We start from the raw sequence: 223,527 nt of genomic DNA on the forward strand, positions 1-223,527 counted from the left end.
CGAGGCGCTCTCCAGCCGCGACCGGATCTCTTTCGGCGCGGCCCTGCGCCGGGCCCGTGAGGCGCCAGGCATCTCCAGCCGGGCGGCCAACGGCATCGCCGACTTCGTGGCGTTGCTCGACGGTGCCCGTGAGCTGGCCGAGACCGGCACCCCGGAGGAGGTGCTGGAGGCCCTGCTGACCCGCTCCGGCTACCTCACCGAGCTGGAGGAGAGCCTGGACCCGCAGGACGCCGGCCGGGTGGACAACCTCCAGGAGCTGGTCAGTGTCGCCCGCGAGTACACCGAGCGGATCGAGGCGCTGGGCGAGGAGGGGGAGCGGGCCACCCTGGCCGGCTTCCTTGAGCAGGTGGCGCTTGTCGCCGACGCCGACCAGATCCCCTCCGACGACCCCGACCACCAGGGCGTTGTCACCCTGATGACGCTGCACACCGCCAAGGGGCTGGAATTCCCTGTGGTCTTCCTGACCGGGCTGGAGGACGGCGTCTTCCCGCACCTACGCTCGCTGGGCGACACCCGCGAGTTGGAGGAGGAGCGCCGACTGGCGTACGTCGGCATCACCCGAGCCCGACAGCGGCTCTACATGTCCCGGGCGGTCACCCGCTCGGCCTGGGGGCAGCCGTCCTACAACCCACCGTCGCGCTTCCTGGAGGAGCTGCCGACCGAGTTGGTGCACTGGGAGCGCACCGAGGGGTCGTACACCTCGTGGGCTGGTGGGGGCGGCGGCGTCGGCGGCCGTGCGGACCGCGCGCCCGGCGGCCGTGGCACCTTCACCGGCGGTACGCCGAAGGCGGCGCAACTGGCGCAGCGGCTCGGCGTGGACGCCAGCCGGCTGACCACGGCCAGCGAGCTGCCGCAGGGGCCGAAGGTGTCAGCGGGCGACCGGGTCAATCATCAGCGGTACGGGTTGGGGCGGGTGCTCGCCGTCGAGGGGCACGGTCCGGGTGCCCGTGCGCAGATCGACTTCGGCGACCAGACCATGTGGCTGGTGCTGCGGCACGCCCCGGTCGACAAGCTCTGAGCCGTCGCGCCCGAAGAGCGTGCCAGATCACGGAAAGAGTGGCCTCGGGGTACCCCTGAGGCCACTCTTTCCGTGATGGTGCCCGCGAACCGCGCGGGGGTCGTGGATCAGCAGCCCAGGTCGACGCCACGGGTCCGCATGAACGGGGCCGGGTCGATCTGGTTCCACATGCCCTGGTGCACCTCGAAGTGCAGGTGCGGGCCGGTGGCGTCGCCGGTGGCGCCCTCGTAGCCGATGACCTGGCCGGCCTTGACCTTCTGTCCGACAGTGACCGCGATGCGGCTCTGGTGGGCGTAGTGGGTCAGGTATCCGTTGCCGTGGTCGATGAAGACGGAGTTGCCGTACCCGTCGGAGGCGTCGCCGGCCTGGGTCACGGTGCCGGCGGCTGCGGCGTGGATCGGCGTACCGGAGGGCAGGGCCAGGTCGATACCGGCGTGCAGGGTGCCCCAGCGCTGCCCGTAGCAGGACGTGACGGCTGCGCCCGGCATCGGGTCGACCCAGGCGGGTGTGGGCTTGGTGGTCTTCTTCGGTTTGGGCTTGGGCTTCGCGGCGGCCGTCCTGGTGGGGGTCGGGCTGGCGCTGACCGCCGACGGGCTCGCCGTCGGGCTGAGCGAGGGGGTGACCGGTGTGCTCGACTCACGGACCGAGCGGTCGGCCCGACTCGCGGCTTCGGCCCGGGACTGGGCGTCGAGGGAGACGGCGGCGGGTGTCGGGCGGTCGGTGCCGCTGGTGGCGACGGCGACACCACCGAGGCCGAGGGCTACCAGGGCGGCGGCGCCGAGCACGATGAGGCGGTTCCGCCGGCCGGTGCGCTGCGGCGGCGCGGCCTCGCTGGTGTCGCGGGTGTTCTCGTTCTGGACGGGGCTGTCTTCCTGCACGGCGGACCTTCACAGTCGAGGGGCACTTGACCTCGAAATACTGGTGTCGGGCCGAGGTGGGGTAGGAGCGGGGACCGAACCCTCGGACGGGGAGCGGACGGTCGGGTGCCCGGATATGACCCGCTCTGCGGCGCTACATCCGGAAAAGTGATCATGTAAGCGGGTGTCGTCGGTCACGATCGGCGTTGTGGTCCGGGACACATTCGCCGGGACCGGGCAACGCAAAACCGCCCGGATCGACAGATCCGGGCGGTCAACGGTCGTTACGCAACGTCAGGAGGCGGCTACCTCGCTGTAGATTGCCTCGACTTGCAGCTTGATGTCCACTCCGCGCTCCTGGAGGAACGGCACCGGGTCGATCGGCTGCCCCTTGACATGGATCTCCAGGTGCAGGTGGGTGCCGTACGCGTGGCCGGTCTGACCCACGAGGCCGAGCTGGTCGCCCGCCTTGATCTGCTGGCCTTCCTTGACGCTCACCGCGGAGGAGTGGCCGTAGATGGCCTCGCTGCCGTCGGCGTGCTGGACGATCACCGCGTTGCCGTACCCGCCGAACCAGCCGGCCTTGGTGACCAACCCGTCGTGGATCGCCACGTAGGGCGTGCCTTCGCCGGCCACCAGGTCGACGCCGGTGTGCAGCTTGCCCCAGCGCATTCCGTACGGGGAGTTGAAGTCGTAACCCTGCAGCGGCAGCAGCCAGACCTCGGGCTCGGCGCTGTCCTCGCTGCGGCTGTCCCGGGAGGCGCGGTCGGCGTTGTCCGCACGGGCCGCAGCGTCCTGACTGGTGACCGACGCCTGCTTGAGCTCGTCGAGGACCGTCGGGCTGACGTCCTTGGCGTCCGGCAGGGCGCTCGCGCCGAGGGCGACGATGCCGGCACCGACGAACGCGGTGGTCACGACAGCGGCGTAACGGCTGCGGGGTGGGGTGGGTACGCGGCGGCGACCGCGATATCGATCGGGCTCAGACGACAGGCGCTGGCGCACGCACACCCTCCGTTGTCGGGGTTCCGAAGCGGCCGGTGGGCGTCCCTGAAGCTCCAGTGAAGCGTCCGCTGACCGCGTCGTCACCCGTCCATGGACCTGATGACAACCGTGGACACGTTAGCCAACCGCCAGGCGAGTCACAAGCTAGACCGAAAAATTGGCGTGTCGATCTGTCCGTTTGCGTCCATGATTGTCATGCATCGCGACGCCGAACGGTGCCCCCGTCGCTGCCCGTTCGTCGCCGAGCGTGACCGTTCCGGCGGAGTCGTCCGGCTTGACTCCGAACAGCGCCGCGATGGTGTCCACGGTCCTGCCAGCGGCGCGGCGGCGGCGAGGCCGGGACGGCACCGGGTCCGACCTCTCCGGGTTGCGCGGTGGACACGCCGGGTAACGGCCGGTGGCAGAGCCCGGATTTCCCGGGCCGGGCCCGCCGGGTTACCGTTCGTTAAGGTGAAGGCGGTCAAGCCGGTGAAAGGTGTGCGCTGATGAGCTCTCGGATTCGGGTCGTCGTCGCGAAGCCTGGCCTGGACGGCCACGACCGGGGCGCGAAGGTCGTCGCGCGCGCCCTGCGGGACGCCGGGATGGAGGTCGTCTACACCGGCCTGCACCAGACCCCGGAGCAGATCGTGGAGACCGCCATCCAGGAGGACGCCGACGCCGTCGGCCTGTCAGTGCTCTCCGGCGCGCACATGACGCTCTTCCGGCGGGTGCTGGAACTGCTCGGTGAACGGGACGCCCGCGACATCGTCGTGTTCGGCGGCGGCATCATTCCGAACGGCGACATTCCCGAGTTGGAGAAGCTGGGCGTCGCGAAGATCTTCACGCCGGGCGCCACCACCCAGGCGATCGTCGAGTGGGTCCGACAGAACGTGGCCCAGCCGGTTTCCTGAGCCGCACCGATCTGCTGCGCGTACAGGTTTTGGGCACGGGGGAGGGGCCGGACGCACCCCTCACACGTCCGGCCCCTCTATGCACGATGCCCCGCCGCCACCCCTCGACCGACAGGGCATCGGCCGTATCCCGTCTTTGCGCTGTTCAGCGCTCCGACATCTGACTCAACGACGCCCCCACGGCAGGGTTACGCAAGCCGGACAACATCGCCCGGATGGTGGATGCCACAGGAGTCCTGGCCGGAAACCGGCCACACCTGATGTCCGGTTGTGCATTACCGCACACCGCGCACCCGCTCGGTTGCCGGTGGTGCCGACCTCGCTAGGCTGCGGCCAATGGCCTGTTTCAACTGATGACAGGCGTCAAACTGTTTTCTGAACGCTGGTGGCGGCGCGACGGCGCGCCGCGGAGACGGGACGGGACGCGCAATCGTGGACCTGTACGAGTACCAGGGGCGGGACCTGTTCGAGCGGCACGGCTTGCCCGTGCTGGCCGGCGGCGTCGCCACTACCCCGGAAGAGGCCCGCGCGATCGCCGAACGTCTTGGCGGCCGTGTGGTCGTCAAGGCGCAGGTAAAGGTCGGCGGCCGAGGTAAGGCCGGCGGCGTCAAGCTGGCCGAGGGCCCGGATGAGGCGGTGGCTCGGGCCACCGACATCCTCGGCATGGACATCAAGGGTCACACCGTCCACAAGGTCATGATCACGGTGACCGCGGACGTGGCCGAGGAGTACTACTTCTCGTACCTGCTCGACCGGGCGAACCGCACCTTCCTCTGCATCGCCAGCGTCGCCGGCGGCATGGACATCGAGCAGGTCGCCGCCGAGACCCCCGACAAGGTCGTGAAGGCCCCGATCGACGCCGTGAAGGGCGTGGACGAGGCCAAGGCCCGCGAGATCGTGACCGCCGCCGGCTTCCCGGCCGAGGTCGCCGACCAGGTGGTCGAGATCGCCGTCGGCCTGTGGCAGGCGTTCGTCGCCGAGGACGCCACACTGGTCGAGGTCAACCCGCTCGCCAAGAACGGCGACGGCCGGATGCTCCTGCTCGACGCCAAGATCAGCCTGGACGAGAACGCCGCGTTCCGGCACCCGGACCACGAGGCGCTTGTCGACCAGGCCGCTGTGGACCCGCTGGAGCAGGCCGCCAAGGCCAAGGACCTCAACTACGTCAAGCTCGACGGCGAGGTCGGCATCATCGGCAACGGCGCGGGTCTGGTCATGTCGACCCTCGACGTGGTCGCGTACGCCGGTGAGCGGCACGGCAACGTCAAGCCGGCCAACTTCCTCGACATCGGCGGCGGCGCGAGCGCCGCGGTGATGGCGAACGGGCTGGAGATCGTGCTCTCCGACCCGGCCGTGAAGAGCGTCTTCGTCAACGTCTTCGGTGGCATCACCGCCTGCGACGAGGTCGCCAACGGCATCATCCAGGCGCTGGCCCTGCTGGAGCAGCGCGGCGAGCAGGTCACCAAGCCGCTCGTCGTCCGTCTCGACGGCAACAACGCCGAGGCTGGCCGGGCGATCCTGGACAGCGCGAACAACCCGCTCGTGCAGCGGGTGGACACCATGGACGGTGCGGCCGAGCGGGCCGCCGAGCTGGCAGCTGCGGGGGTCTGATCATGGCTATCTGGCTGACCAAGGACTCGAAGGTCATCGTCCAGGGGATGACCGGTTCCGAGGGTTCCAAGCACACCCGGCGGATGCTGGCCGCCGGCACCAACGTGGTGGGCGGCGTCAACCCGCGCAAGGCGGGCCAGACTGTCGACTTCGACGGCACCGAGCTGCCGGTCTTCGCGTCCGTCGCGGACGCGATGGCCGAGACCGGTGCCGACGTCACTGTCATCTTCGTGCCGCCGCAGTTCACCAAGGCCGCCGTGGTCGAGGCGATCGACGCCGCGATCCCGCTGGCCGTGGTGATCACCGAGGGCGTCCCGGTGCACGACACCGCGTCGTTCTGGGCGTACAACGTGGCGAAGGGCGAGCAGACCCGGATCATCGGGCCGAACTGCCCCGGCATCGCCTCGCCCGCCGCGTCCAACGCCGGCATCATCCCGGCCGACATCACCGGCTCCGGCCGGATCGGCCTGGTCAGCAAGAGCGGCACGCTGACCTACCAGATGATGTACGAGCTGCGCGACATCGGCTTCTCCACCTGCGTCGGCATCGGCGGTGACCCGATCATCGGGACCACCCACATCGACGCCCTCGCGGCGTTCGAGGCCGACCCGGAGACCGACGCCATCGTCATGATCGGTGAGATCGGTGGCGACGCCGAGGAGCGGGCCGCCGAGTTCATCAAGGCCAACGTCACCAAGCCGGTGGTCGGCTACATCGCCGGCTTCACCGCTCCGCCCGGCAAGACCATGGGTCACGCCGGGGCGATCATCTCCGGCTCGGCCGGCACCGCCGAGGCGAAGCAGGCGGCGCTGGAGGCCGTCGGCGTCAAGGTCGGCAAGACGCCGACCGAGACCGCCAAGCTGATGCGGGAGATCATGTCCGGCAGCTGAGCCGGTCAGGCAACACGAAGGGGGTCGACCGGTCACGGTCGACCCCCTTCGGCGTACGCGGGCTCCGCGCTGGTCAGTCGTTGTTCCAGAACGGGTAGTTGCCGGTCGAGCGCAGGATCGCGCCGCCGATGATGTTGATCACGCCGAACGCGATGGCGAGGTAACCGAGCAGCGGCGACTGCCCGTACCGCCGGGCGTCGCGGATGGACAGGTAGCCGAAGACGATGCCGAAGATGCCGCAGCAGATCAGCCCCAGCACGATGCCCAGCACGCCCCACAGGGTGGTTCGGTCGCGTCCACGGGCCGGTGGCGGTGGGGGAGGCGGGTATGGCGTCGTCACGGCTTCCTCCGAGCGGTCATGGGCGACGTGCCGGCCCGGACCGCGACCGGTGGGCCCGTCCCTGGGTGGCGGCGACTCGCGCCCCCTCACGGCCGAGGCTAGACCGGCCCGGGTGGGCAGGACGTCGGTTCGGTGAACTCGCCGTCCTTAGGAGGGGTTAACGGACTGCCACCGCCCGCGCGACGTGCCAGAGTAGAGCGGATGTCCCCCGTCACCCCTGACCGTCCCAGCCGTCCCGGCGGTGTGAGCGCCGACGACCGGCCGGTCGACCGTGCCGCATCGGCCCGGCGGGTGCCCGCGCCCCGCGCGGGCGGGTCGCCGCATGGGCGGGCGCCGTTGCCCGTCGCCGCCGGGGTGGCCGCCTGCGGGGCCGCCCTCACGTCGTACCTGCCGGTCGCCATCGTGCTCGGCCTGGTGCAGCTCGGCGCGGACGGCACCACAGTGACCGGCACCCTGCGCACCGCGCTGGCCGGCTGGCTGCTCGGGCACGGCGTGCCACTGCACACCGAGTCCGGGCCGCTCGGGCTCGCCCCGCTCGCGCTGACAGTGCTCGCGCTGTGGCGGCTGACCCGCGCTGGCGTGCACGTCAGCCGCGCGATCGGCGCTCGCGACACCCGCTCACCGCGCCGGGCACTGCTCGCCGCGGGCGCGGTCGGCATCGGGTACGCGCTGCTCGGCGCACTCGCGGCGGTGCTGGTCGGCACCGGCGGGCCAAATGTCTCCCTGATCCGGGCGGCGGCCACGTTCGCTGTGGTCGGCACACTCGCCGCGCTGGTCGGCGCGGTCCGGATCACGGCGGTGACCCGGCTGCTCGTCACCCGGCTGCCGGGTCCGGTGCGCGACGGCGTCCGCACCGGTCTGGTGGCCGGGCTGCTGCTGCTCGGCGCTGGCGCGGGCGCGGCCGGCCTGGCGGTGGCCACCGGCGGCGGCGACGCGGCCGACATGATCGGGGCGTACCGGACCGGGGTCGCCGGGCAGGCCGGCATCACCCTGGTCAGCGTCGCGTACGCGCCCAACGCGGCGGTCTGGTCGACCAGTTACCTGCTCGGGCCGGGCTTCGCGGTCGGGACCGACACCGCCGTCCGCACCAGCGAGGTGTCGGTCGGCGCGCTGCCGGCCGTGCCGCTGCTCGCCGGCCTGCCGCGCGGCCCGGTGGACGGCTTCGGCGCCCTGCTGCTCGCGGTGCCGGTACTGGCCGGGATGGTCGCCGGCTGGCTGCTCGCCCGGCGGGTGGCCCGGCTCGCCGGGCCGGAGCGGGCTGCGCAGCGTTGGGCCGAGTTGCTGGCGCCGGCGGTGCTGGCCGGGCCGGTGGCCGGGGTGGTGCTCGGTGCGGCTGCCGCGGTCTCCGGCGGGCCGCTCGGCGCCGGTCGGCTGGCCCAGGTGGGGCCGGTTGGTTGGCAGGTCGGTGCGGTGGCGGCCGGTGTCATCGCGGTCGGCACGCTGCTCGGCGCCGCCGCCACCCGGGCGCTGACCCGCAGGCCCGCCCAGTAGAGCCGCCGCCACCCGGGCGCTGACCCGCGGGCCGTGCGGTGAACGAGCGCGGGGCGCCCCGGGCGAACCCGGAACGCCCCGTCGAATCCGAGCCCGTCAGGGCTGGGTGGGCAGGTTGACCTGCGCCACGACGCTCAGGATGAGCAGCAGGATGCCCAACCCGACGCCGACCGCGCCGCAGATCAGACCGGCCTTGGCCTGGCCGGCGTTGCTGGCCTGGCCCTGGGCCACCTTCTGCTTGGCGAGGTAGCCGGTCACGATGCCCGCGATGCCGACCGGGATGCCCAGGTACAGGCAGCAGATCAGCGGGATCGACGCGATACCGAGGATCATCGACACCAGGCCGAGGGTGTTGTTCTGCCCCTGCGCCTGCGGGTACCCGGCGTTCGGGTACGTCGGGCCGGAGCCGTACGGCGGCTGCTGCTGCGCGTACGGGTCCTGGTACGGCGGCTGCTGGCCGTACGGCTGCCCCGAGGTGGGCTGCTGACCGTACGGGGCCTGCGGCGCGGCGTACGGGTCCTGCGGCTGCTGGCCGTACGGCTGGCCGGAGGTGGGCTGCTGGCCGTACGGGGCGGCCGGCGGCTGGGGAGCGGTCGGGTCCTGGTTGGGCTGCTGGCCGTACGGGTCCTGACCGGGGTTACCGGGCTGCATTCGAGAAGCTCCTTGGACTGGTTCCGTCAGTTGGTGCTCTTGTTTCCATCCATGATCGCGGTCAGTCCTCCCAAAGCCCAGTACAGCAACAGGACGACATGTGTCCCAAAGCAGGCAAACTGGCCCTTGTCGACCGCTTCGTGTGCCGGATCAGGGCGGTGTGTGGGCCGGTGCGGCGTTCGGCCCGAGCGAGCGGCAGCGTACCGGGTCGACGCACGTCGGCACCGTCGAAGATCGGCGCGCCGCCCAGCCGGAGGGCGTCCCTGACCTGCCCGATAGGGTGGCCCGGTGACCGAGCCCGCGCCTGTCGCCCGCATCGTCGTCCTCATCTCCGGCTCCGGGAGCAACCTTCAGTCGCTGCTGGACGCCGCCACCGACCCCGCGTACGGCGCACAGGTCGTCGCGGTCGGCGCGGACCGCGACGGCATCGCGGGCCTGGACCGGGCCGACGCGGCGGGGGTGCCGACCTTCGTCGAGCGGGTCCGCGACCACGACACCCGGGAGGACTGGGACCGCGCGCTCACCGCGCACGTCGCGAAGCACCAACCCGACCTGGTGATCTCCGCCGGTTTCCTGAAGCTGGTCGGTCCGCACTTCCTCGCCGCCTTCGGCGACCGCTACCTGAACACGCACAACACGCTGCTGCCGGCGTTTCCCGGCATCCACGGCCCGCGTGACGCCCTCGCCTACGGCGTGAAGCTCACCGGCGCCACCCTCTTCTTCGTCGACGCCGGCATGGACACCGGGCCGATCGTCGCGCAGGTAGCGGTGCCGGTGCTGGACGACGACGACGTCGACACGCTCACCGAGCGCATCAAGGAAGCCGAGCGGCGCCAGCTCGTCGAGCAGGTCGGTCGGCTGGTCCGCGAAGGCTGGACCATCACCGGAAGGAAGGTCACGGTTCCGTGAGTCCCACTCAGGACGGGCGCCGCCCGATCAGGCGGGCGCTGGTCAGCGTCTACGACAAGACCGGGCTGGTCGAGCTGGCTCAGGCCCTGCACGGGGCCGGTGTGGAGATCGTGTCCACCGGCAGCACGGCGGGCACCATCGCCGCCGCCGGAGTGCCGGTGACGCCGGTGGAGACGGTGACCGGGTTCCCCGAGGTGCTCGACGGAAGGGTGAAGACCCTGCACCCGAAGGTGCATGCGGGTCTCCTCGCGGACCTGCGCAAGGACACCCACGTCGCGCAGCTCGACGAGCTGGGCGTGGCGGCGTTCGACCTGCTGGTCTCCAACCTCTACCCCTTCCAGGCGACCGTCGCCTCCGGCGCCGGCGTCGAGGAGTGCGTGGAGCAGATCGACATCGGTGGCCCGGCCATGGTGCGGGCCGCTGCCAAGAACCACGCCTCGGTCGCCGTACTCACCGACCCGGCCGGTTACCCGGCGCTGATCGGCGCGCTCAGCGAGGGTGGCTTCACGCTGGCCCAGCGTCGCGCGCTGGCCGCACGGGCGTTCGCCGACATCGCCGAGTACGACGTCGCGGTGGCCCAGTGGTGCGCCCAGGAGCTGGCACCCGCCGACGACTGGTGGCCGCAGTTCGCGGGGCTGGCGCTGCGCAAGTCGACGGCGCTGCGCTACGGCGAGAACCCGCACCAGCCGGCCGCGCTCTACACCGACCCGGACGCCCCGGCGGGGCTGGCCCAGGCCGAGCAGCTGCACGGCAAGGAGATGTCGTACAACAACTACGTCGACGCCGACGCGGCCTGGCGGGCCGCGAACGACTTCGCCGACCAGCCGGCCGTGGCGATCATCAAGCACGCCAACCCGTGCGGCATCGCGGTCGGCGCCGACGTGGCCGAGGCGCACCGCCGGGCGCACGCCTGTGACCCGGTGTCGGCGTACGGCGGCGTCATCGCTGTCAACCGGTCGGTCTCGGTCGAGCTCGCCCAGCAGGTCGCCGAGATCTTCACCGAGGTGGTGGTCGCCCCCGGCTTCGACGAGGGCGCGGTCGAGGTGTTGCAGGGGAAGAAGAACATCCGGCTGCTGCGGGCACCGGCCTGGACGCCGGCGCTGGTGGAGCTGCGGCAGGTGACCGGCGGCGTGCTGGCCCAGGTCGCCGATCGGGTGAACGCCCCCGGCGACGACCCGGCCAACTGGCAGTTGGCGACCGGCGAGGCCGCCGACGAGGAGCTGCTGCGGGACCTCGCGTTCGCCTGGCGGGCGGTCCGCGCGGTGAAGAGCAACGCGATCCTGCTCGCCAAGGACGGCGCCACCGTGGGCGTGGGCATGGGTCAGGTCAACCGGGTCGACTCGGCGCAGCTCGCGGTCAGCCGCGCCGGCGCCGACCGGGCCCGCGGCTCGGTCGCCGCCTCGGACGCGTTCTTCCCGTTCGCCGACGGCCCGCAGATCCTCATCGACGCCGGCGTCCGCGCCATCGTCCAGCCCGGCGGCTCCATCCGCGACGAGGAAGTAATCGAAGCGGCCAAAAAGGCCAACGTAACGATGTACCTAACCGGAACCCGCCACTTCTTCCACTAACCCGGGTTGATCATGGGGGTTGACGGGCGACAGACCGGACGAAACGGCCCGTCAACCCCATGATCATCGTGGTTAGGGGTCAGGCTGCGGTGGTGGGGCGGAGTTCGGCGAAATGGCAGGCGGACGGGTGGGGGTCCGCTGCCCGGGGAACGGTCGCCGGGTCTTCGACGGCGCAGATGTCCTGGGCCTTCCAGCAGCGGGTCCGGAAGTGGCATCCGCTCGGCGGGTCGGCCGGGCTGGGCACGTCGCCGACCAGCCGGATCATGTTGCGCTGGTCGCGGGCCTCCGGGTCCGGCACCGGCACGGCAGAGAGCAGAGCCTGGGTGTACGGGTGGGTGGCCCGCTCGTAGATCTCGTCCTCGGTGCCGATCTCGACGATCCGACCGAGGTACATCACCGCGACGCGGTCGGCGATGTGCCGCACCACCGACAGGTCGTGCGCGATGAAGATGTACGAGAGCCCCAGCTCGCCCTGGAGCTGCTTGAGCAGGTTGATCACCTGGGCCTGGATGGAGACGTCCAGCGCCGACACCGGCTCGTCGCAGACGATCACCTCGGGCTTCAGCGCCAGCGCCCGGGCGATGCCGATGCGCTGACGCTGACCGCCGGAGAACTGGTGCGGGTACCTGTTGATGTGCTCCGGGTTGAGGCCAACCAGGTCCAACAGTTCCTGGACCCGCTTGCCCTTGCTGCCCTTCGGCGCGGCATCCGGGTGGATCTCGAACGGCTCGCCGATGATGTCGCCGACGGTCATCCGCGGGTTCAGCGAGGTGTACGGGTCCTGCATCACCATCTGCATGTTGCGGCGCAGCCGGCGCAGCTCGCCGCCGGAGGCCTTGAACAGGTCCTTGCCCTCCAGGGTGGCGCGTCCGGAGGTGGGCGTCTCCAACCGCATCAGCAGCCGGGCGAGGGTGGACTTGCCGCAGCCGGACTCGCCGACCACGCCGAGCGTCTCGCCCCGACGCAGCTCGAAACTCACCCCGTCGACGGCCTTCACCGCCCCGATCTGCCGCTGGAACAGCACGCCCTGAGTGATCGGGAAGTGCTTCACCAGGTTGTCGACGGAGAGGATGGTCTCGCCGCGGACCTTCGTGGAGTTAGCGGGCGACGCTGTCATCACGGACCTCCTGCGCGAAGTGGCAAGCGCTGGTCCGGCCGTCGCCGAGGACCAGGTCGTGCGGCACCACGTCCACGCAGACCTGCTGGACGTACGGGCACCGCGGGTGGAACGGGCAGCCGGACGGGATGCGCATCAGGTTCGGCGGCAACCCCTTGATCGTCGACAGCTCCTGGCCGCGGACGTCCAGGCGCGGGATCGACTCCAACAACCCCTTGGTGTACGGGTGGGCGGGCGCCTTGTAGAGCGAGCGGACGTCGGCGTGCTCGACGATCCGGCCGGCGTACATGACAGCGATCCGGTCCGCGACACCGGCGACCACACCCAGGTCGTGGGTGATCAGGATCATCGCCATGTTGAGGTCCCGGCGCAGGTCGGCCAGCAGGTCCATGATCTGGGCCTGCACTGTCACGTCGAGCGCCGTGGTGGGCTCGTCGGCGATCAGCACCTTCGGGTCCAGCGCCAACGCCATGGCGATCATGACGCGCTGCCGCATTCCGCCGGAGAACTGGTGCGGGTAGTCGGCGATCCGCTTCGCGGCACCCGGGATCTTGACCAGATCCATCAGTTCGACGGCACGACGGCGGGCGTCGGCTCGGGACATGCCGGCGCGCTGGCGCAGCGTTTCACCGATCTGCCAACCGACCGGGAAGACCGGGTTGAGGGCGGAGAGCGCGTCCTGGAAGATCATCGCGATCTCCTTGCCGCGTACCTGCCGGCGCTGCTCCTCGGAGCGGGTGAGCAGGTCCTCGCCCTGGTAGAGGATCTGGCCGGAGCGGACGAACGCGGGCGGAGTGTCCAGGATGCCCATGATCGCCTGCGCGGTGACCGACTTGCCCGAGCCGGATTCGCCGAGCACGGCGAGCGTTTCGCCGGCGTCCAGGTGGTACGACACGCCGTTGATCACCCGGGCGACACCCTCGTTGGTGCGGAACTCGACGTGCAGGTCCCGCAACTCCAGCAGGTGACCGCCCTCGGGTGTGGCGGAGGCGGGTGTGGGTTGAACGGTCATGACTGTGCCTGCCTTTCGCTCGCGACTGCGGGGCTCGCTCCGCTCACTCCTCGCGCTCGCACGGAGGTTCTCACCGCAGCTTCGGGTCGAAGGCGTCACGGATCGCGTCGCCGAGCATGATGAACGCCAGCACGGTCAGCGCCAGGAAGGCCGACGGGACGATCAACGGGGTGGCCGCCTCCCGCATGTGGATCCGGCCGGTGTCGATGTCCTGGCCCCACGAGATGGTGGGCGCCTTCAGACCGATGCCCAGGAAGGACAGCGTCGCCTCGGCCGCGATGAACGAGCCGAGCGCGATGGTCAGCACGACGATGGCCGGGGCCAGCGAGTTCGGCAGGATGTGCCGCCACATGATCCGGCTGTTGCCGGCACCGAGCATCCGGGCCGCCGCGACGTAGTCCTGCTCCTTCGCGGTGATCACCGAGGACCGGACGACGCGGGCGGCGGTGGTCCAGCCGAGCAGGGCCAGCACGAAGACGACGGCGCCGATCCGAGCCCACTGGCTGTCACTGGACACCCGCTTGAGCAGCACGATCGCCGCCAGCAGCAGCGGGATGCCGAGCACCACGTCGATCACCCGGGAGAGCACCGCGTCGACCCAGCGGCCGAAGTAACCGGCCAGCATGCCGACCACCAGCGCGATGATCCCGGTGCCGAGCGCGGCGAGCGCGCCGACGAGCAGGGACGCCCGGGTGCCGTGGACCGCCCGGGAGTACGTGTCGCAGCCCTGGAAGTCGTACCCGAAGATGGCCCCGCCGGACGGCCCGGCGTGCTGCCGGGAGAGCAGGCAGTCGTTCGGGCTGTTGGCGGTGAACAGGCCGGGGAACAGCGCCATCAGGGTGAAGATGACGACCAGCGCCAGCGAGATCCAGAAGATCGGGTTGCGGCGCAGGTCGCGCCAGGCGTCCCCGGCCAGGCTGCGAGGCTTCTGCGCGGCGCCGACCTGGTTGGGCGTGCCCGGCTCCCCGGAGGGGCCGCGTCGCGCGGCCTGGTTCTCGGTGGCCGCCACAGTTTCAAAATCACTCATGCCTGCACCTCGCTGCGCTCGGCGCCGGCATGAGAGCCCAAGCACGCTGCGCTGATGATTCGTTCGCTGCGCTCACTCATAGCGGATCCTCGGGTCGAGTACGGCGTACAGGACGTCCACCACCAGGTTCGAGACCAGGTAGACCACGACGAGCACGCTGACGATGCCCACCACCAGGGGGCCGTCCTCGGTGCGGATGCCGCGGAAGAGGTTGAAGCCCACGCCGGGGATGTTGAAGACGCCCTCGGTGATGATCGCGCCGCTCATCAGGTTGCCCAGTTCCACACCGAGGAAGGTGACCACCGGGATCAGCGAGTTGCGCAGCACGTGGACGATGACGATGCGCCGCTTGACCAGGCCCTTGGACCGGGCGGTCCGGACGTAGTCGGCGCGCAGGTTCTCCGCGACCGAGGCCCGGGTGAGTCGTAGGGCGGTGGCCAGCGACAGCGATCCGAGCACGATGCCCGGCAGCAGGAGCGCGTAGAACGTCGGGTCGGAGCCGGCGGTGGGTGGGAAGAGCTGCCACTTGACGCCCAGGAAGTACTGCGCCAGTGGCGCCAGCACGATGGTCGGGATGCCCAGCACCAGCAGGGTCAGCACCAGCGTCGAGTTGTCGAAGATGCTGGCTCGGCGGATGCCGGCGAGCACCCCGGCGGTGACGCCGAAGATGATCGCCACGGCGAGCGCGATGAGCGCGAGCCGCACGGTGACCGGCCAGGCCTGCTGGAGGATGTCGCCGATGCTCCGACCGGTGAGCGACTCGCCCAGGTTGCCCTGGAGCAGGTCCTTCACGTAGTCGAAGTAGCGGTAGAAGAAGCCGCCGACGCCCGTCTGATCAAGGTTGTACTTCTCGGTCAGGTAGGCCCGTTGGGCTGGCGTCACCGGCCGTTCGCCGGCGAGCGCCTGGATCGGGTCGCCCTGCCCGGCGAATGTCAGCGCGTAGACGATCAGGGTGGTCCCGAAGAACGCGAGGACCATCTGCAGTAGGCGCCGCAGGATGTAGCGGAACATGCTTAGCAGTCTCTCCGGAAATGTGCGAAAGGGTCGCAGGACGGCATCTCTGGTCGTACCCGAAATATCCGAGACGCGCCGTCCGGCCCGGGGGAGCCGGCACCACCGACGCCGGGTCCGCTGCTGCGGCCCGGCCCCGGTGGTGCGGTCCGGGCCACCCGGGCTTCGTCGCCCGGGTGGCCCACACCATGCTCAGCTCAGCTGGCTGCTTCGATCTTGACGAGGTTGACCCGCTGGAACAGGTCCATCTCCACGTTCTTGACCTTGGACGAGTGGCCGAACACGTTCTCGCCGAAGCGGAGCGGGATCACCGGCATGTCCTTGGCCAGGATGTCCTCCGCCTGCTGGTACTTGGCGATCGCCTCGTCCTGCGTCTTGGCGGCGGAACCCTCCTTGACCAGCTTGTCGAACTCCGGGTTGCTGTAGCCGTAGTAGTTCGACGAGCCGTTCGTGCTGTACAGCGGGCCGAGGTAGTCCTCCATGGTCGGGTAGTCCATGACCCAACCCATCCGGAACGCACCCACCGGCGTCTTCTTCTCGACCTTGGTCAGCAGGTCGGCGAACTTCGGCTCGGCCGAGCCGACCGCGTCCACGCCCAGGTTGGCCTTGAGCTGGTTGACAGTGGCGTCGACCCAGTCCTTGTGCCCGCCATCGCCGTTGTACGAGATGACGATCTTCGACGGGCCACCGGCGGCCTGGTAGAGCTTCTTGGCCTCGGTCGGGTTGAACTCGCCGGCCTTGCCAGCGGTGTTCTCCCGGTAGCCCGGCAGGACCGGCGAGACGAAGGAACGCGCCGACGTCTGCGAGCCCTTGAAGACCGACTTGGTGATCTCGTCACGGTCGATCGCCATCGAGATGGCCTTGCGCACGTCCGGGTTGCTGTAGTCCTTGTCGAACGTCGGGAACGCCAGGAACTGGAACGACGACATCGGGCTGGTCCTGTACCGGTCACCCAGGTCGGTCGGCGCGGTGCTCAGGCTCTCGGTCGGGATCGTGGGCAGCACGTCCAGGTTGTCCGCCAGGACGTCCGCGTAGGCCGCGGTGAGCTGCTGGTAGATCCGGAACTCGATGTTCTTGACCTTGGGCTTCTCGCCCGGGTACGCGTCGTAGCGCTCGACGTCGATCTTGCTGTCGTGCTGCCAGGTGCCCTTCATCTTGAAGGGACCCTGCCCGATCGGCGCCTGCTCGTAGGAGTCCTTGAGCACGCCCGGAGCCGAGAACGCGGCGTCCGGCATCGGGTAGAACGCGTTGTAGCCCAGCGTCGTCTTGAAGTCGATGTACGGCTCGGACAGCGTCGCGGTGAAGGTGAGGTCGTCGACCTTCTTCAGGCCGGACATCTCCTTGGCCTTCGGCGCCTTGCCCTGCAGGTCGGCGTAGCCAGCGATCTTCTCGAAGAAGAAGTTGCTGTCCTGGCCGTTCGGGGCGTACGCGCCATAGTTCCACGCGTTGATGTAGTCCTCGGACGTGACCTTCTCACCGTTGTGGAAGGTGAAGCCGTCCTTGAGCTTGATCGTCCAGACCTTGTTGTCGGACGAGGTGATCGACTGCGCGGCGACCTCGTACGGCTTGTTCTGGGCGTCGTAGTCGACGAGCGGGCTGAACAGGCCGGCGAGCACCTGCGACCCGGACGTCTCGGTGGTGTTTGTGGGAACCAGGTGCTTCGGCTCGGCGATCTGGATGCTGACCGCCGAACTGTCGCTGCCGCCGGATCCACCGTCTCCGCCGCTGCCGCAGGCCGCGAGGCCCAGCGTCACCGCGAGCGGGAGGGCGGTCCAGGCGGCGAGTCTACGAACTCGCATTGAGCCTCCTCATCTCCTCACGCTGCGCAGTCAGGCCCGACGCTGGGTTTACGCTGCGCAACAAGCGGTAACGGTAGGTCGGCGGCGGGCCTTCGACAACGACGCGGTTGCGGGTGGGTAACGGTCCGGGGTTGCCTCCCTTGTCAGGGGCCGAAAAAGCTGCTAGCCGAAAACGGGTTTATCGGCGATGGCCTGCGAAAAGTCGGAGAGTTGACGAGTTGGTTGGGCCCGCCTGGGTTGGCTCGACGCCAGCTGGGGTGAAGATCCGGTCTTCGTCGGGGACTACCGTTCCGTCTGGTTCGACAGTGATCGAATCCACAGATTGTGACCGAGAGTGACGAGCGACACGTCACACACGGTCACTCGCCCGTCGGCCCGATGGCCGGCGCATCCCGGATGTGGCGGACGGCCCGAGCGAGGTCGTCTGAACCGCGGGTACCGGCCGTGAGACGATCTGGTCGTGACGGCGACGCTTCTGGACGGCAAGGCAACCGCAGCGGAGATCAAGGACGAGCTGCGCATCCGGGTCAAGGCACTCGCGGAACGCGGCATCATCCCGGGGCTCGGCACGGTCCTCGTCGGGGCGGACCCGGGCAGCCAGGCGTACGTCAACGGCAAGCACCGCGACTGCGCCGAGGTGGGCATCGCCTCGATCCGCCGCGAACTGCCGGCCGACGCCACCCAGCAGCAGGTCGACGACGTGCTGGCCGAGCTGAACGCCGACCCGGCGTGCCACGGCTACATCGTCCAGCTGCCACTGCCGGCCCACCTCGACACCCAGCGGGTGCTGGAGTTGATCGACCCGGACAAGGACGCCGACGGCCTGCACCCGGTCAACCTGGGCCGACTCGTGCTCGGCTACGACGGTCCGCTGCCGTGCACCCCACGCGGCATCGTCGAGTTGCTCCGCCGGCACGACGTGGCGTTGCGCGGCGCCACCGTCGCCGTGGTCGGCCGCGGCAACACCGTCGGTCGACCGCTCGGCCTGCTGCTCACCAGGCGCAGCGAGAACGCCACTGTCACCCTCTGCCACACCGGCACCCTCGACCTCGCCTCGCACACCCGCGCCGCCGACATCGTCATCGTCGCGGCCGGCGTACCGGGTCTGCTCACCGCCGACATGATCAACCCGGGTGCGGTGGTGGTGGACGTCGGCATCACCCGCGTGATCGGCGCGGACGGCAAGGGCCGCTACACCGGCGACGTGGACCCGGAGGTGGCCGAGACGGCCGGCGCGCTGGTCCCCATGCCCGGCGGCGTGGGCCCGATGACCCGGGCAATGCTGCTCACCAACGTCGTGGAGCGCGCCGAGCGCGGCTGACCCGCACGTCGGACGGCGCCGACCCAGCGTCGGGCGGTACCGAACCAGGACGGCGGTGACGTTCGCCCCATCCCGGCGATGGCCGCCGCCCCTGGCCCGATCGGTGCCAGGATGACTGATACGGTCCGGAAAACCGACTGGTATCAGGGAGTGGGACGACCATGGGTAAGAAGGTCACTGTCGTCGGGGCTGGCTTCTACGGCTCCACCACCGCACAGCGCCTGGCCGAGTACGACGTCTTCGACACCGTAGTGATCACCGACATCGTGGAGGGCAAGCCCGCGGGCCTCGCGCTCGACCTCAACCAGTCCCGGGCCATCGAGGGCTTCGAGACCAAGGTCGTCGGCGTGACCACCGGCCCCAACGGTGAGGGCTACGAGAGCATCGAGGGCTCCGACGTCGTCGTGATCACCGCTGGTCTGCCGCGCAAGCCCGGCATGAGCCGGATGGACCTGCTGGAGACCAACGCCAAGATCGTCCGCCAGGTCGCCGAGAACGTCGCCAAGTACGCTCCGAACGCCGTCGTCATCGTGGTCTCCAACCCGCTGGACGAGATGACCGCGCTGGCCCAGCTCGCCACCCAGTTCCCGAAGAACCGGGTGCTCGGCCAGGCCGGCATGCTGGACACCGCCCGGTTCAGCAACTTCGTCGCCGAGGCGCTGAACGTGCCCGTCGCGTCGGTACGCACGCTGACCCTGGGTTCGCACGGCGACACCATGGTCCCGGTGCCGTCGAAGAGCACCGTCAACGGCAAGCCGCTGCGCGACGCGATGCCGGCCGAGCAGATCGAGGAGCTGGTCGTCAAGACCCGCAACGGTGGCGCCGAGGTGGTCGCGCTGCTCAAGACCGGTTCGGCCTACTACGCCCCGTCCGCCGCCGCGGCGCGGATGGCGAAGGCCGTCGCGGAGGACTCCGGCGAGGTCATGCCGGTCTGCGCCTGGGTCGACGGCGAGTACGGCATCTCCGGCGTCTACCTGGGCGTCGAGGCCGAGATCGGCGCCGAGGGCGTCAAGCGGGTCGTCGAGACCGACCTGGACGCCGACGAGCGCGCCAGCCTCCTGGAGGCCGCCGAGGCCGTCCGCGCGAAGCAGGGCGACATCTCCAGCATGTAGTCCCCCCCGAACCAGAACGACCCGAAGGGCCCGCCGGCAAACCCGGCGGGCCCTTCCCCGTCCCCCGGGGCCCCACCCCCTATCCGCGGTTGATCATGAGGTTGGCGGCAGTGATGGAGATCGAAAACCCCGTCAACCTCATGATCAACCGACTCGGGGGCGGGGAGGCGGGGTGAAGGGGGTGCCCAGGTGGGGGGTGGCCAGGATGGTGGGGGAGTGCGTGTGCAGGGCGGTTCGCCGGGAGGTGCGGGCGAGTTCCGGGTCCTCCTCGTGGGCGTACGCCAGGTCGGGGTCGACGAGCTGCACCATGTGCACCAGCAGGTCGCCGGTGAGCAGCATCCGTTCGTCGGCCGAGGTCAGGAGAACCGACTGGTGACCGGGGGTGTGGCCAGGGGTGGGCAGCAGCCGTACCGCCGGGGTCAGGGCGGTTTCGCCGTCGACCACCCGGAGCTGGCCGGCGGCGCGCAAGGGTGCGACCAGGCCGGCCGGTAAGCCGGGGTTGAGCGTCTCGGCCGCGTCGAGTTCGGCGCGCTGCACCAGGTAGGTCGCGTTCGGGAAGTACGGCCGCCCGGGTGTGCCGGTGACCGCCCAGCCGATGTGGTCGCTGTGCAGGTGGGTCAGCACTACCGTGTCGACATCGGCCGGGTCGATGCCCGCGGCGGCCAACTCGGCGGGCATCCGGCCGGGCACGGGTGCCCAGCTCGCTGCGGGCGCGTCGGCGGGGCCGATCCCGGTGTCGACAAGCGTGACCGGCCCGTCGCCGGCGCGGATCGCGAAGCTGCGAAACGGCAGCCACCACTGCCCGTCGGCGGTCACCGAGCCGGGGTCGCGCCGGTCGGCCTCCGCCCATTGCGCCGCTGTGGCCTGCGGAAACGCTTCCGCGCGGGGCTGGAAGAAGGCACCCTCACCGTCGGTGAGTGCGGTGACCGTGATAGACCCGAGGGTGCGGTTCAGTGGCATCGGACGATGATTCCAGGGCATTCCTGTTCCGCGCAGCCCGGTTCCGCCGGCCGGTCGAGGCCGGCTGGGGGCTGCCGGCCCAATTGCAGTACGCTCGTACTGCTTGAGCACGTGTCCCCCGAGAGGAGCGCCGGCCGATGGCGAAGATCAAGGTAAACAACCCGGTCGTAGAACTCGACGGCGACGAGATGACCCGGATCATCTGGAAGCAGATCCGGGAGCAGCTGATCCTGCCCTACCTCGACGTCGACCTGCACTACTACGACCTGTCGATCCAGCACCGCGACGAGACCGACGACCAGGTCACGATCGACGCCGCCAACGCCATCAAGGAGCACGGCGTCGGCGTCAAGTGCGCGACCATCACCCCGGACGAAGCCCGGGTCGAGGAGTTCGGCCTGAAGAAGATGTGGCGGTCGCCCAACGGCACCATCCGCAACATCCTCGGCGGCGTCGTCTTCCGTGAGCCGATCATCATGTCCAACGTGCCGCGGCTGGTCCCCGGCTGGACCAAGCCGATCATCATCGGCCGGCACGCCCACGGTGACCAGTACAAGGCCACCGACTTCGTCGTCCCCGGCCCGGGCACGGTGACCATCACCTACACCCCGGCCGACGGCGGCGCGCCGATGGAGATGGAGGTCGCCAACTTCCCCGGCGGCGGCATCGCCATGGGCATGTACAACTACGACGAGTCGATCCGGGACTTCGCCCGGGCGTCGTTCCGGTACGGGCTCGACCGCAACTACCCGGTCTACCTGTCCACCAAGAACACCATCCTCAAGGCGTACGACGGCCGGTTCAAGGACATCTTCGCCGAGGTGTTCGAGACCGAGTTCAAGGCCGAGTTCGCCGCTGCCGGCATCACCTACGAGCACCGGCTCATCGACGACATGGTCGCCGCCGCGCTCAAGTGGGAGGGCGGCTACGTCTGGGCCTGCAAGAACTACGACGGTGACGTGCAGTCCGACACCGTCGCGCAGGGCTTCGGCTCGCTGGGTCTGATGACCTCCGTCCTGCTCTCCCCGGACGGCCGGACCGTCGAGGCCGAGGCCGCCCACGGCACTGTCACCCGGCACTACCGGCAGTACCAGAAGGGCGAGAAGACCTCGACCAACCCGATCGCGTCGATCTACGCCTGGACCCGGGGCCTGGCCCACCGGGGCAAGCTGGACGGCACCCCGGCGGTCACCGAGTTCGCCAACACCCTGGAGCAGGTCATCGTCGACACCGTCGAGGGCGGCCAGATGACCAAGGACCTCGCGCTGCTCATCTCGCGCGATGCCCCGTGGCTGACCACCGACGAGTTCATGAACGCGCTCGACGAGAACCTGGCCCGCAAGATCGCTGCCTGATCCAGGCGTACCGCGTCATCGGAGCCCGCCGGCACATCCCTGCCGGCGGGCTTCGGCGTGTCCGGCGTCGCCGCGCCGGGCGGCGTCACTGCGGCCGGCGCGCCTCGTTGACCAGGATGGACGAGATGCCAGTCGCGTCCAAGGAAGGTTGACCACGGTCGACCCGCGGCACCCGTGCGCCGATCAGCCAGCCTTCCCGGCTGTGCCGTGCACAGCCAGCCGTCCCTTCCCTGCGGGGGGCCCTGTCCCGGGCCCCCCGCGCCCTGTTTCCCGCCAAGCTCAAGCCACACGCACAGCAGGGCTGATGCCGTCTTGGCCCTGGGCGACGCCGCCATGGCCCGTGTCCCCCGCGGCGGCCGAGCGGGGATTGGCCTCGGCCGCCGAGACCATTCCCCGAGGCCAGGTTGGTGCAGAGCACGACGGTGCCGGCCGGCGGACACTCCAGAGAGCGTGATGTCTGTAAGTCATCACGATGACTCACAGACATCACGCTTCCTGCCAAGTGGGGTGGGAGGTCGTCGAGCTGGCGTACGAGGTTGGCGGCCGGGGCGTTCAGGCGGCACGCAGCAGGTCGGCGGCGCGTTCCGGAGCGATGTCGTTGATGAAGACGCCCATCCCGGACTCGGAGCCCGCCAGGTACTTCAGCTTGTCCTGGGCACGCCGGATGCTGAACAGCTGAAGGTGCAGGTGGCCCAGCTCGCGGTCGATCCGCACGGGCGCCTGGTGCCAGGCCGAGATGTACGGCATCGGCATGTCGAACAGGCCGTCGAAGCGGCGCAGCAGATCCAGGTAGAGCGGCCCGAAGGCGTCCCGCTCACTGTCGCTGAGCGCCGGGATGTCCGGCACCACGCGGTGTGGCGCGACGTGCACCTCGAACGGCCAGCGCGCTGCCGCCGGGACGAACGCCGTCCAGTGTTCGTTCTCGGCGACCACCCGGTCACCGGTGGCGCGCTCGGCGGCCAGCACGTCCGCGTACAGGTTGCCCCCGCCGGTCCGTTCGGCGTGCCGGCGCGCCGCGGCCAGAAGCGCGCGGGTGCGCGGTGTCACGAAGGGGTACGCGTAGATCTGCCCGTGCGGATGGTGCAGCGTCACGCCGATCTCGACACCCCGGTTCTCGAAGCAGAAGATCTGCTCGACGCCGGGCAGCGCGCCCAGCACCTCGGTGCGGTCGGCGAGCGCGTCCAGCACGGTGCGGACCCGGCGTGGCGGCAGGCTGGCGAAGGAGGCGTTGTGGTCGGAGGTGAAGCAGACCACCTCGCACCGGCCGAGGCCCGGCCGGACCGGTGTGAACGGGGTGATCTCGCCGGGCTCCTCGGCCACCCGCCCGCTGAGTGAGGGGAACCGGTTCTCGAAGACCACCACGTCGTAGTCGGGTGCGGGGATCTCGGTCAGCCGGTCGCCCACCGACGGGTCGAGGGGGCACTCGTTCGCCGGCGGGAGGAAGGTGCGGGTCTGCCGGTGCACGGCGACCGCCACCCACTCGTCGGTCAACGGGTCGTAGCGCAGCTGCGACGCAGGGGGAGGCGGCGGCAGGTCCCGGCGGTCCGGCTGGTCGCGGACCGCGTCGTCGCGCTCGTCGAAGTAGATCAGCTCCCGGCCGTCGGCCAGGTCGATCGCGGTGCGCTTCACGGCGCCGTCCCCTCAGTTGTCGGCGTGCGCGTCACGCGGCCCGCCCCTCGCCTTCACCATGATCAGTTCGCCCACCTGCTCGCCGAGTACCCGTCGTGCGGGTGGAGGCAACCGGTCGTCGCTGACCAGTACGTGGGCCGCCGCCAACGCGACGATCGAGGAGATGCCCACAGTGCCCCACTTGGTGTGGTCGGCGAGCACCACCAGTTGGTCCGCCGCGGCCACGAGCGCCCGATCGGTCTCCGCCTCCATCAGGTTCGGGGTGGTGAAGCCGGCCCGCTCGGTGATGCCGTGGACGCCCAGGAAGAGCAGATCAAGGTGCAGTGACCGGACGGCCCCGACCGCGAGTGGACCGACCAGCGCGTCCGACGGTGTGCGTACGCCGCCGGTGAGCACCACCGTCTGGTCCGGGCGGCCGCCGGCGTGCATGATCTCGGCGACCGGCAGCGAGTTGGTGACGACTGTCAGCTCGGGCACGTCCACCAGTCGGCGGGCCAGTTCGGCGGTGGTGGTGCCGGCGGAGAGCGCGATCGCCGCTCCCGGCCGGACCAGCTGGGCCGCCCGGTCGGCGATGGCGGCCTTCTCCGGAAGTTGGCGGACCGACTTGGCGTGGAAACCCGGCTCGTCGGTCGAGCTCGGCCCGGTTGTGGTGGCACCGCCGTGCACCTTGGCCAGCAGGCCGCGCTCGTGCAGCGCGTCCAGGTCACGCCGGATGGTCATGTCGGACACGCCGAACTCGCCTGCCAGCTCGCTGACCCGGACCCCACCGGTCGAGCGGACCCGCTCCAGGATGGCCGCCTGCCGCTGCTGAGCGAGCATCAGCCGTGCCTCCCCGGACGTCCACGTACCTCACGCGGTCAAACGTGTTCCAACAAAGATGAACACTAGCGCGTGCGGGTCAGCTGTGGAAGAAACGGGTACGGCGACGCCTCAGGCGGTGGCGATCTTCAGCTCCACCCAACCGGTCTCGGTCAGATGGTGCAGCACGGCCTGCACCGCGTCCGCCACGCTCAGGTCGGTGGTGTCGAGCACCAGATCGGCGTCGGTCGGCTCCTCGTACGGGTCGTCGATGCCGGTCATCCCGGTGAGCAGGCCGGCCCGCGCCCGCGCGTACAGGCCCTTGCGGTCGCGCCGCTCGCACACCTCGAGCGGGGTGGCCACGTGCACGAGCACGAAACCCGCCCCGGCGGCGAGAGCCATCTCCCGGGCGGTGGCCCGGGCCGCCGCGTACGGGGCGATCGGGCAGCAGATGCCCACCCCACGGTGCCGGGCGATCTCGGCGGCCACCCAGCCGATCCGCCGTACGTTGAGATCCCGGTCGGCCTTGCTGAAGCCCAGACCGGCGGAGAGCTCCCGGCGCACCACGTCCCCGTCGAGCAGGGTCACAGTGCGGTCGCCGCTCTCCCGTAACGCGTCCGCCAGGCCTCGGGCGATCGTCGACTTGCCGGAGCCGGAGAGGCCGGTCAGGAAGACCACCAGCCCGCGCTGCCGACGTGGCGGCCGGGCCCGGGCCAACTCCCGCGCCACTGCGGGCGGGGTGTGCCACTCCGGTAGCGGGAAGCCCCTGTCCAGCAGGTCGTCGATCTCCGGCTGGGTCAGCGCGAGCCGGCGATTGCGCGGCGGGATGTCCTCCCGCCAGCGCCACTGCCCGTCCCGGTTGTCGTACGCGAGCTCGCGCGGCACCAGCACCCGCAGCCCGGCTCCGGAGAGCATCTCCCCGGTGGAGAGCAGGTGGGTGACCCCGTACGCGGCGGAGACCCGGGCGCGCAGCAACGCGTCACTGATCTCCTCGCGGCGGTGCGACAGAGGCACCGCGACCAGGGTGGCGGGCGGCATCCGGTCCCGCGCGGCGAAGATCGTACGGACCAGCGCCTCCGGCGGGAGCCCGTCGGCGCCACCCTCACCGACCGGGATCATCACGAGCAGGTGCGCGGCCAGGGTGCGGGCGGCATGGGCGATCTGCGCGAGCTGCGGACGATGCAGCGGCCGATCGGCGATCACCCCGAGCACCCGGCCCGGGGGCAGTAGCGCGCGGACCTCCTCCGGGTTGCGGCGCAGCCGCTGGAACGGACCGTGCCCACCGTCGCCCAACCGCCGGACCTGACCGCCGACCCCCGCCACGCCCTCGCGTACCGGCCAGACGTCGGCCACGTCCAGGGCGGCTGCCGGGGCGCCCTCCCCGTCGGTCAACACGAGCGCCCGGCGGGCCGGGTCGCGCGGATCGAAGCTCTGCGCCAGTGTCGCCGGCACCTGGAGGACGACAGCGACCTGCCACGGTGTGCCGTCGGCCAGCCGGCCGCGTCGGCTGACCGAGACCAGGTCAGCGCGGGTCATGAAGCCAGTCAGAGGGGCGTACGCGCCGGTCAGTAGCAGCTCCAGATCCGCGAGCTCACCGGGACGTGGCGTGTACGCCGGTGCGTCCCGTAGCACCTCGTCGGGCAGCACCCAGCCGTTGCTCATCCACACCCCCCACTCGCTGACCGGCACACAGTTTCGCAGCCGACCGCCGATCGGTCGAGGGCGCCACTCCACGACCCGGGCGGGCGGATCAGCGCTTGATCCGCCGGCCTACCGCCGACCGCACCCGGTTCCACACCTTCCGCTCGTCGCGGATCCGGGGTCGCGAGCCGTCGGCCCGGCAGATGAACACCAGCGGCAGCCGCGCGTCCTCGGTCCAGCCCACGTTGGAGATCCGGGCCTTGAGCATCCAGCTGCCCCTGGTCCGGCCACCGTTGAGGGCGGCGAAGTCGATAGTGGCGGTGGCCCGGTGCACCAGGTGCACGATGTCCGCTCCGGTCCCGCTGGTGATCCGTTCGGTCTGGAAGGTCATCGGCAGGAAGATCTCGCCGCCGGTCTCCCGATGGCGGGCCACCAGGTCCAGGCGGGCCTTGCGCACCTGCGCGGTGGCGTCCAGCACCTCGGGGGCGATCTCCTCCATCGGGAGCATCAGCACGTCGCGGCCATCGTCGGCGCGGAAGCCCACCGGCTGGTCCGCGGAACGCAGCTCGGCGGCGACGGTCACCGTGACGGCGTGGTCAGTGTGCTGGAGTTCGTCGATCCGGCCGTGTGCGGCGATGCCCGCCTCCCAGCGGGCGAGCCGACGCAGGTCCGCGACGCGGCCCCGCTCGGCGAGGTACGCCACGGCGCGGAGCAGGGGCGGCAGCCCGGCGGCGACGCCACTGGCGAAGCGGTCCTGGATGATCTTCTGGGTTTCCAGCGCGACCTGGTCCAGCCAGGCCTCGGGGGCTTCCAGCAGCCGCTTGCCGCGCAGCCGGCTGAGCATCTCGTTGCGCAGCCAGCGCCGGTGCAGCCGGTCCCGCAGCGGACCCGGCTCGGTGTGGGCGTCGACCACGTCCAGCGCCTCCCGCACGCTGGCGAAGTAGCTCGACGGGTCCATCTCGCCGGCGGTGACGTTACGCCCGTCGCCCCGGTGGACGTGGTGGTAGCAGGTGTAGTCGGACAGCACCGAGGTGCGCCGGGACAGGAAGTAGGCGCGGACGACCAGCGAGTGGTCCTCCAGCCGACGCTTGCCGCCCTCCGGGAACCGCAGACCGTGCTCGTTGAGGAACGACCGCCGGAACAGCTTGTGGCAGGTCAGGCTGTCGATCAGAGGGGAGTTGGCAAGCGTGGCGTCGAAGCGGTTCTTCCGGAACAGCTCCCGCGGCACGGGGCGCCCGTACCCGGCCATCTTCCCGACCACGATGTCGGCGTCGTTCGTCGTCGCGCAGGCGTGGAGCCGCTCCAGCGCCTCGTCGGCGAACCAGTCGTCGTCGTCGGCGAAGAAGACGTACTCGCCCTGGGCGTGCTCGATGCCGAGGTTTCGCGGACGCGACGGCCACCCGGAGTTCTCGATGTGCAGCACCCGGATGTGTGGGTGCTCGGCGGCCAGCCGGTCCAGTCGCTTGGCTGTGCCGTCTGTCGAGCCGTCGTCGACGAAGATCGCCTCGAACTCGTCAGCGGGCAGTGACTGCCGCAGCAGCGAGGCGACGAGCTTCTCGATGTGCGGGCCGCAGTTGTACGCCGGCACCACGACGCTCACCTTGGGGACGCCCACCTTGGCTTTCAGGATCCCTCCCACGTCGTCAGTCGATCACCAGTCAGGTCGATGTCTGGTGAACGGGAGGTGAATGGTGCCACCCCGGATCCGTCTTTCCCGAGGCGGGGTCGGGCCGAACGCAGGACCGGCGGAAACGTCGCCGGAGCCCCGGGTGGGGACCTTAGGGGTCCGGCCGGAAAAGGATCAGGGGAGCGCCGGGGGCGTGCCGGTGTCCGGGCTGGGCATCGACTCCCTACGCTGGGCTCGTGACACTGATCGCGACCCAGTCGCTCACCAAGACGTACGGAGGTCGGGTCACCGCGCTGGCCGACCTCACCGTCGCCGTCGAGCCCGGGATCATCGGCCTGGTGGGCGCGAACGGCGCCGGAAAATCCACGTTGATCAAGATTCTGCTCGGCCTGATCGCACCAACCAGCGGGCAGGTCTCGGTGCTCGGCATCGACCCGACCGCGGACCCGGCGGCCGTCCGCAACCGGGTCGGCTACATGCCGGAGCACGACTGCCTCCCCCCGGACCTGTCCGCCGCCGAGCTGGTCACCCACCTCGGCCGGATGAGCGGTCTGCCCCGCACCGCGGCCCGTGAGCGGGCCTCGGAGGCGCTGCGGCACGTGGGGCTCTATGAGGAGCGCTACCGCCCGGTCGGTGGCTACTCCACCGGCATGAAGCAGCGCGTCAAGCTGGCCCAGGCGCTGGTGCACGACCCCGACCTGCTGCTGCTGGACGAGCCGACCAACGGCCTGGACCCGGCCGGCCGCGACGCCATGCTGGCGCTGGTGCACCGGATCGGCACCGAGTTCGGCATCTCCGTGCTGGTCTGTTCGCACCTGCTCGGCGAGGTGGAGCGGATCTGCGACACGCTGATCGCCATCGACGGCGGCAAACTGCTGCGCGCCGACAACATCTCCGCGATGACCTCGGCCACCGACGTGCTCGCCGTGGAGGTCAGCGAAGGCACCGAGGAACTCGCCGCCCGGCTCGCCGAGCTGAAACTGCCGGTCGCCCGGGACGGGCGACTGCTCCTCGTGCCGCTCGCCGACGACGGCACCTACGACCTGATCCTCGGTGCGGTCGCCGAACTGGACCTGCCACTGCACCGACTGGACCAGCGCCGGCACCGGGTGGCCGAACTCTTCGCCACGAGGGAGCTCACCCATGCCTGAGCCGACCGCAGCCGCCGTGCGCCCCGCGCCGACCGGCGTCATCCACGACATCGGCTACCAGCGCTACAAGGGTCCGCGGCTGGGCCGCCGACAGGTCTTCGGCGCGCTCTACCTGCACGGTCTGCGCACCGCGTTCGGCTTCGGGCGCAGCGCCAAGGCCAAGATCTTCCCGTGGCTGGTGGTCGGCATCGTCTCGCTGGTCGCGGTGGCCCTGGCCGCGGTACGCAGCCAGATCGGCGAGCCAGTCGCCACGTACGCCCAGTTCGCCGACGCGATGAGCTGGCTTGTCATCTTCTTCGTCGCTGTCGTCGCTCCGGAGCTGGTCTCCCGGGACCTGCGCAGCGGTGTGCTGCCGCTGTACTTCTCCCGGCCGCTGCCGCGCACCGACTACGCGCTTGCCAAGCTGCTGGCGCTGGTCACCGCCCTCTGGTTGCTGCTCGGCGGGCCGCAGCTGCTGATGTTCCTGGGTGCCGCCTTCACCACCAAGCAGGGCATGCGCGGGGTGTGGAACGAGCTGCTCGACCTGCTGCCCGGGCTGCTCTACGCCGGGCTGTGGGCTGTGGTCTTCGCCTCGGTCGGGCTGCTGGTCGCCTCGCTGACCGGCAAGCGCGCCTTCGCCGCCGGTGGGGTGGTGGCGGTCTTCCTGATGACCACCCCGATCGTCGGGGTGCTGAGCATCCTGCCGTCGCGCGCCGCCAACGAGCTGGCCGGGCTCGCCTCGCCCTCCACGCTGGTGCAGGGGGTGGGCATCTGGTCGCTGGGTGACCTGCTGGTCGAGGGCGATCCGGGCGAGATGATGATCGGCGGGTTCGGCCCGGTCTACGCCCTGGCCGCGGTGCTGTTGGTCGCTGGCGCGACCGCCCTCCTGCTGGCCCGCTACCGGAAGGTCGCCTCCTGATGAGCACGCTGAGCCTGACCGGGGTGTCCCGGTGGTACGGCAACGTGGTCGCTGTCAACGACATCAGCATGGCCCTGGGGCCGGGCGTGACGGGGCTGCTCGGCCCGAACGGCGCCGGCAAGACCACGCTGCTGCACATGATGGCCGGGTTCCTCGCCCCGTCGCGCGGCACTGTCACCCTCGACGACGAGCCGACCTGGCGTAACCCCGACGTCTACCGGCGGCTGGGGCTGGTCAGTGAACGGGAGGCGGTGCAGGGTTTCCTCACCGCGTACGAGTTCGTGCTGGCCAGCGCGAAGCTGCACCGGCTGGCCGACCCGGCGGCGGCGGCCCGGCGGGCGATCGATCTGGTGGAGCTGGAGTCGGCGCAGGACCGCCGGATCGGCACGTACTCCAAGGGCATGCGGCAGCGGGCCAGGGTTGCCGCCGCGTTGGTGCACGACCCGCAGGTGCTGCTGCTCGACGAGCCGTTCAACGGAATGGACCCACGCCAGCGGCTGCACATGATGCAGCTCCTGCACACCCTGGGCGACGCCGGTCGGACGATCCTGTTCAGCTCGCACATCCTGGAGGAGGTCGAGCAGGTCTCCGGGACGGTGCAGGTGATGGTGGCCGGCCGGTTGGCGGCCTCCGGCGACTTCCGGACCATCCGCCGGTTGATGACCAACCGCCCGCACGTGTTCGCGGTGCGGTCGACGAACGACAGGGCCTTGGCCGTCGCGCTGATCGCCGAGCCGTCGGTCAGTGGGGTCGAGTTGGACCCGACCGGCCTGACCGTGCGGGCCGGTGACTACGGCGCCTTCACCCGGGCGCTACCCCGGATCGCGCTCAAGCAAGGCATCCGGGTGCGCCAGCTGGTGCCGTCCGACGAGTCTCTGGAGAGCGTCTTCTCCTACCTGGTGGAGGCCTGACATGTCGACAATTACCTGGATCACCGCACGCGGGCTGTTCGGCCGGCGTCGGTTCCTGCTGCTGCTCCCGTTGCCGTTGGTGCTGCTCGGGCTGGCCGTGCTCTGCCGGTCGCTGGGCGTGGACCCGGGCGAGTGGGGGCCGCCGGTGCTGGTCGGCCTCGGGCTGGCCGTGGTGCTGCCGGTGGTCGCGCTGATCATCGGCACGGGGGTGCTGGGTGCCGAGATCGACGACGGCACCGTGGTGCACATCCTGACCAAGCCGCTGCCGCGCTGGCAGATCGTGCTGCCGAAGCTCGCGGTCGCCGCCGGGGTCACCGCGGTCACCGTCGCGGTGCCGCTCTACGTCGCGGGCGTGCTCGCCGATTCGGTACGCCTCGGTCTGGCACTGGCTGTCGCGGCGGCGCTCGGCGCGTTGGCGTACTCGGCGTTGTTCCTCGCGCTCAGCCTGGTCACCAGGCGGCCGGTGCTGCTCGGCCTGGTCTACGTGCTGATCTGGGAGGGGCTGCTGGGCAACTTCGTCAGCGGCACCAAGGTGCTCTCCATCCAGCAGTACGTGATCGCTCTCGCCGACCGGCTCGCCCCCACCGGGCTGCTGGAGACCAGCGTGTCGGTGCCGGTGGCGTCGGTGATGACCGCGCTGGTCAGCGTGGGCTTCACAGTGCTCGCCATCGACCGCCTGCGCTCGTTCAGCGTGGCGGGCGAGACGAGCTGACGGCGGTGCTAGGGCGTGTGTCAAAGCCCCTGGCCGGCCTGCGGCGGGCCCAGGCGACGACCGGCCGCGTTGGAAATCGGCCCGGATACAACACCGGTATCCGGGCCGATTTCCGCCTTCCCGGACCGCCGCCTGGACTCCGCCTCGGCTCGACCGAGGCTTTGACACACGCCCTGGCCGCTGTTCCGGCCAGCCCCCGCGCGGCGGTAGGGCTGGCCGGATGGACCGGTCGGGCCACATCGGGCCAGGCTGAAGGGCGTGAGCGTCGAAGCGGAGCGGACGTCGTTGGCTGAGCCATACTCCCGGAGCAGCCGGCCGTGGCTGACCAGCCTGGCCGTCGCCGGTCTGGCCTGTGCCACTGTCGCCACGGCGGCTCAGGGCACCGGCCAGTTCCACTGGTGGGCGGTGTTCATCCTGATCCCGGCCGCGTTGATCGCGGCCAGCGGCGGCCCGTTGCTGGCCCGCGGCGGGGGCCGGGCCTTCGCCGGGTACATGCTCGCCTGCGTCGGCACGATGGTCTTCGCGGTGGGCGCGCTGCTGATGTTCGGGGTGATGGGGCGGGGTTGGCCGCTGATGGTGGTGCTGCCCTGCCTGGCGGTCGCCGGCACCTACGGCTGGCGGGCGGCCCACCCGCTGGCCCGCGGCCTGCACCGGGCGGTGGCCCTGCTCGCGCTGACCGGGGCGCTGCTCGGCCTGACCCTGCAACTGATCCGGGTGGAGCTGATCGACCTGGAGACCGGTTGGTGGGGCGCGTTCCTGATGCTGGCCGGGGCCATCGTGCTGGGCAACGCGGGGGAGTTGACCCGACACCGGATGCCGTACCGCCTCCAGGCGATCACCCTGCTGGTGGGGCCCTCCGTGATCGCGTTCCTGCTCGGGCTGCGCTTCCTGCGCGGTTGGTGACCCGCCGGCCCGCCGCCGCCCGAGCAGGCGGCGGCGGGCCCGGGTCAGAAGGCGCAGGCGATGACCAGCTCCGGGGTACGGTCCGGGAGCAGGTCGAGTTTGCCGATCCGGCCCGCCGCCCGTAGGTCGTCGGCGACCAGCGTGAGCTGCTCCAGCAGCGCCGCCGGGCCGAGCGCCTCGGCCAACGGCACCTCCGCCTTCATCGACAGCTTCCGCTCCGACTTGGCTCGTCGCACCTGGCTGAGCGCCTCACCGGCGAGCCGCAGCAGCGCCGGCTCACCCGACCCCTCGATCGTCCGGGCCACCTCGTACGTGGTGGGCCACGGCGCCTGGTGCACCGAGCCGTACCGCCACCACGACCAGACCTCCTCGGTCACGTACGGCAGCACCGGTGCGAACAACCGCAGCTGCACCGAGAGCGCCGAGGCCAACGCCGCCCGGGCGGAGTCGGCGCCCGCGCCGGTGCCGTAGGCGCGCTCCTTGACCAGCTCGATGTAGTCGTCGCAGAACCGCCAGAAGAACGCCTCGGTCACCTGCAACGCCGCCGTGTGGTCGTACGAGTCGAAGGCGGCGCTCGCGGCGGTGACCACGGTGGCCAGCTCGGCGAGCATGGCCCGGTCCAGTGGGGTGGTGGCCGACAGCTCCAGGTCGCGGCGTGGCGTCAGACGCGCCGAGCTGGAGTTGTCGTACGGGGCGCGCAGCGCGTCGACCGCGCCCAGCCCGAGCGCGAACTTGGACGCGTTGAGCAGTTTGGTGGCGAGTCTCCGGCCAACCTTGATCTGCGCCGGGTCGAAGGCCAGGTCCATGCCGGGCTTGCCGCTGGCCGCCCAGTAGCGCACCGCGTCCGAGCCGTGCTGCTCCAGCAGGGCCAGCGGGGTGACCACGTTCCCCTTGGACTTGGCCATCTTCTTGTGGTCGGGGTCGAGGATCCAGCCGGAGAGCACTGTGTCCCGCCAGGGCAGCACACCGTGCTCGAAGTGCGAACGGACCACGCTGTCGAAGAGCCAGGTCCGGATGATCTCCTGCCCCTGCGGGCGGAGGTCCATCGGGAAGACCCGGGCGAACAGGTCCGGGTCGGTCTCCCAGCCACCGACGATCTGCGGAGTCAGCGACGAGGTGGCCCAGGTGTCGAGCACGTCCGGGTCGCCGATGAAGCCACCCGGCCGGCCGCGCTGCGACTCGTCGTACCCAGGCGCCGGATCGCTGGATGGATCGACCGGCAGCGCGGACTCGTCCGGCGTGAGAGGGTGGGACCAGTCCGGCTCGCCAGTGTCGTCGAGCCGGTACCACACCGGCACCGGCACCCCGAAGAAGCGTTGACGGCTGACCAGCCAGTCGCCGTTCAGGCCGCCCACCCAGTTGTCGTAGCGGTGTTTCATGTGCGCCGGCACCCAGTGCAACTGCTCGCCCCGGGCCAGCAGCGTGGCCCGCAGCGCCTCGTCCCGGCCGCCGTTGCGCAGATACCACTGTCGAGTCGAGACGATCTCCAGTGGCCGGTCGCCGCGTTCGTAGAACTTCACCGGGTGGGTGATCGGGCGCGGCTCGCCGATCAGGTCACCCGCGTCGGTCAGCATCCCGACGATCTCCCGCCGGGCACCGTTGACGGTCTGCCCGGCCAGTGCCGCGTACGGCTGTGCCGGCACCCCGTCCGGCGGCTCGGGGAGCAGCCGGCCGTCCCGGCCGATCACCACCCGGGTGTCCAGCCCCAGCTCCCGCCACCAGGTCACGTCGGTCAGGTCACCGAACGTGCAGACCATCGCGACACCGGTGCCCTTGCCGGGCTCGGCGAGGGGATGGGCGTACACCGGAACCTCGACGTCGAACAGCGGGCTGCGCACGGTGCCGCCCACCAGGTCGGCGTACCGCTCGTCGTCGGGGTGACAGACCAGCGCCACACAGGCCGGCAACAGTTCGGGCCGGGTGGTGTCGATGAGCACGTCACGTCCGTCGGCCGCGACGAACCGCAGCCGGTGGTAGGCGCCGGGGCGCTCCCGGTCCTCCAACTCCGCCTGGGCGACCGCCGTGGAGAAGCCGACGTCCCAGAGGGTCGGCGCCTCCGACTGGTACGCCTCGCCGCGGCGCAGGTTGCGGACGAACGCCCGTTGGCTGGTGGTCCGGGCCATCCGGCCGATCGTCGTGTACGTCAGGGACCAGTCCACCGAGAGCCCGAGACGCCGCCACAGCGCCTCGAAGGCCTGTTCGTCGGTGACCGTCAACCGTTCGCACAGCTCGATGAAGTTGCGCCGGGAGATCGGGGTGGGGTCGCGTCGGGCCGCGTCGTTGACCGGAGCCGCCGGTGGCCGCCACACCGGGTCGTACGGCAGTGCCGGGTCGCACCGCACCCCGTACACGTTCTGCGCCCGACGCTCGGTGGGCAGGCCGTTGTCGTCCCAGCCCATTGGGTAGAAGACGGCCTTGCCGCGCATCCGCTGGTACCGGGCCGTGGTGTCGGTGTGCGTGTACGAGAAGACGTGCCCCATGTGCAACTCGCCCGATACGGTCGGCGGTGGGGTGTCGATCGAGAACACGTCGGTGCGCGCCTTGGCGCGGTCGAACGCGTACGTGCCTTCCTCCTGCCAGCGGCGTGCCCAGCTCTCCTCGAGCCCGTCCAGGGTGGGACGCTCGGGAACGCCGGCGCGGGCCGTCCTCGCCGTATCGGTCATCCTGCGATCGTAGGCACCTGCCGGGTGCGGGGCGACGTAGTTGCGGCCGAACACACCGGCCGTCGGCGATCGGCCACGACGGTGGCGGCCCGCCTAGATCAACGAGTCGCGCCACTGGCGGTGCAGTGCGGCGTACCGGCCGTCGGCCTCGGCCAGCACGGCGGGTGGGCCGTCCTCGACGACAGTTCCGCCGTCGAGGACGAGCACCCGGTCGGTGGTCTCCACTGTGGATAATCGGTGGGCGATCACCAGCGCCGTGCGGTCGCGCAGGATGGTGCCGAGTGCCCGCTGTACGAGACGTTCGGTCGGCACGTCCAGCGACGACGTCGCCTCGTCCAGGATGAGCACTGTCGGGTCGGCCAGGAACGCGCGGGCGAACGCGACCAACTGGCGTTGCCCGGCGGAGAGCCGGCCGCCGCGTCGGTGCACCTGGGTGGCGTACCCCTCGGGTAGTGCGGCGATGAAGTCGTGCGCGCCGATCGCCCGCGCGGCGGCCTGGACGGCGGCGTCGTCGGCCCCCGGGCGACCGAACCGGATGTTCTCCGCGACGGTCCCGCTGAACAGGTGGTTCTCCTGCGTCACCAGCACCACGGCGCGGCGCAGGTCGGCGTCGCGTACGTCGCGCAGGTCGACCCCGTCCAACCGGACCGTGCCGGTGTCGGGGTCGTGGAACCGGGCGACCAGCTTGGCGATCGTCGACTTGCCCGCCCCGGTGGGCCCGATCAGCGCCACTGTCTGCCCGGCCGGCACTGTCAACTCCAGCCCGCAGAGGATCGGGGTGTCGGCCCGGTAGCCGAAGCTGACCGCCCGGAAGATCAGCTCACCCCGGCCGGGCCCGGTCGGCAGCGGCGTGGGCCGGGCCGGTTCGGCGACGGCCGGTCGTTCGTCGAGCACCCCGGCCAGCTTCTCCAGCGCGGCGGTGGCCGACTGCAACGAGTTGTAGAACTGGCTCAGCTCCTGCATCGGCTCGAAGAAGCGGCGCAGGTAGAGCAGGAACGCGGCGAGCACGCCGACCTCGGTCTGCCCGCCGAGCACCCGCCAACCGCCGTAGCAGAGCACCACCGCCACTGTGACGTTCCCGATCAGCTTGATCGCGGGCGAGTACGTGGCGATCAGCCGGAACGCGTGCAGGCTGGTCCGTCGGTAGTCGTCGCCGAGCGCCATGAAGATCCGTTGGTTGCGGGGCTCCCGGCGGAACGCCTGCACCGCCCGGATGCCCCGCATCGACTCGACGAAGTGCACGATGACCAGCGCGACAGCGTCCCGGGTCCGCCGGTACGCGCTGGCCGACGACCGGGCGAACCAGCGGGAGAGCCAGAACAGGAACGGGAAGGCGAACAGCGTCACGGCCGCCAGCGGCAGGTCCAACCAGAGCAGGATGGCGGCCACCGACAGGATCGAGAGGCCGGCCAGCACCAGGCTGTCGATCCCACCGTCGACCAGCTCGGCGATCGAGTCCAGGTCGCTGGTGAGCCGGGAGACCATCCGGCCGGACGTGTACCGCTCGTGGAAGCCCACCGACAGCCGCAGGAAGTGCCCGAACACCCGCTGCCGCAGGTCGAGCAGCACGGCCTGGCCGATCCGGGCGGAGAGGGTGAGGAAGCCGCGGCGGGCCGCGTACTCGGTCACCGAGGCCACCGCGAACGCCCCGGCGACGGTGATCAGCGGGCCGGCGTCGCCGGCGCGCAACGGCGGGATGGCCCGGTCGATGCCGATCATGACCAGGTACGGGCCGGCCATCGCGGCGCCGTTCTGGGCCAGCAGCAGGCCGACCGCCGCGGCGAGTCGCCTCCGGTGCGGTCGGAGCAGGTCGCCGAGCAGGGTCCGGCTGAGCCGGCGGAGCCGGGCCACCGCCTCGGGGCTGGTGTCCTCGGCTCGACTGCGGTCGGCCTCCGGGTCGGTGGCGGTGCCCCGCCAGCGGGTGAGCTCGGGCTCCTCCTCGGGCGGCGGGTCGGCCTGCTTCGGCACGCTCACGAACGCACCAGCCCCCACCCGTCCGAAGGGGACGAACTCGGCCCGCTGGCTCCGGCCGGCGGTGGCTGCCCGGCGGGCGGCTCGGCGGCGAGCAGCGCCCGGTACGCCGGAACGGTGGCCAGCAGGTCGGAGTGCCGACCGGTAGCGGTGATCCGCCCGTCCTCCAGCAGCGCGACCCGGTCGGCCAGCGCGATCGTCGACGGCCGGTGCACCACCAGCAGCGCGGTGCTGTCGCGCAGGACCCGCCGCAGCGCCGCTTCGACAAGGGCCTCGGTGTGCACGTCGAGGGCGGAGAGCGGGTCGTCCAGCACCAGCACCGCGGGTCGGCCGAGCACGGCCCGCGCCAACGCGAGCCGTTGCCGCTGCCCGCCGGAGAGGGACAGCCCCTGCTCGCCCACCCGGGTGGCCAACCCCCACGGCAGGTCGTACGCGAAGTCGGCCTGGGCCAGCGCGAGGGCCGCGCGGACCTCGTCGTCACCGGCGTCCGGGCGACCCAGGGTGAGGTTCTCCCGCACCGACATGGAGAAGAGCGTGGGCTCCTCGAACGCAACCCCGACCAGTCGGCGCAGAGAGGCGAGCCGCAGCTCGCGCAGGTCGTGCCCGTCCAGGGTGATCCGGCCGGCGGTCACCTCGTGCAGTCGGGGTACCAGGGAGAGCAGCGTGCTCTTGCCGGAGCCGGTGGCGCCGACCAGGGCCAGCGTCTCGCCCGGCTCGACGCTCAGGTCGATCTCGTGCAGCACCGCCGTGCCGGCACCCGGGTAGCTGAACGCGACCCGCTCGAAGCGCAGGCGACCGTGCACCGCGCCGCGCGGCAGCGCGACAGCGCCGGGGGAGTCCACGATCTGGGGTGGAGTGTCCAGCACCTCCTGGATCCGGTCGGCGGCGGTGGCCGCCTCCTGACCGTTGGCGATGATCCAACCCAGGGACTGCACGGGCCAGATGAGCATCAGTTGGAGGCTGACGAACGCGACCAGTTCGCCGATGGTGAGCGCGCCCCGCGCGGCGGCGGCCGCCCCCGCCGCCAGCACCACACCCAGGGTCACGTTGGGGACCAGGTCGAGCAGCGCCGAGGTGTTGGCGAGCAACCGTCCCTTGCCGACACCCGTGTCGTGCAGCCGCCGGGCCGCACCGGCGAAGCGGGCGGCCAGTTCGGGCCCCCGCCCGTACGCCTTCATGGTGCGCAGGCCCTGCGCGGTCTCCTCGACCAGCGTCGCCACGTCGCCCTGCTGGTCCTGCATCCGACGGGACGCGGCGTGGTAGTGCCTGCCGAACCGGCGACTGATCAGCAGCAGCGGCACCGCGCTGGCCGCGACCAGCACCCCGAGCGCCGGGTGCAGGTTGATCAGCAGCACCACCACGACCACGTACGTGGTCAGGTTGAGCACCAGGAAGAACACGCCGAACGAGAGGAACCGGCGGATCACCGACAGGTCGCTGGTGATCCGGGAGAGCAACTGGCCGGACTGCCAGCGGTCGTGGAAGCTCGTGGGCAGCCGTTGCAGGTGGGCGTAGACGTCGGCGCGCAGCGCCGCCTCCATGCCCACCGCCGAGGACGACTGCACCCACCGACGGATGAAGATGAGCACCGCCTCGACGACGCCGAGCAGCAGCGCCAGGCCGCCGAGCTGGAGCAGCCCTTCCGGTTCGTGTCGGGCCACCGGCCCGTCCACGACCCGCTGCACGACAAGCGGTACGGCGATCCCGGCGGCAGTGCCGGCGAGCCCCGCGACGAGCAGCCAGGCGAACTCGGCGGCGTACGGGCGCAGGTAGGGGCGCAGCCGCCAGAGGTTGTGCACGGGGTGGGTGCCCGCGGCGGCCCGGGCGGCCGGGTCGCCGTCGCTCTCCACAGGCACTACCAGACGGTAGCGTCTAACAGGTGTCGATGCTCCTGTCAGCTTGTTGTCACGCGCCGCTCATGACCGAGAAGCCACTTCTTCACGTCCAGCCCCCAGCGGTAGCCGCCGAGCGTGCCGTCGGTGCGAAGCACCCGGTGACAGGGCACGAAGAGGGCTGCCGCGTTCCGGGCGCAGGCGGCCGCGGCGGCCCGCACCGCCGGTGGTCGACCGGCCAGCGCGGCGTACCCGGTGTAGGTGACCGGGGTGCCCGGCGGCACCTCGCGCAGCACCTGCCAGGCGTGCGCCATGAACTCGCCACCGGTGCGCTGCCGTACCGGCACGGTGTCGATGGCGGCGAGGTCACCGTCCAGGTAGGAGCGGACGGCCGCGCTGACCGGGCCGAGGTCGGCGCGCTCCCGTAGCGGTGCCCGCAGGGCCGGGTGGACCAGGGGCAGCAGCGCCGCCGGGTCCGGGGTGAAGCCGGCCGCCCGTACGTCACCGTCGGGGCCGGCGAGGATGCTCAGTGGGCCGGCCGGTGTGCTCAGTACGGTGCTGTCGATGTTCATGCCGCTCTCCAGAGTCTGATCGTGGCGTAGGACCGCCAGGGGCGCCAACGTTCGGCGTACCTGTCGAGGGTTGTCGGGGTGTCGGGCAGGCCGAGCGCGGCGGCGCCGCGCCGGACCGCGAGGTCGGAGCTGAGCAGGATGTCCGGGTCGCCGAAGGCGCGCATGGCCAGGTAGTTGGCGGTCCACGGGCCGATGCCCGGGAGCGCGAGCAGCCCTCGAACGGCTTCCCCCCGGTCCACCCCAGCGGCGAGGTTGACAGACCCGTCCACCACGGCCCGAGCCAGTCCCCGTAAAGCCTCCCGCCGCCCCACCGGCATCCCAAACCCCGAGTCGGGAACCCCCAGCAGGTCCTCAGCGCTCAAGAACGCCCGCAGCCCACCCTCCGACACACCCCGTTGATCATGAGGTTGACCTGGACTTTGATCTCCATCGACCACGTCAACCTCATGATCAACGTGATGGGAGAGGAGGCGGGTGAGGGTTGTTCTTGCGGAGGTGACCGAGACCTGTTGGCCGATGATGGCGCGGACGGCCTGTTCGAAGCCGTCGACTGCGCGGGGGACGCGGATGCCGGGTTCGGCGGCGACCACCGGGGCCAGCGCCGGGTCGGCGGCCAGCGTCGCGTCGATGGCCGCCGGGTCCGCGTCCAGGTCGAGCAACCGGCGGCAACGGGCCACCGCCGGCGCCAGGTCGCGCAGGTCGGCGAGGCGCAACGTCGCCGCCACGTGCCCGTCCGCCGGGGTCAGCGCCACCCGGCCGGTGCCGTGCGGCAACCGCAGACCCCGGTGGTACGTCCCGTCGCGGACCTTCTCCACGCCGGGCAGCGCCCGTACCGCGAGGAAGTCCAGCAGCGCCCGGGCGTGCAGCGGCGGGCGGTACGCCAGCCGGAGCGCGATGGTCCCCGCCCCGGCCGGCGCCTGCTGGCGGCCACGGGCCGCGCGCAGGTCCGACGGGGCGCTCGCGTACACCTCGCGAAGCGTGTCGTTGAACTGCCGCACGCTGCCGAAGCCGGCGGCGAACGCGATCTCGGCCATCGCCAGGTCGGTCGTCTCGATCAGGATCCGGGCGGTCTGGGCGCGCTGGGCCCGGGCCAGCGCGAGCGGCCCGGCACCCATCTCGGCGCTGAGCATCCGGTGCAGGTGCCGCTCGGTGTAGCCCAGCCGGGAGGCCAGGCCCGGCACGCCGTCCCGGTCGACAACGCCGTCGGCGATCAGCCGCATCGCCCGACCGACCACGTCCGCCCGGACGTCCCAGAGCGGGGAGCCGGGCGCGGCGTCCGGCCGGCAGCGGCGGCAGGCGCGCAGCCCGGCACCCTGCGCGGCGGCGGCGGACGGGAAGAACCGGACGTTCTGCCGCTTGGGCGTGATCGCCGGGCAGGACGGCCGACAGTAGATGCCGGTGGACGTCACACCGGTGTAGAACCAGCCGTCGAACCGCTGGTCACGGCTGTCCACGGCCCGGTAACACCGCTCGAAGTCCATCTCCATGTCACCGATGATGCCCCGCCCGACCGGTCATCGGCTGGCGGGAATCGGACCTGGGTGTGCGCGGCCTGCGCGGGTACCGCCTCGGCGTCAGCGGCGGCGTCGGTGCGGCTGGCCGGACCGGCCGGCCCGGGAGCCCTGACCGGTCCGGTCGGCCTGGCCGGCACCGTTGGACCGGGCGCCCTGGCTGGACCGGTTGGCCTGGCCAGCTCGGTTGGCCTGGCCGGTCAGCAGCGCCGACCGGAACACGCCGTCCGGGTCGTACCGCTTCCACAGCCGCCGGACCCGGGCGCCGGTCTCGCCCGGGTAGATCCGGGCGAACGCCGCCGGATCCGGCCGGCTCTCGAAGTTGACGTACGCGCCGTCGGCGCGCGCCCCGGCGGCCCGCCAGGCGACGTTCAACGCGGAGTCGGCCTGCGGCGGAAACACCGAGGCCACGATCAGCGTGTCCTGGTGACGATGCGGGTACGCGGTCGCGTCGGAAGCGACGTCGTTGACCGCCCCACCCAACGAGCGGAGCTGGATCACCGCCCGCCCCGGCCCGGTCACCGCTCGCGTCACGGCCCGCGCCCCGGCGTCGTCCAGCGCTGCGAACAGGCCGTTCGTGGTCGTGCCACGCTGCTGCCCGACGTTTGGGTTGAGATGCGCCGTCGGCACCAGCGTGGGGTAGGGCAGCAGGTCGGTCCGGTGTTCGAGCACCTTGCCGATGGCGAGCAGCGGTTCCACAGCCGGTCGGGCCCGGCGCAGGCTCTCGGCGGCGACCACGGCGGTGATGGACATGAGGACCGATCGACCCTCCGCGAACACCACGGCGGCGGCGGACAGCTCCCGTGGCGCGTGCGCGAGGTAGCTCGTCCACTCCCGGACGGTGCGACCGTCCGGATGCGCCTCGACGACCAGCTGCGCGACACCGACGTTGCGTTGCTCGGCCGCCTCGATCTCGAAGGCCACCACGATCCCCGCGCCGGCCCCGGCCCCGCGGACCAGCCAGAACAGCTCCGGCTCGTGGTCGGCGTCCGCGCGTACCAGCGTCCCGTCCGCCAGCACCACCTCGACGGCGCGGACCCGGTCGATGGTGAGGCCGTGGGCGCGGACCAGCCAGCCGACACCACCGCCGGTGGCCAGGCCGCCGACGCCGACGCCGCCGTAGTCACCCGAGCTGATCACCAGGCCGTACGGGGCCAGCGCCTTCGCGACGTTCGCCCAGCGGGCCCCGGCCTCGACCCGGACCAGCCCAGCCCGCTCGTCGATCACCTGAACCCGGTTGAGCATGGAGAGGTCGATGACCACCCCACCGTTGTTGGACGAGGCTCCGGAGAGGCCGTGGCCACCGCTGCGGACCGCGATGGGCAGCCGCTGCTCCCGCGCGTAGCGCAGCGCGTCGACCACCTGCGCGGTGCTCTTCGGCAGCAGGACGGCAGCCGGAGACGCCGACCTGGTGTACGTCGAGCGCAGCTGCGCGTACCGGCGGTCGCCGGGGGTGACGATCTGCCCCCGGAGGGAGTCGGGCACCCGGGCCATGGCGGTGCTCATCGTCGCCCCCGCAGCGGGCGCCTCGGGTGTCCGGGATCGGTCATGGCCCAAGAATGAGCGGGCATGTCGGCCTCGACAAATTCGGTGGACCGGTGCCCGCCGGTCGCCCCGGCGCGCGACGCTCGCCGGTACGGGGAGCGCCGCGCGAAGGTGACCGGAATCTCCTGGGTTGACCGGTCAGGCCGGGGCGGAAGAACCACCGACCTGACCGGTGCTGCTCAACGTGACGGGCTCGGCGAGGCAGTCGGCCGTCCCGGTACACCGGGCGGGCCCAGCGGAGTCGTCGGGGTTGGTGAGACAGTCGGCCGTCCCGGCACTCCGGGCGGGCCCGGCGGAGTCGCCGGGCTCGGCTTGACCGTCGGCTGGCCCGGGACGCCGGGCGGGCCCGGCGTGATCGACGGGTTCGTTTCCGCGCCTCCAGGGCTCGGCTCGACCGTCGGCAACCCGGTGGGCGCGGACGGGGTGGGTACGGGTGGGCTGGGCACGGCCGCCGGACCGGCCGGGCTGGGCACGGCCGGGGGAGGCCCGTCCGAGCCGGTAGCGGCCAGGGCGAGCGGGGTGGCGATCAGGATCGCCGCCAGGGTGCTCACCGCCCCCACCGCCACCGTGGCGCGACGTCTGTTGCGCACCCGTCGTTCCGCTCGGCTCAACTGGTCATGCACGATCGGTGCCTCCTCGGCCAGGTCGGTGAGGGTGGAGCGGATGAGGTGCTCGAAGGGTTCGGTCATCGCCGTACCTCCAGCATGTCGACGTCCGGCAGCAGGTCGCGTAGTCGCTTCACCGCTCGATGGGTACGGCTGCGCACGGTGCCCACCGAGCAGCCCAGCAACTCGGCCACCCGGGCTTCGGGCAGGTCCTCGTAGTAGCGGAGGACCACCACCGCCCGCTGCGTCGGTGGCAGGTGGCGCAGCGCGGTGCGCATCGCCAACCGCACGTCGGAGCCGCCGCTCGGGTCGCCGCCGACCGGTTCGTCCGCCGGGTTGAGCGGTGTCTCCCGCCACCGGCGAAGTCGCCGCCACCAGCTGATCTGCTCGCGGTACATCACCACCCGCAGGTAGCCCTCGGGATCGGCGTGCCGAATGGTTCCCCACTTCGGGATGGTCCGCGCCAACGCCGACTGGAACAGGTCCTCGGCGGCGTTGCGGTCCCCGGTCAGCAGGTACGCGACCCGCATCAGCGCCGGAGTCCGGCTGCCGACGAACTCGGCCAGTCGCGCGCGCTCGTCCTCGTCCACCCACCACCCCCGTTTCGTTGTCACAGATACAGACGTCCCAGGTCATCGTCGCTATCCACGATCGGTGGGGTTTTTCGGCCCGAAAGTGTCGGTCGTGCCGGGTAGCGTCCGGCCACCAACTGAAGAAGGGGTGCGGCGAATGACGAGCGTGGCGGGTTGGGTGGCGGCGTCGACACCGGGTGCGTTCCCGCCGTTGCCCCGCGCGGTGGCGCAGTCCTTCTACCGCCGGATGCGGGCCGTCGCGCCGGCCGCCGTGGGCGCCATCGAACGGGACCGGGCGGGCGACCCCGAGCAGAGCTTTCCGGACACCGCCTGCGGCCGGTTGGCCGGCTCACTCGACGACGCGGGCCTGCGGGCGCTCGGGATGTGGACGCACCACTGGTGCATGCGCTTCTACGACGACGACACGCGGGTCGGCCGGCGGTTGGTCCGCGAGATCGCCGCGCGGCCGGGGCTCGGCTGGACGGCCGACGAGGTGCGTTGGATGCTGCGCGAGTCGGTCTCGGCCGGGCCGGCCGCCGCCGACCGGTTCACCCTGCCGCACGCCGCCGCCGCGCAACTACCACCGGCAGACCGGCCGGCCCTGGGACATCGGCCGGAGGTTGAGGTGCCCCGCCAACGGCGCCCGGGCCAGTCTGGCTGATCATGGGGGTGGCGGGGGTGTTCGACCGCCACCCGCAGGTGGCGGTCGGGCTGGCACCGCGCGGGCGGGAGGCCGGCTGCGGCAGGATGGACGCCGCACCGCCCCCGACGGAAGGACGCCCCGATGGCTGCCAGCGAACCGACCATCATCGCCACCAGCATGGGCTTCTTCCGGGGCGTCCGCGGGCCCTACGACCTGCGCCCCAGCCCGGTCTTCGAGCTGGCGGCCGAGCTGGCCGAGGCGGGTCCGCAGCCGCAGGTCTGTTACCTCGGGCAGGCCGTCGGCGACCAGCCGACCTCGCTGACCGCCGTCTACGGCGCGTTCGCCGACACCCGGTTCCGGCTGTCACACCTCGCCCTGTTCCCGATGCCGAACGTCGAGGACGTCCGTGCCCATCTGCTCGCCCAGGACGTGATCTGGGTCGGCGGGGGCAGCGTCGCCAACCTGGTCGCGGTGTGGCGGGTGCACGGGCTCGACGAGATCCTGCACGAGTGCTGGCAGGCCGGTGTGGTGCTGGCCGGCGTGTCGGCCGGCTCGATCTGCTGGCATGTCGGCGGTGCCACCGACAGCTTCGGCCCCCGGCTGCGCGGCTTCACCGACGGCCTGGCCTGGCTGCCGTACGGCAACGGGGTGCACTACGACAGCGAGGGTCAGCGCCGCCCGCTCATGCACGAGCTGGTCGGCGACGGCACGCTCCCCACCAGCCACTGCACCGACGACGGCGTCGGCCTGGTCTACCGGGGCACCCGGCTGGTCGAGGCGATCGCGGACCGCGAGGGCGTCTCGGCGTACGAGGTCAGCCGTGGCGCGGACGGCAGCGTCCGGGAGGCGGTCATCGCCCCCCGCCGGCTCGGCTGAGCGTCACGCCTCGTCGTCCGGCTGCCGGCGGCGGAGTACCGCGTCGAAGACCTGGGCCAGCTCGGCGGCGTCCTCCCCGGCGTGGTGGGTGTGCGGCAGGTCGTGCAGGCCCAGCTCGTGCTTGATGGTGCTCTTGCGGGTCTGGACCCACTCGCTGCCGGTCAACCCCATCCAGTAGCTGCGGAGATCAACACCGGAGCCGGTGGCACCGAACGGGCTGTGCCCGACGAAGCGGACGAAGTACCAGTGCACGAACATGCCGTCCCAGACGGCCGGGGCGGCGAGGAAGACCGGACGGCCGACCCGGCGCAGCCCGTTGACCCAGGCCGCCGCAGCGGCCATCGCCTCCTGCGCGGCGGGCGCCTCCCGCAGCAGACGGTCCCGGTCCAGGCCGGAGACGGCCAGCGCCGCCGGGACGAACTCGTCGGAGATGGGACGCAGCTCGGTGTAGAAGGTGAGGTCCGGGCGGCCGGCCACGGCCATGCCCAGCGAGATCATGCTGTACGGCCCGGGGATCGGCCCGTCCGCCTCCACATCGACGGCGATGTACAGCTCGGGCAACGTCGAGGTCATCTCACCTCCAGCAGCGGAACATCGAACCGGGAGATTAGCAACGTCCACCGGGGCCCGGCGGGATCGACGATCGACCACCTGCCAGGTGCCGAATCGGAGCCGCCTGGACCGGCCCGGCCGGGACCGGCGTAAGCTGGCCCGTCGTGAGTCTCACCATCGGCATCGTCGGCCTGCCCAACGTCGGCAAGAGCACGCTTTTCAACGCGTTGACCAAGAACGACGTGCTGGCGGCGAACTACCCGTTCGCCACCATCGAGCCCAACGTCGGCGTGGTCGGGCTGCCCGACGAGCGGCTGGGCAAGCTGGCCGAGATCTTCTCCTCGCAGAAGGTGCTGCCGGCCCCGGTGTCGTTCGTCGACATCGCCGGCCTGGTCCGCGGCGCGTCGAAGGGGCAGGGCCGGGGCAATGCCTTCCTGGCCAACATCCGGGACGCCTCGGCGATCTGCCAGGTCGTCCGGGCCTTCTCCGACCCGAACGTGGTGCACGTCGATGGCAAGATCTCCCCGGCCGACGACATCGAGACGATCAACACCGAGCTGATCCTCGCCGACCTGCAGACCCTGGACAAGGCGCTGCCCCGGTTGGAGAAGGAGGCCAAGCTCCGCAAGGACCGGGCCGCCGCGGTCGCCGCCGCGAAGGCCGCGATCGAGGTGCTCGACGGCGGCACCACCCTCTACTCCGGGGCCGCCGCCGCCAAGATCGAGCTGGAGCACCTGCGCGAGCTGCACCTGCTCACCACCAAGCCCTTCCTGTACGTCTTCAACGTCGACGAGGCCGAGCTGGCCAACGAGACGTTCCTCGACGAACTGCGCGCCCTGGTAGCCCCCGCCGAGGCCATCTTCATGGACGCCAAGATCGAGTCTGAGCTGGTGGACCTGCCCGAGGATGAGGCCCGCGAGCTGCTGGAGTCCATCGGGCAGAACGAGCCTGGCCTCAACCAGCTCGTCCGCGTCGGCTTCCGCACCCTCGGCCTCCAGACGTACCTCACGGCCGGCCCCAAGGAAGCACGCGCCTGGACCGTCCCGGTCGGCGCCACCGCGCCGGAGGCCGCGGGTGTCATCCACAGCGACTTCCAGCGCGGCTTCATCAAGGCCGAGGTGGTCTCGTACCACGACCTGGTCGAGCACGGTTCGATGGCGGCGGCCAAGGCGGCGGGCAAGGTCCGCATCGAGGGCAAGGAGTACGTCATGCAGGACGGCGACGTGGTGGAGTTCCGCTTCAACGTCTGAAACCGACCCGTTCCCGCAGGTCAGTAGTAGTCGTGCCGGTAGGGGCCGGCGAAGCGGGTCGTGAACTGCCACTCAATCCGCATGGGGGCGGGGGTGACACTTCCGCAGTCGGATCCCGAGATCTACCGTTCGGTGAAAGTCGCCATCGACATGCCCGCCGAGATCGGGCCAGGTCTGGGACGCCAGCTGGTCGACACGGTGCAGGGGTTCGAGGGACCCGATCTACGCTTCCGCCGTCAGTCCGAGGTCCGGATCTGCTCCAGGCGCGTCAGAGGCTCCCGGCGGAACTCCATGAGCTCCCGCAGCGCGTCCTTCTCCGCCGTGGTGATCACGACGTCCTCCTTCAACAGGGCGCCGACGAGCGTCGGGATCGCCAGGTCCCAGGCCCCGGCGCCTCCGGCGGTCAGGACGATCGGCCGGTACTCCGGGCTGATCCTGGGTGCGAGCTGGTCGGTGATCCGGCGGCTGCGCCGGTAGAAATCGATGACTTCCATGGGTCTCCCGTGGGTTCGGTGGCTAGGCCAGCGGGTTGGTGGTGACGCCCTCGCCGCTGACGGGGTAGCCGCCGGCGATGCTGCCGTCCTTGTCCAGGATAACGACGCAGGTGATGCCGTCGCGGGTGCCGGTGACGAGCCAACCGTCGCCGTCGAGACGTGCCTTAGGGCGGCTGTCGGGGTTGGCGGCGATGCTCTTGAACCAGCCCTCGACCTGTTCCTTGGTGGTGCCGGGCGGGAAGCGCGTCTTGCCGGGCTCGGTGGACGAGGGCTTGTGGTCGCCACTGCCCATGCCGTCGCCGTCCCAGATCTTGTCCATCGCCCCGTCGCCCATCTGACCGAAGCGGTCCATGTCGTACTTGGCGTCGGCGAACTCGGGGTCGTCCCAGGGGTTGGTCCTCTTGGGTACCTCGGGCTCGGATGTGTCGGCGTCCTTCGGGCGGCCCTCCCGGACGCGATCGAGGCCGTGCTGCTGGGCTGCTCCCACGCGCTTGGGCATCATTGCCGGGTTGAACTTTTTAGGCTTGGGGCCATCGTCGCCACCGCCGTGCGGTGGGGTGGGGCCTGAGGGGTGCTTGTGGAGGCCCGCCACAGCGAACAGGACTACCAGGACGGCGGTGGTCCGCAGAGCCGCCATGAGTTGTCGCATCGTGGGCCGCCTAGACGTCGAGGAGTGCGCGAAGGGCGGAGAGGCTGCTGATCAGGCCCATCAGCCAGCCGAAGATGCGGCCGGTCCAGCGGACAACGGCCATCGCGAGCTGGGAGACAACCAGCGGTGTGGCGAAGCCGAGAGAGAAGACCACCTCGGCCAGCCACACCACGACCTTGGCGATGCAGTCGGCGATGAAGGCGCGCACCACCTCCCGCACCGTCTGCACCAGGACCCCCGCGCCACGGGTCGCGGCACCCATGCCGGCGGCCGTGCCCGCGAAGATCCCGGCGACGTCGATGTTGATGGTCAGGATGTCGCGGTAGGCGTCGGCGGCCGCGCCCTGCCATCCGTCGAGGTCGCCGACCAGCCGCGCCTTGAGGTCCTCGGCGATGGAGAACAACTCATTGGCCATGTTGTCCCAGGTCAAGGCGTGCGTCTCGATGGTCTGGGGATCGCCGGCCAGCCAGTCGAGTGCCTGCTTCAGTGGCTCGACCTGCTCGATGGCCCACTCGATGCCCATCGACAGGAGCGTGCTGAACGGGTCGATGACGATGGACGCCCCGTCGAGAGCGGCGCCCAAGCCCGCGACTGAGCCGTCGATCCAGCTGCCGGAGTCGATGGCGTCCTTGATGCCCATGTAGTCGTCGGCCAGCGGCAGGCCGGTCCAGCCGTCGCGGTGCGCGGCGCTTGTCGAAGCGATGTCGGAGGTCGTGGCGACCAGTGGGTTGCTCATGAGAGGGCGCCGGGCCGGCTCAGGTCGCGGAGTGGAAGGAGTTGAAGCCGTCGGTGTTCGACTCCTCGGCCCGCTCGTAGGCGTCGGCGTTTTTCTTGATTCCCGCGGCGAGCAGCGCGATGTTCTCGGCGAGCATCCCCACACCCTTGTCCTGGTCCCGGTGGCGTCCCTCCAGGATGGGCGGTAAGAACTGGCAGAGCTGCCCGTACGCATCATCGGCCTGGAAAATGGTGCCGCTCGCGGCCATGACGGCGGCAAAGCGGTCGTGAATGGCCGACATGGCCGTGGCGTGCGCGCGCAGCGCCTCGACGTCGACCTCGAACCCCCCGTGCATCAGTAACGCCCCTCTTCGTCCTCGGTGTCGGCGGTCCGGAATCCGGCCAGCAGGGCCCGGCCGGTCGCCGAGTCGGCGCCGACCGTCTCCCGCACGACCTCGGCGGCGGCCTCGGCGAGCTTGACCCGCGCGTTGCGATAGGCGCCCATGATCGCCTGCTGCGTCTGCTCCAGGCTCACGCGCTGCGCCCGCGCGGAGAGCCGGACGTCGGCCATCGCCCCCGTGGAGTCGACGGTGACCTCGACGATCCCGTGGGCGTCGCTGGCCGTGACCCGCAGCGCGCCCAAGCCGGCAGCGGCGGCCTGCGTGTCGGCTGCCCGGCGCACGGCGTTGGCCTGCCATGCCTCCAGGCGTTCGCGCGCATCCTCGGCGTCCAACAGCGGATTGACCATCGCGCCTCCGTCTCCGTTGCCAAGCAGGGGATTCAGAGGCGCCAGTGTAGCTACGGCCCGCCACACCAGGATTGCCGAGCGAATGCGGCGTGATCCGGTCACTGTGGATCGCGGCGACGTGGGTGCTGATGATCGCCTTCTTCGGGCCTGCTCGACCTGGCGGCGGTGTTCGGCCCAGGGAGCGCCCACCACCTGGGCGGCCAGGTGTGATGAGCCCGGTCAGCGCCTCCCGGAGGTCCGCAAGCGCAGCTTTCCCGTCTGGCCAGGACTCGCGGTGGGCAGGCCGGCCGCCTTGGCAGCGTCGAGCAGACGCCGGTCGTAACTGACGAAGGGAACTAACTCCGCTCCGGACTCGTTGGTAAGAACCTGCGCGGTCGCCAGATGAATGGCGTCGAGACTGCGCAGTGTCGGCTCGGCGAAGCATCGGGCCGTCAAACGCTGACCAGAGATAACCAGCGACGACCAGCGGCCCCTAAGAAAAGCAGGTGTGTCCATCCGGCTACGAGGAGTTCGACTTCTTCCCGGACGAGGAGCCGGTACGGCTGTGCCGCGCTCACGCGGCTTGGCTTCGGGAGCTGGGTGACCGGTTCGAGATAGCCTGGGCAACCGGGTGGGGTGCCGAGGCGAATCGACTTCTCGCACCCGTGCTACAGCTTCCACAGCTGCCCGTGATCGGCTTTCCTCCGATCCCGTTCGAGCCACGGGAGAAGGTTCCGGCCGTCGCCAGCTATGTGGGCTCACGACCTGCGGTATGGATCGACGACGCGTTGACGCCGGAGGCGCGTGCCTGGGCTGAGGGTCGTAAGGCACCGACGCTGCTAGTTGATGTCGATCCAGCCGAAGGGCTGACCCAAGCGGTAGTCCTCCGAGCGCTCGTTTGCGCGGAGGACTTGCTTGCCGGCGGCCGGAGCTGGTGACGCAGCATCTCTCGGAGTCGGGGCACACATGGGGCACAAGACAGCGTCAAACGTCGGCAACCAGCAACAAGTGGCATGAGCCGCCGACGGGCCGCGACCAGCACGCCGAGCATCGTGAACAGGTCAGGCCACGGCGGCACAAAGTTCCGCTTCAACGTCTGAATCCGGCCTGTTGCCGTAGGTCAGGCGGTTGGAGAAGATCGGCGAGTCGGTCGCGCGAGGCCGACCGCCTCGGACGCTCGCCGGCAGGTAGGGTGCGTGCGCTTGTGCGCGGCCGAAGACCTGGAGGAGGGACGTGGGCGCGAAGACAGCCCTGCTGGCATTCGCCGATGGAGATTTGCGTCCCGCGTTGTATGGGGCGACGCGCTCGGAGCGATCCGAGACCGAGTCGCTGGTACGTCAGATCCATCCGGGCCGCGTCGTGGAGCCCTTCGACGAGAGCACGTTGTTCGACGACGTCTACCCGCCAGATGACATCACGTACGCCACGAAGCTGGCCGGGGCCGAGCTGTACTGCGACCGGCGGCTGGCGCTCGACCGTCCGTCCGAGCTGCCGGAGCACCTGCGCGAAGCGGGAGCGGGCAGGCGGATCATCATGCACGGGATGCACTCGGTCGTGGACTGGCTCAGCTTCGCCGTCTGGGAAGACGGCTCGCTCATCAGATCGCTGAGCCTGTCGCCCGACGGCGGCATCCGGGAGAACATCGGCAAGCCGTACGACTTCGAGCTGCCCTACTGGGCAGGCGAGCATGCTGTTGAGCCTGTGCCGGGCTGGCCCGATCAAGCGCCGTACCCACTGCCGTTCCATCCCCTCGCGCTGGGCGAGCAAGCATTGCGCGCGCTGTTCGGCTTCGTCGTCGAGGGGCACCCCGAGTCGGACGACATCGACGCCGAGGCTGTTCACCTGCACGGCTTCCGCGTGACCGACCCGTCCGGCGAGGAACAGGCCGCGCGTGAAGCCGCATACGCGCAGGCACGACGGGCCATGGGTGCGCCGCGGAGGTTCCGGTTGGGACCGGACGGGGCGATGCACGAGGTCAGCCTCGAAAGCTCCTGATTCGCCGGTCCCTCGGTCGGCGGAGTGTCACGCAGGCCGTGATACCGGACTGCACGTGTCTGGTCCCACCTGGTGCTTGACGCATCCGTCCCAGCTGATGTTGACCGGACGGTGGACCGGCCCGGTGTACTCGGTGAGGGTGAACCGGCGCTGGTCGTCGGCGGCGTGGACGGTGACGTCGAAGGTGCTTCCGTCTTCGAAGCGCAGCGTGAAGACGGGGTCGAGGTCGCAGAGGAACGCGAAGCCGTCGCGTTCTTCGTCGATTTCGCCGACCAGGCGGCCGTGGGCTTCCCAGCCGGCGTCGCTGGCAGTGATCACGGCGGTCACCTCGGCGCTGCCGAACAGTGTGGACGAGTTGGCCCACCAGTCCAGCCAGCAGCGGCCCTCGAAACGATCCATGGCCATCACCTCTTCGAAGATCAGACTCGGGCCGGACGACAGTCGGTCCTGCGTGGGTCGGTGAGTTTTACTGTTGCGGTGCGCACTCGTCTCGTTCTCTGCGTCACCTTGCTGCTGGCGGGTGTGGCGACGGCAGGTGGCGGACTCATGGTCGCCTTGGGATCCATCGAGCAGCCAGGACCCTTCAACGAGGCGATACTGGGTGCGGTGGGCATGGGAATGATCGGCGCGGGTTTCCGCCGTTGGAGGAAGGCGATCACTACCCGCACTTCCTCAGCCGTCGTCGCCACTTTGCGGAGTACATCCGTGACCGCCGCGGACCCGTTGGAGGTCTCCGCACCCGAAGCTCCGGGTTGGCTGCGGCGCCAGTGACAGACACGCCCGCCAGTGGGTGTTCGGCGGTCAGCCGGGTCCACCCTCACCCGTGGTCGTCGAAGCGCAGGAGCGCCCACGGTAACGCCGTACGCCATCCGGGCAGTTCGAAGGCCCACGCCGTGAGCACGGAGTGGACGAGCCGCTTGTCCTCGGTGAACGCCTGGAAGTGGCTGTCCTCGTCACCCTCGCGGTACTCGACCTGGTATCCGTTCGCCTCGGCGCGGGCAACCTGCGCGAACGTCTGACCGGTGGCGTCGGCGAGACGTTCCACGACGAGGAACTGTTCCTCGCCGCGTTCCATGTCCGACAGCAACTCGAACAGCAGGTCCTCTGACGGGTCGTGCCAGATCTGGCCGGACTCCATCGTGGCGCGTAGCAGCGGAGCGTTCATTGTTCGTTCCGGACCGACGAGTCAGGTGCGGCCTGCTGTTCCAGCTGTCGGCGAGCGTCCCGCCAGAGGCGCTCGAACTCCTCCGAGGGCAGGCTTTCCAGAGTGGGTTCCACCGCCGGGTCGGGTAGCGGGAACGGGGCCTCCGGCACAGTTCCGTACCGCTGTTCGTACTGGGTCACCGCGCCCTGGGTCCCCGAATCACGGGCGATGAGCACCTCCGCGAGCGCCGCCGCCGCCATGACGACCCCGTCCGAGCCGCGTAGCTCGACGTGGCGCAATGCCCACCGGTCGGCGTTCAGCTCGTCGTAGTTCCAGCGGTCCTCATCCGGCCAGTACCAACGGACGTAGGTGAGCATGTAGCCGGCGAACTGGCCCGTCACTGGGTGAGGGTGAAGCGGCGATGGTCGGCGCTGGGGCGCACTGTGACATCGATGGCGTCGCCATCCGCGAAGCGCAGGGTGAAGACCGGATCGAGGTCGTAGTTGGCCCACCAGTCAAGCCAGCAGCGAACTTCGATGCAATCCACGGCCGCCACCTATCGGGTCAACACGCAAGCGGTCAGGGTGACAAGGTTGGATGTCTGATAGGACGATACACCTTGTCGCCCTGACCACTTCACCGACGAGGCGCGAGGCCGGCCGCCAGGTGAATGCTCATTATTGCCTGAGCATAATGCGGGAAGTGCGGAGCTGACTTTCGCATTGTGCGGTGGTCAGTTGTAGTGGGCGAACTCCGTATAGTCGTTCCAGATCCAGCCTTTGACGCCGGTGCAGCAGTCGGAGTGCCACCACAGGTTTCCGGCATCGTTCACACAGCGCTTGTCGATACGGAACAGCGTCTTGGACTTCCAGTGGGCGATCACGGTGGACGACCCCGAATAGCTGGTGTGCACCGCGGCGCTGCCGACGATGACCCGCCTCATGTGCGGCGTCCAGTTCGAGCAGGAAGCCAACGTTCCGACCTCCGCCGGCACCTCGCCCAACTCGCTCACCGACGCGCTCGGGCCGGGCTCGACCGCTGCTGCCGGTGCCGCGATCGGAAGAATGCCGGCAAACGCGAGCGTGAGTGCGCCACCCGCCGCTGCGAGTCTCCTCGACGTTGCTTTCCTCATAGAGTTCTCCATATCTGTAAGGGCTCTGAGTTGGACCGTATAGCTAAGGTCATCTCTGCGAAGTCCAGCCCTGGTAACGGATAGATAAACGTGGCTTGATCAGGGCTTTGGTTGGTAGATTCAGGTAAATGGAGCCAGTGAGTCTCGCTTTTTGGGCGGTGGCCCAGGCTCCGCTTGTCTGCCATGCTCGGGATCACGGCCATCGTCGATGCTGCTGGGGCTGGATGTAGCCCGGGGCGGCGGGGCCGCCGGGCTCGGGAGGTTGACCGCATGGCAGACCAGCTGCTCCGATCGTCGTTTGGCGCGGCGGCGACCGCGTACGCCGAGCACCGCCCGGACTATGCGCAGGCCGCGGTGCGGTGGGCGCTGGAGCCCGCGCCCGGCCTGCGCGTGCTCGACCTGGGCGCCGGCACCGGCAAGCTGTCCGCGACGCTGGTGGCGGTGGGCGCGGACGTCGTGGCGGTCGAGCCTGACCCGGCGATGCTCACCGAGCTACGCCGTGCGCTGCCTGGGGTCCGTGCCCTGCCGGGTAGTGCGGAGTCGATCCCGCTGCCGGACGCTTCCGTCGACGCCGTGCTGGCTGGCAACGCCCTGCACTGGTTCGACATGGCCGTCGCCGGGGCGGAAATCGCCCGGGTCCTCGCCCCCGGCGGCGTCCTGGCCGGTCTGTGGAACATCATGGACGACCGGATCGACTGGGTCGCCGGGCTCGAACGGGTCAGCGGGAGTGCGGCCATCGGCCCACGTGACACGTTGGGCAGTTGGCGCGCGGCGACGGCGGGGATGCTCGTTCCGAGCACCGGCCTGATCGCCCGGTTCGGGTCGGCGGAGCAGGTCGAGTTCCCGCACGGTCAGCGTCGTACCGCCGACTCGCTCGTCGCGACGCTCGCCACGCGGGCCGGGATGCTGGTCATGCCGGACGAGGAGCGAGCGGCCACGCTCGGTCGGGTCCGCGCCTTCCTCGGGAGCCGACCCGAAACCGCCCACGGCGAATTCACGCTGCCCATGCTGACCGGCGTGCTGCGCGCCCGGCGGCACTGACGGCCGGCGACCCGGCGACCCGACATCGGGGCGGGACAGTTCAGGGACGGATGGCCTTCTCGCCGTGGACGGTCACGTACTCTGCGGCGAGCCAGGGCCCGAGGTCGTCGATGAGTTCGTCGAGCACACCCGGGTCCGGCGAGGGCGTGCGGCCGATGACGGCGGCTCTCCGCATCTGCCGGGCACGTTCCGGATAGTGGAGCCCGAACGCCTCAGCGGACTGAGTGAGGTCGCTTGTCCAGCCTCCCCACCGAGGCATGACCAGTGTGAAGCCGGTCCTGACGATGCGACGAGCGACGAGCCGGCTGAGGGCCTTCCGTTGCTGGTCGGTATTAGCTTCGGCTGCCTGGCGGCGCCATCCCGCAAGCGCAAGGGACAGGTCGCCGTTCGTCTCGCGGGCGAGCAGGGGAGTGGGCCGGTAGCGGGGGAGTTGGTCGGCGAGGTCGTCGCCCAGCAGGGGAGTGCACAGGCAGGCGACGAAGAAGCCGAGGTCGTGCCGCTCAAGCTCGCTGAGCAGCGTACGTGCACTGAACAGCAGGATGCCCACGCCGTCGATCTGCGGAAACGACTCATCGAGGTCCTGCTCGATCCTGGTGGCGGCCGCCCGGTCGGCCTCGGTTGGTTCGGTGCGCAGGGCGAGAAGCAGGTCGAGGTCGGAGACGCCGAGGATGGCGGTGCCGCGCGGGATGCTGCCGTAGATGTAGGCGCTGTGCAGCCGACCACAGTCGAACGACTCGGCTATCCGAGCGCGGGCCGCGTCCACAACATCGGTGAACGCGGCCGGGACCCGGCTCAGTGCACCCTCGCGCGCGATCCAGCCCTCGACGTCCAGTCCTGCTCCGGCCATGGCGACACTCTGCCGGAACTGACGAGGACGCTCAGCCCCGCCCGGGCGACCTTGGAGTCCTACTGCTCGGCCCAGGCGCCCAGCTCGTTGCCACTGGGGTCGGTGAAGTGGAACCGCCGTCCACCGGGAAACTCGTACGGCCCGTTCACCACCTGGCCGCCGGCCTCCTTGACGGCCTGTACGGACCGGTCCAGGTCGGTGGAGTAGAGCAGCACGAGTGGGCCGCCCGCCCGAACTTCCCCGTCCAGACGGAGACCGCCCACCTCGGGCGCGGGGTCGCCGTGTGGGCTGCGGATGCCGGCGTACTCCGGCCCGTAGTCGGTGAACTGCCAACCGAACGCGTCGGCGTAGAAGCGCTTGGCCACGGCGATGTCGGTCACCGTGAGCTCGATGTAGTCGATGGCGTGGTGTCGGTGCGGCGATGGCTCAGACATGGGCCGATCGTGCACCAGGGGTACGACGGAACCGCGACATGCAACGAAAGGTTGCGCGATGGGTGGCGGCTGTCGTAGGTTGAGTGCAACCAAAGGTTGCGAAAGGTTGTGCGCATGGAACAGGGAACGATCGAACGCGACATCCACGTCAACGCGTCCCCCGAGGTCGTCTTCGAGGTGGTCAGCCAACCCGAGCACATGCGGGAGTGGTGGCCCGACGACGCGCGGTTCGAGTCGGTCGCCGGCGCGCCCGGCGAGCTGGTGTGGCGCGACGCCGACACCGGCGAGACGAAGACCGTCGCGCTCGCCGTCGTCGAAGTCGACCCGCCGAAGCGGTTTTCCTTCCGGTGGTGTTTCACCGAGCCGGACCGGAGCGGGCAGGCGCTGTTCGTCACCTTCGACCTGGTGCCCAGCGGCGCGGGAACGCTGATCCGGATGACCGAGACCGGCTTCCGCGAACTGGGTTGGGAGGTTGCGGTCCTGGAAGAGCAGTACCGCGACCATGAGAACGGCTGGGACCACTACATGCCCCGGCTGGGCGCGTACGTTGCCCGGCTGGTCGCGACCCCGTGACCGCTGTGGTCGACGACGAGTTGTGGTCGGCGATCGGCGACCCGATTCGGCGTACGATGATCGACCTTCTTCTCTCTGACGGGCCAGGCACTGCCACCTCGCTGAGCAGGCGGCTACCCGTCACCCGCCAGGCCGTCTCGAAGCACCTGGCGGTCCTGGACCGGGTCGGGCTGATCCACGCCGAGCCGGCCGGCCGCGAGCGCCACTACCAGGTGGACGAGGCGCAACTCGCGCGCGCTGTCGCCCAGTTGTCGGCGGTCGGCTCCACCTGGGACGCCCGACTGCGCCGGATCAAGCGGATCGCCGAGGCGATCGAACGCACCCGCACCAACGACGAAGGAGACTGAGAATGGTCGACATCCTGCACCGGGTCGGCGTCGTCGCTCCGCTCGACGACGTCTATCGAGCGGTGGCAACGCCGGAGGGCCTCGCCGCCTGGTGGACCACCGACACGGTGGGCAAGAGCGAAGTCGGTGGACAGCTGGCCTTCCGGTTCGGCGATGCCGGCGGCTTCGACATGGAGGTCCTGGAGCTGAACCCCGCCGGGCGGGTGCGGTGGCGCGTCGTCGACGGCCCCGAGGAGTGGGTCGGCACCGAGGTCGACTGGCGTCTCGACCAGCGCGGCGAGTACACGATCGTCCAGTTCGCGCACCAGGGCTGGCGCGAGCCGGTCGAGTTCATGCACCACTGCAGCACCAAGTGGGCGCTGTTCCTGATGAGCCTCAAGGAGCAGGTGGAGACCGGCCACGGCCGACCGGCCCCGGACGACGTCCGGATCAGCGACTGGCACTGACCTCGGTGACGGCTGCATCGCCGGGCAATCGCGAGCTCCGCCTCGAGATCGCGATTGCCCCGGCGATCAGGCCGAGGGCCACGATCGCCATGGCGCACAGCAGCAGCGTCGGGCGTGCACCGATGGCACCCACCAGTGGCCCGCCGAGCATGGTGCCCAGCGGCACCGCCAGCACGAGGATGGCGCCGTTCGCGGCGAGCACCGCCGGTAGCTGCGCGATGGACGTGCTGCGCTGGAACAGCGCCATCGACGTGGACATGTACGGTGCCCAGATCAGGCCTGCCAGGGCGAAGGCGGGCAGCGACAGGCTGACAGGTGCTCCCAGGCCGAGTGGCAGCATGGCGACGCCGAACCCGACGACGATGCTGATGGTGGTGGCGCGCAGGGGCCAGCGACGTAGATGACCGGCGACCACACCGCCGACCAGACCGCCGACGCCGAACGCGGTGTAGTAGGCGCCGAGCAGCGTCGCGGAGGCGTGCAGGTCGTCGGTGATGTGGATCGGCATGGCTACGTACACCGGCCCGAAGAGGAAGAAGAACCAGAGGCTCAGCACCAGCAGGCCCAGCAGCGCCGGGTTGCGGCGGATGACGGCGAAGCCTGCGGTCCGCGAGGCGCCGCCCTCATGCCGGTGGTCGCTCTCGCGGGTAGGAAGGGCGAGACGGTACGTGAGGGCCAGCGCGGCGAAGGTGGCGGCGTCGATGGCGATGACCCATACCGGCCCAACCCAGGCGATCAGGAGGCCCGCCAGTGGTGGACCGACGATGGTGGCGAACCCGGCGATGCTGGCGAGCACGGCGTTGGCCGGCAGGTGGTGTCGCTGCGGCAGCAACTCGGCGATCAGTGTGAAACGCCCGGCGGAACCCCACGAGTGCAGTAACGCCGAGGCGGCGAGCAGGAAGACGTACAGCCAGATGGTGAGCACACCGGTGAGATACGCGAGGGGGATCGCCGCGAGCGCGCTGGCCCGCAGGATGGCGTCCCACCCGGCGAGTTGGGCGCCACTACGCCCACCTAGCAGCCGGCCGAAGACGACAGTCCCGGCCGCGCTGGGCAGCGTGTACGCCGCCATGGCCAACGCGATCCAGATGCCCCGCTGATCGTGCGGGGCGAGTTGGATGGCGAACCAGGTCACCGCGACCACCGCCATGCCGTCGCCCAGCGCGGAGACGGCCAGCCCGGGCAGGACGCGCCGGAGCTGAGGGTGACTGACCACCGGCCAGTACGGCGAGGAGCGCGGGAATCGGGGAGCGTCCGGCATGCTGTCAGCTCACCCGGCGCGGAACCTGCGAATCAACACCTACTGCTACCAGCAGAATCAGCCAAGGGGTGAAAGGCTCGAATCACCGGCTCGGGTGGTCGTCTTCACTGGGAGGACAGTCCGGGCGCTCGTCTGCGGTCTGGCCGCCGAGCAGCACCGCGCGTAGTCGGTTGTTCTCGCGCTTGGCGCGACGGTCCCGGCCGAAAGCGGCGACAATCGCACAGATCCAGCCGAGGGGCACCAGCACCCGGCCGATCGTATGGGCGCTGCCGTGCTCGTTCCCCTGAAGGATCCAGCCGGCAACGAGCAGACCGAGCGCCAGCGCCAGGAGAGCCCGTTCGACGCGTTTGGTCATCACGGGCACCCACTTCCGCTGACGGAGATCGACCCGGCCCCTCGGTGACAGGTCGTCATGCCCACGGTGACACATCCACGCCCATGCCCCCGGGGACCGGAGTCGATCAAGCCTCCCGTGTCCGTCTGATCGGACAGCGAGCTGGCCGGATCACCGTTTCGGGCCGTCGTTTCGGTAGGCAGCGTCGAAGGACGAGCCGATGCTCGCCACTATCGAACCCACCGAGGCGAGCGCCACCGCCACCTTGCCGGCCGTGTCGGCATCGCCGTCCCCGGCCACCCTGAGGATGATGCCGGTGACCATCAGCACGACCGACAGGGCCAGGACTACATGGACGGCTCGTCTGCTCATGGCGGCATCTCACTTCCGGACGGCGGGAGATCGACTCGGGTTCCTTGACGTCGGGACGATGACATACCGACTTCTCCGGAACCCGAGTCGACCAAACCGCTACTCCGCCCGGTAGACGGAGATGTGCGACGGGCTGTCGGCCTGGAACGGGCGCCGGTGCCAGTCGGCGTACCGCTCGGTGAGCCGGAGCCCCGCCTGCTGCGCCATCTCGTCGATCTGGTGCGGCCAGGCGTACCGCATCGCGAACGGCTTCAGGTGCACACCGTCCGCGTCGAACGTGATGGTCTGCCGGATGAACCGCTGCGCCGGCCGGTCGTACCGGTGCAGTCGGATCGTCGCGGAGTCCTCGGTCACGGCACGCACCTGCACCTGCTCGTCCGAGTCGAAGCTGCGCGGGTCGGGCACGAACGTCTCGATGACGAACGCGCCGCCCGGCGACAGCACCCGGGCGACGTTGCGGAAGCAATCCGCCTGCCGCTCGGCGTCCACCAGGTTGAACAGGGTGTTGAAGACCAGGTACGCGAGCCGGAACTCACCGGCCACCGGTACGTCCGCCATGTCGGCGACGACCACCGGGATCTGGTCGCCGCCGGGTTTCGCCCGTAGTTGCGCGAGCATTTCTTCGGACGCCTCGACGCCGTGAACGGCGAGGCCGCGTTCGGCCAGCGGTAACGCGACCCGGCCGGTGCCGATCGCCAGTTCGAGAACCGGGCCGCCGTCGGCCAGGTCGGCCAGGAAGTCCACGGCGGGGGCCGGGTCGGGGTTGGTGCCGCCGTCGTCGTATCCGGCGGCCCAGAGCCGGCCGAAGAGGCCGGGATCGTCGAAGACCGACATCAGCGGCCTCCGGGGTTGGGATCAGTGGCGCCCAGCGCCAGGGGAGCGGTAGTGCTCACGAAGTCTCGATTCCTCGGGTCGGATGACTGTGGGTTCGGGGGACCTCGTCGTGTTGGGCATGGTGGCTGCTCCCTTCCGCGGCTGTCGACCGAGGACACCAGAGATGCCGCGGGCCCGGCAAGGCAATTACGCCAGCCGGGCCCACGACGGGACGTGCGGTCAGGAGATGTGGTGCAGGATCACGTTGTGTACGTGGTGGCTCTTCTGCGCACCACGGAACTCCACCTCGTAGGTGTGCGTGCCGACGTGGATGGCGATGGCGCCGGTGGAGAAGAACGAACCACCCCACGACTTGTTGCTGACCACGCTCACGCTGGTGATCTTCGAGTACGGGATGCTGGTGATCGCGAACCGCTTGCCGACGAACGAGCGGTCCTGAATGATCACGCGGCGGTCGGTCAGCCCGATGAACCCGGTACCGGTGCCGACGGCGTCGTAGACGGCGATGATCTGCTCGCCTTCGAGGAGGCCACTCTCGATCTGCTGGACCTGCTCCTTGCGGTCGTACGCGATGTTCGCCATGTGATTCAGGCTAGAAAACCGGTGCCACCGGGCCCAACCGGGCGAGGACCACGAACTCGCCGTCACCGTGGCCGACCGGCTCGCCGTGCCAGCCCCCGTGGACGCGGTCCACGATGAAGCCCGCCCTGGTCAGAGAGGTGCGCAACTCGGCCTCGGTGCGGAAGCGCAGGGTCGCCGAGCTGAGGATCTCTTCCCCGTCGCCGAAGTGGTAGTGGTGGGTGAAGTCGACCACTCCGTCGCGTACCCCGGTGACCTCGGTCCACGCGCGGACCTCGCCGCCGTCGGGCAGCGTGACCAGCCGGTGCGAATCCACCGGGTTCCACAGCTCCCAGCGACGGTCCGCCGGGTCGCGGGCGTCGAACACCAGCCGGCCGCCGGGCACGAGCGCCCGGGCCAGGTCGGCGAGGGTACGCGCCCAATCCGCATCGTCCACGAAGAACTGCGCGACGTGGCTGGTCAGCATCGCCACGTCGAACGCCCGCTCCGGCAGCAGGGCCGAGGTGCCCTCGAGCCAGGTCACCCGCTCGCCGCCCGGCTTGGCACGGGCGGCGGCCACTGACGCCCCGGCCGGGTCCACTCCGGTGACGGTGTGGCCGGCGGTGGCGAGGGCGACGGTCAACCGGCCGGTGCCGCAGCCGAGGTCGAGCACCCGGGCGGCCGGGGTCTCGTCGGCCACCGCCTGGAAGAAGTCGTCGTCCGGCCCCCACCGACACTCCGCGTCGTACACCTGGACCAGCCGGTGGTGGCGGAACTCGGCGTGTCTCATCGGGGGTTCGCGTCAGTCGCGGCGCGGACGAACTCGCGTACCCGGGTGGTGGTGTTGCTGGGCAGCCAGACCGGCCCGCGTTGGATCGGTGGTGCGTCGTGGATGGGCACGTACGCCACGTCGGGGCGCGGGTAGTAGCGGCGCGTGTGCTCGCCCACCGGCAGGACACCCCGGCCCAGCGCGACCACTGACAGCATCTCGGAGAAGGTGTTCCCGGCGGGTCCCCTCGGCACCGGACGGCCGGACGGGGTGCGCTCCGGGGTGCGGTCCCGCTTGAACTCCACAGAGGTCACTGTCGGGTACTGCACCACCGGGTGGTCGGCGAGCACCTCCAACGACACCGACCGCTCCCGGGTGAGCGGGTGGCCCGCGGCCACCGCGAGCACCCGATCCTCGGAGAGCAGCGCCGGGCCGGTGGCCATCCCGTCGAACGGGTAAGAGGCGATCAACACGTCCGTCGAGCCGTCGAGCAGCCCCGATCGGGTGGTGGACAACTGTGCCTCGTGCACCTCCACCCGACAGTCCGGGTGCCGTTCACCGAACAGGGCCACCGCCCGCAGCAGCACCGGTGCGGTCCACTCGCCGAGGAAGGCCACCCGTAGCGTCCCGGTCACGCCCCGGGCGCCGTCGGTCGCGCGGCGGACGGCCTCGTCCATTCCGGCCACCAGCGGAGCCAGCTCGTCGGCGAGCTGCCGGCCGATCGGGGTGAGCCGGACGACCCGACTGGTGCGGGCGAACAGCGGTGCGCCGATCCGGCGTTCCAGCTTCTTCACGATGTGGCTGACCCGGCCGGTGCTGACTGTCAGCCGCTCGGCGGTCCGGCCGAAGTGCAGTTCGTCCGCGAGCGTCAGGAACGTCTCGACCTCGTACCGCTCCAGCACACCGTTCCCATCGTTGACCTGTGGGCAACGATCGTAGCGGCATCGGGTCTTGGTCGGCGTCCCTCGTCCGGGGATTGTGAACGGGGCAGGGAACACCGAGCGAAAGGCGCCGACGTGAGCATTGACGACTACCTGACCGGCCTGGCCGACCCGCTGCGCGAGATCGGCGAGAAGTTGACCCCGATCATCGCGGCGGCGCTGCCCGGCACGACCGGGGCGATGTGGCACGGGCACCCGGTCTGGGGCCTGGGCGACCGGCCCGGCCAGCGTCCGGTCTGCCTGGTCAAGGCGTACGGGTCGTACGTCACCTTCGGGCTGTGGCGGGGGCAGGAGATCACCGACCCGTCGGGGCGGCTGATCCCCGGTGCGCGGGCGATGGCGTCCGTGAAGTTGCGCGACGTCGCCGACATCGACCCAGCCCTGTTCGACGACTGGCTGCGCGCGGCGGCCCACCTGGAGGAGGCGTGAACGGGGTGCGGGTAACCGGTTTCGACCACCTGGTGCTGACCGTCGCCGACGTGGAACGGTCCCTGGACTTCTACTGCGGCCGGCTCGGCCTGGCACCGGTACGTGTCGACGAGTGGCGCGCCGGCACGGTCCCGTTCCCGTCGGTGCGGATCAGCCCCGACAGCATCATCGACCTCGTCCGAGGTGAGCCGCACGGCGCGAACGTGGACCACTTCTGCCTGGTGGTGGCACCACTGGACTGGGCGCAGGTGATCGAGTCGGGGGTCTTCACGGTGCTGACCGGGCCGGTCAGCCGGTTCGGCGCCCGCGGTTCGGCAACCTCTATCTACGTACGGGACCCGGACGGCAACTCGGTGGAGCTGCGCTGGTACCCGCAGGACGCCGGGTCGGACGCGGAGACGGTGGTCAGGACTCGGTGACCGCCCGGTACGCGTCCTCGATGCGGGCGGCCAACAGAACCTCGCCCTCGGTCAGGGGCTCGCCGCTGCCGTGTCCGACCCGGATCTGGGTGCTGTCGGCCCGACGGCTGATCTCGGGTCGCAGATGCAGCGCATCCGCGACGACCTTGACCCGTTCAGTTAGTGCGGCGTGTTGGGTATCGTCGATCACGAGCGTCCGTCGGATCTGCTCGCCCTCGCGTGTCCAACCAGATAGCAAGGTCAACGCGTCGGAAAGGTAGTCGTGCTTGGCCCTGCTGTTGAACAGCACGCGCATCACCGCACCCCCCAAGCGCCGTTGCCGGCTTGTGGCCAAATCGTCGCCATCCCGTGTCTTGTCGGTGTCCCCTAGTCTCTCGCTGCTCGGAGGGGGTGTCCACGCCCACACTTCCGTGTCTTGTTGGCCTAGCGGACGGCTACGGTACCCAAACCGCCGATTGATCTGGCACCCTGGACGCCCGTGCGGACCGAACGGGCGAGTGATGGCGGGCAGGCCGAACGACGGGACCTGAAGGTGATCGTCGGAGCGGCGATCATCCGGGATGGGCGGGTGCTCGCCTGTGCGCGTTCCGCCCCACCCGAGGTAGCGGGCATGTGGGAGTTTCCGGGCGGAAAGGTCGAGCCTGGGGAGGCCGAGACCGACGCGTTGATCCGGGAGTGCGCCGAGGAGTTGGCCGTACGCGTCGAGATCGGCGCCCGGGTCGGCCGCAACGTACGGATGGCGCACGGCCGCTCGGTGCTCAAGGTGTACGCGGCCCGCCTGATCGGCGGCGACCAGCCCCAGGCGCTGGAGCACGAGGCGCTCCGCTGGCTGGCGGCCGACGAACTGGACTCGGTCACCTGGCTCCCCGCCGACGCCCCCATCGTGGCCGCCCTCCGCCCCCTCCTGACCCCAACCGCCTAACCCCTATCTCCGGGTGATCAAGAGGTTTCGGTCATGATCACGCCTTCTGATGACCGAAACCTCTTGATCACCGGGGTGATGGGGGTGGCGGGGGTGGGGTGGGGGCGCGCCTGAGGGCGCGGGAAGTGGGACGGGGGCCGTGGCTATCGCCGCGGCCCCCGTTGTTGTTCAGGTGATTAGTGCTTGTTGTCCTGCTCCGGGTGCGCGAAGTTGAGGTGCTCCGGAGGCAGCGGGAAGGTCACGTCGTCGCCGAACGGCGACGGCGCGGCGGCCCGGTCGAAGGTGAGCTCGGTCAGCGGCAGCTTGCCCCGGTCGTCGACCGCCGGAGCGGTCGGGTGGGGCACCTCCCGGTGCCAGTTGACGCCGCTCTGCGCCTGCGCCTCAGCCCGCGAATCGTGGGAGCCACCCGCGTGCGAGTGCACCCCACCCCGGGCGGAGCCCGGCGTCGCCGAGCCCTGACGGGCGGTGGTCACGCTGGTCTGGGGCGTCTCGCCCCGACGGAAGATCTTGCTACCAAGCCACACAAGGGGATCGTACCTGCGGTCGACGACCCGTTCCTTCATGGGGATGATCCCGTTGTCAGTGATCTTGATGTGCTCGGGGCAGACCTCGGTGCAGCACTTGGTGATGTTGCAGAAGCCGAGGCCCTGTTCGGCCTGCGCGTACTCCTTGCGGTCGGTCCGGGCGTCCAACGGGTGCATGTCCAGCTCGGCCGCCCGGATGAAGTACCGCGGGCCGGAGAACGCCTGCTTGTTCTCCTCGTGATCGCGGATCACGTGGCAGACCGTCTGGCACAGGAAGCACTCGATGCACTTGCGGAACTCCTGCGAGCGCTCCACGTCGACCTGCTGCATCCGGTAGTCACCCGGGGCCACGTCCGCCGGAGGGGCGAACGCCGGGGTCTCCCGTGCCTTCTCGTAGTTGAACGAGACGTCGGTGACCAGGTCCCGGATGACCGGGAAGGTGCGCAGCGGGGTGACAGTGACGGTCTCGTCGTCGCCAAAGGTCGACATCCGCGTCATGCAACCCAGCCGCGGCTTGCCGTTGATCTCCATGGAGCAGGAGCCGCACTTGCCGGCCTTGCAGTTCCACCGGCAGGCCAGGTCGGGCGCGTCGGTGGCCTGCAGACGGTGGATGACGTCGAGGACGACCTCGCCCTCGTTCACCTCCACCATGTAGTCCTGGAGGTCACCGCCGCTCTCGTCGCCCCGCCAGATCCGGAACTGACGCTTCCCGCTCATCGGTTGTCCGCCTCTCCAGCGTCGGCAACGAGGGCGTCGAAGTCGGCGAGCTCCTCGTCGGTGAGGTACTTGGCCAGCTCGGCCCGGTCGAAGAGGCCGATCAGCTCCGGCCGCATCTTCGGCAGCGGCTTGCGGGTCAGCTGCACTGTGTCACCGTCCAGCGCGCAGACCAGGTTGACCTGCCGCCACTTCGGCTCCATCGCCGGGTAGTCCTCCCGGGTGTGGCCGCCGCGCGACTCCTGCCGCTCCAGCGCCGCCTTCGCTGTGCACTCCGAGACCACCAGCATGTTGCGGAGGTCCAGGGCCAGGTGCCAGCCCGGGTTGTAGCGTCGGCCGCCGGCCGCGCTCACCTTGGCCACCCGCTCACGCAGCTCGGCGAGCCGGACCAGCGCGTCGGCCAGCTCACCCTCCCTGCGGATGATGCCCACCAGGTCACCCATGACCGCTTGGAGGTCCTGCTGAAGGGTGTACGGGTTCTCGCCCGTGTCCCGTTGCAGCGGCGCGAGGGCGGTCTCCACGGCCGCCTCGACCTCATGCACTGCCACCTTCGGCCGGGCGGTCAACCCGTCGGCGTAGCTGGCCGCGTGCCCGCCCGCCCGCTTGCCGAAGACCAGCAGGTCGGACAGGGAGTTACCACCCAGTCGGTTGGAGCCGTGCATGCCGCCGGAGACCTCACCGGCGGCGAACAGCCCGCGTACGTGGCCGAAGGCGGCACCCGAATCCGGGTCCACCTCGACGCCGCCCATCACGTAGTGACAGGTCGGCCCGACCTCCATCGGCTCGGCCGTGATGTCGACGTCGGCCAGCTCCTTGAACTGGTGGTACATCGACGGCAGTCGGCGGCGGATCTCGTCGGCCGACCGTCGGCTCGCGATGTCCAGGAAGACACCACCGGCGGGGGAACCCCGACCGGCCTTGACCTCGCTGTTGATCGCGCGGGCCACCTCGTCGCGGGGCAGCAGCTCCGGTGGACGCCGGTTGTTGTCCGGGTCGGTGTACCAGCGGTCCGCCTCCTCCTCGGTCTCCGCGTACTGCTTGCGGAAGACGTCGGGGACGTAGTCGAACATGAACCGCTTGCCGTCGGAGTTCTTCAGAACGCCGCCGTCACCACGCACCGACTCGGTGACCAGGATGCCCTTCACCGAAGGCGGCCAGACCATGCCGGTCGGGTGGAACTGGAGGAACTCCATGTTGATCAGCGTCGCCCCGGCGCGCAGCGCCAGCGCGTGCCCGTCCCCGGTGTACTCCCAGGAGTTCGAGGTGACCTTGTAGGAGCGCCCGACGCCACCAGTGGCCAGCACGACCGCCGGCGCCTCGAAGAGGATGAACTCGCCCGACTCGCGGTAGTAGCCGAACGCGCCGGCCACCCGGTCACCGTCGAGCAGCAGTTCGGTGATCGTCGTCTCGGAGAACACCCTGATCCGGGCGTCGTACGAGCCGAACTCCCGCTGGTCCTCCTGCTGGAGCGAGACGATCTTCTGCTGGAGGGTGCGGATCAGCTCCAGGCCGGTCCGGTCGCCCACGTGCGCCAGCCGCGGGTACTCGTGGCCACCGAAGTTACGCTGCGAGATCTTGCCGTCCTTGGTGCGGTCGAAGAGCGCACCGTACGTCTCCAACTCCCAGATCCGCTGCGGCGACTCCTTCGCGTGCAGCTCAGCCATCCGGAAGTTGTTCAGGAACTTGCCGCCGCGCATGGTGTCGCGGAAGTGCACCTGCCAGTTGTCCCGGCTGTTCACATTGCCCATCGCGGCGGCCGCGCCGCCCTCGGCCATCACCGTGTGCGCCTTGCCGAACAGCGACTTGGAGATGATCGCGGTCTTCTTGCCGGCCAACCGGGCCTCGATCGCCGCGCGCAGACCGGCGCCGCCGGCCCCGATGACGACGACGTCGTAGTGGTGTCGTTCGATGCGAGTGGTTGTGGTCATGTCAGGGGCCCTTTAGTTGATGAACCGCAGGTCGGAGAACCAGCCGGCCGCGAGCGCCATGATGTAGAAATCGGCCAGCGCCAGGGTGCCGAGGGTGATCCAGGCGAGCTGCATGTGCCGGACGTTCAACGCCGAGACGAAAGTCCAGGCCTTGTACCGCACCGGGTGCTTGGAGAAGTGCTTGAGCCGGCCGCCGATGATGTGCCGGCAGGAGTGGCAGGAGATCGTGTACGCCCAGAGCATCACCACGTTGAGCAGCAGGATGATGTTGCCCAGCCCGAAGCCGAAACCCTTCGGCGAGTGGAAGGCGAGGATCGCGTCCCAGGTGTTGATCAGCGAGATGATCGCGGCGGCGTAGAAGAAGTAGCGGTGCAGGTTCTGCCCGAGCAGCGGGAAGCGGGTCTCACCGCCGTACTCCTTGTGCCCGTCCGGGACCGCGCAGGCCGGCGGCGACAGCCAGAACGACCGGTAGTAGGCCTTGCGGTAGTAGTAGCAGGTGAGCCGGAACAGCAGCAGGAACGGCAGGGTCAGCGCGGCGTCCGGGATGATCCACCAGCCGGGCAGGAACCGGCCGAAGTGCGAGGCTTCCTCGACACACCTGTCGGTCACGCACGGGGAGTAGAACGGGGTCAGGTAGTGGAACTGGTCCACCCAGTACCACTTGTGCATGAAGACCCGGACCGTCGCGTACGCGACCCAGGCGCTGAGCCCGATCACGGTGATCAGCGGGGCGAACCACCATCGGTCGGTACGCAACGTCTTCGCCGCGATGGCGGCGCGCGCCCGCGCCCCCCTCGGCCTCGTTGCCGTTGAAGTCATTCGAGTCGTCTCCTCGACGGGCCCGTACGGGCGGGCTGGTCTCTCTCCGGTCGGCACGCGGACCGGCGAACCCGCACCCGCTGCCACGTCATGCGCACACCAACGACCACGCCGGATCGACCGACGCAGCTAAGTGACACACGTTACGCCGATCTCTGCGAGCCGTCCGCGCAAGGGAGTGTCCCGTGTGTCTGGCCTGCGGAAAAGCCCCCGACACGCCGGTTTGGCGCGCTCGGCGACAACATCAGCCGGACGCGCCTCCGGTGAAGTGCCAGGACGCCAGCCGCAGCGAGGGCGCCGCCCACCAGGCACCGTCCACCCGCTCCGGTTGGCGGACCGCCCGCGCCCCCAGCCCGAGCACCGCCCCCGGCCCGAGCGCCCGCGGGTACGACTCGGTGAACCGCAGGTCACGGACCGCCCGGACCACAGTGCCGTCCTCGATCAGCCAGACGCCGTTGCGGGTCAACCCGGTGACCACGAGGCTCTTCGGGTCGAGCACCCGCGTGTACCAGAGGTCGGTGACCAGCAGCCCCCGGCGTACGCCGGCGACCAACGCGGCGGTGTCCGCGTCGACGACAGCTCCGGCCGCCGCGCCGGTGGTGCTCCGGCCCACCGCGCTGGCCGGACCCGCCGCCGCGCCGGTCAGCCGCAGGTTTCGCGGCATCGGGCCCCAGGTGGCACCCCCCGCCACCGCGTGACCGGTGGACTCCACGCCCGCCTCGACACCCGTCCGGCGATCGTGTGCCACCGTCCGGGTGGTTCCCGCCTCGACCAGCGTCAACGCCCGTCGGCCGGTGCCCTCCGCGTCGAACGGCAACCCGGACCCGCCCAGCGGGTCGTCCACGAGGGTCACCGCCCTGTCGAACTGGGCGGCGCCCGGCTCGGCGAACGACTGCCGCTCGGCGTACCGCTTGCCGTTGAAGCCGTAGAAGGACAGGTTCTGGAGGAGGTCCGCCACGGCCGCCGGCTCGAACACCACCTCGTAGTGCCCCGGCGGCAGCTCGACCGGGTCGGCCGCCGCCTGCGCCTTCGCGGCCGCCTGCGCCCCCAACTCGGCGCCGTCCAGGTCGGCCAACCGGTCGGCGCTGCGTCGGGCCACCCCGTCCGCGCCATCGCGGCGCGCGATGCCGTCCATCGCCGCCTCCACCGAGCGGCCGTACGCCGAGTGCCCGGCCGAGTTGGCGAACGCCGACGAACGGTGCGCGGTGCGGCAGTAACCGGCGGTGCTGAGGCCCCCGGCGGCGGCCACGAACGCCCCCACCCGGTCGGCCCGCTGATCCGGCTCGGCGTGCGCCGTGGCCTCGTCGACGGGCGGCGCGTCCGGCGTGGGCATCGGTGGGGCCAGCCCCGGCCAGCCCGGGTCGGGTGGGCAGAGCCGCGCCGCGGTCAGGGTGCGCTCCACCAGGGCGGACAACCCGTCAGCGGTGACCACGCTGCCGCCGCCGGCAGCCGTCCGACCGTCGACGTGCACCCGCAGCCGGACCCCGACCGTCGACTCGGAGACGTTCTGGTGGATGCCCGAGTTGGCGAACCGGGTCAGCGCCAGGTCCGCCCGCGTCACCACCGCCTCGGCCTGCGCGGCCGGCCCGCCAAGACGCCGAACCAGCTCCACAACCTGCCCGGCCAGATCCAACTCCGTCACGCTGAGCCACCTTTCGTTCGCGACTGCGGGGCTCGCAAACCCGGCTCACTCCTCGCGCTCACGCCGAGCCGCCTTTCGTTCGCGACTGCGGGGCTCGCAACCCCGGCTCACTCCTCGCGCTCACGCTGAGCCGCCTTTCGTTCGCGACTGCGGGGCTCGCAACCCCGGCTCACTCCTCGCGCTCACGCCGAGACCCCCACGCGGACGTTGCGGAACCGGGCCGGCGCGGCCGGGTGGCCGGTGTGCCCGATCTGGCCGGGCTGGCCCTTCCCGCAGTTGGGCGTCCCCCAGGAGACCGTCTCGCCGGAGAGCATGTCCATCGAGCGCCAGAACAGTGGGCCGATCCCGGTGTACGTGGGGTTGCGCAGCATCCGCCCCCGCCGCCCCTTCTTGATCTCCCAGCCGATCTCGCAGCCGAACTGGAAGTTGAGTCGTTTGTCGTCGATCGACCAGGACCGGTTGAGATCCATCAGCACGCCGTCGTCGGTGGCCGCGATGATCTCCTCCAGCGTGTGTGGGCCGGGTTCCAGACCGACGTTGGTCATCCGCACCATCGGCAGCCGGGCCCACCCGTCGGCCCGTACGCTGCCGCCGTAGTCGAGGCTGGCCATCGCGGCGGAATCCCGGCCGGCGAGCACCCCCACCCAGCGGCCGTCCCGGACCGCGTCCCGCTTGACCGCCGGGGAGCCCTCGTCGTCGAAGCCGAAGCTGCCCAGCGCACCCGGGATGGTCGGGTCGATGGTGATGTTCATCAGCTCCGAGCCGTAGCGAAGCGAGCCGAGCTGGGCCAGGTCCAGCCAGGACGTGCCGGCGAACGCCGCCTCCCAGCCGAGGATCCGGTCCAGCTCGATGGCGTGCCCGACCGACTCGTGGATCTGGAGGGCCAGCTGCTCACCGCCGAGGATCAGATCCGTCTCGCCGGCCGGGCAGAGCGGCGCGGTGAGCAGCGCCCGGGACTCCTCGGCGATCTGCGCGGCGTGCGCGGCCAGGTCCAGCGATTCGACCAGCTCCCACCCGGTGGTGCCGTACTGGCCGCGGTAGCTCGGCCAGGACCGGCGCTGCGTCTCGCCGTCACCGATCGAGGTGGCCGAGATGCCACCACCGCACTCGCGGATCCGCTGGTCGATCCGGTGACCCTCGCTGGAGACGAACCACTTCGCCGTGTCCCAGATCTGGTACAGGCCCTCGGCGAGGTCCGCGCCGTGCTCGGCCATCGTGCGGGTCGCGTCGACAAGCAGATCGCCCTTGGCCGACAGGGGCACCCCGAGCGGGTCGATCTGGCAGCCGGAGGCCCAGCTCGCGGTGACCGCCTCGACCGGCACCAGGTCGACCGAAGGGCCCGGCACCCGCGCGCTCGCCATGGCGGTCCGCGTCGCGCGCCGGCCGGCGTCGCGGGCGGCGGCGTCCGACAGATCGGGTACGGCGTGGAAGCCCCAGCTCGCCCCGACCAACGCTCGGACCCCGAGCCCGATGCTCTCGTCCTGGGTCAGCTCCTCCACGTCACCGTTGCGCGCGGTCATCGACTCGTAGCGGCGGTGCATCACCCGGGCGTCGGCGTACTGGGCGCCCGCGTCGAGGGCGGCCTGGACGGCGGCGCTGGCCGCGTCGAACTCGGTCATGGACCGACACTAGGCCAGCCGACCGACACCCGTCAGTCGAGCAGATCCTCCGGCCGGATGGTGGCCCGCACCGGCTCCGCCAACTCCAACACCTCGCCGGCCTTGGTCGTTGACCGCTCCACGTAGTGGGCGCCCTGCCCCCGCCGCGCCCCGCCGCGTCGCTTCGCGAGATCGCGCAACATCCTGGTTGTAGTGGCATCCGCGCGTCGGCGATGCCACTGGATCCTGGTTCGAGCGTGACCTTGGCAGCGGCGGGCGCACCAAACCCCGCTCCTGGCCTTGGGGGCGGTGTTCGTCGTCAAGATCCGCGCAATATCGGAGATGTTGCTGTCTCCTTGCGTCTCGGAGGCAGCAACATCGGGGAAGTTGCGGAGATCTTGGCGCGGTGCGCGAGGCGCGGTGCGCGAGGCGCGGGAGATGAACGGGCGTGGATGGCGAGGTGACGGGGGTGCGGGGCCGATGCCGACTCGTTACGCTCGGGCCCGCTGACACGTGCCGACTTTGTAGCTTATTTTCACCCTCGGGACTTTCCTGTAAGTTCCCTTCGTCACTGAGGGAGGTGGCCGTGGACAGCTCGGAACCCTCGCCGTCCGGCGAGCCGGACGACCGCCCCGTCGTGCCGGCGCAGCGCTCCGACCAGGACGCCTACCTGCGGGTGCGTGATCTGCGGGTCCGGTTCGACACCGAGGACGGCGTGGTGCGCGCGGTCGACGGGGTGTCGTTCGCCGTCGAGCGGGGCCGCACCCTCGGCATCGTCGGTGAATCCGGCTCCGGCAAGAGCGTCACCTCGCTGGCCATTCTCGGCCTGCACGACCCGAAGCGGACCACCATCACCGGGGAGATCTCGGTGGGTGGCCGGCAGGTGGTCGGCCTCGGCGACGAGGAGGTACGCCGGCTACGCGGCCGGGACATGGCGATGATCTTCCAGGATCCACTGTCGGCGTTGCACCCGTACTACACGGTGGGCCGGCAGATCGCCGAGGCGTACCGGGTGCACCACCCGAAGGCCAACCGGCGGGAGGCCCGCCAGCGGGCGGTCGACATGCTGGACCGGGTCGGCATCCCGCAGCCTGCGCGCCGCTTCGACCAGTATCCGCACGAGTTCTCCGGCGGCATGCGCCAGCGGGCGATGATCGCGATGTCCCTGGTCAACGACCCGGCGCTGCTGATCGCCGACGAACCGACCACCGCGTTGGACGTCACCGTCCAGGCGCAGATCCTGGACCTGCTCGCCGACCTCCAGGCCGAGTTCCACTCCGCGATCATCCTGATCACGCACGACCTCGGCGTGGTCGGCCAGGTCGCCGACGACGTGCTTGTCATGTACGGGGGGCGGGCCGTCGAGCGGGGCAGCGTCGAGCAGGTGCTCCGGGCGCCGCAGCACCCGTACACCTGGGGGTTGCTCTCCAGCGTGCCGTCGCTGCACGGCGACGCGGACGCGGACCTGGTGCCCATCCCCGGCAACCCGCCCAGCCTGATCAACCTGCCGTCGGGCTGCGCGTTCCACCCCCGCTGCCGGTACGCGGACCGCGCCGGCAGCCGCTCCCGCACCGAGGTGCCCGAGCTGCGCCCGGCCGGTGCCGATGGCCACCTGGTCGCCTGCCACCTCGGTGCCGAGGAGCGGGCCACGTTCTACGCCGAGGACATCGCACGAGTGGGGGTGGCTGTGTGAGGGCGAGGAACGCAGCGCAGCGGAGTACCGCAGTCCCGAACGGAGGACTGTGGAGATGACCGATGAGCCACTGCTGCGGGTACGCGGCCTGAGCAAGCACTTCCCGGTACGTCAGGGGCTGCGCGCCACCGGTCTGGTGCGGGCGGTGGACGGGCTCGACTTCGACGTGCGCCCGGGCGAGACGCTCGGCCTGGTGGGGGAGTCGGGCTGCGGCAAGACCACCACCGGTCGGATGCTGGTGCGGTTGCTGGAGCCGACAAGCGGCAGCATCGAGTTCGACGGGCGGGACATCACGCACGCCGGTCGTCGGGAGTTGCGCCCGCTGCGCCAGGAACTCCAGATCATCTTCCAGGATCCGTACGCCTCGCTGAACCCTCGGCACACTGTGGGCCGGATCGTGGCGATGCCCCTGCAGGTCAACGGGATCAAGCCTCCGGGTGGGATCAAGGCCCGGGTGCAGGAGTTGCTGGAGCTGGTCGGGCTGAACCCGGAGCACTACAACCGGTACCCGCACGAGTTCTCCGGTGGTCAGCGTCAGCGCATCGGCATCGCCCGCGCGTTGGCCCTGCGGCCGAAGCTGATCGTCGCGGACGAGCCGGTGAGCGCGCTGGACGTCTCGATCCAGGCGCAGGTCGTCAACCTGCTACGTGACCTGCAACGGGAGCTCGGCCTGGCCTTCGTGTTCATCGCGCACGACCTGGCCGTGGTGAGGCACTTCTGCCAGCGGGTCGCTGTCATGTACCTGGGTCGGATCGTGGAGATCGGCGACCGGGCCGACATCTACGAGCGCCCGCAGCACCCGTACACCCGGGCGTTGCTCTCGGCGATCCCGGACGTCACCCAGCTCGGCCCGGCGGGCCGGATCCGGCTGACCGGTGACGTGCCCACCCCGCTGGACCCGCCCTCGGGCTGCCGGTTCCGTACCCGCTGCTGGAAGGCGCAGGACATCTGCGCCACCGAGGAACCCGCGCTGGTCCCGCGCGACGGCGGCAACCAGGCCACCGCGTGCCACTTCCCGGAACCAGCCGGCGCCGGCCTGGTGGCGGAGGCCGCCGCGATCGGCGTCGAGCCGGCGGGTCGCGGGGTCGAAGCGAACGTCGAGGAGGTGTCGTCGTGAGCCTGTCCCCGGTGGAGGGTGTGGCGCTGGCCGAGATCGAGTCCGGCACTGACCCGGACGGGCCCGCCGCGAAGGGCGTCGTCGGCCGCTCGCCCGGTCAGCTCGCCTGGCTGCGGCTGCGCCGCGATCGGACCGCGATGGTCAGCGGCGTACTCCTGGTGTTCTTCCTGCTGTTGGGTTTGGCCGCCCCGCTGATCGAGATGGTCTACGGGATCGGCCCGCGGGAGCAGTTCCAGAACATGCTGGACGGCTTCGGCATGCCGCTGGGTTACGCCGGCGGGGTCAGCGGCGAGCACTGGTTCGGTCTGGAACCGGGGCTGGGCCGGGACATCTTCATCCGGTTGATCTACGGGCTGCGGACCTCGCTCTTCATCGCGATCGCCGCTGCCCTGATCACCGCGGTGCTCGGCGTGGCGCTCGGCGCCCTCGCCGGCTACCTCGGCGGCTGGCTCGACGCGGTGATCAACTGGATCACCGACCTGACCCTGGCCATGCCCTTCCTGATCATCGCGCTGGCGCTCACGCCCACCATCACGCTGCGCTTCTACGGTGAGCGGGGGCAGGTGTCGTCGGCCTTCGGGGTGGGGGTGCTGATCGCCGTCTTCGCGATCTTCGGCTGGACCAGCACGGCTCGGCTGGTTCGCGGGCAGGTGATCGCGCTGCGCGAGCGGGAGTTCGTGGAGGCGGCCAAGGCCAGCGGCGCCGGGCTGGGGCACATCATCTTCCGGCAACTCCTGCCGAACATCTGGGCGCCGATCCTGGTGTCGTTCTCGCTGGCGGTGCCGCAGTTCATCACGAGCGAGGCCGCGCTCTCGTTCATCGGTGTCGGCCTCAGCGACGAGACGCCGAGCTTCGGCCGGATGATCTACGACAGTCTGGACTTCCTTCAGACCGACCCGGCGTACGTGTTCTTCCCGGGCATCATGATCTTCGCGCTGGTGTTCGCCTTCAACCTCTTCGGCGACGCGTTGCGGGACGCGCTCGACCCGAAGTCGTCCCGGTAGGGGTGGGCTCATGTCACGTTTTCTGCTCAAGCGGCTGTTCTCCGCCACGCTGACCCTCTTCGCGGTGAGCGTGCTGACCTTCCTGATGTTCTTCGCCCTGCCGCGTGACCCGGTCAGCAGCATCTGCTCGAAGAACTGCAACCCGGAGCGGCTGGAGCGGGTCCGCGACGACCTGGGCCTGAACGACCCCCTCATCAGCCAGTACGCCGGTTACATGAAGGGCATCGTGACCGGTCGGGACCTGGGCAGCGCCCAGGGCGGCCGGTGCGACGCGCCCTGCCTGGGCTGGTCGTACGTCACCAACGAGGCAGTCTCGGACACCATCGCCCGGGTGCTGCCGGTGACGCTGAGCATCGTGATCCCGGCGGCCATCCTCTGGCTGCTGCTCGGAGTGGGTCTCGGCATGCTCTCCGCGCTGCGTCGGGGCACCTGGCTGGATCGGCTGGCCATCGGCTTCTCGCTGACCGGCGCCTCGTTGCAGCTGTACTTCGTGGGCGCGGTGCTGCTGCTGGTGTTCGTCTACAACCTGCGGCTGTTGCCGGTGCCGAGTTACACCTCCCTCTTCGACAACCCGGCGAAGTGGGCCAGCGGACTGGTGCTGGCCTGGGTGGCGCTGGCCTTCCTCTTCTCGGCCATCTACGCCCGGCTGTCGCGGGCGCAGATGTTGGAGACGCTGTCGGAGGACTTCGTCCGGACCGCGCGGGCCAAGGGCCTGGCCAAACCCACTGTGTACGGGCGACACGCGCTGCGCGCGGCGATCACCCCGGTGGTGACGATCGCCGGGTTGGACGTGGGCGGGGCGCTGGGCGGGACGGTGATCACCGAGACGACGTTCGGCATCCAGGGATTGGGGCGTACGGCGGTGGACGCGGTGCGCTCGGGCGATCTGCCCACCATCATGGCCACAGTGCTGATCGCGGCCGTCTTCGTGGTGCTGGCGAACGTGCTGGTGGACCTGCTCTACGCGGCCATCGACCCCCGGGTGCGGCTGCGCTGAGCGGGAGGGTGTCCGACGCACCCCCCGATGGCGAAATTTATCGACAACTGTTACACAACTCGTAGGTTTTCTTCCTTACGATCCTCGGGACGTCGGCGGTTCTCGCCCCGACGAAACCGCACGGCACATGGGTGAAGGGGGTACTTCATGAGACCACGCGTGGCGGTTGCCGCAGGCGGCGCGATCGCTCTGGTGGTGGCATTGGGTGCGTGCTCGAAGAACACGGGCGAGGGCACCACTGTCGACACCGAACGGCAGCAGACCGGGGTCATCGCAACCGATCCCAAGGACTCGCAGGGGCCGGCGGCCGAGGTGAGCGGCGCTGCGAAGGGCGGCACCTTCACCATCATCCGGGAGTCGCCGATCTCCCACCTGGACCCGCAGCGGACGTACTCGTTCGCCGGCCTGATGGCCAACCCGCTCTTCGCCCGCTACCTGACCACCTGGAAGGACGACGGCAAGGGTGGCCTGGTCCTGGTGGGCGACCTGGCCGAGACGCCGGGCAAGAACGTCAACAACGACTGCAAGGTCTGGGAATTCACTGTCAAGGACGGTGTGAAGTTCGAGGACGGTCGGCCGATCACCTCCAAGGAGATCGCGTACGGCATCGCCCGGTCCTTCGACCCGGACCTGTCCGGCGGCCCGACCTACATCCAGGAGTGGCTCGCCGACACCCCGCAGTTCGACACCAAGTGGGACTTCAAGAAGAACAAGACGTCGCTGCCGCCGGGCCTGAGCACGCCGGACGCGAAGACGCTGCGCTTCGAGTTCGCCAAGCCCCGCTGTGACCTGCCGTTCGCGGTTTCGCTGCCGACCACCGCGCCGCTTCCGGCCGACAAGGACACCGGCGTCGACCTGGACAAGCAGCCGTTCTCGTCCGGCCCGTACAAGGTCGCCAAGAACCAGGTCGGCGTGCAGATCACCCTGGACCGCAACACCAACTGGGACCCGAACACCGACCCGGTCCGGCACCAGTACCCGGACCAGTTCGTCTGGAGCTTCGGCCCGACCGCGGACGCCGCCAACAACCGGGTGATCGCCGACAACGGCGCCGACCAGAGCGCGCTCGCCTTCAACACAGTGCCCGCCTCGCTGGTCGCCAAGGTGGCCGGGGACGCGACGCTCAAGTCGCGCAGCATCCTCTCGCCGACCCCGAGCGCCAACCAGTTGGTCATCAACAACCAGCGGGTCACCGACCTGAAGGTGCGGCAGGCGCTCAACTACGCCATCGACCGCGAGGGCTTCATCAAGGCCATGGGCGGGCAGACCGTCGCCGCGCCGCTGACCACGCTGATGCCGCCGGCCACCATCGGCTACAAGGCGTACGACGCGTACCCGGCGGGGGCCAACGGCAACGTCGACAAGGCCAAGGAACTGCTCGGCGGGAAGACGCCCGAGCTGGTCCTCGGTGTCGCCGACAACTCCACCGAGCAGCAGCAGGGCGCGCAGCTCAAGGCCAACCTGGAGCGGGCCGGCTTCAAGATCACGCTGCGGAACATCTCCGACGACGCGAAGCTCGACGAGATCAAGAAGAAGGACAACCCCTGGGACCTGTACATCGGTAACTGGGCGGCGGACTGGCCGAGCGGGGCCTCGATCCTGCCGGTGCTCTACGACGGCCGCACCATCAAGGCCGAGGGCAACAGCAACCAGGCCTACTTCAACGACCCGGCGATCAACACCGAGATGGACCGCATCTCGGCACTGCCCGCGGCCGAGCAGGGTGCGGAGTGGGCCAAGCTCGACGAGCGGATCATGAAGGAGCACGCGCCAGTGGTGCCGCTCTTCGTCGACGTGGCCTACAACGTGCACGGGTCCAAGGCTGGCGGGGTCTTCATCTCCAGCGTCTTCGGCTACCCGTCGTTCGTGAACGCGCACGTCAAGCCGTAAGTCACACCGCAGACCAGAAGGGCCCCCTCCCGACAACGCCGTCGGGAGGGGGCCCTTTCTGTTTCTGGTCTCAGATCCGGCTCATGGTGGAGGCGTAGCCGCCTCCGCCGGGGTAGGTCCACTCGCCGGTGACCGTGGTGTCGTCGGCGCTGAACGTGCCCTCGTAGTACGCCGGGCTGCCTTTCGCGCCGGCCCAGATGGTCAGCTTGTCGCCGGCGAGTTCGTAGACGTAGTCGAAGGTGTTGCCGGTCGTGTCGTAGAACCGCGACACCACGTCCGGGCCGACCGGCTCACCGAACGGGTGCAGGTTGCCGATGACTTCCAGCCCGGTGACGGGTTGGCCGAACTGACTCAGTTCGACGTGCTGAAGCAGGAAGAACCGGCCAACCATCCACTCGTACCGCACGGTGCCCTCGGCGCCGCCGGTCACCGACCAGGTGCCGACCAGACGGTCCAGGGCGGTGAGTTCTGCGCTCGGCTGGGTGTACTCAGACATCGGGCCCTCCTCGGTGGGTGCTTGCCGGTACCTCGAAGGCGGCGCTCGGGCTTTGACGTCGACGCGACGTGACCCAGGTCACTCTGTCTGGGTGTCAAGGTTCGCGGTGCGGCCACGAGGTAGCGGCAAGCACCCACCACGGAGGAATTCATGGCCACCACCGCAGCCACCGTTCCCACCCGCCGCCGCTCGTCCGAGCGCCTGCTCCTTGCCGGCAGCCTCGCCGGACCGGTGTTCTTCGCCTCGGCCGTGACGCAGATGCTCACCCGGGAGGGCTACGACATCACGCGGCACCCGATCAGCCAGCTGGCCACCGGACGTCTCGGCTGGATCCAGATCACCACATTCGTGCTCGCCGGCCTCGGCGCGATCGCTCTCGCCGTCGGCGCCCGGCGCACGCTCACCGAGGGCACCGGCCGACGTGCGCTGCCAATCTTTGTCGTGATCTTCGGTGCCGGGCTCGTCGCGGCCGGGGTGTTCACCATGGATCCGGAGTACGGCTTCCCGGTAGGGACTCCGGACGGGCCGGTCGGCGAGATGTCCTGGCACAGCATCGCGCACTCGGCGGCGGCCGCCATCGCCTTCACCGCGCTGGCCGTCGCCGCCATCGTGCTGTCCATCCGTCACATCCGCCGTCGGGCTGCCCTGCCGGCCCTGCTGAACGGCCTCGCCGCGCTCATCCTGCTGATGCCGATGTCGCCGAGCCGCATGAGCATCCAGATCGCGGTGAACGGCCTGGTCGCCTTCACATGGACGACGGTCCTCGCCCTCTCCCTGCGTCGTTCGAGCCGAGCGGCGTAGCGTGACCCGAGCCGCGCGAACACGAGGACGACCATGAAGTATCTACTGCTCAGCTACACGCCGGCCGCAGCCTGGGACGCCGCGACCGCGGACACCCCGTCCGACGAGGCGCTGGCCGCGTTCGCCGCGTACCAGCGGTTCGAACAGGAACTGATCGAGACCGGCGAGTTCGTCAGCAGCGAGGGACTCGGCCACCCGGCGGTCAGCACCACGATCCGCAGGACCCCGACCGGCGTGGTGGCCACCGATGGCCCGTTCGTCGAGCTCAAGGAGGTCTTGGCGAGCTTCGCGGTGATCGACGTGAGCAGCCAGGAGCGCGCCGTCGAGATCGTCTCGCGGATGGTCGATGTTCTGGGCGAGCCGATGGAGATCCGGCCGATCATGGGCGCGGACTTCGTGGCATGACCAGCCGCATCCTGCGTCGCCCGACGGCGGCATGTCGAGAGGGCACACGAACGGCAGCACCGGCGTGACGCCAGACGTCGAGTACCTGCTGCGCACCGAGGCGCCGCAGGTTCTCGGCGCGCTGGTGCGGCGCTTCGGTCACTTCGACATCGCCGAGGACGCGGTCCAGGAGGCCCTGCTCGCCGCGAGCAGGATGTGGCCGGCCGACGGCGTACCGGAAAACCCGCGCAGCTGGCTGATCCGGATCGGGTACCGGCGGATGGTCGACCTGCTCCGCACCGACCAGGCCCGACGCCGCCGCGAGCGGCACGCCGGCTTGAGCGAACTGGCGATGCGAGACCCGAGCCGGCGGACAGGCCCTGCGCCGGAAACCGATGACAGTCTCACGCTTCTGCTCCTGTGCTGTCACCCCGCGCTGAGCCCCACCTCCCGGGTGGCGCTCACCCTGCGCGCGGTTGGCGGCCTGACGACCACCGAGATTGCACACGCCTACGGGACGACCGAGAACACCACGGGCGCCCGGATCAGCCGCGCAAAACAGCAACTGGCCCGTGCCGGCGCCCGGTTCACCCCGCCAACCGACGCCGACCGCGACAGCCGGCTGAACGCGGTCATGCAGGTGCTCTACCTGATCTTCAACGAGGGCTACACCGCCTCGACCGGGGACGAACTCGCCCGCGTGGACCTGACCCGCGAGGCGATCCGGCTGACCCGCATGCTCCGCGATGCCCTGCCGGGCGACCCCGAGGTGACCGGGCTACTCGCCCTGATGCTGCTGACCGAGTCGCGGCGCGCTGCCCGTACCGACGGCGACGAGCTGGTGCCGCTGGACGAGCAGGATCGGACACGGTGGGATCACGAGCTGATCCGCGAGGGCACCGAGCTGATTGACAGCGTCTGGCCGCGGCGCGAGATCGGTGCGTACCAGCTACAGGCGGCGATCGCGGCCGTGCACACGGCGGCCGCGTCGCCGGACCGGACGGACTGGCCACAGATCGCGGCACTGTACCTGGGACTGGAACACCTCAGCCCGACCGCACCGGTACGGCTGAGCCGGGTGGTCGCAGTCGCGCACGCGTACGGGCCGGCCCGAGGGCTGGCCCTGCTCGACAACCTCAACCGGAGCTACCACCTGGACGAGGAACCGCTGACCCGGCAACGCGAACGCGCGATCCGCGCACATCTGCTCGAGATGACCGGTGACACGGCCGGCGCGGCCACGTGGTACCGCGAAGCAGCCGCCCTGACCCAGAACCAGGTCGAACAGCGCTACCTCCAACGCCGGGCCACGGCCTCGGCTGACCGATCCTCAGTCGGCGGCACATCGGCGCCATGAGCGGGCGCTTCGGCGTTCAGCAGGCGCTGCCGGTGGGGTGGCAGGTTGGACACCTTTACGAGGTTGAATGTAGCCTTGCGGCTACGTACCCATTCGGTTACTTTGGCGTCATGGACGCCGTGTTGCACGCGCTGGCAGACGAGAGCCGGCGCACGGTTCTCGATATTCTCCGCGACCACCCGGCGAGTGCAGGAGAGCTGGCCGAGGCTCTCCCGATCGCTCGCCCGGGCGTGTCCCGGCATCTCCGCGTGCTGCGGGAAGCCGGGCTGGTCGACGTACGCCAGGACGCGCAGCGCCGGATCTACACACTCCGCCCGGAGGCGCTCGTCGAGGTCGACGAGTGGCTGGGAGAGTACCGCCGGCTCTGGGTGAACCGGCTCGACGCTCTTCATACCGAGGTCACACGAGGAAAGAAGGCGCGACGATGAGCACGATCGCGACGATGCGAAAGCTCGACGAGACCCGCGGAGCGGTCCGGGTCGAGAACCTCTACGACACGGACATCGGCGACCTCTGGCAGGCGTGTACGACACCCGAGCGGCTGGCCCGCTGGATGGCCCGGGTCGACGGCGACATGCGGGTCGGCGGCACGATCCAGGCCGTCTTCACGAGCAGCTGGACCGGTCCGGCGCGCATCGAGGTGTGCGATGCGCCCCACCACCTGCTGCTGACGACGAAGCCGGGCACGGACCACGAGGGGCAGATCGAGGCGTGGCTGACCGAGGAGGGCTCCAAGACCCGGCTGGTGGTCGAGGAGCGCGGCCTGCCGATTGGGAGTCTCCCGTTCCACGCCTCTGGTTGGCGGGTCCACCTCGAGGATCTCGGTCGGTCGCTGGAGGTCGACGGTCCGGTCCATCCGGAGGGCTGGGGCTCCGATGCCCGAGCGCCAGGCTGGGAGGAACGCTGGGAAGAGCTCACGCCGGCATACCAGCAGGTTGAGATCGGCTGATGTCGGACCTGATCAGGCTCAGCTTGACCACGGTCAATGCGCCCGACGCCATCGCGCTCGCGCGGTTCTACGCCGAGATCACCGGCGGGGTCGCGAAGGGCGACGAGAGTTGGGCGCTCGTCGAAGGGCCGAACGGTGACATCGGGTTCCAACAGATCGATGACTACCGGCCGCCCACCTGGCCGGATGGCGAGGTGGGGATGCAGATGCACCTCGAGTTCTTCGTCGACGACCTGGAGGCGACCGGAGCGCGTGTGCTGGCAGCCGGCGCTACCCGATTCGAGCATCAGCCCAACGCGGACCACTGCTTCGTGTACGCCGACCCGGCCGGGCATCCGTTCTGCCTGTCCCTGTGGGGCGTCCCGAGAGTCGGCGACTGACTCAGCTCGCATCGCGCTGGCATGATCAATCGGTGCGGCTGATGATGTTCACGGTGGGGCCGATTCTGCTGATGTGGCTCTTCATGTCGCGCGTGCCTCGAATCCGATGGCTGGTTGCACTGTGTCTCGCAGGGTTGACAGTGCTCGCCGGCACGCTCATCCACTTCCTGCCGCGCGGCTTGTGGGAGATCTCGCTTACGTGCTTAGCCGTGGCTGTGCTGGTGGTGGTTGCCGCCCGGCTGTACGAACACCGCCGACTGGGACCCGGGAACCAGGCCGGAATGGTCGTGTCGACGCGCCTGCTCGCCGGCTGGCTGTTGGTGGTGCTCTGTTGTGGCGCAGTGCTCGGGCGACCAGGGCCATTCTTCCCGGCGACCGACCAGGTGCTGCCGTTGCCGAACGGCCTGCAAGCCACGGTCCTTCCGTACGACGACGGCAACTGCGGCTCAGGATCGTGCCAACGGACGATCACGGTTACCGGCCGAACCGGCCAATCCGGCGAGGACCTTTACGCGGAGGTGAAGCGGCATGTCAAGGCACGAGGGTGGGGCCGGGGGTGCCGACCTGTTGGCTGGCTGCTGGACCGAAGCACGGAATGCATCGAACTGGCCGCGGACGCCGGTCAGGTAACGATTTCCCTTTCCGGCAATCGGGACGACCTCCGACATCTGACGACAATCGATTGACCGCCGCCCGCGGACGAGTTGGCGAAGTGTCCTACTCGGGCGAGGTGTTGTACTGGTCGAGTGTCGCCTTGGACGTGGACGCATCCCGGAATGTGAGCTCCCAGGGGCCGGTGTTGACGTCCATGTCCTTGCCGAACCCGACCCATTTCCCGGCCATCCGTCGGCCGGTCGGCTCCACCAGTAGCTGGATCGCGCCGTGGTACCGGGCTCCCCGGTAGTAGCCAGCGTGATCGGTCTGCTCCACCCAGGTCCCGGTGACCACGGCACCGTCCACGGTGAGGTCCAGCGACAGCGACGATGCCGCCGAACCGGGCAGGCTGCGTACGGTCAGTCGGTCGCCGTGCTGGAGCACGACCACGAAGTGCTGCCCGGCGAATGATTCTCCCCGGCCGCTGGAGTGGTACTGGTAGCGGCTGAGCCAGACGCCCTCGTACGACCCGCGGACTGCGAGTGGCTTGGGCGTTGGCGTGGCCAGGTGGGCCATGGGCGAGGTCAGGTCGTGCCCGCCGTGCTGATCATCGACGACCTGGCCATCGGGTATCGCGGCGAAGCCGAGCAGCGAGACCTTCATGCCCGCCACGATAGCGCCGCGTCACCTCAATGTCGCCCTCGGTGCGCCCTGAGGTCGGGCAGCGCACTCCGGCTGGGCCTGCCGCCGGTTCCCGCCATCGACGGGGCAACGAGAGCTTCGATCAGCATGGCTTCGTGTTTGCTCGATGTACTGTCCGTAGCAGTGGTTCGCCGTCCGGGTGTGAACTGTCCCGTTTGGCAATTGGGGGCGTTGCCGTGTCGCATGTCGATCCGCGCTTCGGTGCCCAACTGCGTGCGCTTCGGAGCGAACGTGGGCTGTCGCTGCGAGCGCTGGGTCAACTCGCTCATCGGGGCAAGAGCCACCTGCACGATCTGGAAACCGCTGCGAAGGCCCCCACCCCCGAGACGGCGAGGCACCTCGACGAGGTGCTGCGAGCCGACGGGGCACTTGTCCGCCTGGTGGACGAGCCCGTCGATCACGACACCGAGGCCGGGGAATTGTTGGCTCGGGTGCGGGTCAGCGATGTCAGCGCCGAGACGCTTCTTCGGATCGAGGCGGGTGTGGATGACCTGGCGAGTGCATACGCCCTCGTGCGGCCGGTTGATCTGCTGCCGCTGGTGCGTCGCCAGTTGGCCTACGTGGGGCGGCTGCTCGACGGTCGCGGGACGTTGGCGCAGCGCCAGCGGCTCGTCGTTGCCGGTGGTTGGCTGACGGTGCTGCGGGCGACGGTCCACATCGATCTGCTGCAACAGCCCGCCGCAGGCGCTCATCTGCGTACGGCCATGGTTCTTGCCGAGCATGCTGAGCATCCGGAGATCCAGGCGTGGTGTCTGGAGACGCAGGCGTGGGACTGGCTCACCCGGGGTGACTGCCGGCGGGCGATGGACCTTTCGCGGCAGGCGCAGCGGGTGGCGCCGCGGGGTAGTTCGGCGTACATCCAGGCGACCGCCCAGGAGGCCCGGGTGTGGGCGCGGTTGGCGGACGTGCGGCGGACGCGTGACGCGCTGGATCGTCTGGAGCGGTTGACAGCGAACTTGCCGGTGCCGGAACGGGCCGAACACCACTACCGGTACGACCCCACGAAGGCGTTGGCGTACACGGCGACCACGCTGTCGTGGGCGGGTGACCCGGCCGCCGAGCAGATGGCCCGGACCGCCTTGGCGGAACTGGACCCGCGCGGCGATGGTGGTGATCGGCCACGGCGATCTGCTTCCGCCCGTCTGGATCTCGCGATGGCACTGTTGGCCGCCGACCAGCCGCACGAGGCGAGCGTCGTCGCCGCCGACGCGGTCAGGTCCGGGCGGGTGGTTCCCTCGAACTGGTGGCGGGCGCGGGAAGTGCTCCGGAAGGTCGAGCACACCGGGACAGCGGAGGCGGCAGCATTTCGCGAGGTGTACGAGGCGTATCGGCCCATGGCTCGATAGCGGACGACACGCGCGACCAGCGGACACTCGTTAGCTTTCTGTCACCGCCTGTTCACTCGAAGCTCTGAGTGAGGGCGGGATCAGTACGAACAGGGTGCCAAAGCGAAACCACCTGCCCCTGACAGCGGAGGTGGGAATGAGCGGCAAGGACGACATCGGTACGCCCAACACGGGCGAGCAGATCGACGCGGCCGAACGGGAAGAGGCCAAACGGCGGTTGCTCGCGCAGGCCGAGGCGGAGCGGATACCGGCCGAGGAGACGACTCGGGCCGTGCCGGATCGGCGGTGGCGTGGTGAGCCGTGATCCGGTGCCGATCGGTCGACGGGTGGCCTATCTGCGGGTGCGGCGGAGATTGTCGCAGCAGTCGTTCGCGGACCGGTTGGGGAAGTCGAAGAGCTGGGTGGACAAGGTCGAGCGCGGGGTCCGTTCCCTGGAGCGGCTGTCGACCATCCGGGAGATCGCGGCCGTGCTGAGGGTCGATACCGCAGCCCTACTCGGTCGTGATGTCGAGCCCGCCGGGGTGGCCGAGCGTCGTGCGGGCGTCGCGCGGATTCGGGCGGCGCTGTCGGCGTACCCAATGGCTTTTGGGCGCCAGACGGACCGCGACGTGATGTCGCACGAGGGGTTGGCTCGGGAGGTGCGGCACGCGTGGATGACCTACCAGCACGCCCGGTACCCGCGTCTGGTCGAGCTGCTGCCCACGGTGGTGGCCGAGGTGCATCGCGCCCACGCGCTGGACCCGGAGGTTGGACGCGCGGCGGTGGTGGAGGCGTACCGGGTGACGGCGGCGCTGCTGGTCAAGCTGGGCGAGGGGAGCCTCGCCTGGCTGGCGGCCGACCGGGCGATGTCGGCCGCTGGCAATGACCGGGTGCTGCTTGGCTGCGCGGCGGTACAGCTCGGTCAGGTGCTGCGGGCATCGGCCCGGGCGAGGCCGGTGATGCTCGCCGCCGCTTCCCGGATCGTCTCTGGCACTCCGCAGGAGTTGTCGCTTCGTGGCTCGCTGCTCGTGCAGGCCGCTCTGATCGCGGCCCGGGCCGGTGACGACCGGTCGGTTGGTGAGCTGCTGGACGAGGCCGCCAAGCTGGGCGTCCAGGTGGGCGACGGCAACGACCATCACCGGACCGCGTTCGGGCCGACTGCCGTCGAACTGGCGCAGGTCGCCGCTGCCGTGGAGTTGGGCGACGGGTCGCAGGCGGTTGCCCGGCACGAGGAGGCGATCGGGCGGGACGGGTGGCGGTGGCTGCCGGTCGAGCACCGCGCCGCGCACCTGATCGACGCGGCGCGCGCCTACCTGCAGACGGATGACCCCGCCAACGCCGCCCGGGTTCTGTTGCGGGCCGAACGCATCGCACCCGCCGAAATCCACCATCGGCCAGCCGTGCGGGACGTGGTCGCCCAGGTCGCCCGCGACCCGGACGCCCCAGCCACGATCACCCAGCTCGCCTTCAACCTGGGGGTGCTGTGAGCATGCGGCTACTGTCCCTCGGCTGCTCGGCCGTTGACCACGCGACATCGATCTGTTTGGCTGCCTTCGCGATGACCTTGAGTACCCCTCACATAACGGGAGATAGCCATGTCCTTCGGTGCCGCAATCAAGTCGGTCTTCAGCCAGTACGTCGGCTTCTCTGGTCGGGCCCGCCGATCTGAGTACTGGTGGTGGACCCTGTTCACCATCCTTGTCAGCATTGTCGCCGCCATCTTGGACAGTGCACTGGGACTGACCTTCGTGGATGGATCGACGACCGGCTTCATCGGTCTTATCGCCTCCCTGGCTCTGCTGCTGCCGTCGCTGGCGGTCGCGGTGCGGCGCCTGCACGACACCGACCGGACGGGGTGGTGGCTGCTGATCGCCTTGGTGCCGTTCGTGGGCGCCATCGTCCTGCTCGTGTTCTTCGTATTGGACAGCACCCCCGGAGCGAACCGTTTCGGCCCCAACCCCAAGGGCTGACCCCAGTCCGCGCCCAGCCTGACCTGATCAGCCCGAGAGTCTGACCACCTGGTGTCAATTGCCAGTTTCGGGTGTAGACGGCCGACCGGTGTGCCTCGGCACACCGGTCAGCCGTCCACCTCGCGATCCAGTCGAGTTACCTGCCGCCAATCAGCTGGCCGGTTGGGCGGACGCGCGTAGTGCTGCGGCCAGCCACTCGTACGGAAACTGCTCCGGCGGCGCACCGTTCACGACGGTGACCAGCTCCATGTACCTGTCGAACGGACCCTCCTGCTCCGGTGGCGTGCGGTCCCACTCCGCGCCCTTGCGCATCTGGTCGGCCGCCTGGATCCGGAACTCCGGTGTGTCCGGGATCCCGGGGCTGTCCGGCGTCGCGAAGATGCCGGTCAGCCACCCGATCCACTGGTTGGCGATCTCCCGGCCCCTGGGCGAATCCGGCGGCACCCGCTCGCGCGCCGCGTCCATCACCGGCTGGCCGATCGCCGCGCCCTCCTCCAGGGCGTCCAGCATCGGCGACGAGGTCATCAGCGGCCCGGCCCCGGTGGTGCACGCCTCGTGCAACTCACGGCGTACGGCCTGCCGGGCCTCGTTGTCCCGGACCAACTCGGCCAGCTCGATCCACGCCTCCAACTGGGCCGCGGTGGGATGGTCGGGCAGCTCCGGTCGGGCCGCCCGCCACCACTCGACCATCCGCGCCGGCGGCTCCCAGCCTGCGGAGACCTCGGTCCAGAACTCGTCGATCAGCCGGTCACGTTCCTCGTCCGACAGGCCAACGAGCTTGTGCATCAGCGTGACCTGCTCGGCTGTGGAGTCCTGTCGCAGGATGGCCGACAGCACCGCGCGACGGGTGCGCAGCCGTGCCTCCTGCCGTTCCAGCAGGGCCAGGTGGGTGGCGGCCAGCTCGCGCAGCGTCGCCTCGCCGGCCAGCACCCGCCGGATCTCGTCCAGGCCGGCGTCGAGTTCCCGCAGCGTCCGGACCAGTTCCAGCCGGGCGATGGCCGACACGTCGTACAGGCGGTGGCCGGCCGGGGTGCTGGCGGCCGGCGTGACGATGCCGGCGTCCGCGTAGTACCGGACGGCACTGACGCTCAGGCCGGCCCGCCGGGCGACATCTCCGATGGCGTACAGCTCGTTTCGGTCCACGACGCCCACTATGCGATCTCAAGCGGCTTGAGATACAAGCCCCACATCAGGTCGCCTGGCAGATTTCGGGAGACGTGGACGCGCTTGAGGCCGGCGGGGGCTCATCGTTCGGCGTCGTAGGCGCGCTGTGCCCGCTCCACCTCTCCGAGATGGGCGTCGGCCCACGTGGTCAGGTGCGCGAAGAGCGGACCGAGGCTGGCGCCCAGCTCGGTGATCTCGTAATCGACCCGGGGCGGCACCTCGGCGTGGTAGGTGCGTGTCACGAGCCCGTCGCGTTCGAGTTGGCGTAACCGTTGCGTGAGGACTTTCGGTGTGATGCTGGTCAGCCGGCGCTCCAGCTCCACGAATCGCTGCCGACCGTACTCGTGCAGAGCCCACAGGATGGGTGTGGTCCATCGGCTGAACACGATATCGACGACCGGCGAAACGGGGCAGGCTAGCTCGGGATTCGCTGACCGTTGCATGTGTCCTCCGTTACAGATCCAATACTATCCTCTAGGTACCTACTATATCGACGCTACTAACGTCTCCTCCAGCCGCGCGAACGACGCGGTCGACCTGGAGGTTCAGACATGTTCGTCGTGACAGGCGCCACTGGGAATGTTGGTCAGAGGCTTTTGTCGATCCTCGCGGCGTCGGGCGCTGCGGCGACGGCGGTGTCCCGTGCGCGACGCCCGGTCGTCGTACCAGACGGGGTGCGCCACCATCGCGCGGACCTCGAGCAGCCGGAGAGCCTCAGGCCGGCGCTCGCTGGCGCCGAAGCGCTGTACCTGCTCGTGGAGGGCGCCGGGGCGCATCTCAACGTGCCCGAGATCCTGCGGGTCACCACGGCCGCCGGCGTGAAGCGCATCGTGCTGCAATCCTCGCAAGCGGTCGGCACAAGGCCGACGGCCGCCTCGCATGCGCCCCTGCACGCCATCGAAGACCTTGTGCGCAGGTCCGGCCTCGGCTGGACGATCCTGCGCCCCGGCGGCTTCGCCTCCAACGTTCTCGCCTGGGCCGAGCCGATTCGCAACGGACGGGCGGTGGCCGCACCGTTCGGCGATGTCGGTCTGCCTGTGATCGACCCGGACGACATCGCCGAGGTGGCGGCTGTCGCCCTCCGTGACGGCGCCCACGACGGTCACACGTATGAGCTGACCGGTCCGGCGCTGAGCACACCACGTGAACGGGTTGCCGATCTCGCTACCGCGCTCGGCGAACCGATCAGCTTCATCGAACAGACGCCCGACGAGGCCCGCGAACAGATGCTGCGGTTCATGCCACCACCGGTGGTCGAGGGAACGCTGGCGATCCTCGGCGCGCCGACCGCACGGGAGCAGCGGATCAGCCCGGACGTGTCGGAGGTCCTGGGTCGACCGCCACGCTCCTTCGCCGCATGGGCCGGGCGCAACATCGACATCTTCCGCTGACGCGACCGGCCATTGCGCCAACCCTTCCCTCCACCGATGACCGGACACCCTTGCACGGCTGTCCGGTCATCGGCAGAGCCGTCAGCGGCTGATCGAGCTTTCGCTGCGGATCAGGGGACGATCACCACGCCGCCGCGCACGCCGCCTTGGGCCAGCCGCTCGTGGGCGGCCGCCGCGTCGGCGAAGGGGTACACGTCGGCGACCCGGAGCGGGATGTCTCCGCTGGTGACGAGTTTGACCAGTTCGCCCAGGCGGGTTCCGTCCGGTAGCACCTCCAGCGCGAAGGTCCGGATTCCGCGCACCGGCTCCGGACGAAGCGGGGGTGACGCGGCCACGTAGCCGCCGCCGTCCCGAACGAGGTCCAGCAACGAGGAGCCGATCACCGCCAGGTCGACGACCGCGTCGAACGTCCCCGTCGGATCGTCGGTGCGCGACAGGAAGGCCGCGCCCAGCGACTCGACGAACTCGCGGTCGTCGGCTCCGGCGAGTCCGGTGGCGTGCAGACCGGTCGTCCGGGCCAGCGCCAGAACGAACCCGCCCACCTGCCCGGCGGCGCCGGTGACGAGCACTGTCGAACCCGCCGGGAGCGCGAGCAGGTCGAGTGCCTGGGCAGCGGCGAGACCATTGGTCGGCAGGGTCGCCGCCTCGGTGGCGGGGACGCCGGCGGGCGCGGAGGTCAGCCAGGCGGCGTCGAGGACTACGTACTCGGCGTGGGCGCCGGCCGTGGTTTGTAGCCACGGCGAGAAGCCGATGACCTCGTCGCCGATCGTGAACTCCTCGACCGACGGGCCGACCGCGTCGACGCTGCCGGCAACGTCCCAGCCGGGCGTGTACGGCAGGCCGGTCGGCAACGGGGCCGGGAACCGACCGGAGCGGACCATCAGATCAACCGGATGGACAACCGACGCCGCGACACGCACCCGCACCTGCCCCGGCCCCGGCTCGGGCACCGGCACCTCGGCCACGTGCAGGACCTCCGGCCCTCCGAACTCTGCATAGCTGACTGCGCGCATCGCCGTCTCCTTCGTGGGATTTCGTGCTCACCACGACCGTACGAATCGTCGGCACTATGAGAAAGTAGGTACCTTAAAGTGCCTAGGGCACCAACGGAGGAAAGAATGGCGACGTCAACCGCAGCGCAACGCCGCGAACAGGCCAAACGCGACTACGACGCGTTCCTGGATCAGTGCCCGACCCGTGAGCTGCTGAGCAGGCTCACCGACAAGTGGGTCGCCCTGGTGATCCCAGCGCTCGTCGACGGCCCGCAGCGGCACGGCCAGCTCGCCCAGCGCATCGCCGGCGTCAGCCAGAAGATGCTCACCCAGACCCTGCGCACCCTGGAGCGCGACGGCCTGGTCACCCGCACTGTCACTGCCTCGGTCCCGGTCCGCGTCGACTACGAGCTCACTCCGCTCGGCCATGAACTGTTCCCGGTCATGATCGCGATCAAGAACTGGGCGGAGACGCACATGGACCGCGTCTTCGAAGCCCGTACCCAATACGACGCACGCCCCTGAGAACCTGGACGCCGATTCACGGCCCCGGCGTCGCCGGAAATCAGCCGGGCAAGGCCGGTGATGCACCGACGGCCTGCCAGATTGTCACTGGTGGAGGCTAGGGTCCGCGTCGTGGACGACACCTCGACGGCCCGGCAGACCGCCCACGCCTACGTTGATCTTCTGGAGCGCCGCGACTGGTCCGGGTTGGCCGCCCTGCTCACCGATGACGTGGTCTACGAGATGCCGCAGACTCGGGAGCGCATTCGCGGCACTGACGCGTTCCTGCGGTTCAACACCGAGTATCCGGGTGATTGGCACCTCCGGCCGCGACGGGTGATCGCCGATGGCCGCCTCGCTGCCCTGTTGCTCGACGTTCGCGTCGGTGACGAGCAGCAGGACGCGTGCGTCTGGCTGGAGATGTCCGAGCAGGGGCTGATCAGCAAGATCATCGACTACTGGCCCGAACCGTACGACCCGCCGCAGGGCCGGGAACACCTCGTGGAACGTTGGTGACCGTCAGCAGGGGCCTCTACCTGGCGCTTCCCATGGGCGCCTCAGGGCTGGCCGAATGCGACAGCACCAACGCTTGAGCGGCGATGACGCGTTCGCCGTCAAAGGTCAGCGCCGGCGACCCGTGCAGCTGATAGCCCTGATCGAGTAGCGCGCTGACGCGGGCGCAGAATTCGGCATCATCGGGCCCGGTGATGAGACGGTAGCCGAGCGGCTTCGTGAAATCCGACACCGCCGCATTATCCCTGCTCGGGTGCCGGAAACCAGTCCCGGCCACTCGCCCCGCTTCGTCCCAGGTCACGCTCGATCCTGGATCGAGTGGTTACCTGGCGCCGCAATACCACTAGATCCTGGACAACGCCGTTGCGTAAGACGGAGTTGCTGTTCGTCAACCCCACGCTGTCCCGTCGATCATGGAGTCGTGGTGGGTGGCAAAGTGCCCATATTGTGCCAAACCAGGCACCGTAACTCCATGATCGACGAGGGCGGGCTGCCCCTCGTCCGCGATCTTGCGTTTACTGTTGCGACATAAGGGGGTGTTCCGCGCATATCGGCGACCGAAAGTGCAAGATCGGTGCGGGCCGGGGGCGTTTCTGAAGTGACGGACCTGGGTGTCGGGATTTCACCGTGCACCTGCGCCCAGCAGCCGATCGCCAGGGCAACGGTGTTCGGATCCTGGATCGAGAGCGATCTTGGGAGTGCGGGCCGCGGGCGGCGGGCAACAGGTGGGCGCGGAACAGGCGGAGTGGCCGCCCGTTGCGTTTTTCAGGAACGACCAACGGCGCGGTCCAGGAAATCGTGGATCATCGGCGCAGCGATGTCGAGCTTGTCTTCCAAGAGGAAGTGGCCGGTGTCGAGCAGGTGGAATTCAGCCGACGGCAGGTCGCCCCGATAGGGGTGGGCACCAGCGGCCGGGAAGACCGGATCGTTCTGGCCCCAGATGATCAGCGTCGGCGGCTGGTGGTCGCGGAAGAAGGCATGGAATTCGGGGTACAGCGTGACGTTGCTGCCGTAGTCGTAGAACAGATCGAGCTGGATGTCCGCGTTGCCGGGGCGGGCGAGCTGCGTGTCGTCGTGGGTCCACCGGTCGGGGTCGAGCCGACTGAGGTCCTGCACCCCCGCCGTGTACTGCTGCTTGACCGTGTCGGAGTTGAGGATGAACGCGATTGCCTGACGGCGTTCGTCGGTCTTCTCCGCCCAGTAGGCCTTGATCGGATCCCAGAACTCGCTCAGGCCCTCTTCGTACGCGTTGCCGTTCTGCACGATGAGCGCGCTGATCCGCTCAGGTCCCTTCAGGGCCATCCGGAACCCCGTCGGCGCCCCGTAGTCGAAGCAGTAGAGCGCATATCGATCCACGCCGAGTTGGCCGAGGAGGCCGTCCATCAGATCGGCGAAGTTGGCGAATGTGTAGTCGAACGTCGACCGGTCCGGGCTGGCGCTGTGGCCGAAACCCGGGAAGTCCGGCGCGATCACCCGGTATCGGTCCGCGAGGAGGGGGATCAGGTGGCGGAACTGCGAGGACGCCGTGGGAAACCCGTGCAGCAGCAGGACCGCGGGGCCGTCGGCCGGGCCGGCCTCGCGGTAGAAGATATCGATTCCGTTCACGGTCGCCGTGCGAAAGTGCGTGACCGGGAACTCGCCTTCCTGCACGGCGGCGACCGAGGGTTTCTGCGCTATGCCCACCATTGTGGAGTCCTTTCGGAATGAGGGAAAGCGGTGTCGCCCTCGGCAATCCCGGCGCCGGGTCCCGCTTCGGTCAGCATGGCATGCGGCAAGGCACCCGACGTGCCGAAATCAGTTATCGAATACCGCGCTACAACAGGTGGGTGCGGAGGAAGTCGAGCTCCAGGGGGAGCAGCCGCTCGGCGGTGCCGTTCGCGGCCAAATGGGTGGCCCCGGTCAACGGCAGCACGGCGTGCGGCCGGCCGGTGCTCAGCAGGGCAGCGGAGAGCCGGAGCGTGTGCGCGGCCACCACGTTGTCGTCGGCCATGCCGTGCACCAACAGCAACGGTCGGGCCTGGTCCGGGCTGGTGACCGGCTCGGCGGCCAACTCGACGAGCGAATGGTGCGCGTAGATGTCCTGGCCGTCTTCCGGCAACCCCAGATAACGCTCGGTGTACGCGGTGTCGTACAGCGCCCAGTCGGTCACCGGGGCGCCCGCGATCCCGCAGCGGAACAGCTCCGGGTGGCGCAGCACCGCCAACCCGGCCAGCCACCCGCCGAACGACCAACCCCGTACCCCGACCCGGCCCAGGTCCAGGTCCGGGTGCTTGCCGGCGAGCGCGGTCAGCGCGTCGATCTGGTCGGTGAGGATCACGTCGGCGACCCGCCGGTGGATCGCCTTCTCGAACGACGGCGCCACGCCCGGCGTACCCCGGTTGTCGATGGTGACCACCGCGAAGCCGGCGTCGGCCCACCACTGCCGTTCCAACCACGCGGCCCGCGCCGCCACGACCTCCTGGTGCCCCGGGCCGCCGTAGATGTCCAGCAGCACCGGCAGCCGCCGGCCCGTCACGTGGTTGTCCGGGTAGAGCACCGCCGCCGGCAGCCGCCGATCGGTCACCCGTTCCAGCAGTGGCAGCGGCGAGTACGGCGGGGTGGCGGCGAACGAGCGCAGCTCGGCGATCTCCTGATCGCCGCGGCGCACCGTCCAGCGCACCCCGGCGTGATCCAGCGACGCGACGCCGACGGCCAGCACGTCCCCGCCCACCGCGGCGGTGTACCAGCCCGAGTCGGTGGTGAGCCGGCGCGCGTCCACCCCACCGCCGATTGTGGTGCGGACCCGGAACAGGTGCCGCTCGCTCGGCTCGCCGTCGCTCGCCTCCACCAGCAGGTCGGCCGGGCCGGCGGCGGCCGGCAGCCGACCCACCACCCGTCGTACGTACAGCGACGGTGGGGTGAGCAGGGTGCCGTCCGCGAAGAGGCACCGGGCGTCGTACCCGTCGTGGGCCAGCTCCCCGCCGACCAGCACCCGGCCGTCCGGCAGGTGCGCGGGGGTGCCGGCGATCGGCTCGACCCAGCGCGGGTCGGCCAGCTCGGCGTGCACCTGCGTCTCACCCGTCCGCGGGTCCACCGCCAGCACCAGCCCGTGCTGCTGCGAGCGGCGCAGCACGGTGATCAACGGGCTGCCCTCACCCCAGCTGACCCCGGTCAGGTACGGGTAGGTCTCCCGGTCCCAGTGCACGTCGACCCAGCCGTCGTCCAGGTCCAGCAGGTGCAGGCTGACCTCCGCGTTCGGGCCACCGGCCCGGGGGTACGCGACGGCGGTGGGCGGGCTCGCCGGCTCCGCCGGGTCGTGCAGGTGCCACCGCTCCAGCCGAGACTCGTCGACCCGGGCGGCGAGCACCGAGCGGCCGTCCGGCGCCCACCAGTACCCCCGGAACCGGCCGAACTCCTCCGCCGCGATGTGCTCGGCCAATCCCCAGCTCACCCCGGCGTCCTCGCCGGCCAGCAGGGTGTCGGTGCCGTCGGGGTCGATCACCCGGAGTTCACCCCGGCGCACACCCTCGGCGGCGTCCGTCACGTACGCCAGTCGCTGCCCGCTCGGGTCCGGCCGTGGGTCCAGCACCGGGCCGACGGCGGCGACCTCCACCACGTCGCCGTGCACCAGATCGGCCCGGAACAACCGCCCGGCCAGCGCGAACACCGCAACCCGGCCGGCCGCGTCCAACGCGTACGAGCCGATGCCGGCGGCGCTGAGCCGCAGTCGCTCGCGCAGCGCGCGTTCGCCGGGGGAGAGGGACCGGACGTCCCCGCCCTCGCCCAGCAGGGTGGCCGGGTCGGCGACCAGCCGCTCCTCGCCGGTGGCCACGTCCAGCAGCCAGAGCGCGTCCGCCGGATCCTCGGGACCGGCGGAGCGCAGAAAGATCACCCGGGAGCCGTCCTCAGCCACCGAGACAGCGCGTGGCGCGCCGTGGCTGAACCGGCGGGTGCGGGCGGCCAGCTCCGGAAAGTCCACACGCCAAATCGTAGAGCGGGAGCGGAGGTGATGTGGCCGACCTGGGCGGACGCGTCAGCGTTGGCCGGCCCTAACCGCCAGTTAGAGTGACCGTCGTGACGATGCTGCCCGACCGCCGCCTGCTGCTGGTCCACGCGCACCCCGACGACGAGTCGATCGGCACCGGCTCGACGATGGCCCACTACGCCGCCGACGGCGCGCACGTCACGCTGGTGACCTGCACGCTCGGCGAGGAGGGCGAGATCCACGTGCCCGCGCTGGCGCAGCTCGCCGCCGCCGAGGCCGACCAGCTCGGCGGGTACCGGATCGCCGAGCTGGCCGCCGCGTGCGAGGCGCTCGGCGTCAGCGACCACCGCTTCCTCGGCGGCGCCGGCCGCTACCGCGACTCCGGGATGATGGGGCTCGCGACCAACGAGCACCCCCGGGCCTTCTGGCAGGCCGACCTCGACGAGGCCGCCGGGCATCTCGTGGAGATCATGCGAGAGGTACGCCCGCAGGTGCTCGTCACGTACGACCCGAACGGCTTCTACGGTCACCCCGACCACATCCAGGCCCACCGGGTGGCCATGCGCGCCGTCGAGCTGGCCACCGCCGAGGGCTGCGCCCCGCTCAAGGTCTACTGGACGGCCATGCCGCTCAGCGTTCTGGAGGCCGGCATGACGCACTTCGCCGAGTCTGCCGACAACCCGTTCGGCGGCATCGAGGACATCGCCGACCTGCCCTTCGGCACCCCGGACGCCCAGATCGCCGCCCGCATCGACGGCACCGACCAGCACACGGCCAAGGAGGCCGCGATGCGGGCGCACGCCACCCAGATCCCGGCCAACTCCTGGCTCTACTCGATCGCCGGCAACTTCGGCGGGGAGTTCATGGGCGTGGAGTTCTTCGCCCTCGCTGTGGGTGAGAAGGGCCCGGGCACCGGGCCGTACGGCTGGGAGGACGACCTCTTCGCCGGCCTGCCCGCGGAGACCGCCCCGGACCGGTTCCCGGTCGCGGCGGCGGGTCTCCGGTGACGCTGCCGGCCGCATCGGTGACGGTCGTGGAGGACCAGGAAGCCCCGCCCCCGGCGGGGCCGCCGCCACGACTGCTGGACCTGGGCGTCCGGGTGGTCGGTGCGATGGTGGTGGTCCTCGCCGGAGTGCTGACCGGCGTACTGGAGTTGCTGCTCGCCACGGTTCGCGTCGGCGGGCAACTGGTCGGCGTGTCGGTGCTCCTCGCCATCGGCGCCAACATCGTGCTGAGCTGGTTCGCGTACGAGGCGGTCGGCCGCCGCTGGGCGGTGGCGCTGCCGGCGGTGCCGTGGTTCGCGCTGATGGCTGTCGCCGCCATCCGGACCAACGAGGGCGACCTGCTGCTGGCCGGCGACAACTGGGTCGGGCTGGCCATGATCGTGGCTGGCGCGATGACGTTCGCGGTGATGGGCTTCCGCCAGATCCTCGCCCCGCAGCCGCCCATGCTCGGCGGCTGAAGCCCGGGTTGGGTTTTGGTCCGGGCCGGCTGATGACGTGTCCCAGGTAAGGGTGGTAGATATTCCTGCCAGGGATGTGCAGCCCGCGACGGGGCGTACGGCAGGAGGGTCCGGCGATGGACAAGCGGTGGCGTGACATCGGGTTGCTCGTAGCGGCGCTGTTCGCGGTCAACGTGGTCGCCCGACTGATCACGCGGTTCGGCTTCGACGGTGACGACACCGCCGCCGACAGGGTGTCGCTGGCGATGTTCGCGGTGATCGGGCTGATCCTCGCCGTGGTCGCCTTCCGCTGGGGTCGTCGCCGGCCGCTGGCGGGCTGGGCCGCCGACATGGCCCTCGTGGTGCCGGTGGCGATGCTGCTGACCGTGCTGGTCGGGCCCCTGCTGGTCGGTCACAACCCGTTCGACGGCGGCGCGGCGACGTTCTTCGCGCAGATCTGGCTCTACCTGCTCGCCACCGGCGCCGGGTTGCTGATCGGCTACCTGGTGCTCACCGCGTTGGGCCGTGACTACCGCTCTCAGCAGCTCAAGCGGTACGCGGAGGTCAAGGCCGCCAAGCCCCGCCGCGTCGTCCGCCGCTGACAACGCGGATCGACTCGGCTTCCTTGAAGTCGCGGAGTTGTAGGCGCCGGGATACCGCGACTTCCTGAAAGGCGAGTCGATCAAGCCCGCCAGCCCGCTTCGCCCGGCCGCACGGTGCCGCCCGGCGAGGGTCGAGGTCAGTTCGGGGCGACCCGGGTCAGGTAGGTGTGGTGGGTGACGAGGCCGAGCCGCTGGTAGAGCGCGACCGCCGCCGTGTTGCGCTGCTCGACCTGGAGGAACGCGTGCGTCGCGCCGCCCGACACGCCCCAGCCGGCCAGTTCGTGGATCACGCGGCGGGCCAACCCCTGGCGGCGGGCCGCAGGTAGGACCTCGATCAGGCTGAGGCCCAGCCAGCGGCCCTGGCCGGTCACCGTGCCGCGGCCGACGGCCACCAGGGTGCCGTCGGCGTACACGTGGGCGAAGCGGACCTGATCCACGGCGGTGAGCACGTGTCGGGCGGCGTCCGGCAGGCCGCCCTTGCGGCCGGCGGCGATGGCCAACCACTCGTCGCTGGGCGCGGTGGCCAGTTCGACCACCGGGCCGGCCGGGCCGGTGGCGGCCGGCGACGCCAGCACGGGTAGCGGCGCGGTCTGCACCAGCGTCGGTGGTCGGGTGCTCCAGCCGCGGGCGTCCAGTTCGGCGCCGACCGGCGCGGCGAGGGGCAGCGGAGTGTTGATCAACGCGGGTTGGCCCAGATCGGCGTACCAGCGTTCCACCGCGTCGACCGCGGCGGCCAGTGGTCGATCCGGGTCACCGATCGGCAGTGCCGAGTTGGCGCGCCCGGTCCAACCCTCGGCCGAGCGGAGCAGCCAGTCACCGAGTCGGCCCCGGGTCGGTGCCGGCCAGGCCTCGTCGGCGGCCCGCTCCAGCGCCACGACCGCTGCGGCGGTGGGCCGGCGGGTCGGCGGTACGCGCTTGGCCCGGTGGACCTGTGCCACCGGGACCCGTAGCTGTCCCTGTGCGGTGGCCAGCGTGAGATGAGTCTCGCTCAGCTCCACCAGCTCGCCGAGGGCATCGGAGAATAGCGGGCGGCCTTCGCGAATCCCCACAATCCGGCGGACCACGATTCGGTGTCCCACATCCTGCTGTCGGAGCACGATCGACCCCCTCCCCGGCGAGATACTAGGCTCTTACCGTCGCGGGAGATCGCGGCGAGTCTTGCGGAGGAGAAGACCGGTGACCTACATCATCGCCGAGCCGTGCGTAGATGTGCTCGACAAGGCATGCATCGAGGAGTGCCCGGTCGACTGCATTTACGAGGGCAATCGGATGCTCTACATCCACCCCGACGAGTGCGTCGACTGTGGTGCCTGTGAGCCCGTCTGCCCCGTGGAGGCGATCTTCTACGAGGACGACGTTCCGGAGCAGTGGAAGGACTACACCGGCGCGAACTACGAGTTCTTCGAGGACCTGGGCTCGCCCGGTGGCGCCTCGAAGATCGGCAAGGTGGAGAAGGACGCCACCTTCGTCGCCGCGCAGCCGCCGCGCGGCGAGGGCCACTGAACCGGCCCGCGCCGGTCTCGTCGCGACTGCCCGAGTTCACCTGGGACACCCTGGACGCCGCGGCCACGCTGGCCGCGGCGCATCCGGAGGGCCTGATCAACCTCTCCATGGGTACGCCGGTCGACCCGGTGCCCGAGGTGATCCGGCGGGCGTTGGCTGACGCGTCCGATGCTCCCGGTTACCCGCTGACCGCCGGCACGCCGGCGCTGCGGGCCGCGATCGCGGCGTGGGTGTCCCGAGCCTGTGGCGCCGGCGTCGACGGTCTCGGTGTGCTGCCGACCATCGGCTCGAAGGAGCTGGTGGCCTGGCTGCCCACGCTGCTCGGCATCGGCCCGGGTGACGTGGTGGTGGTGCCGTCGATCGCGTACCCGACCTACGAGGATGGTGCCCGGCTGGCCGGCGCCACCGTCGTGCGTACCGACTCGCTCACCTCGCTCGGGCCGACCCCCCGGGTCCGGTTGGTCTGGGTCAACTCGCCCGGCAACCCGACCGGCAGGGTGTTGCCCGCGGCGCACCTGCGCAAGGTGGTCGACTGGGCCCGCGAGCGTGGCGCGGTGGTCGCCAGCGACGAGTGCTACCTGCCCCTGGGCTGGTCGGCCGACCCGGTTTCGGTGTTGTCTCCGCAGGTCAGCGGGGGCAGCTATGCCGGGGTGCTCGCCGTGCACTCGCTCTCCAAGCGGTCCAACCTCGCCGGCTACCGGGCCGGCTTCGTCGCCGGCGACCCGGCGCTCGTCGCCGAGCTGCTCAAGGTCCGCAAGCACGCCGGCATGATCGTGCCCGCCCCGGTGCAGGCGGCGATGGTGGCCGCGCTGGAGGACGAGCGACACGCCGAGGAGCAGCGGGAGCGTTACCGCGCCCGACGGGAGGTGCTCACTGCGGCGTTCACCGGTGCCGGGTTCACGGTCGAGCACTCCGAGGCGGGTTTGTACCTCTGGCTGACCAGAGGTGAGGACTGCTGGCAGACGGTCGACTGGCTGGCCCGACGCGGCATCCTGGTCGCCGCCGGCGTCTTCTACGGCCCCATGGCCGGGCAGCATGTCCGGGTCGCGCTGACCGAGTCCGACGAGCACATCGCCGGCGTCGCGGCGCGCCTCGCCTGATCGCGGTCCGGGCGGTCGAACCTGTCGGCCGACCGCCCGCACGGCGTCAGTCGCTGATCTCGCGGAAGACCCGCAGCAGGGTGTTCCGGCTCTGCTTCTCCAGCAGTTCGCTGGCCATCAGCTCCTGCATGGCGAGCACCCGGCCGTCGTGCAGGGTCAGCTCCGCCTTCAGCGGCACCTCCCGCTTGACCTCCACGGAGACGACCTCCTCGTACGGCACCAACGTGTGCCGGGCGGCCAGTTCCGCGATCGGCACCGAGCCGACCAGTTCGCGGAGCCGCTTCTCGCCCTGGCTGGCCTTGCCGGGGTCGACGATCAGCACCAGCCCCCGGTCGAGGATGAGCACGTCGTGCTCCGTACCGTCGATCTTGATGTTGGCCAGTGCGCCGATCAGGTCGGCGTCCCGCCCGGAGACCCGGTCCTCGACCACCGTCGCGCCGGAGGGGTCGATGCCCAGCTCGGCCAGGCGGGCCAACGCCACGTCCAAGGTCTGCGGCGCGACGGCCAGCTTGGCGATCTCGGCGAGGTCCAACGGTTGCCCCTGCGGGCCGACGAGCTGGGCCGGACCGGACCAGGACAGCTGCCAGTGGGCCTGGCCGGAGCGGACTGCCGCGTTGTCGAGCAGCGTCTCCATCGGCCCGGCGAACCGGGCGGCCGCCTCCTCAGCGGTGACGTCGCCGAAGAACCGCTCGGCGAACTCGCCCAGCCGGCCGGAGCGCACCAGGTCCAGCACCGTCGTCAGGCCCGGCCCGCTGACGCCGGCGAAGCGCCCTGCCGCCCGGTAGATGCCGTCCGCCTGCCGCTGCACCCCGGCCGCCACCGCCGCAGCGATGAACTGCGGCCACTGCAGCACCTGACGGCGGCCGGAGTCGACAACGATGCCCTGCAACTGCCGACCGGCGGTGTCGATGTCGGCGAGCAGCAGCGCGGCGGGCCGATCGTCCGGCGTGGCCGTTCCCGCCGGCAGGCCGGCCATCGCGGCGACCCGGACGCCGATCGGCGGGTGGGTGTCCCACGGTGACGGCCGCCGATCGGGGGCGTTCTCCCGCAGCTCGGCGATCTCGTCCTGCCGGCCGCGCAGCAGTTGGCCGAAGCCGCCGAAGAGGTCGTCCGGCGCCAGCTCGGCGGACCAGCCCGGCTCGACGTACCGGCGCATGAAGAAGCCCCAGGCCGCGTCGAGCGCCGGCAGGGCACGCAACGCGGAGGCTGCGGCATCCGGCCCGGCCAGCAGTACGGAGGAACGGTCGGCCTCCAGTTCCTGCCGCCGCGACGCGGCGTTGTCCACCATCAGGTAGAGCTTCGAGTAGCCCTTGAAGACCCAGCCGATCGGGTTGCGCGGGCTGATCCGCTCCAGCGTCTCCGCGATCGCCAGCCGACCCCGGTACGCCACGGCGCCGAGTCGGGTGTGCTTGCCGGAGTAGTGGCCCAGCTCGTGTGCGAGCACCGAGCGCAGCTGGTCCATCCGCAACGCCTGGAGCAGCGGCAGACCGACGTACAGGGTCCGTCGTCCGCCGAGCAGGCCGAGCAGCCGGCTCTGCTCGGAGACCGCGGCGTTCACCTCGGGTACCAGCCGGATCTCGTCCGGGGCGCGGGTGCCGACGGCGGTGGCCAGCTCGCGTACGGCGGCCCACAGGCCCGGCGCCTCGCGCTCGGTGAGGATCAGGCCAGGCGCCGGCTCGTTCTTCGCGCGCATCGCACGCCAGAGCCCGACGGCCACCGCGCCCAGCGCGACGACCAGGGGGAGCAGCAGCTTCCCGGTGACGAGCCCGTTGGTGTGGCTGAACAGCCAGACCCCGAGCGCGGCGACGGCGGCGAGCTGCAGGAGCGCGACGACGTAGAAGCCGATCAACATGACCACCGAGGCGAGGGCCCGGTATGTCGCGGACATTTCGTTTCCTTCCGCTGGTTGCCCGCATCGACTCGGCGGGCGGCGGAGCGGACCGTATGACGCCGATCTGAAGTGGACAACCCTCCTTCCGGACCGGCTGACCAAGATCTACGGTCGGCCGGGTCGTCACAGCGTGCGGGGGCCGGCGGCCCCGAACGATATCCTCGGCCCCGGACCTGGTCGGGGCCGTGGCCCCGCACCCCAGCAGGAACGTCGAGGTGTGCGGATGGTGGACAGGTCGGGCGCGCGGGTGCGGGCGGCGGTGGTCGGCACCGGCCTGATCGGTGGTTCGGTGCTGCTCCGGATGTACGCCGCCGGCGTCGACGTGGTCGGGTGGGACCCGGACGAGGTCACCCGGCGGGAGACCCGCCGGTTGGGCGTACCCGCGCCGGACCGGCTGGTCGAGGCGGTGGCCGACCGGGACGTGGTCTTCCTGTGCGGACCGTTGCCCACTCTGCCAGCGACGCTGGTCGAGGTGGCGGCGATGACCGGTGAGCGGTGTGTGCTGACCGACGTCGGTAGCACCAAGGAGCAGGTGGCGGCGTTCGCCGCCGCGCAGGGGCTGACGCACCGGTTCGTGCCCGGCCACCCCATGGCGGGCACCGACCGGGCCGGCTTGACGGCCGCCCTGCCGGACCTGCTCACCGGCGCGGCCTGGGTGCTCTGCCCGGCGCCCGGGCCAGCCACCACCGCGTTCCGCTGGCTGGCCGAGCTGCTGGTGGAGGTCTTCGAGGCCCGGGTGGTGCCGATGTCCGCCACCGAGCACGACTCGGCCGCCGCGCTCGCCTCACACGTGCCGCACCTGCTGGCCGGCGCGCTGGCTGGCGCCGTGCAGCGCGCACCGCTGCGCGACGCGATCCTCGCCCTCGCCGCCGGCAGCTTCTCCGACGGCACCCGGGTCGCCGGAACCCCGGCCGAGCGGACCGCCAACATGCTGCTCGGCAACCGGGACCGGGTGCTGCGTGAACTGGCCGAGGTCACCTCGTTCCTGGACGACCTGGCCGCCGCGCTGCGCGCCGACGACGCCCCGGCGCTCGCCGCACGCTACGACGAGGCGCGGGCTGCCCGCTCGGCGCTGCGCGACCGGCGGTTCGATGCGTACGTCAGGCAGTTCCCGGCCGGCGGTGACCACACCGCAGAGGTGTCCTGGCTGCGCGAGCTGGGGGTGGCCGGCGGCCACCTGACCGGCCTGCACGTCGACGCGGACACTGTCTCCTACGCGGCGCGGCGCCCAGTGGCTGACTAGGCTGAGGGGCATGGCTGTGGACGGTCCGGTGGTGCAGGTGCGCGGCGAGGCGTACCGGGAGGTGCCGCCCGAGCTGGCCCGGTTCGCTGTCACCGTGACAGCTCGCGACCGGGACCGGGAGGCGACGCTGACCCGGTTGGCCGAGCGGGCAGCAGCGGTCCGGGTGCTGCTGGACGGCTCCGGGCCGGCGGTGGCGCGGCGGGAGACCGGCGACCTGCGGGTGCGGCCGGAGACCCGGCGCTCGGGTGAGCGGGTGGTCGCCTGGCACGGCAGTGTCACCACCACAGTCACTGTCACCGACTTCACCGCGTTGGGTGAGCTGATGCTCCGGCTCGCCGACCAGGACCAGGTCGAGGTGGCCGGCCCGTGGTGGGAGCTTCGTCCGGACAGCCCCGCCCATCGTGCGGCCCGGCACGCCGCGATCAGCGACGCGTTGCTGCGGGCCCGCGAGTACGCGGAGGCGCTGGGGGCCCGGGTCACCTCGTTGATCGAGCTGGCCGACGCGGGCCCTGTCGACCGGCCGATGTTCGCCCGTGCGGCCTTCGCCGGGGGCGGCGGCGCGGGCGGTGGCCCGCCGGAGCTGGAGCTGGACCCGCAGCCGCAGACTGTGCAGGCGGCGGTGCAGGCCCGGTTCACCATCAGCGAACCGGTTCTGGGCTGATGCCGTCGGCCCGGGTGCTGTCCGCCGACGAGTTGGTGGCGCGGGCCTTGGCGCTGGCCGAAGCGGGCCCGCGACAACTGCTCGGCATCGCCGGTGCGCCGGGCGCCGGGAAGTCCACACTGGCGGAGCGGATCGTCGCCGAGGTCGGGTCGGCCGCCTGCCTGGTGCCGATGGACGGCTTCCACCTGGCGCAGTCGCAGTTGGTCCGACTGGGCCGCGCCGACCGCAAGGGCGCGGTGGACACCTTCGACGCCAACGGGTACGTCTCACTGCTGCGCCGGTTGCACCGGTTGGAGCCGACGTCGGTCTACGCGCCGGAGTTCCGCCGGGAGTTGGAGGAGCCGGTGGCCGGCGCGATCGAGGTGCCGCCGTCGGTCCGGCTGGTGGTGACCGAGGGCAACTATCTGCTGTTGCCGGACTTTCCCTGGCAGGAGATCCGACCGCTGCTGCACGAGGCATGGTTTCTCGACCTGGACGCCGAGGTGCGGCACCGCCGGTTGACGGCCCGGCACGAGGCCTTCGGTCGTTCGCCGGAGCAGGCGCGGGCGTGGGCGCTGGGCAGCGACGAGTCGAATGCCGCAGTGATCACCCCCACCGCCGACCGGGCCGACCTGGTGGTCCGCCTGTCGGATCCGCCGACGGTCTAGCCGAGTTCGCGGATCGGCCGGGCGGGGTTGCCGACCGCCACCACGTCGGCGGGCAGGTCCCGGGTGACCACCGCGCCCGCGCCGACGACTGTGTTCGCGCCGATCGTCACGCCGGCCAGCACTATCGCGCCACCGCCGAGCCACACGTTGTCGCCGATGGTGATCGGCTTGGCCGCCTCCCACTTGTCCCGTCGCGGGCCGGCCTCGACCGGATGCGTCGGGGTGAGCAGCTGCACGTTCGGGCCGACCTGGACGTCCGCGCCGAGGGTGATCCGAGCGACGTCGAGGAAGACCGCGTTGTAGTTGACGAAGCTGCGCGGGCCGATCCGGATCTGCCAGCCGTAGTCGCAGTAGAACGGTGGGCGGATCCAGGCGTCCTCGCCCAGTTCGCCGAGGAGTTCCCGCAGTGCTGCGATTCGGGCCTGTGGATCGGCTGCGGGACTGGTGTTGAAGCGTTCCATCAGCCGGGCGGCCCGGTCCAGGTCGGCGATGATCTCGGGATCGTCGGCGATGTATGGCTCGCCGGCGAGCATCTTGTCCTTCATGGAGGTCACCGCCCGATCATGCCGGCCCGGTTCGTCGGCTCGTGGCGGGTCTGTCATTTTTTGGCCTTCATTTTACATACCCGGTATGCAATTGTGGGTTGTCAATGTGACTCCATCCATCAAGACGCTTGACGAGGAGGATCCGTTGCACCAGGGAAGAAGATTGGCCGCTCTCGGCCTCGTGTTCGCGCTGGCGCTCTCCGCGCCGGCTCCCGTCTCAGCCGCAACCACAGTGCCCGCACCACCCGGCGGCACCGGCCCACAGTCCACTCCGGGTGGACCCACCGTCAACCGTTCGACCACCGTCACGCTGATCACCGGTGACCGGGTCACCGTCACCGCGTCCGGCGCCTCGGTCCGGCCCGGCGCCGGCCGCGAGGACGTGCAGTTCCTGGTCCAGCGTGAGCGCGGACGCCTCACCGTGACGCCGACGGACGCGGTGCCGTTGCTGCGCTCCGGCCGGGTGGACCGGCGACTCTTCGACGTCACCGGGCTGGTCGAGGCGGGCTACGACGACGCCCACCGCAACAGCCTGCCGCTGCTGGTGGCGTACGGCACGACGGGGACCGCCCGGCGTGCCTCGGCCGCACTGCCCGGCACGCAGGTGACCCGCGACCTGCCGGTGATTAGCGGTGCCGCCCTGAACAGCGACAAGTCCTCCCTCGGCGCGGTGTGGGCGAAGGTCACCACCGGTCCGGCTGAGGCTCGGCTCGACGCGGCGGGGGGCGTCGAGCGGATCTGGCTGGACGGCCATCGACGGGTGACCCTCGACCACAGCGTGCCGCAGATCGGCGCGCCCGCAGCCTGGGCTGCCGGGTTCACCGGCGCGGGAGTGTCCGTCGCGGTGCTGGACACCGGCGTCGACGCGACCCACCCGGACCTGGCCGGCAAGGTGGCCGAGGCGCGCAACTTCACCGAGGTCGCCGACGCTCGGGACACGGTCGGCCACGGCACCCACGTGGCCTCGACCATCGCGGGCACCGGCGCGGCCTCCGGCGGCAAGTACCGGGGCGTGGCGCCGGACGCGACGCTGCTCGACGGCAAGGTCTGTGAGGACACCGGCTGCTCCGAGTCGGCGATCCTCGCCGGCATGCAGTGGGCCGCTGTGGAGAAGAAGGCCGCCGTGGTCAACATGAGCCTCAGCGGCTGGGACACCCCGGAGCTGGACCCGCTGGAGGAGGCGGTGCAGACCCTGACGGCGCAGACCGGCACGCTGTTCGTCCTCGCCGCCGGCAACGACGGCTCGGACGGCTCGGTCGGCTCCCCGGCCAGCGCCGACGCCGGGCTCGCTGTGGGTGCCGTGGACCGCGACGACGAACTGGCCGAATTCTCCAGCCGGGGACCGCGAGTCGGCGACGACGCGCTGAAGCCGGACATCACCGCGCCGGGCGTCGACATCGTCGCCGCGCGGTCCGCCAACGGCGTCATCGGCGATCCGGTGGGGGACCGCTACGTCACCCTCTCCGGCACCTCGATGGCCACCCCGCACGTGGCCGGTTCGGCCGCGCTGCTGGCTCAGCAGCACCCGGGATGGCGGGCCGACCGGCTCAAGGCCACCCTGATGGCCGCCGCCAAGCCACACCCGGACCAGACCGCCTACCAGCAAGGGGCCGGGCGGGCCGACGTCGCACACGCGATCACCCAGCAGCTCACCTCCGACCCGGTCAGCGTCTCGTTCGGACGTACGCTCTGGCCGCACGGTGACGACGCCCCGATCACCCGTACGGTGACCTGGCGCAACGACGGTCCGGCCCCGGTCACCGTGGACCTGAGCATCGAGGGCGCCGGCCCCGGCGGTCGGGCGCTACCGGCCGGCCTGTTCGTCCTGGGCGCCAACCAACTCACAGTGCCGGCGGGCGGCACGGCCGCCACGACCGTCACCACTGACACCCGGCTCGGCGACGCCGACGGTTACTGGACCGGCCGGATCGTGGCCCGTTCCGGTGCCGCGGTCGCGGTCACCCCGCTGGCCGTGAACCGGGAGGTGGAGAGCTACACGCTCACCGTTGAGCACCTCAACCGGGCTGGTGCGCGTACGGCGGACCACTGGACGCTCCTGGTCGGAATGGACACCTACGGCTCCTGGGACCTCGTCAGTTCCGACGGGGTGGCCACCGTGCGGGTGCCCAAGGGGCACTACGGCCTGAGTGGCCTCGTCTTCGAGCCCGGACCGGAGGACGAGCCGCGCGGGATGTCCCTGTTGATGCAGCCCGAAGTGGCCGTCGAGCGGGACACCCGGATCGTCGTGGACGCCCGCCGGGCCAAGCCGGTGCGGACGACAGTCCCGGACCGGACCGCCGTCCCGCAACTGATCGACCTCAGCGGCAACTTCACCGCCGACGACGGCAGTGGCTACGGCATCGGGCTCTGGGCGGAAACGTTCACCGGCCTGACCAGCGGTCAGATCGGCAAGCCGGTCTCCGCCGACAAGTTCGTCGCCACCCTCAGCAGCCAGTGGACCCCGGCGCAAACGGCCAACAGCCCCTACCTGTACGCGCTGGCCGAAGCGATCCCCGGCCGGATGCCCAACGGGTTCGTCCGCGACTACACCCGACGGGACCTGGCCACCGTCGTGCACCAGTTCCGCGGTAGCTACCCGGGCATGACGGCCGAGCGGATCGTGATCCCCGAGCTGGAGTACAACGTCGGCTATTCCGCGCTGATCCTGCCCACCGTCGTGCCCAGCCAGCGGGTCGAGTACTACAACACCAAGGGCGTGAAGTGGGAATCCGAGGTCTACTTCGGAACGGTGGACGAGGAAGGGTGGTTGAACCCGAAGGCGGCGCTCTTCTCCGTCCCCACCGCCTACCGGGCCGGGCGGACGGTGCAGGAGATCTGGAACCAGGCCCCGTACGGACCGTCCTTCCCGAAGCCGCGCTGGCCGCACCAGAGCGTCAGCCGGGTCGGCGACACCATCGTGGTGGACGTGCCGATGTTCAGCGACGCGGCCGGGCACCCGGGCGGCTCGCTGAGCGACAGTGAGCACACCAAGCTCTGGCGCAACGGCAAGCTGGTCGGCGAGAGCGAGTACGCCGGCTACGGCGAGTTCGCAGTGCCGCCGGGTGCGGCGGACTACCGGCTCGTCACGTCGTCGAAGCGAAGCTTCACCGATCTGAGCACCGCTGTGGAGTCCAGCTGGACCTTCCGGTCGCGGCACGTCGCCGGTGAGACGCCGGCCCGACTGCCCCTGTCGGCGGTGCGCTTCGCGCCGCCGCTGCGGGTGGACAACAGCGCTCCGGCCGGGCAGGGCTTCATCGTCCCGGTCCGTGTGCAACGGCAGCCGGGTGCGCCGACCGCCCGGGTGGAAAAGCTCACCGTCGACGTCTCGTACGACGGCGGGAAGACCTGGAGCAAGGCGAAGCTGGTGCGCACCTCTGCCGACGGCTGGTCGGCACTGTTGCGGCATCCGGCCGGCCCCGGCTACGCGTCGCTGCGGGCCACCGCTCGGGACACCGCCGGCAACACGGTGACCCAACGGATCATCCAGGCGTACCGGTTGCGCTGAGTCGTACCCCGTCCGAGTCCGCGGCCGAACGCCGCGGACCCGGCGGGTCCGTCAGTCGTTGGCGTGCAGGGCGGCGTTCAGCTCGATGCCCCGGCCGGTGCGCGGCCGGGCCTCCAGCCCGCCGGTGACCGAGTTGCGCCAGAACAGCAGGCCGTCGACGCCGGACAGCTCCCGGGCCTTGACCACCCGGCCGTCGGGGAGAGTGATCTTCGACGCGGCGGTGATGTAGCAGCCGGCCTCGACGACACAGTCGTCGCCGAGCGAGATCCCGACGCCGGCGTTCGCGCCGACCAGGCTCCGCTCACCGATGCTGATCTTGTCGGTGCCGCCGCCGGAGAGGGTGCCCATGATGGAGGCCCCACCGCCGATGTCGGAGCCGTCGCCGACCAGCACGCCCTGCACGATCCGCCCCTCGACCATCGAGGTGCCGACGGTGCCGGCGTTGAAGTTCACGAAGCCCTCGTGCATCACTGTGGTGCCGGCGGCCAGGTGGGCGCCGAGGCGCACCCGGTCGGCATCGGCGATGCGTACACCCGAGGGCACCACGTAGTCGGTCATCCGGGGGAACTTGTCGACCCCGTACACCGCCAGGTGCCGGCCGGCGGCCCGCTCGATCACCCGCAGCTCGTCCACCCGCTCCGGGGGGCACGGCCCGGCGGACGTCCAGGCCACGTTGGCCAGCTTGCCGAAGATGCCGTCCAGGTTGACCTGGTTGGGCCGGACCAGGCGGTGCGAGAGCAGGTGCAACCGGAGGTACGCGTCGGACGCGTCCTTGATCGGGTCGTCCAGCGAGCCGATCACGGTGACCACCTGCACGGTACGCAGACCGGGCAACGGCCGGTCACCCAGCGCGGCCGGTGGCAGGTCGAGCACGTCCGCCTTGTCCTCGCCGGCGACCAGCGGCAGTTCGCCCAGGCCCAGCTTGCCGGTCGGGTACCAGGTATCGAGCACCTGCTCGTCGGCGGTGACCGTAGCCAGGCCGATGCCCCAGGCGGAATCTGCGGACGTCACTGTTACACCTCTCGGTCACGGCCGGGCTGACCTCGGCTCGCTCCTCGCGCTGACAGACCTGAAGGTACCGTGCGAACCATGGAGAACCCGCTGACCCCCGAGGTCCTCGCCGATCCGGTGCAGCTGACCCGCGCTCTGGTCGACATAGAGTCCGTGTCCCTCAACGAGAAGGCGATCGCCGACTGTGTCGAAGAGGTGCTGCGGGGTGTACCGCACCTGACCACCCACCGGCACGGCAACACGGTGATGGCACGTACCGACCTCGGTCGGTCGCAGCGCGTCGTGCTGGCCGGGCACCTCGACACGGTGCCGTTGAACAACAACTTCCCGTCGACGATGCGCGGCGACCTGATGTACGGCTGCGGCACCTCCGACATGAAGTCCGGCACCGCGTACGCCCTGCACCTGGCCGTGACGCTGCCCGAACCGCGCTACGACGTGACGTACTTCTTCTACGAGGCCGAGGAGATCGAGTCCCGGTACAACGGGCTCAACCTCGTCGCCCAGGCGTTCCCGGAGTGGCTGCAGGCGGACTTCGCGGTGCTGCTGGAGCCGACGTACGGCATCGTCGAGGCGGGCTGCCAGGGCACCATGCGGGCCATCGTGACGACCACCGGTGAGCGGGCGCACGCGGCGCGCTCCTGGCACGGGGTGAACGCCATCCACGGCGCCGGTGAGGTGCTGCGGCGGCTCCAGGCGTACGAGGGACGCCGGGTCACCATCGAGGGGTGTGACTTCCGCGAGGGTCTGAACGCGGTCCGGATCACCGGCGGCGTCGCGGGGAACGTGATCCCGGATCACTGTGAGATCGAGGTCAACTACCGGTACGCCCCGGATCGCGACCCGGTGGCGGCGGAGGCGCACCTGCGGGAGGTCTTCGCGGGATTCGAGCTGGCCGTGACCGACGCGGCGGCCGGCGCGGCCCCGGGGCTGGAGGCGCCTCCGGCGAAGGAGTTCCTGGCCGCGGTGGGCGCGGCACCGATCGGCAAGCTGGGCTGGACGGACGTGGCCCGGTTCGCGGCGATGGGGATCCCGGCGCTGAACTTCGGCCCGGGTGATCCCAACCTGGCCCACCACAAGGACGAGCACGTCGAGATCAGCAAGATCCGCGACGGCGCGGCAACCCTGCACCGCTGGCTGGCCCCGGCCTGACCGGGCCCGACCCCGCTCCGGGCCCCGCCCCCGCCGGTGATCAAGAGGTTTGCGTCAGCCTGGCCCGTTGTCGGCGACGCAAACCTCTTGATCGGCTCCGGATGGCGTGGGGGAGGTGGGGGTTGGGTCCTGCTGACGGATGCGGCGGCGTTCGGCCACCACGTCTCGGATTCGTCGCTGCATCTGGCGACGGATCCGGATCATCTCGCTGTTGCTGATCACGCTGTCTCCTCCCCCGAAGGCGCGCGCCGGGGCATACCCGGTATGTGAATAGTAAGACGTACGGGAGCGCCGAATAGTTGCCCATGATCCCGAACAATTTCTCGGCGTCCCCGCCCCGCGCACCCGACCGCTGCTGCTCCACTACGGTTGCCCCATGAGCCAGAGCAACGGGCGGGAGGCCGGTCGCGGCGCGCGACAGGAGCGGCATCGCGGTGCGGTCACCCTGCGCAGAGGGGCCATCCCGAGCAGCACCGCCGACCAACGGTTGCTGGATTCCCGGGGGCGGAGCGACTGGAAGACCAAGGACGCCTGGCGCGCGCTGCGCATCCTCGCCGAGTTCGTCGAGGGTTTCGACACCCTCGCCGACGTGCCGTCGGCGGTCAGCGTCTTCGGCTCCGCGCGCAGCGCGCCGGACAGCGCCGAGTGCCAGTTGGCCGAGCGGTTGGGCGGTGCGCTGGCCCGAGCCGGCTACGCGGTGATCACCGGAGGTGGGCCCGGTGTGATGGAGGCCGCCAACCGGGGTGCCAGCGAGGCCGGTGGGCTCTCCGTGGGGCTCGGCATCGAACTTCCGTTCGAGCAGGGCATCAACGACTGGGTCGACCTGGCCATCGACTTCCGCTACTTCTTCGCCCGCAAGACGATGTTCGTCAAATACGCCCAGGCGTTCGTCGTGCTGCCCGGCGGGTTCGGCACCATGGACGAGTTGTTCGAGGCGCTCACCCTGGTGCAGACCGGAAAGGTCACCCGGTTCCCGGTGGTGCTCATGGGGGTCGCCTACTGGCAGGGCCTGCTCGACTGGCTGCGCGACACGATGGCCGCCACCGGCAAGATCGGGCCGGTCGACCTGGACCTGATCTGCCTCACCGACGACGTCAACGAGGCGGTCCGCTACATCGTCGCCTCGGAGGCCGCGCTCTCCGCCGAGCAGGAAGCGGTCCGCGAGGAAGCCGTCGCCCGTACCGGGGCGGACCAGCAGGCTGCCGCCGAACAGGCCGCCGAGCAGCCTCGGGACCACGACTGATGGCGGCGATCTGCGTCTTCTGCGCCTCCTCTCGTACCCTCGATCAGCGCTGGTTGGACCTGGCCGCCGAGACCGGTGCGGAGCTGGCCCGGCGCGGGCACACGCTGGTCAGCGGTGGCGGCTGCGTCGGCATGATGGGCGCGCTGGCGGACGGCGCGCGCTCCGCCGGTGGGCGCACCATCGGCGTGATCCCGCAGTCGCTGGTCGATCTGGAGGTCGCCGACCTGGCCTCGGACGAGCTGCTGGTGACCGACTCGATGGCCAGCCGCAAGACCCTGATGATCGACAAGTCGGACGCCTTCCTCACCCTGCCCGGCGGGCTGGGCACCCTGGACGAGTTGTTCGAGGTCTGGACCACCGCCACCCTCGCCCTGCACGCCAAGCCGATGGTGCTGATCGACACCGACGGGTTCTACCGCCCCCTGCTGGACTGGCTGGACGCGCTGGCCGACCAGACCTTCCTCAAGCCCGCCGGCCGCGACCTCCTGACGGTCACCACCACCGTCCCCGAGGCCCTCGACGTCCTGGAATCCCACCTAACCTGACCCCCGGGTCCCGCCACCCCCGGGCCCGGCCCGTCTGCGGTGATCATGGAGTTGGCGATGTCGCTGTCGGCGTGTCGCGTCGCCAACTCCATGATCGACGGGGGTGGATGGGGTAGGGGAGTGGGGGTCAGGTTTGGGTGGGTGGGTGTCGTATGGGTCTGATGGGATGAGCTGATGCAGGCGTACCGGTTGGTGCGGCGGCCCGGAGGGCTGCCGCTGGGGGACGGGGCGACGCCTGACAGCGCTTCCGGGCCCGCCAACGGCGGCCTGTCCGGAGGCGGTGTCGGCGCGCCGGGTGGGCCCGATGGCGTGGCCGGGCCCGAGCTGGCCGTCGTCGACGGTGGCTGGCGGGCCGATCCGGTGCAGGCCGAGGTGGTGGGGCACACCGACGGGCCGATGCTCGTGCTCGGCGGCCCGGGCACCGGCAAGACCAGCACGCTTGTCGAGGCGGTCGCCGCCCGGGTGGCCGAGGGGGTCGACCCCGAACGGATCCTGGTGCTGACCTTCGGCCGGCGAGGCGCCACCGCGCTGCGGCAGCGCATCGAGGCCCGGGTCGCGCAGGACGGCCACCGGGTGCTGCGCGAGCCGCTGGTGCGCACCTTCCCGGCGTACGCCTTCGGGTTGCTCCGCCGCGCCGCCGCCGAGCGGGGCGAACCGTCGCCCCGGCTGCTCACCGGCCCCGAGCAGGATCTGATCATCCGTGAGCTGCTGGACGTGGTGGGCGAGGAGCCCGAGGACGACCCGGTCGGCTGGCCGACCGACCTGCGCCCCGCCCTCCGGACCCGGGCGTTCGCCGGTCAGCTGCGCGACCTGCTCATGCGCGCCGCCGAACGCGGCGTCGGCCCGGTCGACCTGGCCCGGCTGGGCGAGAAGCTCGGCCGCGCCGACTGGCCGGCCGCCGCCCGCTTCCTCCGGGAGTACGTCGCCGTGCTCGCGCTGCGCGACGTCAGCAACCGGGGCTCCATCGCATACGACCCGGCGGAACTGGTCCGGGCGGCCACCGGGCTGCTGCGCGACGACGAGGAGCTGCTGGCCGCCGAACGCCGTCGGCTCGCCCACGTCTACCTCGACGAGCTGGCCGACACCGACCCCGCCCAACTGGAGCTGCTGTCGGTCATCGCGGGCGGCGGCAAGTCGCTTGTCGCGTTCGCCGACCCGGACTCGTCCACGTACGCCTTCCGGGGTGCCGACCCGGCCGGGGTGGCGACGTTCCCGCACCGCTTCCGGACGGCTTCCGGGGCGCCGGCCGCACAGGTGCTGCTGACCACGTCGTACCGGGCCGGGCCGGGTCTGCTCGCGGCGATCGCCCGGCTGGGTCGCCGGCTGCGGGGTCCGGCCGCGCACCGTCGGCTGCACCCCCTGCCGGACGCGCCGCCCGGCGTGGTCGAGGTGCACACGTTCCGCTCGGCGACCAGCGAGGCCGCCTGGCTGGCCCACGCGCTGCGTTCGGCCCACCTGCTCGACGGCGTGCCCTGGTCACGGATGGCGGTGCTGGTGCGGTCGACCGCGTTGCAGCTGCCCACCCTGCGACGGGCGCTGCACGCTGCCGGCGTACCCACCGTGGTGCACGGTGAGGATCTGCCCCTGCACCTGCAACCGGCTGTCGCGCCGCTGCTGCTCCTGCTGCGCTGCGCGCTGGAGCCGGAACGACTCGACGAGGAGGCGGCCGTCGCGCTGCTGCACTCGCCGCTGGGCGGGGCCGATCCGTTGGCCGAGCGGCGGCTGCGGCAGGGCCTGCGGGCGCTCGCGCTGGCTGGCGGTGACCGACGGCCCTCCGGGGAGCTGATCGTCGAGGCCTTGCAGGATCCGGAGGAGCTGGCCGGCATCGAGCGGCGCTGGGCGGAGCCGGCGCAGGCGGTGGCCGGTCTGCTGGCCATCGCACGCGAAGCCGCCGCCCGGCCGGGTGCGACCGCCGAGGACGTGCTCTGGGCCGTCTGGCACGCCAGTGGTCTCGCCGATCGGTGGGCCGGCGCGATCAACCAGGGGCGTCCGGAGGCCGGCGAGGGCGACCTGGCCCGGCGTCGGCGGGCCGAGGCGGCCGACCGCGACCTGGACGCCGTGCTGGTCCTCTTCGACGCGGCGGCACGGTTCACCGACCGGCTGCCCGGCGCTCGTACCGAGGTCTTCCTCGACCACGTGCTCGCCCAGGACCTGCCGGCCGACACCATCGCCCCGACCGCCGACCGGGGTGCTGCGGTACGCCTGCTCACCGCGCACGCGGCGAAGGGCCTGGAGTGGGACCTGGTCGCGGTGGCCGGCGTGCAGGAGGGCATCTGGCCGGACCTGCGGTTGCGCGGCAGCCTGCTCGGCTCCGAGCGGCTGGTCGATGTGCTGGCCGGCCGGTCGGTCGACGGCGCGACCGCGGCGAACGTGGTGGGTCAGACCTCGGCGTTGCTGGACGAGGAGCGCCGGCTCTTCCACGTCGCGATCAGCCGAGCCCGGCACCGGCTGCTGGTCAGCGCCGTGGCGTCGGCCGCCGTCGGCGGTGACGATCACGAGGAACAGCCCAGCCGGTTCCTGCACGAGTTGGGCCCGAGCACCCCGCCGAGCTTGCCGCCGCCGCCGACTCCGCCGGGTCCGCCGCCAACGCCGACCCTGCCCACCCTGCCGGGCCCGCCGCACACTCCGCCGACAGCGCCGACCCCGCCGCCCGGTCCCCGCACCGAGCGGTCCCCGGGCGCCAGCGGGGGTGGCGCTGCGGCGGGCGAGACCGCAGACGAGGAGCCGGACCGCCCCGGGGCGCTGCCGGTGACCCGTCCACCCCGGGCGCTCACCCTGCCGGCGTTGGTCGCGGAACTGCGTACCGCCATCACCGACCCGGCCGCCCCGGCAACCCGGCGGCGCGCCGCGGCGGCCGAACTGGCCCGGCTCGCCTCCGCCGGGGTGCCCGGCGCGCACCCGGACGACTGGTGGGGGTTGCGGGTGCTCTCCGACGACCGGCCGCTCGTCGACGACGGTGAACCGGTGCGGGTCACCCCGTCGGCCATGGAGAGCGCGCTGCGGTGCAGCCTGCGCTGGTTGTTGGAACGGCACGGCGGCAGCGGGCCGACCAGCACCGCGCAGGGGGTGGGCAACCTGGTGCACGCCGCCGCGATGCTCGCCGAGGACGCCAGCGCCGACCGGGGGGCGCTGCTCGACTACGTGGCCGCCCGGTTCGACGCGATCGAGCTGGCGGCCCGGTGGATGGCCGGGCCGGAGCGGGAACGCGCCGAGGCGATGGTCGACAAGTTGCTGCGCTGGCTGGCCACCAACCCCCGTCGGTTGCTCGCCATCGAGCACGAGTTCGCCGTCCGCCTGGACGACCCGAACAGGCCCGTCGACCTGACCGGTCGGGTCGACCGGTTGGAGGTGGACGAGGCCGGACGGCTCGTGGTGATCGACCTGAAGACCGGTAAGTCCACAGCTGTCACCGGCACCGACCTGGCGGAGCACCCACAGCTCGGCGCGTACCAGGCGGCGGTGGAGGCGGGGGCGTTCGCCGAGTTCGGTGACGAGTCCGGGGGTGCCGCGCTGGTGCAGCTCGGCACCTCCGCCAAGGACGCCAGGGAGCAGAATCAGCCGGCGGCCAGCGAGGGGCCGGCGGCCGGTTGGGCGACGGCGCTGGTCCGAAGGACCGCCGATACGATGGCAGCCGCCACGTTCGCCGCGGTGGCCAACTCGAAGTGCCGGGTCTGCCCGGTGCGCACCAGCTGCCCGGTCTCCGGGCAGGGGCGCCAGGTAGTCGAGCCGCCCACCGTTCGACGCACCCGTGAGGGCGAGGAGTGAGCTTGCGAGCCCAGTCGCGCGTGAGGGCGAGGAGTGCGCCGGTGTGGGGAACCGAGACGGCACCGTGAGCCAGCCCACCCTGTTCGGCGCGGGTCCCGCGCCGACGCCCCGACTCGCGGACTCCGGCCCCCGGTACACACCGGTGGAGCTGGCCAAGCTGCTGCGGTTGCCGGCGCCCACCCGGGAGCAGGCCGCGATCATCGCCGCCCCGGTGGAGCCGCTGCTGGTGGTCGCCGGCGCCGGGTCGGGCAAGACCGAGACGATGGCCGCCCGGGTGGTCTGGCTGGTGGCCAACTCGTACGTGCGGCCGGAGCAGATCCTCGGGCTGACCTTCACCCGCAAGGCGGCCGGGGAGCTGGCGCATCGGGTACGGACCCGGCTCGACCAGCTGATCCGCCGCCTCGGCCGGCAGGAACGGAACCCACTGGACGACCCGCTCGCGGGCGAACCCACAGTCTCCACCTACCACTCGTACGCGGGGCGGATCGTCACCGAGCACGGGCTGCGGGCCGGCTACGAGCCGTCCACCCGGCTGCTCACCGAGGCGTCCCGCTGGCAGTTGGTCGACCTGCTGGTGCGCAACTACGACGGTGACATGTCCGAGGTGGACCGGATGCCGAGCACCATCACCGACGCGGTGCTGGCGCTCGCAGGCGAGCTGGACGAGCACCTGGTCGCGCCGGACGACCTGGCGGCCTGGACCGGTCGGTTCTTTGCCGAGGTGCAGTCCCGGCCGGGTCGGGTGTACGCCGACGTGCGCAAGGCACTCACCCTCCAGCAGACCCGGTTGCGTCTGCTGCCGCTGGTGCGGGCGTACGCCCGGCGCAAGGAGGACTTCGAGGCGATGGACTTCGCCGACCAGCTCGCCCGGGCGGCCCGGGTGGCCCGGGACCATCCGGGGGTCGGCGTGATCGAGCGGGACCGCTTCCGGGTGGTGCTGCTCGACGAGTACCAGGACACCAGCCACGCCCAGGTGGTGTTGCTCAACGCGTTGTTCGGTGGCGGGCACCCGGTGACCGCGGTGGGCGACCCGTGCCAGTCGATCTACGGCTGGCGGGGGGCCAGCGCGGGCACCCTGGACCGGTTCCCCACCGAGTTCGCACGCGCCAACGGTGAGCCGGCCCCGGCGCTGGGGCTCACCACGAGTTGGCGCAACCGCCCGGAGATCCTCCGGGTGGCGAACGCGCTCTCCACCCCGCTGCGGGCGGCGGGTGCCCGGGTGCCGGAGCTGCGCTCCGCGCTGACCGTCCGGGACCCGATCCCGCACCGCAGCCCGGGTGGTGCGGCCGGCGGCACCGTGCACTGCGCGATGCTGACCACGTACGCCGACGAGGCCGACTGGATCGCCGACAGCGTGCTCGCCGCCTGGCGCGGGGCGGCCGGGATGCCGGGCGCGGCCCCGGAGCACATCCCGGTGGCGCGGCGTCCGACGACAGCCGTGCTGGTCCGGGTCCGCAGCCAGATCCCGGCGATCGAGTCGGCGCTGCGCGAGCGGGGTCTGCCGGTCGAGGTGGTCGGGCTGGGTGGCCTGCTGGACACCCCCGAGGTACGCGACGTGGTGTGCACGCTGCGGGTGCTTGCCGACCCGACCGACGGCGCCGCGCTGCTGCGGTTGCTCACCGGCGCCCGTTGGCGGATCGGGCCGCGTGACCTGGTGGCGTTGCACCGGCGGGCTCGGGCCATCGCGAACGCCCGGCGGCAGGTGGCCGCCGACGAGGCCTCGGAGATCAGCCCCGACCTGTTGGACGAGGCGACCCTGGTGGAGGCGTTGGCCGACCTCGGGCCGGCGCAGGCGTACTCGGCGGAGGGGTTCGCGCGGCTGCGCGCGTACGGCCGGGAGCTGGCGCTGCTGCGCTACCGACTGGACCAGGCGCTGCCGGACCTGATCGCTGACATCGAGCGGACCATCGGCCTGGACGTGGAGGTCGCGGTTCGGGCCGGCCGGGACGGCGCCGGCGACGCAGGCCTGGCCCGGGGGCACCTTGATGCCCTCGGCGACGTGGCGGCCCGGTTCAGCGGGGAGACGCCCGGCGCGACGCTGTCCGGTTTCCTGTCCTACCTGGCCGCCGCCGAGGACGAGGAGCGTGGTCTGGCGCCGGGCGAGGTCGAGGTGGTGGAGGGCGCCGTGCAGGTGGTCACCGCGCACGCCGCCAAGGGCCTGGAGTGGGACGTGGTGGCGGTGGCCGGGCTCAGTCGTGGGTTGTGGCCGGGGCCGGTCCGCAACTCCGACCACTGGCTGGGTGGGCTGGGCGTGCTGCCGTTCCCGTTGCGCGGCGACGCCGACGGGCTGCCCGAGTTGGCGCTCGACGAGGCCGGGGACCAGCGGGCCGTGGCGCGGGCGGTGACCGACTTCACCGACGCGTGGCGGGCCCACGACGAGCGGGAGGAGCGCCGGCTGACGTACGTGGCGGTGACCCGGCCGCGCCGGCTGCTGCTCTGCTCCGGTTACTGGTGGGGGGAGGGCACGAAGCGACCGCGAGGTCCGTCGGTCTTCCTGCGGGAGGTGTACGACGCCTGCCTCGACGGCGGGCCGGGGCACCTGATCGACGCGTGGGCGCCGGAGCCGACGCCCGACGCGACGAACCCGACGGCCGAGGTGGTGCTCCGCGCGGAGTGGCCGGCCGACCCGCTGGGTGGTCGCCGGCCAGCGTTGGCCGAGGCGGCCGGGTTGGTGCGTCGCCTGATGGCCGACGGTCCGGCGGCGGCGCTCCCCGGGCCGGTCGGGCCGGTGCTCGCCGGTCCGGTCACGCCGGACGGGTCGCCGGTCGAGCCAGCCGAGCCGGAGGTGGATCCGGAGGTGGCGCGCTGGCAGCGCGAGGCGGACCTGCTGCTGGCGGAGCGCGCCGAGCTGACCCGGCTCTCCGGTGCGGTCGAGGTGGCGCTGCCCGGGGCGCTGAGCGTCACCCAGCTGGTCGCGTTGCGGCGCGATCCGGCGGCGCTGGCCCGTACGCTGCGCCGCCCGGTGCCGGCCGAACCCAACCCGTACGCCCGCCGAGGCACCGCCTTCCACGCCTGGTTGGAGCAGCGCTTCGGCGCCGACCGCCTGCTGGACCTGGACGAGCTGCCCGGCGCGGCCGACGCCGATGCCGCACCCGACGAGGCGCTGGTCGAGCTTCAGGAGCGGTTCCTGGCCAGTGAGTGGGCCGACCGGTCACCGGTGGAGGTGGAGGTGCCGTTCGCCACGGTGATCGCCGGAGTGGTGGTGCGGGGCCGGATGGACGCGGTCTTCGCCCGGCCGGGTGGTCGGTTCGACGTGGTCGACTGGAAGACCGGAGCGCAGCCCACCGGGACGGCGGCCGACGTGGCCGCCGTGCAGCTGGCCGTGTACCGGCTGGCCTGGGCTGAGCTGGCCGGCGTGCCTGTCGACCGGGTGGGCGCGGCGTTCCACTACGTCCGGCACGGAGTGACGGTCCGCCCCGCCGACCTCCTCGATGTGACAGGCCTCACGGCCATGATCGCCCAGTTGCCCGAGGATTCTGCCCAACATTGACCATCGCGGGGAAAACCGTGGTAGGTTGACCGGGTTGCAGTTTTGGTTACCAGAGACTCTGTGTGCGCCTGGCGGGATTGTGGCCCCAGGCGCTCTTTGTTGTGTCCGGAGTTCTCCGGGCGGGGCGACCAGAAGCGACAGGCGATTCGCGCATCCCCGCGCGGAGCGCTCCTCTTCGGGCACGCAACAAGTGCGTGTCCGACGTTCCGTCAAGGAGACGAAACACATGGCTATTGGCACCGTGAAGTGGTTCAACGCTGACAAGGGCTTCGGCTTCATCACCCCCGACGGCGGCGGCGCCGACGTTTTCGCCCACTTCTCGGCGATCCAGTCCTCCGGCTACCGGAGCCTGGACGAGAACCAGCGGGTCGAGTTCGAGGTGACCCAGGGCCAGAAGGGCCCGCAGGCGGAGAACATCCGCCCGCTCTGATCTTCGGATCGGTCAGCATTACCTGTCGCGCCCTCCGGGTGTGACGGTGACGGGACCGGCCCGCCCCGCTGTCGTCTGCTCACGCAGGCGGCGGCCCGGCGGCGGGCCGGCCTGTACTCCCTTCGGTTCGTGCTTGTGAGTCCTGGCGGCCTTTTTCCGCCGGTGACAGCGCCGACTTCGGCGCCCTCCCTCGACACGTGCCGCGTCGAGGAAGGCTTCCGCATGACCACAGTTATTCCTTCTTTCGCTCATACCGGTCTGGCGCCGGCGCTGCTCACCGCGTTGACCGCGCAGGGCATCACCGAGCCGTTCCCGATCCAGTCGGCGACGCTGCCCGACTCGCTCGCCGGCCGGGACGTGCTGGGCCGGGGTCGTACCGGCTCCGGCAAGACCCTCGCCTTCGGGCTTCCGCTGCTGTCCCGCACCGCCGGCCGCAAGGCGCGGCCGGGTCGTCCGCTGGCCCTGGTGCTGGTGCCGACCCGCGAACTGGCTCAGCAGGTCACCACCGCCCTGGCCCCGTACGCCCGCGCCGTCGGGCTGCGCTGCGCCACAGTCGTCGGCGGCCTGTCGTTGCAGCGGCAGGCGGACGCCCTGCGCGCCGGTACCGAAGTGGTCGTCGCCACCCCCGGCCGGCTGCACGACCTGATCAACCGTGGCGACGCCCGGCTCGACCAGGTCGAGATCACCGTGCTCGACGAGGCCGACCAGATGGCCGACATGGGCTTCCTGCCGCAGGTCACCAAGCTTCTGGAGCAGGTCGCGCCGCAGGGCCAGCGGATGCTCTTCTCCGCGACCCTGGACGGCGGCGTGGACCGGCTGGTCCGCCGCTTCCTGAGCAACCCGGTCACCCACTCGGTGGACCCGGGCACCGCGACGGTCACCGCGATGACCCACCACGTGCTGCACGTCGACGCCGCGGACAAGCCCGACGCCCTGACCCGGATCGCCGCCCGTGAGGGCCGCACCATCCTGTTCATGGGCACCAAGCACCGCGCCGACCGGCTGGCCCGCCAACTGCTCTCCAAGGGCGTACGCGCGGCCGCGCTGCACGGCGGCAAGTCCCAGCCGCAGCGCACCCGGATCCTGGAGCAGTTCCGCAACGGTCAGGTGACCGCCCTGGTCGCCACCGACGTGGCGGCCCGTGGCATCCACGTGGACGGCCTGGACATGGTGGTCAACGTGGACCCGCCGACCGAGGCGAAGGACTACCTGCACCGGGGTGGCCGTACCGCCCGGGCCGGCGAGTCCGGTTCCGTGGTCACTCTGGTCCTGCCGGAGCAGCGCCGGGACGTGTCCCGGCTGATGGCCACCGCCGGCATCCGGCCCGAGTCGGTCCAGGTGCGCGCTGGTGACGGGGCGCTGGCCCGGGTGACCGGTGCTCGCGAGCCGTCCGGCGTGCCGGTGACCATCGTCGCTCCGCCGGCGCCCGCCTCTCGGGCCCGTACCTCCGGTGGCGCGTCCACCGATGGTGGCGCCCGGCCGGCGCACCGCGCGTCGGGCCGGTCCCGTCGGCCGCGTCGCCCGCGTACCGTCTGATCTTCTGCGCGTCGACCGACCCGTCCCGCTTCGGCGGGGCGGGTCGGTTTTGTCTGCGCGGTGTTCCGGGCCGGTCGGCTCTCCGGGCCGCCCGACCGGTCAGCCGGCCGCGCCGGGTGGCCGCTCCGCTGAGTCGGTAATCAGCCTCCGGTGGGTCGGCTGGCCGACTGCGCCCCGGCCGGTCGTGGTCGAGGCTGACCGACGGGGGAAGTCGGGCGGGGGGCCCGGCGCGGGAGGGGTGACCATGGCGGGCGAAGCCGGCTCGGGTGCACTGCGTGAACTGATCCTGGTGGTCGCGGTCGCGCTCGCCGGGTTGTTGCTCGCCATGGTTGCGGCCTTCGCACCCTGGCATGCCACCCCGGCGGGTAACGCTCCCGCCGGTCTGGTGGAGCTGCACAGTCCTGGCGACCCGGGCCTCGGCCCGGCGACCGCACACGTGGGCTGAGCAGGACCGGCCTACCGGTGCCGGAAGAGGGGCAGGCCCGGTCAGGATCGGTACGAGATGTGGTCGGGCCGGCGGGGCACCGGCCCGACCACATCGCCTTCGCCGCTCACGAGGTGGTGGGGGTGTGGGTGAGCAGGTTGGCCAGGGTGGTGCTGTCGACCACAGTGGCGATCGCCCCGTGCACCGCCAGCCAGACGTCGGTAAGCCCGGCGGCCACCCCGTGATAGCCGGCCCGCTCGGCCGGCAGACCGCGCACAGTGGTGAGCGAGCCGCCGACCGCGCGGAGCACGTCTCCGACGGTGATCTCGCCGGGTGGGCGGGTCAGCGCGTACCCGCCGTCGGCGCCGCGATGGCTGTGCAGCAGACCGGCCCGACGCAGGTCGAGCAGGATGCCCTGCAGGAAGCTGAGCGGGATGTCCTGCGCCTCGGCCAGGCTGGCCGCCTTCACCAACTCGCCGGCCCTGTCGCCGTCGTCGCCACCACCGGCGGCGGCGACGGCGAGCATCGCCCGGAGCGCGTAGTCGCTGCGCGCGGAGACGAACACGTCACTGACCAGCCTGGTCCAGTACGCCCCAGCGGCGCCGGATCGCCTTGTCCGCAGCACCGAACGCGGCGTCCACGACCAGACCGACGACCAGGATGACGATCATCGTGGAGAGCAGCCAGGGTGCGTCGGACAACTCGCGGGAGTAGGTGAGCTGGGCGCCCAGCGAGGTCTGCGAGATGCCGCTCACGAGCAGCTCACCGGCCATCAGGCTGCGCCAGGAGAAGGCCCAGCCCTGCTTGAGCCCGGCGACGATCGCCGGCAGGGCGGCCGGTGCGATGACGTACCGGTAGAGGTTGAGCCCCCGGGCGCCCAGGTTGCGGCCGGCGCGCACCAGCAGCGGCGGCACGTAGTCCACGCCGGAGATCACCCCGTTGGCGATGGACGGTGCCGCGCCGAGCACCACCACGAAGAAGATGGCCTTCTCGCTCAGCTCGAAGAGCAGGATGGCCAGCGGGAACCAGGCGATCGACGGCATGGTCTGCAACGCGGTGATCATCGAGCCGATGGCGGCGCGCAGCACAGTGGACCGGGCCACCGCGAGGCCCAGCAGCAGGCCGACGGCGACCGAGAAGACGTACCCGAGGGCGGCCCGTTGCAGCGTGGTGAGCAGGCCGTCCCAGAGCTGTGGGCCCTGGGCCTGGGCCACCAGCTCGCGGCCCACCTCCAGTGGCGCCGGCAGTGAGTACGGCGGCTTCCAGCCCGTCCAGACCACGATCTGCCAGGCGGCGATGGCGATGGCCAGCGCGGCCAGCTTGGGCCAGGTGGCCGCCCAGATCCGGGCGCCCCGGGAGACCTCCTTGTCCCGGCCGGCGATCTCCAGCGCGTCGAGGCCGGAGATCTCCGCGTCGGTACGCGCCGAACTGGTGAGGGTGTCACTGGCCATGGCGGCCCACCTCCGTACGGAGCCGCTCGGTGACCTCGGCGGCGATGGCGGCGACCTCGGGGGAGTCGATCCGGCGGGGGCGCGGGATGTTCACCTCGGTGGAGTAGATGATCCGGCCGGGTCGGCTGGAGAGCAGGATGATCCGGTCGGCCAGCCGGGCCGCCTCGCGGACGTTGTGCGTCACGAAGAGCACCGAGAGCTTGCGCTCGGACCAGATCCGTTCCAGCTCGTCGTGCAGGATGTCCCGGGTCATCGCGTCCAGCGCGCCGAACGGCTCGTCCATGAGCAGCACCGGGGTGTCCAGGGCCAGGGTGCGGGCCAGCGCGACGCGTTGCCGCATTCCGCCGGAGAGCTCGTGCGGGCGCTTACGGCCGAAGTCGGCCAGGTGCACAGTGCGCAGCAGTTCGGCCACCCGCTCGCGGCGCTGGGCCCGGGGGAGCCGGCGCAGCTTGAGGGGCACCTCCACATTGGCGTCGACGGTCAGCCACGGGAACAGCGCCGGTTCCTGGAACATCAGACCCGGGTTGGCGTCGCCGGCCAGGGTGATCTGCCCACCGCTGACCCGGTCCAGCCCGGCCACCAGGTTGAGCAGTGTGCTCTTGCCGCAGCCGGACGCACCGACCAGGCAGACGAACTCGCCGGGCGCGACGTCCAGCGAGACACCGTCCAGGGCCAGGACGGCGTTCGCCCCGCGCCCGTACACCTTGGTCACGCCGGAGAGCGCGACCGCTGTGGTCGCGCTCTGCGGCGCCGTCGTGGTCGACGTCATGGCTGGACGACCTCGGGCTTCCCCTGCGCCTTGAGCGCGTTGTTCAGGTACTTCAGGTCGTACAGGCCCTTGAGGTCCACCGGCTCGGTCAGGTCCACGTCGACGGCGTGGTCGAGCCCGGCCTTGAGCGAGGACGAGATCGGGTCGTTGGTGAACTCCAACGTCGGCCACGCCTGCTTGATCAGCTTCAGGTCCAGCGGCTTGCCGGTGATCTTGCCGATCGCGTCGGAGATGGCCTGCTGCGCCTCGTCCGGCTTGGTGTTGACGAACTCGTTGGCGGCCACCTGGCCGTCGACGAGCTTCTGCACCACGTCCGGGTGTGCCTTGAGGAACTTCGTGCTCACCAGCAGGTTGGTGATGACGAACTTCTTGTCCGGCCACAGGTCGCGCTCGTCGACCAGCACCTTGCCGCCGGCGTTGACCAGGCGGGAGACGAACGGCTCGGGCACCCAGGCGCCGTCGATCCCGCCGCTGTTGAACGTCTCGACGGTCTGGGCGTTCTCCTGCGGCACGATCTTGACGTCGCCGCCACCCTCCTTGGTGGTCTTGAGGCCCTGCTGCTTGAGCCAGTACCGGATCGCCACGTCCTGGGTGTTGCCCAGCTGCGGGGTGGCGATCTTCTTGCCCTTCAGGTCCTGCACTCCGGTGATGCCGGGCTTGACCACCAGCGCCACGCCGCCCGAGGCGGCACCGGAGATGACCCGGACGGCCTCACCCTTGGACTTGGAGAAGGCGTTGACGGTCGGGTTCGGACCGATGTAGGTGGCGTCCAGCGCGCCGGAGAAGACCGCTTCGATGGCGGCCGGGCCGGCGTTGAAGGTCTTCGGGTCCAGCTTGACGTTGGTGCCGAGCTTCTCCGCGAAGATGCCCTTCTCCACGCCGACGACCGCTGGCGCGTGGGTGATGTTGGGGAAGTAGCCGAGGCGCAGCGTCACCGGGCCGGAGCTGCCGCCCTCGCTGTCGTCGCCGCACGCGGCGGTGCTGCCCAGGGTCGCCGCGCCGACCACGGCGAGGGTGGCCAGGGTGACCAACCGGCGCAGGGGGAGCCGTCTCATCGTCCATCCAATCCGCAGTATTCCTACTTAGTTGGTAGGAAGAGTGGGCCAGGCTCCGGTCAGCGTCAAGGCCCATCCACATGGCGGGATGGCGCGTCTCAGTTATGTCGGTATTTCCTATCAGGTTGCTAGGGTAATCGGCGATCGGTCACCGGCAGAGAGGCGACTTCGCGATGAGCTTCCACTGGTTCCTCCCCACCTCCGGCGACGGCGACCAGGTCGGTGCCGCCACCGTCACCGCGGGTGCCGCCCGGCACGACCGGGCGGCGACGGTGGCCTACCTGGCCGAGGTCGGCCGGGCCGCCGAGGAGAACGGGTTCACCGCCGTCCTCACGCCGGTGGGCGCCGGCTGCCCCGACCCGTGGATCGTCTGCGCCGCGGTCGCCCAGCACACCGAGCGGCTCGGCATGCTGGTCGCGGTCCGGGCCGGTTTCGCGCTACCCACCCTGATCGCCCAGCAGGCCGAAGCGTTCCAGGCCATCTCGGGTGGCCGGCTGTCGCTCAACATCGTCACCGGCGGCGACCCGGCCGAGCAGCGGGCGTACGGCGACTTCCTCGGGCACGACGACCGCTACGCGCGCACCGGCGAGTTCGTCGACGTGCTTCGCCGCGCCTGGGCCGGCGGGCCGTTCGACTACGCCGGCAAGCACTACCGGGTCGACGGCGGTGGCCTGGCCACCCCGCTCGCCGTGCCGCCGCCGGTCTACTTCGGCGGCGCGTCCCCGGCCGCCGAGACGGTGGCCGCCCGGCAGGCCGACGTGTACCTGATGTGGGGTGAACCGCCGGCGTCGATAGCGGCCCGGGTCGCCCGGGTCCGGGCGCTCGCCGCCGACCACTGCCGCACCCTGCGCACGGGCCTCCGGCTGCACGTCATCGCCCGACCGACAACCGCCGAGGCGTGGGCGGAGGCCGACCGACTGCTGGCCGGGATGAGCCCGGAGCGGATCGCCGCCGCCCAGGCCCGGTTCCGCCGGATGGACTCGGTGGGTCAGGCCCGGATGGCCGCCCTGAACGCCGGCCGCACCGACGGTCTCACCGTCGCACCGAACCTCTGGGCCGGCGTCGGCCTGGTCCGCGAGGGCGCCGGCACCGCGCTTGTCGGCAGCTACGCCGAGGTCGCGGCCCGCATCGACGAGTACGCGGCACTCGGCGTCGACGAGTTCGTCCTCTCCGGCTGGCCGCACCGCGAGGAGGCAGAGCGGGTCGGCGCCGAGGTGCTGCCCCTGGTGACGGCCCCGGTCGCGGCGGCTCCGGGAAGGTCGCGGGTGGCGGAGGTGTCGACGCGCTAGGGTCGACTCCGTGGCGGCGCGGAGATCCAGAATTCCAGCGACGAAGTATCCGGTCGAGCGGTTCACCCTCGACAACGGCCTGCGGGTGGTGCTCACCCCCGATCGCAGTGCCCCGGTGATCGGGGTGGCGGTGGTCTACGACGTCGGCATCCGTTCGGAGCCGGAGGGACGTACCGGCTTCGCCCACCTCTTCGAGCACCTGATGTTCCAGGGCTCGGAAAACCTGGAGAAGCTGGCCCACTTCCGGCACGTGCAGGGCGCGGGCGGCACCTTCAACGGCTCCACCCACCTGGACTACACCGACTACTTCGAGACGCTGCCGAGCAACGCGCTGGAACGCGCGCTGTTCCTGGAGGCGGACCGGATGCGCGGCCCCCGGCTGACCGAGGAGAACCTGCGCAACCAGGTCGACGTGGTCAAGGAGGAGATCCGGGTCAACGTCCTCAACCGGCCGTACGGCGGCTTCCCCTGGCTGACCCTGCCGCCGGTCATGTTCGACACCTTCCCGAACGCCCACGACGGCTACGGCTCCTTCGACGACCTGGAGTCGGCGACCGTCGCCGACGCCGCCGACTTCTTCCGCCGCTACTACGCCAGCGGCAACGCCGTGCTGGCCGTCAGCGGTGACATCGACGTGGCCGAGGCGACCGAACTGGTCACCCGGCACTTCGGTGACGTGCCGGCCCGGCCGGCACCGCAACGACCCGACTTCACCGAGCCCGACCTGAGCGCCGAGCGGCGCACCTCGTACACCGATGCCCTGGCGCCGCTGCCGGCGGTGGCCGGCGCCTGGCGCGTGCCCGACCCGGTCACCGACTTCGCCGGCTACCTGCCGTACGTGGTGCTGGCCGAGGTGCTCACCGACGGCGACGCGTCGCGGCTGGTCGAGCGGCTGGTGCAGCGCGACCGCACGGTGACCAGCCTCGGCGGATACCTCGGCTTCATGGGCGACCCGTTCGACGTCCGCGATCCCACAGCGCTGCTGTTGCAGGCGCACCTGCCGCCCGGGGGCGACGTGGACAAGGTGCTGCGCACCATCGACGAGGAGTTGGACCGGCTGGCCACCGACGGGCTGACCGACGGTGAGCTGGCCCGCACCCAGGCCCGGATGGCGACCCACCTGCTGCGGGACACCGACGCGGTGCTCGGTCGGGCGCTGCGGATGGCCGTGCTGGAGCAGCAACGCGGCGAACCGGGCCTGCTCAACGACCTGCCCCGGCTGGTCGGCGAGGTCACCGAGGAGCAGGTCCGGGCCGCCGCGGCCACAGTGCGCCCGGAGCGCCGGGCCGCCATCGAGGTCATCGCCGGAGGCGCCCGATGAGTGTCACCACCGCTCCTGCCGGGCCGCGTACGCTGCCGCCGCTCGGTCCCACCCGCAAGCTCACGGTGCCCAAGCAGGCCGAGCGCACACTGCGCAACGGGCTCACCGTGATCGCCGTACGCCGGCCCGCCGTACCCCTGGTCGAGATGCGGCTCTGGGTGCCGTTCGGCCGGGTCCACCTGGCCCGCGGCGCGATGCTCTCGCAGACCATGCTCTCCGGCACCGAGTCGATGACCAGCGTGCAGATCGCCGCCGAGTTGCAGAAGGTGGGCGGCGGGCTCTCCGCGGGCGTCGACCCGGACCGGCTGATGCTCTCCGGCGCCGGCCTGGTCACCGGTCTGGACCGGATGCTGGAGTTGCTGGCCGAGGTGCTGACCGGCGCCAGCTACCCCAGCGACGAGGTGGCCACCGAACGGGACCGGCTGGTCGACCGGATCCAGGTGGCGCAGAGCCAACCGGCGCACCTGGCCCGGGAGGCGCTGCTCAAGCGGATCTACGGCCGGCACCCGTACGCGACGCAGACGCCGGAGCCCGGTCAGATCCAAGCGGTCCGACCGGCGGCGCTGCGCACCCTGCACTCGGAGCGGGTCCATCCGACCGGCGCGCAGTTGGTGCTGGTCGGTGACGTGCAGCCGGAGAAGGCACTGGACGCGGCCGAGCGGGCGCTCGGCGGCTGGTCGGGTGCCGGGCGTACGGCCGAACTGCCGGCGACTCCGCCGCTGGAGCCGGGGCCGCTGCTGCTTGTCGACCGGCCCGGCTCGGTGCAGTCCTCGCTGCGGATCGCGCTGCCGGCGGTGTCGCGCACCGACCCTGACCACGCCCCGCTGCAACTGGCCAACCTGATCTTCGGCGGCTACTTCTCCTCCCGCTGGGTCGAGAACATCCGTGAGGACAAGGGCTACACGTACGGCCCACACTCGGTGATCGAGCACTCCGTCGCCGGGTCGGTGCTGGTCGCCGCCGCCGACGTGGCCACCGAGGTCACCGGTCCGGCACTGCTGGAGACGACGTACGAGCTGGGTCGGTTGGCGTCGCTGGCGCCGAAGCCCGAGGAGTTGGAGCAGGCCCGGCAGTACGCCCTGGGCACCCTCCAGCTCGGCATGTCCACCCAGGCCGGGTTGGCGGCGTTGACCAGCGCGTACGCGGGCAACGGTCTGCGCCTGGACTTCCTCGCCGAGTACGCGGCGAGGTTGGCGAAGGCGAGCATCGACGACGTCGCGCGGGCGGCGGCCCGCTACCTGGCACCGGCTCGGGCGGCGATCGTGGTACTCGGCGACGCGGAGCGGATCACTCCGGGGCTGGCAGCGCTGACCACTGTTCAGACCGAGCAGTTGGCGTGAACGAGCGGAGCGAGCGAGCCCTGGGGCTCAGCAGCGGAGCGCCGGCGTGAGCGGGGAGGCGGCGCCGCCGTTGGCGCGGTCCACGCTGGATCGGGCGGCGCACCGGCGTGGCGACTCGCAGTGGTTGACCGAGGCGTGGTTGCGGGCCCGGGTGCTGCTGCTCGATTCGACCGACGAGGGGCGGACGCTCGCCCGCACCGAGACGTCGCCGCCGACGTTGGTGCTGTTCGGGGCGGGTGACGTGCCCGCCGGCTCCGAGTCGGGCGCGATGTTCCTGGGTGTCGAGCCGGACGGGGTGCCGGTCTTCGCTGTCGACGCGCCGCTGCCGACGATTCCGGGGACCCGGGCGGTCCACCTCCGGGAGGTGGGTCACCTGCTCGCCGATCGGGAGGCCGGCATCTTCACCACCGCGTTGGCGCTGGTCAACTGGCACACCCGACACGGTTACTCGACGAGCACCGGCGCGCCTACCGCGATGGACGAGGCCGGTTGGTCCCGGGTGGACCGCAACGGCGGGCGGATCTGGCCGCGTACCGACCCGGCGATGATCGTGCTCGTTCACGACGGCGTGGATGGGCCGGACGGCCGCTGTCTGCTCGGCAACAACGCCGGCTGGCAGGGCACACCGGGTGGTCGGCGCTACTCCTGCCTGGCCGGCTACGTGGAGCCAGGGGAGTCGGCGGAGGCGGCCGTGCTGCGCGAGGTCCGCGAGGAGGTGGGCATCGGGGTCGAGCGCATCGGGTACGTGGGCAGCCAGGCCTGGCCGTTCCCCGGTTCGCTGATGCTCGGCTTCCTGGCCACCGCGAACCCGACCGAGCCGGTGCGGGTCGACCCGTCCGAGATCGCGTACGCCCGCTGGTTCTCCCGCCGGGAGATCGGGGCGGCGTTGGCCGGGCAGACGGTGGACGTGGGCGATGGGGCCCGGCTGATCCTGCCGCCCCCGTCGTCGATCGCGCTGTTCCTCATCCACCGTTGGCTGGACGGCTGGGTGGACGCCGACCGCTGAGCACGGTCCCGGCCCGTGGCCGCCGTTGCCGCGGCGGTCACGGGCCGGGAACACGGGCCGTCGTGGTCGGTGGGTGCGATGAACGCGGCGGGGGAGCCGGTCCGACCACGACGGACGACCTGTGGAATCAGGTGCCGGTGCGGCCCGGTCTGTGTCGGAAGGCGGGCCGCGGCTCGACCAGCGGCAGGACCTTGACCCGTTGCTTGCCGGCGCGGACCGCGCCGACAGTGGCCAGGGCGCGAGCCAGCAGAAGTGCGGCGTCCCGGTCCTCGGCGTGCACGATCTGCCGGCGTGGCTCGGGCGTGGTCGTCTCGTCGCGAAGTCGGTGGCCGTCCGCCCAGGCGGCGGCGATGTCCCCGTCAGCGACGGCGCGGATGTCGGTGCGAACGATCAGGAACCGCATGAGGGTCTCCGGATGAACCGCGACGGAAGAGCCAGTGTGGAAGTTCCACGTATTCGAGGGTCATGTTACGCCCCGTGTTCGTCTCAGCAACTGAAACGCGCCTATCGGTTTCGAGCCTCGTCCGATCGGCGGATGGCTGCTCAACAGGGTCGGCGCGTCGCCCAGCGAGGGAGTCGGCGGGTCGCCGAGCGACGGAGTCGGCGGGTACGACGCGACGGGGCCGCCGGCAGTGCGCCGACGGCCCCGTACCAGTCACCGAATCAGTTCAGATCGAACTGGCCCTTCTTCGCTCCGGTGATGAAGCCGAGCCACCCCGCGCGGTTGAACAGCAGCACCGGACCGCCCCGGTCCTTGCTGTCGCGTAGGGCGACCGCCGACGGGCCGGTGGCGAGCGGGGCGACCTCCACACAGTTGGAGGTCTGGCTGCGTGTGCTGGTACGCCACGGGGCGTCCGCCAACGAGTGGGCGGAGACGGACGGCGTGTTGCGGATGTCGTTCATGGTTCTGCTCCTGATGTGCAGCGATCCGATGGGACGAGTGGTGCCGCACGCCCCGACGGAGGGTCCCCCGTGGATCACCGGTCCGTCAGTCGCCCCGATTCCCGGCGGCGTTGGGTCGGCGCCGTTGCCGGCCCGAACGCCACTGTGGATGGGGGCGTTGCCTCGGTCAGCCGTCCCGCCGCCTCGATCAGCCAGGAGAGGGTGTCCGAAGCGTTAAGTGCCGCCGTGCATAGCCACTCGAACACCACTTTATAGCGATTTAGAGTGATTGTGTCGGTCGACATGACGTCGGTGAAGCCACCTTCGATGGCCAATGTCTCCGGATCGAGGGGATCGGCGAACCGATAGACCGAGAAGGCGGTCGGCGGAAGGTACCAATTGCCGATTTGGGTGTCCCGGGGCAGCACGTGCAGGGCCACGTTGGGCAGCAGCGCCAGCTCACAGAGTTGGAGCAGCTGCTCGTGCAGCACCTCCGGCGGCCCGGCCCGACGGCCGAGGGCCGCCTCCTCCAGCACTGCGGTGTAGCGGGGAGCGTGCGGTTCCCGGGTCAGCAGCGACTGGCGGGCCAGCCGCGCCTGCACCTCGGTCTCCGGCTCGTCGCCGGGTTCCGGCTCGCCCGCGCCCGCGCTCACCTGCCGGGCCGACACGATCCGCAGCTGGGCGTACCCGGGGGTCTGCAACAGGCCCGGCACCAGCACCGGGTTGTACTCGGAGATCTCCGCGCAGCCCGCCTCCAACTCGGCCCAGCCGCGCTGTTGCTGCGTCATCACCGGGAAGTTCTTCAACCAGCCGCGCATGTCGCCGGCCTCGTTGGTGATGCCCAGCAGTTCGTCGTGCAGCGCCTGGTCGGCGCCGTAGAGGTCGAGCAGGTCGCTGACGTCCTGTGGGTCCGGTCGGCTGCGGCCGTTCTCCAAACGGGACAGTTTGGATGCGGAGGCCCAACCGATACGCTCGATGACCTGATCGCCCGTGAAGCCTGCGGCCTCACGCAGGCGGCGCAGCTCGACGCCCAACCGGCGACGACGCAGGATTGGGCTGGGTGCGGCAGGAGGCACAGTGTCCTCTTTCCCGTCGTCCGCCGCAGACGCGACGGTAACTGTATGAAATTCGCCCCCCACGGTCAGTATGGACGGCGCGACCGGTGTCGGAGGTTCCGGCGAGGGCGTGTCTTGCGAAAATCGGACCACGGGAATGCCGGCTGACGACGGACCCGAGGTCGCGGCCCGTCGACCTCGCCCATCTGGGCAGGCCATCCCGCCGGAGGGACCCCATGCGCACGATCCTGCGCCGACCCGACTTCCGCCTGCTCTTCGGCGGTCTGCTGGCCAGCATGACCGCCGAGTCGATCCTTCTGCTCGCACTCGCCATCTGGGTCAAGGATCTGACTGGCTCGAACGGGTTGGCCGGTGCCACGATCTTCGCGGTCATCGCGCCGATGACGCTGGCACCGCTGGTCGGCTGGGTCGTCGACCGTTACCCGCGCCGGCCGTTCTTCGTGGCTGCGAACGTGGTGACCGCGGCTCTGCTCGCCCCGCTGTTCACCGTTCACGACGCGGGCGACGTCTGGATCGTCTACCTGGTGGCCGCCCTGTACGGACTCTCGTCCATCACGCTCGGCGCGGCGCTCAGTGGGCTCATCCGCGAGATGGTGCCGGTCGAGCTGCTGGCCGAGGCGAACGGAGTTCTCCAGACCGTACGTCAGGGGATACGACTGGTCGGTCCGCTGGTGGGCGCGGCGCTCTACGCGGCGCTCGGCGGGTGGGCGCTGGCCGGAATCGGCATGGTCGGATTTCTGACCGCCGCGGCGGTGGTGACCGCACTGCCCACCCCGCAACAGCTGCCGCCGGCCGTACGGCTGCGGTGGCCAGCCGAACTGGGCGCCGGCCTGCGGCACCTGGCCGGCGAGCCGGCCCTGCGGCGGGCACTGCTCGGCTACGGGCTCGGATCACTGGTGATGGGCTTCAGTGAGTCGCTCATCTTCGCCTACGTCGACCAGGGGCTGAACCGGGATGCCGCGTTCGTGGGCGTGCTGGTCACCGTGCAGGGTGTGGGTGGTTTGCTCGGTGGGCTCTGCTCACCGACGCTGGTCCGCCGGCTCGGAGAGGTCGGCACGCTGGCCGCCGGGGTCGCCTTCTTCTCGCCGGCCGCGCTCGCGCTCGCGTACCCCGATCTGCGGCTCGGGTTCGCGGCGGTGCTGCTGGCCGGGGTCTCGCTCCCGCTGACGATGGTGGGGTTGCACACGCTGATCCAGCGCCGTACCCCGCCCTCGCTGGTCGGCAGGGTCGCCGCCGCCACCCAGGCGGTGGTCAGCGGGCCGCAGGCGTTCTCCATCGGGGCGGGTGCCCTGCTGGTCGGGTTCCTGGACTACCGGCTGCTGTTCGCGCTGGTCGGGGTGGCCACCCTGGCCGCCGGCAGCTACCTGTGGCGGGGCCGGCACCTGAGCGCGCCGACCGGGGCCCGCCCGCCGACGTCGCCCACCCGCCCGACGCTCCCGGCGCCCCGCCGACCGGCCGAGGACACCGACCGACCCGAGCTTCCGGCACCCACCGACCGTCGCCGCCGTGACCCGCTCCGGAACACGACGAGCGGCCGCCCCGGGTGGGGCGGCCGCTCGTCGAGAATGAACCGGCAGATCAGGCGTTGAGCGTCTCCAGGTGCTGCTTGACCTGGGTGATCGAGGGATTCGTCAGGGCGCTGCCGTCGGCGAAGCGCAGCGTCGGCACCGTCTGGTTGCCGCCGTTGACGCTCATCACGAACTCCGCGGCCTTCGGGTCCTGCTCGATGTCGACCACCTCGTACCCGATGCCCTCCCGGTCGAGCTGCGACTTCAGCCGGTGGCAGTAGCCGCACCAGGGGGTGGAATACATCGTCAGCATGGTCGGATCCTCCAACTCCTCCGGCCGCGGCTTGCGGATCAAGCCGAGGCTGTTCGCTGCAACGCTGGGAGGAGCTGAGATGATTCCTGGTTGTGGCGGTTCACTCAGCGTCGGAACAGGTGCTCGCCGGGCTGGACCCGGAGCAGCGCTCCGCGGTGACCGCACCCGCCGGCCCGGTCTGCATCCTGGCCGGCGCCGGCACCGGTAAGACCCGCGCGATCACCTCCCGAATCGCCCACCGGGCGCTCTCCGGTGAGATCTCACCCCGGCACGTGCTCGCGGTCACCTTCACCGCCCGCGCCGCCGCCGAGATGCGACACCGTCTCACTCTGCTCGGGGCGCAAGGTGTCCAGGCGCGGACCTTTCACGCGGCGGCGCTGCGCCAGGTGCGCTACTTCGCACCCCGGCTGCTGGCCGGCCGCGCCATGCCCGAGCTGCTGGACAGCAAGGTCCGACTGGTCACCCTCGCCGCCGCCCGGGTCGGCCTGCGTACCGACCGGGCCGCCGCCCGCGACCTGGCCGGCGAGATCGAGTGGGCGAAGTCGTCGCTTGTCGAGCCGACGGACTACGTGGTCGCCGCGGCCCGGGCACTGCGCGACACACCGCACGAGCCAGCGAAGGTCGCCGACGTGTTCACCGCGTACGAGCAGCTCAAGCGCTCGAACGGTGTGATCGACTTCGAGGACATGCTGCGGGCCGCGGTGTGGGGCATCGAGGAGCACCCGGACGTCGGCGAGCAGGTCCGCACCCAGTACCGGCACTTCGTGGTCGACGAGTACCAGGACGTCAACCCACTCCAACAGCGATTGCTGGACGCTTGGCTGGCCGGCCGCAACGACCTGACCGTGGTCGGCGACGCCAGCCAGACGATCTACTCGTTCACCGGGGCCACCTCCGCGTACCTGGTCGACTTCCCCCGCCGGCACCGCAACGCCACGGTGGTCCGGCTGGTCCGCGACTACCGCTCCACCCCGCAGGTGGTCGGGCTGGCAAACGCGGTGATCTCCCAGGCCCGGGGCACCGAGGCGCGTCTGCGACTGGAGTTGAGCGGGCAGCGCCCACCCGGCCCCGAGCCGGACCTGCGGATCTTCACCGACGAGCCGGCGGAGGCGAACGCGGTGGCCGCGCGCTGCCGGTCCCTGATCGACGCGGGCACGCCAGCGAAGGAGATCGCCGTGCTGTTCCGCGTCAACGCGCAGTCCGAGGCGTACGAGAAGGCGCTCACCGAGGCCGGCGTGCCGTACGTCGTGCAGGGCGCGGAGCGGTTCTTCGAACGGACCGAGGTACGCCAGGCGATGGTCGCGCTGCGTGCCGCCACCCGCTCGATCCCGGGGGAGACACCGCTGCCGGTCGCCGTCGTCGAGGCGCTCACCGCCGTCGGCTGGGCCCCGGACGCGCCCCCGGCCGGCGGCGCCGCCCGCGAGCGGTGGGAGGCGCTGTCCGCGCTGGTCCAGCTCGCCGAGGAGTACGCGGCCACCCCCGAGGTCGTGCCGATCGGCGAGGCCGCCTCGGTGGAGCGTCCGGTCACCCTCACCGACTTCACCGAGGAGTTGGCGCGACGGGCCGCCCAGCAGCACGTGCCGACCGTGGACGGCGTGACGCTGGCGTCCCTGCACTCGGCCAAGGGGTTGGAGTGGGACGCGGTCTTCCTGGTCGGCCTCGCCGAGGGCACCCTGCCCACCACGTACGCCAAGACCGTCGAGCAGGTCGAGGAGGAGCGCCGGCTGCTCTACGTCGGGATCACCCGCGCCCGGGAGTGGCTGTGGCTGTCGTACGCCGCCGCGCGCTCGCCCGGCGGGCGGGCCCGGCGGCCGTCGCGGTTCCTGCCCCAACTGGACCGCTCCGGCGGCACCGAACGGGCGACGGGTAGCAACGGTCCGGCCCGCCGTCCCGAGCGGCGGCGAACCCAGATCGTCTCCTGCCGGATCTGCGGCGCCACACTGCTCGCCGGCCCGGACCGCAAGCTCGGCAGGTGCCCCACCTGCCCGTCCGACATAGACGATGAGCTGCACGAACGGCTGCGCGAGTGGCGGCAGCGGGTGGCCGGTGCGCAGAAGGTCCCGGCCTACGTGGTCTTCACCGACGCGACGTTGATCGCGTTGGCCGAGCGGCGACCGGGCCGGTCGGAGGAGCTGATCGCCATCGCCGGTATCGGCCCTCGGAAGCTGGGCCTCTACGGGGAGTCGGTGCTGGCCCTCGTGGCTGGTGCCGGGGTGGACGATGTCTGCCCGGAGAAAACTTTCGAAATCTCGTCGTAAATTCGTTTGCCCTCGCCCCGGCGCGAGGAATAGCCTCAGGACACACCACGCGAGCGGCGCCATTCCGGCTGCTCACGAGGTCGGTCCAGTCGATTCGAGGAACGTGAGGGAGGTGGCACCCGTGAAGATCTTCACCTATGAGCGTCTGACGGCGATGCCGTCTGTCTGCGCTCCGCTGTCGGCTGTCCGGGTGGCCCTTGCGGCTGCACGACCGTCGGTTCCACAGGTGCACCAGGTTCAGGCCGAGCTGATCCTGACCGTCGCGCCCGCTGGAGTCGAGGGGACCAGTGGCTTCACGGGCAATGGCATCCAGGTCGCCAAGAAGCGCATGGATGTCCGCGGCGTTCCACCTCGAGGTAAACCGGTCTGACCATCAGACTCCGGCTCACCTCGAGGCCGCGGAACCCGCTTACCGGGATCCGCGGCCTCAGTTTTTTGCCCGCCGTAAGTACGTCGGAATGCGATCCACGAGATCGAAGTGAGAGAGAGGTGACCGGGAGATGAGTCTGGCGTTGGCCCCCCTCGACATGAGCGTCGAGATGGAGGCGAACCTGCCCTGCCGGAAGTTCGACCCCGACCTGTGGTTCTCCGACTCGCCCACGGAGCTCGAGCTGGCCAAGTCACTCTGCGGGGACTGCCCGCTGCGTGTCGAGTGCCTGGCCGGAGCCGTTGAGCGAGCGGAGCCGTGGGGCGTCTGGGGCGGCGAGATCTTCGAGCGTGGCGCGGTTGTCCCGCGTAAGCGGCCCCGTGGCCGTCCGCGTAAGGAGGACGTCGCCCGTGACGCCGAGCTTCGGGTCGAGGCCGAGGCGCGCCTGGCGGCCAGTGGGCTGTCCGAGGCGCGTGGCGCGGTCCGGCTGGCAGCCTGACATGTTCCCGACCCGTCCCAACTACGCCGGTGTCACACCGGCAGTGAGCGAGAAAACGATGTTGAACGTTCCGAGTGGAGCCTTCGAGATGCAACTACTCCACGAAGCGTTGACCAGGGCTCGAATGCGCCGGCCTCAGGCCGGTCGTACCACCACGAGCACTGAGGCAACCCGATCCGCCCGTACCGTCGCCATGACCGGCCGCAACCAGGCGGCTCGCGACCTGGGCGTTCTCTAGTACCACCCCACGCAGAAGGGCGGGTGCCGACCGGCACCCGCCCTTCGTCACGTCATGAGGCGACCTGACCTCGACGTTGTCAGACGGTATCGACCTTGTCAGGCGACCGGGGCGAAGCCGGGCAGCCAGCGCTCCAGGATGCTCCGGTAGGGGGCCTTCGCCTCCAACTGGCAGAGCACCCCGATCGACCCGAGCGTCACCCGGTGGATCAACAGGTACGACGGGGGCAGGTTGAGCCGCTTGCTCAGCTGGTACGTGGGGGAGCGGGGGCTGGCCAGTCGCCCCGCCTCGGCGCGTAGCCAGGCTCGGGTGAACCGGAAGCCGTCCGCCGCGATGGGCTCCAACATGGGGCGGATGAAGTCGAGCACGCCCTCGGCGTCGATCTCCTCGGCCGAGCCGATGAACCCCTCCGACCGCAGCCCCGCCACGACCTCGTCGGCGTCGCCGCGCAGGGCCATCGCGGCGATACGACCGATCGGCTCCGGCGTGCCCTCCGGCATCCGGGCCACCGCACCGAAGTCGATCACCCCGAGCCGGCCGTCGGGCAGCAGCCGGAAGTTTCCCGGGTGCGGGTCGGCATGCAGCAGCCCGGCCCGCTGCGGCGCGGAGAGATGCAGGGTGGCCATCAACCGGCCCGCCTCGTCCCGCTCCTCCTCGGTGCCCTCGCGGATGATGTCGGCCAGCGGGGTGCCCGTCACCCACTCGGTGACCAGCACCCGGGGCGAGGCGTTTACCACTTCCGGGATGAAGATCTCCGGGTCGTCGGCGTACGCGGCGGCGAAGGTGCGCTGCGACTCGGCCTCCAACTCGTAGTCCAACTCCTCGGTGATCCGTTCGCGCAGCTCGGCCAGGAGCGGCTTGACGTCCAGGCCGGGCTGGATGGCCCGGAACATCCCGCCCAGTCGGGACAGCTGCTTGAGGTCGGCGAGCAGGGCGTCGCCAGCCCCCGGATACTGGATCTTGACCGCCACGTCCCGGCTGTGCGGTGCGCCCGACTCGTCGTACCCGGGCTCGCGCCAGCGCGCCCGGTGCACCTGGCCGATGCTGGCGGCGGCGGCCGGGACGTCGTTGAACTCGACGAACAGGTCCCGCCAGTCGGGCCCGAGTTGCTCGGCCAGCACCTTGTGCACGCTGGCGGCCGGCAGCGGCGGCGCAGCCTCCTGCAGCTTCGTCAGCGCCTGCCGGTAGGGCGCGGCGATCTCCTCCGGCAAAGCCGCCTCGAAGACCGACAGCGCCTGGCCGAACTTCATCGCCCCGCCCTTGAGCTGGCCCAACACGCTGAACAGCTGCTCGGCGGTGCGCTGCTGAATCTCCGCGGAGATCACGTCGGAGGCGAGCCCGGTGACGCGCTTTCCCATCCCGAGAACGGTCCGGCCGGCGAAGCCGAGCGGCAGGGCGGCGAGCTTGGCGGTGCGGGACACGGCGCGGCGCGGGATGTCGGTCACACGGTCATTGTTACCGACCGGAGGGCCCCGCTGCTGCTCTGCGGCCGGGCTGGTGCGGACACTCGGCCTCGTGAGCACCCACACGCCGGGTGTGGCGGCCAACCCCGACGACGGAAACGACCGGTGCCGGTGATCTCCATGGCACCACCCAGCGTCTCCGGCTGACCTCCGTCCAGCTGCGTCAGTGCCTCGGCCAACGCGTACCCGCAGGCGACGAGCAGCGTGCCGGTCGTTCCGGTGGCCACCGGGTCGGCGGCGGCGAGTTGAGCGGCGAGCCGTGGCCAGTCCGGGTCGCGATCGGCCCGGTGCAGCTCGACGCAGTGCAGGCAGGGCCCTGCGGGTGGGCGAACCAGCGGCCCGATCACCGGTACGCCTTCGCGGAGCGTGACCAGCAGGTGCGGCTGCCGACGCTGGGCGAGACCGGCGGCGAGCAGCGCGGGAGGCCGGTCCGTGCCGAGCTGGATCACCAGGTCGATCCGGCCGGCGCGGCTCGGGTGGGTGCCGGTGCCCGGTGCGACGCGGTCGACCGCGGCCCGTACCGCCGGTGACAGCGGACGACCCAGTTCGGCGGCGGGGATGCCCGTACCGATCAGGTCGACGGGGCGTACCGAGCCGGTGAGCTGCGGAATCACCTGCCCCACGCCGGACTGGGCCAGCGCGACCGTCAGCGGACCGCCGAGCCCTCCGGCGCCGGTGAGCAGGACCCGGGCCGCGCGCCGCCGACGCAGGACCTGCGCGGGGGTGCCGGGTAGTCGGGCGGCGGCCAGGGCCAGCGCGCCGGCCTCGGCCGCGAGCCGGGCACGGACCGGGCCGGTCAGGTCGCGGGGGAGCAGGCTGTGCGCGGGCACCAACAGGCCGGCGGCCCGCAGGGTGTCGAGCAGGGTACGCGCGTCGTCGGCGCTGACCCGGGCGGCCGCCGCCTGGGCCAGCACTGTGCGCTCGCTGCGGGTGCCGTCCAGCAGGTCGAGCAGGTGGGCGGCGCGGGGGTTGGCCAGTTCCACCAGGACGGCCGGCCCGGGGCCGACGCCGAGCTGGAGGGTGTGCCGGTCCCGCCAGAGCCGGTTGAGGCCGGGTAGCAGGGTGGGACGGGGCAGTACGCTGCGGCTCATGGTCACGAATCGTGACCGCATCTTCGCGTTCGGTCGATCGTTGTCCACAGGCGGTCAGGCCGCTGTCCAGCGCTATCCACAGGCTTTGACGGGTTTTCCACAGCCCGCTGCGCCTGTTGTCGGTCACCCGACAGGGCTACCGACGCCGGTGGCACCGAACTCCCGATCGGCAACGGGGGTGGGGTGGCCACCGGCCACCCCACCCCCGTTCACCCGCTCGGGTCAGACCTTGGCCTTGCCCAGGATGCGGTTCACTGTTGTGCCGCATACCGGACACTTGCCCTTGGCCATGTTCATTCCGGTCTTCGAGACCTCGACGTGCCCCTCGAAGTCCCGCTTCTCCTTGCACTTCACGCAGTAACCGTTGTAGGTCGTCTGGGCCTGGTCGGCCACGGTGCCCTCCTCGTCTCGTCCGCCGGTCAATGCCGTCCCGGCGGGGTGCCCGGCGGCGGGCCACACGGGGCGCCGGCGCTGGGTCTCACTCCGCGGCCACCTTCGTGACCGCTGGTCCGCGGACCCTACCCAGGTCTGGGCAGTTCCATGTCAGCTGTGCATCGACACTGTGAGCAAGTCGACGTCGAGAGTGTGCATGGCGAAATAGGTCGGATAAGTCAGTTTGGCGGGGACACGCCGACCAAACCTTGACAGCCACCCGTGCGAGTGGCCCCCGCAGGGGCATTCGGACGGTGATCACCTACGGTGGGGACGTGCCGCGTACCGGCGCCATCAGCGTTCACGAAGGGTGACGAGATGGCGCGATGGCGCTGCGGTCAAGAAATTTTCGGGACGCCTGGCGACCAATCACCATTTTCTGGGCGCGTGTCGTGCGGTTGACTCTTGCGGACCCCTGGTCAGTACGCATTAGCTTTCCTTCGTGACACGTAGTCGAGGCTGCGCGGGCCAGTGATGGCGGGGACGCGTAAGCCGGTCGTCGAGGTGCGGCGCAGCCAGCGCCGACGACGCACGGTGTCCGCGTACCGTGACGGTGAGCGAGTGGTCGTCCTCATCCCCGACCAGTTCTCCCGCGCCGAGGAGAGCGAGTGGGTCGACCGGATGCTCGCCCGGCTCGCCGCCCGGGAGGGCCGCCTCGCCCGCTCCGACGCCGAGCTGCTGGCCCGCGCCAACCGGCTCATCGACCTCTACCTCCCCGGGTACGCCACGAAGGCGGTGCCGGCCAGCGTCCGATGGGTCACCAACCAGAACGGCCGATGGGGTTCCTGCACGCCGGCGGACCGCAGCATCCGAATCTCGCACCGCGTCCAGGAGATGCCCGAATGGGTGATCGACTACGTGTTGCTCCACGAGCTGGCGCACCTCATCGTGCCCAGCCACAACGCCCGGTTCTGGGCGTTGGTCGGTCGCTACCCCAAGGCGGAACGCGCCCGCGGCTACCTCGAAGGAGTAGCCGCCGCCTCCTGCGCCCCGCTCCCCACCTGATCCACACCCTCTGATCGGCCTAGATCCACTCGCCTTCCTGAAAACCGCGCTATCCAGGTCGCCGGGACACCGCGACTTCAAGGAAGTCGAGTCGATCATGCTTTGAGCCGCGCCGGGGCGCTCCGGAGCGGGTCGGGTGGGGTGGCCGTACGGGGTGGGGCGCTAGGGTCGGGGGATGGCGCGACGGGTGGTGGTGGCGTTGCTCGGGCCGGTGCACTGGTCGCCGCCCGGCGTCGACCTGGCGGAGTGGCGAGCGGCTCTCGCGGAAGACGTCATCGACCTGCTCGCCACGCTCAACGAGGTGGAGGTCGCTGTCGCGGTGACCCCGGCCGACCGAGCGCTGGCCGATGCGCTGGTGTGGCCCGGCACTGCGGTGTACGAGGTGGCCGAGCCGACGCCGAACGCCGTGTTCGCCGCGCTGGAGGGGTACGACCAGGCGGCGGTGCTGGTCAGTGACGTGCCTGACCTGCCCGCACTGACCGTCGGCAAGCTGCTCCGCCCACTCACCACCCGACCGGTCGCGGTGGCCCCGGTCGAGGGCGGCGGTCCGGGTCTGCTCGGAGTCGCGGTACGACTGCCCGCGCCGGACTGGCTACCGACACTGGAACTGGACACCGCTACGCCGGCTGCGGCGCGCGCCAACGCCCCGCGCCCGGGTGACGTGGCGGTCACGGCGGGCTGGCGACGACTGCGCGGGCCGGCTGACCTGGCCACGCTGGACCCGGCCTTCGAGGGTTGGGAAGCGACCCGCGCCCTTCTCTCCGGGTCGGGCCGACCCGCCTGAACCGCCACCCTGCCTGCCCGCAGGACCCGCACCACCGCCCGCCAGCCCCGCCGACGGCACGCCCGGGTGCCCGCTGTCGATCATGCGGGCACCCGGGCGCGGGTCGTCGTTGCGCGGACGTCAGGACTTGGCGTCGTCCTCGCCGTCGGTCTCATCCGGCTGACCGGGGGCCTTCTCCTCCACCCCGCCGGGGGCGGTGAAGTCGAAGCTGTCCAGCTCGCTGAGGTCCATGTCGTTCATCGCGAAGGCGACCGGGTCGGCGAAGTCGTCGTCCGATGGGAGCAGATCCGGGTGGCCCCAGACGGCGTCGCGCCCCTCGATGCCACGGTGCTGGGTGAGCGCGGCCCAGAGCGCCGCGGCCTCGCGCAGCCGGCGGGGGCGCAGTTCCAGACCGACCAGCGCGGCGAAGGTCTGCTCGGCGGGGCCACCGGCGGCCCGGCGACGGCGGAACGCCTCGCCCAACCGGACGACGTTGGGCAGCCGGTCGCTGGCGGCGCTGTCCACCACGTGGCACACCCAGCCCTCGACCAGGGCGAGTGCGGTCTCCAGGCGGGCCAGCGACGCCTTCTGCGCCGGGGTGTCCTCCGGGGTGAAGATGCCCTCCAGGGCGATCGCCTGCATCGACTCGGGGTCGGTCGGGTCGACCCGGCCCATCGCCTCCTCGATCGCCTCCCGGTTGACCCGGATGCCCGAGGCGTACATCTCGACCGCGCTGAGCACATGCCCCCGCAGCCACGGGACGTGTTGGAACAGCCGCTGGTGGGCGGCCTCGCGCAGCGCCACGTAGAGGCGGACCTCGTCCTCGGGCAGTTCCAGGCCCTCGCCGTACGCCCGGATGTTGGCCGGGATCAGCGCGGCCGTGCCGGCCGGGCCGAGCGGCAGCCCGATGTCGCCGGCGGAGAGCACCTCCGCGGCGAGCGAACCGAGGGCCTGGCCCAGCTGACCGCCGAAGAGCGCGCCACCGAGGGAGGCCACCATCGACTGCATCGGGCCGAGCTGGGCGCGCGCCTCCGGTGGCACCAGGTCGCCCATCGCGCCGACCATCCGGCTGGCGACCGGGTCGCACAGCTTGCGCCACACGTCCAGCGTCTTGAAGATCCACTCGTTGCGGTTCCACGCAACCGGGTTCTGGATGCCGGTGGGCCACGCCGAGGCGGGCTCCAACCACAGGTCGGCGAGGCGGAGCGCCTCCTCGACCGCGTTGCGTTCGTACATCGACACCGCCGGGTCACCGGCGGCCGCGAGCTGGCTGGCTGCTACCTGCCGGGCCAGGTCCCAGTTGACCGGACCGCTGCCCGGCGCGGAGAGCAGGTGCTGCAACTGCGACATGAACTGCTGCATCTGCGCGGGATCGTTGGGGTCTGGTGGCTGCCCACCCGGGAGCGCGAAACCGAACGGAATATCAGGCACGACATCTACGGTACGCGGACCGCGCCCCAGGTAGCCGCCGCTGGCGTTGCGCTGAGGGCGAAGTCGCGCGGCGCATCCGGCAGGTGACCCGCGACCGGTCGGTACGCTCTGCGGCATGAGACGTCGTGGCCTGACGGTCCTGCTCGGTGCCCTGTTCACCGCCCTGCTGAGCATCGGGGTGCTCCGGGTGCCGATTCCGTACGTGGTGCTGGGCCCGGGGCCGACGGTCAACACCCTCGGTACGACCGACGGTAAGGAGGTCATCCAGGTCTCCGGTCGGGAGACCTCCACCTCGGCCGGCCAGTTGCGGCTGACCACGGTGGGGGTGCAGCCCACTGTGCGGTTGCGGGGGGCGATCGCGGGCTGGTTCTCCGACGACGAGGCGGTGGTGCCGCGTGAGCTGGTCTACCCGCCGGGGGAGTCGACGGAGCAGGTCGAGCAGCGCAACGCCGAGGACTTCAAGGCGTCGCAGACCAGCGCGGAGACCGCCGCGCTGCGGGAGTTGGGCTTTCCGGTGCAGGTGGTGATCAAGACGGTGGCCGGGGACGGCCCGGCGGCCGGTGCGCTGAAGGCCGGCGATGTGATCACCTCGGTCGACGGTCAGCCGGTGCCGGTGGCCGCGAAGGTCACCGAGCTGGTCCGGGCCAAGCCGGCGGGCACGGCGTTGACCATCGGCTACACCAGGGACGGCGCGCCGGCCACCGCGACGGTGACCAGCCAGGAGCAGGACGGCCGGCCGCGGATCGGTGTCGAGATCGATCAGCAGCAGCCGCACCCGTTCACGCTCGGCATCGATCTGGGGGACATCGGTGGGCCGAGCGCCGGTCTGATGTTCGCCCTGGGGATCGTGGACAAGCTGACCCCGGCCGACCTGACCGGCGGCCAGATCATCGCCGGCACCGGCACCATCGACGACGAGGGTGCCGTCGGCCCGATCGGCGGGATCGCCCAGAAGCTGGTCGGCGCCAAGCGCGCCGGGGCGAAGGTCTTCCTGGTACCGGCGGACAACTGCGCGGAGGCGGTCCGCAACCCGCAGCCGGATCTGCCGCTGTTGCGGGTCGGCTCGTTGGACGAGGCGATGACCGCGCTGGAGACGTTGCGCGCGGGCGGTCAACCGACGCGTTGCTGACCGGTGTGACCGTGCCCCGCCACGCTCAGGAACACCCCGTACTCTGGGTGCCTGGTCGGAGCCGATCATATCGAGCGTGCGGAGCCAACAGTGGTCATGCGTAGCAGCAGCCCCCTCCCGAGGATGAGCCGGCGCGGGCGCGTCACCATCGCTGTCCTGGTCGGGGTGTTCGTGCTCTTCACCCTGCTCGGCTGGGGTGTCCAGGCGTGGACCGACTGGCTCTGGTTCGACGAGGTCCGCTATACCGAGGTCTTCACCGGTGTCCTGCTGACCCGGTTGATGCTCTTCCTCGCCGTCGGCCTCGGCATGGCGGTGATAGTCGGTGGCAACCTGTGGCTGGCCTACCGGTTGCGCCCGCGCCTGCGCCCGCACTCGGTGGAGCAGGCGACCCTGGAGCGCTACCGGATGGTGCTCAGCCCGCGTCTCGGCACCTGGATCTCGCTGACCGCCGCGGTGGTCGGGCTCTTCGCCGGTCTCTCCGCGCAGAACCGGTGGAACCAGTGGCTGCTCTTCCGCAACGGCGGTGACTTCGGCATCAAGGACCCGGAGTTCGGGGTCGACATCGGCTTCTACGTCTTCCAGTTGCCGTTCTGGCGCTACCTGCTCGGGGTGGCCTTCACCGCTGTGGTGCTGGCCGTGATCGGCGCGCTGGCGGTGCACTACCTCTTCGGCGGGGTCCGCCTCCAGGGCGTCGGCGACCGGATGAGCAACGGGGCCCGCGCGCACCTGAGCACCCTGGTCGCGGTCTTCGTGCTGTTGAAGGCCATCGCGTACGTGTTGGACCGGCGGGCCATGCTGCTGGAGTACAACGAGGGCGCCAAGTTGTACGGTGCCGGCTACGCCGACGTCAACGCGCTGCTGCCGGCGAAGGAGATTCTCGCCTACATCTCGATCGTGGTGGCGATCGCGATCCTCGTGTTCTCCAACGCCTGGATGCGGAACCTGGTCTGGCCGGGGATCTCGCTGGCGCTGCTCGGCGTGTCCGCGGTGGCCATCGGCGGCATCTACCCCTGGGCGGTGCAGACCTTCGAGGTCAAGCCGAGCGCCAAGGACAAGGAAGCGCCGTACATCCAGCGCAGCATCGACGCGACGCGGGCGGCGTTCGGGTTGGGGGCCACCGAGACGACCCCGTACTCGGCGAACAACCTCACCCCACCGGGGAATTTGGCCACCGACACCTCGGTGGTGTCGAACGTGCGGCTGCTCGACCCGCAGCTGGTCAGCGAGACGTACACGCAGCTCCAGCAGGTGCGTGGCTTCTACGACTTCGGCCCGAAGCTGGACATCGACAGGTACGGGGTGAACGGCAAGGTCTCCGACTACGTGGTCGGCGTCCGGGAGATCAACTACGGCGAGTTGACCGACCAGCAGAACACCTGGATCAACCGGCACACCGTCTACACCCACGGGTACGGGCTGGTGGCCGCCCCGGCCAACCAGGTGGTCTGCGGCGGTCAGCCGTTCTTCGTCTCCGGCTTCCTCGGTGAGAAGACCCAGGAGGCGTGCTCCTCGCAGACTGAGCAGATCCCGGCCAAGCAGCCGCGTATCTACTACGGCGAGCGGATGGCCGCGGACGACTACGCCATCGTCGGGCAGTCCGACCCGAACAAGAAGGCCGAGTTCGACAGGCCGGTCGGTGAGGGCGGCGGCGAGTCCTACACCTACACCGGTGAGGGCGGCGTGGAGATCGGCTCCTTCACCCGGCGACTGCTGTACGCCATCAAGGAGCAGGAGTCGAACTTCCTACTCTCCGAGGCGGTCAACAAGGACTCGAAGCTGCTCTACGTGCGTAACCCGCGCGATCGGGTGGAGAAGGTCGCGCCGTTCCTCACCCTGGACGGCGACCCGTACCCGGCGGTGGTCGACGGTCGGGTGCAGTGGATCGTGGACGGCTACACCACGGCGGCCTCCTACCCGTACGCCGAGAAGGTCAATCTGCAGACCGAGACCACCGACGAGTTGACCAACCGGGGCACGTTCCAGCTGGCCCGGGAAGACGTCAACTACATGCGGAACTCGGTGAAGGCCACAGTCGACGCGTACGACGGCACTGTGAAGCTCTACGAGTACGACGACACCGACCCGGTGCTCAAGGCGTGGAACAAGGCGTTCGGCGGTGACCTGGTGCTGCCGAAGGCGGAGATCCCGGTCGAGCTGACCGAGCACCTGCGCTACCCGGCGGACATGTTCAAGGTGCAGCGCAACCTGCTCACCAAGTTCCACGTGACCAACCCGGGCGACTTCTACTCCGCGCAGGACTTCTGGCAGGTGCCGAACGTGCCGGACGCGCCGGACAGCGGCCAGAAGCAGCCTCCGTACTACCTGTTCACCCAGTTCCCAGGGCAGGAGAGCCCCCGGTTCCAGCTCACCTCGGCGGTCACCCCGAACGGCCGGCAGAACCTCGCCGCGCTGATCTCGGGGTCGTACGTCGAGGGGAAGCCCCGGCTGGAGGTGCTGGAGTTGCCGGATCAGACCCGGATCTCCGGCCCGGTGCAGGTGCACCAGCAGATGACCAACAACGCGAACATCCGGCAGCAGCTGAACCTGCTCTCCAGCAACCAGGCGCAGGTCCAGTACGGCAACCTGCTCTCGTTGCCCTTTGCCGACGGCATGCTCTACGTGGAGCCGGTCTACGTGAAGAGCAACCAGCAGGACGCGTACCCGCTGTTGCAGAAGGTGCTGCTCTCGTACGGTGACGGCGGCTCCTTCGTGGCGCTGGCCGACAACATCAACGACGGCATCAAGCAGTTGGTCGAGCAGGGCAAGAAGGCCGGGCAGGGCACGTCGCCGCCGCCGACGACCGGGGGCAACCCGACGACGCCCACGCCGACGCCTTCGGGCACGGCGACGCCAGCGCCGACGGCGACCCCGAGCCCCGGCACGCCACCGCCGGCCGGTGACCTGGCCGCCGCCGCGGACCGGGTGCAGACCGCGATCACCGAGGTCCGGGCCGCGCAGACGTCCGGCGACTTCGAGCGGTACGGGCGGGCGCTGAAGGCCCTCGACGAGGCGCTCACCGCGTTCCAGCAGGCGCAGCAGGCCGCCGGTGGGCCGGGTGCCAGCCCGAGTGCCGGAGGCTGACCCGCCACCGCACGCAGTTCCTCCCCGAGCCCCCGTCGCGCGGACCGCATCAGGTCCGAACGGCGGGGGCTCGGCCGTTGTCCTGATCTGTGCGTATCTGTCACGTCACCGACAGCACCCTCCACCTCCGCAACCTGCGACGCCGGTCCGCCGTCCTCAAAGCAACGGGGTGGGGACGAGGGGGAAACAGTCGTGCGGGACGCGCAGAGCTTCGATGACTTCTACCGCAGCACAGCCCGGCGGACGCTGCGGTACGGCTATGCGGTCGCTGGCGACCACAGTGAGGCGCAGGACCTGGTGCAGGAGGCGTACACCCGGGCCTGGCGGCAGTGGGGGCGACTGTCGTCGCATCCGGCGCCCGAGGCGTGGCTGCGGCTCGTGGTGGCCCGGCTGGCGACCGACCGCTGGCGGCGTCTGCACCGTTGGCGGGTGGTGCTGAGTCGTAGCGGACCGCCGGCGGTCGCACCCCCGCCCAGTGAGGACGGGGTGCTCCTGGTCGGAGCGCTCCGGCAGTTGCCCGCCACGCACCGGCAGGCGCTGGCCCTGCACTACCTCTTCGACATGTCCGTCGAGGAGATCGCCCGGGAGACCGACGCACCGGTCGGCACCGTGAAGTCCTGGCTGTCCCGAGGCCGGTCCCGGCTGGCCGCGCTGCTGCCCGACCTCTGCGCCGTGGAGTTGGAGGCGAACGATGTCAGTTGAACTCTCTGACCTGTACCGGTCGCTCGGCGCCGTCGCGGACGGGCATGAGTTGACGAATCCCGAGTCGCTTCGGCGGTTGGCCGACCGGCGGGCCCGAGCCCGGATGGCCGGCTCGACGCTCGCGGTGGCGCTGCTCGTGGGCGGGGTGGCCGTCGGTGGCCGACTGGCGTACCCGGCGGACGGCTCCGCACCGCTGCCGCCGCCCGCCGACACCCCCGGCCCGCTGCCGACCGGGGCGACAGCGACCTCCCGGCCGTCACCCACGCCGACCCCGGTGTCGACACCCTCGTCGCCGCCGCCGTCACGAACCACCCCGAGCGGTACGCCGTCGCAGCCAGCCACCGGCCCGGCGGCACCCCGGCCGCCCACCTCGATCCCGGACCGCGCCTTCTTCGTGCTGGCGGCTCCGAACCGGACCGGACTGGAATCCTCGGGGGAGGGTCTGGCGCTGCCGACGCTGTGCGGGACGCGCCTGTCCAGCGACTCGGCAATGGTCCAGCGCCGTGGTCGCTACCTGGCCTACAAGTTGCCGGAGACGCCGACGGGGCACGTGCCGGATGGCAGCTACCGGCACACCATCACCATCTACCGGGCGGGCCGCGCCGACGACGCGTTGCGGGAGCTGCGGCAGGCCGTGCGCGGTTGCCCCGACCAGAAGCTGCCCGACGACAGCAGGACGTGGCGACAGCGGCTGCTGACCTCGGGGGTGTACGGGGATGAGTCGGTGCTGTTCGAGATGCGGGCCCCGATGCCGGACGGGATGGGCGAGCCGGGTACGGAGGAGGTTCGGCTGGTCCGGGCGGTTCGGGTCGGTGAGGTGGTGACGGTGCTCTGGGAGCAGGGTTGGGAGCACACGGCGGCCGTTCGGTCCCAGGTCGATGCGGACAGTCGACGGGCGGTCGCGGCGATCGAGAACTGGCTCGACTGACAACGGTCCAGGTCAGAGCTGTCCGGGTCGGCGGTATCGGAGTCGCTTTGCGGTGTCCCGGGTCGGTGCGCTACGGTTAGCGAACCGACGCGGGGTGGAGCAGCTCGGTAGCTCGCTGGGCTCATAACCCAGAGGTCGCAGGTTCAAATCCTGTCCCCGCTACGAGAGAAACACCAGTTCGAAGCCCGTCTCCGGTTCGCCGGGGGCGGGCTTTCGACATTCCGGCTGCCGGGTCGCAGTGGTTGGTGACCCCCGCTGATCATCGCCGGGAACGGGTGGGTTAGTCTTAACCAGTCGACGCGGGGTGGAGCAGCTCGGTAGCTCGCTGGGCTCATAACCCAGAGGTCGCAGGTTCAAATCCTGTCCCCGCTACCACTGAAAGTGATATGAGTCCGGCCCCCACAGTGTGGGGGCCGGACTTTTTTGGTGCCGGTGCGCAATGCGGGCCCCGAGGGGGCCGGCGCCGCTCAGGCACCGGCCCCCGCTGGTTCTACCGCAGGCCGAAGGCCCGGGTGACGGTCTGGGTGACGCCGCCACCGTTGCGCTGCCTGGCGGTGACCCGGATCGACACGAAGTCGGCCCGCTGCGGCGCGTTCAGCGACGCCTGCCAGGTGCCCTTCTTTTCCCTCAGGTCCTGCCGCTGCCAGGTCGCCCCGTCGTCGTAGGAGATCTCCAACTGGAGCGACGACACGCCGTCGCGAGCCGCGGTGCTGCCCACCACCACGGGCGTGATCGCGAAGTCGGTTCGGCGCTTCGTCCGACCCGCGAAGTCCACGTCCGTGCCGTAATCCAGTTGGACCAGCGGAATGGCCTGCACCTCGGTGCTGCCGCCGGAGACGAAGCTCCACTCGGTGTGCGTGGCGGTCGAGTACGGGCTGAACTCGGGCTTGCCAGTGGTCTCGACGACCAGCCGGTACGGCAGTCTCTCCGGCGACAGGTCACCCGCGCCGACCTCCGGCCAGCCGTCGAACTGGGTCAGCAGCTTGTCGCCCTGATAGAACGTGGCGATCTGCGACATGCTGGCCCCGCCGCTGTGTGCGGCGCCCGCGTCGCCGAACCCCTGGATGTAGGCGCTCATGGCGGTCTCACCACGGAACGGGATCTCGGTGCTGAGCAGCCGTGGCCGGGTGATGGGACCGAACCAACGGTCCTTCTGGACGCTTCCCGGCCGGTAGGCGATGGCCTCCGTGTTGGACCGCGCCCAGTCGGCGACGTCGGCGTACTGCATCCACTTGATGCCGCCACCCGCCGAGACCCAGTCGGTACGTGGCCCCGGCGCGACCGGCTCGAACGGGAACGGCCGTGCCGCCGCGTACTCGTACGGCGGGAAGTCCATTCGCGTCTCACTGGACTGCTTGCCCGGGGGCGGGGAGAAGGTGAGATCGATCCGGGCGAGGTTGCGTGGGTCGGTCTTGGCGGACGGGTCCTTCGGCACCGCGCCCCGGTGGTAGTCCACCAGGTCGTACAGGTACTTCGCCCTGGGGTGGGCGACCACTACCAGTCGTAGCGGGTTGCGGCCCGAAGCGGTGATCTTCTGGATCAGCGCCTCGCCCTCGTCCATGGTCACCGAGGCCACCGGGATCGGTCCGGTCGTCACGGCGTCGGGGTTGCCGTACCAGTCGCTCTTGCGGCCCGCCCCGTCGTTGACCACGACGAGCATCGCCGCCCCGGCGGTGTGCGCCGCCGCTGCCTGATCGGCGGGGGTCACCGAGTCGTTGCCACGGACGACGACGGCCTTGCCGCGGGCGGAGAGACCGGCGTAGTCGGCGGTTCCGCCGACGCCCGCGAAGACGGCGTCCAGGCGCGAGGTGCCGTCGGGCAGCGGCGGGGAGCCGGGCTGCACGAGCGGGTCGCTGAGGTGCCGGCCGTGGTAGCTGATCGCCATCGGCGTCTGCTCGGCGCGGATCCGGGTGGTGAAGACGAAGCTGCCCTTCTTCACCTTGTCAGTGGTCGGCAGGGCCCACAGGCTGTCGTAGGCGGCGCCCGGCCAGAACGTCTCGCGCAGGGCGTTCCAGTCGGTGGGTGTCGGCTCGCTCGACGTGAAGGAGCGGTAGACGTCGATTCTGCTGTTGACGACGGCGGTCGGCTGGGGTGTCGCCACCTTCACCTGGCGGGCCCGCGCGGCGTCGAGTTCCACTACCCGGTTCGTCGTGAGGTCGACCTCGGGAGCGGTCAGCATCGCGAGCCCGAGGGAGCGGGGGCCGTGCAGGCCCTCCACGTCCGCCGCCGTGACGACGGTGTAGGAGCCGGGCGCCAGGCGGGCGGTGAGCGTGCCAGCCGGCACCCACATGAAGGCGGAGCCGGTCTCGGCGTTGACCACCTCGACCTCGCCGCTCATCGGTCGACCGGCGCGGTCCTTGAGGTGGATGGTGAGGTCGTACTTCTTGGACTCGACGGCGACCCCGACGGCCGTGTGGACCTCGCCGGCCGCGAAGCGGGCCGTGACCTGGGCGGAGTACCTGCCGGCAGGAAGGCCCGCCGGGGCCACCACGACCTCGGCCGTAGCGCTCGCCCGAGCGGGCACCGTGACGCGGTCCGTCGTCGCCGTGAACGTCTGCGCGGGGGAGGTGCCGCGGTCGACGGAGAGCTCCACAGTGATCGGGCTGTCAGTGGTGTTGGTGTAGGTGATCGTCCGCTTGATCGGCTGTGGGGTGCTGCCCGGCGACCACCTGACGAGCCCGGCGTCCACCGAGCCGGACGCGATGACCTGGTCCTGGTGGTAGGCGGCGGCGACGTTCAATCGGCCGCTGCCGGCCTGGTAGGCGTTGTAGTCGGGCGTGCGGACGCTGGTGCCCATCAGCGCGTCCTTGAGCTGCCGCGCACTCCAGGTCGGGTGCTTCTGCACCAGCAGGGCGGCCGCCCCGGCGACGTGCGGTGCCGCCATCGAGGTGCCACTGTCGGCGTAGTAGTAGCCCTCACCCCAGGGGATGTGCTGCGAGCGTGCCGCCAGCACGTCCACCCCGGGAGCTGTCATGTCGGGCTTGAGGGCCTCGTCGTTCATCCGGGGCCCGACGCTGGAGAAGCCCGCCAGCTGGTCGGAGGTGTCCACCGCGCCGATGGTCAGCGCGGCGTCCGCGGTGCCCGGCGCACCGAGGGTGTACGGGTCTGGTCCGCTGTTGCCGGCGGCGACGACGAAGAGCGCGCCCGTCTCGGCGGTCAGCTGGTTGACGGCCTGGCTCAGCGGGTCGTCCTGGGTGTGCCACGCGCTCACGCCGAGGCTCATGTTGATCACTTTGGCGTGCTCGGCCCGCGCCGCCCACTCCATGCCCGCGATGATCCCCGAGATGGACCCGCTGCCGTACTCGTCGAGGACCTTGCCGATCACCAGGTCGGCGTCGGGGGCCACGCCCCGTTCCTTGCCGCCGGAGGCGGCGCCCGTGCCGGCGACGGTGGAGGCGGTGTGGGTGCCGTGCCCGTTCCGGTCGATCACGTCCTGGCCGGAGATGAAACTCCGGGAGGCCACCACCTGGTCGGCGAGATCCGGGTGGGTGGTGTCCACGCCGCTGTCCAGGACGGCGACCCGGACACCGCTGCCGGTGCCACCTGCGGCCCACGCCGCGGGCGCGCCGACCTGGGCGGTGGTGTCGGCCAGGGTGGCCTTCGCCTTGCCGTCGAGCCACACCTTGTCGACGCCGGCCGCGAAGGAGGGCGTCGGGGTGGCGGCGCTGCGGCCGGTCGGCGACTGTCCATTGGTGAGGGCCGACCAGAAGTCCGAGGCCTGCGATCGGCGGGTGCGGATCGCCTCGCCACGGACGGAGGGAAGCTCCAGCGTGGTCTGCGCGCCCGGCAGCGTGGTGCCGGTCCGGAGCTTCGCCACACCCGTCGTGCGGGTGACGATCAGGGGGAGTTCGGCGGTCCGCGCGTCGTCGTAGCCCTGGGCGATGAGCTGGGTGACGTCGAACAGCTGCTTGTCGAGTCGACCGGTGGCGAGGTACGGCAGCGCCTCGTCCGGGTACACATAGGTGTCCCCGCCCTCGGTGGAGATGCGCACGGAGCCGGTGGCACCCGGCGCGCGTTTGACGTCCACCGAGGGGGTCGCGCCGTGGACGCCGGGGGTCACCGTCACCCGGTCGCCGGTGATCAGCGTGACAGTGACGGGCGTGCGGTCCGCGTTGCCACTTGGAGCGGGTCTTGTCGGCGGCGGTGTGGGAGGTGGGGCGCCGTGCGCCGCAGTGGGGGTGAGGAGCGCGGCGACGACTGTGACGCCGACCGCTGCCGCCGCGGATCTTCGGGTGTGAGAGATCCGCGCACTGTCTACAGAGTTGACCATGAGGCGAATCCGATCACCTCAAGAGATTCATGTAAAGATCATCATCTTTGCCGGGACGTTGCGAGCACGTTGCGCGCCGGCCGGAGAGTTCCGGACGATTCCGGTTCCGTGATTCGGCGTGGACCGACGTGCCGAGGTTGCACCCTTCGGCGAGGATGGGCACATGTCTTCATTCGGTAAGTGGTGGGGCCGCCTCAGCGCGGTCTTCGGTGCGGTCGTACTGGCGGTCTTCGTGCCCGTGGCGGCCTGGGCGTCCACGGGCACCGGCGAACTCGTGGTGGAGGCCGCTCGGCGGCGAAGCCGCGGCGGCTTCGGGATACTTCCGCTGCTCTGCTGCCTGGTGGTGGTGGCGATCGTCGTGTTCCTGGTGCTGCGGCTGATGCGCAACCGCCGGGGTGGCCCGCCGCGCTGACCGGGCCGGAGACACCGACGGGTCACCCAGCGGCCGGCCGCCGGTGCTCACACCGCCAGGGCCGCGATGGCCTGGGACAGGAAGCGCGCGGTGGCCTCGCGGGTGCCGTCGCGCTTGACGCGGATGCGCTCGGCGGCGGTGACCAGCAGGGTGCGCACCTTCGCGTGCCCCTTGGGTGGTGGGGCCGGCGCCGGCCCGAGCTGGTCGGCGATGCTGGCGCCGAACGCGGCGGCACGCCGCTGGGCCGAGTCGGTGATGCTGCCCTCGGCGTAGCGGCGCACCGCGGCACTGGGGTTCAGCCCACGCTCGTGGCCGAGGACCGTGCCAACCTCACCGTTTGTGGTCAGAAAGTTGATCACGTCGGCGACCGCGTCCGGGTGGCGGGTGCCCCGGAACGCCGCCCAGTACATCGACGCCCGCGCCCACTGAGCGCCGGGCGGGCCGGGAAAGCCGACGATGCCCAACTCGGAATCGGTGAGTCGTTGCAGCTCGGGCAGCTGGTGGGACCACGCGAAGGACGCAGCGGTCACCCCGTTCACCACCAGTTGCCGGGCCGGCTCGCCGCTGTCGGCCTGCTCGACGAGCGCCGCGCTCGGCGTGGCCCGCCCCCTGCGGGCCCGCTGCCACAGCTCGAACCACGCGATCAGCTCGTCCGCGCCGAAGCCGAGCTGGTTGCCCCGGTAGAACTCGCCGCCCTGCGACCGCAGCCAGAGCCAGAGCGCCCGGTAGTCACCCGACCCGTCCATGGTGCCGGCCACCTGGCCGTCGCTGGCCTCGGTGACCTGCGTGGCCCAGGAGATGTAGTCGGGCCAGCTCATCCCGGCGCGGGGCTCCGGCATCTGCAGGTCCCGCAGCAGGTCCCGGTTGAACACCACGACGCCGTGGGTCTGCCCGGCGGCCACCGCCATCGTCCGCCCTTCCACAGTGCCGTAGCGGATCAGGCCCTCCGGCAGGCCCCGGAGATCCAGGTTGTGGTCGGTGAGGTCGAGGATGACCTGACGTTGCGTGTACTCGGTCAGCATGGCGTCGTCGATCTGGATCAGGTCCGGTACGTTCCCGCCGCCCGCCTGGGTGGCCAGCCGGTCGTAGTAGCCGTCGGCGCCCTGCCAGGTGACCCGGAAGGTGACCCGGGGGTTGCGATCCGAGTAGAGCCGCAGCGCCTTCTCGGTGAGCTCGGCCCGCTTGGTGCCACCCCACCAGAAGACCGACAGCTCGACGGGCCCGTCCTGGGTCGAGGTGGCGGCGCCGTCGCTGCAACCCGCCAGCCCGCCGGACGCGAGCAGAGGTGCGCCGAGCAGTGCGCCGAGCAGTCGGCGCCGGCCCGGGTCGGCACCGAGGCGGTCGAGCGGGGGTCGAACAACGGGCACGGGGCTCTCCTGGACCTACTGGGGTGGCGGTCGGACCATTCACGCAGGCAGCGCACGAAGGTGTCAACGTCCGTCCGGTCACCCTCGGCTGGGTGGTCGAATCAGGCCCTTCCAATGTCGCGTGGTGTACTAGGGCGCGTGGAACTTCTGCACTCGGGCAAGGTTCGGGACGTCTACGCCGACGGCGACGACCTGATCCTGGTCGCCTCGGATCGCATCTCGATCTACGACGTGGCGCTGCCGACGCCGATCCCGGACAAGGGCCGCCTGCTCACCGCGCTCTCCCTCTGGTGGTTCGAGCAGCTCGCCGACCTGGTGCCAAACCACGTCATCTCCGCCACCGACGTGCCCGCCGAGTTCGCCGGGCGGGCCATCCGCTGCCAGCGGCTGGACATGCTCCCGGTCGAGTGCGTCGCTCGCGGCTACCTCACCGGCGGCGGCCTACGGGAGTACGAGCGGACCGGCGCCGTCTCCGGCGTAGCACTGCCGCGAGGGCTGGGCGAGGCGTCGATCCTGCCCGAGCCGATCTTCACCCCGTCGAGCAAGGCGCCGATGGGCGAGCACGACGAACCCATCACGTACGACGACGTGGTGGACAAGGTGGGCCAGGCCACCGCCGAGCGGCTACGGCAGATCACCATCGACATCTACCGGCGCGGCGCCGAGCTGGCCGCCGACCGGGGCATCCTGGTCGCCGACACCAAGATCGAGTTGGGCTGGGCGCCGGACGGCACCCTGGTCCTCGCCGACGAGCTGCTCACCTCCGACTCGTCGCGGTTCTGGCCCGCCGAGTCGTACCAGCCGGGGCGGGTGCAGTTCTCCTACGACAAGCAGTACGTGCGGGACTGGGCCACCGGCAGCGGCTGGAACAAGCAGGACCCCGCCCCGGACATGCCGGCCGAGGTGGTCGAGGCCACCCGGGCCCGCTACATCGACGTCTACGAGAAGCTCACCGGTAACCGCTGGGAGTGACCGCCGGACCGGCGGTCACTCCACCCAGTCGAGGGTGCGCTGCACGGCCTTGCGCCAGTTGTGCAGCTCCCGATCGCGCAGGTCCGCCGCCATTGTCGGCCCCCACTGCGCGTCCGAGCGCCACTGTGCCCGCAACGTGGCCAGGTCCGGCCAGAAGCCGACCGCCAGGCCGGCCGCGTACGCGGCGCCCAGGCAGGTGGTCTCGGTGATCCGGGAGCGGACCACCGGCACGTCGAGCACATCGGCGAGGAACTGCATGAGCAGGCCGTTGGCGGTCATCCCGCCGTCCACCCGGAGCCGGCGCAGCGCCACATCCGAGTCGGCGTTCATCGCGTCGACCACCTCGCGGGTCTGCCACGCCGACGCCTCCAACACCGCACGCGCCAGGTGCCCCTTGGTGATGTAGCCGGTCAGGCCGGCGATCACCCCGCGGGCGTCGCTGCGCCAGTGCGGGGCGAACAGCCCCGAGAACGCCGGCACCACGTAGCAGCCGCCGTTGTCGTCAACGGTGCCGGCCAACTCCTCCACCTCGGCGGCCGTGGAGATCAACCCGAGGTTGTCCCGCAGCCACTGCACCAGTGAGCCGGTGACCGCGATGGCGCCCTCGAGGGCGTACGCCGGTGGTTGGCCCTTGATCTGGTAGGCGACCGTCGTGAGCAGGCCGTGTGTCGACGGGACCGGGCTGGCGCCGGTGTTGAGCAGCAGGAAGCTGCCGGTGCCGTAGGTGCACTTCGCCTCGCCCGGCTGGAAGCAGGTCTGCCCGAACAGGGCGGCCTGCTGGTCGCCGAGCGCGCTGGCCACCGGCACCCCGGCGAGCACCCCGCCGGCAGTGCCGTACACCTCGGCGGAGCAGCGGATCTCCGGCAGCATCGCCGCCGGCACGCCCATCGCGTCCAGCAGTTCCGGTGCCCAGTCCAGGGTCGTGAGGTCCATCAGCATGGTCCGGCTGGCGTTTGTCACGTCGGTGACGTGCTCGCCGGTCAGCTTCCAGATCAGCCAGCTGTCCATGGTGCCGAAGAGCACCTCGCCGCGCTCGGCGCGCTCGCGCAGGCCGTCGACCTCGTCGAGCAGCCAGCGCAGCTTCGGCCCGGCGAAGTAGGTGGCCAGCGGCAGGCCCGTCCGGGCCCGGAACCGCTCCTCGCCGTACGCCGAGGCGAGCTCGCGCAGGAGCGGCCCGGTCCGGGTGTCCTGCCAGACGATGGCGTTGGCCACCGGGCGCCCGGTGGCCCGGTCCCAGACGACTGTGGTCTCCCGCTGGTTGGTGATGCCGACGGCGGCCAGCCCGGACGCGTCGGTACCCGCGGCCCGCAGCGCCTCGGCGACCACCTGCTGGACGTTGTCCCAGATCTCCTCGGCGTCGTGCTCCACCCACCCCGGTCGGGGGAAGATCTGCCGGTGCTCGCGCTGGGCCACGGCGACGATGTCCCCGGCCCGGTCGAAGACGATGCACCGCGAGGAGGTGGTGCCCTGGTCGATGGCGGCGACGTACTGGGGGGTCACCGCAGCACCGTACCCGGACGACGGCGCGGCGCGACAGGCGTCACTGTGGGTGGGTTCCGGCCCGCCGCCGATCGGTGGCCGTCCGCTTCCCCTACGATGTGCGAACGTGCGCGACATCGCAGTTTTCAGTGGAACCGCCCATCCCGACCTGGCTGCCGAGATCTGCGCCCACCTGGGGGTGCCGCTGCACCCGGTGCGGGTCTCCCGGTTCGCGAACGACTGTCTGGAAGTCCAGTTGCAGGCCAACTGCCGGGAGCGGGACGTCTTCCTGATCCAGCCGTTGGTGCCGCCGGTGCAGGAGCACCTGGTCGAGCTGCTGCTGATGATCGACGCCGCCCGGGGTGCCTCCGCCGGTCGGATCACCGTGGTGCTGCCGCACTACGCGTACGCCCGGTCGGACAAGAAGGACGCGCCACGGATCTCGATCGGCGCCCGGCTCGTCGCCGATCTGCTCACCTCGGCCGGTGCGGACCGGGTGCTCGCGATGACCCTGCACTCGCCGCAGGTGCACGGCTTCTTCAGCGTCCCGGTGGATCACCTGCACGCGCTGCGGGAGCTGGCCACCCACTTCCGGCGTTACGACCTCAGCAACACGGTGGTGGTCTCGCCCGACCTGGGCAACGCCAAGGAGGCCGCGGCCTTCGCCCGGCTGCTGGGCACGCCGGTCGCGGCCGGGGCGAAGCAGCGGTTCAGCGACGACCTGGTCAAGATCAGCGCGGTGATCGGCGACGTGACCGACCGGGACGTCATCGTGCTGGACGACGAGATCGCCAAGGGCAGCACTGTGGTCGAGTTGATGGAGCATCTGCGGGGCCTGAAGGTCCGGTCGATCCGGCTCGCCTGCACGCACGGCCTCTTCTCCGGAGACGCGTTGCAGCGGCTCAGCGACCAGGACGGCGTCCTGGAGATCGTCTGCACCAACACGGTGCCCATTCCGGCCGCCAAGCGGGTCCCCAAGTTGCAGGTCCTGTCGGTTGCTCCGGCCCTGGCCGAGGCGACGCGCCGAATCCACAACGGCGAATCCGTCTCCGCCCTCTTCGCCTGACCCGACCTCGCCTACCCGCGCGATCTTGCGGTTTCTGTCGCGACATAAGGGATATTCCACTCATCCAGACAACCGAAACTGCAAGATCGCCGAAACGTCCGGGCTGACCTGCGTCGATCATGGAGTTGTGGTGCCTCGCATAAGGGGCGGACGTGGAGCTGTCACCCACCACGACTCCATGATCGACGGGCGGGGGTGGGAGCGGGGGCGGGGGCGGGGGCGGGGGCGGGGGTTAGCGCGGGGTGGGGTTGTGGGTGGTCAGGCCCGTCGTGATGCGGACGGTGGTGCCGGCGTTGCCGGTGACGACTTCCATCGCGTCGGTGAGCTCACGGGCCAACCAGAGACCCCAACCGCCGGCGGTGTCCGGGGCCGGTCGGCTGCGGTCGCCCAGCCGCTGCGGGGTGATCCCGTTCCCGTGGTCGGCGACCTCGCAGACCAGCACACCCGACTCCTGCCAGAGCCGCAGCCAGCCGCGCCCGCCGCCGTGTCGCACCGCGTTGGTGATCAGTTCGTTGATCGCGAGCACGAAGTCGTCCAGCCGTTGGCCGCTGAGTCCCGAGGCGTGCGCGCAGGAGGTGACCGAGTGTCGAATCTCGGTCACCTGGGCCTGGTCGAAGGCCTCGGCGATCAGGAGGGCAGGTTCGATGGGCACAACCGTACGCGGTGCGTGCGGGTCTGCGTTCGTCATGGGCCCGTCCCGGCGGCGCATCTCGGAGTATTTCGCGGCTTTTCCACCGTACGTCAGGGTTTCCTGAACCGCACTCGCTGCTCGCCGTGCGGCGGCCCGGTTGTGGCATCCTGACCGCCATGCCGTCGCCGCCGGGTGGATACGAGGTGCCGCTGTGGCGTGCGCTCACCGTGTTCAGGCTGGCGTCCCTGGCGTACGTCTGCGCGCTCGCGGTGCGCGACGCCGACCGGTACGCCCACCCGTACGCCGTCGGCGCCCTGATCCTGCTGATGATCATCTGGACCGGTGCGACAGCGATCGGGTACGCCCGCCCTGCCTGGCGGCGCTGGCCGCTGCTGCTGGCCGACCTCGGGGTGGTGATGGCCATCGTGCTGGCCACCCCGTGGGCGGTCGGCCGGACGGCGCTCAGCCACGGCGTACCCACCCTGGGGGTGGCCTGGATGGCCGGCCCGGTGCTGGCCTGGGCCGTCTCCGGCGGCCGGCGGCGGGGCACGGTGGCCGCGCTGCTGGTCGCCGGCGCGGACCTGGCCACCCGGGAGCGGATCGGCCAGTCCTCGTTCACCGGGGTGATCCTGATGCTGCTCGCCGGAGTGGTGGTCGGTCACGTGGCCCGGCTGGCGGCGAGCGCCGAGGAGCGCCTGCAGCGCGCGGTGGAGCTGGAGGCCGCCACCCGGGAGCGGGAGCGGCTGGCCCGGGACATCCACGACTCGGTGCTCCAGGTCCTGGCGCTGGTGCAACGGCGCGGCGCCGACCTGCCCGGGGAGGCCGGTGAGCTGGCCCGGCTGGCCGGCGAGCAGGAGGCTGCCCTGCGGGCGCTGATCGCCGACGCCGGCCCGGCCGCCGGCAGCCCCCCGGACAGCGGCGAGGCGGTGGACCTGCGGACCCTGCTCGGCCGGTACGCCTCCGCGACGGTGGCGCTCTCCGCCCCGGCCACAGCGGTGCCGCTGCCGCGACGGGTGGCCGGCGAGTTGGCCGCCGCGACCGGCGCGGCTCTGGACAACGTGGGACGGCACGCCGGTGGGCGGGCCTGGCTGCTGATCGAGGACGAGGGGGCGACGGTGACCGTGTCGATCCGCGACGAGGGGCCGGGCATCCCGGACGGTCGGCTGGACGAGGCCGCCGCCCAGGGTCGGCTCGGGGTGACCCAGTCGATCCGGGGCCGGGTGGCCGACGTGGGCGGCACGGTACGGATCGTGTCCGCCCCCGAGGCCGGCACCGAGATCGAGCTGAGCGTGCCGAGGTCACCGCTGTGAACCCGATCCGGGTGATGGTGGTGGACGACCATCCGATGTGGCGGGAGGGCGTGGCCCGCGACCTGACCGAGGCCGGTTTCCTGGTGGTGGCGACCAGCGGCGAGGGACGGCAGGCCATCCGGGTGGCCGCCGCCGCCCGGCCCGACGTGGTCGTCCTCGACCTGCAACTACCGGACATCTCCGGCGTCGAGGTGATCCTGGGGCTGCGCGCGGCACTGCCCGCCGTGCGGGTGCTGATGCTCAGCGCCAGCGGCGAACAGCAGAGCGTGCTGGACGCGGTCAAGGCCGGAGCCACCGGTTACCTGGTGAAGTCGACAGCGCCCGCCGAGTTCCTGGAGGCGGTCCACCGCACCGCGGCCGGCGACGCGGTCTTCACCCCCGGCCTGGCCGGGCTGGTGCTCGGTGAGTACCGCCGGCTGGCCGCCGGACCGGGGCGGGGGACCGGCCCGGCCGGCGCTGCCGAACCCGCGACGCCCCAGCTCACCGAACGGGAGACGGAGGTGCTGCGGCTGGTGGCGAAGGGGATGTCGTACAAGCAGATCGCCCAGCGGCTCGGCCTGTCGCACCGCACCGTGCAGAACCACGTGCAGAACACCCTGGGCAAGCTGCAACTGCACAACCGGGTCGAGCTGACCCGTTACGCCATCGAACGCGGCCTGGACGACTGAGCGGACGTCACACCGAGCGCGGCGGCTCCGTCTCGTGGATGGCCAGTTCCTCGGCGGTCGCCCCGCCCCCGGCCGATCCGGCGTCGTACGCCACCGAGTCGGTCTCCTGGTCGGTGTGCGACCCCTCGTCCGGTTCCACCAGCCGGCCCACAGTGGCGTCGGCCACCGTGCCGAGCTGACCGTGGTCGTAGAGGGAGACCGGTGAGTTCGGGTCCGAGGTCGGCCCGGGATCCATCACGTCGGCGTCCAGCTGAGCCTCCGCCGCGGCTTCCAGGTTGTCCGCCTCGAAGGCGATCTTCGGGTCGATCGTGCCGGCCAGCGGGTCGTCCGCCGGGCGCTCGTAGACCTCGCGGTCGAGCTTGTAGTCCAGGGACTCACCGTCGAGCTGCTCCTCGGCGGTCGTTCCGAACCGGTCCACCGCCACCGGCGTCCGGTCGCCGGGCAGTTGGGCCGGGTCCGGGCCGTCCGCCTCGCGCCCGGTGAGGACGTCGTCGTTGGCGGTCGAGTCGTCATCGGCGGTGTCGGGCAGCCCTTGCGCCTCGGTGTCGGACACGGGGGTCGGGTACTCGTTGTCGCGCATGTCTGATCACTACCCGCTGCCCTGCCGCCATAACCGGACGACCTTCGGCGGTACGCCGCCGAACCGGGCGGCGACGGCGAAAGCCCCCGTCAGACGGCCTCGTCGTCAGGGTGCAGCACGCACCAGACGACCTTGCCGTCCGGTACGGCGCTGCTGCCCCAGCGGCGCGTCACCGTGTCGATCAGCAGCAGGCCCCGGCCGCCCACCCGGTTCGGCGGGGATATCCCGGCGAACGTCGGCCGACGCGGGGAGTGGTCCCGAACCGCCAGGTGCAGGGTGCTGTCCTGGGGCGCCAGCCGAACCGTCATCGGGGTCTGTGCGTGCGCCACCACGTTGTTGACCAATTCGGTGACCGCGATGCACGCCGGGTCGGTGAGCGTCGGCATGCCCCAGCGCTCGCAACCTGTGGTGACCAGCTCGCGCGCCAACCGGGCGGCCCCCACCGCCGGGGCCAGTTCGGCCGTGAGCACCGCAGCCAGGGGCGTCGCCGCGACTGCGGCCAGCGCTTCGTCGAGCGTCGGCCAGGCCGGCACGTTGGCGAGCGCGGCGTCCGGGTGGGCGGGCCCGTCGACAGCCGGGTCACACAGCAGCAGATCCGCTGCGGGCCAGTCGGCGACCTCCCGGCGGACGTCGGCGAAGACGCCCCGCCCGGCCGAGTCGACGACCCGCAGACCGGTCACGTCGGCCACCACCGGACCGGGCCGGTCCACCAGGCGGGCGAGCAGCGCGCCGCGTACCGTCTCGGCGCCGGCGGCGTCGAGCACACCGGTCAGCCGGACCACCGCTGACGACTCGTCGATTTCCACGAGACAGCTCGACATGATCGTCCCATTGTGCGCGCCGGTGACGGTCAGCGCATTTGGGCGCTCGACATCGGCCATCAGTGGTCCGACCGGGAGCGGCGGCTGATGGCGGCCAGGGTGCCGACAGCGGTGCCGGCGGCGGCCAGACCGAACGCGGCGGTCATCCGCACCAACTGACGTCGTCGACCCTGCCAGCCACCGTCCTGGCGGCCCTGAGCGTCGGCGTGGAACACGTTGCCGCTGCTGTCCACCCGGGCGCCCGGACCGAACTGGGTGCGGTGGGCGTACCAGCCGAGGGTGCGCTCCACCAGCGCGGGCGCCAGCCGCCACTGCAGACCGATCAGCCGGGCCGCGCCACCGGCGTACGCCTCGCGGCGGGGCCGGCGCAGCAGCCGGACGATGGTCTCGGCGACCACCTCCGGCGGGTAGATCGGAGGAGGCGGCACCAGTTCCCGGCCGCTGTGGTTGCCCGTGTGCCGGAAGAACGGAGTGTCGATAGTGGCCGGCAGCACTGTGCAGACGGAGATGTGGCCCCGACCGGTGACCCGCAGCTCCTGGCGGACGGTGTCGGCCAGCCCTCGGATGCCGTGCTTGGTGGCGTTGTACGCCGACTGGTACGGCATGGCTACCTCGGCCAACACGGAGGCGTTGTTGACCAGCACACCGCCACCGGCGGCGCCCAGGTAGGGCAGGGCCGCCTTGATCCCGTGCACCGTCCCGAGCAGGTTGACCTCCAGCACCCGGCGGAACTCGGCGACCGGTATCTCGTCGAACAGACCCACGGCGCTCACCGCGGCGTTGTTCACCCAGGCGTCGATCCGGCCGAACTCGGCCGCCGCCTGATCGGCCAGCCGCCGCACCGAATCCAGGTCGGTCACGTCGGTCGGTACGACAAGCGCCCGGCCGCCCAACTCCCGGCAGCGCTGCGCGACCTGTCGCAGGGCGGGCTCGCTGCGGGCGGCCAGCACGACGGCGGCGCCCCGGCGGGCCAGTGCGTAAGCGGTCGCCGTGCCGATCCCGCTGGACGCGCCGGTGATCACCACGGTCGAATCGTCGAGACTGCGGGTCAGCGGCATTCCTGATCGGTACCCCCGGCCGGCCCTGGTCACACCGACCACGGCTTGTCGATCATCGTCGAACCCCGCTGTCGTGTGCCGCCTGTGCTTGCCGTGGCGCAAGTGTCGGTGGCACTCGCGCTGACTCTTCCTGATCTGCCAGGTTTCGGCTCAGCGTCGCGGGGTTAATGGGACGCTCTGACCGGGAGGACCACCGCCGAGGAAAGATCGCAGGGAGGTGACCCATGCGCGTCGGCCTCGTCTGCGCGCACGCCAGTTCCTACCGCCACGCCGACGGCCCACCGGTCGGCACCCGACAGCACACCGCGCGGGTCGCCGCCGAGCTGGCCGAGCGAGGCCATGACGTCCGGCTCTACGTGCGCCGGGACGACCCGACGTTGCCGCCGACGATGAACGTCGACGGCTACCAGGTGCACCAGGTGCCCGCCGGCCCGCCCACCCCACTGCCCACCGCCGAGCTGATCCCGTACGTGACGGAGGTCGGCCGTTGGCTGGCCGACGACTGGTCGGGTGCCTGGCGGCCCGAGGTGGTGCACGGGCACTACTGGGTCGGTGGTCTGGCCGCCGCGCACGCCGTTCGGGAGACCGACATCCCGGTGGTGCAGACGTTCCACTCGCTCGGCATCGAGCAACTGCGTCACCTGGGCGGCCACTACGACGGGCCGGGCCAGCGGATCACGCTGGAGCGCGCGTTGACCCGGGCGGTCGACATCGCCGTGGCCCAGTCCAACGACGAGGTAGACGAGCTCACCCGGATGGGTCTGCAACGTAGTTCGGTCGCGTTGGTGCCGGCCGGCGTCGACATCGACCTGTTCCACCCCGACGGCGAGGCCGCACCGCGCGAACAGCGACCCCGCATCCTCTCGGTGGGCTCGCTCGCCGCCGGGCACGGCCAGGAGGACCTGATCCGGGCGATGCGGCTGGTCGGTGACGCCGAGCTGGTGATCGCCGGTGGGCCACCGGTCGACCAGTTGACCAACCACGCCGAGGCGCGACGACTGCGTGAGCTCGCCGAACAGCTCGGCGTCGTCGACCAGGTACGGCTCGTCGGGGCGGTGCCGCACGACCAGATGGCCACCTGGTACCGGTCGGCGGACGTGGTCGCCTGCACGCCGCACTACTCCTCGGCCGGGCGGGTCTCACTGGAGGCGATGGCCTGCGGGGTGCCGGTGATCGGCTACGCGATGGGCGGCCTGGCGGACGCCGTCGTCGACGAGGTCACCGGCCGTCTGGTGCCCCCCGGTGACGTACGGACACTCGGGGTGTCGCTACGCCGGCTGCTCGCCGACAACGCCGGTCGGTTCGCGTACGGGCACGCCGCCGTGGACCGGGTGCGCAGCAGCTACACCTGGGAGCGGACCGCCGGTGCGTTGGAGCGTCTCTACGAGCGGGTGGTGAGTCGCCGCAAGCCGGTCGAGGCCTGATCGGATGGTGCTGCGGCACCTCTTCAGTGGTGCGGTGCCGGATGGTCAGCCCGGCCGGCCGGCACCGACCATGGCGCGGTCCCGACGGCGTGCCACCGAGCGGTGCTGCTGCGGTTCGGCGTACCGGGTCAGGCCGATCACCGCGGCCAGGGTGACCAGGAAACCGACAGCGGCCAGCCACTCCCGCCCCGGCCAGATCTTGTCGTTGAGCAGCAGCAGGCCGACGATCGCGGCCGGCACCGCGCCGGCGGCGTCCATCGCGGCGACCGCGGCGGTCGTCGAGCCGCGCTGCATGGCCAGGCCGAGCAGCAGCTGACCCACTATCGAGTGGGCGATCAGCAGGTAGAACAACGGGTCGGCGAGGAACGCCTCAGCGGACGGCGCGGACGCCAGTGGCCGGGCGGCGACCGCGGCCGAGCTGAACGCCAGCCCGGCCAGTGAACCGAGGGCCACCGAACCCGGCGCCCCGTGCAGCCGCACGGCGAAGAAACCGAGCACAGCGATCACACCGAGCGCCACCAGCAGGGCGATCGAGCCGGCGGTGCCGAGCTGCTTCGACGGCGCCGGCCGGGCGGACAGCACCAGCCCGGTTATCCCCGCGAAGAGCAGCGCCAGCAGCACCACCTCCGCCGCCGGCAGTCGCCACTTCAGCACCAGCACCCCGAGGATGGCGGTCACCCCGAGCCCGGCGGCCACGCTGGCCTGCACGAGGAACAGCGGCAGGTCCCGCCGGGCCAGGAAGGCGAGCACGAAACCGCCGATCTGACAGCCGAGGCCGACCAGGTACGTCCGGTGCCCGGCGAGGCGCAGCAGCAGGCCCGGATCGAAGGTGTGGTGGACGGTGGTGCGGGCCGCCGCCACCGACTGGAGCAGGTTGGCGAAGCCGTACGCGACGATCATCGCCGCGAGAAAACACCAACCGGAGGAGACCACCTGGCGAGGATAGAGGTTGCCGGGGGTCAGCGCTCGGCTGGTCGATTGAGGCGGGTGAGGATGTCGGCGTGCAGCACACCGTTGGTGGCCACCACGCTGCTGTCGGTGCCCGGAGCGCCGGCGGGGGCCGGTTGTCCGGTCAGATCCGTGACCGTGCCACCCGCCTCGGTGACGATCGGCACCAGCGCCGCCACGTCCCACAGCGACAGTTCCGGCTCGACCATCACGTCGAGTGCCCCCTCGGCCAGCAGCATGTAACCGTAGAAGTCGCCGTACGCCCGGTTGCGCCAACTGTCCCGCATCAGGTCGAGCACCGCGTCGAGCCGCCCGGCGCTCTCCCACCCGTTCAGCGACGAGTAACAGAAGCTGGCATCGGGGATCCCACGCACCGCGGACACGCCGATCCGCTCGCCGGCCGCGGGGCCCGGCCCGGCGAACGCGCCCGCGCCCGCGCTGGCCCACCAGCGTCGTCCGAGCGCCGGTGCGGACACCACGCCGACCGCCGGCCGGTCGCCGTCGTAGAGCGCGATCAGGGTCGCCCAGATCGGCACGCCACGGACGAAGTTCTTGGTGCCGTCGATCGGGTCGATGATCCACCGGCGGCCGTTCGGGTCGGCGGACGGCTGCGCGCCGTACTCCTCACCGAGCAGCCCGTCGGCCGGCCGGTGCTCGGTGAGCAGGGCGCGGATCTCCCGCTCCACGGCCGTGTCCGCGTCGGAGACCGGGGTCAGGTCGGGTTTCGCCTCGACGCGCAGGTCGAGCGCGCGAAACCGGGCCGTGGCGATGGCGTCGGCCCGGTCGGCGAGCAGGTGGGCGAGGGCGAGGTCATCGGCGTACCCGGTCATGCCGGCAACCTAGCCCACGCCCGTCGGGTCACTCGTCGGGGCCGCGCCGGTCACCCTCGCCAGGGCCGCGCTGGTCGCTGTCGCCGCGCGAGTCACCCTCGCCGGCCCGTGAGGCGAGCAACCGACGGTACGAGGCCAGCCGTCGCGGATCGGCCTTACCGGCGGCCACCCACGCGTCCAACCCACACTCGGCCTCGTCAGCTGTGTGCGGGCAGTTCGGCGGGCAGTCGACGGTGCCCTCGACGAGGTCCGGAAAGCCGTGCAGCAGGCTGTCGGCCGAGACGTGCGCCAACCCGAAGCTGCGGATCCCGGGGGTGTCGATGATCCAGCCCGGGTCGGTGTCGACGCCGGGCACCGGTGGCAGCCGCAGCGCCACCGCGCTGGTCGAGGTGTGCCGGCCCCGGCCTATCGCGCTGACCACCCCGACCGCGCGCAGCGCGTCCGGAACGAGGCGGTTGACCAGCGTCGACTTGCCCACCCCGGAGTGCCCGACCAACACCGACACCTTGCCGCTGAGCAGCGAGCGGAGCGCGTCGAGGTCGGAGTCGGGGCGGTTGAGCACGTACGGCAGCTCCAGCTCGGTGTAGTAGCCGAGCACCTCCTCCGGCCCGGCCAGGTCGGCCTTCGTGAGGCAGAGCAGCGGCTCGACGTCCGCGTCGTACGCCGCCACCAGGCAGCGGTCGATGAACCCGGTGCGCGGCGGTGGGTCGGCCAACGCGCTGACGATCACCAACTGGTCGGCGTTGGCCACCACCACCCGTTCCAGCCGACCCTCGGCGGTGGTCTCGTCGTCGTCGGCGGTGCGGCGCAGCACCGAGCGACGCTCGGCGATCCGGACGATGCGGGCGAGCGCGCCCTCCGCCCCGGACGTGTCGCCGACCAGGCTGACCCGGTCACCGACCACCACCGACTTGCGGCCCAGCTCGCGGGCCCGCATCGCGGTGACAGTGGGCAGCTCGGCGCCGACCACGCCGCGCTCGGCCCCGGAGAGCACGCAGGTGTAGCGCCCACGGTCGACGGCGATGACGAACCCGTCGACAGCGTCGGCGTGCTGCGGGCGGGTGCGCGTACGCGGGCGCGACGACTTCCCGGGCCGGACCCGCACGTCGTCCTCGTCGTACTCCCGCCGTTTGGTCGCCAGGACCTGTCCTCTTCTCGCGTCAGCTCTTGCCGGTCACCATCGCTGACCATAGTGCCGGGAACTCGGGCATGGTCTTCGAGGTACACCCCACGTCGTCCAACTCGATGCCCGGAACGGCGAGCCCGGCCACTGCGGCGGCGTGCGCCATCCGGTGGTCGTGGTAGGTGCGGAAGACCCCGCCGCGCAGCGGCCGGGGCCGGATCTCCAGCCCGTCCGGTGCTTCGGTGACGTCCGCCCCGAGCGCGGTGAACTCGCGCGTGAGCGCGGTCAGCCGGTCGGTCTCGTGGCCACGGATGTGCCCGACGCCGGTGAAGACCGACGGCGAGTCGGCCAGCATGGCCAGTGCGGTCAGCGCCGGGGTCAGCTCACTGACGTCGGAGAGGTCGGCGGTCAGGCCGTGCACCACGCCGGTGCCCCGGACGGTCAGCCCGTTTGTGGAGAGGGTGACCTCGCCGCCCATCTGTTGCAGCAGCGAGCGGAGTTGCTCGACCGGCTGCGCGCTGCTGTGCGGCCAACCCTGCAGGGTGACCTCGCCGCCGGTGACCAGGGCGGCGGCGAAGAACGGCACAGCGCCGGAGAGGTCCGGTTCGATCTCCCAGCCGCGGCCGGTGAGCGGGCCGGGCTCGACGGTCCACACGTCGGGGGTGCTGTCGTCGACGGCCGCGCCGGCGGCCCGCAGCATCCGCACCGTCATCCGCAGGTGCGGCGCGGAGGGCACCGGGGGGCCGACGTGGCGCACCACGACGCCCCGGTCGAAGCGCGGGGCGGCCAGCAACAACGCGGAGACGAACTGGCTGGACACGGACGCGTCGATCACCACCTCGCCGCCGGTGACCCCACCGGTGCCGAACACTGTCAGCGGCAGGCTGCCGGTGCCGGTGACGTCGATCCGGACACCCAGCGAGCGCAGTGCGCCGACCAGCGGGCCGAGCGGCCGGGTGCGAACGTAGGGGTCGCCGTCGAAGGTGACCGGCCCGTCGGCCAGCCCGGCCACCGGCGGCACGAACCGCATCACGGTGCCGGCCAGGCCCACGTCGACGTGGGCGGGGCCGACCAGCGGGTGCGGCCGGACCAGCCAGCGCTCGTCGTCGCTGATCGACACGTGCGCGCCCATCGCGCGCAGGCCGGCGGCCATCAACTCGGTGTCGCGGGCGCGCAGTGGCCGGGCCAGCGTCGACGGGCCGGCGGCCAACGCGCTGAGCACCAGGGCCCGGGCGGTCATCGATTTGGAACCGGGCAGGCGCAGCGTCGCCGCCACCGGGTCGGATGCGGTCGGTGCGGTCCACGGCTGCGGCGGCCGGGTCGCGGTCAGGTTGCCCACGGTTACATTCTGCCGTGTCGGCGGGAGGGCGACTGCGCCCGGCGTTCGTACTCCCGGTTGGCGGGACAGCCGGCAGGGCCTCCGACGCGTTAGCGTGTGCCCCATGTGCGGCAGGTACGCGACGACCCGGAGCTCCGGCGAGCTGAGCGCGCTGTTCGAGTCGTCCGACGACTCCGACGGCCTGGTCCGAGCGGATCACAACGTCGCGCCGACCGACCCGGTGCCGTTGGTCCGGGTCAGTCCGGAGGGGCACCGCAGCCTCTGTGTCGGCCGCTGGGGGCTGCTGCCGCACTGGTCCCGGTCCGCCTCGGGCGCCGCCCGCATGATCAACGCGCGGGCGGAGACGGTGGCCACCAGCCGGGCGTACGCCGGCTCATTCTCCCGTCGCCGCTGCCTGGTCCCGGCCGACGGCTGGTACGAGTGGGTCCGGCTGCCCGACGGCGGACGACAGCCGTACTTCATGACCCCCCGGGACGGCTCGGTGCTCGCGTTGGCCGGCATCTGGTCGGTCTGGGAGTCCGCCGCCGAGACCCGGCTCACGTTCAGCGTGCTGACCACCGCGGCGCTCGGCGACCTGGCCGAGGTGCACGACCGGATGCCGGTGCTGCTGCCACCCGAGCGTTGGTCGTCGTGGCTTGCGCCGACCGACGAGCCGGAGCGGCTGCTCGTCCCGGCGTCGGCGGAGCAGTTGGCGGGGTTGGAGATCCGCCCGGTAGGTGCGGCGGTGGGGGACGTCCGCAACGACGGGCCGCAGCTGACCGCCCGGGTGGCGGTGGCGCCGACTGTGACTCCCCAGGAGCTGACCCTCTTCTGACGCTGCGTGCATTGTCGGCCGCCGATTTGCCAGGGTTCCGCGCGATTCGTCTCCTGGCTGTTCAGTCAGGTTCCCGGCAGACCCTTGTCCCGGTGTTGTGAAGTGCGATAGAACACAGCGCCGGTAGTGGCAGTCGATCCGCACGGGGCGGACGACGTCCACAGCTCTTGCCGGTCCCACGGGGGAGGTGGGTGGATGACACGGGCACGTATGCCGCGCCCGCACGAGGTGGCGGCGGCGCGGCGAGATCCGCGACTGCTGCGGGCCGTGCGGGAACGGCGCCAGGACGACGCCTGGCGCACCAGAGGAACCTGCCAGAGCGTCGATCCGGAGACGTTCTTTCCGGCACCGAACGAGCCGGCGGACGCCGCCGTCGCGCTGTGCCGCAGTTGTGACGTACAGGGATCCTGCCTGGCCTGGGCCCTCGACGTCGGTGACTGCCACGGCGTGTGGGGCGGCACCACACCGCGGGAGCGACGGGCGATGCTGGTCGCCTGGCGTGGCGAGGTCGAGCCCGACCCGGACGCCATCGACGACGCCGGCCCGCCGGTGCGCGATCGCCTGCTCGCCCTGGTCCCGCTGAGCTGATCGGCGGCCCGGTTCGCACCCGTCGCCCGTCCGGCGGCGCAGAATAGGCCGGTGCCACCCAGCTACGAGATCGACACCCGGCGCGGTCCGGCGCGGCTCGACACCGACCTGCCGGTCCGTCCGGCCACCGCCCTGCTCGTCCTCGGGCACGGTGCGGGCGGCAGCGTCGACGCGCCCGACCTGCTCGCGGTCCGGGACGCGTCGGTCGCGGCCGGCCTGGCGGTTGTCCGGGTGACCCAGCCCTACCGGGTCGCCGGTCGACGCGCGCCGGCGCCGGCGGGTCACCTCGACGAGGCCTGGGCGGCGGTGCTCGCCGTGCTGCGTGAGCGGCACGCCGACGTGCCGACAGTGGTGGTCGGTGGGCGTTCCAGTGGTGCACGGGTGGCCTGCCGGACGGCGCGTGCGGTGGGCGCGGCGGGCGTCGTCGCACTGGCCTTTCCGCTGCACCCGCCCGGCCGGCCGGAACGCTCGCGGGCCGCCGAACTGGGCACCGGCCTCCCGACGTTGGTCGTCAACGGCGACCGCGACCCGTTCGGGACGCCGGAGCCGGGGCCGGGCGTGCAGGTGGTGAGCCGTCCCGGTGAGACGCACGATCTGCGCCGCGATCCGGCCGGCACCGCCGCCGCCGTGCGCGACTGGCTGTCCGCCCAGGGCTGGGCGGCGGCCGACTGACCCGTCGCGGCCGGCTCGCCGGGGCGACCGTTTCCGGCGCCGGGCACTGGTCGTTGCATCCGATGGTGCCGCCGGCCCGATCGGGGCCGGTGACACCAGTCCTCCCAGGCCCTTCCTGGTCCCAGCGCCGGCCGCCGTCGGGGCCGGGACCAGGAACGGGAGGGACGGCCGGAATGCCCCAGTGGTCATCTCGCGTTACTACCCCCGGACGACTTTTCTGCGAGGGGGGTGACCGGTGCCAACCGAGACACGAAGCCTGGAACGGGACGAGCGGGACGCCCGGCAGCTGAAGCGGCTGCTGGATGGCCCGGAGTGGCCCGCGACGGCGGGACCGGGCGGGGTGGGTGCGGTGAGCACGGGCACACCGGCCGGAAGTGAATCTGCGGGCAGGTCCGTGCGCGTATCCTCGGCGGGAAAGCATCCGACGCGAGGGGATGTGCGGTTGACCACCGAGAAGACGGACGAGCGCAGGGCCCGATTCGAGCGGGACGCGATGCCATTCGTCGATCAGCTCTACGCTGCTGGGCTGCGGATGACACGCAACCCGGCGGATGCCGAGGACCTGGTCCAGGAGACGTACCTGAAGGCGTACGCGGCCTTCCACCAGTTCGAGCAGGGCACGAACCTGAAGGCCTGGCTCTACCGGATCCTGACCAACACCTACATCAACTCCTACCGCAAGCGGCAGCGCCAGCCGATCCAGGCGCCCACCGAAGAGATCACCGACTGGCAGCTCGCCGAGGCCGAGTCGCACACCTCCAGCGGGTTGCGCTCCGCCGAGACGGAGGCACTGGACCGGCTGCCGGACAGTGACGTCAAGGAGGCCCTCCAGCAGTTGCCGGAGGAGTTCCGCCTGGCCGTCTACCTCACCGATGTCGAGGGCTTCTCCTACAAGGAGGTCGCGGACATCATGGGCACGCCGATCGGCACCGTGATGTCGCGTCTGCACCGGGGCCGTCGTAATCTGCGCAAGCTGCTCGAGCGCTACGCGGGGGAGCGGGGCTTCAGCGCTGCCCGCTCGGCGAAGGGCTCGACCGCCGCTGCCGGCCGGGAGGTGTGACGTGAGCTGTGGGGAGCCGCACGAGACGGACTGCCGCGAGGTGCTCGCGGAGGTTTACCTCTACCTGGATCTGGAGTGCGCCGACGAGCGCCGCTCGCTGATCCGGCACCACCTGGACGAGTGCGGGCCCTGCCTGCGCGAGTACGGGCTGGAGCAGGAGGTGCGGGCGCTGGTGGCGCGTTGCTGTGGCAACGAGACCGCGCCGGACGAGCTGCGCGAGCGGCTGCGGGTCAAGCTCACGGAGCTGGTGGTCTTCGAGACCAGCGACTCCCGTGAGCTGGCCGACTGAGCGTCTGAGCTGGCCGACGGAGCGTCGGCACGAGCTGGCAAGACCGGTGGCCCGGGTCGATGTCGACCCGGGCCACCGGTGTACCCGGCCTCGGCCGGGTCGAGCTGAGCGGCGACGGGCAACCGGCCCGTCGACCCGTTCAGGAGTTGGGACGCTTGCCGTGGTTCGCGGCGTTCTTCTTACGAGCCTTCTTCTTGCGGGACTTCTTCGCCATGCTGACCTCCTCGTGATGGGTCGGATCCGTCCTGCGCACGACCTCGGCGCGGATGCGGCCACCGGCGGTCCGGCGTCGGGTCCGACCCGCTGATGGTAGTGCGGTCGACACCCGCCGCCTTCCCCAGGGCGGGCCTGCCATCCCGGCTGTGCCGCTGCGCGCCCACCACCGGTCGACGCATGATTGGATACATCGGCAGGCACGTCGCGAAGAGGGAGGGCCTGGACATGGCCGAGGAGATCCGCGCCGAGATGGTGGCCAACGTCTGGAAGGTCGTCGCCACGGCGGGTGACACGGTGGCCGAGGGTGACACCCTGGTGATTCTCGAGTCGATGAAGATGGAGATCCCGGTCATCGCCGAGTCCGACGGTGTGCTCCAGCAGCTTGTCGTCAACGAGGGCGACGTCGTGCAGGACGGTGACCTGATCGCGGTGATCGCTTGACCGGGTTGCGGGTCCGTTCGGCCGAGCCGGCCGACTTCCCGGCGGTGGCCCGGCTGACAGTGGCCGCGTACGAGGCAGATGGCCAGCTCAAGGGCGAGCACGGGTACGGCGAGGTGTTGGCCGACGTGTCGACCCGAGCCGCCAGCGGCGAGGTGCTGGTCGCTGTCGACGAGGTGACCGGGGCGGTGCTCGGCTCGGTCACGTTCGTGCTGCCGGGCACCCCGTTCGCCGAGTTGTCCGGGCCCGGCGAGGCGGAGTTCCGGATGCTCGCTGTCGACCCGGGCGCTCAGGGGCGGGGGGTCGGTGCCGTGTTGGTCGAGGCGTGTGTCGACAGGGCGACCGAGTTGGGTTGCACGGCGGTGGTGATCTGCGTCCGGGCCGGGATGGCCGATCCGGCGCACCGGCTCTACTCGCGGCGCGGGTTCGTCCGTTCGCCCGAGAAGGACTGGTCACCGGCGCCGGGCGTGGACCTACTCGGCCTGCGGCTGGAGCTCACGCGCGGCTGAGCCGCCGACCGACGAGCCCGGGTCAGGCGTCGGGCTGCGTGCCGATGGCGGCCAGCAGCTCGTCGGCGACCTCCAGGGCGAGCTTGCGGCGTTCGTCGTCGCTGATGTGCGGCGCGCGGACCGCGAACCAGCTGGTGTGCACCGCGAAGATTGACAGCGCGGCGCGCAGTTGGGCGGCGGGGGAGTTGTCGCCCCGGCAGAGCGCGTCGGCCAGCTCCAACATCCGACCGCGCATCTTCTGCCCCGAGGAGAGGCTCTTGAGCGCTGTCTGGTTCTGCTCGAAGAAACGCATCACCGACGGCTGAGTGCCGTCGAACATGGTGTCGGCGTACCGGGAGATCAGCTCGCGCCGGGTGGCCAGGGTCGCGGGCTGGGTGGCGGCCCAGGCGATCAGTGCGTCCATCCCCTCCAGCCGGTCTTCGACGAAGCTGGCGACGATGTCGTCCTTGCTCTTGAAGTGGTAGTAGAGCGCGGCCTTGGTCACGTTGAGGCGCTCGGCGATTTCCCGGAGCGAGGTCTTCTCGTACCCCTGCTCGGTGAAGAGTTCGAGCGCGACGGCCTTGATCCGTTCCCGCGTTCCGCCGCCTGTGCTCTCGCTCACGCACGCCCTCCAAATGGCTTGACCGTTGCTCGTACCCAACTTACCGTGCGGCTAGTAAGGTGACTAGCCGGGCGGCAAGTAAGTACGGCAATCTTCGGGGGGAGCTTACCCATGACTCAGGCAACCCAGGCCGGCACACGACCCAACAACATCCGGGTCGTGCTGTTCGGGCTGATGATCGCGATGATGCTCGCGATGCTCGACAATATGATCGTCAGCACCGCGTTACCGCGGATCGTCGGCGAGTTCGGCGGGCTCAACCACTTCACCTGGGTGGTCACCGCGTACGTCCTGGGCACCACCGTCTCGACCCCGATCTGGGGCAAGCTCGGTGACCTCTACGGCCGCAAGTCGGTCTTCCTGACCTCGGTCGTCGTCTTCCTGGTCGGCTCCGCCCTCTGTGGCATGGCCGGCTCCGGGATGCTCGGCGGCCCAGAGGACGGCATGGTCCAGCTCATCGCCTTCCGGGCCGTGCAGGGCCTCGGCGCCGGCGGCCTCATGGTGGGCGTGATGGCGATCATCGGTGACCTGGTCCCGCCCCGCGAGCGCGGGCGCTACCAGGGCATGATCGCTGGCATCATGGCCATCGCCATGGTCGCCGGCCCGCTGGCCGGTGGCTTCATCACCGACCACCTCTCCTGGCGCTGGGCGTTCTACGTGAACCTGCCGCTGGGCGGTGTCGCGCTGCTCGTGCTGATCACCACCATGCACCTGCCGAAGTACCGCACCGAGCACCGGATCGACTGGCTCGGCGCCGGGCTGCTCTCGGTCGGCATCACCGCGATCGTGCTCATCACCACCTGGGGTGGCAACGAGTACGACTGGACGTCGGCGCAGATCCTCGGCCTGGCCGTGCTGGCCGTCGTCGCGTTGGTGGCGTTCGGCCTGGTGGAACGCCGGGTCCAGGAACCGATCCTGCCGCTGGCGCTCTTCGCCAACCGCAACTTCGCGCTGATCTCGGTGGTCGGCTTCCTGCTCGGCTTCGCGATGTTCGGCGCGATGAACTTCCTGCCGCTCTACCAGCAGACCGTGCAGGGGGCGTCGGCGACGAACAGTGGTCTGCTGTTGCTGCCGCTGATGTTCGGCATGCTCGTCGTCTCGCTGGTCATCGGCCGGGCGATCACCCGCAACGGCAGGTACCGGGCGTACCCGATCATCGGTGGCGTGGTGATGACCGCGGGCATGGCGCTGCTGTCCATGCTCGACACCGACACCAGCAAGCTGATGTCCTCGATCTACATGGTCGTGCTCGGTGTCGGCATGGGCTTCCTCATGCAGACGTCGATGCTGATCGCGCAGAACAGCGTGGAGCAGAAGGACCTGGGCGCCGCCAGCGGCGCGGCCACCTTCTTCCGGTCGATCGGCGGCTCGTTCGGCATCTCGCTGTTCGGCGCGATCTTCGCCAACCGGCTGGCCAGCTCGGAGGGCGGTCGGGCCTTCGGTGGCGGCGAGGCCGGCGCCGGGATGGACCTGGAGAAGCTCAAGGAACTGCCCGCCCAGGCGCGCGAGGCGGTGCTCGGCGGTCTCTCCGACGCCATCTCGCACGTCTTCCTCTGGGCGGTGCTGTTCACCATCGTGATCCCGGTGCTCGCCTGGTTCATCAAGGAGATCCCGCTGCGCACCGCGAACGAGGCACCGCCGCAGGCCACCCCGGAGGAGGACGCCGAGGTCGCCCTCGGCAAGGCCCCGGTCGCCTGACCCCACAGCGACACAGCGCCGCGTCGACCGTCACGGTCGGCGCGGCGCTCCCCTGCTCAGCCGTTGCCAGAGTCGGCGCAGGGGGTTGCGGGGGCGGGGAAGTCGGGGGGAGTGGGTGGCCAGCAGTTCGGTGGCCAGTGCCGCCGTCGCCGGATCCAACTGCGGGGCGGCGAGTGCCAGATGGGCCAGCGAAGCGGCGATCGGGACCGGTCGGCTCCGCGCCACGGCTGCCGCGTCGGCCAGCCGCTCCGCCACCACCCGGGCCACGTCGGGCCGCACCGACGGGTCCACCCAGGCGGCGGTGACCAGGGCGAACAGCGCCGCCTCGGTGACCCAGTCCTCGACGCCCCAGATCAGATCGAGCAGCACCCGGCGTCGGGTCGAGCCCTCCCACGGCTCGTCGGTGCGATGGTGCAGCAGCCCCAGACAGGCCCACACCTGCACCCCACGGACCCAGACCGACGGATCGTGGGCGGCCAGCAGCCGACCCACCGCGTTGGCCGGCGCCGCCGGTGGGTGGACCAGCAGGCCGAGCAGGTCGCCCAGGTCGAGGCCGGCCAGGCCCACCGCCGCGTCGTACGCCGCCGGTGGGTGCGCCCACGCCGGGTGGGCGATCTGCCCGATCCGTTCGACAGCAGTCGCCGAGGGCGCCGCCACCGCGGGCGTGGGGACCGCGTCCGCGTAGTGCCACAACCGCTGAGCGGACTCCCGCCGGGGCTCGCGCGGGTCGGGCTCCGGCGTGCCGACGACCTCGATCCGCAGCCCGGGGGCGGTGGAGATCGCCGTGCCGACCGCGCTCGGCGGGGCGGCGGCGGGTAGGCGTACGGCACCGCCGAGACCGTTGTCGTCATCGGCCACCGCCTGACGCATCGCGTCGACGAGGGGCCCGCCGGCCGGGGTGAGTTGGCCGAGCCAGGGCCTGCCTCGGCAGCACTGGGCCAGGTCGCCGTGCTCGTGGCTGTCGTCCGGGTGGTCCCGCACGAAATCGGCGAGCGCGACCAGGTGGGCGAGGTCACCGTCGCGCAGGTGCCGCAGGCGGTGGGCGGTGTGTACCGCGCAGTCGAACGACGGATCGCGCGCCAGCGCCCGCTCGGTCCACTCCAACGCCTCGTCCAGCCGGCCGATCTCGGCCAGCGTGCCGGCGATGTCCGCGTAGATCGCCAGGTCGTCGGGGTCCAGCTCGACGGCCCGACCGAGGGCCGCCAGGCCGTCACGGGTCCGGCCCGAGCTGCGGTACGCGTACCCGAGCCACACCTCGCCCATCTTCGAGGGCTGTGCGCGTACCCCTCGGGTAGCCCAGCGGACCGCCAGCTCGACCTCGCCGAGGCGCCGGGCCAGCGCGGACGCCGCGCCCAGCAGCAGGCCGTGGTCGGGGTGCACGGTGGCCGCGTTGCGGGCGAGCGTGAGGTACGGGGTCAGCGGGGCCCGGCCGATCCGCGGCACCGGGTCGGGCAGCGCGGCGCAGACCTGCATGAGGACGCGGGCGATGTGCTCCGGGTCCAGTCGTTCGGCCAGCTCGGGCGCGGTGACCCAGGGCACGCCGGCCCACTCGGTGCCGGGGGAGTACGACGTCGCGGCGGCCAGCAGCTCCAGGCCTTCGGCGGGGCGGCCGGCGGTGGCGAGGAGGTGGGCGCGGGCGACCACCGCACCGACGAAGGTGTGGTGGTTGATCGGGAAGAGGTCGAGGCCGCCGCCGCCCGTCGCGGCGAGCCGGGCCAGCGTCTCGTGCACCTCGGGGAGGGTGGGTGCCCGGGCCAACGCGCCGGCGAGGTGGCCTGCGGCGTGGTGCAGGTCGCCCTCGTCGAGTGCCAGCCGGGCCAGCGCCAGCTCCTCCGTCGCGGAGAGCGCGGGATCGTCCGTTCCCTCGGGCACGTCGTCCTCTCGTGGCAGGTAGACCGGGTACAGCGGGTAAAGCTTAGTTGATATTGAGATCAACTGGTGATCACCTGCGCAGTCCTGCTCGTTCGATTGCTGAGATACGCTCAAAAGTGCAAGACTGAGCAAGAATCGCGCGGCAACCGCGCAGGGGGAGGGGTTTCCGTGACACGTGCAGGGGCCGGAATGGCCGCCGACATCGAGGAGCAGCCGGCCGGCTACGCGCGCCTGCTCTCCGCTGCCAACGCCGCCGAGATCGCCCGGGTGGCGGCGGTCATCGCCGAACGTCGGCCACGGCACGTGGTCTTCACCGCGCGAGGCACCTCCGATCACGCGGCCCTCTACGGGGCCTACCTGACCGAGATCCGGCTCGGCCTGCCCGCCGGGCTCGCCTCGCCCAGCGTCGTCACCCTGTTCGGTGCCCGCCCCGACCTGTCCGACGCGCTGGTCGTCGGGGTCAGCCAGAGCGGCGGCTCGCCCGACCTGGCCGAGGTGCTGCGCGCCGCCCGCGCCTCCGGGGCGCTGACCCTCGCGGTGACGAACGCCCCCGACTCGCCGCTGGTCGACGTGGCCGAGTTGAGCGTCGACATCGCCGCCGGGCACGAGCGGGCGGTCGCCGCCACCAAGACGTACACCGCCGAACTGCTCGCCCTGCTGATGCTGGTGGAGGGGATCCGGGCCGGCGACGGCGTGCTCCCGAAGGCCGAACGGGAGGCGCTCGACGCCCTGCCCGAGCTGGCCGCCCGGACCCTGACCGACGGCACCCCGGCCCAGCTCGCCCCGCGCTACCGGTTCGCCCGTCAGCTGGTCACCACCGGCCGGGGGTACGCCTACCCGACCGCCCGGGAGGCCGCGCTGAAGCTGATGGAGACCTCGTACCTGCCGGCGCTCGCCTTCTCCGGCGCCGACCTGCTGCACGGCCCGCTCGCGATGACCGACCCGGAGGTTCCGGTGCTCGCCGTTGTCGGCTCCGGCCCCGGTGGCCGGTCGATGGGTGAGGTGCTGCCCCGCCTCGGCGAACGCCGCGCCGACGTGGTGGTGGTCGGCTCCGCCGACGTGCCGGGCGCCACCCGGCTGGCCGTTCCCGAGGTCGACGAGCGGTACGCCCCGCTGTTGGACATCCTGCCGATGCAGCGGTTGGCGCTGGCCCTGGCGCTCACCCGGGGCGAGGACCCGGACGCGCCGCGCGGGTTGAAGAAGGTCACCGCGACGATGTGAGGCGCGGCGTGGCACCCTGGTCACCGTGTCCACGCTGCGCGACCTCGCCGAGGAGCACACCCATCTCCGTCCGGCCGACATCGACCACCTGCACCGGATCGCCGGCGACTGGCAACTGCTCTCCGATCTGTCCTTCGCCGACCTGCTGCTCTGGGTTCCGGTCGACGCCGAGGGCACGTTCCTCTGCGTTGCCCAGGTCCGTCCGACCACCGCGCCGACCGCGTACCAGGACGACCAGGTGGGCCGGATCGTGGGCGGGCCGGAGGTGGCCCATCTGGGGGTGGCGTACTCCCAGGGTCGGATCTGGCGCGAGGGCGACCCGGTCTGGTACGGCGACGTGCCGGCCCGGCACGAGGCGATCCCGGTCCGGCTGCGTACCGCCGAGGGGGAGGCCGGCGAGGTGATCGCCGTGGTGGGGCGGGACACCAACCTCTCCACCGCGCGTACGCCCAGCCAGCTGGAGCTCAACTACCTCACCACCGCCGACGACCTGGCGCAGATGATCGCGGACGGCACCTTCCCGCCGCCGAGGCATCCGGGCGAGACCACCTCGGCCCCCCGGGTCGGTGACGGCCTGGTCCGGCTCGACGCCGGCGGGAAGGTCACCTACGCCAGCCCGAACGCGCAGTCCGCGTACCGCCGGCTGGGCTACGCCTCGCACCTGGTGGGGGAGGACCTGGCCGCGCTGCACCGCCGGCTGGCCGGTGATCCGCTGGACGGCACCGAGGCCTCGAACGGGATCCTGGCGGCGCTGCGCGGTGAGGCGCCGCCCCGCCGGGAGATCGACGCACGAGGTGCCACGATGCTCACCCGGGCGCTGCCGCTGATGCCGGCCGGGGTGCCGATCGGAGCGCTGGTGCTGGTCCGGGACATCACCGAGGTCCGCCGCCGGGACCGGGCGCTGATCACCAAGGACGCCACCATTCGGGAGATCCACCACCGGGTGAAGAACAACCTCCAGACCGTCGCCGCGCTGCTGCGGTTGCAGGCCCGCCGGGTGTCCATGCCGGAGGCCCGGGTCGCGCTGGAGGAATCCGTCCGTCGGGTCGCCTCGATCGCCCTGGTGCACGAGACGCTCTCCATGTCCAGTGACGAGGCGGTGGAGTTCGACGGCATCGTCGACCGGGTGGCCAGCGCGGCGACCGAGGTCGCGGCGACCGAGGTGAGCGTCGGCATGCGGCGGCGCGGCAGCTTCGGCGTACTGCCGGCGGAGATCGCCACCTCGCTGGTGATGGTCCTCAACGAGTTGCTGCTCAACGCCGTCGAGCACGGCTTCCCGCCAGCCGACGAGGCGGAAGAGGTTCCCGTACCCGCGGCCTCCGGCATGGTGCCGGTCGCCGCTCCCGAGGTCGACCCGTCGCTGCGACCCGAGGTGGTGGTCTCGGCACACCGGTTCCGCAAGATGCTGCACGTCTCGGTGACCGACAACGGGCGTGGCCTCCCCCCGGACTTCGACGCCGAACGCGGCAGCCGGCTCGGCCTCCAGATCGTCCGAGCCCTGATCACCGGGGAGCTGCGCGGCACCATCGAACTGCGCGCCGGCGCCAACGGTGGCACCGAGGCAGTGTTGGTCGTCCCGCTGGCCCGCAACGCCCACGACGGCCGCTCGCAGCCCTGAGCCGCCGCCCTGCTTCCGGCTCCCGCTCGGGCGGGTCCGCGTCGGGAGCGGATGTCTGGATGAGCGTGATGCCGGTGAGTCATCTTGATGACTCACCGGCATCACGCTCAACGAGGTGCGCGGACCGCCGGCCTGCCCATGGACGGACCGGTCAGCGGCCGGGACGGCTGGTCAGCAGGGCAACGGTCAGGCCGGGGCGCGGCCAGACCTGGGTGACGGTGAACTGCGTGCGCAGCGCGTCGCCCTTGGCGCCGGACACAGCGGCCAGCGGCTCGGCGTGCCGGCCGGCGACGACCAACCACACCCGTGTCGTACCGGCGAGGCACTGGGCCGGCTCGGGGCACTCGGCGGCCCACAGGTCGCCGCGACGGACCTCGTCCTCGGTCACCAGCACGTCCCGGGGAGGGTCGCCGAGGTGGTATTCGATGCCGAGGTCGAGGAAGAGCCAGCTGTGCCGGGGCGAGTAGACCACAGCATCCCCCGGGCGTTGACCGTCGGCGATAACCCGCGCCGCCCCCGCGTAGTCCACCGGCGCGCTGCGCGGCCACTCGTGGGTCCGTCGCAGCGCGGCCTGGTCGGGTAGGCCGAGCAGCCCGGCCAGCACCACCACGACGAGCGCGGCCGGTGCGGCCACGGCGGCCAGCGCCGCGCCCGCCAGCAGGCACGCGAAGGGCACCACGAAGACCAGGTACCGGGGCACCCACAGCGGTACGACAGTGCCGGCGGCGAAGAGCAGCAGTACGGGCAGCAGCACCGCGCCGACCGGCAGCAGGGCGCGTCGCCCGAGCCGGGCCGTGCCCAGCGCCGCGACCCCGACCAGCAGTCCACCGACCACACTGCTCTGGGTGACGCCGCCGGGCAGTGCGGTGAGGTCGTCCAGTCGGGCCAGGTGGACCCAGTTCAACTGCCGCGACTGCTGGGTCCGGGCCTTGACCAGCAGCGGCCCGGCCAGCAGCGCGACCGGCACCACGGAGACCAGCCACCGCCACACCCGCCGGTCCCGTTCGGCGTCGAGGTGCGCCGGGGTGGTGACGCCGGCCGCGGTCGGGCCGCGCCACCAGGCGATGAGGACGACCAGCGCGTGGGCGGCGAGCAGTGTGAGCGCGATCAGGTGGATGAGCCCGAGGGCGGCGACGGCGACGGCGTAACCGGCCCAACGGGCCCAGCTCGGTCGACGTAGCGCGGTCACCAGCAGCAGTGTGGCGAGCACGGCGAGCATGGTGGCCAGCGCGTACGGGCGAGCCTCCTGCCCGTAGCGGGAGGTGCCGGGGAGCACCGCGAACAGCAGCCCGGCGAAGAGGCCGCCGCGCCTGTCGACGAGCCGTGCCCCGAGCACGGCGAGCAGCCCGGCGGCCACTGTCATCGCCAGCACCGCCGGCACGCGCAGGGCGATCGTGGAGTCGCCGACGACACTGGTCCAGCCATGCATCAGCAGGTAGTACGGCCCGGTGGCGGCGTCGATGGTGCCGGCCAGCCGGACCAGGTCGCCGGGCGACCGGGTGGCCGCGCTCCACGTCGCCAGCTCGTCGCGCCAGAGCTGGGCGGAGCCCAGCCCGGTCACTGTCACCGCCACTGTCACCAGTGCCGGGGGGAGCCAGACCGGCAGGCGGCGCAGGTGCTCCCACGCCGCCCCGGCCGACCTCTCGGACAATTGCCCCACGGTCCGAGCCTGCCACGGCCACCCCCTGCGCGGGCGTCAGCCGGCCGCAGGTGGTGGCCGCCAGGCGGGCATCACGTCGTTCGGGCGGGCGGTCTTCGCCGGATCACGCTCCACCAGTTCGTCGAGCACGGCGTCGATCCGGGCCATCAGCTCGTCGTCGAGCCGTACCGTGGCGGCCCTGGCCGTCTCGGCGAGCTGCTCGGGCCGGGACGCGCCGACGATCGCGCCCGCCACCGTCGGCCGGCGCAGCACCCACGCCACCGCCAACTGGGCCATCGTGCAGCCGGCGGCCTCGGCGACCGGTCGGAGCTGGCGTACCCGGGAGAGCAGCAGATCGGAGGAGTAGCGGGCGATGAACGAGCCACCGAAACCGTCGGTGGCCCGCGAGCCGGCGGGCGGACGTCGGCCCGGCTCGTACCGACCGGTCAGCACGCCCATCGCGAGCGGCGACCAGGCGAGCTGGCCCAGGCCGAGGTCGGCGCAGGCGGGCGACACCTCGGCCTCCACGACCCGCCAGAGCATGGAGTACTGCGGCTGGTTGGCGATGAACGGGATGCGCAGCTCGGCGGCGAGCCGCAGGCCCGCGCGCAGCTGCGGGGCGGTCCACTCGGAGGCGCCGACGTAGAGCACCTTGCCCTGGCGGACCAGGTCGGCGAAGGCGAGCATCGTCTCCTCCAGCGGCACGCTGTCGTCGTACCGGTGCGCCTGATAGAGGTCGAGGTAGTCGGTGCCCAGCCGGCTCAGCGAGGCGTGACAGCCCTCGATGATGTGCTTGCGGGACAGCCCGGCGTCGTTGGCTCCCGGTCCGACCGGCAGGCACACCTTCGTGCACAGCTCGATCGAGCTGCGCCGGACGCCGCTCAGCGCCTTGCCCAACGCCTCCTCGGCCCGCCCCTGGGCGTACCGGTCGGCGGTGTCGAATGTGGTGATGCCCGCATCCAGGGCGGCCTTCACGCACGCGGCCGCCGCGTCGTCGTCGAGCTGGTTGCCGTGGGTGACCCAGTTGCCGTACGCGACCGCGCTGACGCGCAGGCCCGACCGGCCCAGTTGCCTGTACTCCATCCGAGAATCGTCGGGCCGCCGGGCGCTGTCGCCGAACCGTTCGAGCGTGGTCGAATCCGTGGGTGATCGAGGTTCGGTTCTCGCCCGACGACCTGAGCCGGGTGCGGTTCGTGCACTCGCCCCTGGCCGAGCTGGTGGCCAGCTCCTGGGCGTTACGCAAGCCGGAGAAGTACTGGATGCACCGTCCGTGGCGGCAACGCGCGGAGCGGCTGCTGCCGGATGCCGGCCTGGAACCGCTGTTGGCGGTGCTCAGGTCGTCCAACGGTTACGTGCCGGACTTCCTCACCCCGATCGGAGTGGCACCGAACCTGGCCGCCGAGCTGCGGGCGGTCGCCGGCACCGACCCGTCCCGGATGCGCCGGCAACTCGAGCGGGCCGGCGCACCCCGGCTGGCCCCGGACGAATTGGTCGCGCAACTCCACAGGTACTTCACAGTGCTGATCGCACCGGACTGGCCCCGGCTGCGGGCGCTCGCGCTGGCCGACATCCGGCGTCGGACGCTGCTCGCCGCCGAGCAGGGCGGGCGCACTCTGCTTCGCGACGTGCACCCGTTGATCCGGTGGGACGGCGCGGCGCTGCGGGTCGCCGTCGGCACGACCCGCCCGCCCGGCCTGGACGGACGCCCGTGGACGCTGCTGCCCACCTCGTTCTCCGGGCCGACGGTGCACGCGATCATGGAGGGCGACGCCGGGCCCGCCCTCTGCTATCCGCCGACCGGGCTGGGCGGGCTGTGGGATTCGCCGCCGCCCAGCGCGGCGCTCGGCGCACTGCTCGGCGGCACCCGAGCGGAGGCGCTCTGCCTGCTCGACTCGCCGCTGAGCACCGGCGAGTTGGCAGCGATGCTGGGTCTCGCACCGGCGACGGCGTCGCATCACCTCACCACGCTGAGGGACAACGGCCTGGTCGCCGGCGTACGACAGGGGCGGGTGGTGCGTTATGCCCGAACTATCCTTGGTGACCAGCTGGTCGGCTGACCCCCGGCCCGTGATGTGGGATCCAGCACGTGGACATTGGCCGGCCCCCTCGGGGTGTGGCAGCATGGGCCCATGACCGCCGCAGTCGTCCGCCGCTTCGTGGCACGTCGCCACGTCGATTACGGCCGCGTGCGCAGCGCGATCTGTCCGGCCTACTGACGACGCCCGACCAATCTGTCTCGGGCGCGCTCCGCGCCGGCTGTCTCAGACACCGTTGTCCCGCCCGCTTCGCCGGGCCGGCCGCCGCGCCCCGCGTATCCCGAGGCACAGCAGACAACGGAGGACGCCGCGATGGCGGTCAGCAGCATCCCGGCCCGTTCCGAGGACCCGACGGCTCGCCCGACCCGAGCACCGCGCCGGCCACGGGGTGAGGGTCAGTGGGCGCTCGGCCACCGCGAGCCGCTCAACCCCAACGAGCGGATCAAGAAGGACGACGACCCGCTCAACGTCCGGGCTCGCATCGAGAACATCTACGCCCACCGGGGCTTCGCCTCCATCGACCCGCAGGACCTGCGGGGCCGGTTCCGCTGGTGGGGCCTCTACACCCAGCGCAAGGCGGGCATCGACGGCGGGCGCACCGCCGTGCTGGAGCCGCACGAGCTGGAGGACGAGTTCTTCATGCTCCGGGTCCGCATCGACGGCGGCCAGCTCAGCCTGGCCCAGCTGCGGGTGATCGCGGACATCTCCCGGGAGTTCGCGCGGGACACCGCCGACATCACCGATCGGCAGAACATCCAGTACCACTGGATCCGGGTCGAGGACATGCCGGAGATCTGGCGCCGGCTGGAGTCGGTCGGCCTGCAGACCACCGAGGCGTGCGGCGACTGCCCGCGGATCGTGCTGGGCAGCCCGGTCGCCGGGGTGGCCCGCGACGAGCTGCTCGACCCGACACCGGCGATCGACGAGATCGTCTCCCGGTACGTCGGCGACAAGCAGTTCTCCAACCTGCCCCGCAAGTTCAAGACGTCGATCTCCTGGCTGGTGGACACCCCGTACGAGTCGAACGACATCGCCTTCCTCGGTGTCGACCACCCCGAGCACGGGCCCGGCTTTGACGTGTGGGTCGGCGGGGGTCTCTCCACCAACCCGATGCTCGCCAAGCGGCTCGGCGTCTGGGTGCCGCTGGCCGAGGTGCCGGACGTGTGGGCCGGGGTGGTCGGGATCTTCCGCGACTACGGCTACCGCCGACTGCGCAACCGGGCCCGGTTGAAGTTCCTGGTGGCCGACTGGGGCGTGGAGCGCTTCCGCGAGGTCCTGGAGAAGGACTACCTCGGTCGTACGCTGCTCGACGGCCCGGCGCCGATCCTGCCGTCGAAGCCGGTCGACCACGTGGGTGTGCACGAGCAGTCCGATGGGCGGCACTACGTGGGCGCCGCCCCGGTGGTCGGGCGGGTCTCCGGCGCACAGCTCAGCCAGTTGGCCGACGTGGTCGAGGCGCACGGCAGCGACCGGGTGCGGCTCACCCCGTACCAGAAGCTGCTGGTGCTCGACGTGCCGTCGGAGCGGACGGAGTCGCTTGTCGACGCGCTGCGCGGGATCGGTCTGGAGGCCCGGCCGTCGGCCTGGCGGCGCGGCACTATGGCGTGCACCGGCATCGAGTACTGCAAGCTCGCCATCGTCGAGACGAAGGCCCGCGGCGAGGAGCTGGTGGCCCGGCTGGAGCAGCGGCTGCGCGACTTCGACGCGGACATCTCGATCCACATCAACGGCTGCCCGAACGCGTGCGCGCGCACCCAGGTGGCCGACATCGGCCTCAAGGGTCAACTGGTGGTCGGTCCGGACGGTCGGCAGGTCGAGGGTTTCCAGGTGCACCTGGGCGGCGGGCTGGGCATGGCCCAGGGGCAGACCGCCGGTTTCGGCCGCAAGCTGCGCGGCCTGAAGACCACCGCCGAGGAGCTTCCGGAGTACGTGGAACGGCTGGCCCGTCGCTACCTGGCCGGTCGGAGCGAGGGCGAGACGTTCGCCAACTGGGTGATCAGAGTCGACGAGGAGGAACTGCGGTGAGCAGCGAGAACCGAGCGGCACCTCTGTACTGCCCCTACTGCGGCGAGGAGGACCTGCGGCCGCACGAGGCGGGGCACGGCGCGTGGGAGTGCCACGCCTGCACCCGGGTCTTCTCGGTGAAGTTCACCGGGTTGCTGAGTCGGGCGGTGACCTCATGAGTCTCGTCTCGGCCGCGAGCCTGCGCCTGGTGGGTCCGGGCGGCTCGACGCCGGCCGACCCGGCCCGGCGCGACCCGGACGAGCTGCGGGCCCTGGCCGAGCGGGCCGCTCGGGACCTGGAGGGCGCCCCGGCACTGGAGATCGCCCGCTGGGCGGCGCAGACCTTCGGTGACCGGTTCTGCGTGACCAGCTCGATGGCCGACGCCGTGCTGGCGCACCTGGTGTCCCGGGTGGCCCCCGGGGTGGACGTGGTCTTCCTCGACACCGGCCTGCACTTCCCCGAGACGCTGCGGGTACGCGACGAGGTAGCCCGGACGCTGCCGGTGAACGTCCGGTCGATCCGGCCCCGGCTGACCGTCGGCCAGCAGGACGGCCAGTACGGTCCCCGGCTGTTCAACAAGTCGCCGGACGACTGCTGCCAGCTGCGCAAGGTGGAGCCGCTGGAGCGGGCGCTGACCGGGTACGACGCCTGGGCCGCCGGTCTGCGTCGGGACGAGTCGCCGAGCCGGGCCAACACGCCCGTGGTGACCTTCGACGCGCGCCGCGGCAAGGTCAAGGTCAACCCGATCGCGGCCTGGTCGCAGAAGGATGTGGACGCCTACATCGCCCGCTTCAACGTGCCGGTCAACGAGCTGTTCAAGCAGGGTTACGGGTCGATCGGCTGCTGGCCGTGCACCCGCCGTACCAAGGCCGGCGAGGACGCGCGGGCCGGCCGGTGGGCCATGTTCGAGAAGACCGAGTGCGGGCTGCACGTCTGACCTCCCCGGCGACGACCCTGACCGGCCCCGGCGCGGCCGGCGGGGCGGACCCGGTGGTGCTGGTCGCGCACGGCAGCCGTGACCCACGGGCGGCCGATGCCACCCGGGCGCTGGCTCGGGCGGTGTCGGCGGCCCGGCCGGGCACACCGGTGTGGGCGAGCTGGCTGGACCACACCGAGCCGGGGCCCACCGAGGTGCTGCGCGACCTGGCCGTGGCCGGTCATCGCCGGGCGGTGCTGGTGCCGCTGCTGCTGACCGCCGCGTACCACAATCGGGTGGACATTCCGGCGGCGGTCGCCGCAGCGGCGCGGTCCGGGCCGCCGCTGGCGGTACGGGTGACCGATGTGCTCGGGCCGGCGGACGACACGCCCGATCCCAGGCTGCTGGCCGGGCTGTGCCGTCGGCTGGGTGAGACGCGTCCGGGCCGCTTCGACGCGTTGGTGCTGGCCGCGGCGGGCACCCGGGACGCCAGGGCACGCCGCTCGGTGGGCCGGGTGGCTGACGCCCTCGGCGTGGAGTTCGGGGTGCCCTGCCGGGTGGCGTACGCCTCGGCGGCTCCACCGGCGGCCGGCGTGGCGGTGTCGCGGCTACGGGTGTCCGGCGCGCGCCGGGTCGCGGTGGCCGCGTACTTCCTGGCGCCGGGGCTGTTCCACGACGCGGTGACCGAGGCGGCCCGGGCGGCGGGTGCGGTGGCTGTCGCCGCGCCGCTGACCGACGCACCGGAGTTGGTCGAGTTGGTGCTGCGTCGGGTCGACGACCGGCCCGTGCTGGCGTCTACGGGCTGACCCGTGCCGGCACGGGTCATCCGGTGCCGGACAGCAGAACGCCCCGGTGGGCGAACCCACCGGGGCGTACAGCTGTGTGTTGGGGATCAGGCGGAGTGAGCGCGCAGCACCCGGAGACCGCCGCGCCGCTTGACGGCACGCCGCTCCTCCTCGCTCATTCCGCCCCAGACGCCGGCGTCCTGACCAGACTCGAGTGCCCACTGAAGGCACTGGTCGGTCACGGAGCAGCGCCTGCAGACGGCCTTGGCCTGCTCGACCTGCAGCAGAGCCGGTCCAGACGTCCCGATCGGGAAGAACAGCTCTGGGTCCTCGTCGCGGCAGACACTATGGTGACGCCAGTCCATGGCGGCAACACTCCTCATTCTGGATGGGTGGCGAACAATTGCATGTCGTGCTTTTCCTATATGCATCCGCAGTGCCGATGGTGACAGTTAGCGTCCGTCCATTCGGCAGTGCGTGAGCAGGCGTTCAGCGCCGGGGACCTGCTGGAACAGCTCAACCTGACGAGCATATCCAGGCAATGTCCCGGTAACTCAAGTCCGCTTGTGAATACTTTCACGAACAGTCGCGATGTCAAGGGTGACGCTCGGAAAAACTCCGGGCGGTGAGCAAGCCCACAACCCATTTGTCCGGGTTCCAGTGCTTTCCTGGTTACCCGCCGTGCCACAGTCGAGGATCAATATAGTACAGTCCGCGTGACATTGCTGACATTTCCGGCACCTGCCCCTCGGTGTGGCGGCGACCAGGTCGATCGGTTGTGGCCACCGTGTCGACCAAGGGCAGTACCCGAGACCTAGCAGATTACTCTCAGTGCGGCGGGAACGGAGGTGAATCTGACTTTCTCCCGCTCGCCGAGATAGTCCCCGTCCAGCTGGAACGCCTGCGGACGGCTGGAGACCAGCGTGAACTCCGCCGTGTCATGGAGTCGTAACACCTGCCGACCGCGCGGATTCGGTTGCCGGGACAGGAACTGCGTCACTGTCCGTGTTGTGCTAGCCACCCGGAGCTGACGCAACGCCAGCACATCAAGCCCGAGATCGAACGACGCCGCCGGGTTCGGGTTGACCTCACGGTCGCCCAGGTACGTCCAGGGCGCCGTGTTCTGGATGATGACGGTGGCCAGCTCGGCCTCCGCCGGCTCGCCCGGACGCTCCAGGACGATCGCCGGGTGCCGCCGGTCCGAGGCGAGGAAGTACTGGTTCATGATCGAACGCAGGTAGAGCGACGGCGTGGACACCCGCCCCTTCCGCCGGGCCTGCTCCACCCGGTGGATCACCGCCGCGTCCAGGCCGAACCCGGCGCAGAAGGTGAAGTAGCGGTCGTCGGCGAGGCCCAGCCCCACCGTCCGGCTTCGGCCCAGCCGCAGCCCTTCCAGGATCATGCTGGTCGCCTCCGGCCACTCCCGGGGCAGACCCACCGCGCGGGCGAACACGTTCGTCGAGCCACCGGGGACGGTCGCCAGCGCGGGCAGTCGCTCGGCCATCGGGGCATCGCCGGCGCGAGTCGGCGGTTCGGCCGTCATCAGGCCGTTCACCACCTCGTTCACAGTGCCATCGCCACCCAGTGTGACGACCAGGTCGACCCCCTCCGCGGCTGCCTCCCGGGCCAGCGCCACGGCGTGCCCGCGCCGACGGGTGTAGCGCACGCTGAGATCGACTTCGCTGCGCAGCGCCCGGACAAGCACGTCCCGGCTGCGTTCGCTGGTGGTGGTGGCCTTCGGATTGACCACCAGGACGGCCCGCATGGGCGGCACTGTACCTTCCGGCAGCCCGGGTATCGTGGCGCGCGTGACCATCGACTCGGACCCGATCCCCGTCACGCTCCGCTGGGCGGTCCGGCTGCTGTGGGCGGAGGCGGCCGTCGTCGGGCTGATCGCCGTCTGGCTGGTCTGGGCCGACCTCACGGCCACCCGTACCGACCTGCTGGCGGCGTTGCTGGTGACCGTGTTCGCCATCGGGGCGGCCGTGGCGCTCTGGGCCCTGGGCCGCGCGCTGCTGCGCCGTCAGGCGGGCGCACGGGCTCCCGCGATCGTGCTTCAGCTGATGCTGCTGCCGATCGGGTGGTTCATGATCCAGGCTGGGCTGGGTTGGCTGGGCGTGCCGCTGATGGCGCTCGGCCTGGGCGTGGCCTGGCTGCTGATCTGCCCTCCGACGACACGCGCCCTCGGCTTCGAGTGACCGCGCCGGCGCGTCGGGTCGGTCAGTAGCCGCCGGAGCGGCGGGTGAGCAGCGCGATCGTGGCCCGACCGTCGGCGGACGTGGCGGACGCCGAGGTGGTCAGCGCGGTGAGCACCTTCCAGGCGAACGACGACTCGCCGGGCAGGGTGGCGCCGCGCACTGTCGGCACTGTCACCTCGACGGTCAGCGCGTCCTCGGTGACAGCGAAGCGGCACTCCAACTCGGCGTCGCGGGTGGCGATGGCGAGCAGCATGGCGCACGCCTCGTCGACAGCGATCCGCAGATCCTCGATCTCGTCGAGCGCGAACTGCAACCGGGCCGCGAGACCGGCGGTGGCGGTACGAAGCACGCCGAGGTAACCGCCGTCGGCGGGCACCGTGAGGTGCACCACGTCGTCGTCGGTCGCTGGCTGGCCAGTCAGTTGAGTCACGCCTCATCCCCCCGGTCGGGGACTCTACCCGGTCAGTCGCCCGGACGCGTGCCGGCGGTGGTGGCGTGGTCGGCCAACTCGCGGAGCGCGTCGCCGCTGAGCCGATAGGAAACCCATTCGCTCAGCTGCTCGGCCCCGATCGAGGCGTAGAAGCCGGCGGCCGGGTTCCAGTCGATCATGCTCCACTCCAGCCGCCGGTAGCCGCGTCGTACGCAGATGTCGGCCAGCGTGGCGAGCAGCAGTCGACCGGCACCGGTGCCCCGGGCGGCCGGCCGGACGTACAGGTCCTCCAGGTAGATGCCGTGCACGCCGGCCCAGGTGGAGAAGTTGAGGAACCACAGCGCGAAGCCGACCGGCTCGTCGTGCTCGTCCACCGCGACATGACCGAAGAGCGCCGGAGCAGTCGTCCGACCGCTCCAGCTCGGCGCGTCTGACGCCACGCCGCGACCTGGAGCGGTCGCGAACAGAGCCGAGGTCAGCTGCTCGGCGGTGAGATGGCACTGCTCGGGGGCACGTTCGTACTCGGCCAGCTCGTGCACCATGGCGACGACGGCCGGCACGTCCTCGGGACGTGCCGGCCGGATCGTCGGGATGACCGGTGAGGTCACGCCTTCTTGGTCTCCCAGAAGATCTTCGAGATCTCGTCGATCTTCGCGAGCAGCTTGTCGGCGGTGGCCGGGTCGAGGCTGCCCTTGACGCCACCGGCGCCGGCGAGCTTGGTGGCCTCGTTGAACAGGCTGTGCAGGTTCGGGTACTTCTCGAAGTGCGGCGGCTTGAAGTAGTCGGTCCAGAGCACCCAGAGGTGGTGCTTGACCAGCTCGGCGCGCTGCTCCTTGATGATGACGGCCCGGGTGCGGAACTCCGGGTCGGTGTTCGACTGGTACTTCTCGCAGATCATTTTGACCGACTCGGCCTCGATCCGGGCCTGAGCCGGGTCGTAGACACCGCACGGCAGGTCGCAGTGAGCGCTCGCGGTGACGCGGGGCGCAAGGATGCGCGGAAGTCGCATCAGGATCCTCCATGGGAAGTTTGCGATGATCAAAGGCGACATTACTCCTGGGAATGCTCCCCGAACCGGGTGGAGGTGAAACCAGTGGCTGCCGATCACCCGGCTGAGGTGCCCCGGTTGCGGAGGCCACTGGCCGCCGTTCTGGTCACGGGCCCGTCCATGGCCCCGACGCTGCGGCACGGCGACGCGGTGCTGGTGCGCCCCGGTGGCCGCCCGATCCGAGCCGGCGACGTGGTGGTCGCGGTCTTCCGGACCCGGCCCGATCTGCTGGTGGTGAAGCGTGCGGTCCGGCCGCAGGACGGCGGCTGGTGGCTGCGTGGCGACAACGACCTGATCACCGACGACTCCCGGGCGTACGGGGTGGCCGACGTACGCGGGCGGGTGGTGGCCCGCTACTGGCCGCGCCCCGGACGGATGCCTCGTCGTCAGTTATGACCCTGCTCACATCCGAGGGGTGGTGTCGACACTATGCTCGGAAAGTGCCCGGGTGACCCCCCGCACCGCGTGCCACCGCTCGCCGCCCACCTCGCGGCGGGGCAGGCCGCCTCACATCTGCTCGACAGATCCTGGAGTCACCACCATGCCTTCGTCCACCGTGGACCCCGCTGATCCCGTCTTCCTACTGCACCGGGGCGGCAAGATGGCCGTCACCTCGACAGTGCCACTCACCAGCCGGGAGGACCTCTCCCTGGCGTACACCCCGGGGGTGGCCCGGGTGTGTGAGGCGATCGCCGCCGACCCCGCCCTGGTGGACGACTACACCTGGGTGTCGCACACGGTCGCGGTGGTCACCGACGGCTCGGCGGTGCTCGGGCTGGGCAACATCGGCCCCCGGGCCGCGCTGCCGGTGATGGAGGGCAAGGCGGTGCTGTTCAAGCAGTTCGCCGGGGTGGACGCGGTGCCGGTGTGCCTGGACACCCAGGACGTGGACGAGATCGTCGCGGTGGTGCGGGCGCTGGCCCCCTCGTTCGGTGGGATCAACCTGGAGGACATCAGCGCGCCGCGCTGCTTCGAGATCGAGCGTCGGCTCGACGAGGCGCTGGACATCCCGGTCTTCCATGACGACCAGCACGGCACCGCCATCGTGGTGCTCGCCGCGCTGCGCAACGCCGCGACGTTGCTCGACCGCAAGCTCGGTGACCTGCGGGTGGCGGTGAGCGGCGCGGGCGCGGCCGGCGTGGCCGTGACGAAGATGCTGATCGCCGGGGGCGTCAACCCCGACCAGGTGGTGGTCTGCGACTCCAAGGGGATCATCGGCCGGCACCGCACCGAGCTGACCGGCACCAAGGCCGAGCTGGCGGCGAGCACCAACGCCGACGGCCGGCACGGCGACATCACCGAGGCGCTGCGCGACGCGGACGTGCTGGTCGGGGTCTCCGGCGGGCAGATCCCCGAGTCGGCGGTGGCCGGGATGGCGCCCGGCGGAATCGTGTTCGCGCTGGCGAACCCGACCCCCGAGGTGCACCCCGAGGTGGCCGCCCGGCACGTCGCGGTCGTCGCCACCGGCCGCAGCGACTACCCCAACCAGATCAACAACGTGCTGGCCTTCCCCGGGGTGTTCCGTGGCGCGCTGGACGCCGGTGCCACCCGGATCACCGAGGCGATGAAGGTCGCCGCCGCGGACGCCATCGCCGGGGTGGTGGCGGATTCCCTGACCGCCGACGCGATCGTCCCGTCCCCGCTCGACCCGCGTGTCGCGCCGGCCGTGGCCGAGGCGGTCGCCGAAGCCGCCCGCCGCGACGGCGTCGCCCGCCGCTAGCGCACGCACGGGCCGGGCGCTCCGGCGCAGCATGCGCCGCCGGCCTGTGCGGCACGGCTTCTTAACGAGTGCTCAGCTTGTTACCGTGCCGATCATGCGTGCTGCCTTTGCCTCCCGTTTCGACGACGCCGACCCGCTCGCCGCGCTCACCGTCGGCGAGCGGCCCGAGCCGACCCCTCCGGCCGACGACTGGGTGACCGTGCAGTTACGGGCCACCTCGCTCAACCACCACGACCTCTGGTCACTGCGCGGGGTGGGTCTCACCGAGGCCCAGCTGCCGATGATCCTCGGCTGCGACGCGGTGGGGCTGGACCCGGAGGGGCGCCCGGTGGTCGTGTACCCGGTGGTCGTCACACCGAATGACCCGCGCGGGGTTTCCATCCTCTCCGAGCACTTCTCCGGGACGCTCGCCGAGCGGGTGGCCGTACCCCGATCGAACCTGATCCCGCTGCCCGACGGCATGGCGGCGACCGACGCGGCGTGCCTGCCCACGGCCTGGCTGACCGCGTGGCGGATGCTGACCACCAAGGGCCGCGTCGCGGACGCCGACAGCGTGCTGGTGCAGGGCGCGGGCGGTGGCGTTGCCACCGCGGCCGTCGCGCTCGCCGTCGCGATGGGCAAGCGGGTGTACGCGACCAGCCGCGACGCCGTCAAGCGGGACCGGATCTCGGCCCTCGGCGCCATCGCGGTGGAGCCCGGTGCCCGGCTGCCGGAACGGGTCGACGTGGTGATCGAGACGGTCGGCGCGGCCACCTTCGACCACTCCCTGAAGTCGGCCGCGCCCATGGCCCGGATCGTGGTCTCCGGCGCTACCGCCGGGCACGAGCCGTCGGTCAACCTGCGCCGGGTCTTCGCGATGCAGCTGGAGATCCTGGGTACCTCGATGGGCACCCCCGGCGAGCTGTACGAGCTGCTGGCGTTCTGCTCCGACAACGAGGTGCGCCCGGTGGTGGACAGCGTCGTCCCGTTCAGCCGGGTCGAGGACGCCTTCGCCCGACTGCACTCCGGCGACGCCTTCGGCAAGGTCGTCATCGACCACACCGCCTGACACCTGCCTTCATCCGCGCGACATCAGGGATGTTGCTGCCTCCGGTCGCGCTGAGGCAGCAACATCCCTGATGCTGCGGGGATCTTCACCGTGATCGGCCGGGCGGACGTCAGAGGTGGTCGTCGAAGGTGGCGATGTCGCCGCGTGTCGCGTCGGTGGAGATGCGCTTCTTGGCGTCGGCGTCGCCGTAGAGCGACCAGCGCAGGAACTCGACAGAGGTGTCCGAGACGACCCGCAGCGTCGCACCGTCGCCGAGCAGCGCCCGCCCGTGGTCGCCCTTGGGCAGGCTCAGCATGGCCTTCGGCCAGGGCACCTTGTCGTACGCGGCCTTGCCCGCCGCGTACTCGACCACCTCGTCCAACTCGCCGTGCACGAACAGCTGCGGCGCGGCCGCGCCGGCGAACGCGGTGCCCACGCCGAGCGCCGTGCCGGCGAACACCACACCCGCGTCCAGCCGCTCGTCCCGGCTCGCGGTGAACAGGCCGATGGTGGTCACCCCGCCCGCCGAGTGCCCGGCCGCGGCCACCCGCTCGCCGTCCAACCGGCCGCGCAACGCGTCGCCGGCCTTGCCGTCCAGCGCCAACACCTGATCCAACGCGTACGACACATCGGCGGGCTGGTTCAGCACGTCGAGGACGTTGTTGTCAGCGCCCCGGGAGGTGTGCGGGAACGCCGGCGCGGCCACCACGAACCCCGCCGCCGCCCAGCGGGTCAGCAGTGTGCCGTAGTCGTCCGGCCGCCCACCCAGGCCGTGACTGAACATCACCACCGGGAACCGGCCCTCCGCCGCCGTCGCCGACCGCTTGGCCGCGCCGCCGGACTGCCCGGCCGCCGGGTACCAGAGCGTCGTGGGCAGTGCGCGGCCGTCCCGGTTCAGCTTCAGCTGGCGTACGCCGACCGCGAAGGCGCGTTGCGGGGCCTTTCCGGCGGGGACCTGCGGTGTCGGCGTGGCGGCGGGTGGTGGTTCGACGGGCGCCTGCTGGCCCTCGGTCTTCCTGGCGTCCGCCGAGCAGCCGACCAGACCGGCGATGAGCACGGCGCTGGCCAGCAGGGCGGGGGTGACGCGACGTGGCATGAATCCGATTGTGCCTTGCCCCGCTGACGTGCCCGGTGGACTTCGACGCGGTGTGCCCGTCGACTCACCCAGCGCTGCGCGCTCGGCTTCAGGCCGCGGCACGTTCGGCGAGCGGGCGTCGCCGTCGTGAGGTGTCGGTCAGTGCGCGCAGAGGGAAGGCGGCATTGGGGTTGTACCGGTTCGTTCCGGGCGGAACGATCTCGTCGATCCGGTCGAGGGTCGCGTCGTCCAGGGTGAGCGTGGCGCCCTTGAGCAGGTCCTCCAACTGCGGCATGGTTCGCGGTCCGATGATCGCCGAGGTGACGGCCGGGTGAGCCACTGTGAAGGCGATGGCGAGTTGCGGAAGCGTGCAGCCGATGCTGGCGGCGAGGTCGACGAGCTGCTCGACGGCGTCGAGCTTGGCGGCGTTCTCGGCGATCGTGGGGTCGAACTGCGCCGGCCGCAGGGCGGCACGCCCGGTCGACAGGTCGACGGGCTGGTCCCTGCGGTACTTGCCGCTGAGAAACCCGAAGGCGAGCGGGCTCCAGACCAGCACTCCCATGCCGTAGCGCTGGCAGACCGGCAGGGTCGAGGCCTCGACCCCGCGGGCCAGGATCGAGTACGGCGGCTGCTCGGTGCGCAGGCGTCCGAGGCCGCGACGCTCAGAGACCTGGTGCGCCTCGACGATCTCCTCGGCCGGGAAGGTCGAGCAGCCGAAGGCGCGGATCTTCCCGTCGCGGACGAGGTCGGTGAGCACCGAGAGGGTCTCCTCGATGTCGGTAGAGGGGTCGGGACGGTGGATCTGGTAGAGGTCGATCCAGTCGGTGTTCAACCGCCGGAGGCTCCCCTCGACCGCCTTGAGGATCCACCGCCGCGAGTTGCCACCCTGGTTGGGGCCCTCGCCCATCGGGAAGTGCACCTTGGTGGCCAGGACGACGTCGTCCCGGCGTCCCCGCAGCGCCTTGCCCACGATCTCCTCCGACTCGCCCTGGCCGTACATGTCGGCGGTGTCAACGAAGTTGATGCCCTGGTCGAGGGCGGTGTGGATGATGCGGACGCAGTCGTCGTGGTCGGGGTTGCCGACGGCACCGAACATCATGGTCCCGAGACAGTGGGTGCTCACCTCGATGCCGGTGCCGCCGAGGGTGCGATAGCGCATGTCGATGCTCCTTGGCTGTTTCTGTAGCGATCACCGCGCACCCTAGGAGCTAGAGTCGGCTCTAGGTCAACCCTCGGTATCCTGCTCGTCATGGCTGAGGTCACAGCGACTTTGAGCATCGGTCAGGTCGCCGAACGCACCGGCTTGAGCGTGCACGCGCTCCGCTTCTACGAGCAGCAGGGCGTCTTCGTCAGCTCGGTACGCCGTGGGCCTGGCGGGCGGCGCAGCTACACCGAGGACGACGTGGACTGGCTGGGCGTCTGCATCATCCTTCGCGCCTCCGGCATGCCGCTTCCCGCGCTCCGCCGATACGCCGACCTGGTCCGGGAAGGCGCCGGCAACGAGGAGGAACGACTCGCGCTGCTGCGCGAGCACCACGAGCAGGTCACCAGCCAACTCGGCCGGCTCACCCAGTGCCTGGACCTGATCACCTTCAAGGTCGGGGTCTACGAGGATCTGCTTGAGCAGGACCGGCGCGCAGCCGGGCCAGGTCGTCGGCGTCCTTCGGGCGGCGGGGACGTTCCGGCATCCAGACCGGGTACATCTGCTTGAACTCGATCTGGGCCGCCACCGAGATGGTCGGCGCGGTGAGTGGACCGATCCGGCCGGGTGGGGCGTCCAGCATCCCGGCAGGCAGCGTGGTGCCGGCCCAGGACCCGGCACCGACCGCCGGCCGGCCGGCGGCATCCCGACCCAGGTACGCGAAGCTGACCTCCACGTCGGCAGTGAAAAGGTCGAGCTGCGACTCCACCGGCATCCGTGGGTCGGGAAGCCAGCCCCGGGCCAGCAGCAGGTCGGCCAGCCGGTAGGCGTCGTCGCGCCAGCAGTACCAGTCGACGTCGAGGTGCGGGCGGGTCACCACGCCGAGCTGGAAGTCCATCGCCCAGCCGCCGCGCAGCCACACCGGGATGCCGCCCGCCCCGGCCACCGCGACCACCTCGGCGATGCTCGCCAACTGCTGCCGCGCAAGCTCGTCCACCGGAAGACCGTACCGGCGTCGGCCGGGTCAGTGGGCCGGGCGGGACTCGTAACTGGTCAGGGTGGGGGAGTGGGCGTCGGCGGGGAGGCGGGAACCGGCGGCCCGGTCGCCGTAGAGGGTCCAGCGCAGGAAATCGGTGGTGGTGGCGAGCACCGGGGCGAAGCCCGGGTGGCCCGGCGTGAGGTACGCGCCGTGGTCCTGGCCGAGCAGGCTGAGGAACACGGCCGGCCCGGGGGTACGCGCGTAGGCGGCCCGGCCGACAGTCACCGGCACCACCGGGTCGGCCGTGCCGTGCACGAAGAGCACCGGCGCGGCCGGCCCGGCGAAGCTGCCCGGCAGCCCGCCGCCGGCGATCACGATCCCGGCGCGCAACCGGGCCGGGTGGCCCTCGCTGAACATGCCGGAGGTGGTGAAGCCGCCCGCCGAGTGCCCGGCGGCGGCGACCGAGGTCAGGTCGAGGTGCCCTGCGAGGGGATCGACAGGGCTCCGGTCGAGGCCGCCCAGGTGCCGGATCAGTCGCCACGCGTCGGCCGGCTGGTGGCGTACGTCCGCCCGGGTGAAGTGCGCGGCACCCTGCCGGGTGTGCGGGTACGCCGGTGCGGCCACCACGAAACCGGCCGCCGCCCAGCGGGTGGTCAGGCCGGCGTGCAGCTCGGGCAGGCTGCCCAACCCGTGGCTGTAGACCACCACCGGGAACCGCCCGGCCGCCACCTGACCGGTCGACGTCGGGTACCAGATCGTCACCGGCAGGGGGCGCGCCGAGCGCGGATCGAGGGTGAGCGTACGCACGCCGACGGCGTACGACCCCTCGGGCGCCCGACGCGCCGGCACCGGTCCGGTGGCCCCGCCGGCGACGGCCGTGGCCGGCGCACAGCCGGCCAGCAACGCTGTCACCAGTACGGCCATCAGCCGGCCTGCCCCCATCGTTCCACGGTAGGTGCCCGGGCAGGCGTAGCGGCCCCGCCGTCCGGCTCGGGTGCACCCGCCACCCGGTCGGGTCAGCTCCGCCGGGCGGGTCCACCCCTGGGACGCCGTGGGCCGGGGACGGTGCAGCGTGACCAGCTTCGCTAGGGTCACCGACATGCCTGAGAACTACACGGACCCCAGCGGCAACACCGAGGCGTTCCGCGCCTTCAACCAGACGCCGGAGGCTGCGGCGTCGACGGAGGCCCCGTCCCGCCTGCCGCTCATCATCGGTGCGGCAGTGGTCGTCGTGGTGCTGGTGGCACTCGTCGCCTGGCTGGCGACCGGCTGATCGAGGCGCCTGGCTGGCGACCGGCTGATCGAGTCGCCTGGCTGTCGACTCGCGCGCACCCTCGGGCCTCCCGGGGGTGCGCGCCTCACTGGGGTCAGGCCGCCCCGACCACGTCGCGGGTCTGCCGGGCGATCTCCCGCTCCTCGTCGGTGCGGATGACGCAGACGCCCACCTCGGCGCCGTCGGGCGAGATCAACCGGTCGCCCTCGCCGTCGTTGCGGGCGTCGTCCACTGTGATGCCGAGCCGGCCCAGGCCGGCCAGCGCGGCGGCCCGCACCGGCGCGGCGTGCTCGCCGACTCCGGCGGTGAAGGTGATCGCGTCGACCCGGCCGAGCAGCGCGTAGTACGCCCCGACGTAGCCGGTGATCCGCCGGCAGTACACGTCGAAGGCCAGCGCCGCCGCCGGGTCACCGGCCGCCCGGCGTTCGAGCACCTCGCGCATGTCGTTGACTCCGGTCAGCCCGAGCAGGCCACTGCGGTGGTTGAGCAGGTCGTCGATGTCATCCACCGACAGCCCGCCCTCCCGGCGCAGATGGAAGATCACGGTTGGGTCCACGTCGCCGCTGCGGGTGCCCATCACCAGTCCCTGCAGCGGGGACATGCCCATCGAGGTGGCGACGCTGCGACCGTTCGCCACCGCGCAGGCGCTGGCCCCGTTGCCCAGGTGCAGGGTGATCGTGTTGACCTGCTCGTACGGGCGGCCCAGCAGTTCGGCGGTGCGCCGGGACACGTACGCGTGCGAGGTGCCGTGGAAGCCGTACCGGCGGATGTCGTACCGCTCGGCGGTGTCCCGGTCGATCGCGTACGTCGCCGCGGCCTCCGGCAGGGTGTGGTGGAACGCGGTGTCGAAGACGGCGACCTGCGGGACGTCCGGCAGCGCCGCGCGGGCCACCTCGATGCCGGCCAGGTTGGCCGGGTTGTGCAGCGGGGCGAGCGGCACGAGACGCTTGATCGCGGCCAGCACCGCGTCGTCGACCAGCACCGGCGCGCTGAACGTCCGGCCACCGTGCACCACCCGGTGCCCGACAGCGGCCAGCCCGGTCAGGTCCAGCCCGTCCAGGATCTGCCGGACCGCCTCGGTGTGGTCCGCCGGGCCGCCGCCGGGCTCACCGATCCGCTCGACGGTGCCGTGGTCCAGCGCCTGGTCACCGTCGTAGCGGCGCCACTTCACCGACGACGACCCGCAGTTGAGCACCAGCACCCGACTCACGACGCCTCCTCGGTGGCCGCCTGGATGGCGGTGATCGCCACCGTGTTGACGATGTCCGGCACTGTGGCGCCCCGCGACAGGTCGTTCACCGGCCGCCGCAGGCCCTGCATGACCGGGCCGACGGCGACCGCCCCGGCGGAGCGCTGCACCGCCTTGTACGTGTTGTTGCCGGTGTTCAGGTCCGGGAAGATGAAGACCGTGGCGTGCCCGGCGACCGGGCTGTCGGGCAGTTTCGTCGCCGCCACCGCCGGGTCGATCGCCGCGTCGTACTGGATGGGCCCCTCGACCAGCAGGTCGGGCCGGCGCTCCCGGACCAGCGCGGTGGCCGCGGCGACCTTCTCCACGTCGGCGCCGGCGCCGGAGCTGCCGGTGGAGTACGACAGCATGGCCACCCGGGGTTCGATGCCGAACCGGGCGGCGGTGTCGGCCGACGAGATCGCGATGTCGGCGAGCTGGGCCGCGTCCGGGTCGCGGTTGACCGCGCAGTCGCCGTAGACCAGCACCCGGTCGGCGAGCAGCATGAAGAAGACGCTGGAGGCTACCGAGACGTCCGGCAGCGTACGGATGATCTCGAACGCCGGCCGGATGGTCGCGGCGGTGGTGTGGGTCGCGCCGGAGACCATGCCGTCGGCCCGGCCGGTGGCCACCATCAGGGTGCCGAAGTAGTTGGGCTGCGCCACGATGTCGTGCGCCAACTCGGCGGTGACGCCACGGTGGGCGCGCAGCCGGGCGTACTCGGCGGCGAAGTCGTCGCGCCACCCGCTGGTGCCCGGGTCGACCACGTGCGCGTCGCCAAGGTCGATGCCCAGCTCCCGGGTGCGGCGGGCGATGTCGTCCGGCCGACCGAGCACCGTCAGCTCGGCCACCCCACGGCGCAGCAGGATCTCCGCCGCGCGCAGGATCCGCTCGTCGTTGCCCTCCGGCAACACCAGGTGCCGGGGTTTCGAGCGGGCCCGGTCGATCAGCTCGTTCTCGAACATCAGTGGGGTGACCCGCGCCGACCGGCTGACCCGCAGCCGACGGGCCAGGTCGTCGGTGTCCACACAGCGCTCGAACGCGCCGAGCGCGGCCTCCACCTTGCGGGGATTGGCCGCGCTGGGCCGACCCTCGATGCGACTGGACGCGGCGACCGTGTCGTAGCTGTCGAGACGCACGGAGAGCACCGCCAGCCCGGTGTTGAGCCCCTCCACCAGCCGCATGACCCGGGGGTCGGGCTGCTCGCCGAGGGTGAGCACCAGCCCGGCCACCGACACCTGCCCGGCCACGTGCGCGGCGCTCGCGGCGACGAGCAGGTCGGCCCGGTCCCCAGGGGTGATCACCAGGGCGCCCTCGGTGAGGTGGCCCAGCAGGGTCGGCACGTGCGCCGCGCCGACCACGAAGTCCAGCACGTCGCGACCGAGCGCGGCGTCGTCCCCGGCCAGCAGGGTGGCGTCGAGCGCCGCCGCCACCTCGGCCACCGTCGGCGCCGACACGGTCGGCACCTCCGGGATGGCGTACGCGGGGACCGGCAGGTCGGGCAGCGTCATCGGCTCGGTCACCCGGTTGGCGATCACCGCGAGCACTGTCGCGCCCAAGTCGGCCAGATCGTGGTACGCCCCCCGCACGGCCGACGCGACCGCTGTCGGCTCCTGCTCGAAGCCGTCCACCACCGGCACCACCACGCTGCCGAACTCGGTGGCCAGCCGGGCGTTGAAGGCCAGCTCCCGGGGGCGGGCCGGATCGCCCGGGTCGTCGAAGTCGCTGCCCACCACTACCACCGCCGGGCACTGCCGCTCCACCGCCCGGTAGCGCTCGACGATGGCGGAGATGAGCTGCTCCCGGCGGCCGTCGGCGACCAGCGCCGCGGCTTCGGCGTAGCTCGCCCCGGCCAGCTCCGACAGCGGCACCTCGACCCGGTAACGCTCGCTCAGCAGGGCGAGGATCGGGTCCTGGCCGCTGTCGGCCACCAACGGCCGGAACACGCCGATCCGTCCGACCTGGCGGGACAGCAACTCCGCCAACCCGAGGGCGATCGTCGACTTGCCCCCGCCCGAACCGACACTGGTCAGATACACGCTGCGAGCCACGTACCCACCCTAGAAGATCGCAAGGCCCCCCACCCGGGCCCTCCGACCCTGCAAACCCGACCCCCTGGGACCCTCCGCCCCCGCGGGCCCGCCCCTGCACCCCGGTGATCATGGAGTTAGCGCTCGAAACGCCGACGACACGCGCGGCCAACTTCATGATCAACGCGTGGGGGTGGGGGGTGGGGGTTAGGCGTCTTCGTCGTCGGGGTCGTCCAGGCGGGCCAGGTAGGTGGCCAGGCGTTCGATGGGGGTTTCGAAGTCGGGGTTGAGGTCGACGAAGTCGCGCAGGCGCTCGCCGAGCCACTCCAGGGTCACCTGCTCCTCGCCCCGGCGCTCGACCAACTCCTCGATGCCACGGTCGGTGAAGTACATGGGTACGTCCTCGTGCTCGGCCCGGCGCGGGCCGGGCGGGTGATGGGTGGGTGGACGGTCAACCGGCTGGTGGGACCGACGAGAGCCGGGGCAGGACCGTCGTGGAACGGCCCTGCCCCGGCTTCCGTGCTCAGGTCAGGTCACGGGCGGGGGAGAGCCGCCTCGATCAGCGCGTTCTGCTCGACCTCGTGGGTCTTGGCCGAGCCGACCGCCGGGGCGGCCGCGGCCGGGCGGGAGATCCGCCGCAGCCGAACGTCAGTGAGGTGCTCCAGCAGGTTGAGCGCGACGAACGACCAGCCACCCTGGTTGGCCGGCTCCTCCTGCACCCAGGCGAAGTCCTCCGCGTTCGGGAACTGCGCGAGGGCGGCCCGGATCTCCTCCACCGGCAGCGGGTACAGCTGCTCGAGCCGGAGGATCGCGGTGTCGGTGACGCCGCGCTCCTGCCGGGCCTGGAACAGGTCGTAGTAGACCTTGCCGGAGCACAGCAGCACCCGTTTCACCGCCTCCGGTGCCGGGGCGGCCGTGTCGCGCAGCACCGGCTGGAAGGTGCCGGTGGTGAAGTCCTCCACCGACGAGACGCAGAGCTTGTGCCGCAGCAGCGACTTCGGCGTGAACACCACAAGCGGCTTGCGCTTGGGCGACAGGGCCTGGCGGCGCAGCAGGTGGAAGTAGTTCGCCGGGGTCGTCGGGATGGACACCCGCATGTTGTCCTCGGCGCACATCTGCAGGAACCGCTCCGGCCGGCCGGAGGTGTGGTCCGGGCCCTGGCCCTCGTGACCGTGCGGCAGCAGCAGGGTGATGGCGGAGCGCTGGCCCCACTTCACCTCACCGGACGAGATGAACTCGTCGATCACCGACTGGGCGCCGTTGACGAAGTCGCCGAACTGGGCCTCCCAGGCGACGAGGGCGTTGATGTTCTCCACCGAGTAGCCGTACTCGAAGCCCATCGCCGCGTACTCGCTGAGCAGCGAGTCGTGCACGAAGAACCGGGAACGGTCGCCGTCGCCGGTGAGCGACTTCAGCGGCAGGTAGTCGTCGCCGGTGCGGGAGTCGACCACCGAGGCGTGCCGCTGCACGAACGTGCCGCGACGCGAGTCCTGGCCGGCGAGCCGGACGGTGACACCGTCGTGCAGCAGCGCCCCGAGCGCGATGATCTCGCCGAAGCCCCAGTCGATGTTGCCCTCGACGGACATCTTGGCCCGCCGGTCCAGCAGCTGCTGGATCCGCTTGTGCGGGGTGAAGCCCTCCGGCAGGTTGATGTGCGCCTCGCCGATGGCCTTGACCACCGACGCGTCGGTGGCGGTGTCGACCTGCGGCTCCGGCTCCTCCTCGCGGCGCGGCCGGTTGAGCTGGCGCGGTGCCGAGGCGGCGTCCCGGGTGGCCTTGAAGACCTTCTCCAGCTGCGCCTGGTAGTCGCGCAGCAGCTCCTCCGCGTCCTCCACCGTGATGTCGCCGCGACCGATCAGCTCCTCGGTGTAGAGCTTGCGGACCGAGCGCTTCGAGTCAATGATCTTGTACATCTGGGGGTTGGACATCGACGGGTCGTCGCCCTCGTTGTGCCCGCGCCGGCGGTAGCAGACCATGTCGATCACGACGTCCTTGTTGAACGTCTGCCGGTATTCGAAGGCCAGCCGGGCCACCCGGACCACGGCCTCCGGGTCGTCGCCGTTCACGTGGAAGATCGGCGCCTGGATCATCCGGGCCACGTCGGTGCTGTAGAGGCTGGACCGGCTGTATTCGGGGGCGGTGGTGAAGCCGACCTGGTTGTTGACCACCACGTGCACCGTGCCGCCGGTGCGGTAGCCGCGCAGCTGCGACAGGTTGAGCGTCTCGGCGACCACGCCCTGCCCGGCGAAGGCGGCGTCACCGTGCACCGCCAGCGGCAGCACGGTGTAGCCCTCCAGCTTGAGATCGATCCGGTCCTGCTTGGCCCGGACGATGCCCTCCAGCACCGGGTCGACGGCCTCCAGGTGCGAAGGGTTGGCCACCACCGACACCTTGACCGCGTGCTCGCCGTCCGGGGTGGTGAACTTGCCGTTCTGACCCAGGTGGTACTTCACGTCGCCGGAACCCTGCGTCGAGCGCGGGTCCAGGTGGCCTTCGAACTCCGAGAAGATCTTCTCGTACGGCTTGCCGACGATGTTGGCCAGCACGTTCAGCCGACCCCGGTGGGCCATGCCGATGACGACCTCGTCCAGCCCGTTCTCGGCGGAGGACTCCAGCACCTCACCGAGCAGCGGGATCAGCGACTCGCCGCCCTCCAGCGAGAAGCGCTTCTGGCCGACGTACTTCGTCTGGAGGAAGGTCTCGAACGCCTCGGCCGCGTTGAGCCGGTTGAGCACGTGCTTCTGCTCGTCGGCGGACGGCTTCTCGTACTTGCGCTCGATCCGTTCCTGGACCCAGCGCCGCTCCTCCGGGTCCTGGATGTGCATGTACTCGATGCCGACCCGGCGGCAGTACGAGTCGCGCAGCACGCCGAGGATCTCGCGCAGCTTCATCCGCTGCCGGCCGGCGAAGCCGTTGACCGGGAACTCGCGGTCCAGGTCCCACAGGGTGAGCCCGTGCTGGAGGACGTCCAGGTCGGGGTGCTTGCGGATCTTGAATTCCAGCGGGTCGGTGTCGGCCATCAGGTGACCGCGCACCCGGTACGCGTGGATCAGCTCGTGCACCCGGGCGGTCTTGTTGATCTGACCCTCGGAGTTCACAGCGACGTCGCGCATCCAGCGCACCGGCTCGTACGGGATGCGCAGCGCGGTGAAGATCTGGTCGTAGAAGCCGTGCTCGCCCAGGATCAGCTCGTGCATCACCTTGAGGAACTCGCCGGACTGCGCGCCCTGGATGATCCGGTGGTCGTACGTGCTGGTCAGCGTGATGATCTTGCTGACCGCCAGCTCGGCGAGGGTGGCCTCGGACATCCCCTGGTAGGGGGCCGGGTACTCCATCGCGCCGACGCCGATGATCGCGCTCTGCCCCTGCATGAGCCGCGGCATCGAGTGCACGGTGCCGATGCCGCCCGGGTTGGTCAGCGAGATCGTGGTGCCGGAGTAGTCCTCCATGGTCAGCTCGTTGCGCCGCGCCCGTCGGACCACGTCCTCGTACGCCTGCCAGAACTGCCGGAAGTCCATCTGCTCGCAGCCCTTGATGGAGGGGACCACCAGGTTGCGGCTGCCGTCCGGCTTGGCCAGGTCGATCGCGATGCCGAGGTTGACGTGTGCCGGGCGGACCACCGCCGGCTTGCCGTTGGCCTCGGCGAAGGAGTTGTTCATCTCGGGGTGCTGGACCAGCGCGCGCACCATCGCGTAGCCGACCAGGTGGGTGAAGCTGACCTTGCCGCCCCGCCCACGGGCGAGGTGGTTGTTGATCACGATGCGGTTGTCCACCAGCAGCTTGGCCGGGACCGCGCGCACGCTTGTCGCGGTGGGCACGCTGAGCGAGGCGTCCATGTTCTGGACGATCTTCGCGGCGACGCCCCGCAACGGGGTGGTCTGCGGGCCGTCGGCGCTCGGCGCTGCCGCCTTGGCGGCCGGCTTGGCCGGAGGGGCCTTCTCCGGCGTGGCCTTGGGGCTGGCCGGAGCGGGCCTGGCCGGTGCCGGCTGGGCGGCGGCCGGCTTGCTCGCGGCCGCTGGCTTGGCCGGGGCGCTCGGCTGGGCGACAGTGGCGGCTGCCTCCGGCTGCCCGTCCGGCTCAGGGGCGGCGGCGGGCTTGTCCGACGATTCGACGCCGCGCGGCGTGGCCGCGCCCGGTGCCGGCCGGTAGTCGGCGAAGAAGTCGTGCCAGGCCGAATCGACGCTCGATGGGTCGGCGAGGTAGCGCTGGTACATCTCCTCGACGATCCACTCATTCGGGCCGAAACCCGCCAGTGGGTTCTCCTGCGAAGTCTGCTGGGTCGACACGGCCGGTAATCGCCTCTTTCACGCGGGTTTGTGTGGCACGCGGTGGGTCGTCGCGCCCGATGAGGAGCACGGACTGGACGGCTCCAAGGCTACGCCGTACCGATCCCGCAGGCATTTCCGCCTCGGACCCGTGGCCGGTTTCACAGAAGATGCCAGAAGTTCGGCAACGCCTGCGCGCACCGTGTCGAACTGGTAACACCCAGCCGGGTGCCGACGGTGACGCCCGACCCCGGAGCGGCCAGCTCGTCGCCGCCGCCCCGGGGTCGCGGACGCCGTCAGGCGATGTCGCGCCGTCGGGTGAGCAGGACCCCGACAACTCCGCTGACCAGCGCGTAGCCGATCAGCACCAGGGCACCCACCCACCAGGACGGGGTGAACTCCGAGGTGCCCTCCGTGATCATGACCTGGGATGCCACAGCGGGCCAGATCACCTGCCACTTGAGCACCGCCTGGCTGTCGAGGAGATTCGACAGGAGCAGGAAGAGCAGACCCACCACCTGGGTGCCGATCAGATAGAGCACCGCCGCCGTGATCACCGCTCCGAGCTGGTTGGTGATCAGCGTGCCGATGCCCACCCCGAGGATCGTCCAGATGGCGTAGGCCAGCAGGTTGAACAGCAGTGCCCGCTGCACCGGCCACTCACCGAGCTGGGTGCCGTAGTCGTTCGCGGACAGGAAGATCGAGCCGGCGGCCAGGTCGATCAGCGTGGTCGCCAACCAGAACATGAAGCCGAGCAGGCTGGCGGCGACGAGCTTGCTGACGATGACCGACGTGCGCCGGGGAGTCGTCAGGAACGTCGTGGTCGCGGTCTGGTGGAAGAACTCGTTGGTGACCATCAGGATGCCGATGAGCATCACGAACATCAGCCCGAGGTACTGGCCCGAGGTGTAGAGGTTCGCCGCCTGCGCCGGCGCGGTCGCCTGCTCGGCGCTGACGCCGATCTCGTCGGCGTCGCCGCCGAGCGCCGTGACGGCCAACCACGCATTGATCGCGAACGCCAGGGCGATCGACAGGAACGCGCCGAGAGCCAGCCACCACCAGGTGCTGGTGGTACGGATCTTGAGTAGCTCGGATCGGACCAGGTTCATCGGATGCCCGCCTTTCCGGCCGTCAGCTCCAGGAAGACCCGTTCCAGATCGGGCCGTTCGGTGGTCAGTTCGTGCAGCTCGACCCCGGCCGCGAGGGCGGACCGGCCGATCGTCGGGGCGTCCACCCCGCCGACCAGCAACACACCCTGCTCGTCGGTCTCGATGGTCGCCGACTGCGCCTTCAGGGCGGCGGTCAACGCCTCGGCCTGCGGGGTGCGGACCCGGACCCGGGCGCCCTGGGCCATCGACCCGAGCACCTGCTCGACCGGACCCTGCCGGACCAGCTGCCCGGCCGCGATGATCACCACGTCGTCGGCGAGCAGCTGCATCTCCGACAGCAGGTGGCTGGAGACGAGCACCGTACGGCCCTCGTGGGCGAGGTTCTTGAGGAACCCACGCATCCACCGGATGCCCTCCGGGTCCAGCCCGTTGGCCGGCTCGTCGAGGATCAGCACGCGGGGGTCACCGAGCATCGCGGCGGCGATGCCGAGCCGCTGCTTCATGCCCAGCGAGTAACCCTTGAACTTGCGCTTCGCCGCCGGGGTCAGCCCGACCAGGGCCAACGCTTCGTCGGCCCGCTCCTTGGGCAGCCCGGCCGCCGCGCAGATGACCCGGAGGTGGTTGATGCCGGTGCGGCCCTTGTGCGCGCTGGACGCCTCCAGTACCGCTCCGACCTGCCGCAGCGGGTCGGAGAGGTCGGCGTACCGCCGACCGCTGATGGTGGCGGTGCCGGCGGTCGGCGTGACCAGGTTCAGCAGCATGCGCAGCGTGGTGGTCTTGCCGGCGCCGTTCGGGCCAAGGAAGCCGGTCACCCGCCCCGGCGCCACGGTGAAGGACAGGTTGTTCACCGCCCGGACGTTCTTGTACTGCTTCGTCAGACCGGACACCACGATCTGACCGTCGCTGGTGGGGCTTCGCTGCCCGTCAGACATCGTTCTCCTCCCGTGTGTGGCGTAGAGGTACGCCGTGGCACAGCGTGACGGCCCGTGGCAACAAGGTCAATCAGGCGCGGTCGGTACGTTTGCCTCCGTCGCGGGGTGGAGGCGACTCATCCCTGCGGACGACGAACGGGTTCAGCGGGCGATCCAGGTGGCCCGGGCCGCGCCGAGCAACGACCCGTCCGGGCCGTACAGGCTGGTGTGCACGAGTGCCTTGCGCCCATCGACGCGCAGCAACTTTCCGGTGACCACGCACTGGTCGCCCGGCCCGGGCAGCGCCGCGACCATGGCGGCGATCCGGCCCAGCAGGTACGGGCGGCCCGGCGCGAGCACCGCCCAACCACCGGGGCAGTCCAGCGCCGCCCAGACCGTGGCCCCGCTGACCTGCTCGGGCGCGCGGAACGGCGCGGCGGTCCGGCCATCCGGCAGCCGGCCGGGGAAGATCCGCAGCCCGTCGGCCCGCTGCGGCCCGCAGACGTAACAGGTGGGGAACGGATGCTCGACCAGGCCGGGGTAGCGGGCCGCGGCGGCCACCGCCGTGTCCAGGTCGACAGGGGGTACGACGACATCGATCACCCCGGCCGGGCGCACCTCGGCCACCAGCTCGCCGGTCGGGTCCCGGACCTCGCCGTCGACCATTGTCAGCTCGGTCTCCAGCGGTGGGGGCCGGCGCAGCGTCACCTCGACCGGCCCGCTGCCGCCCGCCTCGGCGGCGAAGACCCCCGCGCTCCAGCCGCCGTTGCCGGAACCGGCGGGCCCGTTGTAGCGGGACTCGATGCGCATCGTCGACCTCCGGTGGTGCGTGCCGGCGTCGTCGCCGGTCCGTTCCGCAGCCTCGCACGACCGCTGTGGGAGCCATCTGCCGGCCGGCGTTCATCCTGCCGACACCAGTGGTCCCCGTGAATGGCAACCCGGGCCCTTACACAGATCCCATGGCCGTTCTGCATGCCGCTGGCGCACCCCTGAAGACCAGCGGATACACCCTGCTGATCGCCGACGACCCCACCCAGGTCGCGGCCGCGCAACGCCTGCGCCACGAGGTGTTCGCCACCGAGCTCGGCGCCACCCTCCTTCCCGGCGAGGCCGGGTTGGACGTGGATCCCTTCGACGCGTACTGCGACCACCTGATCGTTCGCGAGGACAGCACCGGCGAGGTGGTCGGTACGTACCGGCTGCTGCCGCCGGGGCGCACCACCCGGCGCTACGCCGAGGACGAGTTCGACCTGAGCCCCCTCGACCCGCTCCGGGGCGACCTGGTCGAGGCGGGTCGGTCCTGCGTGCATCCGGACCACCGCTCCGGCGCGGTGATCAACCTGATGTGGGCGGGCATCATCAGGTACCTGCACCTGCGCGGCTCCCGCTGGCTCGGCGGTTGCGCGTCGGTGCCGGTGGGCGACGGCGGGCGGACGGTCGCCGAGGTGTGGACCCAGGCCCGGGCCCGCCACCTGTCGCCGCCGCCGCTGCGGGTCCGGCCGTTGCGGCCCTGGTTCACCGAGGCGGCTGCCGCCGGCCCGGTCGCCGCTGCCCCGACCGGACGGGTCGCGTTTCCGCCGCTGTTGCGGGGCTATCTCCGGCTCGGCGCGTGGATCTGCGGCGAGCCGTCGTACGACAGCGACTTCGGGTGCGCGGACTTCTACGTCCTCTTCTCCCTGGACCGGATGAACCCGCGCTACCTGCGGCACTTCCTGGGCGGAGAGCAGCGGTGACCGCCGTGCCGCGTGACCTGTGGCGGCCCTCCTCGGGCTGCGACGACGACTGCCTGCCGGCGGCCGGCGAGGTGCCCACGGTGCCGGTGGCCCGCCGGGTGCTCAGGCTGGTCGCCGCGCTCGGCATGCTGCTGGCCGGGATCCCGGTGGTACTGCTGTTGCCGGTGCTCCCCACCCGGGAACGGCAGGTTCTGCTCAGTGGCTGGGCGCGGGCCACCGCGCGTGCCTTCGGCGTCCGCCTCGTGGTCAAGGGTCGGCTGCCCCGGCGGCGCGCGCTGCTGGTCGCCAACCACGTCTCCTGGCTGGACATCCTCGCGGTGCTGGCGGTCGCGCCCACCCGGATGGTCGCGAAGCGGGAGATCCGCTCCTGGCCGGTGGTCGGTCTGCTGGCCGCGGCGGCGGGCACTGTATTCGTGGACCGCGCCCGGCCGCTGGCGCTGCCGAGGACCGTGGGCCGGGTCGCCGACGCGCTGCGCGCCGGTCGGTCGGTGGCGGTCTTTCCGGAGGGTACGACGTGGTGCGCCGGGAAGGACGCCACCGACTGCCGCCCCGGTGGTGGTTTCCGGCCCGCGACGTTCCAGGCGGCCATCGACACGGGCAGCCCGGTGGTGCCGCTGCGGCTCACCTACCGCTGTCTGGCCACCGGGTCGACCACCACGGCAGCCGCCTTCCTCGGTGCGGACACCCTGCTGCGCTCGGTGGCCCGGGTGGTCGCGGCGCGGGAACTGGTGGTCTCGGTGACGATCGCCGGCGCGCTGCACCCGGCCCGTGACGCCGATCGACGGTTGCTGGCCCGGGCCGCCGAGTCGGCCGTGCACCTGGTGCCCACGGCGGGTGCCGGGGCGCGGGCCCGGCTGCGGCCGGTGCCGACGGTGACCCCCGCCGTTCCCGTGCCGACGCGGCTCGCCGATCGGGAGCTGGACCTGGCGGCCTGACGGGAGCCACGCCGGACGTCGGGCCGGCGACCAACTCCCGACAGTCTTGTAGTGTCGCGATGTATCGCGTTACAGTCTCCTCCTGTTCGGCGTGCCTCCCGCGCGTCGTCGAGAGGGGGACGCCATGGCCGGATGGACGGTCGAGAGCCCGCAACGGCTCACAGTGGACGCTCCGGTCGTCCGGCTGGACGTTCGACTGATCAGTGGACGGCTCAACGTGGTCGCCACCGACGGGCCGACCCGGATCGACGTGACCCAGGTCGGCCGTCGGCCGGTCCTGGTCGACCACGCCGACGGCCGGCTCAGCATCCGCCAGGAGCGCGGTCGCGGCTGGTCGGACCTGCTGCGGTGGTTCCGGATGATCCACCGGTATCCCCGGGTGGACGTCTCCGTCGCGGTGCCCGCCGACGTCCTCGCCGACCTGGGCCTGGTCGCGGGTTCGCTGGTCGCCTCCGGCCTGCGCCGGCAGACCACAGTCAACGTCGTCGCCGGCCAGATCACCCTGATGGGGCTGCGCGGCAGCACCTCCGCGAAGCTCACCTCGGGGCCGGTGGAGGCGCTCGGCGTCCGAGGCGACCTCACAGTGGAGACGGTCTCCGGGGAGGTGATCCTCGCCGACAGCGCCGCCGACCGGGTACGGGCGCAGACCGTCTCCGGCGCCATCACCTGCGACCTGGACAACCCCCGGGGCAGCGAGATCCGGTTGACCACCATCTCGGGCAGCATCACCGTCCGGGTCCGCGCGGACAGCGACCTCGCCGTCCAGCTGAACACCGCCTCCGGGCGCATCACCAGCGGCTTTCCGCAGCTGCGCACCTCGACGTTCCCACTGCCCAGCAGCGAGGGGGTGCTCGGCGCCGGCGAAGGTAAGCTCTGGGCTTCCGCGACCTCGGGGAGCATCGCCCTGCTCGCCCGAGCCGTCGACGACGATGGGGAGGAGCTGCCGTGACCGCCGTGTTCAGCCACGGGCGGCTCCGGCTCTACCTGCTCAAGCTCCTCGACGACGGCCCGAAGCACGGCTACGAGCTGATCCGCCTGCTGGAGGACCGGTTCCTCGGGCTGTACGCGCCCAGCGCCGGCACCATCTACCCCCGCCTGCAACGGCTGGAGGTCGAGGGTCTGGTCAGCCACACAGCGGCCGGTGGGCGCAAGACGTACGACATCACCGACGCCGGCCGCGAGGAGCTGCGCCAGCGGGCCGGCGAGTTGACAGCGCTGGAAACGGACATCGCGGCCTCCGTCGCGGACCTCTCCAGCCTGGCCGGCGAGATCCGCAGTGAGGTACGCGGATCGGCACGCGACCTCAAGCGGGAGCTGAGCGAGGCCACCCGGCAGACCCGGCAGACCCGGCGGGCCCGCTGGGAGGCGCCCGCGCCGCCGCCCCGGCCGGCGTCGACCGGAGGGCCGCAGGCCGAGCTGCTCGACGAGCTGGACCAGCGGCTGGCCGCGTTCACCGCCGAGGTGGGCCGGCTGATGCGCGCCCGACAGTTCAGCGACACCCAGCTGCGCACCGCGATCCGGCTGCTCGACGGCGCCCTCGACGGGCTGCGTCGCCTGCTGCGCTGACCGGCGTCGCCGACCGCCGGCGACTCACAGCCTTTTTGCAGGAAGCGTCCAGCGCTGGCGCAGTGATGTCACCGATGATGGGCGCATGCCCGCTACCCAGACCGAGGCGCGACTGCTCGTCGTCGAGGACGACCCCAACATCCTCGAACTGCTCTCCGCGAGCCTGCGGTTCGCGGGCTTCGACGTGGCCACAGCGACAAGTGGGAGCGCCGCGCTCAACGCCGCCAAGGACCACCGGCCCGACCTGGTGGTGCTCGACGTGATGCTCCCCGACCTCGACGGCTTCGAGGTCATCCGGATGCTCCGCGAGGGCGGCACGCGTACCCCGGTGGTGTTCCTGACCGCCCGGGACGCCACCGACGACAAGATCCGTGGGCTGACCCTGGGCGGCGACGACTACGTCACGAAGCCGTTCAGCCTGGAGGAGCTGACCGCCCGGATCCGCGCTGTGCTGCGCCGCACCACGACCGGCGAGCAGGCCCCGTCCCGGCTCACCTTCGCCGATCTGGAGTTGGACGAGGAAACCCACGAGGTGCACCGGGCCGGCCAGCGGGTGCAGCTCTCGCCGACCGAGTTCAAGCTGCTGCGGTACCTGATGCTCAACGCCAACCGGGTGCTCTCCAAGGCGCAGATCCTCGACCACGTCTGGAACTACGACTTCCGGGGCGACGACAACATCGTCGAGTCCTACATCTCGTACCTGCGGCGCAAGGTCGACACCACCCAACCCCGGCTGATCCACACTCTCCGCGGCGTGGGGTACGTGCTGCGCAAGCCGGCGGCGTGAACGCGGTCCAGCAGGCGAAGGGACGGGTGCGGGGCATACCGCTGCGGGTCAAGCTTGTGACCGCGGTGCTGCTGCTGGTCGCCGCCGCACTGGTGGTGATCAGCTCACTGACCACGTTCTTCCTCCGCAGCTACCTGGTCACTCAGGTCGACAACGAGCTGAGTGGTTCAGCGCGCACCATCGAGAGCGCGGTGGTGACCGCGCAGCAGGGGCAGTTGGGCATCCCCACCGATTACCTCGTGGTGGTGACCAGCCGGAGTGGCGACCGGGTCCTCGGCTCCCAGTTCGACGACAAGCGTTTCACGTTGGCCGACCTTCCGCCGTGGCCGACGGATGCCGCCGGCTTCGAGAAGCTGGAGGGCGAACCCTTCACCGTCCGGGCCCGGGACAGCAAGGTGCGCTGGCGCATGCTCTACACCGAGCTGCCCAACGGCCAGCTCGCGGCCATCGGTCAGCACCTCACCGATGTCGACCTGGCGGTCAAGCGGCTGGTCTGGATCGACCTGCTGGTCGGCGGGGCCGTGTTGATCCTGCTGGCTTCGGTGGGCGCGGCGATCGTCCGCACCAGCCTCAAGCCTCTCGTCGAGATCGAACAGACGGCCGCCGCGATCGCCGGCGGTGACCTGACCCGCCGGGTGCCAGACCCGGAGGAGGGCCAGGCCGAGCCGACCTCGGAGCTGGGGCGGCTCTCCCGTGCGCTGAACGCGATGCTCACCCAGATCGAGGCGGCCTTCACCGCCCGCGCCGCCTCGGAGACCTCGGCGCGCTGGGCGGAGAGTGCCGCCCGGGATGCCGCCGCCGCCGCTCAGGCGTCCGAGGCGCGGGCCATCCGCTCCGAGGAGCGGATGCGGCGGTTCGTCGCGGACGCCTCGCACGAGTTGCGGACTCCGCTGACCACCATTCGCGGCTTCGCCGAGCTGTACCGGCAGGGTGCCGCCCGTGCGCCGGAGCAGACCGCCGGCCTGCTGCGCCGGATCGAGGACGAGGCGGCCCGGATGGGGCTGCTGGTGGAAGACCTGCTGCTGCTCGCCCGGCTGGACATGGAACGACCGCTCTCGCTGACCCCGGTGGAGCTGCCGGTGCTCGCCTCCGACGCGGTGCAGGCCGCGCGGGCGATCGCACCGGACCGGCGGATCGAGCTGGACATCGCGCCCGAATCGGGCCCGCTCGTCGTCTCCGCCGACGACGCGCGGCTGCGTCAGGTGATCGGCAACCTGGTCACCAACGCGCTCACCCACACGCCACCGGAGGCCGAGATCCGGGTACAGCTTCGCGCCGAACCTGGTGGTTTCGCCGTCGTGGAGGTGGCCGACACCGGCCCCGGCCTCTCGGCCGAGCAGGCGGAACGCGTCTTCGAGCGGTTCTACCGGGCCGATGCGGCCCGTACCCGGCGGGCCGACGGCAACACGGGCACCGGCCTCGGCCTGGCCATCGTGGCGGCGCTGGTCGCTGCCCACCACGGCTCGGTCGAGGTGGCCGAGACGCCCGGCGGCGGGGCCACCTTCCGGGTCCGGCTGCCGCTGCTGCCGCAGGTCGACAGAGCGGGCGAGTGACTTTCAGCCAACTTCCAGGACGGTTCCAGGTTGATTGCAGTGCTGCGGGAGAAGGTAGTGCCATGACCGAGTTCGAGTCCGACCCGCAGCGCCGGCCGGCCCCCACCGACGCCGAGCCGTCGCACCCCACCGCCGAGCTGCCGCGCGACGAGCGCGTGCAGTCCGACTCCCCGACCACTCCAGTACCGGTCGTCTCGACCGACGGTGACCCGACGGTCGTCTCCACCGCCGGTGACGCGGAGACCACCGCCGCCACTCCGGCCGCATCGCCCGCCGGGTACGCCGGCTCCTCCGCGCCCGCCGGCCCGCCGGCCGCCGCCCAGCCGACCGGGTACGAGCCGTCGACCGGCTACGAGCGCCCGGCCGCCGCCTCCGCGCCGCCGTACCCGGTCTCCGGTCACCCGGCGCCCGGCCAGCCCGGCTACCCGCAGCCGGCCGCCGGCCACTACCCCGGTGCCCCCTGGTACCAGGGCCAGCAGTCCGGCTGGGCCGGCGGGGGGCAGCCGGGCATGGCGTACGCCCAGCACCAGCAGCACGCCCAGCACCAGCAGCACCCTGGACAGCACCCGCAACACCCGCAGCACCCGGGCCAGCCGGTCCCGCCGTGGGGCCCGCAGGTCGCGCCGCCCGGCAGCGGCCCTCGGCCGGGTCGGATCGCCAAGTTCGCCGGCGCCGGCGTCGCGGTCTTCGCCCTGATGCTCGGTTCCGGTGTGGCCGGCGGGGCGCTCGCGCTCGCGCTCGACGGCGACAGTGGCGGTATCACCCGCACCTACTCCGCGGCTCCCGTGATCAATGGCGCCGACCTGCCGAAGATCGCCGCGTCGGTGCAGGACAGCGTCGTGTCGATCACCACCGACAGCGGTGAGGGCTCCGGGGTGGTGCTCAGCGCCGACGGGTACGTGCTGACCAACAACCACGTGGTCGCGTCCGCCGCCGGCGACGCGGTACGGGTGGTCTTCGCCGACGGCAAGACCGCCGACGCGAAGATCATTGGCACCGACCCGAAGACCGACCTGGCCGTGGTGAAGGCCAACGGGGTGAGCGACCTCAAGCCCGCCAAGTTCGGCGACAGCGACGCCATGCAGGTCGGCGACCAGGTGCTCGCCCTGGGTAGCCCGCTCGGCCTGCAGGGTTCGGTGACCTCGGGCATCCTCAGCGCCCGGGACCGCACCATCCGGGCCGGCGAGGGGCAGCAGCAGGACCCGACCCAGCAGAGCCAGCCGGTCAGCTCGATCTCCGGCCTGCTCCAGACGGACGCGCCGATCAACCCCGGCAACTCCGGCGGCGCGCTGGTCAACACCCGGGGCGAGGTGATCGGTGTCAACACCGCCATCGCGACCTCCGGGCAGAGCACCGGCAACATCGGTGTCGGGTTCGCCATCCCCAGCAACAAGGCCAAGGACGTCGCGGGCAAGCTCCAGCGTGGCGAGAAGGTCAGCCACCCGTCGCTCGGGGTCGGCGTCAACCAGGCCGAGGGTGGTGGCGCGCTGGTCGCGTCGATCACCCCGGGCAGCCCGGCCGAGAAGGCCGGCCTCCAGCGTGGCGACGTCGTCACCCGCTTCGGCGACAAGCCGGTCAACGACTCGGACGACCTGGTCGGCGCGGTGCAGGCCGGCAAGGTCGGCGACCGGGTCGAGGTGCAGTTCAAGCGCAACGGTGTCGAGAAGTCGGCGACCGTGACGCTCGCCGAGACGTCCTGACCAGCTGTCTGACAGAACCTGCTTCCTCCCTCCGGCGGCGGGTGGCGGGGCCGAGGGGGTCGGCTCCGTCACCCGCCGCTTTTTTCCGCCCGGACGGCGGTTCACCCGGATCGGGTGAACCGCCGTCACCCGTCCGCCCGGCAGGTTCGGTGGGCGACGACCGGAATCGGGGGTGGGGCGCCATGACCGAGGTGGTGGATGTCCGCGACGACCAGCGGATCCAACGCGACGTCCTGGCCGAGCTGGCCTGGGACGCCCGGCTGCAACCGAACGAGATCGGGGTGACCGTCGACCAGGGCGTGGTCACCCTGACCGGATTCGTGGACGGTGCCGCTCGCGGTTGGGCCGCGACCCGGTGCGCCCAGCGGGTCCGTGGCGTACGGGCGGTGGCAGACGAGATGGAGGTGCGGCTGCCCGGCACTCCGGGGCGTACCGACGCCGAGGTCGCCATCGCCGCCATGCGGGCGTTGGAGTGGGACAGCTTCGTGCCGGCCGAACGGCTGGACGTGACAGTGGCCAACGGCTGGCTGATGCTGCGCGGTGAGGTCGAGTTCGGCTGGCAGCGGCGGGCCGCCGAGGGCGAGGCGCGCCGGCTCGACGGCGTCCGGGGGATCACCAACCTGATCGAGGTACGACCTGCGTCGCCACCGGTCGCCGAACGCCTGCGGCGGGACGTCCAACGGGCGCTGTCGCGCACGCTCGGCGGCGAGCGGGTGACCGTCGAGGTGGACGGCGACACGCTGGTCCTCGCCGGGGTGGTCCGGTCCTGGTGGGAACGCGACCAGGTCGAGCGGGTGGCGTGGTCCGCGCCCGGGGTGCGGGTCGTGCACGACCAGCTCCTGGTGGGCGGGTGAGCGTCCGGCGTGTCCCGTTTACCCGCGACGTCACCGGGAAACCGCCGCCGACCGGCGGTGCCGCCGCACCGGGGATCAACGGGGAGGACTCGTGGCCGTGAACCACCCGCCCGCAGGCCGGTCCGACGAGCGGTCGCTGCGCATCGCAATGGTGGTTCCGCCGTGGTTGTCCGTTCCGCCGCCCGGTTACGGCGGCCTTGAGCAGGTCGTCGCGGCCCTGGTGGACGCGCTCTGCGAGCAGGGACACGCGGTGACCCTGTTCGGCGCCGGCGGTGACCACGGCACCGCGGCCGACGGCTTCGTCTCCACCGTCGCCGAGGTCCAGTACGAGCGGCTCGGTGAGTCACTGCCCGAACTGGCTCACCTGGCCCGGGTGAATCGGCTGATCAGCGTGGCCGACTTCGACGTGATCCACGACCACACCACGATCGGTCCGCTGGTCGCCGGCCGCCGGGCCGTGCCGACGGTCGCGACAGTGCACGGGAACCCCGTCGGGGAGTACGGCGACGTGCTGAGCGACATCGACGGAGGCGTCGCTCTGGTGGCCATCTCGCACGCCCAGCGTCGGCTGAACCCGAACCTGCCCTGGGCCGGCACCGTGCACAACGCGCTGGACATCCGGGGCTTCCCGCGCAAGCACACGCCCGGTGCGGGGCCGGTGCTGTGGCTGGCCCGGTTCAGCCCGGACAAGGGCCCGGACACCGCCATCCGGGCGTGCCGGGCGGCCGGGCTGCCCCTGCTGCTGGCCGGCAAGTGCAACGAGCCGGCCGAGCGCCGCTACTACGAGCAGGTCGTCGCGCCGATGATCGACGACGACGTGACAGTCGTGCTCAACGCGGACCGCGCGACGACGCTGCGGATGCTTGTCGACGCCCGCTGCCTGATCATGCCGATCCAGTGGGACGAGCCGTTCGGCATGGTGATGCTGGAGGCGATGGCGACCGGCACGCCGGTGGTCGCGCTCAACCGGGGTGCGGTGCCCGAGTTGGTGCAGCCGGGGCGGACCGGGCTGGTCGTCGAGCGGTCCGAGGAGCTACCGGCCGCGTTGCTCGCGGCGGAGCGACTCGACCCGGAGGACTGCGTGGCGCACGTCGCGCAGAACTTCTCGGTCGAGCGGATGGCGCGCGGCTACGCGGAGGTCTATCGGCGCTTCGCCGTCGGCCGGCACGACGTCAACGAACCGGCCCGGGTGCCGGTGCGCTGACCCAGCCGGGTCGCCGGGTCAGGCCCCGGTCGCGCCCAGTTCGGCGATGGCGGCGTCGAGCCGGGAGGCGTACGCCGGGCTGATGCCGCCCTCACCGAGGCGGACGGTGACCTTGGCGCGCAGCCGGGCCACCGGCGGCGCCAGCTCTTCGCGGCCGGAACTGACCGCCACTGTCAGGTTGCGCAGCTCGTTGCGCAGGTCGAGGGCCACGTCGTCGCGGATCTCCCCGGCGCTCAGGCCGGCGCCGATCAACCCGTCGACCCGGTTCGCGACCTCGGTCAGGGTGCCCGGGTTCGAGGTGGGCGCGCCGGTGGTCGGCTTCGTCGTCGGCGCCGCGGTCGGCGGGGCCGACGTGATCGGCGCGGACGACTCGGGGGCCGGCGGCCCGGTCGACGGGGTCGTCACCGGCCCGGCGGAGGGCTGTGCCCGGCGGGTCGGCTGCTGTTCGGGCAGCAGGGCCACCCCGGCCAGGGTCACCCCGACGGCCAGCACCAGCAGCAGCACCAGCCGCCGCCGCGACCAGCCCGACCCGGCCGCCGGTCCGCCCGCGCCGGAGGAGGCCCCGCCGTCCGAGGTGTCCGCATCCGGTCGCGCCGCTGCCGGGACGCTGGCCGTCGCCACGGCCGGCGACTGCGGTGGCATCGGCTGGGTGGGCACCCGGATGGTCGCGGTCGGGGGCTCGGCGGGCAGCGAGTGGTCGCGCAGCGCGGTGGCGACCTGCCGGGCGGTCGGCCGATCGGCCGGGTTCCGGGCGAGGCTGCGCAGGCAGATCTGGGCCACCGGCGCGGGCAGGTCCGGTAGGTCGGCCAGCGTCGGCGGCGGGCCACTGGCCAGCGCGGCGCTGAGCTGCTCCCAGGTGTCCGCCGGATACGGAACCCGGCCGGTGAGCGCCTCGTGCAGCAGCACGCCGAGCGAGTAGACGTCGGTGGACGGTTGGGCCGGCGCGCCGTCGAGACGTTCCGGGGCCACGTACGCCGGGGTGCCGAAGGTCTCGCCGTCCTCGTCCTCGTCGGGCGCGCCGATCCGGGTGGCGATGCCGAAGTCGAGCACCTTGACGCCCGTCCCGGTCATCATCACGTTGGCCGGGGTGATGTCCCGGTGCACGATGCCGAGCCGGTGCGCGGCGGCCAGCGCGTCCGCGACCTGCGCGCCCACCTGGACCGCCTCGGTCCACGGCAACGGCCCCTCGGTGAGCCGAAGCTTCAACTCCTCGCCGCTGAGCAGCTCCATCACCACGAAAGAGGTGATCGAGCCGTCCGGGTCGACCGTCTCGCCGTAGTCGTGCACGGACGTCAGGTGCGGGTGCACCAGCTGGGCGGCAGCCCGTGCCTCCTCGCGCACCATGCCCCGGAACCGCGCGTCGGCGGCGAGGGACGGGGCGAGCACCTTGAGCGCGACCACCCGGTCCAGCACCTCGTCCCGGGCACGCCAGATGACCGACATGCCACCGGCGCCGATCTGGTCCAGAAGTCGGTATCTGCGAGCCAGTAATCGGCCCGGATGCAGCGCTGCCTTCACGGATCGCACCTGCCTCAGGGGTGGGAGCCGTATCAGGTTGCGCGAATGCGTCCGGCCTGTCAACGCCGCCGCCACCGGCCGTCGGCGGACGGTGCCTGCCGTGCGCTGACCGCCGGGCGACGGCAGCCCATCGGTCGGCGGCGGGCCCGTGCCAGGATGAGAGACATGGCGGGGGGACCGGTGGCGTTCGTGCTCGGCGGCGGGGGAGTGCTCGGCGCGGTCGAGGTCGGCATGTTGCGCGCGCTGTTCCGCGCCGGCATCCAACCCGACATGGTGCTCGGCACCTCGATCGGCGCGGTGAACGGCGCGCTGGTCGCCGCCGACCCGTCGGAGGCCGTGACCGACCGGCTGGTCCGGCTCTGGGCCTCACCGGAGGCGAGCGAGGTGTACGGCGACTCGGTGGCCCGGCAGTTGCGCCGCTTCGCCGCCCGCACCCACCTGCACTCACCCCGGCCGCTGCGCCGCCTGTTGGAGACCGAGCTGGGGGTGGACACCACCTTCGCCGATCTGCGGGTGCCGTTCCGGTGCTGCGCCGCCCACATCGAGCGGGCCGCCGAGCACTGGTTCGACAGCGGTCCGGTGGTGCCGGCGGTGATGGCGTCGGCCTCCGTGCCGGGCCTGCTTCCGCCGATGCAGATCGACGGCGCGCACTACGTGGACGGCGGGATCGTCAACTCCATCCCGATCGGTGAGGCGGTGGCCGTCGGCGCCCGCCGGATCTACGTCCTCCAGGTGGGTCGAATCGAACGGGAGCTGACCCCGCCCCGTCGGCCGTGGGAGATCGCGCAGGTCGCGTTCGAGATCTCCCGCCGGCACCGCTTCTTCCGGGAGATGGCGGCGCTGCCCGAGGGAGTGGAGGTGCACGTCCTGCCCACCGGCGGGCTCAACCCCCGCGACGACACGCCGTGGGCGTACCGGGACATGGCGGCTGTGGGACGGCGGATCAGCCGCGCGTACACCGCCTCCCGGCGGTACCTCGCCACCCACCAGGAGCGGTGATGCCGCTGCCTCCCCGGTGGCTGCGTCGGCTGCTGTTGGCCCCCGCCGTCGTACTGGTCGCCTTCCTGGTGGTCACCACGTTGCCGATCTGGGCGCTGCTCGCCGCCGCTGCGTCCCCGCTGGTCCCGGGCCGGCTGCGCCCGCTGCGACTGCTCTGGATCGGCTGCTTCTACCTGGTCTGGGACGCGGCCGCGCTACTCGCGCTCTTCCTGCTCTGGGTCGTCTCCGGTTTCGGCTGGCGGACCCGGTCGCCGGCCTTCCAGCGCGCGCACTACGTGCTGGCCGGCTGGTTCCTGCGGGTGCTGTTCTGGCAGGCACATTGGACACTGCGGTTGCGCATCGACGTGGTCGGCACCGACCCGGACACGGCGCTGCCCGGCCGACCCGAGCTGGTGCTCTGCCGGCACGCCGGGCCTGGCGACTCGTTCATCCTCATCCACGGGCTGGTCAACTGGTTCCACCGGGAGCCCCGGATCGTCCTCAAGGACAGCCTCCAGTGGGATCCGGCAATCGACGTGCTGCTCAACCGGCTGCCCAACCGGTTCATCGCGCCGACACCGGAGCGCGGCGAGGAGACGGTACGCCAGGTCGGGCATCTGGCCACCGGCCTGGACGACGACGACGCCTTCGTGCTCTTTCCGGAGGGCGGCAACTTCACCCCCAGGCGACGGCTGCGCGCCATCGCCCGGCTGCGCTCCCTCGGCCTGGAACGAATGGCCCTGCGCGCCGAGCGGATGCGCCACGTGCTCGCCCCGCAACCCGGTGGGATGCTCGCCGCGCTGGACGCCGCACCGGACGCCGGGGTCATCTTCGTCGCCCACACCGGGCTGGACCGGCTGCTCACCGTCACCGACGTGTGGCGGGAACTGCCGATGGACAAGCGGATCGTGATGCGGTTCTGGTCGGTGCCGCCGGAGGACGTACCGACCGGACGGCAGGAACGCATCGACTGGCTCTTCGACTGGTGGGCGCAGATTGATGCCTGGATCGCCGCTAACCGGTGAGCGCGAGGAGTGCAGCGAAGCGGAGCCCCGCAGTCGCGAACGAAAGGCGGGCTCCGGTGAGCGCGAGGAGTGCAGCGAAGCGGAGCCCCGCAGTCGCGAACGAAAGGCGGGCTCCGCGGCGTTTGGCCGCGTAGGGTGCGGGCGTGGACGAGATCTGCGTGGTGACAACGGTGGTGGATGCGCGTTCGGTCGCCGACGTGTTGGCGGCTGCGGCCGTCGCCGGCAGGCTCGCCGCCTGCGC

General features: G+C 71.3%; 221 protein-coding genes, 2 tRNA genes and 3 pseudogenes (2 of these 226 cut by a window edge). 117 read left to right on the forward strand and 109 right to left on the reverse strand.

From position 1 onward, the window contains the following. On the forward strand, window positions 1-1,018 hold the 3' portion of the coding sequence (gene pcrA / locus OH804_RS32285; RefSeq protein ID WP_406061396.1) for a DNA helicase PcrA. It extends 1,388 nt beyond the left edge of the window; 1,018 of the gene's 2,406 nt are visible here — the last part of the coding sequence; its start codon lies beyond the left edge, outside the window; the stop codon is at window positions 1,016-1,018. A 107-nt stretch (window positions 1,019-1,125) separates the two neighbouring features. On the opposite strand, the gene OH804_RS32290 is transcribed toward pcrA, so the two are convergent. The 3 genes from OH804_RS32290 to OH804_RS32300 form a co-directional block, all read right to left on the reverse strand. Further along, window positions 1,126-1,896, reverse strand: coding sequence for a M23 family metallopeptidase (locus tag OH804_RS32290; RefSeq protein ID WP_196919734.1), 771 nt, complete (start codon window positions 1,894-1,896; stop codon window positions 1,126-1,128). Window positions 1,897-2,169: 273 nt separating this feature from the next. Continuing rightward, the gene (locus OH804_RS32295; RefSeq protein ID WP_196919733.1) at window positions 2,170-2,877 is read right to left on the reverse strand and encodes a M23 family metallopeptidase; all 708 of its coding nucleotides are present in this window, start codon (window positions 2,875-2,877) and stop codon (window positions 2,170-2,172) included. Window positions 2,878-3,021: 144 nt separating this feature from the next. Continuing rightward, window positions 3,022-3,183: a hypothetical protein gene (locus tag OH804_RS32300; RefSeq protein WP_196919732.1), complete on the reverse strand. Its 162-nt coding sequence runs from the start codon at window positions 3,181-3,183 to the stop codon at window positions 3,022-3,024. 179 nt (window positions 3,184-3,362) lie between these two features. Here OH804_RS32300 and OH804_RS32305 point away from each other — a divergent pair, with 179 nt between their 5' ends. The 3 genes from OH804_RS32305 to sucD all read left to right on the forward strand — a co-directional run bounded on the left by OH804_RS32305 (window position 3,363) and on the right by sucD (window position 6,268). After that, complete coding sequence (locus tag OH804_RS32305) at window positions 3,363-3,767, forward strand: cobalamin B12-binding domain-containing protein (protein ID WP_030491849.1); 405 nt, start codon at window positions 3,363-3,365, stop codon at window positions 3,765-3,767. A gap of 432 nt (window positions 3,768-4,199) precedes the next feature. Beyond that, window positions 4,200-5,378 carry an ADP-forming succinate--CoA ligase subunit beta gene (sucC, locus tag OH804_RS32310; RefSeq protein ID WP_091406357.1) on the forward strand — a complete coding sequence of 393 codons (1,179 nt, stop codon included), beginning with the start codon at window positions 4,200-4,202 and terminating at the stop codon, window positions 5,376-5,378. A 2-nt stretch (window positions 5,379-5,380) separates the two neighbouring features. Further along, entirely contained in the window at window positions 5,381-6,268 is an 888-nt protein-coding gene (gene sucD, locus OH804_RS32315) for a succinate--CoA ligase subunit alpha (RefSeq protein WP_196919731.1), read from the forward strand. Window positions 6,269-6,341: 73 nt separating this feature from the next. On the opposite strand, the gene OH804_RS32320 is transcribed toward sucD, so the two are convergent. Next, complete coding sequence (locus tag OH804_RS32320; protein ID WP_196919730.1) at window positions 6,342-6,608, reverse strand: DUF4190 domain-containing protein; 267 nt, start codon at window positions 6,606-6,608, stop codon at window positions 6,342-6,344. Between the two features lie 201 nt (window positions 6,609-6,809). Here OH804_RS32320 and OH804_RS32325 point away from each other — a divergent pair, with 201 nt between their 5' ends. Continuing rightward, the gene (locus OH804_RS32325; protein WP_406061400.1) at window positions 6,810-8,099 is read left to right on the forward strand and encodes a DUF6350 family protein; all 1,290 of its coding nucleotides are present in this window, start codon (window positions 6,810-6,812) and stop codon (window positions 8,097-8,099) included. Window positions 8,100-8,195: 96 nt separating this feature from the next. On the opposite strand, the gene OH804_RS32330 is transcribed toward OH804_RS32325, so the two are convergent. After that, complete coding sequence (locus OH804_RS32330) at window positions 8,196-8,750, reverse strand: DUF4190 domain-containing protein (RefSeq protein ID WP_406061402.1); 555 nt, start codon at window positions 8,748-8,750, stop codon at window positions 8,196-8,198. A gap of 288 nt (window positions 8,751-9,038) precedes the next feature. Between OH804_RS32330 and purN the strand changes: the two genes are divergently transcribed. Continuing rightward, complete coding sequence (gene purN / locus OH804_RS32335; RefSeq protein WP_124854035.1) at window positions 9,039-9,659, forward strand: phosphoribosylglycinamide formyltransferase; 621 nt, start codon at window positions 9,039-9,041, stop codon at window positions 9,657-9,659. Beyond that, window positions 9,656-11,227 (forward strand): bifunctional phosphoribosylaminoimidazolecarboxamide formyltransferase/IMP cyclohydrolase, encoded by a 1,572-nt coding sequence (purH, locus tag OH804_RS32340; protein WP_196919727.1) that lies wholly within the window; start codon window positions 9,656-9,658, stop codon window positions 11,225-11,227. The genes purN and purH overlap by 4 nt, the downstream gene beginning before the upstream one ends. A gap of 79 nt (window positions 11,228-11,306) precedes the next feature. On the opposite strand, the gene OH804_RS32345 is transcribed toward purH, so the two are convergent. The 5 genes from OH804_RS32345 to OH804_RS32365 form a co-directional block, all read right to left on the reverse strand. Further along, the gene (locus OH804_RS32345; RefSeq protein WP_196919726.1) at window positions 11,307-12,344 is read right to left on the reverse strand and encodes an ABC transporter ATP-binding protein; all 1,038 of its coding nucleotides are present in this window, start codon (window positions 12,342-12,344) and stop codon (window positions 11,307-11,309) included. Beyond that, complete coding sequence (locus OH804_RS32350; protein ID WP_406061406.1) at window positions 12,325-13,356, reverse strand: ABC transporter ATP-binding protein; 1,032 nt, start codon at window positions 13,354-13,356, stop codon at window positions 12,325-12,327. The genes OH804_RS32345 and OH804_RS32350 overlap by 20 nt, the downstream gene beginning before the upstream one ends. 70 nt (window positions 13,357-13,426) lie before the next feature. Then, complete coding sequence (locus tag OH804_RS32355; protein WP_196919724.1) at window positions 13,427-14,383, reverse strand: ABC transporter permease; 957 nt, start codon at window positions 14,381-14,383, stop codon at window positions 13,427-13,429. A 72-nt stretch (window positions 14,384-14,455) separates the two neighbouring features. Next, window positions 14,456-15,394: an ABC transporter permease gene (locus OH804_RS32360; protein WP_112583767.1), complete on the reverse strand. Its 939-nt coding sequence runs from the start codon at window positions 15,392-15,394 to the stop codon at window positions 14,456-14,458. A gap of 197 nt (window positions 15,395-15,591) precedes the next feature. Then, window positions 15,592-17,193 (reverse strand): ABC transporter substrate-binding protein, encoded by a 1,602-nt coding sequence (locus OH804_RS32365; protein WP_406061409.1) that lies wholly within the window; start codon window positions 17,191-17,193, stop codon window positions 15,592-15,594. Window positions 17,194-17,653: 460 nt separating this feature from the next. Here OH804_RS32365 and OH804_RS32370 point away from each other — a divergent pair, with 460 nt between their 5' ends. Together OH804_RS32370 and OH804_RS32375 are read left to right on the forward strand one after the other, a co-directional pair. After that, complete coding sequence (locus tag OH804_RS32370; RefSeq protein ID WP_238644677.1) at window positions 17,654-18,514, forward strand: bifunctional methylenetetrahydrofolate dehydrogenase/methenyltetrahydrofolate cyclohydrolase; 861 nt, start codon at window positions 17,654-17,656, stop codon at window positions 18,512-18,514. A 161-nt stretch (window positions 18,515-18,675) separates the two neighbouring features. Beyond that, window positions 18,676-19,626, forward strand: coding sequence for a malate dehydrogenase (locus tag OH804_RS32375; RefSeq protein ID WP_112583765.1), 951 nt, complete (start codon window positions 18,676-18,678; stop codon window positions 19,624-19,626). A 144-nt stretch (window positions 19,627-19,770) separates the two neighbouring features. On the opposite strand, the gene OH804_RS32380 is transcribed toward OH804_RS32375, so the two are convergent. Further along, complete coding sequence (locus OH804_RS32380; protein WP_406061412.1) at window positions 19,771-20,586, reverse strand: MBL fold metallo-hydrolase; 816 nt, start codon at window positions 20,584-20,586, stop codon at window positions 19,771-19,773. A 137-nt stretch (window positions 20,587-20,723) separates the two neighbouring features. Between OH804_RS32380 and OH804_RS32385 the strand changes: the two genes are divergently transcribed. Then, window positions 20,724-21,941, forward strand: a complete 1,218-nt coding sequence (locus tag OH804_RS32385; protein ID WP_124773753.1) for an NADP-dependent isocitrate dehydrogenase — start codon at window positions 20,724-20,726, stop codon at window positions 21,939-21,941. 552 nt (window positions 21,942-22,493) lie between these two features. On the opposite strand, the gene galT is transcribed toward OH804_RS32385, so the two are convergent. From galT to OH804_RS32405, 4 genes are all read right to left on the reverse strand, one after another. After that, on the reverse strand, window positions 22,494-23,570 hold the full coding sequence (gene galT / locus OH804_RS32390) for a galactose-1-phosphate uridylyltransferase (RefSeq protein WP_406061414.1): 1,077 nt from the start codon (window positions 23,568-23,570) through the stop codon (window positions 22,494-22,496). Window positions 23,571-23,582: 12 nt separating this feature from the next. Continuing rightward, a complete protein-coding gene (locus OH804_RS32395) occupies window positions 23,583-24,389 on the reverse strand; it encodes a DeoR/GlpR family DNA-binding transcription regulator (RefSeq protein WP_112583761.1) in 807 nt (268 codons plus the stop codon). Between the two features lie 111 nt (window positions 24,390-24,500). Beyond that, on the reverse strand, window positions 24,501-26,030 hold the full coding sequence (gene cysC / locus OH804_RS32400) for an adenylyl-sulfate kinase (RefSeq protein ID WP_196919719.1): 1,530 nt from the start codon (window positions 26,028-26,030) through the stop codon (window positions 24,501-24,503). A gap of 88 nt (window positions 26,031-26,118) precedes the next feature. Continuing rightward, complete coding sequence (locus OH804_RS32405; RefSeq protein ID WP_406061417.1) at window positions 26,119-27,648, reverse strand: glycosyltransferase family 2 protein; 1,530 nt, start codon at window positions 27,646-27,648, stop codon at window positions 26,119-26,121. Between the two features lie 224 nt (window positions 27,649-27,872). Here OH804_RS32405 and OH804_RS32410 point away from each other — a divergent pair, with 224 nt between their 5' ends. From OH804_RS32410 to OH804_RS32430, 5 genes are all read left to right on the forward strand, one after another. After that, entirely contained in the window at window positions 27,873-28,787 is a 915-nt protein-coding gene (locus OH804_RS32410; protein ID WP_196919718.1) for an ABC transporter ATP-binding protein, read from the forward strand. Continuing rightward, a complete protein-coding gene (locus OH804_RS32415) occupies window positions 28,780-29,685 on the forward strand; it encodes an ABC transporter permease (protein ID WP_196919717.1) in 906 nt (301 codons plus the stop codon). The genes OH804_RS32410 and OH804_RS32415 overlap by 8 nt, the downstream gene beginning before the upstream one ends. Beyond that, window positions 29,685-30,596 (forward strand): ABC transporter ATP-binding protein, encoded by a 912-nt coding sequence (locus OH804_RS32420; RefSeq protein ID WP_196919716.1) that lies wholly within the window; start codon window positions 29,685-29,687, stop codon window positions 30,594-30,596. The genes OH804_RS32415 and OH804_RS32420 overlap by 1 nt, the downstream gene beginning before the upstream one ends. 1 nt (window position 30,597) lies before the next feature. Beyond that, complete coding sequence (locus tag OH804_RS32425; RefSeq protein ID WP_406061420.1) at window positions 30,598-31,308, forward strand: ABC transporter permease subunit; 711 nt, start codon at window positions 30,598-30,600, stop codon at window positions 31,306-31,308. Between the two features lie 258 nt (window positions 31,309-31,566). After that, entirely contained in the window at window positions 31,567-32,211 is a 645-nt protein-coding gene (locus OH804_RS32430; RefSeq protein WP_196919714.1) for a hypothetical protein, read from the forward strand. A gap of 44 nt (window positions 32,212-32,255) precedes the next feature. On the opposite strand, the gene valS is transcribed toward OH804_RS32430, so the two are convergent. The 9 genes and pseudogenes from valS to OH804_RS32475 form a co-directional block, all read right to left on the reverse strand. Then, window positions 32,256-34,874 carry a valine--tRNA ligase gene (valS, locus tag OH804_RS32435; protein WP_406061422.1) on the reverse strand — a complete coding sequence of 873 codons (2,619 nt, stop codon included), beginning with the start codon at window positions 34,872-34,874 and terminating at the stop codon, window positions 32,256-32,258. Window positions 34,875-34,967: 93 nt separating this feature from the next. Continuing rightward, complete coding sequence (locus OH804_RS32440; RefSeq protein ID WP_406061424.1) at window positions 34,968-36,848, reverse strand: ABC transporter ATP-binding protein; 1,881 nt, start codon at window positions 36,846-36,848, stop codon at window positions 34,968-34,970. Further along, window positions 36,845-38,701: an ABC transporter ATP-binding protein gene (locus tag OH804_RS32445; RefSeq protein ID WP_406061426.1), complete on the reverse strand. Its 1,857-nt coding sequence runs from the start codon at window positions 38,699-38,701 to the stop codon at window positions 36,845-36,847. The genes OH804_RS32440 and OH804_RS32445 overlap by 4 nt, the downstream gene beginning before the upstream one ends. Window positions 38,702-38,739: 38 nt before the next feature. After that, window positions 38,740-39,249, reverse strand: coding sequence for a methylated-DNA--[protein]-cysteine S-methyltransferase (locus OH804_RS32450; protein ID WP_406061428.1), 510 nt, complete (start codon window positions 39,247-39,249; stop codon window positions 38,740-38,742). Beyond that, window positions 39,246-39,593, reverse strand: a pseudogene (locus OH804_RS32455) (DNA-3-methyladenine glycosylase family protein); the annotation flags it as partial. The pseudogene OH804_RS32455 and the gene OH804_RS32450, both read right to left, overlap by 4 nt. A 120-nt stretch (window positions 39,594-39,713) precedes the next feature. Continuing rightward, window positions 39,714-40,736 (reverse strand): annotated as a pseudogene (locus OH804_RS32460) (bifunctional transcriptional activator/DNA repair enzyme AdaA); the annotation flags it as partial. Window positions 40,737-40,823: 87 nt separating this feature from the next. Continuing rightward, a complete protein-coding gene (locus OH804_RS32465; RefSeq protein WP_406061430.1) occupies window positions 40,824-42,266 on the reverse strand; it encodes an FAD-binding oxidoreductase in 1,443 nt (480 codons plus the stop codon). A gap of 218 nt (window positions 42,267-42,484) precedes the next feature. After that, window positions 42,485-42,994: a hypothetical protein gene (locus tag OH804_RS32470; RefSeq protein ID WP_406061432.1), complete on the reverse strand. Its 510-nt coding sequence runs from the start codon at window positions 42,992-42,994 to the stop codon at window positions 42,485-42,487. Further along, window positions 42,991-43,500, reverse strand: coding sequence for a SigE family RNA polymerase sigma factor (locus OH804_RS32475; protein WP_406061434.1), 510 nt, complete (start codon window positions 43,498-43,500; stop codon window positions 42,991-42,993). The genes OH804_RS32470 and OH804_RS32475 overlap by 4 nt, the downstream gene beginning before the upstream one ends. A 139-nt stretch (window positions 43,501-43,639) precedes the next feature. On the opposite strand from OH804_RS32475, the gene OH804_RS32480 reads away from it, so the two are divergent. Both OH804_RS32480 and OH804_RS32485 read left to right on the forward strand, forming a co-directional pair. Next, entirely contained in the window at window positions 43,640-44,143 is a 504-nt protein-coding gene (locus tag OH804_RS32480; RefSeq protein ID WP_231392411.1) for a hypothetical protein, read from the forward strand. A gap of 123 nt (window positions 44,144-44,266) precedes the next feature. After that, window positions 44,267-45,001 carry a Type 1 glutamine amidotransferase-like domain-containing protein gene (locus OH804_RS32485; protein ID WP_406061436.1) on the forward strand — a complete coding sequence of 245 codons (735 nt, stop codon included), beginning with the start codon at window positions 44,267-44,269 and terminating at the stop codon, window positions 44,999-45,001. A 3-nt stretch (window positions 45,002-45,004) separates the two neighbouring features. Here OH804_RS32485 and OH804_RS32490 read toward each other — a convergent pair whose 3' ends face one another. Continuing rightward, entirely contained in the window at window positions 45,005-45,574 is a 570-nt protein-coding gene (locus tag OH804_RS32490) for an exonuclease (RefSeq protein ID WP_406061438.1), read from the reverse strand. Between the two features lie 143 nt (window positions 45,575-45,717). On the opposite strand from OH804_RS32490, the gene ychF reads away from it, so the two are divergent. Next, window positions 45,718-46,803: a redox-regulated ATPase YchF gene (gene ychF, locus OH804_RS32495; protein WP_112670729.1), complete on the forward strand. Its 1,086-nt coding sequence runs from the start codon at window positions 45,718-45,720 to the stop codon at window positions 46,801-46,803. A 236-nt stretch (window positions 46,804-47,039) separates the two neighbouring features. Here ychF and OH804_RS32500 read toward each other — a convergent pair whose 3' ends face one another. The 5 genes from OH804_RS32500 to OH804_RS32520 form a co-directional block, all read right to left on the reverse strand. After that, the gene (locus OH804_RS32500) at window positions 47,040-47,297 is read right to left on the reverse strand and encodes a hypothetical protein (RefSeq protein WP_146754740.1); all 258 of its coding nucleotides are present in this window, start codon (window positions 47,295-47,297) and stop codon (window positions 47,040-47,042) included. A 22-nt stretch (window positions 47,298-47,319) separates the two neighbouring features. Continuing rightward, the gene (locus tag OH804_RS32505) at window positions 47,320-47,796 is read right to left on the reverse strand and encodes an EndoU domain-containing protein (RefSeq protein WP_406061441.1); all 477 of its coding nucleotides are present in this window, start codon (window positions 47,794-47,796) and stop codon (window positions 47,320-47,322) included. A gap of 160 nt (window positions 47,797-47,956) precedes the next feature. Then, entirely contained in the window at window positions 47,957-48,682 is a 726-nt protein-coding gene (locus OH804_RS32510) for a WXG100 family type VII secretion target (protein WP_196919701.1), read from the reverse strand. A gap of 19 nt (window positions 48,683-48,701) precedes the next feature. Further along, on the reverse strand, window positions 48,702-49,016 hold the full coding sequence (locus OH804_RS32515; protein ID WP_196919700.1) for a type VII secretion target: 315 nt from the start codon (window positions 49,014-49,016) through the stop codon (window positions 48,702-48,704). After that, window positions 49,016-49,408, reverse strand: a complete 393-nt coding sequence (locus tag OH804_RS32520) for a YbaB/EbfC family nucleoid-associated protein (protein WP_196919699.1) — start codon at window positions 49,406-49,408, stop codon at window positions 49,016-49,018. Before OH804_RS32520 ends, OH804_RS32515 begins: the two co-directional genes overlap by 1 nt. Window positions 49,409-50,620: 1,212 nt before the next feature. Between OH804_RS32520 and OH804_RS32525 the strand changes: the two genes are divergently transcribed. Then, on the forward strand, window positions 50,621-51,382 hold the full coding sequence (locus OH804_RS32525; RefSeq protein ID WP_406061444.1) for a DUF6928 family protein: 762 nt from the start codon (window positions 50,621-50,623) through the stop codon (window positions 51,380-51,382). Between the two features lie 27 nt (window positions 51,383-51,409). Here the strand turns inward: OH804_RS32525 and OH804_RS32530 are convergent, their stop codons facing one another. The 5 genes from OH804_RS32530 to OH804_RS32550 form a co-directional block, all read right to left on the reverse strand. Continuing rightward, window positions 51,410-51,781, reverse strand: a complete 372-nt coding sequence (locus OH804_RS32530) for a hypothetical protein (protein ID WP_327041919.1) — start codon at window positions 51,779-51,781, stop codon at window positions 51,410-51,412. A gap of 418 nt (window positions 51,782-52,199) precedes the next feature. Then, complete coding sequence (locus OH804_RS32535) at window positions 52,200-52,547, reverse strand: hypothetical protein (protein ID WP_406061446.1); 348 nt, start codon at window positions 52,545-52,547, stop codon at window positions 52,200-52,202. After that, window positions 52,544-52,927 carry a hypothetical protein gene (locus OH804_RS32540; protein ID WP_406061448.1) on the reverse strand — a complete coding sequence of 128 codons (384 nt, stop codon included), beginning with the start codon at window positions 52,925-52,927 and terminating at the stop codon, window positions 52,544-52,546. The genes OH804_RS32535 and OH804_RS32540 overlap by 4 nt, the downstream gene beginning before the upstream one ends. Next, a complete protein-coding gene (locus OH804_RS32545; RefSeq protein WP_231392409.1) occupies window positions 52,924-53,073 on the reverse strand; it encodes a hypothetical protein in 150 nt (49 codons plus the stop codon). Before OH804_RS32545 ends, OH804_RS32540 begins: the two co-directional genes overlap by 4 nt. A 186-nt stretch (window positions 53,074-53,259) precedes the next feature. Beyond that, window positions 53,260-53,658: a hypothetical protein gene (locus tag OH804_RS32550; RefSeq protein WP_196919696.1), complete on the reverse strand. Its 399-nt coding sequence runs from the start codon at window positions 53,656-53,658 to the stop codon at window positions 53,260-53,262. A 270-nt stretch (window positions 53,659-53,928) separates the two neighbouring features. Between OH804_RS32550 and OH804_RS32555 the strand changes: the two genes are divergently transcribed. Then, the gene (locus OH804_RS32555; RefSeq protein WP_406061450.1) at window positions 53,929-54,699 is read left to right on the forward strand and encodes a class I SAM-dependent methyltransferase; all 771 of its coding nucleotides are present in this window, start codon (window positions 53,929-53,931) and stop codon (window positions 54,697-54,699) included. 40 nt (window positions 54,700-54,739) lie between these two features. Here the strand turns inward: OH804_RS32555 and OH804_RS32560 are convergent, their stop codons facing one another. Both OH804_RS32560 and OH804_RS32565 read right to left on the reverse strand, forming a co-directional pair. Continuing rightward, window positions 54,740-55,546, reverse strand: coding sequence for a hypothetical protein (locus OH804_RS32560; RefSeq protein WP_406061451.1), 807 nt, complete (start codon window positions 55,544-55,546; stop codon window positions 54,740-54,742). 59 nt (window positions 55,547-55,605) lie between these two features. Then, window positions 55,606-55,980 (reverse strand): VOC family protein, encoded by a 375-nt coding sequence (locus OH804_RS32565; protein WP_196919693.1) that lies wholly within the window; start codon window positions 55,978-55,980, stop codon window positions 55,606-55,608. Between the two features lie 114 nt (window positions 55,981-56,094). Here OH804_RS32565 and OH804_RS32570 point away from each other — a divergent pair, with 114 nt between their 5' ends. From OH804_RS32570 to OH804_RS32580, 3 genes are read left to right on the forward strand one after another with little or no spacing between them, the layout of a single operon-like run. Continuing rightward, the gene (locus OH804_RS32570) at window positions 56,095-56,553 is read left to right on the forward strand and encodes an SRPBCC domain-containing protein (protein ID WP_196919692.1); all 459 of its coding nucleotides are present in this window, start codon (window positions 56,095-56,097) and stop codon (window positions 56,551-56,553) included. Beyond that, entirely contained in the window at window positions 56,550-56,900 is a 351-nt protein-coding gene (locus OH804_RS32575; protein WP_406061454.1) for an ArsR/SmtB family transcription factor, read from the forward strand. The genes OH804_RS32570 and OH804_RS32575 overlap by 4 nt, the downstream gene beginning before the upstream one ends. Window positions 56,901-56,902: 2 nt before the next feature. Then, window positions 56,903-57,346 carry an SRPBCC domain-containing protein gene (locus OH804_RS32580; RefSeq protein ID WP_091406258.1) on the forward strand — a complete coding sequence of 148 codons (444 nt, stop codon included), beginning with the start codon at window positions 56,903-56,905 and terminating at the stop codon, window positions 57,344-57,346. On the opposite strand, the gene OH804_RS32585 is transcribed toward OH804_RS32580, so the two are convergent. The 7 genes from OH804_RS32585 to OH804_RS32615 all read right to left on the reverse strand — a co-directional run bounded on the left by OH804_RS32585 (window position 57,330) and on the right by OH804_RS32615 (window position 62,376). After that, a complete protein-coding gene (locus tag OH804_RS32585) occupies window positions 57,330-58,607 on the reverse strand; it encodes an MFS transporter (protein ID WP_196919689.1) in 1,278 nt (425 codons plus the stop codon). The two genes, OH804_RS32580 and OH804_RS32585, sit on opposite strands and share 17 nt — an antisense overlap. Before the next feature lie 82 nt (window positions 58,608-58,689). Continuing rightward, entirely contained in the window at window positions 58,690-58,962 is a 273-nt protein-coding gene (locus OH804_RS32590; protein WP_406061456.1) for a hypothetical protein, read from the reverse strand. A gap of 150 nt (window positions 58,963-59,112) precedes the next feature. Beyond that, window positions 59,113-59,313: a hypothetical protein gene (locus OH804_RS32595; protein ID WP_406061458.1), complete on the reverse strand. Its 201-nt coding sequence runs from the start codon at window positions 59,311-59,313 to the stop codon at window positions 59,113-59,115. A gap of 99 nt (window positions 59,314-59,412) precedes the next feature. Next, on the reverse strand, window positions 59,413-60,147 hold the full coding sequence (locus tag OH804_RS32600) for a class I SAM-dependent methyltransferase (RefSeq protein ID WP_406061460.1): 735 nt from the start codon (window positions 60,145-60,147) through the stop codon (window positions 59,413-59,415). A 219-nt stretch (window positions 60,148-60,366) separates the two neighbouring features. Further along, window positions 60,367-60,729 (reverse strand): PH domain-containing protein, encoded by a 363-nt coding sequence (locus tag OH804_RS32605; RefSeq protein WP_030337500.1) that lies wholly within the window; start codon window positions 60,727-60,729, stop codon window positions 60,367-60,369. A gap of 10 nt (window positions 60,730-60,739) precedes the next feature. After that, window positions 60,740-61,495, reverse strand: coding sequence for a class I SAM-dependent methyltransferase (locus tag OH804_RS32610; RefSeq protein WP_406061463.1), 756 nt, complete (start codon window positions 61,493-61,495; stop codon window positions 60,740-60,742). Then, window positions 61,492-62,376: a LysR family transcriptional regulator gene (locus OH804_RS32615; protein WP_406061465.1), complete on the reverse strand. Its 885-nt coding sequence runs from the start codon at window positions 62,374-62,376 to the stop codon at window positions 61,492-61,494. The genes OH804_RS32610 and OH804_RS32615 overlap by 4 nt, the downstream gene beginning before the upstream one ends. 114 nt (window positions 62,377-62,490) lie before the next feature. Between OH804_RS32615 and OH804_RS32620 the strand changes: the two genes are divergently transcribed. Both OH804_RS32620 and OH804_RS32625 read left to right on the forward strand, forming a co-directional pair. Then, a complete protein-coding gene (locus tag OH804_RS32620) occupies window positions 62,491-62,844 on the forward strand; it encodes a DUF1801 domain-containing protein (protein WP_406061467.1) in 354 nt (117 codons plus the stop codon). Beyond that, a complete protein-coding gene (locus OH804_RS32625; RefSeq protein ID WP_196919682.1) occupies window positions 62,841-63,263 on the forward strand; it encodes a VOC family protein in 423 nt (140 codons plus the stop codon). The genes OH804_RS32620 and OH804_RS32625 overlap by 4 nt, the downstream gene beginning before the upstream one ends. Here the strand turns inward: OH804_RS32625 and OH804_RS32630 are convergent. Beyond that, window positions 63,250-63,558: a 4a-hydroxytetrahydrobiopterin dehydratase gene (locus OH804_RS32630; protein WP_112675736.1), complete on the reverse strand. Its 309-nt coding sequence runs from the start codon at window positions 63,556-63,558 to the stop codon at window positions 63,250-63,252. The genes OH804_RS32625 and OH804_RS32630 overlap by 14 nt on opposite strands. A gap of 183 nt (window positions 63,559-63,741) precedes the next feature. Between OH804_RS32630 and OH804_RS32635 the strand changes: the two genes are divergently transcribed. After that, on the forward strand, window positions 63,742-64,185 hold the full coding sequence (locus OH804_RS32635; protein ID WP_406061470.1) for a (deoxy)nucleoside triphosphate pyrophosphohydrolase: 444 nt from the start codon (window positions 63,742-63,744) through the stop codon (window positions 64,183-64,185). Between the two features lie 176 nt (window positions 64,186-64,361). On the opposite strand, the gene OH804_RS32640 is transcribed toward OH804_RS32635, so the two are convergent. From OH804_RS32640 to OH804_RS32665, 6 genes are all read right to left on the reverse strand, one after another. Beyond that, a complete protein-coding gene (locus tag OH804_RS32640) occupies window positions 64,362-65,426 on the reverse strand; it encodes a succinate dehydrogenase/fumarate reductase iron-sulfur subunit (RefSeq protein WP_196919680.1) in 1,065 nt (354 codons plus the stop codon). Further along, complete coding sequence (locus OH804_RS32645; protein ID WP_091406236.1) at window positions 65,423-67,351, reverse strand: fumarate reductase/succinate dehydrogenase flavoprotein subunit; 1,929 nt, start codon at window positions 67,349-67,351, stop codon at window positions 65,423-65,425. The genes OH804_RS32640 and OH804_RS32645 overlap by 4 nt, the downstream gene beginning before the upstream one ends. Window positions 67,352-67,363: 12 nt before the next feature. After that, window positions 67,364-68,170, reverse strand: a complete 807-nt coding sequence (locus OH804_RS32650; RefSeq protein ID WP_112583731.1) for a hypothetical protein — start codon at window positions 68,168-68,170, stop codon at window positions 67,364-67,366. Window positions 68,171-68,414: 244 nt separating this feature from the next. Next, window positions 68,415-69,812 carry a TldD/PmbA family protein gene (locus OH804_RS32655; RefSeq protein WP_406061473.1) on the reverse strand — a complete coding sequence of 466 codons (1,398 nt, stop codon included), beginning with the start codon at window positions 69,810-69,812 and terminating at the stop codon, window positions 68,415-68,417. Window positions 69,813-69,994: 182 nt separating this feature from the next. Beyond that, the gene (locus tag OH804_RS32660; protein WP_406061475.1) at window positions 69,995-71,431 is read right to left on the reverse strand and encodes a TldD/PmbA family protein; all 1,437 of its coding nucleotides are present in this window, start codon (window positions 71,429-71,431) and stop codon (window positions 69,995-69,997) included. 32 nt (window positions 71,432-71,463) lie between these two features. After that, complete coding sequence (locus OH804_RS32665; protein ID WP_406061477.1) at window positions 71,464-71,613, reverse strand: hypothetical protein; 150 nt, start codon at window positions 71,611-71,613, stop codon at window positions 71,464-71,466. 434 nt (window positions 71,614-72,047) lie between these two features. Between OH804_RS32665 and OH804_RS32670 the strand changes: the two genes are divergently transcribed. The 5 genes from OH804_RS32670 (at window position 72,048) to OH804_RS32690 (ending at window position 78,111) form a co-directional block, all read left to right on the forward strand. Beyond that, a complete protein-coding gene (locus OH804_RS32670) occupies window positions 72,048-73,103 on the forward strand; it encodes an ABC transporter ATP-binding protein (protein ID WP_406066755.1) in 1,056 nt (351 codons plus the stop codon). Window positions 73,104-73,158: 55 nt separating this feature from the next. Continuing rightward, window positions 73,159-74,220, forward strand: a complete 1,062-nt coding sequence (locus OH804_RS32675; RefSeq protein ID WP_406061479.1) for an ABC transporter ATP-binding protein — start codon at window positions 73,159-73,161, stop codon at window positions 74,218-74,220. Then, window positions 74,217-75,224 (forward strand): ABC transporter permease, encoded by a 1,008-nt coding sequence (locus OH804_RS32680; RefSeq protein WP_406061481.1) that lies wholly within the window; start codon window positions 74,217-74,219, stop codon window positions 75,222-75,224. Before OH804_RS32675 ends, OH804_RS32680 begins: the two co-directional genes overlap by 4 nt. 10 nt (window positions 75,225-75,234) lie before the next feature. Further along, window positions 75,235-76,221, forward strand: coding sequence for an ABC transporter permease (locus tag OH804_RS32685; protein WP_406061483.1), 987 nt, complete (start codon window positions 75,235-75,237; stop codon window positions 76,219-76,221). Window positions 76,222-76,368: 147 nt separating this feature from the next. After that, window positions 76,369-78,111, forward strand: coding sequence for an ABC transporter substrate-binding protein (locus OH804_RS32690; protein WP_406061485.1), 1,743 nt, complete (start codon window positions 76,369-76,371; stop codon window positions 78,109-78,111). A gap of 70 nt (window positions 78,112-78,181) precedes the next feature. Here the strand turns inward: OH804_RS32690 and OH804_RS32695 are convergent, their stop codons facing one another. Continuing rightward, window positions 78,182-78,607: a hypothetical protein gene (locus OH804_RS32695; RefSeq protein ID WP_196919675.1), complete on the reverse strand. Its 426-nt coding sequence runs from the start codon at window positions 78,605-78,607 to the stop codon at window positions 78,182-78,184. 150 nt (window positions 78,608-78,757) lie between these two features. On the opposite strand from OH804_RS32695, the gene OH804_RS32700 reads away from it, so the two are divergent. From OH804_RS32700 to OH804_RS32730, 7 genes are all read left to right on the forward strand, one after another. Next, window positions 78,758-79,408, forward strand: a complete 651-nt coding sequence (locus OH804_RS32700) for a DUF998 domain-containing protein (RefSeq protein ID WP_196919674.1) — start codon at window positions 78,758-78,760, stop codon at window positions 79,406-79,408. Between the two features lie 33 nt (window positions 79,409-79,441). Then, entirely contained in the window at window positions 79,442-79,813 is a 372-nt protein-coding gene (locus OH804_RS32705; protein WP_196919673.1) for a YciI family protein, read from the forward strand. Window positions 79,814-79,877: 64 nt separating this feature from the next. Then, the gene (locus OH804_RS32710) at window positions 79,878-81,149 is read left to right on the forward strand and encodes a sigma-70 family RNA polymerase sigma factor (protein ID WP_307788520.1); all 1,272 of its coding nucleotides are present in this window, start codon (window positions 79,878-79,880) and stop codon (window positions 81,147-81,149) included. A 110-nt stretch (window positions 81,150-81,259) separates the two neighbouring features. Then, complete coding sequence (locus OH804_RS32715) at window positions 81,260-81,577, forward strand: ArsR/SmtB family transcription factor (RefSeq protein ID WP_406061488.1); 318 nt, start codon at window positions 81,260-81,262, stop codon at window positions 81,575-81,577. Then, entirely contained in the window at window positions 81,574-82,098 is a 525-nt protein-coding gene (locus OH804_RS32720) for an SRPBCC domain-containing protein (protein WP_406061490.1), read from the forward strand. Before OH804_RS32715 ends, OH804_RS32720 begins: the two co-directional genes overlap by 4 nt. Next, window positions 82,098-82,478, forward strand: a complete 381-nt coding sequence (locus OH804_RS32725) for a VOC family protein (RefSeq protein ID WP_406061492.1) — start codon at window positions 82,098-82,100, stop codon at window positions 82,476-82,478. Before OH804_RS32720 ends, OH804_RS32725 begins: the two co-directional genes overlap by 1 nt. Window positions 82,479-82,510: 32 nt before the next feature. Further along, on the forward strand, window positions 82,511-83,164 hold the full coding sequence (locus OH804_RS32730) for a hypothetical protein (RefSeq protein ID WP_406061494.1): 654 nt from the start codon (window positions 82,511-82,513) through the stop codon (window positions 83,162-83,164). A 31-nt stretch (window positions 83,165-83,195) separates the two neighbouring features. Here OH804_RS32730 and OH804_RS32735 read toward each other — a convergent pair. Next, window positions 83,196-83,729 (reverse strand): annotated as a pseudogene (locus OH804_RS32735) (XRE family transcriptional regulator); the annotation flags it as partial. A 221-nt stretch (window positions 83,730-83,950) separates the two neighbouring features. On the opposite strand from OH804_RS32735, the gene OH804_RS32740 reads away from it, so the two are divergent. The 4 genes from OH804_RS32740 to OH804_RS32755 all read left to right on the forward strand — a co-directional run bounded on the left by OH804_RS32740 (window position 83,951) and on the right by OH804_RS32755 (window position 87,069). After that, on the forward strand, window positions 83,951-85,120 hold the full coding sequence (locus OH804_RS32740; RefSeq protein ID WP_406066757.1) for a helix-turn-helix domain-containing protein: 1,170 nt from the start codon (window positions 83,951-83,953) through the stop codon (window positions 85,118-85,120). A gap of 136 nt (window positions 85,121-85,256) precedes the next feature. Continuing rightward, entirely contained in the window at window positions 85,257-85,424 is a 168-nt protein-coding gene (locus tag OH804_RS32745; protein ID WP_406061496.1) for a hypothetical protein, read from the forward strand. Further along, window positions 85,414-86,586, forward strand: coding sequence for a helix-turn-helix domain-containing protein (locus OH804_RS32750; RefSeq protein ID WP_406061498.1), 1,173 nt, complete (start codon window positions 85,414-85,416; stop codon window positions 86,584-86,586). Before OH804_RS32745 ends, OH804_RS32750 begins: the two co-directional genes overlap by 11 nt. Before the next feature lie 108 nt (window positions 86,587-86,694). Continuing rightward, on the forward strand, window positions 86,695-87,069 hold the full coding sequence (locus tag OH804_RS32755; protein WP_406061500.1) for a DUF805 domain-containing protein: 375 nt from the start codon (window positions 86,695-86,697) through the stop codon (window positions 87,067-87,069). A 150-nt stretch (window positions 87,070-87,219) separates the two neighbouring features. Here OH804_RS32755 and OH804_RS32760 read toward each other — a convergent pair whose 3' ends face one another. Both OH804_RS32760 and OH804_RS32765 read right to left on the reverse strand, forming a co-directional pair. Continuing rightward, window positions 87,220-88,212, reverse strand: coding sequence for a MerR family transcriptional regulator (locus tag OH804_RS32760; protein WP_406061502.1), 993 nt, complete (start codon window positions 88,210-88,212; stop codon window positions 87,220-87,222). A 101-nt stretch (window positions 88,213-88,313) separates the two neighbouring features. Next, window positions 88,314-88,619, reverse strand: coding sequence for a winged helix-turn-helix transcriptional regulator (locus OH804_RS32765; protein ID WP_406061504.1), 306 nt, complete (start codon window positions 88,617-88,619; stop codon window positions 88,314-88,316). A 165-nt stretch (window positions 88,620-88,784) separates the two neighbouring features. Between OH804_RS32765 and OH804_RS32770 the strand changes: the two genes are divergently transcribed. Next, a complete protein-coding gene (locus tag OH804_RS32770; protein ID WP_406061506.1) occupies window positions 88,785-89,624 on the forward strand; it encodes an NAD(P)H-binding protein in 840 nt (279 codons plus the stop codon). A 110-nt stretch (window positions 89,625-89,734) separates the two neighbouring features. On the opposite strand, the gene OH804_RS32775 is transcribed toward OH804_RS32770, so the two are convergent. After that, window positions 89,735-90,637: an NADP-dependent oxidoreductase gene (locus OH804_RS32775; RefSeq protein WP_406061508.1), complete on the reverse strand. Its 903-nt coding sequence runs from the start codon at window positions 90,635-90,637 to the stop codon at window positions 89,735-89,737. A 105-nt stretch (window positions 90,638-90,742) separates the two neighbouring features. On the opposite strand from OH804_RS32775, the gene OH804_RS32780 reads away from it, so the two are divergent. Further along, window positions 90,743-91,141 carry a helix-turn-helix domain-containing protein gene (locus OH804_RS32780; protein ID WP_196919661.1) on the forward strand — a complete coding sequence of 133 codons (399 nt, stop codon included), beginning with the start codon at window positions 90,743-90,745 and terminating at the stop codon, window positions 91,139-91,141. Window positions 91,142-91,201: 60 nt separating this feature from the next. Next, the gene (locus OH804_RS32785; RefSeq protein WP_406061511.1) at window positions 91,202-91,636 is read left to right on the forward strand and encodes a nuclear transport factor 2 family protein; all 435 of its coding nucleotides are present in this window, start codon (window positions 91,202-91,204) and stop codon (window positions 91,634-91,636) included. 16 nt (window positions 91,637-91,652) lie between these two features. Here the strand turns inward: OH804_RS32785 and OH804_RS32790 are convergent, their stop codons facing one another. From OH804_RS32790 to OH804_RS32800, 3 genes are all read right to left on the reverse strand, one after another. Next, complete coding sequence (locus OH804_RS32790) at window positions 91,653-91,934, reverse strand: DUF1737 domain-containing protein (protein WP_406061513.1); 282 nt, start codon at window positions 91,932-91,934, stop codon at window positions 91,653-91,655. Between the two features lie 464 nt (window positions 91,935-92,398). Beyond that, on the reverse strand, window positions 92,399-93,319 hold the full coding sequence (locus tag OH804_RS32795; RefSeq protein WP_196919658.1) for an alpha/beta fold hydrolase: 921 nt from the start codon (window positions 93,317-93,319) through the stop codon (window positions 92,399-92,401). 127 nt (window positions 93,320-93,446) lie between these two features. Further along, window positions 93,447-95,591 (reverse strand): prolyl oligopeptidase family serine peptidase, encoded by a 2,145-nt coding sequence (locus tag OH804_RS32800; protein WP_196919657.1) that lies wholly within the window; start codon window positions 95,589-95,591, stop codon window positions 93,447-93,449. 86 nt (window positions 95,592-95,677) lie between these two features. Here OH804_RS32800 and mshB point away from each other — a divergent pair, with 86 nt between their 5' ends. The 3 genes from mshB (at window position 95,678) to OH804_RS32815 (ending at window position 97,640) form a co-directional block, all read left to right on the forward strand. Beyond that, on the forward strand, window positions 95,678-96,604 hold the full coding sequence (mshB, locus tag OH804_RS32805; protein WP_406061516.1) for an N-acetyl-1-D-myo-inositol-2-amino-2-deoxy-alpha-D-glucopyranoside deacetylase: 927 nt from the start codon (window positions 95,678-95,680) through the stop codon (window positions 96,602-96,604). Then, the gene (locus OH804_RS32810) at window positions 96,601-97,059 is read left to right on the forward strand and encodes a hypothetical protein (protein ID WP_406061518.1); all 459 of its coding nucleotides are present in this window, start codon (window positions 96,601-96,603) and stop codon (window positions 97,057-97,059) included. The genes mshB and OH804_RS32810 overlap by 4 nt, the downstream gene beginning before the upstream one ends. Window positions 97,060-97,175: 116 nt before the next feature. Beyond that, window positions 97,176-97,640 carry a hypothetical protein gene (locus OH804_RS32815; protein ID WP_196919654.1) on the forward strand — a complete coding sequence of 155 codons (465 nt, stop codon included), beginning with the start codon at window positions 97,176-97,178 and terminating at the stop codon, window positions 97,638-97,640. A 137-nt stretch (window positions 97,641-97,777) separates the two neighbouring features. Here OH804_RS32815 and OH804_RS32820 read toward each other — a convergent pair whose 3' ends face one another. After that, window positions 97,778-98,737, reverse strand: coding sequence for a GNAT family N-acetyltransferase (locus OH804_RS32820; protein WP_196919653.1), 960 nt, complete (start codon window positions 98,735-98,737; stop codon window positions 97,778-97,780). A 79-nt stretch (window positions 98,738-98,816) separates the two neighbouring features. On the opposite strand from OH804_RS32820, the gene fdxA reads away from it, so the two are divergent. Both fdxA and dapC read left to right on the forward strand, forming a co-directional pair. Further along, entirely contained in the window at window positions 98,817-99,143 is a 327-nt protein-coding gene (gene fdxA / locus OH804_RS32825) for a ferredoxin (protein WP_007464872.1), read from the forward strand. Further along, window positions 99,140-100,243, forward strand: coding sequence for a succinyldiaminopimelate transaminase (gene dapC, locus OH804_RS32830; protein ID WP_406066759.1), 1,104 nt, complete (start codon window positions 99,140-99,142; stop codon window positions 100,241-100,243). The genes fdxA and dapC overlap by 4 nt, the downstream gene beginning before the upstream one ends. Before the next feature lie 46 nt (window positions 100,244-100,289). On the opposite strand, the gene OH804_RS32835 is transcribed toward dapC, so the two are convergent. Beyond that, entirely contained in the window at window positions 100,290-102,131 is a 1,842-nt protein-coding gene (locus OH804_RS32835; RefSeq protein ID WP_406061522.1) for a M48 family metallopeptidase, read from the reverse strand. A gap of 226 nt (window positions 102,132-102,357) precedes the next feature. Between OH804_RS32835 and OH804_RS32840 the strand changes: the two genes are divergently transcribed. From OH804_RS32840 to OH804_RS32850, 3 genes are read left to right on the forward strand one after another with little or no spacing between them, the layout of a single operon-like run. Further along, a complete protein-coding gene (locus OH804_RS32840; RefSeq protein WP_406061523.1) occupies window positions 102,358-103,377 on the forward strand; it encodes a prephenate dehydrogenase in 1,020 nt (339 codons plus the stop codon). A 10-nt stretch (window positions 103,378-103,387) separates the two neighbouring features. Next, window positions 103,388-104,038 (forward strand): SIMPL domain-containing protein, encoded by a 651-nt coding sequence (locus OH804_RS32845; protein ID WP_406061525.1) that lies wholly within the window; start codon window positions 103,388-103,390, stop codon window positions 104,036-104,038. Then, entirely contained in the window at window positions 104,038-104,685 is a 648-nt protein-coding gene (locus tag OH804_RS32850) for a nucleoside/nucleotide kinase family protein (RefSeq protein ID WP_406061527.1), read from the forward strand. The genes OH804_RS32845 and OH804_RS32850 overlap by 1 nt, the downstream gene beginning before the upstream one ends. Here OH804_RS32850 and OH804_RS32855 read toward each other — a convergent pair. Further along, the gene (locus tag OH804_RS32855; RefSeq protein ID WP_307788515.1) at window positions 104,682-105,239 is read right to left on the reverse strand and encodes a sugar O-acetyltransferase; all 558 of its coding nucleotides are present in this window, start codon (window positions 105,237-105,239) and stop codon (window positions 104,682-104,684) included. The genes OH804_RS32850 and OH804_RS32855 overlap by 4 nt on opposite strands. 76 nt (window positions 105,240-105,315) lie before the next feature. Between OH804_RS32855 and OH804_RS32860 the strand changes: the two genes are divergently transcribed. Beyond that, on the forward strand, window positions 105,316-108,735 hold the full coding sequence (locus tag OH804_RS32860; protein WP_406061530.1) for a S8 family serine peptidase: 3,420 nt from the start codon (window positions 105,316-105,318) through the stop codon (window positions 108,733-108,735). Between the two features lie 51 nt (window positions 108,736-108,786). On the opposite strand, the gene dapD is transcribed toward OH804_RS32860, so the two are convergent. Beyond that, the gene (gene dapD / locus OH804_RS32865) at window positions 108,787-109,746 is read right to left on the reverse strand and encodes a 2,3,4,5-tetrahydropyridine-2,6-dicarboxylate N-succinyltransferase (protein WP_406061532.1); all 960 of its coding nucleotides are present in this window, start codon (window positions 109,744-109,746) and stop codon (window positions 108,787-108,789) included. 78 nt (window positions 109,747-109,824) lie between these two features. On the opposite strand from dapD, the gene dapE reads away from it, so the two are divergent. Continuing rightward, complete coding sequence (gene dapE, locus OH804_RS32870; RefSeq protein ID WP_196919646.1) at window positions 109,825-110,898, forward strand: succinyl-diaminopimelate desuccinylase; 1,074 nt, start codon at window positions 109,825-109,827, stop codon at window positions 110,896-110,898. A gap of 54 nt (window positions 110,899-110,952) precedes the next feature. Here dapE and OH804_RS32875 read toward each other — a convergent pair whose 3' ends face one another. Then, complete coding sequence (locus OH804_RS32875; RefSeq protein ID WP_196925103.1) at window positions 110,953-111,120, reverse strand: hypothetical protein; 168 nt, start codon at window positions 111,118-111,120, stop codon at window positions 110,953-110,955. Window positions 111,121-111,274: 154 nt separating this feature from the next. Here OH804_RS32875 and OH804_RS32880 point away from each other — a divergent pair, with 154 nt between their 5' ends. The 7 genes from OH804_RS32880 (at window position 111,275) to OH804_RS32910 (ending at window position 122,352) form a co-directional block, all read left to right on the forward strand. Then, window positions 111,275-112,141, forward strand: a complete 867-nt coding sequence (locus tag OH804_RS32880; protein WP_406061534.1) for a TIGR00730 family Rossman fold protein — start codon at window positions 111,275-111,277, stop codon at window positions 112,139-112,141. Next, window positions 112,141-112,686 (forward strand): TIGR00730 family Rossman fold protein, encoded by a 546-nt coding sequence (locus OH804_RS32885; protein WP_196919644.1) that lies wholly within the window; start codon window positions 112,141-112,143, stop codon window positions 112,684-112,686. The genes OH804_RS32880 and OH804_RS32885 overlap by 1 nt, the downstream gene beginning before the upstream one ends. 174 nt (window positions 112,687-112,860) lie before the next feature. After that, window positions 112,861-116,451, forward strand: a complete 3,591-nt coding sequence (locus OH804_RS32890; protein WP_406061537.1) for an ATP-dependent helicase — start codon at window positions 112,861-112,863, stop codon at window positions 116,449-116,451. A 64-nt stretch (window positions 116,452-116,515) separates the two neighbouring features. Continuing rightward, window positions 116,516-119,941, forward strand: coding sequence for an ATP-dependent helicase (locus tag OH804_RS32895; RefSeq protein ID WP_406061539.1), 3,426 nt, complete (start codon window positions 116,516-116,518; stop codon window positions 119,939-119,941). Between the two features lie 226 nt (window positions 119,942-120,167). Continuing rightward, window positions 120,168-120,371, forward strand: coding sequence for a cold-shock protein (locus tag OH804_RS32900; protein ID WP_007464836.1), 204 nt, complete (start codon window positions 120,168-120,170; stop codon window positions 120,369-120,371). A gap of 222 nt (window positions 120,372-120,593) precedes the next feature. Beyond that, window positions 120,594-121,907 (forward strand): DEAD/DEAH box helicase, encoded by a 1,314-nt coding sequence (locus OH804_RS32905; RefSeq protein WP_196919641.1) that lies wholly within the window; start codon window positions 120,594-120,596, stop codon window positions 121,905-121,907. 244 nt (window positions 121,908-122,151) lie between these two features. Next, entirely contained in the window at window positions 122,152-122,352 is a 201-nt protein-coding gene (locus OH804_RS32910) for a hypothetical protein (protein ID WP_091406170.1), read from the forward strand. 106 nt (window positions 122,353-122,458) lie between these two features. Here the strand turns inward: OH804_RS32910 and OH804_RS32915 are convergent, their stop codons facing one another. Genes OH804_RS32915 through OH804_RS32930 form a run of 4 tightly spaced genes read right to left on the reverse strand, consistent with a single transcriptional unit; the run spans window position 122,459 to window position 125,606 of the window. Next, window positions 122,459-122,896 (reverse strand): Rrf2 family transcriptional regulator, encoded by a 438-nt coding sequence (locus tag OH804_RS32915; RefSeq protein ID WP_196919640.1) that lies wholly within the window; start codon window positions 122,894-122,896, stop codon window positions 122,459-122,461. 1 nt (window position 122,897) lies between these two features. Continuing rightward, window positions 122,898-123,782: an ABC transporter permease gene (locus OH804_RS32920; RefSeq protein ID WP_196919639.1), complete on the reverse strand. Its 885-nt coding sequence runs from the start codon at window positions 123,780-123,782 to the stop codon at window positions 122,898-122,900. Continuing rightward, window positions 123,772-124,551, reverse strand: coding sequence for an ABC transporter ATP-binding protein (locus OH804_RS32925; protein WP_196919638.1), 780 nt, complete (start codon window positions 124,549-124,551; stop codon window positions 123,772-123,774). The genes OH804_RS32920 and OH804_RS32925 overlap by 11 nt, the downstream gene beginning before the upstream one ends. Further along, a complete protein-coding gene (locus OH804_RS32930) occupies window positions 124,548-125,606 on the reverse strand; it encodes an ABC transporter substrate-binding protein (protein WP_406061543.1) in 1,059 nt (352 codons plus the stop codon). The genes OH804_RS32925 and OH804_RS32930 overlap by 4 nt, the downstream gene beginning before the upstream one ends. Before the next feature lie 173 nt (window positions 125,607-125,779). Between OH804_RS32930 and OH804_RS32935 the strand changes: the two genes are divergently transcribed. Genes OH804_RS32935 through nudC form a run of 4 tightly spaced genes read left to right on the forward strand, consistent with a single transcriptional unit; the run spans window position 125,780 to window position 130,562 of the window. Further along, on the forward strand, window positions 125,780-126,895 hold the full coding sequence (locus OH804_RS32935) for an LLM class flavin-dependent oxidoreductase (protein WP_196919636.1): 1,116 nt from the start codon (window positions 125,780-125,782) through the stop codon (window positions 126,893-126,895). A gap of 10 nt (window positions 126,896-126,905) precedes the next feature. Further along, on the forward strand, window positions 126,906-128,216 hold the full coding sequence (locus OH804_RS32940; RefSeq protein ID WP_196919635.1) for a pitrilysin family protein: 1,311 nt from the start codon (window positions 126,906-126,908) through the stop codon (window positions 128,214-128,216). Then, the gene (locus OH804_RS32945; RefSeq protein WP_406061546.1) at window positions 128,213-129,556 is read left to right on the forward strand and encodes a M16 family metallopeptidase; all 1,344 of its coding nucleotides are present in this window, start codon (window positions 128,213-128,215) and stop codon (window positions 129,554-129,556) included. The genes OH804_RS32940 and OH804_RS32945 overlap by 4 nt, the downstream gene beginning before the upstream one ends. Before the next feature lie 46 nt (window positions 129,557-129,602). After that, window positions 129,603-130,562: an NAD(+) diphosphatase gene (gene nudC, locus OH804_RS32950; RefSeq protein ID WP_196919633.1), complete on the forward strand. Its 960-nt coding sequence runs from the start codon at window positions 129,603-129,605 to the stop codon at window positions 130,560-130,562. 127 nt (window positions 130,563-130,689) lie between these two features. On the opposite strand, the gene OH804_RS32955 is transcribed toward nudC, so the two are convergent. The 3 genes from OH804_RS32955 to OH804_RS32965 form a co-directional block, all read right to left on the reverse strand. Beyond that, entirely contained in the window at window positions 130,690-130,965 is a 276-nt protein-coding gene (locus tag OH804_RS32955; RefSeq protein WP_196919632.1) for a hypothetical protein, read from the reverse strand. A 260-nt stretch (window positions 130,966-131,225) separates the two neighbouring features. Continuing rightward, window positions 131,226-131,465, reverse strand: coding sequence for a DUF397 domain-containing protein (locus tag OH804_RS32960; protein WP_030337575.1), 240 nt, complete (start codon window positions 131,463-131,465; stop codon window positions 131,226-131,228). Between the two features lie 74 nt (window positions 131,466-131,539). Continuing rightward, window positions 131,540-132,520, reverse strand: a complete 981-nt coding sequence (locus OH804_RS32965) for a helix-turn-helix transcriptional regulator (protein ID WP_196919631.1) — start codon at window positions 132,518-132,520, stop codon at window positions 131,540-131,542. Between the two features lie 215 nt (window positions 132,521-132,735). Between OH804_RS32965 and OH804_RS32970 the strand changes: the two genes are divergently transcribed. Further along, window positions 132,736-134,109: an MFS transporter gene (locus tag OH804_RS32970; RefSeq protein ID WP_406061550.1), complete on the forward strand. Its 1,374-nt coding sequence runs from the start codon at window positions 132,736-132,738 to the stop codon at window positions 134,107-134,109. Here the strand turns inward: OH804_RS32970 and OH804_RS32975 are convergent. Continuing rightward, window positions 134,099-134,341, reverse strand: coding sequence for a mycoredoxin (locus OH804_RS32975; RefSeq protein ID WP_030337579.1), 243 nt, complete (start codon window positions 134,339-134,341; stop codon window positions 134,099-134,101). The genes OH804_RS32970 and OH804_RS32975 overlap by 11 nt on opposite strands. Before the next feature lie 92 nt (window positions 134,342-134,433). On the opposite strand from OH804_RS32975, the gene OH804_RS32980 reads away from it, so the two are divergent. The 3 genes from OH804_RS32980 to OH804_RS32990 all read left to right on the forward strand — a co-directional run bounded on the left by OH804_RS32980 (window position 134,434) and on the right by OH804_RS32990 (window position 137,465). Continuing rightward, window positions 134,434-136,599 carry an ATP-dependent DNA helicase UvrD2 gene (locus OH804_RS32980; protein WP_406061552.1) on the forward strand — a complete coding sequence of 722 codons (2,166 nt, stop codon included), beginning with the start codon at window positions 134,434-134,436 and terminating at the stop codon, window positions 136,597-136,599. 154 nt (window positions 136,600-136,753) lie between these two features. Then, a complete protein-coding gene (locus OH804_RS32985; RefSeq protein WP_181518366.1) occupies window positions 136,754-136,969 on the forward strand; it encodes a hypothetical protein in 216 nt (71 codons plus the stop codon). Window positions 136,970-137,099: 130 nt separating this feature from the next. Then, window positions 137,100-137,465: a WhiB family transcriptional regulator gene (locus OH804_RS32990; protein ID WP_124771441.1), complete on the forward strand. Its 366-nt coding sequence runs from the start codon at window positions 137,100-137,102 to the stop codon at window positions 137,463-137,465. Window positions 137,466-137,801: 336 nt separating this feature from the next. On the opposite strand, the gene OH804_RS32995 is transcribed toward OH804_RS32990, so the two are convergent. The 3 genes from OH804_RS32995 to OH804_RS33005 all read right to left on the reverse strand — a co-directional run bounded on the left by OH804_RS32995 (window position 137,802) and on the right by OH804_RS33005 (window position 140,650). Continuing rightward, window positions 137,802-139,148 (reverse strand): AarF/ABC1/UbiB kinase family protein, encoded by a 1,347-nt coding sequence (locus OH804_RS32995; RefSeq protein WP_196919627.1) that lies wholly within the window; start codon window positions 139,146-139,148, stop codon window positions 137,802-137,804. Beyond that, window positions 139,145-140,257 carry a TOMM precursor leader peptide-binding protein gene (locus OH804_RS33000; RefSeq protein ID WP_406061555.1) on the reverse strand — a complete coding sequence of 371 codons (1,113 nt, stop codon included), beginning with the start codon at window positions 140,255-140,257 and terminating at the stop codon, window positions 139,145-139,147. The genes OH804_RS32995 and OH804_RS33000 overlap by 4 nt, the downstream gene beginning before the upstream one ends. A 222-nt stretch (window positions 140,258-140,479) precedes the next feature. Then, window positions 140,480-140,650, reverse strand: a complete 171-nt coding sequence (locus OH804_RS33005) for a DUF5679 domain-containing protein (protein ID WP_167457767.1) — start codon at window positions 140,648-140,650, stop codon at window positions 140,480-140,482. A 513-nt stretch (window positions 140,651-141,163) separates the two neighbouring features. Here OH804_RS33005 and OH804_RS33010 point away from each other — a divergent pair. Beyond that, window positions 141,164-141,694: a M48 family metallopeptidase gene (locus OH804_RS33010; RefSeq protein WP_196919625.1), complete on the forward strand. Its 531-nt coding sequence runs from the start codon at window positions 141,164-141,166 to the stop codon at window positions 141,692-141,694. 175 nt (window positions 141,695-141,869) lie between these two features. Further along, window positions 141,870-142,478: a hypothetical protein gene (locus tag OH804_RS33015; RefSeq protein WP_196919624.1), complete on the forward strand. Its 609-nt coding sequence runs from the start codon at window positions 141,870-141,872 to the stop codon at window positions 142,476-142,478. A gap of 120 nt (window positions 142,479-142,598) precedes the next feature. Here OH804_RS33015 and OH804_RS33020 read toward each other — a convergent pair whose 3' ends face one another. Beyond that, window positions 142,599-143,888 carry a zinc-dependent metalloprotease gene (locus OH804_RS33020; protein ID WP_196919623.1) on the reverse strand — a complete coding sequence of 430 codons (1,290 nt, stop codon included), beginning with the start codon at window positions 143,886-143,888 and terminating at the stop codon, window positions 142,599-142,601. 115 nt (window positions 143,889-144,003) lie between these two features. Between OH804_RS33020 and OH804_RS33025 the strand changes: the two genes are divergently transcribed. The 6 genes from OH804_RS33025 to OH804_RS33050 all read left to right on the forward strand — a co-directional run bounded on the left by OH804_RS33025 (window position 144,004) and on the right by OH804_RS33050 (window position 150,103). Continuing rightward, a complete protein-coding gene (locus OH804_RS33025) occupies window positions 144,004-145,017 on the forward strand; it encodes a PDZ domain-containing protein (protein WP_196919622.1) in 1,014 nt (337 codons plus the stop codon). A gap of 96 nt (window positions 145,018-145,113) precedes the next feature. Then, window positions 145,114-148,098, forward strand: a complete 2,985-nt coding sequence (locus OH804_RS33030; protein ID WP_406061559.1) for a UPF0182 family protein — start codon at window positions 145,114-145,116, stop codon at window positions 148,096-148,098. A 192-nt stretch (window positions 148,099-148,290) separates the two neighbouring features. Next, entirely contained in the window at window positions 148,291-148,800 is a 510-nt protein-coding gene (locus tag OH804_RS33035) for a SigE family RNA polymerase sigma factor (RefSeq protein ID WP_406061561.1), read from the forward strand. Next, window positions 148,790-149,728: a hypothetical protein gene (locus OH804_RS33040; protein WP_406061563.1), complete on the forward strand. Its 939-nt coding sequence runs from the start codon at window positions 148,790-148,792 to the stop codon at window positions 149,726-149,728. The genes OH804_RS33035 and OH804_RS33040 overlap by 11 nt, the downstream gene beginning before the upstream one ends. A gap of 88 nt (window positions 149,729-149,816) precedes the next feature. After that, window positions 149,817-149,890 (forward strand) — tRNA-Met (locus OH804_RS33045). A gap of 136 nt (window positions 149,891-150,026) precedes the next feature. Continuing rightward, window positions 150,027-150,103 (forward strand) — tRNA-Met (locus OH804_RS33050). A 115-nt stretch (window positions 150,104-150,218) separates the two neighbouring features. Here OH804_RS33050 and OH804_RS33055 read toward each other — a convergent pair. Further along, window positions 150,219-153,998, reverse strand: a complete 3,780-nt coding sequence (locus tag OH804_RS33055) for a S8 family serine peptidase (protein ID WP_406061565.1) — start codon at window positions 153,996-153,998, stop codon at window positions 150,219-150,221. Between the two features lie 163 nt (window positions 153,999-154,161). On the opposite strand from OH804_RS33055, the gene OH804_RS33060 reads away from it, so the two are divergent. After that, window positions 154,162-154,410: a hypothetical protein gene (locus OH804_RS33060; protein ID WP_196919617.1), complete on the forward strand. Its 249-nt coding sequence runs from the start codon at window positions 154,162-154,164 to the stop codon at window positions 154,408-154,410. A 47-nt stretch (window positions 154,411-154,457) separates the two neighbouring features. Here the strand turns inward: OH804_RS33060 and OH804_RS33065 are convergent, their stop codons facing one another. Next, the gene (locus OH804_RS33065; protein ID WP_406061567.1) at window positions 154,458-155,777 is read right to left on the reverse strand and encodes an ABC transporter substrate-binding protein; all 1,320 of its coding nucleotides are present in this window, start codon (window positions 155,775-155,777) and stop codon (window positions 154,458-154,460) included. 138 nt (window positions 155,778-155,915) lie between these two features. Between OH804_RS33065 and OH804_RS33070 the strand changes: the two genes are divergently transcribed. Next, on the forward strand, window positions 155,916-156,749 hold the full coding sequence (locus OH804_RS33070) for a phosphoribosylaminoimidazolesuccinocarboxamide synthase (RefSeq protein ID WP_406061569.1): 834 nt from the start codon (window positions 155,916-155,918) through the stop codon (window positions 156,747-156,749). Between the two features lie 15 nt (window positions 156,750-156,764). On the opposite strand, the gene glpK is transcribed toward OH804_RS33070, so the two are convergent. After that, window positions 156,765-158,249 (reverse strand): glycerol kinase GlpK, encoded by a 1,485-nt coding sequence (gene glpK, locus OH804_RS33075; protein ID WP_406061571.1) that lies wholly within the window; start codon window positions 158,247-158,249, stop codon window positions 156,765-156,767. A 106-nt stretch (window positions 158,250-158,355) separates the two neighbouring features. Here glpK and OH804_RS33080 point away from each other — a divergent pair, with 106 nt between their 5' ends. Then, window positions 158,356-159,294: a ribose-phosphate pyrophosphokinase gene (locus OH804_RS33080; RefSeq protein ID WP_091406120.1), complete on the forward strand. Its 939-nt coding sequence runs from the start codon at window positions 158,356-158,358 to the stop codon at window positions 159,292-159,294. Between the two features lie 232 nt (window positions 159,295-159,526). On the opposite strand, the gene OH804_RS33085 is transcribed toward OH804_RS33080, so the two are convergent. Next, window positions 159,527-159,982, reverse strand: coding sequence for an ATP-binding protein (locus tag OH804_RS33085; RefSeq protein WP_196919613.1), 456 nt, complete (start codon window positions 159,980-159,982; stop codon window positions 159,527-159,529). Window positions 159,983-160,101: 119 nt separating this feature from the next. Here OH804_RS33085 and macS point away from each other — a divergent pair, with 119 nt between their 5' ends. Both macS and OH804_RS33095 read left to right on the forward strand, forming a co-directional pair. After that, a complete protein-coding gene (macS, locus tag OH804_RS33090; RefSeq protein ID WP_406061574.1) occupies window positions 160,102-161,235 on the forward strand; it encodes a MacS family sensor histidine kinase in 1,134 nt (377 codons plus the stop codon). 14 nt (window positions 161,236-161,249) lie between these two features. Next, a complete protein-coding gene (locus OH804_RS33095) occupies window positions 161,250-161,903 on the forward strand; it encodes a response regulator transcription factor (RefSeq protein WP_196924633.1) in 654 nt (217 codons plus the stop codon). Between the two features lie 7 nt (window positions 161,904-161,910). On the opposite strand, the gene OH804_RS33100 is transcribed toward OH804_RS33095, so the two are convergent. The 3 genes from OH804_RS33100 to OH804_RS33110 form a co-directional block, all read right to left on the reverse strand. Then, the gene (locus OH804_RS33100; protein WP_112583682.1) at window positions 161,911-162,483 is read right to left on the reverse strand and encodes a DUF5709 domain-containing protein; all 573 of its coding nucleotides are present in this window, start codon (window positions 162,481-162,483) and stop codon (window positions 161,911-161,913) included. A gap of 89 nt (window positions 162,484-162,572) precedes the next feature. After that, window positions 162,573-163,364, reverse strand: coding sequence for an ATP-binding protein (locus OH804_RS33105; RefSeq protein ID WP_196919611.1), 792 nt, complete (start codon window positions 163,362-163,364; stop codon window positions 162,573-162,575). After that, window positions 163,364-164,362 (reverse strand): SDR family oxidoreductase, encoded by a 999-nt coding sequence (locus OH804_RS33110; RefSeq protein ID WP_196919610.1) that lies wholly within the window; start codon window positions 164,360-164,362, stop codon window positions 163,364-163,366. The genes OH804_RS33105 and OH804_RS33110 overlap by 1 nt, the downstream gene beginning before the upstream one ends. 224 nt (window positions 164,363-164,586) lie before the next feature. Between OH804_RS33110 and OH804_RS33115 the strand changes: the two genes are divergently transcribed. Further along, window positions 164,587-165,786 carry a glycosyltransferase gene (locus OH804_RS33115; protein ID WP_406061576.1) on the forward strand — a complete coding sequence of 400 codons (1,200 nt, stop codon included), beginning with the start codon at window positions 164,587-164,589 and terminating at the stop codon, window positions 165,784-165,786. A 45-nt stretch (window positions 165,787-165,831) separates the two neighbouring features. On the opposite strand, the gene OH804_RS33120 is transcribed toward OH804_RS33115, so the two are convergent. Genes OH804_RS33120 through aroA form a run of 4 tightly spaced genes read right to left on the reverse strand, consistent with a single transcriptional unit; the run spans window position 165,832 to window position 170,026 of the window. Beyond that, entirely contained in the window at window positions 165,832-166,686 is an 855-nt protein-coding gene (locus OH804_RS33120) for a hypothetical protein (protein ID WP_406066762.1), read from the reverse strand. Window positions 166,687-166,745: 59 nt separating this feature from the next. Next, window positions 166,746-167,564: a histidinol-phosphatase gene (hisN, locus tag OH804_RS33125; protein WP_196919607.1), complete on the reverse strand. Its 819-nt coding sequence runs from the start codon at window positions 167,562-167,564 to the stop codon at window positions 166,746-166,748. Between the two features lie 28 nt (window positions 167,565-167,592). Then, the gene (rsgA, locus tag OH804_RS33130) at window positions 167,593-168,669 is read right to left on the reverse strand and encodes a ribosome small subunit-dependent GTPase A (protein WP_196919606.1); all 1,077 of its coding nucleotides are present in this window, start codon (window positions 168,667-168,669) and stop codon (window positions 167,593-167,595) included. A 55-nt stretch (window positions 168,670-168,724) separates the two neighbouring features. Next, window positions 168,725-170,026 carry a 3-phosphoshikimate 1-carboxyvinyltransferase gene (aroA, locus tag OH804_RS33135; protein WP_196919605.1) on the reverse strand — a complete coding sequence of 434 codons (1,302 nt, stop codon included), beginning with the start codon at window positions 170,024-170,026 and terminating at the stop codon, window positions 168,725-168,727. A 103-nt stretch (window positions 170,027-170,129) separates the two neighbouring features. Here aroA and OH804_RS33140 point away from each other — a divergent pair, with 103 nt between their 5' ends. The 5 genes from OH804_RS33140 to rsrA all read left to right on the forward strand — a co-directional run bounded on the left by OH804_RS33140 (window position 170,130) and on the right by rsrA (window position 173,449). Continuing rightward, window positions 170,130-170,840: an SOS response-associated peptidase gene (locus OH804_RS33140; RefSeq protein WP_196919604.1), complete on the forward strand. Its 711-nt coding sequence runs from the start codon at window positions 170,130-170,132 to the stop codon at window positions 170,838-170,840. Between the two features lie 195 nt (window positions 170,841-171,035). Continuing rightward, window positions 171,036-171,428 carry a WhiB family transcriptional regulator gene (locus OH804_RS33145; protein ID WP_091406097.1) on the forward strand — a complete coding sequence of 131 codons (393 nt, stop codon included), beginning with the start codon at window positions 171,036-171,038 and terminating at the stop codon, window positions 171,426-171,428. Window positions 171,429-171,479: 51 nt separating this feature from the next. After that, window positions 171,480-172,100 (forward strand): alpha/beta family hydrolase, encoded by a 621-nt coding sequence (locus OH804_RS33150; protein WP_406061579.1) that lies wholly within the window; start codon window positions 171,480-171,482, stop codon window positions 172,098-172,100. 235 nt (window positions 172,101-172,335) lie between these two features. After that, on the forward strand, window positions 172,336-173,160 hold the full coding sequence (locus OH804_RS33155; RefSeq protein WP_112583674.1) for a sigma-70 family RNA polymerase sigma factor: 825 nt from the start codon (window positions 172,336-172,338) through the stop codon (window positions 173,158-173,160). A 1-nt stretch (window position 173,161) separates the two neighbouring features. Further along, window positions 173,162-173,449, forward strand: coding sequence for a mycothiol system anti-sigma-R factor (gene rsrA, locus OH804_RS33160; protein WP_030336658.1), 288 nt, complete (start codon window positions 173,162-173,164; stop codon window positions 173,447-173,449). 139 nt (window positions 173,450-173,588) lie between these two features. Here rsrA and OH804_RS33165 read toward each other — a convergent pair whose 3' ends face one another. Beyond that, complete coding sequence (locus tag OH804_RS33165) at window positions 173,589-173,774, reverse strand: 50S ribosomal protein bL37 (RefSeq protein ID WP_112624378.1); 186 nt, start codon at window positions 173,772-173,774, stop codon at window positions 173,589-173,591. Window positions 173,775-173,884: 110 nt separating this feature from the next. Here OH804_RS33165 and OH804_RS33170 point away from each other — a divergent pair, with 110 nt between their 5' ends. Together OH804_RS33170 and OH804_RS33175 are read left to right on the forward strand one after the other, a co-directional pair. Beyond that, a complete protein-coding gene (locus OH804_RS33170) occupies window positions 173,885-174,106 on the forward strand; it encodes a biotin/lipoyl-binding carrier protein (RefSeq protein WP_196924632.1) in 222 nt (73 codons plus the stop codon). Then, window positions 174,103-174,612: a GNAT family N-acetyltransferase gene (locus OH804_RS33175; RefSeq protein ID WP_406061583.1), complete on the forward strand. Its 510-nt coding sequence runs from the start codon at window positions 174,103-174,105 to the stop codon at window positions 174,610-174,612. Before OH804_RS33170 ends, OH804_RS33175 begins: the two co-directional genes overlap by 4 nt. 22 nt (window positions 174,613-174,634) lie before the next feature. Here OH804_RS33175 and OH804_RS33180 read toward each other — a convergent pair whose 3' ends face one another. Then, window positions 174,635-175,213: a TetR/AcrR family transcriptional regulator gene (locus tag OH804_RS33180; protein WP_196919601.1), complete on the reverse strand. Its 579-nt coding sequence runs from the start codon at window positions 175,211-175,213 to the stop codon at window positions 174,635-174,637. A 111-nt stretch (window positions 175,214-175,324) separates the two neighbouring features. On the opposite strand from OH804_RS33180, the gene OH804_RS33185 reads away from it, so the two are divergent. Continuing rightward, window positions 175,325-176,911 carry an MDR family MFS transporter gene (locus tag OH804_RS33185; RefSeq protein WP_196919600.1) on the forward strand — a complete coding sequence of 529 codons (1,587 nt, stop codon included), beginning with the start codon at window positions 175,325-175,327 and terminating at the stop codon, window positions 176,909-176,911. A gap of 30 nt (window positions 176,912-176,941) precedes the next feature. Here the strand turns inward: OH804_RS33185 and OH804_RS33190 are convergent, their stop codons facing one another. Then, a complete protein-coding gene (locus OH804_RS33190) occupies window positions 176,942-178,783 on the reverse strand; it encodes a tetratricopeptide repeat protein (RefSeq protein ID WP_406061586.1) in 1,842 nt (613 codons plus the stop codon). 189 nt (window positions 178,784-178,972) lie between these two features. Between OH804_RS33190 and OH804_RS33195 the strand changes: the two genes are divergently transcribed. Next, window positions 178,973-180,004 carry an SIS domain-containing protein gene (locus OH804_RS33195; protein WP_406066764.1) on the forward strand — a complete coding sequence of 344 codons (1,032 nt, stop codon included), beginning with the start codon at window positions 178,973-178,975 and terminating at the stop codon, window positions 180,002-180,004. A gap of 25 nt (window positions 180,005-180,029) precedes the next feature. Further along, window positions 180,030-181,622, forward strand: coding sequence for a PAS domain-containing sensor histidine kinase (locus OH804_RS33200; protein ID WP_196919599.1), 1,593 nt, complete (start codon window positions 180,030-180,032; stop codon window positions 181,620-181,622). Window positions 181,623-181,773: 151 nt separating this feature from the next. On the opposite strand, the gene OH804_RS33205 is transcribed toward OH804_RS33200, so the two are convergent. Together OH804_RS33205 and OH804_RS33210 are read right to left on the reverse strand one after the other, a co-directional pair. Then, a complete protein-coding gene (locus OH804_RS33205) occupies window positions 181,774-183,282 on the reverse strand; it encodes a glycosyltransferase family 39 protein (RefSeq protein WP_406061588.1) in 1,509 nt (502 codons plus the stop codon). Between the two features lie 36 nt (window positions 183,283-183,318). Further along, on the reverse strand, window positions 183,319-184,344 hold the full coding sequence (locus OH804_RS33210) for an aldo/keto reductase family protein (protein WP_406061590.1): 1,026 nt from the start codon (window positions 184,342-184,344) through the stop codon (window positions 183,319-183,321). A gap of 62 nt (window positions 184,345-184,406) precedes the next feature. On the opposite strand from OH804_RS33210, the gene OH804_RS33215 reads away from it, so the two are divergent. The 5 genes from OH804_RS33215 (at window position 184,407) to OH804_RS33235 (ending at window position 189,023) form a co-directional block, all read left to right on the forward strand. Beyond that, entirely contained in the window at window positions 184,407-185,318 is a 912-nt protein-coding gene (locus tag OH804_RS33215) for an ArsR family transcriptional regulator (RefSeq protein ID WP_406061593.1), read from the forward strand. A gap of 291 nt (window positions 185,319-185,609) precedes the next feature. Beyond that, window positions 185,610-187,322 (forward strand): nitrite/sulfite reductase, encoded by a 1,713-nt coding sequence (locus OH804_RS33220; protein ID WP_406061595.1) that lies wholly within the window; start codon window positions 185,610-185,612, stop codon window positions 187,320-187,322. Continuing rightward, the gene (locus OH804_RS33225; protein ID WP_165435836.1) at window positions 187,319-187,480 is read left to right on the forward strand and encodes a hypothetical protein; all 162 of its coding nucleotides are present in this window, start codon (window positions 187,319-187,321) and stop codon (window positions 187,478-187,480) included. The genes OH804_RS33220 and OH804_RS33225 overlap by 4 nt, the downstream gene beginning before the upstream one ends. After that, window positions 187,477-188,238, forward strand: coding sequence for a phosphoadenylyl-sulfate reductase (locus OH804_RS33230; RefSeq protein WP_406061598.1), 762 nt, complete (start codon window positions 187,477-187,479; stop codon window positions 188,236-188,238). The genes OH804_RS33225 and OH804_RS33230 overlap by 4 nt, the downstream gene beginning before the upstream one ends. Next, window positions 188,220-189,023, forward strand: coding sequence for a sirohydrochlorin chelatase (locus OH804_RS33235; RefSeq protein ID WP_406061600.1), 804 nt, complete (start codon window positions 188,220-188,222; stop codon window positions 189,021-189,023). Before OH804_RS33230 ends, OH804_RS33235 begins: the two co-directional genes overlap by 19 nt. Before the next feature lie 86 nt (window positions 189,024-189,109). Here the strand turns inward: OH804_RS33235 and OH804_RS33240 are convergent, their stop codons facing one another. Then, window positions 189,110-189,367, reverse strand: a complete 258-nt coding sequence (locus tag OH804_RS33240; protein WP_088950012.1) for a WhiB family transcriptional regulator — start codon at window positions 189,365-189,367, stop codon at window positions 189,110-189,112. A gap of 449 nt (window positions 189,368-189,816) precedes the next feature. Beyond that, window positions 189,817-190,767 carry a diacylglycerol kinase family protein gene (locus tag OH804_RS33245; RefSeq protein WP_196919592.1) on the reverse strand — a complete coding sequence of 317 codons (951 nt, stop codon included), beginning with the start codon at window positions 190,765-190,767 and terminating at the stop codon, window positions 189,817-189,819. Between the two features lie 43 nt (window positions 190,768-190,810). Between OH804_RS33245 and OH804_RS33250 the strand changes: the two genes are divergently transcribed. Continuing rightward, entirely contained in the window at window positions 190,811-191,200 is a 390-nt protein-coding gene (locus tag OH804_RS33250; RefSeq protein ID WP_124853891.1) for a hypothetical protein, read from the forward strand. A 22-nt stretch (window positions 191,201-191,222) separates the two neighbouring features. On the opposite strand, the gene OH804_RS33255 is transcribed toward OH804_RS33250, so the two are convergent. From OH804_RS33255 to sodN, 3 genes are read right to left on the reverse strand one after another with little or no spacing between them, the layout of a single operon-like run. Next, entirely contained in the window at window positions 191,223-191,630 is a 408-nt protein-coding gene (locus OH804_RS33255) for an ATP-binding protein (RefSeq protein ID WP_196919591.1), read from the reverse strand. Window positions 191,631-191,662: 32 nt separating this feature from the next. Continuing rightward, window positions 191,663-192,238 (reverse strand): GNAT family N-acetyltransferase, encoded by a 576-nt coding sequence (locus OH804_RS33260; protein WP_406061603.1) that lies wholly within the window; start codon window positions 192,236-192,238, stop codon window positions 191,663-191,665. Then, entirely contained in the window at window positions 192,235-192,639 is a 405-nt protein-coding gene (sodN, locus tag OH804_RS33265) for a superoxide dismutase, Ni (RefSeq protein ID WP_030490383.1), read from the reverse strand. The genes OH804_RS33260 and sodN overlap by 4 nt, the downstream gene beginning before the upstream one ends. An 84-nt stretch (window positions 192,640-192,723) precedes the next feature. Here sodN and OH804_RS33270 point away from each other — a divergent pair, with 84 nt between their 5' ends. From OH804_RS33270 to OH804_RS33280, 3 genes are all read left to right on the forward strand, one after another. After that, a complete protein-coding gene (locus OH804_RS33270) occupies window positions 192,724-193,074 on the forward strand; it encodes a S24/S26 family peptidase (protein WP_307788511.1) in 351 nt (116 codons plus the stop codon). 145 nt (window positions 193,075-193,219) lie between these two features. After that, window positions 193,220-194,398 carry an NADP-dependent malic enzyme gene (locus OH804_RS33275; RefSeq protein ID WP_196919589.1) on the forward strand — a complete coding sequence of 393 codons (1,179 nt, stop codon included), beginning with the start codon at window positions 193,220-193,222 and terminating at the stop codon, window positions 194,396-194,398. 85 nt (window positions 194,399-194,483) lie between these two features. After that, a complete protein-coding gene (locus OH804_RS33280) occupies window positions 194,484-195,446 on the forward strand; it encodes a zinc-binding dehydrogenase (RefSeq protein WP_196919588.1) in 963 nt (320 codons plus the stop codon). Window positions 195,447-195,555: 109 nt separating this feature from the next. On the opposite strand, the gene OH804_RS33285 is transcribed toward OH804_RS33280, so the two are convergent. Together OH804_RS33285 and OH804_RS33290 are read right to left on the reverse strand one after the other, a co-directional pair. Beyond that, entirely contained in the window at window positions 195,556-196,521 is a 966-nt protein-coding gene (locus OH804_RS33285) for an alpha/beta hydrolase family protein (RefSeq protein WP_406061606.1), read from the reverse strand. A gap of 88 nt (window positions 196,522-196,609) precedes the next feature. After that, window positions 196,610-197,659, reverse strand: coding sequence for an aldo/keto reductase (locus tag OH804_RS33290; protein ID WP_196919586.1), 1,050 nt, complete (start codon window positions 197,657-197,659; stop codon window positions 196,610-196,612). A gap of 90 nt (window positions 197,660-197,749) precedes the next feature. On the opposite strand from OH804_RS33290, the gene OH804_RS33295 reads away from it, so the two are divergent. Then, window positions 197,750-198,211, forward strand: a complete 462-nt coding sequence (locus OH804_RS33295; protein WP_406061608.1) for a MerR family transcriptional regulator — start codon at window positions 197,750-197,752, stop codon at window positions 198,209-198,211. Here the strand turns inward: OH804_RS33295 and OH804_RS33300 are convergent. Next, entirely contained in the window at window positions 198,093-198,638 is a 546-nt protein-coding gene (locus tag OH804_RS33300) for a nucleotidyltransferase domain-containing protein (RefSeq protein WP_406061610.1), read from the reverse strand. The two genes, OH804_RS33295 and OH804_RS33300, sit on opposite strands and share 119 nt — an antisense overlap. A gap of 27 nt (window positions 198,639-198,665) precedes the next feature. Continuing rightward, complete coding sequence (locus OH804_RS33305) at window positions 198,666-199,562, reverse strand: alpha/beta hydrolase family protein (protein WP_406061612.1); 897 nt, start codon at window positions 199,560-199,562, stop codon at window positions 198,666-198,668. A 157-nt stretch (window positions 199,563-199,719) separates the two neighbouring features. Here OH804_RS33305 and OH804_RS33310 point away from each other — a divergent pair, with 157 nt between their 5' ends. After that, window positions 199,720-199,893 carry a hypothetical protein gene (locus OH804_RS33310; RefSeq protein ID WP_196919583.1) on the forward strand — a complete coding sequence of 58 codons (174 nt, stop codon included), beginning with the start codon at window positions 199,720-199,722 and terminating at the stop codon, window positions 199,891-199,893. Window positions 199,894-199,987: 94 nt separating this feature from the next. Here OH804_RS33310 and OH804_RS33315 read toward each other — a convergent pair whose 3' ends face one another. The 7 genes from OH804_RS33315 to OH804_RS33345 all read right to left on the reverse strand — a co-directional run bounded on the left by OH804_RS33315 (window position 199,988) and on the right by OH804_RS33345 (window position 210,243). Then, on the reverse strand, window positions 199,988-201,103 hold the full coding sequence (locus OH804_RS33315; RefSeq protein WP_406061614.1) for an acetate/propionate family kinase: 1,116 nt from the start codon (window positions 201,101-201,103) through the stop codon (window positions 199,988-199,990). Continuing rightward, entirely contained in the window at window positions 201,100-203,169 is a 2,070-nt protein-coding gene (pta, locus tag OH804_RS33320; protein WP_406061616.1) for a phosphate acetyltransferase, read from the reverse strand. Before pta ends, OH804_RS33315 begins: the two co-directional genes overlap by 4 nt. 186 nt (window positions 203,170-203,355) lie before the next feature. Beyond that, window positions 203,356-203,541, reverse strand: a complete 186-nt coding sequence (locus tag OH804_RS33325; RefSeq protein WP_030490374.1) for a DUF6104 family protein — start codon at window positions 203,539-203,541, stop codon at window positions 203,356-203,358. 140 nt (window positions 203,542-203,681) lie between these two features. After that, a complete protein-coding gene (locus tag OH804_RS33330; RefSeq protein WP_406061618.1) occupies window positions 203,682-207,434 on the reverse strand; it encodes a multifunctional oxoglutarate decarboxylase/oxoglutarate dehydrogenase thiamine pyrophosphate-binding subunit/dihydrolipoyllysine-residue succinyltransferase subunit in 3,753 nt (1,250 codons plus the stop codon). A 275-nt stretch (window positions 207,435-207,709) separates the two neighbouring features. After that, window positions 207,710-208,522 carry an ABC transporter permease gene (locus OH804_RS33335; RefSeq protein ID WP_196919579.1) on the reverse strand — a complete coding sequence of 271 codons (813 nt, stop codon included), beginning with the start codon at window positions 208,520-208,522 and terminating at the stop codon, window positions 207,710-207,712. Beyond that, window positions 208,519-209,454: an ABC transporter ATP-binding protein gene (locus OH804_RS33340; protein WP_196919578.1), complete on the reverse strand. Its 936-nt coding sequence runs from the start codon at window positions 209,452-209,454 to the stop codon at window positions 208,519-208,521. The genes OH804_RS33335 and OH804_RS33340 overlap by 4 nt, the downstream gene beginning before the upstream one ends. Window positions 209,455-209,595: 141 nt before the next feature. Then, window positions 209,596-210,243, reverse strand: a complete 648-nt coding sequence (locus OH804_RS33345) for a hypothetical protein (protein WP_406061621.1) — start codon at window positions 210,241-210,243, stop codon at window positions 209,596-209,598. A gap of 149 nt (window positions 210,244-210,392) precedes the next feature. On the opposite strand from OH804_RS33345, the gene OH804_RS33350 reads away from it, so the two are divergent. The 9 genes from OH804_RS33350 (at window position 210,393) to OH804_RS33390 (ending at window position 219,765) form a co-directional block, all read left to right on the forward strand. Beyond that, window positions 210,393-211,166 (forward strand): GNAT family N-acetyltransferase, encoded by a 774-nt coding sequence (locus OH804_RS33350; protein ID WP_196919576.1) that lies wholly within the window; start codon window positions 210,393-210,395, stop codon window positions 211,164-211,166. Then, on the forward strand, window positions 211,163-212,101 hold the full coding sequence (locus tag OH804_RS33355; RefSeq protein WP_406061623.1) for a lysophospholipid acyltransferase family protein: 939 nt from the start codon (window positions 211,163-211,165) through the stop codon (window positions 212,099-212,101). Before OH804_RS33350 ends, OH804_RS33355 begins: the two co-directional genes overlap by 4 nt. A gap of 124 nt (window positions 212,102-212,225) precedes the next feature. Beyond that, complete coding sequence (locus OH804_RS33360) at window positions 212,226-213,050, forward strand: DUF4097 family beta strand repeat-containing protein (protein ID WP_406061625.1); 825 nt, start codon at window positions 212,226-212,228, stop codon at window positions 213,048-213,050. Beyond that, window positions 213,047-213,667, forward strand: a complete 621-nt coding sequence (locus tag OH804_RS33365) for a PadR family transcriptional regulator (protein WP_406061627.1) — start codon at window positions 213,047-213,049, stop codon at window positions 213,665-213,667. The genes OH804_RS33360 and OH804_RS33365 overlap by 4 nt, the downstream gene beginning before the upstream one ends. Window positions 213,668-213,752: 85 nt before the next feature. Then, window positions 213,753-214,454 carry a response regulator transcription factor gene (locus OH804_RS33370; RefSeq protein WP_030336721.1) on the forward strand — a complete coding sequence of 234 codons (702 nt, stop codon included), beginning with the start codon at window positions 213,753-213,755 and terminating at the stop codon, window positions 214,452-214,454. Beyond that, window positions 214,451-216,007: a sensor histidine kinase gene (locus OH804_RS33375; RefSeq protein ID WP_406061629.1), complete on the forward strand. Its 1,557-nt coding sequence runs from the start codon at window positions 214,451-214,453 to the stop codon at window positions 216,005-216,007. The genes OH804_RS33370 and OH804_RS33375 overlap by 4 nt, the downstream gene beginning before the upstream one ends. A gap of 62 nt (window positions 216,008-216,069) precedes the next feature. Further along, window positions 216,070-217,707, forward strand: coding sequence for a S1C family serine protease (locus OH804_RS33380; RefSeq protein WP_406061631.1), 1,638 nt, complete (start codon window positions 216,070-216,072; stop codon window positions 217,705-217,707). 182 nt (window positions 217,708-217,889) lie between these two features. Then, a complete protein-coding gene (locus tag OH804_RS33385; RefSeq protein WP_196919570.1) occupies window positions 217,890-218,561 on the forward strand; it encodes a BON domain-containing protein in 672 nt (223 codons plus the stop codon). 148 nt (window positions 218,562-218,709) lie between these two features. Next, on the forward strand, window positions 218,710-219,765 hold the full coding sequence (locus tag OH804_RS33390; RefSeq protein WP_196924627.1) for a glycosyltransferase family 4 protein: 1,056 nt from the start codon (window positions 218,710-218,712) through the stop codon (window positions 219,763-219,765). Between the two features lie 18 nt (window positions 219,766-219,783). Here the strand turns inward: OH804_RS33390 and OH804_RS33395 are convergent, their stop codons facing one another. Further along, window positions 219,784-221,283 (reverse strand): protein kinase domain-containing protein, encoded by a 1,500-nt coding sequence (locus OH804_RS33395; RefSeq protein WP_406061633.1) that lies wholly within the window; start codon window positions 221,281-221,283, stop codon window positions 219,784-219,786. Between the two features lie 165 nt (window positions 221,284-221,448). Between OH804_RS33395 and OH804_RS33400 the strand changes: the two genes are divergently transcribed. From OH804_RS33400 to cutA, 3 genes are all read left to right on the forward strand, one after another. Further along, window positions 221,449-222,282, forward strand: coding sequence for a patatin-like phospholipase family protein (locus tag OH804_RS33400; RefSeq protein ID WP_196919568.1), 834 nt, complete (start codon window positions 221,449-221,451; stop codon window positions 222,280-222,282). Next, a complete protein-coding gene (locus OH804_RS33405) occupies window positions 222,282-223,286 on the forward strand; it encodes a 1-acyl-sn-glycerol-3-phosphate acyltransferase (protein ID WP_406061635.1) in 1,005 nt (334 codons plus the stop codon). The genes OH804_RS33400 and OH804_RS33405 overlap by 1 nt, the downstream gene beginning before the upstream one ends. A 143-nt stretch (window positions 223,287-223,429) precedes the next feature. After that, a protein-coding gene (gene cutA / locus OH804_RS33410; RefSeq protein WP_091406014.1) for a divalent-cation tolerance protein CutA crosses the window boundary here: on the forward strand, window positions 223,430-223,527 show its start. The gene runs 223 nt beyond the window's last position; the window shows 98 of its 321 coding nt (coding positions 1-98); the start codon lies at window positions 223,430-223,432; its stop codon lies beyond the right edge, outside the window.

The sequence above is a fragment of the Micromonospora sp. NBC_00860 genome, assembly GCF_045207375.1.
Classification (GTDB): domain Bacteria; phylum Actinomycetota; class Actinomycetes; order Mycobacteriales; family Micromonosporaceae; genus Micromonospora; species Micromonospora vinacea.

Excerpts from the sequence above, each read along its gene's own strand:
- OH804_RS33385 (WP_196919570.1), top strand. The coding sequence starts at position 217,890 with ATGACCGAGGTGGTGGATGTCCGCGACGACCAGCGGATCCAACGCGAC.
- dapE (WP_196919646.1), top strand. The coding sequence starts at position 109,825 with ATGGAGAACCCGCTGACCCCCGAGGTCCTCGCCGATCCGGTGCAGCTG.
- OH804_RS32590 (WP_406061456.1), bottom strand. The coding sequence starts at position 58,962 with ATGACCAAACGCGTCGAACGGGCTCTCCTGGCGCTGGCGCTCGGTCTG.
- OH804_RS32785 (WP_406061511.1), top strand. The coding sequence starts at position 91,202 with ATGCACCGACGGCCTGCCAGATTGTCACTGGTGGAGGCTAGGGTCCGC.
- OH804_RS32945 (WP_406061546.1), top strand. The coding sequence starts at position 128,213 with ATGAGTGTCACCACCGCTCCTGCCGGGCCGCGTACGCTGCCGCCGCTC.
- OH804_RS32725 (WP_406061492.1), top strand. The coding sequence starts at position 82,098 with ATGTCGGACCTGATCAGGCTCAGCTTGACCACGGTCAATGCGCCCGAC.
- OH804_RS33345 (WP_406061621.1), bottom strand. The coding sequence starts at position 210,243 with ATGCGCATCGAGTCCCGCTACAACGGGCCCGCCGGTTCCGGCAACGGC.
- OH804_RS32935 (WP_196919636.1), top strand. The coding sequence starts at position 125,780 with ATGAGCTTCCACTGGTTCCTCCCCACCTCCGGCGACGGCGACCAGGTC.
- OH804_RS33185 (WP_196919600.1), top strand. The coding sequence starts at position 175,325 with ATGACTCAGGCAACCCAGGCCGGCACACGACCCAACAACATCCGGGTC.
- OH804_RS33285 (WP_406061606.1), bottom strand. The coding sequence starts at position 196,521 with ATGCCACGTCGCGTCACCCCCGCCCTGCTGGCCAGCGCCGTGCTCATC.
- OH804_RS33210 (WP_406061590.1), bottom strand. The coding sequence starts at position 184,344 with ATGGAGTACAGGCAACTGGGCCGGTCGGGCCTGCGCGTCAGCGCGGTC.
- OH804_RS32425 (WP_406061420.1), top strand. The coding sequence starts at position 30,598 with ATGTCGACAATTACCTGGATCACCGCACGCGGGCTGTTCGGCCGGCGT.
- OH804_RS32970 (WP_406061550.1), top strand. The coding sequence starts at position 132,736 with ATGCGCACGATCCTGCGCCGACCCGACTTCCGCCTGCTCTTCGGCGGT.
- OH804_RS32700 (WP_196919674.1), top strand. The coding sequence starts at position 78,758 with ATGGCCACCACCGCAGCCACCGTTCCCACCCGCCGCCGCTCGTCCGAG.
- OH804_RS32900 (WP_007464836.1), top strand. The coding sequence starts at position 120,168 with ATGGCTATTGGCACCGTGAAGTGGTTCAACGCTGACAAGGGCTTCGGC.
- OH804_RS32930 (WP_406061543.1), bottom strand. The coding sequence starts at position 125,606 with ATGAGACGGCTCCCCCTGCGCCGGTTGGTCACCCTGGCCACCCTCGCC.
- OH804_RS32860 (WP_406061530.1), top strand. The coding sequence starts at position 105,316 with ATGCAATTGTGGGTTGTCAATGTGACTCCATCCATCAAGACGCTTGAC.
- OH804_RS32630 (WP_112675736.1), bottom strand. The coding sequence starts at position 63,558 with ATGCGCGTGCTGTTCAACAGCAGGGCCAAGCACGACTACCTTTCCGAC.
- OH804_RS32530 (WP_327041919.1), bottom strand. The coding sequence starts at position 51,781 with ATGGATCGTTTCGAGGGCCGCTGCTGGCTGGACTGGTGGGCCAACTCG.
- OH804_RS32415 (WP_196919717.1), top strand. The coding sequence starts at position 28,780 with ATGCCTGAGCCGACCGCAGCCGCCGTGCGCCCCGCGCCGACCGGCGTC.
- OH804_RS32770 (WP_406061506.1), top strand. The coding sequence starts at position 88,785 with ATGTTCGTCGTGACAGGCGCCACTGGGAATGTTGGTCAGAGGCTTTTG.
- OH804_RS33290 (WP_196919586.1), bottom strand. The coding sequence starts at position 197,659 with ATGCGCTATCGCACCCTCGGCGGCACCGGCATCGAGGTGAGCACCCAC.
- OH804_RS33100 (WP_112583682.1), bottom strand. The coding sequence starts at position 162,483 with ATGCGCGACAACGAGTACCCGACCCCCGTGTCCGACACCGAGGCGCAA.
- OH804_RS32905 (WP_196919641.1), top strand. The coding sequence starts at position 120,594 with ATGACCACAGTTATTCCTTCTTTCGCTCATACCGGTCTGGCGCCGGCG.
- OH804_RS33055 (WP_406061565.1), bottom strand. The coding sequence starts at position 153,998 with ATGGTCAACTCTGTAGACAGTGCGCGGATCTCTCACACCCGAAGATCC.
- OH804_RS32665 (WP_406061477.1), bottom strand. The coding sequence starts at position 71,613 with ATGTTGCGCGATCTCGCGAAGCGACGCGGCGGGGCGCGGCGGGGGCAG.
- OH804_RS32990 (WP_124771441.1), top strand. The coding sequence starts at position 137,100 with ATGAGTCTGGCGTTGGCCCCCCTCGACATGAGCGTCGAGATGGAGGCG.
- OH804_RS32515 (WP_196919700.1), bottom strand. The coding sequence starts at position 49,016 with ATGCACGGGGGGTTCGAGGTCGACGTCGAGGCGCTGCGCGCGCACGCC.
- OH804_RS33230 (WP_406061598.1), top strand. The coding sequence starts at position 187,477 with ATGAGTCTCGTCTCGGCCGCGAGCCTGCGCCTGGTGGGTCCGGGCGGC.
- OH804_RS32580 (WP_091406258.1), top strand. The coding sequence starts at position 56,903 with ATGGTCGACATCCTGCACCGGGTCGGCGTCGTCGCTCCGCTCGACGAC.
- OH804_RS33060 (WP_196919617.1), top strand. The coding sequence starts at position 154,162 with ATGTCTTCATTCGGTAAGTGGTGGGGCCGCCTCAGCGCGGTCTTCGGT.
- OH804_RS32640 (WP_196919680.1), bottom strand. The coding sequence starts at position 65,426 with ATGAGCGGGAAGCGTCAGTTCCGGATCTGGCGGGGCGACGAGAGCGGC.
- OH804_RS32480 (WP_231392411.1), top strand. The coding sequence starts at position 43,640 with ATGACGAGCGTGGCGGGTTGGGTGGCGGCGTCGACACCGGGTGCGTTC.
- OH804_RS32610 (WP_406061463.1), bottom strand. The coding sequence starts at position 61,495 with ATGAGACACGCCGAGTTCCGCCACCACCGGCTGGTCCAGGTGTACGAC.
- OH804_RS32450 (WP_406061428.1), bottom strand. The coding sequence starts at position 39,249 with ATGAACATCGACAGCACCGTACTGAGCACACCGGCCGGCCCACTGAGC.
- OH804_RS32845 (WP_406061525.1), top strand. The coding sequence starts at position 103,388 with ATGGCTGTGGACGGTCCGGTGGTGCAGGTGCGCGGCGAGGCGTACCGG.
- OH804_RS32470 (WP_406061432.1), bottom strand. The coding sequence starts at position 42,994 with ATGACCGAACCCTTCGAGCACCTCATCCGCTCCACCCTCACCGACCTG.
- OH804_RS32465 (WP_406061430.1), bottom strand. The coding sequence starts at position 42,266 with ATGAGCACCGCCATGGCCCGGGTGCCCGACTCCCTCCGGGGGCAGATC.
- OH804_RS32395 (WP_112583761.1), bottom strand. The coding sequence starts at position 24,389 with ATGCTCGCTCAGCAGCGGCAGGCGGCCATCCTGGAGCGGGTCCGCTCG.
- OH804_RS32925 (WP_196919638.1), bottom strand. The coding sequence starts at position 124,551 with ATGACGTCGACCACGACGGCGCCGCAGAGCGCGACCACAGCGGTCGCG.
- OH804_RS33110 (WP_196919610.1), bottom strand. The coding sequence starts at position 164,362 with ATGCCGCTGACCCGCAGTCTCGACGATTCGACCGTGGTGATCACCGGC.
- OH804_RS32305 (WP_030491849.1), top strand. The coding sequence starts at position 3,363 with ATGAGCTCTCGGATTCGGGTCGTCGTCGCGAAGCCTGGCCTGGACGGC.
- OH804_RS32535 (WP_406061446.1), bottom strand. The coding sequence starts at position 52,547 with ATGAACGCTCCGCTGCTACGCGCCACGATGGAGTCCGGCCAGATCTGG.
- OH804_RS32660 (WP_406061475.1), bottom strand. The coding sequence starts at position 71,431 with ATGACCGAGTTCGACGCGGCCAGCGCCGCCGTCCAGGCCGCCCTCGAC.
- OH804_RS32490 (WP_406061438.1), bottom strand. The coding sequence starts at position 45,574 with ATGACCTCGACGTTGCCCGAGCTGTACATCGCCGTCGATGTGGAGGCG.
- OH804_RS32705 (WP_196919673.1), top strand. The coding sequence starts at position 79,442 with ATGAAGTATCTACTGCTCAGCTACACGCCGGCCGCAGCCTGGGACGCC.
- OH804_RS33350 (WP_196919576.1), top strand. The coding sequence starts at position 210,393 with ATGGCCGTTCTGCATGCCGCTGGCGCACCCCTGAAGACCAGCGGATAC.
- OH804_RS33145 (WP_091406097.1), top strand. The coding sequence starts at position 171,036 with ATGACACGGGCACGTATGCCGCGCCCGCACGAGGTGGCGGCGGCGCGG.
- OH804_RS33010 (WP_196919625.1), top strand. The coding sequence starts at position 141,164 with ATGGCGGGGACGCGTAAGCCGGTCGTCGAGGTGCGGCGCAGCCAGCGC.
- OH804_RS32385 (WP_124773753.1), top strand. The coding sequence starts at position 20,724 with ATGGCGAAGATCAAGGTAAACAACCCGGTCGTAGAACTCGACGGCGAC.
- OH804_RS32880 (WP_406061534.1), top strand. The coding sequence starts at position 111,275 with ATGAGCCAGAGCAACGGGCGGGAGGCCGGTCGCGGCGCGCGACAGGAG.
- OH804_RS32555 (WP_406061450.1), top strand. The coding sequence starts at position 53,929 with ATGGCAGACCAGCTGCTCCGATCGTCGTTTGGCGCGGCGGCGACCGCG.
- OH804_RS32975 (WP_030337579.1), bottom strand. The coding sequence starts at position 134,341 with ATGCTGACGATGTATTCCACCCCCTGGTGCGGCTACTGCCACCGGCTG.
- valS (WP_406061422.1), bottom strand. The coding sequence starts at position 34,874 with ATGACCGATACGGCGAGGACGGCCCGCGCCGGCGTTCCCGAGCGTCCC.
- OH804_RS32355 (WP_196919724.1), bottom strand. The coding sequence starts at position 14,383 with ATGAGTGATTTTGAAACTGTGGCGGCCACCGAGAACCAGGCCGCGCGA.
- OH804_RS32380 (WP_406061412.1), bottom strand. The coding sequence starts at position 20,586 with ATGCCACTGAACCGCACCCTCGGGTCTATCACGGTCACCGCACTCACC.
- OH804_RS33310 (WP_196919583.1), top strand. The coding sequence starts at position 199,720 with ATGCCTGAGAACTACACGGACCCCAGCGGCAACACCGAGGCGTTCCGC.
- OH804_RS32365 (WP_406061409.1), bottom strand. The coding sequence starts at position 17,193 with ATGCGAGTTCGTAGACTCGCCGCCTGGACCGCCCTCCCGCTCGCGGTG.
- OH804_RS33335 (WP_196919579.1), bottom strand. The coding sequence starts at position 208,522 with ATGAACCTGGTCCGATCCGAGCTACTCAAGATCCGTACCACCAGCACC.
- OH804_RS32910 (WP_091406170.1), top strand. The coding sequence starts at position 122,152 with ATGGCGGGCGAAGCCGGCTCGGGTGCACTGCGTGAACTGATCCTGGTG.
- OH804_RS32520 (WP_196919699.1), bottom strand. The coding sequence starts at position 49,408 with ATGGTCAATCCGCTGTTGGACGCCGAGGATGCGCGCGAACGCCTGGAG.
- OH804_RS32690 (WP_406061485.1), top strand. The coding sequence starts at position 76,369 with ATGAGACCACGCGTGGCGGTTGCCGCAGGCGGCGCGATCGCTCTGGTG.
- OH804_RS32345 (WP_196919726.1), bottom strand. The coding sequence starts at position 12,344 with ATGACAGCGTCGCCCGCTAACTCCACGAAGGTCCGCGGCGAGACCATC.
- OH804_RS33275 (WP_196919589.1), top strand. The coding sequence starts at position 193,220 with ATGCCTTCGTCCACCGTGGACCCCGCTGATCCCGTCTTCCTACTGCAC.
- OH804_RS33380 (WP_406061631.1), top strand. The coding sequence starts at position 216,070 with ATGACCGAGTTCGAGTCCGACCCGCAGCGCCGGCCGGCCCCCACCGAC.
- OH804_RS32420 (WP_196919716.1), top strand. The coding sequence starts at position 29,685 with ATGAGCACGCTGAGCCTGACCGGGGTGTCCCGGTGGTACGGCAACGTG.
- OH804_RS32500 (WP_146754740.1), bottom strand. The coding sequence starts at position 47,297 with ATGGAAGTCATCGATTTCTACCGGCGCAGCCGCCGGATCACCGACCAG.
- OH804_RS33305 (WP_406061612.1), bottom strand. The coding sequence starts at position 199,562 with ATGGGGGCAGGCCGGCTGATGGCCGTACTGGTGACAGCGTTGCTGGCC.
- OH804_RS32835 (WP_406061522.1), bottom strand. The coding sequence starts at position 102,131 with ATGTCCGCGACATACCGGGCCCTCGCCTCGGTGGTCATGTTGATCGGC.
- OH804_RS33240 (WP_088950012.1), bottom strand. The coding sequence starts at position 189,367 with ATGGACTGGCGTCACCATAGTGTCTGCCGCGACGAGGACCCAGAGCTG.
- OH804_RS33015 (WP_196919624.1), top strand. The coding sequence starts at position 141,870 with ATGGCGCGACGGGTGGTGGTGGCGTTGCTCGGGCCGGTGCACTGGTCG.
- OH804_RS33405 (WP_406061635.1), top strand. The coding sequence starts at position 222,282 with ATGCCGCTGCCTCCCCGGTGGCTGCGTCGGCTGCTGTTGGCCCCCGCC.
- OH804_RS32350 (WP_406061406.1), bottom strand. The coding sequence starts at position 13,356 with ATGACCGTTCAACCCACACCCGCCTCCGCCACACCCGAGGGCGGTCAC.
- OH804_RS33220 (WP_406061595.1), top strand. The coding sequence starts at position 185,610 with ATGGCGGTCAGCAGCATCCCGGCCCGTTCCGAGGACCCGACGGCTCGC.
- OH804_RS33030 (WP_406061559.1), top strand. The coding sequence starts at position 145,114 with ATGCGTAGCAGCAGCCCCCTCCCGAGGATGAGCCGGCGCGGGCGCGTC.
- OH804_RS33120 (WP_406066762.1), bottom strand. The coding sequence starts at position 166,686 with ATGATCGTCGCGTACGGCTTCGCCAACCTGCTCCAGTCGGTGGCGGCG.
- OH804_RS32850 (WP_406061527.1), top strand. The coding sequence starts at position 104,038 with ATGCCGTCGGCCCGGGTGCTGTCCGCCGACGAGTTGGTGGCGCGGGCC.
- OH804_RS32985 (WP_181518366.1), top strand. The coding sequence starts at position 136,754 with ATGCCGTCTGTCTGCGCTCCGCTGTCGGCTGTCCGGGTGGCCCTTGCG.
- OH804_RS32775 (WP_406061508.1), bottom strand. The coding sequence starts at position 90,637 with ATGCGCGCAGTCAGCTATGCAGAGTTCGGAGGGCCGGAGGTCCTGCAC.
- OH804_RS32510 (WP_196919701.1), bottom strand. The coding sequence starts at position 48,682 with ATGAGCAACCCACTGGTCGCCACGACCTCCGACATCGCTTCGACAAGC.
- OH804_RS32920 (WP_196919639.1), bottom strand. The coding sequence starts at position 123,782 with ATGGCCAGTGACACCCTCACCAGTTCGGCGCGTACCGACGCGGAGATC.
- OH804_RS32745 (WP_406061496.1), top strand. The coding sequence starts at position 85,257 with ATGAGCGGCAAGGACGACATCGGTACGCCCAACACGGGCGAGCAGATC.
- OH804_RS32375 (WP_112583765.1), top strand. The coding sequence starts at position 18,676 with ATGGGTAAGAAGGTCACTGTCGTCGGGGCTGGCTTCTACGGCTCCACC.
- OH804_RS32645 (WP_091406236.1), bottom strand. The coding sequence starts at position 67,351 with ATGACCACAACCACTCGCATCGAACGACACCACTACGACGTCGTCGTC.
- OH804_RS32650 (WP_112583731.1), bottom strand. The coding sequence starts at position 68,170 with ATGACTTCAACGGCAACGAGGCCGAGGGGGGCGCGGGCGCGCGCCGCC.
- OH804_RS32960 (WP_030337575.1), bottom strand. The coding sequence starts at position 131,465 with ATGAACGACATCCGCAACACGCCGTCCGTCTCCGCCCACTCGTTGGCG.
- OH804_RS32505 (WP_406061441.1), bottom strand. The coding sequence starts at position 47,796 with ATGCCCAAGCGCGTGGGAGCAGCCCAGCAGCACGGCCTCGATCGCGTC.
- OH804_RS32890 (WP_406061537.1), top strand. The coding sequence starts at position 112,861 with ATGCAGGCGTACCGGTTGGTGCGGCGGCCCGGAGGGCTGCCGCTGGGG.
- OH804_RS33245 (WP_196919592.1), bottom strand. The coding sequence starts at position 190,767 with ATGCGGGCCGTCCTGGTGGTCAATCCGAAGGCCACCACCACCAGCGAA.
- OH804_RS32605 (WP_030337500.1), bottom strand. The coding sequence starts at position 60,729 with ATGGCGAACATCGCGTACGACCGCAAGGAGCAGGTCCAGCAGATCGAG.
- OH804_RS32675 (WP_406061479.1), top strand. The coding sequence starts at position 73,159 with ATGACCGATGAGCCACTGCTGCGGGTACGCGGCCTGAGCAAGCACTTC.
- OH804_RS33085 (WP_196919613.1), bottom strand. The coding sequence starts at position 159,982 with ATGACGAACGCAGACCCGCACGCACCGCGTACGGTTGTGCCCATCGAA.
- OH804_RS32795 (WP_196919658.1), bottom strand. The coding sequence starts at position 93,319 with ATGGTGGGCATAGCGCAGAAACCCTCGGTCGCCGCCGTGCAGGAAGGC.
- OH804_RS32325 (WP_406061400.1), top strand. The coding sequence starts at position 6,810 with ATGTCCCCCGTCACCCCTGACCGTCCCAGCCGTCCCGGCGGTGTGAGC.
- cysC (WP_196919719.1), bottom strand. The coding sequence starts at position 26,030 with ATGAGCAACGGCTGGGTGCTGCCCGACGAGGTGCTACGGGACGCACCG.
- OH804_RS32720 (WP_406061490.1), top strand. The coding sequence starts at position 81,574 with ATGAGCACGATCGCGACGATGCGAAAGCTCGACGAGACCCGCGGAGCG.
- OH804_RS33025 (WP_196919622.1), top strand. The coding sequence starts at position 144,004 with ATGAGACGTCGTGGCCTGACGGTCCTGCTCGGTGCCCTGTTCACCGCC.
- OH804_RS33140 (WP_196919604.1), top strand. The coding sequence starts at position 170,130 with ATGTGCGGCAGGTACGCGACGACCCGGAGCTCCGGCGAGCTGAGCGCG.
- OH804_RS32570 (WP_196919692.1), top strand. The coding sequence starts at position 56,095 with ATGGAACAGGGAACGATCGAACGCGACATCCACGTCAACGCGTCCCCC.
- OH804_RS33115 (WP_406061576.1), top strand. The coding sequence starts at position 164,587 with ATGCGCGTCGGCCTCGTCTGCGCGCACGCCAGTTCCTACCGCCACGCC.
- OH804_RS33195 (WP_406066764.1), top strand. The coding sequence starts at position 178,973 with ATGGCCGCCGACATCGAGGAGCAGCCGGCCGGCTACGCGCGCCTGCTC.
- OH804_RS32780 (WP_196919661.1), top strand. The coding sequence starts at position 90,743 with ATGGCGACGTCAACCGCAGCGCAACGCCGCGAACAGGCCAAACGCGAC.
- OH804_RS33325 (WP_030490374.1), bottom strand. The coding sequence starts at position 203,541 with ATGTACTTCACCGACCGTGGCATCGAGGAGTTGGTCGAGCGCCGGGGC.
- sodN (WP_030490383.1), bottom strand. The coding sequence starts at position 192,639 with ATGCGACTTCCGCGCATCCTTGCGCCCCGCGTCACCGCGAGCGCTCAC.
- OH804_RS32885 (WP_196919644.1), top strand. The coding sequence starts at position 112,141 with ATGGCGGCGATCTGCGTCTTCTGCGCCTCCTCTCGTACCCTCGATCAG.
- OH804_RS32685 (WP_406061483.1), top strand. The coding sequence starts at position 75,235 with ATGTCACGTTTTCTGCTCAAGCGGCTGTTCTCCGCCACGCTGACCCTC.
- macS (WP_406061574.1), top strand. The coding sequence starts at position 160,102 with ATGCCGTCGCCGCCGGGTGGATACGAGGTGCCGCTGTGGCGTGCGCTC.
- hisN (WP_196919607.1), bottom strand. The coding sequence starts at position 167,564 with ATGACCGGGTACGCCGATGACCTCGCCCTCGCCCACCTGCTCGCCGAC.
- OH804_RS33340 (WP_196919578.1), bottom strand. The coding sequence starts at position 209,454 with ATGTCTGACGGGCAGCGAAGCCCCACCAGCGACGGTCAGATCGTGGTG.
- OH804_RS33370 (WP_030336721.1), top strand. The coding sequence starts at position 213,753 with ATGCCCGCTACCCAGACCGAGGCGCGACTGCTCGTCGTCGAGGACGAC.
- OH804_RS32695 (WP_196919675.1), bottom strand. The coding sequence starts at position 78,607 with ATGTCTGAGTACACCCAGCCGAGCGCAGAACTCACCGCCCTGGACCGT.
- sucD (WP_196919731.1), top strand. The coding sequence starts at position 5,381 with ATGGCTATCTGGCTGACCAAGGACTCGAAGGTCATCGTCCAGGGGATG.
- OH804_RS32565 (WP_196919693.1), bottom strand. The coding sequence starts at position 55,980 with ATGTCTGAGCCATCGCCGCACCGACACCACGCCATCGACTACATCGAG.
- OH804_RS33360 (WP_406061625.1), top strand. The coding sequence starts at position 212,226 with ATGGCCGGATGGACGGTCGAGAGCCCGCAACGGCTCACAGTGGACGCT.
- OH804_RS33295 (WP_406061608.1), top strand. The coding sequence starts at position 197,750 with ATGGCTGAGGTCACAGCGACTTTGAGCATCGGTCAGGTCGCCGAACGC.
- OH804_RS32550 (WP_196919696.1), bottom strand. The coding sequence starts at position 53,658 with ATGAGGAAAGCAACGTCGAGGAGACTCGCAGCGGCGGGTGGCGCACTC.
- OH804_RS33105 (WP_196919611.1), bottom strand. The coding sequence starts at position 163,364 with ATGGCCGATGTCGAGCGCCCAAATGCGCTGACCGTCACCGGCGCGCAC.
- OH804_RS33000 (WP_406061555.1), bottom strand. The coding sequence starts at position 140,257 with ATGAGCCGCAGCGTACTGCCCCGTCCCACCCTGCTACCCGGCCTCAAC.
- OH804_RS32595 (WP_406061458.1), bottom strand. The coding sequence starts at position 59,313 with ATGAGCAGACGAGCCGTCCATGTAGTCCTGGCCCTGTCGGTCGTGCTG.
- OH804_RS32755 (WP_406061500.1), top strand. The coding sequence starts at position 86,695 with ATGTCCTTCGGTGCCGCAATCAAGTCGGTCTTCAGCCAGTACGTCGGC.
- OH804_RS32360 (WP_112583767.1), bottom strand. The coding sequence starts at position 15,394 with ATGTTCCGCTACATCCTGCGGCGCCTACTGCAGATGGTCCTCGCGTTC.
- OH804_RS32715 (WP_406061488.1), top strand. The coding sequence starts at position 81,260 with ATGGACGCCGTGTTGCACGCGCTGGCAGACGAGAGCCGGCGCACGGTT.
- OH804_RS32585 (WP_196919689.1), bottom strand. The coding sequence starts at position 58,607 with ATGCCGGACGCTCCCCGATTCCCGCGCTCCTCGCCGTACTGGCCGGTG.
- OH804_RS32840 (WP_406061523.1), top strand. The coding sequence starts at position 102,358 with ATGGTGGACAGGTCGGGCGCGCGGGTGCGGGCGGCGGTGGTCGGCACC.
- OH804_RS33040 (WP_406061563.1), top strand. The coding sequence starts at position 148,790 with ATGTCAGTTGAACTCTCTGACCTGTACCGGTCGCTCGGCGCCGTCGCG.
- OH804_RS32330 (WP_406061402.1), bottom strand. The coding sequence starts at position 8,750 with ATGCAGCCCGGTAACCCCGGTCAGGACCCGTACGGCCAGCAGCCCAAC.
- OH804_RS33095 (WP_196924633.1), top strand. The coding sequence starts at position 161,250 with ATGGTGGTGGACGACCATCCGATGTGGCGGGAGGGCGTGGCCCGCGAC.
- OH804_RS33390 (WP_196924627.1), top strand. The coding sequence starts at position 218,710 with ATGGTGGTTCCGCCGTGGTTGTCCGTTCCGCCGCCCGGTTACGGCGGC.
- OH804_RS32955 (WP_196919632.1), bottom strand. The coding sequence starts at position 130,965 with ATGCGGTTCCTGATCGTTCGCACCGACATCCGCGCCGTCGCTGACGGG.
- OH804_RS33400 (WP_196919568.1), top strand. The coding sequence starts at position 221,449 with ATGGCGGGGGGACCGGTGGCGTTCGTGCTCGGCGGCGGGGGAGTGCTC.
- OH804_RS32815 (WP_196919654.1), top strand. The coding sequence starts at position 97,176 with ATGGACAAGCGGTGGCGTGACATCGGGTTGCTCGTAGCGGCGCTGTTC.
- OH804_RS32485 (WP_406061436.1), top strand. The coding sequence starts at position 44,267 with ATGGCTGCCAGCGAACCGACCATCATCGCCACCAGCATGGGCTTCTTC.
- OH804_RS32560 (WP_406061451.1), bottom strand. The coding sequence starts at position 55,546 with ATGGCCGGAGCAGGACTGGACGTCGAGGGCTGGATCGCGCGCGAGGGT.
- OH804_RS32600 (WP_406061460.1), bottom strand. The coding sequence starts at position 60,147 with ATGTCGGTCTTCGACGATCCCGGCCTCTTCGGCCGGCTCTGGGCCGCC.